Annotated in this window: 159 protein-coding genes (1 of these 159 only partly in view); 79 read left to right on the top strand and 80 right to left on the bottom strand. The window is 66.0% G+C overall.

The annotated features are described in order from the left end of the window. Positions 1 to 197: 197 nt before the first annotated feature. The 7 genes from CAG33_RS14835 to CAG33_RS14805 all read right to left on the bottom strand — a co-directional run bounded on the left by CAG33_RS14835 (position 198) and on the right by CAG33_RS14805 (position 5,462). Entirely contained in the window at positions 198 to 1,355 is a 1,158-nt protein-coding gene (locus CAG33_RS14835; RefSeq protein ID WP_085586010.1) for a glutathionylspermidine synthase family protein, read from the bottom strand. 2 nt (positions 1,356 to 1,357) lie between these two features. After that, positions 1,358 to 2,047 (bottom strand): DUF1190 domain-containing protein, encoded by a 690-nt coding sequence (locus CAG33_RS14830; RefSeq protein WP_085585824.1) that lies wholly within the window; start codon positions 2,045 to 2,047, stop codon positions 1,358 to 1,360. Positions 2,048 to 2,064: 17 nt separating this feature from the next. Further along, positions 2,065 to 2,490, bottom strand: a complete 426-nt coding sequence (locus CAG33_RS14825) for a DUF350 domain-containing protein (RefSeq protein ID WP_085585826.1) — start codon at positions 2,488 to 2,490, stop codon at positions 2,065 to 2,067. Between the two features lie 13 nt (positions 2,491 to 2,503). Continuing rightward, on the bottom strand, positions 2,504 to 3,154 hold the full coding sequence (locus CAG33_RS14820; RefSeq protein WP_085585829.1) for a DUF2491 family protein: 651 nt from the start codon (positions 3,152 to 3,154) through the stop codon (positions 2,504 to 2,506). A 215-nt stretch (positions 3,155 to 3,369) separates the two neighbouring features. Continuing rightward, positions 3,370 to 4,068, bottom strand: coding sequence for a PspA/IM30 family protein (locus CAG33_RS14815; protein ID WP_085585831.1), 699 nt, complete (start codon positions 4,066 to 4,068; stop codon positions 3,370 to 3,372). A gap of 17 nt (positions 4,069 to 4,085) precedes the next feature. After that, a complete protein-coding gene (locus CAG33_RS14810; RefSeq protein ID WP_085585833.1) occupies positions 4,086 to 4,754 on the bottom strand; it encodes a YjfI family protein in 669 nt (222 codons plus the stop codon). A gap of 153 nt (positions 4,755 to 4,907) precedes the next feature. Further along, positions 4,908 to 5,462: a cysteine hydrolase family protein gene (locus CAG33_RS14805; protein ID WP_085639002.1), complete on the bottom strand. Its 555-nt coding sequence runs from the start codon at positions 5,460 to 5,462 to the stop codon at positions 4,908 to 4,910. A 101-nt stretch (positions 5,463 to 5,563) separates the two neighbouring features. Here CAG33_RS14805 and CAG33_RS14800 point away from each other — a divergent pair, with 101 nt between their 5' ends. The 4 genes from CAG33_RS14800 to CAG33_RS14785 all read left to right on the top strand — a co-directional run bounded on the left by CAG33_RS14800 (position 5,564) and on the right by CAG33_RS14785 (position 12,013). Beyond that, complete coding sequence (locus tag CAG33_RS14800; protein ID WP_085638999.1) at positions 5,564 to 6,559, top strand: GlxA family transcriptional regulator; 996 nt, start codon at positions 5,564 to 5,566, stop codon at positions 6,557 to 6,559. 42 nt (positions 6,560 to 6,601) lie between these two features. Beyond that, entirely contained in the window at positions 6,602 to 9,973 is a 3,372-nt protein-coding gene (locus tag CAG33_RS14795; protein ID WP_085638996.1) for a hypothetical protein, read from the top strand. 182 nt (positions 9,974 to 10,155) lie between these two features. Further along, on the top strand, positions 10,156 to 11,292 hold the full coding sequence (locus tag CAG33_RS14790) for a DUF3182 family protein (RefSeq protein WP_085638993.1): 1,137 nt from the start codon (positions 10,156 to 10,158) through the stop codon (positions 11,290 to 11,292). Next, the gene (locus tag CAG33_RS14785) at positions 11,255 to 12,013 is read left to right on the top strand and encodes a S9 family peptidase (RefSeq protein WP_085585843.1); all 759 of its coding nucleotides are present in this window, start codon (positions 11,255 to 11,257) and stop codon (positions 12,011 to 12,013) included. The genes CAG33_RS14790 and CAG33_RS14785 overlap by 38 nt, the downstream gene beginning before the upstream one ends. A gap of 67 nt (positions 12,014 to 12,080) precedes the next feature. Here CAG33_RS14785 and CAG33_RS14780 read toward each other — a convergent pair whose 3' ends face one another. From CAG33_RS14780 to CAG33_RS14760, 5 genes are all read right to left on the bottom strand, one after another. Continuing rightward, positions 12,081 to 13,064 carry a lysylphosphatidylglycerol synthase domain-containing protein gene (locus CAG33_RS14780; RefSeq protein ID WP_085638990.1) on the bottom strand — a complete coding sequence of 328 codons (984 nt, stop codon included), beginning with the start codon at positions 13,062 to 13,064 and terminating at the stop codon, positions 12,081 to 12,083. Beyond that, positions 13,061 to 14,344 carry a cardiolipin synthase ClsB gene (clsB, locus tag CAG33_RS14775; RefSeq protein WP_085585847.1) on the bottom strand — a complete coding sequence of 428 codons (1,284 nt, stop codon included), beginning with the start codon at positions 14,342 to 14,344 and terminating at the stop codon, positions 13,061 to 13,063. The genes CAG33_RS14780 and clsB overlap by 4 nt, the downstream gene beginning before the upstream one ends. Beyond that, positions 14,341 to 15,138, bottom strand: coding sequence for an endonuclease/exonuclease/phosphatase family protein (locus tag CAG33_RS14770; RefSeq protein ID WP_085638987.1), 798 nt, complete (start codon positions 15,136 to 15,138; stop codon positions 14,341 to 14,343). The genes clsB and CAG33_RS14770 overlap by 4 nt, the downstream gene beginning before the upstream one ends. Positions 15,139 to 15,461: 323 nt before the next feature. After that, a complete protein-coding gene (locus CAG33_RS14765) occupies positions 15,462 to 16,667 on the bottom strand; it encodes an MFS transporter (protein WP_085585851.1) in 1,206 nt (401 codons plus the stop codon). Between the two features lie 130 nt (positions 16,668 to 16,797). Then, entirely contained in the window at positions 16,798 to 21,087 is a 4,290-nt protein-coding gene (locus CAG33_RS14760; RefSeq protein ID WP_085638984.1) for a DEAD/DEAH box helicase, read from the bottom strand. A 298-nt stretch (positions 21,088 to 21,385) separates the two neighbouring features. Here CAG33_RS14760 and CAG33_RS14755 point away from each other — a divergent pair, with 298 nt between their 5' ends. Further along, positions 21,386 to 22,270 carry a sugar nucleotide-binding protein gene (locus CAG33_RS14755; RefSeq protein ID WP_085585855.1) on the top strand — a complete coding sequence of 295 codons (885 nt, stop codon included), beginning with the start codon at positions 21,386 to 21,388 and terminating at the stop codon, positions 22,268 to 22,270. Continuing rightward, positions 22,263 to 23,192 (top strand): NAD-dependent epimerase/dehydratase family protein, encoded by a 930-nt coding sequence (locus CAG33_RS14750; RefSeq protein ID WP_085585857.1) that lies wholly within the window; start codon positions 22,263 to 22,265, stop codon positions 23,190 to 23,192. Before CAG33_RS14755 ends, CAG33_RS14750 begins: the two co-directional genes overlap by 8 nt. Positions 23,193 to 23,436: 244 nt before the next feature. Here the strand turns inward: CAG33_RS14750 and CAG33_RS14745 are convergent, their stop codons facing one another. From CAG33_RS14745 to CAG33_RS28770, 8 genes are all read right to left on the bottom strand, one after another. Beyond that, complete coding sequence (locus CAG33_RS14745) at positions 23,437 to 24,135, bottom strand: OmpW family protein (protein WP_085585859.1); 699 nt, start codon at positions 24,133 to 24,135, stop codon at positions 23,437 to 23,439. A 213-nt stretch (positions 24,136 to 24,348) separates the two neighbouring features. Beyond that, positions 24,349 to 24,867: a DUF3299 domain-containing protein gene (locus CAG33_RS14740; protein ID WP_085585861.1), complete on the bottom strand. Its 519-nt coding sequence runs from the start codon at positions 24,865 to 24,867 to the stop codon at positions 24,349 to 24,351. Positions 24,868 to 24,878: 11 nt separating this feature from the next. Beyond that, a complete protein-coding gene (locus CAG33_RS14735; protein ID WP_085585863.1) occupies positions 24,879 to 26,144 on the bottom strand; it encodes an FtsX-like permease family protein in 1,266 nt (421 codons plus the stop codon). A gap of 1 nt (position 26,145) precedes the next feature. Further along, positions 26,146 to 26,856 (bottom strand): ABC transporter ATP-binding protein, encoded by a 711-nt coding sequence (locus CAG33_RS14730; protein ID WP_085638981.1) that lies wholly within the window; start codon positions 26,854 to 26,856, stop codon positions 26,146 to 26,148. 29 nt (positions 26,857 to 26,885) lie between these two features. Continuing rightward, positions 26,886 to 27,479, bottom strand: a complete 594-nt coding sequence (locus CAG33_RS14725) for a DUF2796 domain-containing protein (protein ID WP_085638978.1) — start codon at positions 27,477 to 27,479, stop codon at positions 26,886 to 26,888. A 157-nt stretch (positions 27,480 to 27,636) separates the two neighbouring features. Continuing rightward, positions 27,637 to 28,203: a hypothetical protein gene (locus CAG33_RS14720; RefSeq protein WP_085638974.1), complete on the bottom strand. Its 567-nt coding sequence runs from the start codon at positions 28,201 to 28,203 to the stop codon at positions 27,637 to 27,639. Beyond that, complete coding sequence (locus CAG33_RS14715; protein ID WP_085638971.1) at positions 28,200 to 29,150, bottom strand: CHAP domain-containing protein; 951 nt, start codon at positions 29,148 to 29,150, stop codon at positions 28,200 to 28,202. Before CAG33_RS14715 ends, CAG33_RS14720 begins: the two co-directional genes overlap by 4 nt. Beyond that, on the bottom strand, positions 29,147 to 29,728 hold the full coding sequence (locus CAG33_RS28770; protein WP_256575572.1) for a PAAR domain-containing protein: 582 nt from the start codon (positions 29,726 to 29,728) through the stop codon (positions 29,147 to 29,149). The genes CAG33_RS14715 and CAG33_RS28770 overlap by 4 nt, the downstream gene beginning before the upstream one ends. A 134-nt stretch (positions 29,729 to 29,862) precedes the next feature. Here CAG33_RS28770 and CAG33_RS14700 point away from each other — a divergent pair, with 134 nt between their 5' ends. Beyond that, complete coding sequence (locus CAG33_RS14700) at positions 29,863 to 30,216, top strand: hypothetical protein (protein WP_085585874.1); 354 nt, start codon at positions 29,863 to 29,865, stop codon at positions 30,214 to 30,216. A 4-nt stretch (positions 30,217 to 30,220) separates the two neighbouring features. Here the strand turns inward: CAG33_RS14700 and trxA are convergent, their stop codons facing one another. The 3 genes from trxA to CAG33_RS14685 form a co-directional block, all read right to left on the bottom strand. Next, positions 30,221 to 31,093, bottom strand: coding sequence for a thioredoxin (gene trxA, locus CAG33_RS14695; protein ID WP_085585876.1), 873 nt, complete (start codon positions 31,091 to 31,093; stop codon positions 30,221 to 30,223). Between the two features lie 68 nt (positions 31,094 to 31,161). Then, the gene (locus CAG33_RS14690; protein WP_085633555.1) at positions 31,162 to 31,815 is read right to left on the bottom strand and encodes a methyltransferase; all 654 of its coding nucleotides are present in this window, start codon (positions 31,813 to 31,815) and stop codon (positions 31,162 to 31,164) included. Then, on the bottom strand, positions 31,812 to 32,276 hold the full coding sequence (locus CAG33_RS14685) for a YbaY family lipoprotein (protein WP_085638968.1): 465 nt from the start codon (positions 32,274 to 32,276) through the stop codon (positions 31,812 to 31,814). The genes CAG33_RS14690 and CAG33_RS14685 overlap by 4 nt, the downstream gene beginning before the upstream one ends. 128 nt (positions 32,277 to 32,404) lie before the next feature. Between CAG33_RS14685 and nrdR the strand changes: the two genes are divergently transcribed. The 12 genes from nrdR to CAG33_RS14625 all read left to right on the top strand — a co-directional run bounded on the left by nrdR (position 32,405) and on the right by CAG33_RS14625 (position 41,130). Next, positions 32,405 to 32,869: a transcriptional regulator NrdR gene (nrdR, locus tag CAG33_RS14680; RefSeq protein ID WP_007906838.1), complete on the top strand. Its 465-nt coding sequence runs from the start codon at positions 32,405 to 32,407 to the stop codon at positions 32,867 to 32,869. After that, positions 32,866 to 33,996: a bifunctional diaminohydroxyphosphoribosylaminopyrimidine deaminase/5-amino-6-(5-phosphoribosylamino)uracil reductase RibD gene (gene ribD, locus CAG33_RS14675; RefSeq protein ID WP_085633559.1), complete on the top strand. Its 1,131-nt coding sequence runs from the start codon at positions 32,866 to 32,868 to the stop codon at positions 33,994 to 33,996. Before nrdR ends, ribD begins: the two co-directional genes overlap by 4 nt. 47 nt (positions 33,997 to 34,043) lie before the next feature. Continuing rightward, the gene (locus tag CAG33_RS14670) at positions 34,044 to 34,709 is read left to right on the top strand and encodes a riboflavin synthase (RefSeq protein WP_085633561.1); all 666 of its coding nucleotides are present in this window, start codon (positions 34,044 to 34,046) and stop codon (positions 34,707 to 34,709) included. Positions 34,710 to 34,740: 31 nt separating this feature from the next. Continuing rightward, on the top strand, positions 34,741 to 35,832 hold the full coding sequence (gene ribBA / locus CAG33_RS14665) for a bifunctional 3,4-dihydroxy-2-butanone-4-phosphate synthase/GTP cyclohydrolase II (protein ID WP_085585886.1): 1,092 nt from the start codon (positions 34,741 to 34,743) through the stop codon (positions 35,830 to 35,832). 91 nt (positions 35,833 to 35,923) lie between these two features. Further along, positions 35,924 to 36,400, top strand: a complete 477-nt coding sequence (gene ribE, locus CAG33_RS14660) for a 6,7-dimethyl-8-ribityllumazine synthase (protein WP_003228649.1) — start codon at positions 35,924 to 35,926, stop codon at positions 36,398 to 36,400. Beyond that, positions 36,397 to 36,897 (top strand): transcription antitermination factor NusB, encoded by a 501-nt coding sequence (nusB, locus tag CAG33_RS14655; protein WP_085585888.1) that lies wholly within the window; start codon positions 36,397 to 36,399, stop codon positions 36,895 to 36,897. The genes ribE and nusB overlap by 4 nt, the downstream gene beginning before the upstream one ends. A gap of 17 nt (positions 36,898 to 36,914) precedes the next feature. Then, positions 36,915 to 37,880 (top strand): thiamine-phosphate kinase, encoded by a 966-nt coding sequence (gene thiL, locus CAG33_RS14650; protein WP_085633563.1) that lies wholly within the window; start codon positions 36,915 to 36,917, stop codon positions 37,878 to 37,880. Next, positions 37,877 to 38,380 carry a phosphatidylglycerophosphatase A gene (locus tag CAG33_RS14645; RefSeq protein WP_085585892.1) on the top strand — a complete coding sequence of 168 codons (504 nt, stop codon included), beginning with the start codon at positions 37,877 to 37,879 and terminating at the stop codon, positions 38,378 to 38,380. Before thiL ends, CAG33_RS14645 begins: the two co-directional genes overlap by 4 nt. Positions 38,381 to 38,408: 28 nt before the next feature. Next, on the top strand, positions 38,409 to 39,155 hold the full coding sequence (locus CAG33_RS14640; protein WP_085638965.1) for an ABC transporter substrate-binding protein: 747 nt from the start codon (positions 38,409 to 38,411) through the stop codon (positions 39,153 to 39,155). A 141-nt stretch (positions 39,156 to 39,296) separates the two neighbouring features. Beyond that, positions 39,297 to 39,914 (top strand): GTP cyclohydrolase II, encoded by a 618-nt coding sequence (gene ribA / locus CAG33_RS14635; RefSeq protein ID WP_085585896.1) that lies wholly within the window; start codon positions 39,297 to 39,299, stop codon positions 39,912 to 39,914. Then, entirely contained in the window at positions 39,911 to 40,330 is a 420-nt protein-coding gene (locus CAG33_RS14630) for an MFS transporter (RefSeq protein WP_085633564.1), read from the top strand. Before ribA ends, CAG33_RS14630 begins: the two co-directional genes overlap by 4 nt. Beyond that, positions 40,330 to 41,130, top strand: coding sequence for a cobalamin-binding protein (locus CAG33_RS14625; protein ID WP_085585900.1), 801 nt, complete (start codon positions 40,330 to 40,332; stop codon positions 41,128 to 41,130). The genes CAG33_RS14630 and CAG33_RS14625 overlap by 1 nt, the downstream gene beginning before the upstream one ends. A 154-nt stretch (positions 41,131 to 41,284) precedes the next feature. Here CAG33_RS14625 and CAG33_RS14620 read toward each other — a convergent pair whose 3' ends face one another. The 4 genes from CAG33_RS14620 to CAG33_RS14605 form a co-directional block, all read right to left on the bottom strand. Continuing rightward, positions 41,285 to 43,168 carry a TonB-dependent receptor domain-containing protein gene (locus tag CAG33_RS14620; RefSeq protein ID WP_085638962.1) on the bottom strand — a complete coding sequence of 628 codons (1,884 nt, stop codon included), beginning with the start codon at positions 43,166 to 43,168 and terminating at the stop codon, positions 41,285 to 41,287. Positions 43,169 to 43,312: 144 nt separating this feature from the next. Continuing rightward, positions 43,313 to 45,211 (bottom strand): 1-deoxy-D-xylulose-5-phosphate synthase, encoded by a 1,899-nt coding sequence (gene dxs / locus CAG33_RS14615; RefSeq protein ID WP_085638954.1) that lies wholly within the window; start codon positions 45,209 to 45,211, stop codon positions 43,313 to 43,315. Positions 45,212 to 45,302: 91 nt separating this feature from the next. Next, complete coding sequence (gene ispA, locus CAG33_RS14610; RefSeq protein WP_085638951.1) at positions 45,303 to 46,190, bottom strand: (2E,6E)-farnesyl diphosphate synthase; 888 nt, start codon at positions 46,188 to 46,190, stop codon at positions 45,303 to 45,305. Continuing rightward, on the bottom strand, positions 46,187 to 46,429 hold the full coding sequence (locus tag CAG33_RS14605; protein WP_085585908.1) for an exodeoxyribonuclease VII small subunit: 243 nt from the start codon (positions 46,427 to 46,429) through the stop codon (positions 46,187 to 46,189). Before CAG33_RS14605 ends, ispA begins: the two co-directional genes overlap by 4 nt. 467 nt (positions 46,430 to 46,896) lie before the next feature. Here CAG33_RS14605 and CAG33_RS14600 point away from each other — a divergent pair, with 467 nt between their 5' ends. From CAG33_RS14600 to CAG33_RS14585, 4 genes are read left to right on the top strand one after another with little or no spacing between them, the layout of a single operon-like run. Then, positions 46,897 to 47,688, top strand: coding sequence for a YfaP family protein (locus tag CAG33_RS14600; RefSeq protein ID WP_085585910.1), 792 nt, complete (start codon positions 46,897 to 46,899; stop codon positions 47,686 to 47,688). A 37-nt stretch (positions 47,689 to 47,725) separates the two neighbouring features. Next, positions 47,726 to 49,432, top strand: a complete 1,707-nt coding sequence (locus CAG33_RS14595; protein ID WP_085585912.1) for a DUF2138 domain-containing protein — start codon at positions 47,726 to 47,728, stop codon at positions 49,430 to 49,432. Next, positions 49,402 to 50,067 (top strand): DUF1175 domain-containing protein, encoded by a 666-nt coding sequence (locus CAG33_RS14590; RefSeq protein ID WP_371856128.1) that lies wholly within the window; start codon positions 49,402 to 49,404, stop codon positions 50,065 to 50,067. Before CAG33_RS14595 ends, CAG33_RS14590 begins: the two co-directional genes overlap by 31 nt. Continuing rightward, positions 50,064 to 54,638 (top strand): alpha-2-macroglobulin, encoded by a 4,575-nt coding sequence (locus tag CAG33_RS14585; protein ID WP_085638948.1) that lies wholly within the window; start codon positions 50,064 to 50,066, stop codon positions 54,636 to 54,638. Before CAG33_RS14590 ends, CAG33_RS14585 begins: the two co-directional genes overlap by 4 nt. Here the strand turns inward: CAG33_RS14585 and CAG33_RS29045 are convergent. Next, entirely contained in the window at positions 54,631 to 54,933 is a 303-nt protein-coding gene (locus CAG33_RS29045; protein ID WP_371857682.1) for a hypothetical protein, read from the bottom strand. The two genes, CAG33_RS14585 and CAG33_RS29045, sit on opposite strands and share 8 nt — an antisense overlap. On the opposite strand from CAG33_RS29045, the gene CAG33_RS14580 reads away from it, so the two are divergent. Both CAG33_RS14580 and CAG33_RS14575 read left to right on the top strand, forming a co-directional pair. Continuing rightward, a complete protein-coding gene (locus CAG33_RS14580; RefSeq protein WP_371857681.1) occupies positions 54,817 to 56,259 on the top strand; it encodes a DUF2300 domain-containing protein in 1,443 nt (480 codons plus the stop codon). The genes CAG33_RS29045 and CAG33_RS14580 overlap by 117 nt on opposite strands. Positions 56,260 to 56,262: 3 nt before the next feature. After that, positions 56,263 to 57,075 carry a YfaP family protein gene (locus tag CAG33_RS14575; protein WP_085632393.1) on the top strand — a complete coding sequence of 271 codons (813 nt, stop codon included), beginning with the start codon at positions 56,263 to 56,265 and terminating at the stop codon, positions 57,073 to 57,075. Between the two features lie 935 nt (positions 57,076 to 58,010). On the opposite strand, the gene CAG33_RS14565 is transcribed toward CAG33_RS14575, so the two are convergent. The 9 genes from CAG33_RS14565 to CAG33_RS14525 all read right to left on the bottom strand — a co-directional run bounded on the left by CAG33_RS14565 (position 58,011) and on the right by CAG33_RS14525 (position 67,321). After that, positions 58,011 to 58,754, bottom strand: a complete 744-nt coding sequence (locus CAG33_RS14565) for a helix-turn-helix transcriptional regulator (RefSeq protein WP_085632389.1) — start codon at positions 58,752 to 58,754, stop codon at positions 58,011 to 58,013. 207 nt (positions 58,755 to 58,961) lie between these two features. Continuing rightward, complete coding sequence (ppa, locus tag CAG33_RS14560) at positions 58,962 to 59,489, bottom strand: inorganic diphosphatase (RefSeq protein WP_085585933.1); 528 nt, start codon at positions 59,487 to 59,489, stop codon at positions 58,962 to 58,964. 100 nt (positions 59,490 to 59,589) lie between these two features. Further along, on the bottom strand, positions 59,590 to 60,402 hold the full coding sequence (locus CAG33_RS14555; RefSeq protein WP_085585935.1) for a zinc-dependent peptidase: 813 nt from the start codon (positions 60,400 to 60,402) through the stop codon (positions 59,590 to 59,592). Between the two features lie 4 nt (positions 60,403 to 60,406). After that, a complete protein-coding gene (locus CAG33_RS14550) occupies positions 60,407 to 61,063 on the bottom strand; it encodes a DedA family protein (RefSeq protein ID WP_085585937.1) in 657 nt (218 codons plus the stop codon). Between the two features lie 256 nt (positions 61,064 to 61,319). Further along, a complete protein-coding gene (locus tag CAG33_RS14545; protein ID WP_085585939.1) occupies positions 61,320 to 61,781 on the bottom strand; it encodes an N-acetyltransferase in 462 nt (153 codons plus the stop codon). Between the two features lie 116 nt (positions 61,782 to 61,897). Continuing rightward, complete coding sequence (eutC, locus tag CAG33_RS14540) at positions 61,898 to 62,722, bottom strand: ethanolamine ammonia-lyase subunit EutC (protein ID WP_085586016.1); 825 nt, start codon at positions 62,720 to 62,722, stop codon at positions 61,898 to 61,900. Positions 62,723 to 62,727: 5 nt separating this feature from the next. Further along, positions 62,728 to 64,122, bottom strand: coding sequence for an ethanolamine ammonia-lyase subunit EutB (locus CAG33_RS14535; protein ID WP_085585941.1), 1,395 nt, complete (start codon positions 64,120 to 64,122; stop codon positions 62,728 to 62,730). A gap of 106 nt (positions 64,123 to 64,228) precedes the next feature. Further along, positions 64,229 to 65,599: an ethanolamine permease gene (gene eat / locus CAG33_RS14530; protein WP_085585943.1), complete on the bottom strand. Its 1,371-nt coding sequence runs from the start codon at positions 65,597 to 65,599 to the stop codon at positions 64,229 to 64,231. Positions 65,600 to 65,800: 201 nt separating this feature from the next. Continuing rightward, positions 65,801 to 67,321, bottom strand: coding sequence for an aldehyde dehydrogenase family protein (locus CAG33_RS14525; protein ID WP_085585945.1), 1,521 nt, complete (start codon positions 67,319 to 67,321; stop codon positions 65,801 to 65,803). Between the two features lie 328 nt (positions 67,322 to 67,649). Between CAG33_RS14525 and CAG33_RS14520 the strand changes: the two genes are divergently transcribed. The 4 genes from CAG33_RS14520 to CAG33_RS14505 all read left to right on the top strand — a co-directional run bounded on the left by CAG33_RS14520 (position 67,650) and on the right by CAG33_RS14505 (position 71,915). Continuing rightward, entirely contained in the window at positions 67,650 to 69,566 is a 1,917-nt protein-coding gene (locus CAG33_RS14520) for a sigma-54-dependent Fis family transcriptional regulator (RefSeq protein ID WP_085638942.1), read from the top strand. A gap of 93 nt (positions 69,567 to 69,659) precedes the next feature. Continuing rightward, positions 69,660 to 71,009 carry a UDP-N-acetylmuramate:L-alanyl-gamma-D-glutamyl-meso-diaminopimelate ligase gene (gene mpl / locus CAG33_RS14515; RefSeq protein ID WP_085585949.1) on the top strand — a complete coding sequence of 450 codons (1,350 nt, stop codon included), beginning with the start codon at positions 69,660 to 69,662 and terminating at the stop codon, positions 71,007 to 71,009. Then, positions 71,006 to 71,638: a flavin prenyltransferase UbiX gene (gene ubiX / locus CAG33_RS14510; protein WP_085585951.1), complete on the top strand. Its 633-nt coding sequence runs from the start codon at positions 71,006 to 71,008 to the stop codon at positions 71,636 to 71,638. Before mpl ends, ubiX begins: the two co-directional genes overlap by 4 nt. Further along, complete coding sequence (locus CAG33_RS14505) at positions 71,631 to 71,915, top strand: YceK/YidQ family lipoprotein (protein WP_085585953.1); 285 nt, start codon at positions 71,631 to 71,633, stop codon at positions 71,913 to 71,915. The genes ubiX and CAG33_RS14505 overlap by 8 nt, the downstream gene beginning before the upstream one ends. A 174-nt stretch (positions 71,916 to 72,089) precedes the next feature. On the opposite strand, the gene CAG33_RS14500 is transcribed toward CAG33_RS14505, so the two are convergent. From CAG33_RS14500 to CAG33_RS14490, 3 genes are all read right to left on the bottom strand, one after another. Next, entirely contained in the window at positions 72,090 to 72,731 is a 642-nt protein-coding gene (locus tag CAG33_RS14500) for an oxidoreductase (protein WP_085585955.1), read from the bottom strand. A gap of 27 nt (positions 72,732 to 72,758) precedes the next feature. Next, the gene (locus CAG33_RS14495; protein WP_085585957.1) at positions 72,759 to 74,495 is read right to left on the bottom strand and encodes a C13 family peptidase; all 1,737 of its coding nucleotides are present in this window, start codon (positions 74,493 to 74,495) and stop codon (positions 72,759 to 72,761) included. Between the two features lie 109 nt (positions 74,496 to 74,604). Continuing rightward, on the bottom strand, positions 74,605 to 75,060 hold the full coding sequence (locus CAG33_RS14490; protein ID WP_085585959.1) for a MaoC family dehydratase: 456 nt from the start codon (positions 75,058 to 75,060) through the stop codon (positions 74,605 to 74,607). A gap of 193 nt (positions 75,061 to 75,253) precedes the next feature. On the opposite strand from CAG33_RS14490, the gene CAG33_RS14485 reads away from it, so the two are divergent. Genes CAG33_RS14485 through CAG33_RS14475 form a run of 3 tightly spaced genes read left to right on the top strand, consistent with a single transcriptional unit; the run spans position 75,254 to position 76,933 of the window. Then, on the top strand, positions 75,254 to 75,616 hold the full coding sequence (locus CAG33_RS14485) for a CidA/LrgA family protein (RefSeq protein ID WP_085585961.1): 363 nt from the start codon (positions 75,254 to 75,256) through the stop codon (positions 75,614 to 75,616). Continuing rightward, positions 75,616 to 76,332 carry an LrgB family protein gene (locus CAG33_RS14480; protein WP_085632385.1) on the top strand — a complete coding sequence of 239 codons (717 nt, stop codon included), beginning with the start codon at positions 75,616 to 75,618 and terminating at the stop codon, positions 76,330 to 76,332. The genes CAG33_RS14485 and CAG33_RS14480 overlap by 1 nt, the downstream gene beginning before the upstream one ends. A 10-nt stretch (positions 76,333 to 76,342) precedes the next feature. After that, entirely contained in the window at positions 76,343 to 76,933 is a 591-nt protein-coding gene (locus CAG33_RS14475; RefSeq protein WP_085638939.1) for an LON peptidase substrate-binding domain-containing protein, read from the top strand. Positions 76,934 to 76,964: 31 nt separating this feature from the next. On the opposite strand, the gene CAG33_RS14470 is transcribed toward CAG33_RS14475, so the two are convergent. Next, positions 76,965 to 78,281, bottom strand: coding sequence for a bifunctional DedA family/phosphatase PAP2 family protein (locus tag CAG33_RS14470; protein ID WP_085585967.1), 1,317 nt, complete (start codon positions 78,279 to 78,281; stop codon positions 76,965 to 76,967). 87 nt (positions 78,282 to 78,368) lie between these two features. Further along, entirely contained in the window at positions 78,369 to 79,067 is a 699-nt protein-coding gene (locus CAG33_RS14465) for a DNA-3-methyladenine glycosylase (protein ID WP_085585969.1), read from the bottom strand. A gap of 177 nt (positions 79,068 to 79,244) precedes the next feature. Between CAG33_RS14465 and CAG33_RS14460 the strand changes: the two genes are divergently transcribed. The 13 genes from CAG33_RS14460 (at position 79,245) to CAG33_RS14400 (ending at position 91,829) form a co-directional block, all read left to right on the top strand. Beyond that, positions 79,245 to 80,516 carry a glutamate-5-semialdehyde dehydrogenase gene (locus CAG33_RS14460; RefSeq protein WP_085638936.1) on the top strand — a complete coding sequence of 424 codons (1,272 nt, stop codon included), beginning with the start codon at positions 79,245 to 79,247 and terminating at the stop codon, positions 80,514 to 80,516. 1 nt (position 80,517) lies between these two features. Then, the gene (gene nadD, locus CAG33_RS14455; protein ID WP_170930002.1) at positions 80,518 to 81,207 is read left to right on the top strand and encodes a nicotinate-nucleotide adenylyltransferase; all 690 of its coding nucleotides are present in this window, start codon (positions 80,518 to 80,520) and stop codon (positions 81,205 to 81,207) included. 71 nt (positions 81,208 to 81,278) lie between these two features. Further along, positions 81,279 to 81,773 (top strand): ribosome silencing factor, encoded by a 495-nt coding sequence (gene rsfS / locus CAG33_RS14450; RefSeq protein ID WP_085585975.1) that lies wholly within the window; start codon positions 81,279 to 81,281, stop codon positions 81,771 to 81,773. Positions 81,774 to 81,783: 10 nt separating this feature from the next. Beyond that, entirely contained in the window at positions 81,784 to 82,251 is a 468-nt protein-coding gene (gene rlmH / locus CAG33_RS14445; RefSeq protein ID WP_009051038.1) for a 23S rRNA (pseudouridine(1915)-N(3))-methyltransferase RlmH, read from the top strand. Between the two features lie 10 nt (positions 82,252 to 82,261). After that, positions 82,262 to 84,157 (top strand): penicillin-binding protein 2, encoded by a 1,896-nt coding sequence (gene mrdA, locus CAG33_RS14440; protein ID WP_085585977.1) that lies wholly within the window; start codon positions 82,262 to 82,264, stop codon positions 84,155 to 84,157. A gap of 31 nt (positions 84,158 to 84,188) precedes the next feature. After that, positions 84,189 to 85,292 (top strand): rod shape-determining protein RodA, encoded by a 1,104-nt coding sequence (gene rodA, locus CAG33_RS14435; RefSeq protein WP_085586018.1) that lies wholly within the window; start codon positions 84,189 to 84,191, stop codon positions 85,290 to 85,292. Between the two features lie 17 nt (positions 85,293 to 85,309). Then, positions 85,310 to 86,320 (top strand): lytic murein transglycosylase B, encoded by a 1,011-nt coding sequence (gene mltB / locus CAG33_RS14430; RefSeq protein WP_085632381.1) that lies wholly within the window; start codon positions 85,310 to 85,312, stop codon positions 86,318 to 86,320. Further along, complete coding sequence (locus tag CAG33_RS14425; protein WP_085585981.1) at positions 86,320 to 87,330, top strand: septal ring lytic transglycosylase RlpA family protein; 1,011 nt, start codon at positions 86,320 to 86,322, stop codon at positions 87,328 to 87,330. The genes mltB and CAG33_RS14425 overlap by 1 nt, the downstream gene beginning before the upstream one ends. A 189-nt stretch (positions 87,331 to 87,519) precedes the next feature. After that, complete coding sequence (locus tag CAG33_RS14420) at positions 87,520 to 88,677, top strand: D-alanyl-D-alanine carboxypeptidase family protein (protein ID WP_085632379.1); 1,158 nt, start codon at positions 87,520 to 87,522, stop codon at positions 88,675 to 88,677. An 82-nt stretch (positions 88,678 to 88,759) separates the two neighbouring features. Continuing rightward, positions 88,760 to 89,035: a DUF493 domain-containing protein gene (locus CAG33_RS14415; protein WP_085585985.1), complete on the top strand. Its 276-nt coding sequence runs from the start codon at positions 88,760 to 88,762 to the stop codon at positions 89,033 to 89,035. Next, positions 89,035 to 89,682: a lipoyl(octanoyl) transferase LipB gene (gene lipB, locus CAG33_RS14410; protein WP_085585987.1), complete on the top strand. Its 648-nt coding sequence runs from the start codon at positions 89,035 to 89,037 to the stop codon at positions 89,680 to 89,682. Before CAG33_RS14415 ends, lipB begins: the two co-directional genes overlap by 1 nt. Before the next feature lies 1 nt (position 89,683). Beyond that, positions 89,684 to 90,706 (top strand): lipoyl synthase, encoded by a 1,023-nt coding sequence (lipA, locus tag CAG33_RS14405; RefSeq protein WP_085585989.1) that lies wholly within the window; start codon positions 89,684 to 89,686, stop codon positions 90,704 to 90,706. Positions 90,707 to 90,878: 172 nt separating this feature from the next. Then, positions 90,879 to 91,829, top strand: a complete 951-nt coding sequence (locus CAG33_RS14400; RefSeq protein WP_085585991.1) for an LD-carboxypeptidase — start codon at positions 90,879 to 90,881, stop codon at positions 91,827 to 91,829. 93 nt (positions 91,830 to 91,922) lie between these two features. Here the strand turns inward: CAG33_RS14400 and CAG33_RS14395 are convergent, their stop codons facing one another. The 5 genes from CAG33_RS14395 to leuS form a co-directional block, all read right to left on the bottom strand. Continuing rightward, entirely contained in the window at positions 91,923 to 93,245 is a 1,323-nt protein-coding gene (locus tag CAG33_RS14395) for a lytic murein transglycosylase (protein WP_085638932.1), read from the bottom strand. A gap of 61 nt (positions 93,246 to 93,306) precedes the next feature. Continuing rightward, positions 93,307 to 93,471: an alternative ribosome rescue factor ArfA gene (gene arfA, locus CAG33_RS14390; RefSeq protein WP_085585995.1), complete on the bottom strand. Its 165-nt coding sequence runs from the start codon at positions 93,469 to 93,471 to the stop codon at positions 93,307 to 93,309. Between the two features lie 121 nt (positions 93,472 to 93,592). Further along, entirely contained in the window at positions 93,593 to 94,630 is a 1,038-nt protein-coding gene (gene holA, locus CAG33_RS14385) for a DNA polymerase III subunit delta (RefSeq protein ID WP_085585997.1), read from the bottom strand. Between the two features lie 39 nt (positions 94,631 to 94,669). Next, a complete protein-coding gene (gene lptE, locus CAG33_RS14380) occupies positions 94,670 to 95,275 on the bottom strand; it encodes an LPS assembly lipoprotein LptE (RefSeq protein ID WP_085585999.1) in 606 nt (201 codons plus the stop codon). An 88-nt stretch (positions 95,276 to 95,363) separates the two neighbouring features. Further along, the gene (gene leuS / locus CAG33_RS14375) at positions 95,364 to 97,970 is read right to left on the bottom strand and encodes a leucine--tRNA ligase (protein ID WP_085632373.1); all 2,607 of its coding nucleotides are present in this window, start codon (positions 97,968 to 97,970) and stop codon (positions 95,364 to 95,366) included. 280 nt (positions 97,971 to 98,250) lie between these two features. On the opposite strand from leuS, the gene CAG33_RS14370 reads away from it, so the two are divergent. Further along, on the top strand, positions 98,251 to 98,574 hold the full coding sequence (locus CAG33_RS14370) for a hypothetical protein (protein ID WP_085586003.1): 324 nt from the start codon (positions 98,251 to 98,253) through the stop codon (positions 98,572 to 98,574). 105 nt (positions 98,575 to 98,679) lie between these two features. Then, positions 98,680 to 99,459, top strand: a complete 780-nt coding sequence (locus CAG33_RS14365; protein WP_085586005.1) for a YdcF family protein — start codon at positions 98,680 to 98,682, stop codon at positions 99,457 to 99,459. Positions 99,460 to 99,594: 135 nt separating this feature from the next. On the opposite strand, the gene lnt is transcribed toward CAG33_RS14365, so the two are convergent. The 5 genes from lnt to miaB all read right to left on the bottom strand — a co-directional run bounded on the left by lnt (position 99,595) and on the right by miaB (position 104,937). Next, positions 99,595 to 101,118: an apolipoprotein N-acyltransferase gene (gene lnt / locus CAG33_RS14360; RefSeq protein WP_085632371.1), complete on the bottom strand. Its 1,524-nt coding sequence runs from the start codon at positions 101,116 to 101,118 to the stop codon at positions 99,595 to 99,597. Positions 101,119 to 101,133: 15 nt separating this feature from the next. Then, a complete protein-coding gene (locus CAG33_RS14355) occupies positions 101,134 to 101,973 on the bottom strand; it encodes an HlyC/CorC family transporter (protein WP_085583999.1) in 840 nt (279 codons plus the stop codon). A 5-nt stretch (positions 101,974 to 101,978) separates the two neighbouring features. Further along, positions 101,979 to 102,473, bottom strand: coding sequence for an rRNA maturation RNase YbeY (gene ybeY / locus CAG33_RS14350; RefSeq protein WP_085632369.1), 495 nt, complete (start codon positions 102,471 to 102,473; stop codon positions 101,979 to 101,981). After that, positions 102,466 to 103,464: a PhoH family protein gene (locus CAG33_RS14345; RefSeq protein WP_085632368.1), complete on the bottom strand. Its 999-nt coding sequence runs from the start codon at positions 103,462 to 103,464 to the stop codon at positions 102,466 to 102,468. The genes ybeY and CAG33_RS14345 overlap by 8 nt, the downstream gene beginning before the upstream one ends. A 144-nt stretch (positions 103,465 to 103,608) precedes the next feature. After that, positions 103,609 to 104,937: a tRNA (N6-isopentenyl adenosine(37)-C2)-methylthiotransferase MiaB gene (gene miaB, locus CAG33_RS14340; protein WP_085638929.1), complete on the bottom strand. Its 1,329-nt coding sequence runs from the start codon at positions 104,935 to 104,937 to the stop codon at positions 103,609 to 103,611. 134 nt (positions 104,938 to 105,071) lie between these two features. On the opposite strand from miaB, the gene CAG33_RS14335 reads away from it, so the two are divergent. Then, positions 105,072 to 105,401: a DUF1820 family protein gene (locus tag CAG33_RS14335; RefSeq protein ID WP_085584007.1), complete on the top strand. Its 330-nt coding sequence runs from the start codon at positions 105,072 to 105,074 to the stop codon at positions 105,399 to 105,401. Positions 105,402 to 105,442: 41 nt separating this feature from the next. Here CAG33_RS14335 and CAG33_RS14330 read toward each other — a convergent pair whose 3' ends face one another. From CAG33_RS14330 to CAG33_RS14315, 4 genes are all read right to left on the bottom strand, one after another. Next, positions 105,443 to 105,997, bottom strand: coding sequence for a tetratricopeptide repeat protein (locus CAG33_RS14330; protein WP_085584009.1), 555 nt, complete (start codon positions 105,995 to 105,997; stop codon positions 105,443 to 105,445). A 226-nt stretch (positions 105,998 to 106,223) separates the two neighbouring features. Continuing rightward, the gene (gene hemL / locus CAG33_RS14325; protein WP_085584011.1) at positions 106,224 to 107,507 is read right to left on the bottom strand and encodes a glutamate-1-semialdehyde 2,1-aminomutase; all 1,284 of its coding nucleotides are present in this window, start codon (positions 107,505 to 107,507) and stop codon (positions 106,224 to 106,226) included. A 17-nt stretch (positions 107,508 to 107,524) separates the two neighbouring features. Further along, positions 107,525 to 108,148 carry a thiamine phosphate synthase gene (gene thiE / locus CAG33_RS14320; RefSeq protein ID WP_085638926.1) on the bottom strand — a complete coding sequence of 208 codons (624 nt, stop codon included), beginning with the start codon at positions 108,146 to 108,148 and terminating at the stop codon, positions 107,525 to 107,527. Between the two features lie 60 nt (positions 108,149 to 108,208). Then, positions 108,209 to 109,006 carry a hydroxymethylpyrimidine/phosphomethylpyrimidine kinase gene (locus CAG33_RS14315; RefSeq protein WP_085638923.1) on the bottom strand — a complete coding sequence of 266 codons (798 nt, stop codon included), beginning with the start codon at positions 109,004 to 109,006 and terminating at the stop codon, positions 108,209 to 108,211. Between the two features lie 382 nt (positions 109,007 to 109,388). On the opposite strand from CAG33_RS14315, the gene CAG33_RS14310 reads away from it, so the two are divergent. From CAG33_RS14310 to CAG33_RS14295, 4 genes are all read left to right on the top strand, one after another. Beyond that, entirely contained in the window at positions 109,389 to 111,743 is a 2,355-nt protein-coding gene (locus CAG33_RS14310) for a hybrid sensor histidine kinase/response regulator (RefSeq protein ID WP_085584017.1), read from the top strand. Positions 111,744 to 111,839: 96 nt separating this feature from the next. Beyond that, positions 111,840 to 113,489, top strand: coding sequence for an acyl-CoA dehydrogenase family protein (locus CAG33_RS14305; RefSeq protein WP_085638921.1), 1,650 nt, complete (start codon positions 111,840 to 111,842; stop codon positions 113,487 to 113,489). Positions 113,490 to 113,677: 188 nt separating this feature from the next. Beyond that, positions 113,678 to 115,177, top strand: a complete 1,500-nt coding sequence (gene amn, locus CAG33_RS14300; protein WP_170930001.1) for an AMP nucleosidase — start codon at positions 113,678 to 113,680, stop codon at positions 115,175 to 115,177. Positions 115,178 to 115,249: 72 nt separating this feature from the next. Continuing rightward, entirely contained in the window at positions 115,250 to 115,885 is a 636-nt protein-coding gene (locus tag CAG33_RS14295; protein ID WP_085584021.1) for a pseudouridine synthase, read from the top strand. Here CAG33_RS14295 and CAG33_RS14290 read toward each other — a convergent pair. Further along, positions 115,880 to 116,089, bottom strand: a complete 210-nt coding sequence (locus CAG33_RS14290; protein ID WP_016773053.1) for a DUF2788 domain-containing protein — start codon at positions 116,087 to 116,089, stop codon at positions 115,880 to 115,882. The genes CAG33_RS14295 and CAG33_RS14290 overlap by 6 nt on opposite strands. Before the next feature lie 269 nt (positions 116,090 to 116,358). Continuing rightward, positions 116,359 to 116,838: an Lrp/AsnC family transcriptional regulator gene (locus tag CAG33_RS14285; protein WP_007909658.1), complete on the bottom strand. Its 480-nt coding sequence runs from the start codon at positions 116,836 to 116,838 to the stop codon at positions 116,359 to 116,361. Between the two features lie 451 nt (positions 116,839 to 117,289). Between CAG33_RS14285 and CAG33_RS14280 the strand changes: the two genes are divergently transcribed. Then, complete coding sequence (locus CAG33_RS14280; RefSeq protein WP_085638917.1) at positions 117,290 to 118,384, top strand: DUF6515 family protein; 1,095 nt, start codon at positions 117,290 to 117,292, stop codon at positions 118,382 to 118,384. Here the strand turns inward: CAG33_RS14280 and CAG33_RS14275 are convergent. Together CAG33_RS14275 and CAG33_RS14270 are read right to left on the bottom strand one after the other, a co-directional pair. Next, on the bottom strand, positions 118,374 to 119,285 hold the full coding sequence (locus CAG33_RS14275) for a cation diffusion facilitator family transporter (protein ID WP_085584026.1): 912 nt from the start codon (positions 119,283 to 119,285) through the stop codon (positions 118,374 to 118,376). The two genes, CAG33_RS14280 and CAG33_RS14275, sit on opposite strands and share 11 nt — an antisense overlap. A gap of 19 nt (positions 119,286 to 119,304) precedes the next feature. After that, positions 119,305 to 119,724 (bottom strand): polyribonucleotide nucleotidyltransferase, encoded by a 420-nt coding sequence (locus CAG33_RS14270; RefSeq protein ID WP_085584028.1) that lies wholly within the window; start codon positions 119,722 to 119,724, stop codon positions 119,305 to 119,307. Between the two features lie 110 nt (positions 119,725 to 119,834). Here CAG33_RS14270 and hrpB point away from each other — a divergent pair, with 110 nt between their 5' ends. After that, complete coding sequence (gene hrpB, locus CAG33_RS14265) at positions 119,835 to 122,354, top strand: ATP-dependent helicase HrpB (protein WP_085638914.1); 2,520 nt, start codon at positions 119,835 to 119,837, stop codon at positions 122,352 to 122,354. 59 nt (positions 122,355 to 122,413) lie between these two features. On the opposite strand, the gene CAG33_RS14260 is transcribed toward hrpB, so the two are convergent. Next, the gene (locus tag CAG33_RS14260; RefSeq protein ID WP_085638911.1) at positions 122,414 to 123,328 is read right to left on the bottom strand and encodes a LysR substrate-binding domain-containing protein; all 915 of its coding nucleotides are present in this window, start codon (positions 123,326 to 123,328) and stop codon (positions 122,414 to 122,416) included. A 240-nt stretch (positions 123,329 to 123,568) separates the two neighbouring features. Between CAG33_RS14260 and CAG33_RS14255 the strand changes: the two genes are divergently transcribed. The 5 genes from CAG33_RS14255 to CAG33_RS14235 all read left to right on the top strand — a co-directional run bounded on the left by CAG33_RS14255 (position 123,569) and on the right by CAG33_RS14235 (position 129,549). Then, positions 123,569 to 125,062, top strand: coding sequence for an aldehyde dehydrogenase (locus tag CAG33_RS14255; RefSeq protein ID WP_085584034.1), 1,494 nt, complete (start codon positions 123,569 to 123,571; stop codon positions 125,060 to 125,062). A 31-nt stretch (positions 125,063 to 125,093) separates the two neighbouring features. Then, positions 125,094 to 126,464, top strand: coding sequence for an aspartate aminotransferase family protein (locus CAG33_RS14250; RefSeq protein ID WP_085584036.1), 1,371 nt, complete (start codon positions 125,094 to 125,096; stop codon positions 126,462 to 126,464). Positions 126,465 to 126,924: 460 nt separating this feature from the next. Continuing rightward, positions 126,925 to 127,911: an ABC transporter substrate-binding protein gene (locus CAG33_RS14245; RefSeq protein ID WP_085584038.1), complete on the top strand. Its 987-nt coding sequence runs from the start codon at positions 126,925 to 126,927 to the stop codon at positions 127,909 to 127,911. A gap of 10 nt (positions 127,912 to 127,921) precedes the next feature. Further along, positions 127,922 to 128,725: an ABC transporter permease gene (locus CAG33_RS14240; RefSeq protein WP_085584040.1), complete on the top strand. Its 804-nt coding sequence runs from the start codon at positions 127,922 to 127,924 to the stop codon at positions 128,723 to 128,725. Next, entirely contained in the window at positions 128,713 to 129,549 is an 837-nt protein-coding gene (locus CAG33_RS14235) for an ABC transporter ATP-binding protein (RefSeq protein ID WP_085584042.1), read from the top strand. The genes CAG33_RS14240 and CAG33_RS14235 overlap by 13 nt, the downstream gene beginning before the upstream one ends. Positions 129,550 to 129,604: 55 nt before the next feature. On the opposite strand, the gene CAG33_RS14230 is transcribed toward CAG33_RS14235, so the two are convergent. After that, complete coding sequence (locus CAG33_RS14230; RefSeq protein ID WP_085638907.1) at positions 129,605 to 130,696, bottom strand: endonuclease/exonuclease/phosphatase family protein; 1,092 nt, start codon at positions 130,694 to 130,696, stop codon at positions 129,605 to 129,607. Between the two features lie 75 nt (positions 130,697 to 130,771). Beyond that, a complete protein-coding gene (locus tag CAG33_RS14225) occupies positions 130,772 to 131,446 on the bottom strand; it encodes a YciC family protein (protein WP_085632340.1) in 675 nt (224 codons plus the stop codon). A 178-nt stretch (positions 131,447 to 131,624) separates the two neighbouring features. On the opposite strand from CAG33_RS14225, the gene CAG33_RS14220 reads away from it, so the two are divergent. The 3 genes from CAG33_RS14220 (at position 131,625) to CAG33_RS14210 (ending at position 133,680) form a co-directional block, all read left to right on the top strand. Further along, complete coding sequence (locus CAG33_RS14220; RefSeq protein WP_085584048.1) at positions 131,625 to 132,368, top strand: DUF2076 domain-containing protein; 744 nt, start codon at positions 131,625 to 131,627, stop codon at positions 132,366 to 132,368. A 205-nt stretch (positions 132,369 to 132,573) separates the two neighbouring features. Further along, positions 132,574 to 133,053, top strand: coding sequence for an NYN domain-containing protein (locus tag CAG33_RS14215; RefSeq protein ID WP_085584050.1), 480 nt, complete (start codon positions 132,574 to 132,576; stop codon positions 133,051 to 133,053). Positions 133,054 to 133,074: 21 nt separating this feature from the next. After that, positions 133,075 to 133,680, top strand: coding sequence for a PolC-type DNA polymerase III (locus CAG33_RS14210; protein WP_085638904.1), 606 nt, complete (start codon positions 133,075 to 133,077; stop codon positions 133,678 to 133,680). Between the two features lie 83 nt (positions 133,681 to 133,763). Here the strand turns inward: CAG33_RS14210 and CAG33_RS14205 are convergent, their stop codons facing one another. After that, entirely contained in the window at positions 133,764 to 134,981 is a 1,218-nt protein-coding gene (locus CAG33_RS14205) for an HNH endonuclease (RefSeq protein WP_139831366.1), read from the bottom strand. 59 nt (positions 134,982 to 135,040) lie between these two features. After that, on the bottom strand, positions 135,041 to 135,496 hold the full coding sequence (locus CAG33_RS14200) for an Lrp/AsnC family transcriptional regulator (protein WP_085584056.1): 456 nt from the start codon (positions 135,494 to 135,496) through the stop codon (positions 135,041 to 135,043). Positions 135,497 to 135,660: 164 nt separating this feature from the next. Between CAG33_RS14200 and yedA the strand changes: the two genes are divergently transcribed. Together yedA and CAG33_RS14190 are read left to right on the top strand one after the other, a co-directional pair. Beyond that, positions 135,661 to 136,590: a drug/metabolite exporter YedA gene (yedA, locus tag CAG33_RS14195; RefSeq protein ID WP_085632332.1), complete on the top strand. Its 930-nt coding sequence runs from the start codon at positions 135,661 to 135,663 to the stop codon at positions 136,588 to 136,590. A gap of 63 nt (positions 136,591 to 136,653) precedes the next feature. Then, entirely contained in the window at positions 136,654 to 137,985 is a 1,332-nt protein-coding gene (locus CAG33_RS14190) for a DEAD/DEAH box helicase (RefSeq protein ID WP_085638901.1), read from the top strand. A gap of 165 nt (positions 137,986 to 138,150) precedes the next feature. Here the strand turns inward: CAG33_RS14190 and CAG33_RS14185 are convergent, their stop codons facing one another. Beyond that, entirely contained in the window at positions 138,151 to 139,428 is a 1,278-nt protein-coding gene (locus CAG33_RS14185) for a TIGR03862 family flavoprotein (RefSeq protein WP_371857680.1), read from the bottom strand. Between the two features lie 270 nt (positions 139,429 to 139,698). Next, the gene (locus CAG33_RS14180) at positions 139,699 to 140,619 is read right to left on the bottom strand and encodes a histone deacetylase (RefSeq protein ID WP_085584065.1); all 921 of its coding nucleotides are present in this window, start codon (positions 140,617 to 140,619) and stop codon (positions 139,699 to 139,701) included. An 82-nt stretch (positions 140,620 to 140,701) separates the two neighbouring features. Here CAG33_RS14180 and CAG33_RS14175 point away from each other — a divergent pair, with 82 nt between their 5' ends. From CAG33_RS14175 to CAG33_RS14165, 3 genes are all read left to right on the top strand, one after another. Then, positions 140,702 to 141,271 carry a GNAT family N-acetyltransferase gene (locus CAG33_RS14175; RefSeq protein ID WP_085584067.1) on the top strand — a complete coding sequence of 190 codons (570 nt, stop codon included), beginning with the start codon at positions 140,702 to 140,704 and terminating at the stop codon, positions 141,269 to 141,271. A gap of 109 nt (positions 141,272 to 141,380) precedes the next feature. After that, positions 141,381 to 142,250, top strand: a complete 870-nt coding sequence (gene tesB / locus CAG33_RS14170; RefSeq protein WP_085584069.1) for an acyl-CoA thioesterase II — start codon at positions 141,381 to 141,383, stop codon at positions 142,248 to 142,250. Further along, positions 142,247 to 142,840, top strand: coding sequence for an HAD family hydrolase (locus CAG33_RS14165; RefSeq protein ID WP_085584071.1), 594 nt, complete (start codon positions 142,247 to 142,249; stop codon positions 142,838 to 142,840). The genes tesB and CAG33_RS14165 overlap by 4 nt, the downstream gene beginning before the upstream one ends. A gap of 10 nt (positions 142,841 to 142,850) precedes the next feature. Here CAG33_RS14165 and CAG33_RS14160 read toward each other — a convergent pair whose 3' ends face one another. Both CAG33_RS14160 and CAG33_RS14155 read right to left on the bottom strand, forming a co-directional pair. Then, positions 142,851 to 143,804, bottom strand: coding sequence for a hypothetical protein (locus CAG33_RS14160; protein WP_085632327.1), 954 nt, complete (start codon positions 143,802 to 143,804; stop codon positions 142,851 to 142,853). After that, positions 143,805 to 144,695, bottom strand: a complete 891-nt coding sequence (locus tag CAG33_RS14155; protein ID WP_085584075.1) for a neutral zinc metallopeptidase — start codon at positions 144,693 to 144,695, stop codon at positions 143,805 to 143,807. It lies immediately after the preceding gene. Positions 144,696 to 144,984: 289 nt separating this feature from the next. On the opposite strand from CAG33_RS14155, the gene CAG33_RS14150 reads away from it, so the two are divergent. Beyond that, positions 144,985 to 145,761, top strand: a complete 777-nt coding sequence (locus CAG33_RS14150) for an IclR family transcriptional regulator (protein WP_085638898.1) — start codon at positions 144,985 to 144,987, stop codon at positions 145,759 to 145,761. 186 nt (positions 145,762 to 145,947) lie between these two features. After that, on the top strand, positions 145,948 to 146,826 hold the full coding sequence (locus CAG33_RS14145; RefSeq protein WP_085632325.1) for a DMT family transporter: 879 nt from the start codon (positions 145,948 to 145,950) through the stop codon (positions 146,824 to 146,826). Between the two features lie 55 nt (positions 146,827 to 146,881). Here the strand turns inward: CAG33_RS14145 and CAG33_RS14140 are convergent, their stop codons facing one another. Then, positions 146,882 to 148,222: an MFS transporter gene (locus CAG33_RS14140; protein WP_085584081.1), complete on the bottom strand. Its 1,341-nt coding sequence runs from the start codon at positions 148,220 to 148,222 to the stop codon at positions 146,882 to 146,884. Positions 148,223 to 148,493: 271 nt separating this feature from the next. Between CAG33_RS14140 and quiC the strand changes: the two genes are divergently transcribed. Continuing rightward, on the top strand, positions 148,494 to 150,395 hold the full coding sequence (gene quiC, locus CAG33_RS14135; RefSeq protein ID WP_085584083.1) for a 3-dehydroshikimate dehydratase QuiC: 1,902 nt from the start codon (positions 148,494 to 148,496) through the stop codon (positions 150,393 to 150,395). 102 nt (positions 150,396 to 150,497) lie between these two features. Continuing rightward, positions 150,498 to 151,172, top strand: a complete 675-nt coding sequence (locus CAG33_RS14130) for a TetR/AcrR family transcriptional regulator (protein ID WP_085584085.1) — start codon at positions 150,498 to 150,500, stop codon at positions 151,170 to 151,172. A gap of 30 nt (positions 151,173 to 151,202) precedes the next feature. Here CAG33_RS14130 and CAG33_RS14125 read toward each other — a convergent pair whose 3' ends face one another. The 5 genes from CAG33_RS14125 to CAG33_RS14105 all read right to left on the bottom strand — a co-directional run bounded on the left by CAG33_RS14125 (position 151,203) and on the right by CAG33_RS14105 (position 156,107). Then, complete coding sequence (locus tag CAG33_RS14125; protein WP_085584086.1) at positions 151,203 to 152,057, bottom strand: shikimate dehydrogenase; 855 nt, start codon at positions 152,055 to 152,057, stop codon at positions 151,203 to 151,205. Next, on the bottom strand, positions 152,054 to 152,503 hold the full coding sequence (aroQ, locus tag CAG33_RS14120) for a type II 3-dehydroquinate dehydratase (RefSeq protein WP_085584088.1): 450 nt from the start codon (positions 152,501 to 152,503) through the stop codon (positions 152,054 to 152,056). Before aroQ ends, CAG33_RS14125 begins: the two co-directional genes overlap by 4 nt. A 138-nt stretch (positions 152,504 to 152,641) precedes the next feature. After that, positions 152,642 to 153,553 carry a LysR family transcriptional regulator gene (locus tag CAG33_RS14115; RefSeq protein ID WP_085584090.1) on the bottom strand — a complete coding sequence of 304 codons (912 nt, stop codon included), beginning with the start codon at positions 153,551 to 153,553 and terminating at the stop codon, positions 152,642 to 152,644. Positions 153,554 to 153,735: 182 nt separating this feature from the next. Further along, a complete protein-coding gene (trmA, locus tag CAG33_RS14110) occupies positions 153,736 to 154,815 on the bottom strand; it encodes a tRNA (uridine(54)-C5)-methyltransferase TrmA (protein WP_085584092.1) in 1,080 nt (359 codons plus the stop codon). Then, positions 154,812 to 156,107 carry an NCS2 family permease gene (locus tag CAG33_RS14105; protein WP_085584094.1) on the bottom strand — a complete coding sequence of 432 codons (1,296 nt, stop codon included), beginning with the start codon at positions 156,105 to 156,107 and terminating at the stop codon, positions 154,812 to 154,814. The genes trmA and CAG33_RS14105 overlap by 4 nt, the downstream gene beginning before the upstream one ends. A gap of 220 nt (positions 156,108 to 156,327) precedes the next feature. Here CAG33_RS14105 and CAG33_RS14100 point away from each other — a divergent pair, with 220 nt between their 5' ends. After that, a complete protein-coding gene (locus CAG33_RS14100; RefSeq protein WP_085632318.1) occupies positions 156,328 to 156,777 on the top strand; it encodes a DUF4879 domain-containing protein in 450 nt (149 codons plus the stop codon). Between the two features lie 29 nt (positions 156,778 to 156,806). Here the strand turns inward: CAG33_RS14100 and CAG33_RS14095 are convergent, their stop codons facing one another. Continuing rightward, positions 156,807 to 158,045 (bottom strand): MFS transporter, encoded by a 1,239-nt coding sequence (locus tag CAG33_RS14095; RefSeq protein WP_085638895.1) that lies wholly within the window; start codon positions 158,043 to 158,045, stop codon positions 156,807 to 156,809. A 407-nt stretch (positions 158,046 to 158,452) separates the two neighbouring features. On the opposite strand from CAG33_RS14095, the gene CAG33_RS14090 reads away from it, so the two are divergent. From CAG33_RS14090 to CAG33_RS14080, 3 genes are all read left to right on the top strand, one after another. After that, the gene (locus tag CAG33_RS14090) at positions 158,453 to 159,889 is read left to right on the top strand and encodes a cytochrome ubiquinol oxidase subunit I (protein WP_085584100.1); all 1,437 of its coding nucleotides are present in this window, start codon (positions 158,453 to 158,455) and stop codon (positions 159,887 to 159,889) included. Positions 159,890 to 159,892: 3 nt separating this feature from the next. Beyond that, a complete protein-coding gene (cydB, locus tag CAG33_RS14085; protein ID WP_085584102.1) occupies positions 159,893 to 160,900 on the top strand; it encodes a cytochrome d ubiquinol oxidase subunit II in 1,008 nt (335 codons plus the stop codon). A gap of 72 nt (positions 160,901 to 160,972) precedes the next feature. Beyond that, complete coding sequence (locus CAG33_RS14080; protein ID WP_085584104.1) at positions 160,973 to 161,140, top strand: DUF2474 domain-containing protein; 168 nt, start codon at positions 160,973 to 160,975, stop codon at positions 161,138 to 161,140. Positions 161,141 to 161,209: 69 nt separating this feature from the next. Here CAG33_RS14080 and CAG33_RS14075 read toward each other — a convergent pair whose 3' ends face one another. Then, the gene (locus tag CAG33_RS14075; protein WP_085638892.1) at positions 161,210 to 162,334 is read right to left on the bottom strand and encodes a class I SAM-dependent methyltransferase; all 1,125 of its coding nucleotides are present in this window, start codon (positions 162,332 to 162,334) and stop codon (positions 161,210 to 161,212) included. Positions 162,335 to 162,510: 176 nt separating this feature from the next. Next, positions 162,511 to 163,224 (bottom strand): autoinducer binding domain-containing protein, encoded by a 714-nt coding sequence (locus CAG33_RS14070; RefSeq protein ID WP_085584109.1) that lies wholly within the window; start codon positions 163,222 to 163,224, stop codon positions 162,511 to 162,513. Positions 163,225 to 163,534: 310 nt separating this feature from the next. Here CAG33_RS14070 and CAG33_RS14065 point away from each other — a divergent pair, with 310 nt between their 5' ends. Next, the gene (locus tag CAG33_RS14065; RefSeq protein WP_085584111.1) at positions 163,535 to 164,311 is read left to right on the top strand and encodes a ferredoxin--NADP reductase; all 777 of its coding nucleotides are present in this window, start codon (positions 163,535 to 163,537) and stop codon (positions 164,309 to 164,311) included. Positions 164,312 to 164,359: 48 nt separating this feature from the next. On the opposite strand, the gene mscL is transcribed toward CAG33_RS14065, so the two are convergent. Beyond that, positions 164,360 to 164,773 (bottom strand): large-conductance mechanosensitive channel protein MscL, encoded by a 414-nt coding sequence (gene mscL / locus CAG33_RS14060; protein WP_085584113.1) that lies wholly within the window; start codon positions 164,771 to 164,773, stop codon positions 164,360 to 164,362. Positions 164,774 to 165,060: 287 nt separating this feature from the next. On the opposite strand from mscL, the gene katB reads away from it, so the two are divergent. Both katB and radA read left to right on the top strand, forming a co-directional pair. Then, positions 165,061 to 166,602, top strand: a complete 1,542-nt coding sequence (katB, locus tag CAG33_RS14055; RefSeq protein WP_085632310.1) for a catalase KatB — start codon at positions 165,061 to 165,063, stop codon at positions 166,600 to 166,602. 84 nt (positions 166,603 to 166,686) lie between these two features. Further along, entirely contained in the window at positions 166,687 to 168,054 is a 1,368-nt protein-coding gene (gene radA, locus CAG33_RS14050) for a DNA repair protein RadA (RefSeq protein ID WP_085584117.1), read from the top strand. 115 nt (positions 168,055 to 168,169) lie between these two features. Here radA and CAG33_RS14045 read toward each other — a convergent pair whose 3' ends face one another. Then, entirely contained in the window at positions 168,170 to 168,526 is a 357-nt protein-coding gene (locus tag CAG33_RS14045; RefSeq protein ID WP_085638889.1) for a PilZ domain-containing protein, read from the bottom strand. Positions 168,527 to 168,684: 158 nt separating this feature from the next. Between CAG33_RS14045 and CAG33_RS14040 the strand changes: the two genes are divergently transcribed. Continuing rightward, positions 168,685 to 168,985, top strand: the start of a protein-coding gene (locus tag CAG33_RS14040; RefSeq protein WP_085584121.1) for a carbon starvation CstA family protein. The gene runs 1,766 nt beyond the window's last position; 301 of the gene's 2,067 nt are visible here — the first part of the coding sequence; the start codon lies at positions 168,685 to 168,687; its stop codon lies off the right edge, out of view.

The following is a 168,985-nucleotide window of genomic DNA, read 5'->3' as shown; positions in this document are numbered from 1 at the left end:
GCAAACTGGCCCGGATCGTATTCGCCCTGCTCAAAGGGCAAAGCGAATATGAACCAAAAGCAGGCTGAGGGCTTTGCCTCAACCATAGAATCTCCCACAGGGTTTCGGGGTGAATGCACGATCTGTGTTCACCACAACACTGTGGGAGCCAGCCTGCTGGCGATGGCATCAATGAGGCCACCACATGGCAGGCCCGCTCAGTCGAGGATCAGGTGCGGCAGGAACCGGCTCGAATCCTTGGTGATCAGGCTGTTGTCTTCCCGTACGCCGATCCCCGCCGGCTGGTCGCCGATCACCCAGGAGCCGATCAGCGTGTAGCTGTCGCCGAACTTCGGTAAAGGCGCGAGTTCCTGCAGGATGAACGGCGCATCGGTGTAGGGCCCGTCCTCTTTGACGGTCAGGCCTTCAGCGGTCTGCAGTTCGATGTTGGCGCCTTCCCGGGAGAAGTACGGCTTGCGCACCCAGCCCTTGGGCACCGCAGCGGCCGGGTTCGGATCGAGGTGGGCGGCCAGCAGGTTGGGATGGCCGTTGTGCATTTCCCACAGCAACGGCAAGACGCCCTTGTTGGAGAGGATGGCCTTCCACGCCGGCTCGAAGAACTGTGTGTCGCACTGGGCGATCGCCGCGCCGAACGGTTCGTGGAAGATGAATTCCCAGGCGTGCAGCTTGAACAGGTGGGGGATCCAGCGATCCTCCAGGTCGACAAAGCGGCCGTCGGCGCTCAGGCCGATGTCTTCGATGTCGATGTGGCGCGATTCGATGCCGGCCTTTTCCGCGATCAGGCGCAGGTAATCCGTGGTGCCCTTGTCCTCGACCGAACCTTTCATCGAGGCGAAATAGAATGGCCGTTTCAGCCGCAGATGGGCGAAGGCCTCGTGCAGCCGGGTGTCGATGCTGTTGAACTGGTCGGCGCGCGCCGGCAGCGTCCCGCGCGCGATGCCCTGTTCCAGCCAGCCCCACTGGAACGCCGCCGCCTCGTACAGGCTGGTGGGGGTGTCGTAGTTGAGTTCCAGCAGTTTCGCCGGGCCGTTGCCGCTGTAGGAGAAGTCCATGCGCCCGTACAGATGCGGATGACCTTCCAGCCAGGACGTTCGGATCATGTCGTAGTACGGTGCGGGAATGCTCAGGCGATCCAGCAGTTCTTCGCTGTGCACCACCCGATCCACCAGATCCATGCACATCTCGTGCAGTTCGGCGGTCGGGTCCTCAAGGTCGTTTTCGATCTGCGCCAGGGTGAAGCGGTAGTAGGCGCTTTCGTCCCAGTAAGGCTCATCGTCGATGGTGTGGAACAGAAAGCCGAGGCTTTCGGCCGTCTGTTTCCAGTCGGGGCGCTCGGCGCACAGGATCTTTTCCATGGTCAGCTGCTCGAGCGACCCCATCCGCCCCACCCGCTGCGGGCGCTGGACTGACTGCCGAAGCCGCCGCGGGAGGTGGCCGAGGCCACGTTGACCGGTTTGCGGTAGTCGCTGTCGTAGTCCTGCCGGCTTCTGGCCGGCGCCGATTCGATCCGCCGGTTCAGCGTCGAGGTGTCATAGGTCTGGCGCGTGTTGCGTTCGCGGTAGACCGGCGGCGGGCTGTAGGTCGAACGGCTGTTGCTCAACGCATTGCCGATCAGCAGGCCGGTGAGGAAACCGTTGCCCGAGCCGCCGGACGAGTGGGTGACATGGGTCGTTTGGGCGGCCTGGGCTTCGCCGGCCGGCATCGGCGCATCGGCGATCGCATCCAGATCCTGCACCGCTTCGCCGTTGCGCGGCACCTTGAAGCCGCCGAGCTTGGGCACGAACCGGCCGGCGGAATTCTTCTGACACCAGTCGGCGGCAAAGTCCGCGTCGCAGGCGGCCTTGTCGTCGTAGGCCGGGGCGATGCGCCGGTGTTCGGCCAGGGCCGCGACGTACGCGTCCGAGCAGATGTCCGCCGCCACGTCGGCATCCACGCACTGTTCCACGCTCTGGAAGCTGCGCGGTTGCTCCACCGCACCTGCCTGGCCGGAGATGGCCAGCGCCACCGAGGCGGCCAGGGACATCTGGACGTACTTGCTTCGTTTCATCACAGGCTCCCTGCCGGTCAGTTGGACGGTGTCATGCACGCAGCGTTGAGCATGCCCACGCTGATCGCCACGGCGGCGACATAGATGCCGGAGGCGATTTCGCCGTTGGCGATGCGCTGGGACGTGCCCTTGAGCACCAGGCCGGTGGCCAGGAACGCCAGCAGTTGAACGGCAGCGGCGATCACCGCCCAGAGGACGAAATCCAGGAGGTTGATCGAGTAGGCGATGACGTTGCTGGCCGGGATGGCGAAACCGATGATCGCGCCGGACAGGGCGATGGCCGCCGCGCTGTTGCCGGCGCGGATCAGCTCGAATTCCTTGTGCGGGGTGATGCGGGTGTAGACGAACTGAAACAGCATGAACAGCAGCACGGCGCCGATCAGGTAGACGACGAAACCGACCAGTGCGGTCTTGTTCAGGGAAACGGACAGCGCTTCCAGCATGGCAAACTTCCTTTTAAACGGTGCTCAGGTCGGTGGTGTACAGCGAGATGCCCAGCGAGGTGCTCAGGCTGACGGTGCCTTCTTCGTCCTGTTCGACGGAGAACAGCAGCAGTTCGCGACGCTCGGTCAGGCCGGTTTCCCGGGCGTAGAGCATCGAGTGGTGTTCGATGGTGTAGGTCTCGTCCGGGTTGGCGACGTGTTCGGTCAGCGGCACCAGTTCGGTCTGGCCGCGTTCGGTGCCCCACTCACGGCTGAACGACACGCCGTCGAGGGAGTAGGTCGGCAGGCCGACGGGGCTCTGGGCGCCGGCCAGGCGCTGCAGTTCCGCGTCGCTGTTGACGGTCACGTAGTCGACGTAGTTGAACAGCGTCACCGATTCGATCTGGTCGTCGCCGGTCACGTGGACCTGCAGCCAGAAATCTTCGTTGTCCAGGTAGTAGCGGTGCAGCTTGTTCGACTGGCCGAGGTCGATCCAGCCGGCGCTCCAGATCGCCTGGGCGTCGGGCACCCGCACCGACGAGCTGCCGTCGAGCAGAAGCCCCAGGGTCGAGTCGAAACGGATTGCCTTGCCCTGCGCCAAGCCGAGCGGGCCGTCTGACGGTCCGGACGCTTGCGGTGCCGTCTGCCAGTTGCTGGTGCCCAGCAAGTCTTTGAACCATCCCATGGGTACTGTCCTTGAGGCGGGTGGAGGTGATCGTCAGCGAAAAACGCGGCTAGTGTACCGGGCTGCGGGCTGAACGAGCAGAGGGATTTGCCGATGGGGGACTGATTGAGGCGGTGGTTCCGCCGGCGCCATCGCCAGCAGGCGGGCTCCCGCCGGTTCCGGATCTTGCGCAACGCTGTGGGAGCGAGCCCGCTCCCACAGGTGGTGCAGGCGGTTTACTGGGCCGACTTCTGCTTCAGGCGCTCAAGGATCGCGTTGGCGCTGCCTTCGTTCGGCGTGATGCCGGCTTCGCGCAGCTTGCGGTCCAGGTCGTTGCCGGTCGAGGCATCGGCCAGTTCGTCCGCCGCGCTGAGCTCGGCGGCGCGCTGTTGCTGCTTGGCCTGCAGACGGTTCAGCGTACCGACGGCGGTCTCCAGCTTGCCGTTGGCGCCGCCGCTGGCGATGGACGCGCTGACCTGGGCCTTCTGCACGCTTTCGCGGGCCTTGGCCATGTCCACTTGCTGGCGCAGGCTCTTGATCCGCGCCTCGGCCTTGTTGATGTCCTTGCGCATGTTCTCGGCGTAGGTGCCGAACTCGTCGCTTTGCTTCTTCTCGGCGTCGAGGTCGTTGGTCAGGGTCGAGATCGCTTCGGCCACTTCCAGCGCCAGGTCTTCGCGGCCGGCGTTCAGGGCCGACACGGCCTTGGCTTCCAGGTCCTTGATCTTGGCGTCGTACTCGCTCACGCGGTCGGCGGACAGCTTGTGCTTGGCCATGATGGTGACCAGCTCGCGGCGGGCGTTGGACAGGGCGCTGTCGGCATCGCGGATTTCCTGGTCGAGGATGCGCAGGGCCTGCTGGTCGACGATCGCTTCGCCGACTTCGTTGGCGCCGCCGCGCAGTGCGGTGAACAACTTGCTCCAGATGGACTGAGTCATTGGATTTTCCCTGTTGGTTACTTGAAGAAGTGCGCGAAGGCTTCGCTGGCGCGCTGCACGTTGTCGACCAGGGTCTTCACCTCGGTGACCACGTTGGTCAGGCTCGACTCGGCGCTGAGGGCGCCGAACATGTTGTAGACGGTCTGGCCGTTGGGCATGGACTCGATGCCGATGGACGACAGCGGGAACATTTCCCGGCTGCGCAGCACGGCGTCGTTGAAGGCGCGCACGTCGGTGATCGAGTCGATGTCCACCAGCACGGTGTCGACGATGATCTGCGCACCGGCGATGGCGATGTGAATCGGCAGGCCGCCGAAGTCGTTCATCTCCAGCTTGAGGCTGGGTTCGGAGCTCTGGATCAGAGACAGCGTGATCTCCTGCGAAGCGACCTCGTCCAGCGCCTTGAAGGCGGTGTAGAGGCTATCGATGTTCCAGTTGTTGCCTGCGCTCATGTAATTCTCCGACATGAATGAGCCAGCCAGAATCGGTTGGCGTAGCTGTTGCTCCATTTGCTTGAGCACGCCCCGGTTCTCCGGAAGCACCCAAGCTTCGTGTTTCACATAACCGGCGGCCGCCAGGCCCGCGCGCATCTGCTTCATGTAGAAGCTCGACGGTTTCTTCGCGGACGGTGTCGAGCGCACTCCCTTCGGGCTTTTCGGTTCCGCATCGGGGGAGCGGCTTTTCATGGCGATGACTCCGTTATGAACATCTCACGCGTGAGCCACACTACAGCCAATCCAAAGTGCCATCAATGGCTCACGCGTGAGATTTTTTCCGCTGCACGAAAGAAGGCCCGCAACAGGGCGGGCCAAGGTTTTTCCGGTTGTTTCAAACAGTGGTCAGCGGTTGGCCGACAGGAACTCGGCGGTGGACACCACGCTGGCGTAGGCAAAGGCCAGCGACGCCATGAAGGCGGCATGGACGTGGTCGGCCGGCACGGTGAGGCCGTTGAACTCCAGGTCGCGGGTGGCGCAGGCGTCGTGGATCACCGTGACACCGTAGCCAAAGTCCGCGGCGGCCCGGGTGATGCCGTCGATGCACATGTGGCTCATGCTGCCGACCACCACCAGTTCCTTGATGCCTTGCCCGTCGAGCAGCGCTTGCAGTTCGGTGTCGCGGAAAGCATTGACGAAATGCTTGAGCACCACCGGCTCGCCGGCGCGGTTGAGCACTTTGGGGTGCAGCTTGGCGCCGTCGGAGCCGGGGGTGAAGAACGGCGCGTCGGCGGAGGTGAATTCGTGGCGGATGTGGATCACCGCGTCGCCCGTCTCGCGGAACGTAGCGAGCAATTGCGCGGCGTTGTCGGCGGCGGCGTCGGCGCCGGTCAGCGTCCATTTGCCTTGGGGGAAGTAGTCGTTCTGGATATCGACTAGGATGAGCGCTTGCTTGGCCATGGGTGTGTCCTCGAAGGTTGGCGTGTCTGTGGGTTCAGTATTGGCGACGGGGCGCGTACCGAGGATTGGCCGCCCCGACATTACACAGGGGAAAACTGACAATGGGCGCAGATAGGGCCGTCGTCGAGCTCGGGGTGCTGATCTACCCCGGCGCGCAGATGGCGGCGGTGCATGGCCTGACCGACCTGTTCGCGGTGGCCGACGCCATCGCCGCCGAATATCAGACCGTGCAGCGCCCGCTGCTGCGGGTCAGCCATTGGCGGGCGGCAGACGAACATGCGCCGGCGCGGGTCTACGACAGCCGCCCCGGCCCGGATGCCGGGCTGGTGGCGGTGACGATTCCTCCCTCCATCGGCGGCTTCGATGCGGCGACGGTGCCGGGCGGGCTGATGCCGTGGATGCGGCAGCAACACGCCGCTGGCGCGACGCTTGGCGGTGTCTGCGTAGGCTCCTGGCTGCTGGCCGAAAGCGGCCTGCTGGACGGCCGCCGCGCCACCGCCCACTGGACGGCAGCCAAGGCGTTCGCCGAACGTTATCCAGCCATCGAGCTCAAGGCCGACACGCCGATCGTCGATGACGGCGACCTGATCACCACCGCCGGGCTGATGGCCTGGTCGGAACTGGGGCTGCGGCTGGTCGACCGGTTGCTGGGGCCGAGCGTCGCCAGCGCCACCGCACGGTTCCTGGTGGTGGAACACAGCGACAGCGCCAGCGAATGCGGCAGCAACTTCGCGCCGATCCTCAACCATGGCGACGCGGCGATCCTCAAGGTGCAGCACTGGCTGCAAGGCACCGGTGCGACCGATGTGTCGCTCGCGGCCATGGCCGAACGCGCCGCCCTGGAGGAACGCACCTTCCTGCGCCGTTTCCGCGCGGCCACCGGCCTGAAACCCACCGAGTACTGCCAGCACCTGCGGGTGGGCAAGGCCCGGGAGCTGCTCGAATTCACCAACGGCACCATCGACCATATCGCGTGGACGGTGGGGTATCAGGACCCCGGCGCGTTCCGGGGCACGTTCAAGAAGATCACCGGACTGGCGCCGAGCGATTACCGGAAGAGATTTGGTAGCATGCCGCCATCACCGGGCCGTGCTTGACGGCCATCGGCCCCGACTCAGGCGATACCGACAAGGATGTTCATGAACGATTCTCCCGACAGCAACCCACGAGGTTCCGCCGGCGGCGCCGCCAGCACCGGCGGGGCGGTCTATGCCGGCTCGGTCGGAGCATGGTGCGCCGTCGAGATGCTGCTGGGCCATGCGGCGTCGTTGCCCTGGAAACTGAGCGACCGGCACAGCATTGTCTCGATCGCCTGTGAGAGCTCCACGCAGGTTGACGACCTGGTGCTGCGGCTGCTGCCCGAAGGCTCGGTCTACATTCAGGTCAAGCACGGCCTGGTGATGGGGCCTGAGTTCAAAAAGGCGATGGACCAGATGGTCCGGCAGTTCTGGAGCGACGGTTTCTCCCGCACCGAAGATCGGCTGGTCATCGCGACGGACTCCTCCGCGTCGGGCACGGTACGGGTGGCCGTGCAGCAAGTGCTGAACACGTGCCGCGATCTGGCCGGCGACGCAAAGCTTGAAGGGTGCGTGACCAGCGAGGCGACGGGGGCGGCGTTCAAGCGGTTGAGAACCTGTTTCGTCGACGAGTCGAAAAGACTGAAAAAGACGGATGCGGACATCGAGGAGGGCTTTCGCGGGTTTCTGGGCTGCACCCACCTGTCGGTCTTCGACACGCTCCTGGATCTGGAGCAGCATCACGCGATAGAGAAACTGCGTCAGGTCGTCGATCCGCAGCAGGCTTCGCAAACGTGGATCCTGTTGAATGTCACCTGCCTCGACATGGCAAAAAACCGCAAGTCCGTGGATCGTCCCGGACTCTGGAACATCCTGCGGCGCGAGCGCATCGATGTGTCCCATCACCGGTTGTCGTTGGCCGGGATGCAGGTTCGGCTCGAAGACATACTCCGGGGCATGACCGAGCAGCGGATCGACCAATTGCTGGGGCTGGGGAAATTCATACCCCATCTTTATGTGCCGCGCGTGGATCTGGATCGGCACCTGGAACAGTTCTGCGAGGCGCCCAGCTCCTTGATGGTGATCGTGGGCGGCTCGGGTCAGGGGAAAACTTCCTGGTGCGCGCAACGCGGCCGAACCGTGACGAAACGGCCGACCCTGCTGATCGGGGCGGAAAGCCTGGCGGTCGGCGATGCGAGCCTGAATGACAGTCTGAGCCGGCTCATCGTCGGGTATGTCCAAGAGCACGGCGGTTATCCGCTGCAAGCGCCCGAGCTGGCGCAGTGGCTCAAGCACACGCCGCTGCTGGTGATCATCGATGGCCTGGACCGGGCGTCTTCGTTCAGCGGGCATCTGAGCCAATGGATGGACGCCAGCCTGGCGCAACTGACCCAATCGCAACTGCAACTGGTGCTGACCGGGCGTCAGGAAACGATGGATCGCCTGAAGGCCCCGCTGGAGCTTTCTTCGTTGGTCTATCGACCGCAGAAGGGGGGCTGGCAAATCCGGCTCCAGGAATTCTCCAAGGAGGAGGCTTTCGCCGCCGCCGTTCTGTTGGGGGATGTCGGACTCGCGCGCTACCGGCATCCGAGCATGATGTCGTTCTGTGCGCAGATCCGCGCGCGCAGTGACGTTGAGCTTGAGCAGACGCAGATCTTCGATCGTTTCATCGAACATCGCATGAGTCAGGTGATCAATGAACACACGATCCTGGAGGAACAGTTGAGCCTGTTTGTCGAGCGCCTTTCGCGGGCCTTGGCGAATTCGGAGCAAGGGGTGCTGGCCAAGCAAGAAGTGTTTGGCATGCCCGGCTTCGACCCCTCAGCCTATGAGGCCCTCAAGCGGGCCAACTTCATTGTCCAGAACCAAGGTGTGTTCCGCATCGAGCCGGACGAGATCTCGGAGCGCCTTCAGGGGCACCATGTGGATGTGCCGCAAACCATCGCCGGGCTGGATCGGGTCAAGGCGTTCCCCCTGAAGGTGGGCGCCTTGCGCTTTGCCCTGGCTGACCTGGCCCGGCGCGATGCGGGTCGGGCCATCGAACAACTTGAGCACCTGGTCGAGTACGCCGGGCATGAGCGCTTCGGCATCGCCCGCAGCCTGGTCTGTTCGACATTTGAGGCGTTGTCCGATTGGCGCTCGCTGGAGCCTTTGGCGACGAAGCTGGGTGAGGGCTACACAGGCAACAGCATCCTGATGCTGCTTGAGTCCGACAACGCATTGCTTGACTTGATGGCATCAGGGCGATGGAGCGCCGAACAACGGGTTCGTCTGCTCTGGACGCTGGCGAAGACAGAGACGGGAAGTGAGTGGCGCCAGAGGCATTGGAGACGGATTGACCGGGAGCCGAACTTCCGTGTGACGCCCTGGCGCGAGCGGATGCTGGCCGCCGTGCGGGAACCGCAGTCCGATGCCTGGCGTTTTCTGATTGAGCGCTTCGACTCGGAGGCGGCCTTCGGGGATTACGACGAGGCCAACCTCGGGCACCTCGCCCGGGGGCTGTTCTTTCTCGGCGCCGAGACCTGCATCTGGGCAGCGCTCCAGGCTTTGACGCAGTCAGAGGGCAAGGAAAGCGCGGACATGATGGAAATGCTCGCCAGAGAATACGCCGGGCAAGTGCTCGGCCTGATGGCGCAAGTGCAGGCTTCGGCCCTGTTTGGGGTGAGGCACAAGCAGGCGCTGGCCCGGGGCCTGTCCGCACTGCCGGTCCCCCCGGAAATCGCGCAGGCCGCATCGGGGTTGATGGAGGCAACGGACGATCCCGAGCTGCGCACCACCTGTCTGCGCATGCTGGCGCGAGGAGGCGATGCGGCGTCGGTGTGGAAACTGATCAACGCACCGGGTTTGGCTGATGTCGATGTGGCCGTGTGCCTGAGTTATTCGGGCACGCAGTTCCAGGCATTCGCCGAGCGTGTGTTCGAGCGGGTGCTGCAGCGCGAAGCCGAAGTGCAGGCCTTGAGCGGATTTCATTACGGGCTGGGCAAGCCTGAACAGATCGGTGCCCGTTTCGCCGTGCTGGCGCCGCTTTTCACGCAAGTGCTTGTGCGGTTGCCCGAAACCGCGAATCCGGTGGCGCGGATCCTTGAGAGCTTCATTCGCGAAGCGATCGATCACGACGCGACATGGCCCGGCGTGTTTGAGCTCGCTGAGCGAGTCCTGCTCTCGGAAGACGTGAATGCGCGGCGAAAAATCCTTTACGCCTGCACCGGGGAAGACTCGGATACGCCGGGCATCGAGGGGCAGCGGTTGCGTACCCGAATAATCGACACGCTGGTCGAGCGGGAGACGGATCCCAAGAACCTCGAACTGTTGCAGGTGAAACTGCTGTCCGATCAGATCGGTCACCCCGATGTGCCGCGGTGGCTCTCTCGGATGATGAGCAAAGATGCCGGCGTGCCCACTGAGGATACGGTCATGCAGGCTGGATGGAATGCGGATGCTCAGCGAATCGAACACGTCGTGAATGCGGCGCGGTCTCTTCTGTGGAACGAATAGGCTGTGTGACCCTTCGTGCAGAATGCCGTGCACTTTCGGCGAGTCGTGCAAAATGCGACAGGCGCAGCGCCATCAGCCCGTGGGCGGGCGCCTGAATCCGTTGGTTTTTTTCGGGGGCGGCACCTGGCCTGATCCCTGCACCGCTTCCGACTGAATCCATCGAACCGCCGGAAGGGGAGCCCATGACCCCGACAGCCCGCAGGAAACTGGTGGTCGCCCACTCGGTGCGGCCCGACGCGCCGCAGCATGAGGTGCAGACCAACGCTGCGCTGGCCCGTTGGCTGGCGCAGATACTCGGGCTGAAGTTCGGCGGCGCCTTCGATCCGGCCAGGCACCGTGGCCGCGACCTTTACCTGCTGCCGACCCAGACTGTCGTCGGCCCTGACGCCGCCCGGAGCCTGGGCATCCACGGCCCGGACGACTTGTGGGGCGGCTACGTCGAGCACGATTTCATCTGCACCAAAGCCATCAGCCACGGACTGCGCAGCCATCAGGCCCATGCGCCGGCAGGGTGGTCGCCGCTGTTTTCCGAGCGGGTACGCACGGTCGTGCTCGACGGCCTGAGCGTGTTCGCCCTCGACGATGCGCGGCCCGCCGCCGAGCACCTGCTGTACGGCGGGCCGATCCGCCTCAAGCCGATCCACGCCTGCGCCGGACGGGGACAGGAGGTGATCGCCAGCCTCGACGCCCTCGACGAAGTCCTCGCCCGGCCGGACGCCGCAACGCTGTTCGGTGACGGCGTGGTGCTGGAGCAGGACTTGAGCGAGGTGGTCACCCACAGCGTCGGCCAGTCGTTCATCGGCGACACGGTGCTCAGTTACTGCGGCGATCAATACTTGACCGAAGACGCCGCAGGCGAAGCCGTCTACGGCGGCTCGAACCTGCTGGCGGTGCGCGGCGGCTACGAAGCCCTGCTGGCGCTGGATCTGGCAGATGACGTGCGGCTGGCCGTCGGCCAGGCCCAGGTGTTCGACCGCGCCGCCGATGAGGCGTACCCGCGCTTCTACGCCTCGCGTCGCAACTACGACATCGCCCAAGGCCTGGACAGCGCCGGCAAGCCGCGCAGCGGCGTGCTGGAGCAATCCTGGCGCATGGGCGGCGCGAGCAGCGCTGAAGTCGCGGCGCTGCAGTGTTTCATCAACGATCCGCAGATGCCGGCGGTGTATGTCTCATCCGTGGAAACCTACACCGACCAGGCCCTGCCGGCGGACGCCATCGAGGTCTACCGGGGGCCGGCGGAGCACAGCGGTTTCCTCCTCAAATACGTGACGGTCAACGCCTATGACGGCCAGAAGCGAAAGCATTCAAATCGACATTGACGACGAACAGATGAGCGGGACGTTCCTCAGTCCCAAATCCAAGGTGCCCGGCGTGCTGTTCGTGCACGGTTGGGGCGGCAGCCAGGAGCGTGACCTGGAACGGGCCAAGGGCATCGCGGGGCTGGGCTGCGTGTGCCTGACCTTCGACCTGCGCGGCCACACCGGCGGCACCGGCATCCCCTTGAGCCGGGTCACCCGCGAAGACAACCTGCGCGACTTGATCGCGGCCTACGACCGACTGCTGGCCCACCCGGCGCTCGACACCTCGGCCATCGCCGTGGTCGGCACCAGCTACGGCGGTTACCTGGCGGCGATCCTCACCTCGCTGCGCCCGGTGCGCTGGCTGGCGCTGCGGGTGCCGGCGCTGTACCGCGACGAGCAGTGGCACCTGCCCAAGCGTGACTTGGACAAGGCCGACCTGCGCGATTACCGCGCCACGTTGGTGCCGGCCGGCAGCAACCGGGCGCTGCACGCCTGTTCGCAGTTCACCGGGGATGTGCTGCTGGTGCAGTCGGAGACCGACGACTACGTGCCCCACGCCACGATCATGAGTTACCGCGCCGCGTGCCAGCAGACCCATTCGCTGACCCACCGCATCATCGACGGCGCCGACCACGGGCTGAGCGATCCGGTGTCGCAGCAGGCCTACACCTCGATCCTGGTCGACTGGATCACCGAGATGGTGGTGGGTGAGCGGCTGAGCATCATCCAGTCCCGCTGAATCAGGCGTAATGCCTGCTGGCGCCATCGCCGGCAGGCTGGCTTCCTCGGAACGATGACGCCGTCCCTCAGGAGGCCTTTCTCTCGATCCGCAGCGCCTTGGCCTTGGCCTCCACCACCAGGTACATCACCACCGTGATCAGCAGCGGCAGCAGGAAATAGATCGCCCGGTACGCCAGCAGCCCCGCCACCAGGCTGCCCCGCGACGCCTCGTGCTGGAGCAGGGCGACGAACACCGCCTCCAGCACGCCAAGCCCCGCCGGAATGTGGGTGACGACCCCGGCGATCGCGCTGATCAGCAGCACCCCCAGCACCAGCGGATAGTCGAGCTTGCCCGGCAGCAGGGTGAAGATCACCGCAGCCATCAGCGACCAGTTGAGGGCGCCCAGCAGCAGTTGCAGCACCGCCATGCGCAGCGACGGCAAGTTGATTTCCACGCCCCGCACCGACCATTCCCGGCGCCGGGAGAACCGGCACGCCGCCAGGTAGCCGGTGCTGGCCAGCAACAGCAGGGCGCCCACCCCTTGCAGCGCATCGCTGCTCAGTTTCCAGCCCGGCGGCATGCTCACCAGACCGCTGCTGAACACGACGCCGGCGATGGTCATGTAGCCGAACCAGTTGGTGGCCAGGCTCAGGCCGAGGATCTTGGCGATGTTGCCCTTGCTGACGCCCAGCCGCGAGTACAGCCGGTAGCGCATGGCGATGCCGCCGACCCAGGCGCTGAGGTTGAGGTTGAAGGCGTAGCTGATCAGGCCCACCGGCAGGATCTGTTTCCAGGTCAGGTCCTGGCGGATGTAGGTGCGGCCGATCAGGTCGAAACTGGCGTACACCAGAAAGCTCAGCAGCGTCAGGCTGGAGGCGATGAGCAGCGTGCGGGCCTTGAAGTCGGCCAGGGTCTGCAGCACCTCGGCCCATTCGATGCGGCTGGCGAACATCGTCAGCAGCACGATCAGCGCCAGGAAGAACAGCAGCGTCAGCGGGCGCTTCCAGCGGTGCCAGCGGGAGCGGGCCGGCGCTGCCGGATGCGCCGCTTCGGCAGTCGGGCGGCTCATCGGATTTCGCTGCCGGGTGTGTGGGTGAACGGCGCCAACCTGGGCTTGTGCGCCGGCAGCCAACCGGCCATGGCCGGGAAGTGGCGCAGGAAGTGGAACACCAGCAAGCCCACGGTCATGCGCCAGAGCCGCCCGCGCGGCACGCTGGCGGGATCGACCGCCCGGCAGTGGTCGCGGCTGAGCTGTTCCAGGTGCTCGTGCAGTTCGCGGTTGAACGTGCGGTCGCGGATCAGCACGTTGGCCTCCAGGTTCAGCGACAGGCTCAACGGGTCGAGGTTGCTCGATCCGACGGTGCTCCAGTCCTCGTCCGCCAGTGCGACCTTGCCGTGCAACGGGCGCTCGCAGTACTCGTGGATCTGCACCCCGGCCCGCAGCAGGTAGTCGTAGGTCAAGCGTGCGGCGAGTTTGGCCACTTGCATGTCCGGCTGGCCCTGGAGGATCAGCCGCACCTCGACGCCGCGCCGGGCTGCATTGCGGATCTCGCGCAGCAGCCGGTAGCCGGGGAAGAAGTACGCGTTGGCGATCACCACCCGGCGCCGGGCGCTGCGCAGCACCTGCAAGTACACGTCTTCGATGTCGCGGGGGTGCCGGTCGTTGTCGCGGAACACCAGGCGCACCTGGCCGTCGTGCCCGTCCAGGGCCAGTTGCGCCCGGCGGTCGCGGCGGCGCAGCCACCAGAACCGCGCCCGGCCCGGGCGGCCGCTCTGCAGCAGGGCGAAGTGGTGGATGTCGGCCACCGCCGGCCCTTGGATCTGCACCGAATAGTCCTGCTTGGCTTCGGGGCCGAAGTCCGCCAGGTGGTCGCCGGAGAAGTTGATCCCGCCCATGAACGCGATTTGGCCGTCGACCACCACGATCTTGCGGTGCAGGCGCCGGAACCAGTTGGTGCGGATGCCCAGGCGCTTGGGCGCCGGGTCGAAGATCTGCAGGTGCACGCCGGCCTCGCTGAGCGCCGCGAGGTAGCCGGCGCTCAACTCGCCGCAGCCGAACCCGTCGAAATTGACGGTGGTGCGCACACCGCGCCGGGCGGCGTCGATGAGGATCTGCTGCAGTTCGAGGCCGACCTTGTCCTCGAACACGATGAACGTCTCCAGCAGGATTTCGCTCTGAGCCCCGCGCAACGCGGCGAACACCCGGGGGAAGTAGGCTTCGCCGTTCACCAGCAGTTCGACCCGATTGTTGCCTTGCCAGCCGTAGTCGACCTCGACGGCGCCGGGCTCGCGCACCGGGGCGGCGGGCAGGGACGCAAGTGTGGATTTCTCCAGCGGTGCGCTGCTCATGCTTCGATCTCCACGGACAGCGGCACATGGTCGGACAGGTGTGACCAGGGCCGGTTGGCCAGCACTTGTGGGCGGCTGGCCTTCAGGTTGCGCACGTAGATGCGGTCCAGGCGCAGCGCCGGCAGGCGGGCGGGAAAACTGCGTGCGGGTTTGCCGTGGCGCTCGGCGAACACCTCGCGCAGGCCACAGGGCCCGAGCAGCGCATCGGCCTGCTGGCGCCAGTCGTTGAAGTCGCCGGCGACGATCAACGGCGCGTCGTCGGGCAGTCCGGCCAGGTATTCGGCGAGCCGCATCAACTGGCGGGTGCGGTGGCTTTCGCGCAGGCCCAGGTGCACGCAGAACGCATGCAGTTCACGGTCGTCCCCCGGCAGGCGCAGCACGCAATGCAGCAGCCCGCGGTTCTCGTGGCCGCTGATCGACACGTCGAGGTTGTCATGGCGCACGATCTGGAATTTCGACAGCAGCGCATTGCCGTGGTCGCCCTCCGGGTACACCGCGTTGCGCCCGTAGGCGAACTGCGGCCACAGGCTGTCGGCGAGGAACTCGTACTGCGGCATGGTCGGCCAGTCGGCGAAGCGCTTGGGGTGGTGTTCATGGGTGCCGTGGACTTCCTGCAGAAACACCACGTCGGCGGACACGCTGCGCACCGCTTCGCGCAGCTCCGGCAGGATGAAGCGCCGGTTCAGCGCGGTGAAACCCTTGTGGGTGTTGACGGTGAGCACCGTGAACCGGCACGTGGTGACGGACACCGTGGCCTGCTCGTCGGTGACGCCGATCGGCTCAGGGATGCTCATGGCCGCACCCCGCGATGCCTTGGGTATTCGATTGGATTCGCCGCCATGCCGTCCTCCCGTCCGAAGGCCGTTTGCAGGCCCTGTCTGTGGAGGACTGGCGTCATGACGGGAAAGTTTCGGCGGGGCTACGGGCGGTAGGACGCCCCTGGGGGGCCTTCGCTGGCAACATCGCCAGCAGGCTGGCTCCCACAGGTTCAGCTGCCCCCCGCAATTCCTGTGGGAGCGGCGGTGCGACGACTCGACTTGCCCGCGATGACGGCGGCTGGTCGGGCCTCAATGCCTCAGACCGCTCGTCATCGCCGGCAAACAGCAGCCGGGAGAACTCAGTGCCCGATGACCACGCGGCCCGCCGTCGGCTCGGCCTGCACCGGCCCCAGGCGATCCAGCCGACCGCTCCACGCCGTCAGCGCCAGGGCCGCCAGCACCACCAGGCCGCCGATCCATGCGGTGTGGATCAGGCCCAGGTGTTCGACGATCAGCCCGCCGCCCCACGCCCCGCCGGCGATCCCCAGGTTGAACGCGGCGATGTTCAGCCCCGACGCCACGTCCACCGCCCGTGGCGTGTGATGCTCGGCCTGGCGCACCACGTACACCTGCAGGCCCGGCACGTTGCCGAACGCGACGGCGCCCCACACCAGCACGGTGGCCAGGGCCAGCCATGGGTTGGCGGCGGTGAAGGTCAGGGCGAACAGCACGGCGGCGAGCAGGGCGAAGATGATCTTCAGGGCGCCGATGGGCCCGCGCCGGTCCGCCAGACGGCCGCCCCAGAGGTTGCCCGCCGCGACGGACACGCCGTACACCAGCAGCACCAGGCTGACCGCCCCGGCGCTGAAGCCGGAGATGTCCTGAAGGATCGGCGCCAGAAAGGTGAAGGCGATGAACGAGCCGCCGTAGCCGATGGCGGTCATGGCGTACACCAGCAGCAGGCGCGGCTGCTTGAGCACCTGCAACTGCTGCACCAGCGACGCCGGTTGGCTGTGGGCGATGGACTTGGGCACGTACAGCAGGCTGCCGATGAACGCGACCACGCCCAGCGCCGACACGGCGAGGAAGGTTTCGCGCCAACCGAAATGCTGGCCGATGAACGTGCCCAGCGGCACTCCGGTGACCAGCGCCACGGTCAGGCCGGTGAACATCACCGCGATCGCGCTGGCGGCCTTTTCCTTGGGCACCAGGCTGGTGGCGATGGTCGAGCCGATGGAGAAGAACACCCCGTGGGCCAGGCCGGTGACAATCCGCGCCAGCACCAGCGACTCATAGGTCGGCGCCAGCCAGGCCAGCAGGTTGCCGAGGGTGAACAGCACCATCAACGACAGCAGCAACAGCTTGCGCGGGACTTTGCCGGTGAGGGCGGTGAGCACCGGGGCGCCGACGGCGACCCCGAGCGCGTACAGGCTGACCAGCAGCCCGGCGGACGGCAGGCTGACGCCCAGGTCGGCGCCGATGGTGGGAAGCAGGCCGACGATGACGAACTCGGTCGTCCCGATGGCGAATGCGCTGAGCGTCAGCGCGAGCAAGGCAATGGGCATGACTGCACTCCGGTAGGGAATTGAATGGAGCGCAGTGTCGGGGTTGGGGCCTTGCGGAAAAATACAGGGGCGGGCATTTGATATTTGCCGGCGAAGCAAAGATCCCGGCGAACCCCGTGACCGGGCGTTTCTAGCGGTGCTGGATCAGTTTGTTGCGCAGCGCCGTCATGTCGTCCGGCACCAACTCCAGCCAGTACTGCTGTTTGCCGGCGATCTCGGCGGCGGCTGGCACGCCGTCTCGGTACACCAGCCGGTTGCCCGCCAGCGCCGGCACTTTCGCGCCCGGCAACAGGGTACCGGCCAGGTTCAGCGGGTCGACCCCGCACACCGCCACCAGGCTGCCGTCGTGGGGCCGGCGGCGGACCTCGCGCAGCAGCGGGATCGCTTCAGGCAGGGCGAACTGCTCGCCCGCCAGGCCGCTGACGAAGCGCCCGCCACGGATTTCGCCCCGGGCCTCCAGGCGATGAAAGGTGTGGAGCAGCTCGCGCCAGCTCGGCAGCCAGTCCGCTTCGCGCTCCAGCAAGCGCCAGAACACCACGCCGTAGCGGCGCAGCAGGGTCATGGCGATGTGTTCCAGGGCTTGGGGTTTATCCACAGGCGCGCCGCGCCGCAGCAGGGCCCAGCGTCCGGCATCGTCCATGCCGCCGGCGAAGGCGCCGCGCCCGCGCCGGTGGCTGCGTTGCGGGCGTTTGCCGGCCGGAGCGGTCAGCGCCCGCAGACCGGCAAAGCTGTCGGCGTTCACCAGGCCCGCGCCCACCAGTTCCTGCAAGGCGATCTCCAGTTCCGAACGCAGCAGGTGCGCTTCGTGGATCAGTTCGTCGAAAAACAGCGCGCCGTGCAGGCTCAAGGCCTCGAACACTTTTTGGGCTTTGGGCGACAGTTCATCGCTCGGCGTCTGCTCGGTCAGCCCGCTCCACAGCCCCACCCGGCTGCGCGGCAGCAGCACCACCGGCGTGCTGCGCAGGGCGCTGGCGCCCGAGGCCGGTCGGGCGTTCAGGCGCATCCACACCTGTTTGCCGCTGCGGCACAGCTCGTCCAGCCAGCCCGGCGAATAGTCCTTGAGCCTGGCCGGCAGCAGGTCGCTGTCCCAGGCCGACGCGGCCGCCGGGTAGCCTTCGAACTGGGCGACGATGGCCGGCAGCACGGCGTTGCCCTGGCCTTGGGTGGCGGCGGACAGGTGCTGCCAGTCGAACAGGAAGCGCATGAAGTCCTGCAGCGTCACCGGTTCGATTTCCCGGCGCAGGCGCTTGACCGTGTAGCGGTGGATCCGCGCCAGCAGGTGCCGCTCGCACCACTCTTCGACGTCCAGCCCCGGGGTGAAACGGCCACGCAGCACATAGCCCTCGTGCTCCAGCCGGGCCAGGGCCTGCCGGATGAGCGAGGCCGGCTGCGCCAGCGGTTCGCTGATGGCCTCCACCGGCAACGGGCCGAAGCCGCCGAGCCGGGCGCGGATCACCTCGACCAGCGCGTCATCGGCCGTCCAGGCTTCGTCGAAGCCGGGCAGCGGCTCCAGCGCCGGATGCCGTTCGGCCTGTGGATAAAGCGCCAGCAGACAAGCGAGGCGTTCCCGCGCCAGCCACAGTTCCTGCTGCGCACCGATCCGCAAACGGCAGGCGCGTCCGCTGTCGGCCAATGCCTCCAGCCATTGCGGCCAGCGTGGATCGGCCTGGGCCTCGCGGTCGCTGACGCAGGCCAGGCTCATCAGCGCTTCGTGCATTTCGTCGAGGTTGCCCGGTGCCGGCCAGGCCTCTTGCGCGACGGCGGCAATCGCCTCGGCGTCCAAGGCGCCGAGGTCGTCGGTGGACTGCGGATCGCTCCAGCGGCGGTTGAGCACCGCCTGGGTGCGGCGCTCCTCCAGCGGTGCGTCATCGAGGAAGGTGTAGGGGCGGGCGCTGAGGATCTCGGCGGCCAGCGGCGAGGGCGCCGGCAGGTCGCGGCTGACCAGGCGCACGTCGCCGCGCTCGATGCGCCGCAGCAGGGCGAGCCAGCCTTCGGTGTCCATCGCTTCGTGCAGGCAGTCGTCGATCGTCTGCTCGACCAGCGGATGGTCCGGGATCTCACGCTCGCCGGCGAGGTTCTCAAGGCAGGCGATCTGGTCGGGAAACACGCTGGCGATCAGGTCTTCGCTTTTCATCCGCTGCAGCTGCGGCGCGACCTTGCGCCCGCCGACGAAGCGCGGCAAGGCCAGCGCCACCCCGGCGTTCCAGCGCCAGCGCACGCCGAACAGCGGCGCGTCCAGCAGCGCCTGGATCAGCACGTGTTTGGCGCTGTCGCTGCGCAGGTAACGCCAGACGTCGTCGAGGGCGAAGCTGTGGCTGGTGGACAGCGACAGCACGATGGCGTCTTCGCTAGCGGCCGCCTGCAGCTCGAAGTTGAAGGTGCGGCAGAAGCGCTTGCGCAGGGCCAGGCCCCAGGCGCGGTTGATGCGGCTGCCGAACGGCGAGTGGATGATCAGTTGGGTGCCGCCGGACTCGTCGAAGAAGCGCTCCATCAGCAGCGTGTCCTGGGACGGCAGGGCGCCGAAGGATTGGCGGGCGCGGGCCAGGTAGTCCACCAGTTGCTCGGCGCTTTCGGGGTTCAGGCCGAGGGTCGCGGTGAGCCAGTCGAGGGCCGGTTGCAGGTCGCCGGGGCAGGCGCCGAGCAGGGCGTCGAGCTGCGCGTGCAGGCGCGCCACCGCCGCCGACAGTTCGGCGCTGCGTCCCGGCGCCTCGCCGAGCCAGAACGGGATGGTCGGCGGCTGGCCCTGGGCGTCCTCGACCCGCAGCTTGCCGGTCTCCACCCGCAGGATGCGGTAGGACGTGTTGCCGAGCTGGAACACGTCGCCGGCGATGCTCTCCACGGCGAAGTCTTCGTTGACGCTGCCGACGTTCAGGCCCTGGGGCTCCAGCAGCACGCTGTAGTCGGCGTTGTCCGGGATGGTGCCGCCGCTGGTCACGGCGGTCAGCCGCGCGCCGCGCCGGCCGCGCAGGGTGCGGCCGACGGCGTCGCGGTGCAGGTAGGCGCTGCGGATGCCCTGGCGGCCGTTGTAGCCTTCGGCGAGCATCGTCAGCAGCGCCTGATAGTGCTTGTCGTCGAGGCCGGCATAGGGTTCGGCCTGGCGCAGCAGCGCCAGCAGCGAGGCTTCGTCCCATTCCCGGCAACTGACTTCGGCGACGATCTGCTGCGCCAGCACGTCCAGCGGCGCTTCGGGGATGTGCAGGCGGTCGAGTTCGCCCCGGCGCACGCAGTCGAGCAGGGCCGCGCATTCGATCAGGTCGTCGCGGGAGGTGGCGAACAGCCGGCCCTTGGGCGTGCCGCCGACCTGGTGCCCGGAACGCCCGACCCTTTGCAGGAACGCGGCGATCGAGCGCGGCGAGGCGATCTGGCACACCAAGTCGACCTCGCCGATGTCGATGCCCAGCTCCAGCGCGGCGGTGGCCACCAGCACGCGCAGCTCGCCGCGCTTGAGCCGCTGTTCGGCCTCCAGCCGCGATTCCTTGGCCAGGCTGCCGTGGTGCGCCGCCACCGCGTCCTTGCCCAGGCGCTCGCTCAAGTGCCGGCTCAGGCGTTCGGCCAGGCGCCGGGTGTTGACGAACACCAGGGTGGTGCGGTGTTCGCGCACCAACGTGGCGAGGCGCTCGTACACCAGTTCCCAGACGTCGTTGGCCATCACCGCAGACAGCGGCACGGGCGGCACCTCGATGCCCAGGTCCCTCGGCCGGGCGTGGCCGATGTCGATGATCTCGCAGGGGCGGCCATGGCCGGCCAGGAACCGCGCCACCGTCTCGATGGGCGTTTGGGTGGCCGACAGGCCGATGCGCAACAGCGGCTCCGGGCACAACGCCTGCAAACGCTCAAGGCTCAGGGCCAGGTGGCTGCCGCGCTTGCTCGCGGCCATGGCGTGGATCTCATCGACGATCACCGTGCGCACGGTGCCGAGCATCTGCCGCCCGGACTCCGAGCCGAGCAGCACGTAAAGCGATTCGGGGGTGGTCACCAGAATGTGCGGCGCGCGCTTGCGCATCGCGGCGCGGTCGTTCTGCGGGGTGTCGCCGGTGCGCACGGCGGTGGTGATCTCCAGCGCCGGCAGGTCCATCCGGCGCAATTGCTCGGTGATGCCCGCGAGCGGATCCTGCAGGTTGATGCGGATGTCGTTGGACAACGCCTTGAGCGGCGACACGTAGACCACCAGGGTCGCGTCCGGCAGCCCGTCCGGGTTTTCCAGGCCACGGCGCACGAGGTCGTCGAGCACGGCGAGGAAGGCGGTGAGGGTCTTGCCGGAGCCGGTGGGCGCCGCGATCAGGGTCGAACGGCGCTGGCGGATCAGCGGCCACGCGCGGGCCTGGGCGGCGGTGACCGTCGGGAAGGTGCTGGCGAACCAGGCGCTGACGGCGGGATGAAAGCCTGCCAGGGCGCTGTCGGCGGGGAGGGGCAGATTCATGGGGCCAGTTATGCGGGCGGGCGTTCGAAGATGCAAGTACCGCTGGGGATCTTCGGCGACACCGATCGCCGGCAGGCTCCCACAGGTTTTCGGGGGGACGACGCCCGTCCCTTGTGGGAGCCAGCCTGCTGGCGATGGGGCCTGTCGCCGCACCACAAAACCGGGGGGATCTACACTTTGCGGGTGACGGTTGCGCACTAAACCCGCAAAATGCAACGATTCCGGCAATGACCGGCGGCGGCGCCAGCCGCGCCGCCGCCATCGCCATGTTTCCCATCAGACTGGGCCTGCTGACTCTATGCGAATGCGCCTTATGTTACTGGGCGGCGGAAATGCCCTTGGGCAGGCGCTGATTCGCCTCGGTGCAGAGGAAGACATCGGTTTCCTCGCCCCCCGCCCGCCCGAAGACGGCTGGGATGCCGCGAGCCTGACCCAACTGCTCGACGACACCCGTCCCGACGCGTTGATCAACCTCGCCTACTATTTCGACTGGTTCCAGGCCGAGGCCGTCAGCGAAAGCCGCCTGGCCGGGCAGGAACGCGCCATCGAGCGTCTGGCCGAACTGTGCCAGCACCACAACATCATCCTGTTGCAGCCCTCCAGCTACCGGGTGTTCGACGGCTCCCGCGCCACCGCTTACAGCGAAAAGGACGAACCGGTGCCGCTGGGCCTGCGCGGCCAGGCCCTGTGGCGCATCGAACAGAGCGTGCGTGCCACTTGCCCGCAGCATGTGCTGCTGCGCTTCGGCTGGCTGCTGGACGACAGCCCAGAGGGCACGCTGGGCCGTTTCCTCGCTCGCGCCGAACAGCCGGACGAACTGCTCCTGGCCGATGACCGCCGGGGCAATCCGACTCCGGTGGACGACGCGGCACGGGTGATCATTTCGGTGCTCAAGCAACTCGATTGCGCGGCGCCGTTGTGGGGCACGTACCATTACGCCGGCCAGGAGGCGACCACGCCGCTGGCGCTGGGCCAGGCGATCCTGACCGAAGCGCGCGGCCTGCATCCGCTGGCCGTCGAGGCGCCGACCGCCCAGGCCCACGCCGCGCGTCCCGACGCCGCCGAAGAGCCGCAGCACGCGGTGCTGGCCTGCAAGAAAATTCTGCACACCTTCGGGATCAAGCCGCGCGCCTGGCGCGCCGCGCTCCCGGGCTTACTGGATAGGTTTTACCGTCATGGCTGAAGGCCCTGTTTTAATCACCGGCGGCGCCGGTTTCATCGGCTCGCACCTGGTCGACGCACTGCTCGCCAAGGGCCGTTCGGTGCGGGTGCTCGACGACCTGTCCACCGGCAAGCGCAGCAACCTGCCGCTGGACAACCCCAAGGTCGAACTGGTGGTCGGCGATGTCGCCGACGCGGCGCTGGTCGCCACGGCGATGCAGGGCTGCAGCGCGGTCGCCCACCTGGCCGCTGTGGCCTCGGTGCAGGCGTCGGTGGACGACCCGGTGAAGACCCACCAGAGCAACTTCATCGGCACCCTCAACGTCTGCGAGGCCATGCGTGTGGCCGGCGTCAAACGTGTGCTGTTCGCCTCCAGCGCGGCGGTGTACGGCAACAACGGCGAAGGCCAGGCGATCGACGAAGACACCCCCAAGGCCCCGCTGACGCCCTATGCGTCGGACAAGCTGGCGGGCGAGCATTACTTTGATTTCTACCGGCGCCAGCACGGCCTGGAACCGGTGATCTTCCGTTTCTTCAACATCTTCGGACCGCGCCAGGATCCGTCCTCGCCGTACTCCGGCGTGATCAGCATCTTCAGCGAGCGGGCGCAGAAGGGCCTGCCGATCACCGTGTTCGGCGACGGCGAGCAGACCCGCGATTTCCTCTACGTCGAGGATCTGGTCGATGTGCTGGTGCAGGCCATCGAGAAGCCTGAAGCGCAGCCGGGTGCGGTGAACGTCGGCTGGAACCGCGCGACCAACCTCAAGCAGATGCTGGCCGAGCTGGAAAAGGTCGTCGGGCAACTGCCGACCGTGAGCTACGGCCCGGCCCGCTCCGGCGACATCCGCCACTCGCGGGCCGACAACCGGCGTTTGCTGGAGCGCTTCGAACTGCCGGCGCAGACGCCGATGAGCGTCGGCCTGGCGCGGCTGTTGGGCCGCTAAGCCGCCACAAACAAAAAAGGCGCCTTTGCAGGCGCCTTTTTTGCGGGCGGGGTATCGCGGTGAAGCCCGATGCGATCCCTGTGGCGAGGGAGCTCGCTCCCGCTCGACTGCGCAGCAGTCGCAGATCCAGTCAACGCGGTTTTTCTGAAGCACCGCTTCTGTCCGGTCCGGGGCCGCTTTCGCAGCCCGGCGGGAACGAGTCCCCTCGCCGCATTAGCCCTCATCCACCACCACGTGAACGTTCTTAGAACTTGTAGCCCAGACCGACCATGTACACAAACGGATCGACGTCCACGTTCACCCGTGCGCGGGTGCCCGGAGCCACGGCGTTGTTCTCCACGGTGGCGCGGGTGTCGATGTCGATGTAGCGCACCTGGGCGTTGAGCATGATGTTGTCGGTCAGCATGTAGTCGGCGCCCACCTGCCAGGCCAGGCCCCAGGAGTTCTTCGCCTTGAAGTTGCTGAAGCCGTTGGACTGGGCCTGGCTGCCGACGTGTTCGTCGTAGATCCAGGTGTAGTTGATGCCGCCGCCGATGTACGGCTGGAAGGCCGATTTCGAGTCCAGCGGGTAGTAGACCAGGCTCAGGGTCGGCGGCAGGTGCTTGAGGGTGCCGAGCTTGCCGTTGGCGGCGGCCAGGCCCGTGCCCTTGAGCTTCACGTCATGTTCGAACGGGGTCGCGGCGAGCAGCTCGACGCCCAGGTTCGGCGTGATCATGTAGGCGAAGTTCAGGCCCAGCTGAGTGTCGCTGCTCATGGTCGCCTTGCCGCCCAGGTTGGCGCCGCTCAACGGACCCTGGTCGACCTTGACGCTGGAGCTGTCGGCCTTCGGGTTGACGGTGATCGCGCCGGCGCGAACGATGATGTCGCCGGCTTCGTGGGCATGGGCGAGCGGGGCTGCGAGCGCAAATGCAAACAGCGAGGCGCTGAGCAAGGACTTGTTCATGGGGGCTCCAAAAGGACGTTGAAAAGGTTCGATGTCCAAATGGTACGGAGCCGTCTGATACGGTCTTTTGATTCAGCTCAATGAAACAGTGATCGTCGTTTTTTCTGCGGAACTTCGCCGGCCCCCGCTTGGATTTGTGCCTGAACACCGATCCCTGTGGGAGCCAGCCTGCTGGCGATGGCGAGCGCCCAGGCCTCGCCGCAGCCGGCGGATTCACTCCGGCAGTTCATAGACATAGATCTTGTCCGCCGCCATCTGATACCCGGCATCGGCCAGTTCGCTGGTGGACGGCTTGACCTGCAGCGGCCCCTCGACCCAGTAGGGCTGGTACAGCTCGTCGAGCTTCACGCCCAGCTCGCTCTTCACGTGCACGATCTGGTTCGACGGCGGTGGCGGCACGTGGATGCAGGCGCCGAAGTACGGCACCAGCAGGAAGTCCGTGGTGCGGCCTTCCTCGCTGACCTCCAGCGGCACGATGTAGCCCGGCAGGCGCACGTTCTGCCCGTCGAGGCTCTGCACCACCGGGGCGTTGGGCATGTCCTGCTTGGCCGCCGGGGCGGACTCGGCGGACAGCGCGTCGCCCATCTTCGACAGGTCGTGCAGCGGCGTCATGTTCGGCGTCTCCGCCGGCGCGTCCGGCGGGATCATCTCCGACCAGGTCAGGTCTTTCGGCGCGGCCGCCCACACGGGCAGGGCCATCAGCAACAGCAGCGCGAGCGCGGCGCGGGGCATGGGGGACATCCTCATAGTCGGATCGACAGGCCATCGGCCAGGGATTGGCGGTAGGCGCGCCAGGCCGGCACGCTGCCCATCAGCAGCGCGGCCGCCAGAATGCCACCGAGCAGCGTCCATTCATACTCGCTCGGCCAGGCCAGCGGCAGGTACAGCCCGTAGTTGGCCTGCACGTAACCTTGCGCCACGGCGATGCCGGCGTACAGCAAGGCCAGCCCGGCCACTGTCCCGGCCAGCGCCAGGACAAAGGCTTCCAGCACCAGCAAGCTTGCGATGTGCCAGGGCCGTGCGCCCACCGAACGCAGGATCGCCATCTCCCGGCGGCGTTCGTTGAGGCTGGTGAGGATCGCCGTGAGCATGCCGATCAACCCGGTCAGCACCACGAACAGCGACACCACGAACAGGGCCTTTTCGGCGGTGCCCATCAGGCTCCACAGCTCTTGCAGGGCCACGCCGGGCAGGATCGCCAGCAGCGGTTCGCCGCGGAATTCGTTGATCTCCCGTTGCAGGGCGAACGTGGAGATCTTGCTGTTGAGGCCGAGCATGAACGCGGTGATCGCCTGGGGCGTCAGGTCCATGTTGCGCGCCTGGTCGGCGCTGATCCGCCCGTTGCCCCGGGCCGGCACGCCGTTGTGCCAGTCGATGTGAATCGCCTCCATGCCGCCCAGGCTGATGTGCAGCGTGCGGTCCACCGGCGTGCCGGTGCGCTGGAGGATGCCGACCACGGTGAACGGCTTGTCGTCGTGCTTGACCAGGCTGATCGCCGCCACGCCGTGGGCCAGCACCAGTTTGTCGCCGAGCTTGTAGTGCAGCGCCTCGGCCACTTCGGCGCCGAGCACCACTTCGAACGGATCGGTGGCGAAGGCACGGCCGTCGGCCAGGGCCAGGTGCTGCTGGCGGCCGTAAAGGTAATGCTCGAAGTAGGCGCCGGTGGTGCCCATCACCCGGTAGCCCCGGTGGGAGTCGCCGAGGGACATGGGGATCGCCCATTTCACTTTCGGGTCGTTGGCGAACCGCTCGAAGCTGTCCCAGCGGATGTTGTTGGTGGCGTTGCCGATGCGGAACACCGAGTACAGCAGCAGGTTCACCGAGCCCGAGCGGGCACCGACGATCAGGTCGGTGCCGCTGATGGTGCTGGCGAAACTGGCCTTGGCCTCGGTGCGCACCCGTTCCACCGCCAGCAGCAGGCAGACGGAGAGGGCGATCGCGAACGCGGTCAGCAGGGCGGTGAAGCGGCGGTTGGCGAGGCTGGCCATGGCCAGGCGGAACAGATACATCTCAGACCTCGGCGGACGTGGCGGCGCGATTGAGTTCGGCCAGGGACAGGTGACGGTCGAACAGCGGGGCCAGGCTCTGGTCGTGGCTGACGAACAGCAGGCTCGATCCGGCGTCGCGGCATTCGGCGAACAGCAGGCGGAGGAAGTTTTCCCGGGCATCGTGGTCCAGCGCCGAGGTGGGTTCGTCGGCGATCACCAGTTCCGGCTGACCGATCAAGGCCCGTGCCGCCGCCACCCGTTGCTGCTGGCCGATGGACAGCGAGTCGGCGCGGCGGCCAAGGATGCCTTCATCGTTCAGGCCCAGGTGGGCGAGCAGGGTGGCGGCGGCCTGGTCGACGCTGCCGTGGCGCTGCTTGGCCCGCTGCGCCCGCAGCTTCGAGAAGTGGCAGGGCAGCTCGACGTTCTCGCGCACCGACAGGAACGGCAGCAGGTTGAACTGCTGGAAGATGTAGCCGGTGTGATCGACCCGGAAGCGGTCGCGGGCGCCGGCGCCGAGGTCGGTCAGTTCCTGGCCGAGCAGGCGGATGCTGCCGCGGCCGGGCTTCTGCACCCCGCCGAGCAGGCCGAGCAGGGTGGTCTTGCCGCTGCCGCTGGGACCTTTGAGGAACAAGGTCTCGCCGGCCTCCAGACGGAACGCCGGGATGTCCAGCAGCGGCGGGTGGCCGGGCCAGCTGAAGCCCAGGTCCGACAGTTCGATGAGTGCTTGGGTCATGGTGCCGATCCCACAGGGTTTGGGTGGGTTCAGAACTTCAGGGCCGCGGCCTTGGCCGTCACTTCGGTGCCTTGCTGACCGCTTGGGCCGATCAGTTGCACCTGGATTTTCTGGGTGGCCGGGAAGCTGCTGAACACCTTCGAAAGGTCCAGTGCCTTCAGCGCACCCGGCGTCGCGCAACTGAACTGATAGTGCGCGTGGATTTCGCTGTGGTCGTGGTGATGCTCGTGGCCGTCCTTGTCGGCTTCCTCGTCATGGTCGTCGTCGGCGTCGGGCTTGTCGCCGAACAGCGGGCTTTCCAGTTCCTGGCGGATGACCTTGCAGCCGGCGGCGGCCGGCAGGCTGAACAGCGCCAGCGGTTGCTCGAGCTGTGCGCGGGCGGCGGCGACCTTGGCCTTGTCGGCTTCGCTGGTGGCGGCGTGTTCGAAGCCGACCAGGTTCATCGCCGGGCTTTCCAGTTCCAGCTCCAGGGTCTGGCCGTCGAGCGCCGCGTTCAGGCGGCCGACGCCATGCTCGTGGGCACCGAGGCTGCCGTGTTCGTTGTCATGGTCGTGCTCGTCGGCGGCCTGGGCGACGGCCAGCGGCAACAGGGCAAACGGCAAAGCGAGCAGCAGACGGCGCATGGCGGTCTCCGGAAAGTAAAGTGAAGAGTTTGTTATGTAATCTTATAACGAAAGTGCGGAGAGTTTGCCCGCCCGCCCCGCATTGCGCAAGACATGAGCGCACGTTGCCCGCGCCAGGTCGCGGGCAACGCTCAGGCGTTGGAATGTTTGCGGACGGTCAGAACCCGTTGCCGGGATAGTCGAACCAGTAGCGGCCCGACAGCACCTGATGGATGAACCCAGGCTCCAGCACGTCCGGCGCATCGCGGTTGAAGCGCTGGCGCCAGGCCGGCAGCCACCAGTAATCGACGGCCGTGCCGCGTGGGTGCACCACCAGCGTCAGCACCTCCCGGTCGATGCTGGCCTGTTCGTACAGCTGGTGGCTGCGATCCATGAAGCCCAGGTACTGGCTGATCGGCAGCCGGAACATCAGCGCGGTGGCGTAGACCTTCTCGCTCTGGCTGAACGCCGGGTTCTGCAGGATCTGCACGGCCTCGCAGGCATAGGCTTGGGGTTGATCGGCGATCACGCGGCCCTGGGGCGTGGAGAGCACGTCGAAGCGGTTGTCGAGTTCGCGCCAGTCCACCCGGCCGTTGCGCTCGAAGTAGCCGTGGACGAACGCGCTCAGGGGCCCCGGCGCGCCGTCGCCGGGCGGGCAGGCCGTCAGGTCGGCGGGCGACCAGGACCGCCAGGCCGCAATCAGCGCCAGCGCAAGCACCGGGAGAATCCAGAAGAGTCGTTTCATTGGGGTGTGCTGTGCTTGTACCGTCGGAAAATGGTGAAGTCATGGTCGCTGTCGATGCCGTTGCCGGCGATCTGCCGGAAGCCGGCGTCGTTGACTTCGACCCTCTCCCAGCCGGCGGAAATGCACACGCCCTGTGCCAGGATAAAGCCGACGTGACCGCTCGCGTTGGAATAATTGACAGCATACGCGCCGATGTCGCCGGGTAAAGCCGAACGCTCCACCTTCCAGCTGTTGAGCAGCCGGGTGTCGTCGGCCCACTCGCCGGCCAGCGGCGGGCTGAGGTTCTTGACGCCCGGCAAGTACTTCGATTTGCCGTGCTCGATCAGCGCCACGTTGACCCCGATGGAGGTCAGCACGTCGTACACGAACAGGTTGCATTTGTTGGTGCCGGCCGCGAACTCCACGCTCTGCTTGAGCGTCGGGTGCTCCAGCGACCTTTTGCTCGTTTTGCCGGCCCATGCCGTGGAGCCCCGGTGCTGTAGGGCCGCGAGCAGTATCCGGCGCGGCATGTCCTGGATCATCACCTTGACGGTGCGGGTCTGGTTCTTGCGCTTGACCCCGTATTCCACCTCATAGAAAACATCGTTCGTGACGGCGCCGGTGGTGGACAAGGGCACCCTGACCCAGGGCGACACGGCCACCATCGTCAGGCGTGTGCCCGGGGTCAGCGTGGCGGTGTTGAGTGCCTTCTGCGCGCCGGAAGCCCCGACGACCCGCAGGCTGACTTCATGGCTGTCGCGGGTCTTGATGGTCTTGGTCTTTCCCGTGTCCTTGATGGTGACGAGGGTCTGCACCTTGTCCGGCTGCAGCAGGTACGTCTGGTCAGGACCGTCGGCCTGAGTGATCGAGTCGTCGATGACGTTGCCGTCGATCAGCAGCTGAAACTTCACGCCCCGGGGCGCTTGCATCAGGAAGTCCTTAAAGACCAGTCTGATTTCCGATTTCATGACGCCTCCTGATCCAGCGGCTCTTCGTAGACATAGAACGACCACTCGGCGTCTTCGCCGACCAGCAGGGTGTCGTAGTCTTCGGGGTTCTCCACGGCGTGTTCGCAGCCTTCGCCGGTGGCTGTGCAGGTGCTGTCTTCGAGAATGGCGGCCTTGTTCTTGTCCTTGAGGCGGTAGGCCAGGCCCGGTTTCTCGGTGTCGTCCTGGCGCTCGACGATCACCTGAAGATACCGGCGGGAGGCCAGGGCGGCGATGGGCGGGCCCATGTCGATGGGGGCGGGCCGACCGATGCCGGCGTAGCCGCTGTGCTGCTGGGTCAGTACCTTGTTGGCCATGGGCGGGCAGCCGCAGGCGACGTAGTCGCCCTCAAGCGCTGCGGGGCCTGCGGGCAGCATCAGGGTGCGCTCGCCCACCGCGACGATCGGCCCCTGGCCTGCGCTGCAGGCCGGGCAACTGGCGAGCTGCCCGATGGAGGCGATGATCTGCCCTTCGATCCTGAGATTTTCATTGCCTTCGAGCACCACGCCACCGGTAGAGGTGGGGGCTCCCTTGGAGGCCAGTTTCCTGCCTGCGGACATGGGCATCCTTCCCATGGAAAAAACAGAAATATAGACGCTCCCGGAGAATCTGCCCGCAGGCCGCTCATCGTGCGCTTGGCGTTGTGCACCGGCCATGGGAGCATGCCGGCCATACAGATGCGGGAGCGAAGCTTATGTTGCGGATACGCGGAACCGTCGGCGATGTGCCGGTGGACTTGACGCTGGAACTGGATGACGGCGACTGGGCGCGGCTCGGTACGCACTTCGGCGCATCCTTGCAGGCGGCGCCGCAGGCCGCCGCAACGCCTGCGGCGAAACCGTCGAACCAGGACGACGCATTGTGGCAGACCGCGCAGGAGCTGCTGCGCAAGGCCGGGCAGCTCAGCGGGCCGGACCTGCTGGAGCAGCTGGAAGGGCTGACCGGCAGCGCCGCGGCGGGCAAGCGCCTGCTGGTGCGGCTGCGCCACTCGTCGCAGGTGAAGGTGGCGAGCGGCGGGGATACGCCGCTCTACAGCTGGACCGAGTGACCGGTCAGTACAGCGCCGCGAACACCTTGCGCCGGTAGACGGTCACCAGCGGGTGATCGTTGCCCAGCAGTTCGAACACTTGCAGCAGGGTCTTGTGCGGCAGGCCTTCGCCGTAGCTGCGGTTGCGGATGAACAGCTTGAGCAGGGCGTCCAGCGCCGCTTCGTACTGCTGGCGGGCCAGTTGCTGGATCGCCAGTTGGTACACCGCTTCATCGTCCTGCGGGTTCTGCGCAAGGCGCGCCTTGAGCTCGGCGGCGTCCGGCAGGTCCCGGGCCAGGCCGAGGAACTTGATCTGGGCCTTGGCCCCGGCCAGCGCGGCCTTGTGCTCATCGCTCTTGACCGCGTCGAGCACGGTCTGCGCCTCGCCCAGCTCGCCGCGTTCGGTGAGGCAGCGGGCATACAGGATCAGCGCCTTGGCGTTGGTGTTGTCTTCGCCCAGGATCGCGACCAGCGCCGCTTCGGCGTCCGCGAACCGGCCGGCGTCGAACAGCGCCTGGGCCTGTTCGAACGGGTCGGCGGCGGCCGGCGGCGGCATCTGCACATGGGGCTCGAGCATCGCGCGCACGGCGGACTCGGGCTGCGCGCCGGCAAAGCCGTCCACCGGCTGGCCGTCCTTGAACAGCACCACGGTCGGCAGGCTGCGGATGCCGAAGCGGGCGACGATGTCCTGCTCGATGTCGCAGTTGACCTTGGCCAGCAGCAACTCGCCCTGATAGCTCTCGGCGATGCCCTGGAGCATCGGCATCAGCGCCTTGCACGGCGCGCACCATTCGGCCCAGAAATCCACCAGCACCGGTTTGTGGAAGGAGTTCTCGATCACCGACCGGTCGAAATCGGCGGTCGTGGCGTCGAAGATGTAGGGCGTTTGCTCGCTCATGGGGGCTCTCGTGAAAGCGTGGATGGGGCAACTATACGGGGTGGCGGGGTGTGGCCGGAAGCGGTTGGCTAGCGCCGCGCATGGTAAAGGCTGACATGCCGGAACTCTTCCGGTTCGGCCAGATCCGGCAGGGTCATGGCCTCCAGCATCTCGATGCGGGTGTACTGCGGATGGCGGAAGTCGCGCACCCGGGAGTCGGCCACCAAGGCCTCGCGCCCACGGCTGAGGAACGCGTCGAGCAGCGGCAGGTTGGCCCGGTCGTACAGCACGTCGGCGACCAGGATCAGGTCGAAGCGGTCCGCCTCGGCGAAGAAGTCCGTCGAGTAGCCCATCTCCACGCCGTTGAGGCTTGCGTTGGCCCTGCACGCGGCGATCGCCAACGGGTCGAGGTCGCAGGCCACCACCTCCGCAGCGCCGGCCTTCACGGCGGCGATCCCGGCGATGCCGGAGCCTGCGCCGAAGTCCAGCACGCGCTTGCCCCTGACCCATTCGGGATGTTCGGCCAGGTAACGCGCCACCGCCAGGCCGCTGGCCCAGCAGAAGCTCCAGTACGGCGGCTCGTGGAGAATGCGGCGGGTTTCGTCCGGGGTGAATTCCCGGGCCATGTTGTCGCCGTCGATCAGCCACAGGCGCAGGTCGGTGCCCGGCAGCGGGCAAGCCACCAGCCGGGCGTCGCCGAGCAGTCCGCTCAAGGCCTGCTGCAGGTCGAACGGTGCATTCATGGCGCTTTGACGAACTGCAGCGGGCCCAGTGCCTGGGTGGTCGGCTGGGTGATGGCCTGCGACGGCAAGTGCAGGATCAACTGGCCGGACTGGCTGGCGCGGCCGCGCAGCTCGACCCGGGCGCCGGCGGGGAAGGCGTCGGGGTTGAAGCGCAGGTGGAACGGCAGCGCCCGGTCGTTGCCGATCAGCGTGGCGCTGGCCAGCAGTTGCTGCGGCCGGTCCTTCTCGTCGATCACCAGCAGCGCCAGTTCGACTTCGGCGCCGGCGGGCACGCCTTGCAGGGTGCCGCTCAGCTCGCGCTGGTAGGCCGGCAGCGGGCCGAGGTCGGCGGCTTCCCGGGCCTTTTTCTGCGCCTGCTGCGGCGCAGGGCCCGGTGTCGGCGGCTGGGGCTTGGGCGCATCGCTGCCGCAGGCCACCAGCAGGCTGAAGAGACTGAGCAAAACGAGCGGACGTAACGGCATTGGCGGCTCCGTAAAAGTGAAATCCATGGATCGTCAGATCATGGCAGTCTGTATACCGCAAAGCCTATGGCTTGTCTTGCCACGGGGATGCGCTACCATGGCCCTCCCATTTTTTGTTGCCAGCCACCATGCACTGTCCCTTCTGCGGTGCCAACGACACCAAGGTCATCGACTCGCGTCTGGTCGCCGAGGGCGAGCAGGTGCGCCGCCGGCGTGAATGCCTGGCCTGCGGCGAACGTTTCACGACGTTCGAGACGGCCGAGCTTGTGTTGCCGCGCCTGATCAAAACCGACGGCAGCCGCCAACCCTTCGACGAAGAGAAACTCCGCGCCGGCATGCAGCGTGCGCTGGAGAAACGTCCCGTCAGCGTCGAGCGCCTCGAGTCCTCCCTGGTGCACATCAAGCACAAGCTGCGCGCCACCGGCGAGCGCGAGGTCAAGTCCCTCGTGGTGGGTGAGTTGGTGATGGCCGAACTGAAAAAACTCGACGAAGTCGCCTACATCCGCTTCGCGTCGGTGTACCGCCGCTTCCAGGATCTCAACGAGTTCCGCGAAGAGATCGACCGCCTGGCCCGCGAACCGGTGAAAGAATGACCGCCGCCGAACAGGCCATCCTCGACGCGCACTTCATGGCCCGGGCCCTGGAGCTGGCGCGCAGGGGCCACTACACCACCCACCCGAACCCGCGGGTCGGCTGCGTGGTCGTGCGCGACGGGCAGATCGTCGGCGAAGGCTGGCACGAACGCGCCGGCGAACCCCACGCCGAAGTCCACGCCCTGCGCGCCGCCGGCGAGCAGGCCCGGGGCGCCACCGCCTACGTCACCCTTGAGCCGTGCAGCCACCATGGCCGCACGCCGCCGTGCGCCGACGCGCTGGTCAAGGCCGGCGTCGGGCGGGTGGTGGCGGCGATGCAGGATCCGAATCCGCAGGTCGCAGGCCAGGGCCTGCAACGCCTGGCCGACGCCGGTATCGCCACCGCCAGCGGGGTGCTGGAAGGCGAGGCGCGCAAGCTCAACGAAGGCTTTCTCAAGCGCATGGAGCACGGCTTGCCGTTCGTGCGGGTCAAGCTGGCCATGAGCCTCGACGGCCGCACGGCCATGGCGAGCGGCGAGAGCCAGTGGATCACCGGCCCCGCCGCGCGCTCGGCGGTGCAGCGCCTGCGGGCCCAGGCCAGCGTGGTGCTGACCGGCGCCGACACGGTGCTCGCCGATGGCGCACGCTTGACCGTGCGGGCTGACGAATTGGGGCTGGATGCGGCGCAGACCGCGCTGGCCATGAGCCGGCCGCCGCTGCGGGTGCTGGTCGACGGCCGCCTGCGGGTGCCGCTGGACGCGCCGTTCTTCAAGGCCGGTCCCGCGCTGGTCGCCACCTGCGCGGCCGTGGAAGAGCAGCACGTCGACGGCCCCGAATGCCTGCACGTGCCGGGCGATGACGGCCAGGTCGACCTGCGCCGGCTGCTGGCCGAACTGGCCGGCCGCGGCGTCAACGAAGTGCTGGTCGAAGCCGGGCCGCGCCTGGCCGGTGCCTTTGCGCAGCAGGGGCTGGTCGACGAGTTCGTGATCTTCATCGCCGGCAAGTTCTTGGGCTCCGCGGCGCGTCCGCTGCTCGACTGGCCGCTGGCGTACATGAAGGACGCGCCGGAACTGAAAATCAGCGAAATCCGCGCGGTGGGCGATGACTGGCGAGTCACCGCAATCCCTCTGCCTGCCGCGAGCGTATAATTCCCGGCCATCGCGTTAGCGCAGGCGCCGTTCTCAAGGAGAACCCCATGTTCACCGGCATCATCGAATCCATCGGCAGCATCCGTGCACTGACCCCCAAGGGCGGTGACGTGCGGGTGCATGTCGAAACCGGCAAGCTCGACCTGAGCGACGTCAAGCTGGGCGACAGCATCGCGGTCAACGGCGTTTGCCTGACGGCGGTCGAACTGCCGGGCAACGGCTTCGCCGCCGACGTCAGCCGCGAAACCCTCGACTGCACCGCCATGAATGACCTCAAGAGCGGCAGCCCGGTCAACCTGGAAAAGGCCCTGACCCCGACCACCCGCCTGGGCGGGCACCTGGTTAGCGGCCACGTCGACGGCGTCGGCGAGGTGGTGTCGCGCAGCGACAACGCCCGCGCCGTGGAATTTCGCATCCGCGCGCCGAAGGAACTGGCCAAGTACATCGCCCACAAGGGCTCGATCACCGTCGACGGCACCAGCCTGACGGTGAACGCGGTCGACGGCGCCGAGTTCCTGCTGACGATCATTCCGCACACCCTGAGCGAAACCATCATGGCGTCCTACAAGCCGGGCCGCCGGGTGAACCTGGAGGTCGACCTGCTGGCGCGCTACCTGGAGCGCCTGCTGCTGGGCGACAAGGCCGCCGAGCCGAGCGCCGGCGGCACCATCACCGAAAGCTTCCTGGCCGCCAACGGCTATCTCAAATCCTGAAACTCAATTTCTGAAAGAATGGGGGTGCCTTGTGGCGCTCAATAGCATCGAAGAGCTGGTTGAAGACATCCGCCAAGGCAAGATGGTCATCCTCATGGATGACGAAGACCGCGAGAACGAAGGCGACCTGATCATGGCCGCCGAATGCTGCAAGGCCGAGCACATCAACTTCATGGCCAAGCATGCCCGCGGCCTGATCTGCATGCCGATGACCCGCGAGCGCTGCGAGACCCTGAAGCTGCCGCTGATGGCGCCGCGCAACGGTTCCGGGTTCGGCACCAAGTTCACCGTGTCGATCGAGGCCGCCGAAGGCGTGACCACCGGCATCTCCGCCGCCGACCGCGCCCGCACCGTGCAGGCGGCGGCCGCCAAGGACGCCAAGGCCGAAGACATCGTCAGCCCCGGCCACATCTTCCCGCTGATGGCCCAGGCCGGCGGCACCCTGGCCCGCGCCGGCCACACCGAAGCCGCCTGCGACCTGGCGCGCATGGCCGGTTTCGAGCCGAGCGGGGTGATCTGCGAAGTGATGAACGACGACGGCACCATGTCCCGCCGCGCGGAACTGGAAACCTTCGCTGCCGAACACAACATCAAGATCGGCACCATCGCCGACCTGATCCACTACCGGATGATCCACGAACGTACCGTTCAGCGGATCGCCGAGCAGCCGCTGGACAGCGAACTGGGCCAGTTCAACCTGGTCACCTACCGTGATTCGGTCGAAGGCGACGTGCACATGGCCCTGACCCTGGGCAACGTCTGCGCCGAAGAGCCGACCCTGGTGCGCGTGCACAACATGGATCCGCTGCGCGACCTGCTGATGGTCAAGCAACCGGGCCGCTGGAGCCTGCGCGCCGCCATGGCCGCCGTGGCCGAGGCCGGCAGCGGCGTGGTGCTGCTGCTCGGTCACCCGCTCGACGGCGACGTGCTGCTGGCGCACATCCGCGAGACCGGCGATCAGGCGGCGGCGAAAAAACCGACCACCTACAGCATCGTCGGCGCCGGTTCGCAGATCCTGCGCGACCTGGGCGTGCGCAAGATGCGTCTGATGAGCGCGCCGATGAAGTTCAACGCGATATCCGGTTTCGATCTGGAAGTTGTAGAATACGTGCCCTCCGAATGATGACCGGTTGTTTCCGGCCCTTGATTCGCGGTTCAAATATCCCTGAGGGGCGCGTAACAGACGCGTCCCGGCTCTTTAAGAGATCTGACGAATGACCCTGAAGACCATCGAAGGTACTTTCATCGCTCCAAAAGGCCGCTACGCTTTGGTAGTGGGCCGTTTCAACAGCTTCGTGGTTGAAAGCCTGGTCAGCGGCGCAGTCGATGCCCTGGTTCGCCACGGCGTGAGCGAAAGCGACATCACCATCATCCGCGCACCGGGCGCCTTCGAAATTCCGCTGGTCGCGCAGAAAGTCGCCCAGAAAGGCGAATTCGCAGCGATCATCGCGCTGGGCGCGGTCATTCGTGGCGGCACCCCGCACTTCGAATACGTGGCCGGCGAATGCACCAAGGGCCTGGCCCAGGTCTCCATGGAGTTCGGCGTACCGGTCGCCTTCGGCGTGCTGACCGTCGATTCCATCGAGCAAGCCATCGAACGTTCCGGCACCAAGGCCGGCAACAAAGGTGCCGAAGCTGCCCTGTCCGCCCTGGAAATGGTCAGCCTGCTGGCGCAGTTGGAGGCCAAGTGATTAGCGACGACAGCGATCGTTTCAACCCGCGCGATCCCAAACCAGCGAACGCCGGCAAGCCCTCGAAGAGCGCCAAGCGCCGCGAAGCCCGTCAGCTCGCGACGCAGGCGCTGTACCAGTGGCACATGGCCCGGGCTTCGTTGAACGAGATCGAGGCACAGTTTCGGGTCGACAACGATTTCACCGATGTCGACGGCGCGTATTTCCGCGAGATCCTGCACGGGGTTCCGGCCAACCGCACCGAGATCGACAACGCGCTCACGCCTTGCCTGGACCTGGCCATCGAAGAGCTGGATCCGGTCGAGCTGGCGGTGCTGCGCCTGTCCACCTGGGAGCTGCTCAAGCGCGTCGACGTGCCTTACCGCGTGGTGATCAACGAAGGCATCGAACTGGCGAAGGTCTTCGGTTCGACCGACGGTCACAAGTTCGTCAACGGCGTGCTGGACAAACTGGCCCCGCGCCTGCGTGAAGCTGAAGTGAAGGCGTTCAAGCGCTGACCGGCGCTTGAGACCTCATGGGCGAGTTTGAGCTGATCCGCAACTTCTTCGCCGCCGCGCCCTGTGCGCAGGGCGGCGAGGGCGTTGCCCTGGGGATCGGCGACGACTGCGCCTTGCTGGCGGTTCCTTCCGGGGAACAGCTGGCGGTTTCCACCGATACGCTGGTGGCCGGCGTGCATTTCGCCGACCCCTGCGATCCGTTCCTGCTCGGTCAGCGTTCGCTGGCCGTGGCGGTCAGCGACCTCGCTGCCATGGGTGCCACGCCCGTTGCCTTTACCCTTGCCCTGACCCTGCCTTCGGTGACCGCCGACTGGCTGCAGGCCTATGCCCGCGGCTTGAGCCAGATGGCCCAGGGCTGCGGCGTGGCGCTGGTGGGCGGGGACACCACCCGTGGGCCGCTGAGCCTGACCATGACCGTGTTCGGCCGCGTGCCGGCGGGCCAGGCCCTGACCCGCAGCGGCGCGCGCCCAGGCGACCTGCTGTGCGTCGGCGGCGAGCTGGGCAATGCCGCCGGTGCCTTGCCGCTGGTGCTGGGGCAGCGCGAGGCGGCGGCCGATGTCGCAGGACCGCTGCTGGCGCACTACTGGTCGCCGCAGCCGCAACTGGCCTTGGGCCAGGCGCTGCGCGGCAAGGCCACGGCGGCGCTGGACATCTCCGACGGCTTGCTCGCCGACTGCGGGCACATCGCCCTGGCGTCGAACGTGCGGCTGGAGGTGGAGCGCGAGCGGGTGCCGCTGTCGGACGCACTGGTGGCGTTCCTCGGCCAACCGGGCGCCGAGCGTGCGGCCCTGAGCGGCGGCGACGACTACGTGCTGGCCTTCACCTTGCCGTCCGTCGAATTGCCGGCGCTGCTGGCCGACGGGTGGCCGGTGCATGTGATCGGCCGCGTGGCGCAGGGGCAGGGCGTGGCGCTGCTCGACCGCGACGGACGCGACATCACCCCGCAGATCCGGGGTTATCAACATTTTCAGGAGTCACCGTGACAGATCACCCGAAACAGGTTCCGGCCGAATGCGTTCCGCCGTCGGTCTGGCGCAATCCGTGGCATTTCCTGGCCTTCGGATTCGGTTCCGGCACCTTGCCCAAGGCGCCGGGCACCTGGGGCTCGCTGGTTGCGCTACCCTTTATTCCGTTGTGGCAGATGTTGCCCGACTGGGGTTACTGGCTGATGCTGGGCATCACCATGCTGTTCGGCTTCTGGCTGTGCGGCAAGGTGGCCGACGACCTGCGGGTGCATGACCACGAAGGCATCGTCTGGGACGAGATGGTCGGGATGTGGATCACCCTGTGGCTGGTGCCGGAAGGCTGGTACTGGCTGCTGGCCGGGTTTGTGGTGTTCCGCTTCTTCGACATACTCAAGCCGTGGCCGATCCGCTGGGTGGACCGGCATGTGCACGGCGGCGTCGGGATCATGCTCGACGACGTACTGGCCGGCGTGTTCGCTTGGCTTGCGATGCAGGGACTGGTGTGGATTTTCGCCTGAGCGCTCAGGCGTGCACGGGGGACTAAGGATGGCTCGACGCTGGTTGGCGCTGTTGGTTGTTGTCTGGCTCGGTTTCGGGGGCGCTTGCCTGGCCCGGGCCGAGGATGCACCGCCTGCGGTCATTCACCTGGCCAGCGAGGAATGGGAAGACTACACCGCCGCCGACGGCCACGGTCTGGCCTGGGACGTGCTGCGGCTGGTGTTCGAGCCGGCCGGCGTGACGCTGGACATCCGCACCGTGCCGTACACCCGTTCGGTGGGGCTGGTGCAGCTCAAGGAGGTCGACGCCCTGGTCGGCTCCTACCGCGATGAAGCCGAGCAGGTGCTGTACCCGCGCTGGAACTTCGACTCCGACCACATCTACGCCCTGGGGCTGGCAAGCAATCCGGCGCCGACCCAGGCCTCCCTGGGCAAGTACCGCCTGGCCTGGGTGCGGGGCTACCGCTACGAGAACTACCTGCCCAACATCAAGCGCTACAACCAGATCGAGCGGCGCACGGGGATCCTGTCGATGCTCAAGCAGGGGCGGGTGGATTTCTACATCGATGCGCTGACCGAGATCGAAGCGGTGCTCAAGGACGCCGACGATCCGGCGCAGTACCGCTATTCGCATCTGGCGGAGCTGCCGCTGTACCTGGGGTTCGCCGACACACCCCAGGGCCGCGCCCTGATGGCGCTGTATGACCGGCGCATGGAGCAGTTGGTCAAGACCGGCGAGCTCAAGGCGGTCTTCGAGCGCTGGAAGCAGCCGTATCCGTTCGATCCGAACGGCTGACGTGCCCGCCCTCGCCACGACCATCCTCGCATCAAACTTTTTGATGAATATGGCCGACAATTCAGCCTAAGCGTCTGTCGGAACCTGCTGTTACAATGCCGCCCAGCGAATCTTCAGACTTTTCAGATCAGGAGCACACCGGTGCCTGTCGTTTTTGTCGCCGCTTCCAAGCTGCCAACGCCTTTTGCGCAATTCACCATGCACGGTTTTCTCGATGAAGCCACCGGCCGCGAGCACGTCGTGCTGAGCCTGGGCGAGATCGCGGACGGTGCCCCGGTGCTGGGCCGGCTGCATTCCGAATGCCTGACCGGCGATGCCTTGTTCAGCCAGCGCTGCGACTGCGGTTCGCAACTGGAAGCCGCCCTGCGCGCCATCGCCCGCGAAGGCCGTGGCGTGCTGCTGTACCTGCGCCAGGAAGGCCGCGGCATCGGCCTCTTGAACAAGATCCGCGCCTACGAACTGCAGGACGGCGGCGCCGACACCGTCGAGGCCAACGAGCGCCTTGGCTTCGCCGCCGACCAGCGCGACTACGCCATGTGCCTGCCGATGCTGGAGCACCTGGGCGTCAAGTCGCTGCGCCTGATGACCAACAACCCGCGCAAGGTCAAGGCGCTGACCGACATGGGCATCGTCGTCGCCGAGCGCGTGCCGCTGCACACCGGGCACAACCCGCACAACAAACTCTACCTGGCGACCAAGGCCAGCAAGCTCGACCACATGATGGGCAACGAGCACCAGGGCGAGGTCGACCGGGCGTGACCCGCGGTCAGGTGCGTCGCCGCCTGTCGGTGGCCTGGTGGAAATACCTGGCGCTGGCGCTGCTGCCGCTGTTCGTGATCAACGGCGTGTTCGGCCAGGGTGAGGCGGTCTTGCCGGTGCTGGCGATGCCGCTGTTCATCGCCGGCGTGGCGTCGATGTTCGTCAGCCTGAAGTTCTTCGGCCGCTACAAGCATGCGTTGATCGCCACCCAGAAATCCCTCGACACCCCCGAAGAGCCCGGCGCGTGGATCGCCTTGGCGGCCCGTCGCCGTACGGCGTTCCTGGCGGCGGCGTTGCCGGCCTGGATCGGCGCGCTGGCGGTGTTCGTCGGCCTCGAAGCCGTGCCGCTGATGCTGCTGGCGCTGTCCACGGCCGTGCTGTTCTACCTCTACCGCATTCCGCGTCAGCTCGGTTGATGCGGCGCCTCTGGCTGGCGGTTCTGCTGCTGGCCGCCAGCGGCGGGGCCCTGGCCGACCTGCGGGTGGTCAGCCTCGCGCCTTCCCTGTCGGAAATCGTCGTTGAACTGGATTCGGCCGACCTGCTGGTGGGCGTGCTGGATGCCGGCGAGCGGCCGGACGCGCTCAAGCAAGTGCCTTCGGTGGGGCGCTACGGGCAGCTCGACATGGAGCGCTTGCTCAGCCTCCAGCCCGATTTGCTGCTGCTCTGGCCCGGCAGCGTCGGCCCGGCCCAGCGCGAGCAGCTCAAGCGGCTGAACATCCCGACCTTCGTGGCCGAACCCCACAGCCTTGACCAACTGCTCGAACAGATCGATGCCATCGCCCGGCGGCTTGGCCGGCCGGAGCGCGGGACAGAACGGGCGGCGGCATTGCGCAAAGACCTTGAAGCGCTCCGCACGCGCTATCGCCGGGAAAGCCCGTTGCGGGTGTTCTATCAGGTCTGGGACAAGCCGCTGTACACCGTCGGCGGCGGGCAGATCATCAGCGATGCGCTGGCGGTGTGCGGTGCCCGCAACGTGTTCGCCGACCTGAGTTTGCCGGCGCCGCAGGTCAGCGTCGAGGCGGTGCTGCAGCGCGATCCCGAAGTGATCCTGGCCGGCGAGCAGACGCAGCTCGATGCCTGGAAAGCCTGGCCGCAGGTGGCGGCGGTGCGTCAGGGGCAATTGCTGCGGGTGAGCGACAAGGGCCTTGAGCGGCCGAGCGGGCAGATGATCGAAGCGACCGCCAAGCTCTGCCGGTTGATTGCGCCCGGGCGTTGAGGCTTTTGCGTAGCGGTGCCCTGGGTGGAGCCATCGCCAGCAGGCGGGCTCCCACAGGGGATCTCGGTTGTACGCAGAATCTGCGGTCACCGCGAAAACGGTGGGAGCCAGCCTGCTGGCGATAGCGGCAGTCAAAACCCCGCCGCAGTTCCGCTCAGAGCTGCGGCGTCCAGGTCACTGCGAACATCCACGCCCGGCCTTCCTCGCGGTAGCCGTACTGGCTGCTGCCGTGGCTGTACAGCACCCGGCTGTAGTCCTTGTCCAGCAGGTTGTCGACCTTGAGGTCCAGCTTGATCTCCCGGCTCAGCGCCCAGCTGCTGCGCAGCCCGAGCAGGCCATAGCCGCCCAGGGCATGCTGGTTGTTCAGGTCGTCGTAGCTGCCGCTGACCGCCTGCCAGGAGGCGCCGAGGCCGAGCCGGTCGAATTGCCGATCCAGGTCCCAGCTCAGCGTGCGGCGGGCGCGGCGGGCCAGGGTGTGGCCGCTGTCGCGGTCGCGCGGGTCGATGACCGCCACGCCGAGGTTGCTCTGCCAGCCGTACAGTTCCTGTTTCAGCGCCGCTTCGAAGCCGTTGATCCGCGCCGAGGCGACGTTCTGCGGCCGTGAGTTGCTGCCGGAAATGATCGCGTCCTCAAGGTCGGTGCGGTACAGCGACGCTTCGAGGCGGCTGCTGTCGCTCAACTGGCTGCGCCATTGCAGCTCGTAGCTTTTCGAGGTTTCCGGTTTCAGGTTCGGGTTGCTGAAGCCCGGGTAGTACAGGTCGTTGAAGGTCGGGGCGCGGAAGCCTTCGCTGTAGCTCAGCAACAGGTCGTTGTCCGGGTTCACCGGCACGGTGAGGGTGCCGCTCCAGCTGTTCTGGCCGCCGAACTGCTGGTTCTGGTCGCGGCGCAGGCCCAGTTCGGTGGAGAAGCTGTCGGCCTGGTAGCGGTGCTGGATGAAGGCGGCGCGGTTCCAGCGGCTGTCCTCGTCGAACGAGGTGCTGCTGTTGACCCGGTCTTCGTACCAGTCGCCGCCCAGGATCAGGCTGTTGCGGGCGTCGAGGGTCAGGTCGTTCTGCCAGTTCACCGAATCGCGGTAGGTGTTGAACACCGAGCGTTCGTCGCTGAGCTTGTCGAGGGTCTTGTCGCGGTTTTCGCTGTGGCCCAGCTCCAGGCGGGACTTCCAGCGCTCATTGAGCCGCGCGTCCACGTAACCGCTGAAACTGCTGACGGCGAAGTCGCTGTAGGGCTGCTGCTGATAGCTGGTGTCTGTCTGGAAGTCGTAGCGGCCGAACGGGCTGTCGAATTCGTTCTTGCCGCGGTTGTCCAGCAGGTTGGCGCCCACTTCGACGTCGTCGCTCAGGGCGTGGCTCAGGCTCAGGCTGAGGGACTGGTTGCGGTAGGCGTCATGGTCGCTGTCGCTTGAGTACGACTCATGGGTGCGGTCGATGCCGGCAGTCTCGTCCAGGCTCGCGCCGAGGTTGAAGCGGGTTTTCTCATCGCCGCCGGACAGGCCGAGGCTGCGCTCCCAGGTCTGATTGCTGCCGAAACCGACATGCATCCGCGGCTGCAAGCCTGGCTCGGCGCCGCGCCGGGTGAAGATCTGGATCACCCCGCCGATCGCATCGCTGCCGTAGATCACCGAGCGGGAGCCGCGCAGCACTTCCACCCGCTCGATCTGTTCGATGTTCAGGTGCTGCAGGTTGCTGTCACCGGAGGTGGCGTTGCCGATGCGCTGGCCGTCCACCAGCACCAGGCTCTGGGCCGATTGGGTGCCGCGGATGTAGATCCCCGGCTGGCTGCCGCGCCCGCCTGACTGCGTAACCTGCACGCCCGGCACCCGTTGCAGCAGGTCGGTGACGCTCTGCGGCTGCAGGCGCTCGATGTCGTCGCGGGTGAACACGGTGTTGGCGGCGCTGCTGTCGTTGCGCGCCTCGACCTGGCGGTTGGCGCTGATCAGCATGTCCGGCAGCTTCAGGGCTTCGTCGCGTTCGAAGGCGTCGGCGAATGCCGGGCTGGCGGGGAGCAGGAGGAGGGGCAGGGCGAGGCGCGAAAACTTCATGGGCAGTCCATTGGAGACAACATTTATGACACCGCAAAACACTGTGGGAGCGGGCTTGCCCGCGAAGGCGTCGGCACATTCAACGCAGATGTTGGATGTGCCGGCCTCTTCGCGGGCAAGCCCGCTCCCACAGGGAGGGTGTGTTCAGCGGTCGAGCAGTTGCAGGCGCTCGCGCACCGCCGCTTCGATCCCGGCCTCGTCCAGCCCGCACTCGGCGAGCATCTGCGCCGGTTTGGCGTGTTCGACGTAGATGTCCGGCAGGCCCAGGTGCAGGATCGACCTGAGCACGTTCTCGCGGGCGAGGAACTCGCTGACTGCGCTGCCGGCGCCGCCCATCACCGAGTTCTCCTCGATGGTCACCAGCAGGTCATGGTTGGCGGCGGCTTCGCGCACCAGCGCTTCGTCCAGCGGTTTGACGAAGCGCATGTCGATGACCGTGGCGTCCAGTTTCTCGGCGACGTTCAGCGCCTCGGCCAGTTGCACGCCGAACACCAGCAGGGCGACCTTGCTGCCCTCGCGGCGCACCACGCCCTTGCCGATCTCGATCGGTTCCAGGCTCTTCTCGATGGTGGCGTTCGGGCCGGTGCCGCGCGGGTAGCGCACCGCCGCCGGGCCGTTGTACAGGTGGCCGGTGCTGAGCATCTTGCGCAGTTCGTTCTCGTCGCTCGGGGTCATGATGACCATGCCCGGGATGCAGCGCAGGAACGACAGATCGAAGCTGCCGGCGTGGGTCGGGCCGTCTTCGCCCACCAGGCCCGCGCGGTCGATGGCGAACAGCACGTCAAGGTTCTGCACCGCGACGTCGTGGACCAGTTGGTCGTAGCCGCGCTGCAGGAACGTCGAGTAGATCGCCACCACCGGTTTGGCGCCTTCGCAGGCCATGCCGGCGGCGAGGGTCACGGCGTGCTGTTCGGCGATCGCCACGTCGAAGTAGCGCAGCGGGAAGCGTTCGCTGAACGCCACCAGGTCCGAGCCTTCCTTCATCGCCGGGGTGATGCCCACCAGGCGCGGGTCGGCGGCGGCCATGTCGCACAGCCATTCGCCGAACACGCCGGAATACTTCGGCCCGCCGGCCTTCTTCGGCGCAGCGGCCGGGGCGTCCAGCGGTTCGAGCTTGGTGATGGCGTGGTAGCCGATCGGGTCGACCTCCGCCGGAGCGAAGCCCTTGCCCTTCTTGGTGACCACGTGCAGGAACTGCGGGCCCTTCAGGTCGCGCATGTTGCGCAGGGTGGCGATCAGGGTCGGCAGGTCGTGGCCGTCGATCGGGCCGATGTAGTTCCAGCCCAGCTCTTCGAACAGGGTGCCGGGCACCAGCATGCCCTTGGCGTACTCTTCGGTGCGGCGGGCGATCTCCCAGGCGCCGGGCAGGCGCGACAGCACTTTCTTGCTGCCTTCGCGCATGCTCGCGTAGGTGCGGCTGGAGAGGATCTTGGCCAGGTAATTGGACAGGCCGCCGACGTTGCGCGAGATCGACATGTCGTTGTCGTTGAGGATCACCAGCATGTTGGCGTCCACTTCCGGCGCGTGGTTCAGCGCCTCGAACGCCATGCCGGCGGTCAGCGCGCCGTCACCGATCACGGCGATCGCCTTGCGGTCGCTGTTCTGCAGGCGGGCGGCGATGGCCATGCCCAGCGCGGCGCTGATCGAGGTGCTGGAGTGGCCGACGCCGAAGGTGTCGTACTCGCTCTCGGAGCGGCGCGGGAAGGCGGCGATGCCGTCCTTCTGGCGCAGGGTGCCCATGCGCTCGCGGCGGCCGGTGAGGATCTTGTGCGGATACGCCTGATGGCCGACGTCCCACACCAGCCGGTCGTCCGGGGTGTCGAACACGTAATGCAACGCGATGGTCAGCTCGATGACGCCCAGGCCGGCACCGAAATGCCCACCGGTCTGGCCGACCGTGTAGAGCAGTTCCAGGCGCAACTCATCGGCCAGGGTCTCCAGCTCGGCTTCGCCTAACCGGCGCAGGCCGTCCGGCGTGTTCGCGCGGTCGAGCAGGGGCGTGGTCGGGCGCTTGCGGGGAATCTCATGAAACGTCGTGGGCATCAGGCGAATCGTTATAGGTATAAAAGATGCGGCAGTTTACCTGATGCATCGCCCCCTGCCCACGCGTAGGTCCTTTTTGGCGGATCTGCCGTCAGTGGCGGCGCTCGACGATGTACCGGGCCAGGTCGCGCAGCGGCTCGGCGGCCGCGTCAAACGGTCGCAGCGCGTGCAGGGCCTGATCGCGCAGTTCCAGCGCATAGGCCTTGGCCGCGTCGAGGCCGAGCAGGGCCGGGTAGGTCGGCTTGTCGCGGGCGATGTCGGCGCCCTGGCGCTTGCCGAGGGTTTCGGTGTCGCTTTCGACGTCGAGGATGTCGTCCTGCACCTGGAACGCCAGGCCGATGGCCTGTGCATAAGTCTGCAGGGCCTTGAGCACGTCCTTCTCGGCGCGGCCGCTGGCCAGGGCGCCGAGCCTGACGCTGACCTCGATCAGCGCGCCGGTCTTGTGCCGGTGCATCTGCTCAAGGGCCTTCTGGTCGAGCTTGAGGCCCACCGAGCCGAGGTCGATGGCCTGGCCGCCGACCATGCCGGCGGGACCTGCGGCGTGGGCGAGGGCGGTGACCATCTGCAGGCGGATGTCGGCGCCCAGGTCGCTCAGGCGCGGGTCGAGCAGGGCGCTGAACGCCAGGCTCTGCAGGCCGTCGCCGGCGAGGATCGCGCAGGCTTCGTCGTACTTCTTGTGGGTGGTGGGCTGGCCGCGGCGCAGGTCGTCGTCGTCCATCGCCGGCAAATCGTCGTGCACCAGCGAGTAGGCGTGGATCAGCTCCACCGCGCAGGCCGCGCCGTTGGCCTGTTCGGCCTTGCCGCCGAGGGCTTCGCAGGCGGCGTAGGCCAGCAGCGGACGCACGCGCTTGCCGCCGATCATCACGCTGTAGTGCATCGCCTCATACAGGCGCGCCAGCTCCGGCAAAGGCGCCTTGAACAGGATCTCCAGCGCCGCGTTGACCCGTGCCTGGCTGGCGGCCGAATACGCGGCGATCATTCCGGCAAGTCCGCATCGAACGGGGCTTCGGCCAGTTCGCCGTCGCGCTCCAGCAGGATCTGCACCTTCTGCTCGGCCTGGGCCAGCGCCGCCTGGCAGTCGCGGGTCAGGCCGATGCCCTGCTCGAAGGCGGCCAGCGAGTCCTCCAGCGACAGTTCGCCGTTCTCCAGACGCTCCACCAGCGTTTGCAGGTCGGCGAGGGACTGTTCGAAATCCAGTGCAGCTTTTTTGCGGGCCATGGCGGCGGTTTCCGGTAGACGTTAAACCGGCGCGACACTAGCAGATAGGGGGGGCAGGGGCAAATGAGCGGGGCGTTCCCCATGGCGAGGGCGCGTGTTCCCGCCGGGCTGCGCAGCTGTCCCGGGCGTGGCCGAATTCAGGGCCGGATTCTGGGGTTCGGGGTCGATTCGCAACCTGATGGGAGCGAGCTCTCTTGCTGCGAATTGATGTGCTTTGGCTGGGCAAATGTTTATTCGGCTCATTTCGTGAGCCGAATAAGTCCGCTATTCGGCTCACGCACCGTAAATGTGCGTGATTCTTGCCGCAAATCCAGATGTGTCCGATTGTTAAACAACGGCCGAATCGTTAATCTTCGCGCCTTCTACGTCCCCGTTTTCAGGGGCTTTCAGACGAAACGCAGTACGCGCCACTGTGAAGCGCCGAGGATCGGGCGCAAGGTTTCGTCAGGCATGGCAGGAGGCATCACGTGCGTTCGTTTCTTTTGCTGCTGATCGGGTTGGTCTGCGCGCCCGCGCTGCTGGCTGCGCCGAGCGCCGAGCTGTCGGAGCCCCAGGGCGGCTGGCGCTACCACGGCCTGCTCGACCGCACGGAAAACCCCCAGGTGGCTTACCCCACGCCGCCCATCGACCGCGGCATCCAGCGCAACCGCACGATGATCCAGGGCCAGCTCAAGGCCCTCGGCCACCAGCGCGGGCCGCATACCCTGGCGGTGAACGGCAATCCGCTGAACCTGTACACCGACGATGACGGGCGTTTCGCCAGGCCCTACGCCTTCGGCGCCGGCTCCAACAGCGTCGAGGTGCGCAGCGCCGAAGGGCAGTCGCTCAAGCGCGTCCAGTTCTATGAGGCCAACGACCTGCGCACGCCGGCGCGGATCCGCGTGGTGCTGGGCTGGGACGACCCCAAGGCCGAGCTCGACCTGCACATCGTCACGCCGGACGGCCAGCATGCCTTCTGGGCGCGCCCGGCCTTGAGCAACGGCGGCGGCCTGGATCCGGACGGCGTCGACGGCCCGGGCCCGGAAATGTTCACCATGACCGCGCCGCTGCACGGCACCTATCTGGTTTACGTCAACTATTGGGGCAACTTCGGCGACGGCGGCTATAACTTCGAGGAGGCCAGCAACCAGAACGAGGTCATCACCTCGCAAATCACGCTGGTGACCCAGGAAAACACTGTCGACGAAAAACGCGAAACGTTCATCGTGCCCCTGCGGGCGATCGGTGATCTGCTGCTGGTCAAGACTTTCAACTATTAAGCATCCCGTCCACGGATGAATCTCGGGTTTTGTGAACATGAGTGATAACGCTGCTTCTCCGGCCGTCCCGACACCGACCGGCCAACCTTCCCGGCGCTGGCCGCTGCTGCTGGCCGGGCTGTGCCTGGTGGCCGGCGTGGCGGGTGGCCTGGGCTGGCTGCTGCACAAGCCCAAGGCGCCGCCGGCGGAACTGGCGAGCGACAAGCTGGGCATGAGCCGTCCCGACGCGCTGCTGGAGACCCGCTCCCTGAGCCAGTTGCCCAAGGACCTGTTGGCGGTGCCGTTCCTCAAGGCCACGCTCACCGAGGATTTCGTCTTCTATTACGAGAGCCATGCCGACCGCCTCGGCCTGATCGGCAGCCTGCGGCGGATCGTCTACGAACATGACCTGAAGCTGCAGGACAGCCTGATCGAGCAACTGTTCGACCAGCCGGCGGACGTGGCGCTGTGGCGCGGGGCCGACGGCCGGCTCAAGGATTTCCTGCTGGTGATGGACCGCGGCGGCCTGGCCAAGGTGCTGGAGCCGCTGGCGAAAGTGGCGCTGGACGACTCGCAGCTGGGCCAGTTGGGCGAGCTCAAGGTCGGTGGCGACACGGTGCCGCTGTACCAGCTCAGCTACAACGCCGGCAAATCGCTGCTGTTCGCCTCCCATGGCGACAAGTTGGTGGTGCTGTCCAACCCGGCCAAGTACTACGACCCGCAGAGCGGCGCGTCCGAGGAGTCGGGCCACGTGTCGCCCGAAGCGCTCGCGGCGTTGCTGGGCGGCCAGAAGCTGTTCCCCGAGGCCTTCGGCCTGGCAGCCAAGGCGCCGGAGATCAAGCAGCGCCTGTCGGTGAACGCCAGTGTGCTCGCGATGGGCTACCAGCGCTTCATCCCGAACTTCGCCGGCCTGCGCTTCGACATGGACGACAAGGGCTGGCACAGCTTCCTGGCCATGGACGAACTCGACAATCAGCCGGACTTCGACTTCAAGCCGGTGTGGCAGGCCATGCCCTTGGGCGCCAGCGCCTGCGTGACCTTGCCGGTGGCCGCCGAACCGCAGAAACCGTTGCTGGTGAAGCTGGGCGCCGAAGAGGCCGCCGCACAGAAACTCACCGAACACGTGGCCGGCGCGGCGGGGCTGTGCTGGTACGCCGATTCGCGGCTGTACACGCCGCTGCTGGTGGCCAGCCTGAACGACGGCGACAAGCTCGACGGCGACCTCGGTGCGCTGTTCGGTTCGATGGTCGGTGCCTATGAAGGCAACGTCGACGAACACGCGTTCCCGGTGGTGGAGAAGCAGGAAGGCCAGAGCCACCTGTGGCAGCGGCAGGTCAGCTCGAACTTCGGCCCCTATGCGGCCAAGGACGCCGAGAACCCCGACGCCATCACCGGCCGCGCCTTCATGAAGGTCAGCCTGGCGCGCCACGGCTCGACCCTGTTGTTCTCCCTCGACGACAAACTGGTCGACAAGGCCCTCGGCACCCTCGACAAGCGCTTCCCGCCGATGGCCGACGTGCTGCCCAAGGATGTGCTGATGCCGATCTACTTCGGCCCGGACTCGATCGCCCAACTGATGCAGCAGGAAACCCTCGACAGCCTGCCGCAGGACATGGAGCCGGTGTTCTACAACGCCGCGCAGACCTACCTGATCCCGAAACTGCGCACCCTCGGCGGCTACGGCAAATACGCCCTGACCCTGCCTGAGGGCAGCGAGCCCGACGGCCACTGGCAATGGCTGCCGCTGGAGTGGAAAGCACTGTGACCGGACTGATCCGCCGCCTCGGCCTGCTGGCGCTGCTGTTCTGCGCCGAGGCTGGCGCCATGGAAACCCCTGCGCTCGATCCGCAGCAATCCCAGGTGTTCCGCGCCTGGTTCGTGCGCATCGCCCAGGAACAGCTGAGCCAGGGCCCGAGCCCGCGCTGGTATCAGCAGGACTGCGCAGGGCTGGTGCGTTTCGCCGCCAACGAAGCGCTGAAGGTGCATGACGACAAGTGGCTGCGCAGCAACGGCCTGTCCAACCGCTACCTGCCGCCGGAGCTGGCGCTGAGCGCCGACCAGCGCAAGCTCGCCCAGCAGTGGCAGCAGGGCGGCGGCAAGGTCGGGCCCTACGTCAACGCGATCAAGCTGATCCAGTTCAACAGCCGCCTGGTGGGCCGCGACGTGTCCCAGGCGCGGCCGGGCGACCTGATGTTCTTCGATCAGGGCGACGACCAGCACCTGATGATCTGGATGGGCCGCTACATCGCCTACCACACCGGCACCACCACCCCAACCGACAACGGCATGCGCTCCGCAAGCCTGCAACAACTCATGACATGGAAGGACACCCGATGGATTCCCGACGCAGCCAACCCCAACTTCATCGGCGTCTATCGACTGAACTTTCTCTCCCAATGACCGGTGCCCGCATGCTGCGCATTTGCTCGAAAATCCCTCTGCTGCTGGCGCTGCTGCTGCCATTGGCGACCGTGAACGCCGAAGACACCGTGGCCCCCAGCGGCTACACGCCGGTGGCCGGCGAAAGTTTCTTCCTGCTGGCCGACAGCAGTTTCGCCAGCGACGAACAGGCGATGGTGCGCCTGGAAGCGCCGGGCCGCGATTACCGCAGGTTCCGCATGGAGCCCTACGGCGGCGCCGATATCCGGGTGTACCGGATCGACAAGCCGCTGGACTTCCTCAAGCGCCAGAAGAACCTGCACCGGGTGGTCAGCGACGGCCAGTTCAAGGGTGAGGGCCTGTCCAACACCTTGGCGTACATGTGGGACAACTGGTACCGCAAGTCCCGTCGGGTGATGCAGCGGGCGTTCTCCTACGAGTCGCGCAAGCAGGTCACCGACGAGGTGCCGGAACTGAAGATGGGCAACGCCATCGCCGCGCCGACGCCGTATGACGCCCAGCCGCAGTTCGCCCTGATCCCGGGCCTGCCGGTGGTCACCCAATTCCGTTATCCGCTGTGGCAGGCCAAGCCGATCCAGCCGCCGGAAGGGGTGAAGCTGGCCGGTTCGTCCAGCGAGTTCGTCAGCGTCGCGCCGGGCAACGTCTACATTCCGCTGGGCCAGCTGAAGCCGGGCCTGTACCTGGTCGAAGCGCTGGTGGGCAAGTACCGGGCGACCACCATGGTGTTCGTCTCCAACACCGTGGCGGTGAGCAAGATCGCCGGCGACGAGTTGCTGGTGTGGGCGGCGCGCAAGCATGAAGGCAGTTCGGTGGCCAAGGCCAACGTGCTATGGACCGACGGCCTGGGCGTGATGAGCAGCGGCGCTACCGATGCCGATGGGTTGCTGCGTCTGAAGCACGTCAGCCCCGAGCGTTCGTTCGTGATCGGCGAAGACGAAGAGGGCGGGGTTTTCGTCTCCGAGAACTTCTACTACGACAGCGAGATCTACGACACCAAACTCTACGCGTTCACCGACCGGCCGCTGTACCGGCCGGGGGACTGGGTGTCGTTGAAGATCGTCGGCCGCGAGTTCAAGAACGCGCGGGACTCGGTGCCGCCGGGCGCGGCGGACGTCAGCGTCAGCGTGCTCGACGCCACCGGCACCGAGCTGCAGACCCTCGACCTGAAGCTCGATTCGAAGGCCGGCACCCAGGGCCGCTTCCAGTTGCCCGACAACGCCGTGGCCGGCGGTTACGAGCTGCGCTTCAACTACAAGGACCAGGCCTACAGCAGCGCCTTCCGGGTGGCGGAGTACATCAAGCCGCACTTCGAGATCTCGCTGAACCTGGCCAAGCAGGATTACCGCACCGGCGAGCCGGTCAAGGGCAGCCTGGTGCTGCTCTACCCGGACGGCAAACCGGTGGCCAACGCCAAGCTGACCCTGAGCCTGCGGGCCCAGCAGCTGTCGATGGTCGACAACGAGCTGCAATACCTGGGGCAGTTCCCGGTGGAGCTGACCAGCACCGAACTGACCACCGACGGCAAAGGCAACGCGACCCTGGACCTGCCGGCCGCCGACAAGCCGAGCCGCTACATGCTCACCGTGTTCGCCAGCGACGGCGCGGCGTACCGGGTCAAGACCACCAAGGAAATCCTCATCGACCGGGGCGCGGCCAGTTTCCGCCTGAGCGCGCCGCAGCGGTTCAGCGCGGCGGGCGACAAGGTCGCGTTCAGCTACGTCAACGAGGGCGGCAGCGAACCGGCCAAGGCCGTGACGCCGAGCGGCTACAGCTGGGTGCGCCTGGAAGACCAGAGCACCGGCGAAGGCAAGCTGGCGGCCAGCGACAAAGGCTTCAGCCTGGCCTTCGAGCGCCCGGGCACCTACAACCTGACGCTCAAGGACCAGCACGGCCGGGTGCTCGGCGCCACCGGCCATTCGGTGACCGGCGAAGGCGTGAAAGCAGTGCCGGGCACCGTGGAGATCGTCCTCGACAAACCCGAGTATAAGGCCGGCGACGAAGCGCTGGCGCTGATCACCTTCCCGGAACCGGTCAGCGATGCGCTGCTGTCGCTGGAGCGCGACAAGGTCGAGGCCACTGCGCTGCTGGCCAAGGGCGGCGACTGGCTGAAGCTGGAAAAGCTCAGCGACACCCAGTACCGCGCGCGCATCCCGGTGAAGGACACCTTTGCGCCGAACATGACCTTCTCGGCGCTGTACACCAAGGGCGGTCAATACAGCTTCCAGAACGCCGGGATCAAAGTGGCCGCGCCGCAGATCGACGTCGCGATCAGCACCGACAAGCCCGTTTACCTGCCGGGGGACACGGTGACGGTGGACCTGTCCACCCAGTTCGCCGGCAAAGCGGTGCCGGCTCACCTGACGGTCAGCGTCGTCGATGAAATGGTCTACGCGCTGCAGCCGGAGATCGCGCCGACCATCGACCAGTTCTTCTACCACCCGCGCCGCAACAACGTGCGCACCAGCGCCAGCCTGTCGTTCATCAGTTACGACGTGGCGCTGCCGGGCAGCCCCGGCGCACCGGGCAAGGCCAACCGCAGCGAGCGCGGCGTGAAGGTGCTGGAGCGTCCGCGCCGCGAAGACGTCGACACCGCCGCCTGGCAGCCGGAGCTGTTGACCGGCGCCGACGGCAAGGCCCGTTTCACCTTCAAGATGCCGGACTCGCTGACCCGCTGGCGCATCACCGCACGGGTCATCGCCGACGACGGCCTGGTGGGGCAGAAGAAGCAGTTCGTCCGCTCGGAGAAACCGCTGTACCTGAAGTGGAGCGGGCCCAGCACGTTCCGCAAGGGCGACCGGCCGCAACTGGGTGTGTTCGCCTTCAGCCAGGCCGAGAAACCGGTCAAGGCCGAATTGGTGACCCGTTACGCCGGCACTGAGCAGCGCCTGCCGGTGACCCTCGACAACGGCATCAACTACCTGCCGCTGCCGGCGTTCGCCCTGGCGACCGGCGAGTGGACGGCGGAGCTGGTGCAGGACGGCAAGACCGCCGACTCCCTCGCCGTGCGCCTGACCGCGACCGGCGAAGGCTGGCAGGTCACCCAGACCCAGAGCCTGGACGTGGCCGCCGGCGACACGCCGCTGAGCCTGCCGGCGGACGCCACGGATATCCGCCTGCGCCTGGATGACAGCCCGCAAGCGCTGTTCCGCTCGGCCCTCGACGATCTGCTGAGCTACCCGTACGGCGGCGTCGAGCAGACCGCCAGCCGCCTGCTGCCGCTGAGCATCGCCTATCCGTCGCTGGCGTCGAGCCCGCAGATCCGCGACCGCCTGCGCCTGATCATGCAGAACAGCCGCCTGCGCCTGGTGCAGATGGCCGGGCCGTCGGCGAGCTTCACCTGGTGGGGCTTCGACGGTGAGCCGGACGCGTTCCTGACCGCCTACGCCTACTACGCCGACTGGAACGCCAGCCAGGCGCTGGCGCTGACCCTGCCGCCGGAGCACTGGCAGCGGGTGCTGGAGGTCTACGCCAAGCAGGCGCCGAACACGCCGCTGCTGCAACGGGCGCTGATCCTGTCGTTCGCCCGGCAGATGCACTTGCCGGTCAACACCTTGCTCAGCGGCCTGATGGACGATTTGGCCAAGGCCGGCGAAGGCAATGCCGAAACCCTGCTGGACGACGGCGAGGACAGCCTGGTGATGGACGATCCGGATTCGGCGCTGGGGCTGGCGGCGGCGCGGGTGCTGACCGCCTCGTTGGCCAAACAGGTGAAAGTCGCGTTGCCGGAAGCGTTCAACCGTCAGGTGGACGCGGCGCAGCAACGGCTCGCGGTGAGTTCGCAGCCGTTCGCCGAAGCCCTGAACCTGTCGCAGCAGGCGTTCGATCAGGCGCGGGCCAAGGCGTTGCTGCAACGCCTGTTGCCGCAGCAATCGACCCTGGAGCGCGCATTGGCGCTGACCTGGCTGCAACGCAGCATCGAGCAGGCGTCGCCGACCATCGCGCTGGCGCCGGGCGAAGGCTGGAAGAAACAGTACGGTGCGAGCGGCGAGATGTTCTGGACCTGGCAGGGCGCCGCGCCGGTACCGGCGGTGCTGTCGGTGTCCGGCACGCAGGAGCGTCCGCTGCGTGCGGCGTTGAGCTTCAAGACCGCGCAACCTTCGGTCGAGCCGATGGCCGTGACCGTCACCCGGCGCCTGTCGCGCCTGGTGCCGGGCGACGAAGCGTTCACCTTCAAGCTGGAGCCGGTGGGCACCAAGCCGTTGTCCAGCGACAGCCTGTACCTGGACGAAGTGATCCTCACCGGCAAAGCCGCCCGACCGCTGCGCTACGGCATGCTCGAAGTGCCGCTGCCGCCGGGCGCCGATGTCGAGCGCACCACTTGGGGCATCAAGCTGCAGGGCAAGGACGGCACCGAACCGACCGCCCTGGAGAAGGCCCGCTTCGAACCGGGGCAACTGGCCTACGCGGTGCCGGTGGATGCCCTGAGCGGCGAACTGCGCCTGCGGCATCTGGTGCGCTTCTCGCAGAAGGGTCAGTTCAACCTGCCGCCGGTGCGTTTCACCCAGGTGTACGCGCCGCAGCATCAGGCCCAGGAAGCGAAAGCGGCCCTGGGTCAGGTCACGGTCAACTGACATGAGCCGGCCGCTGGTCTGGCTGCTGTTGTGTCTGGTTCCTGCGCTGGCGACGGCGCAGGACGAGCCGTTGCGCCTGGCGTACAAGGGCGAGCTGCTGTCGCTGAACCGCACGCAGCTGATCAGCCGTGAGCCGTTGCCCGAGACGTTGCAGGCGCCGCTGGGCAGCCTGTGGAAACTGTTCGTCTACGCCTGGCTGGCGGACACCGGCGCCCAGGAGCCGGCCTATGAATGTCGCGGGCAGTCGAAAGAGGAAGTCTACTGCTGCTCCGCCGGCGGCAAGGTCGAGCGCGATCAGGCGTTGGTGAAGTCCTGCGGGCTGTATTTCGAGCCGGCGCGGCTGGGCATTTCCGCTGTCGATTGGCGTAGCTACTGGCAGGCGCACAACGCGCCGGGATGGTTGCTGGACCTGCCGTCGGTGCAGCCGGCGCAACGGGTTCTCGTGGCCGAACTGCTGCGGGTGCTGGCCTCCGTTCCCGCCCAGGCGCAGATGCGCCGGGTACTGCTCGATGTGGTGCTGGGCGCGGCGGACGGCAATGCCGTCGGCGAGCTGGGCGCACGCCTGCGGGTGAAGACCTGGAGCTGGCTCGGCGACCGGGACGCCGCGTCGAGGCAGGGCGGCTTCGCCGGCTGGACGGCGGACGGTACGCCGGTGTGGGCGGGCGGGCGCGGCACCAGCCAAATGGTGTTGCGGCACTACGGGCAGGCGCTGGCTTCGGTGCTGCCGGCTGCGTGGCCGGCGGAGTCCGGGCGTTGCGTCGAGGTGGGGTTGTTCTCGCGCTACCCGCTTGCGCGCGTGATGTCGGCGGGGCAAGCCGTGGCCTCCGGCCCGCTGACGGGCGACTACCGCGTCGAGTTCGCCAACGGCAATGCGCTGGATATCCACAGCGCTGGCGAACTGTTCCTGCTCAACGACAGGCTGGTGGCGCGTCTGGATCGGGAAGAGTACGTCGCCCGCGTCCTCGACCGCGAAGCCAAGCCCGAGCCCGCCGAAGCCGCCAAGGCCCTGGCCGTGGCGATCCGCACCTACCTGCTGCAGAACGCCGCGCGCAGCGGCGAATGCCTGAGCATCGACGACAGCAGCAACCGCCAGCGGGTGGCGCCGCGTCCGGCGTCCGCCGAGTCACGCGGGATCGCGGCGTGGACGGCGGACCTGGTGCTGGCCGGCAGCACCGTCACCTACCACTCCGACCAGCCGGGCCCGGACAGGCTCGCCTGGCAGCAGGCCGTCGAACAGGCCAACGCGGGCCAGCGCTATGACGCGATCCTGCTGCACGCCTATCCGCGCGCCAGCCTCAGCCGCTGGGACAACCCGGTCGCCTCCTGCGAGGCGCTGCCCGCCGCCCAGGACTGGCTGCAGAAGCAGCGGCGCGGCTGGCGCCCGAGGCTGGAAGGCGAAACCGGCTACAACGAGGTCAGCACCTTTGCGGTCTGCAAGCTCGCGTTCGGAAGGCCGTTCGTCGACCGCGAACGCCAGCGCATTTATGTTCGCGGCGTCCTCACCCTGCAGGACCGCCTCGACCTGACCCACGAATACCTGCACCTGGCCTTTGAGGCACACCCCAACGGCCAGGACGAAACCTACATCGAAGGGCTTGCCCGTCACCTTTTGCTGGAATAGACCATGACACTCCGTTATCCACAGGTCTTGCTGTTGCTCTGTGCCTTCGCCGCGCTGTCGCCGGCGACGGCCGCCGACGGCGTCAAACTCGACAGCCCGGTCGGCGGCTGGCGCACCGGCGCTCCGGAGGGCGAAGGCGAAAGCTTCCGCCAGACCGTCAACTACCCGGCCTCGTCGGTCAACACCAAGGCCGGCCAAGCCAATACCGCGCGCATCAGCGGCCAGATCAAGGCAGCGCCCAAGGGCAACGCACCGGGACGGCTGATCGTCAACGGCGTCAGCATGCCGCTGAAGATCGATGACGCCGGCCGCTTCGACCGCCCGTTCTCCTTCCCCAACGGCAGCAACAGCGTCGAAGTCCGCAGCCCCGACGGTCAGCAGCGTCACCGCACCCAGTTCCTCAACGCCAGCGGCGGCGCCACCCCGGCCAAATTGCGCGTGCTGCTGGCCTGGGACAGCGACGGCACCGACCTCGACCTGCACCTCGTCACCCCCGACGGCGCCCACATCTGGTACGGCGACCGCACCGCCCCCAACGGCGCCGCCCTCGACGTCGACGTCACCACCGGCTACGGTCCGGAAATCTTCGCCATGCCCGCGCCGATCAAGGGCCAGTACCTGGTCTATGTGAACTACTACGGCGGCGGCTACCGCGGGGGCGACGAAGGCGGCGACGAGGCGGTGCAGCCGCTGACCACGGCGCAGGTGACGGTGATCACCGAAGAAGGCACGCCGAGCGAGAAGATGGAGACGTTCGTGGTGCCGATGCGGGCGGTGGGGGAACTGACGCTGGTGAAGTCGTTCAGTTATCCGTGAGCGCTACCTGATCAGTCGGGAAACACACCACACAAAGCGTTGCCCCGGTAACCATGAACGATCGGGCCGAGCATCATGAAAGGCCCGCAAGCGTAGAAAGGGGATGGAACCGATTGTTTCGTGTGGAGAAGCACGGTCTCATTCCCGGATTGGTCATTGCCGAAGGCCTGCTCCTCATAGGACGCACACACCGGCAGCTTCAGCGGCACTGGCACCACCAGTGCCCAGACGGTCACCCCGCACCATTCACGGGAGGGTGGCGATTGCTCTGTTCTGCTGATTGGCGGCGCAACGAACCGGGCGCTTTGCGCTCGGTAGGCGTCAGTCTGGATTGTCGACTTTTCCGGTAGCGATACGACTGCACCGACGCAACCTGAAAGACACAGGGTTGTTGCGGCGCAGGCAGCCATCAAGCGAAGGCGTGCGGTAGGGAGCATCTATGCTGAACATCCTTGGGGTGGGATTCGGCGTTTGTCCTTCTGTTTCGTCAGACGCCATTCTGAGGCCGGCAGTGGCGGCTGAAGGTTAATCAGCCCCTATGCGAGGCGCAAGCGGCCCGGCCCCTTTCAGGACGTTTCCCACAAGGGGCAGGCAAGCGGCTCGAATGGGCGTGGCTTTTCGGCAGGCATTAAAAAGCCGGCTTGTGGCCGGCTTCTCGGGGACTGGCTTGGCCTATTTTTGGTAAGCCGCGCCAGCCTTCAAAACGTACACCCGGATCTTGCGTCCGGCTGTGGGACTTGGTCAGACAGTGGTCTGCCGCGTCGGGCGTCATCCGGGCCGCTGGGCGGGCCGATGCGCTGAGGTGGGGCGCAGGATACTGAGTTTTGCGGGGGATTCCCAGCCCGGAGTGCGGAATAGAGCGATCCAATCGGGAGAAATCCGGCTTTTGTACGGTTTTCCAGGGACTCGTCGCAGGGGCGGCGGGTGCCCGGCGCTCAGAGGAACGGCACCACCGGCCGGCGCTTGTTCAGGGTCGACCACCAGAACACCCAGCCCAGCACGTGGATCCGCTGCTCTTCGATCTGGGCGGCGCGGAAGATTTCGTCCGGGTACTGGGCGCTGTTGTGGCTGCGCAGGCGCAGGGCGTTGCCGGGCATGCGGTGCAGGTACTTGATGCGCAGCATGCCGTCGTGCTCGATGGCGTAGATTTCGCCGTCCACCACCTGGGTGAGGCTGCGGTCGATGGCGAGGGCGGAGCCGTCTTCGATCTTTTCGGCCATGCTGTTGCCGATCATGTGGGCGCAGATGGCGTCGGTGTGCTTGATCTCCAGGGCGTCGAGGTGGCTGCGTGGCAGGCGGACGGTCTGGTCCGGGTCGCGGATGACGTGGGTCTTGCCGGAACCGGCGGCGGTAGGGACTTCCTTGTAGAGAGGCAAGGCGATGTCCAGGTGATCGACCACGGCGTAGACGCCGCGCAGGGCCTGGGCGTCGAGGGTGTCGCCGGCGTCGGGCGAGCGCACGCGGGTGGAGTCCTTCGGGCCTTCGCCGGTCTTGAGCCAGTCGCTGTTGACCGACAGCAGGCGCGCGACTTCTTCCATGCGGTAGGCCGGTACGCCGCGGGTGTACCAGTTATGGATGTTTTGGGCTTCCGTGCCCCAGAACCTGGCGAATCCCGTGGTGGTGATGTTCGCAGCTTCCAGGAGTGCCTTGAATCGTGGACCGCTAGTGTTCTTTCTCATGAACACAGAGTCTACGGCCGTGCCAGAGCGGTTTGAATAAACCGGCCGTTCAAAATGGGCGGCAATTTAAGACCGGATGTAAGTTGCATTTTGGAAAGTTTAAACAGCCGGCAACCGTGGCACCTTGTGTTAAACGCGCTGTTGAAAAGCCGGATCGACAGGCACAAAAAACCCCGGATCGACCGGGGTTTTCTTCAAGCGGTGCGCTTAGCCCTTGTAGGCGGCCACCGACTTGGTGATCGCGGCGCGGGCGGCATCGGCGCCGTCCCAGCCTTCGATCTTGACCCACTTGCCCTTCTCGAGATCCTTGTAGTTCGCGAAGAAGTGCTCGATCTGCTGGATCAGCAGCGGCGGCAGGTCGGTGTATTCCTTCACGTCAACGTACAGCTGGGACAGCTTGTCGTGAGGAACGGCAACGACCTTGGCGTCGCCGCCGCCGTCGTCGGTCATGTTCAGGATGCCGACCGGACGGGCGCGGATCACCGAACCTGGGGCGACCGGGTAAGGGGTCACGACCAGCACGTCCAGGGGATCGCCGTCGTCGGCCAGGGTGTTCGGGATGTAACCGTAGTTGGCCGGGTAGAACATCGGGGTGGCCATGAAACGGTCAACGAACAGGCAATCGCTGTCTTTGTCGATTTCGTATTTGATCGGCGCGTGGTTGGCCGGGATCTCGATCGCGACGTAGATGTCGTTCGGCAGGTCTTTGCCAGCCGGGATCTTGCTGTAGCTCATTGGGCGGTGCCCCCGTTAGTTGACCAAAAACACTTGGCCGGATTGACCAAAAAGTGGCGGCGATTATAGGCACATTCTGTTGCCGGTGCCACGTGCCGCCTCAGTCGTGAGCCTGATAGACCGGGTCGTGCGCCTGAAGTTGCCGCAGCCTGCCCAACGGATCCTGGCGGTAGAAAAGCCGCAGCTGCGCGTACACCTGTGGATAACTCTCGTGCAGCAGGTCCGGGGCGCTGAAAAAGTACTCGCTGGTGACGGCAAAGAACTCGGCCGGGTTCTCGGCGGCGTAGGGGTCGATGGCGGTTTCGGCGTCGGGGTTGCGGTCGAGCTGGCGGTTGAGATCGTCGTAGGCCGCCTGCATGACCGTCGCCCAGTCCTTGACCCGCATGTCGGCGTGCAGCGGCGGCAGGCCGTTGGCGTCGCCGTTGAGCATGTCGAGCTTGTGCGCCAGTTCGTGGATGACCAGGTTGTAGCCTTCCCAGCCGCCGCTGGCCATCACGCCGGGCCAAGCCATGATCACCGGCCCGTGCTGCCAGGCTTCGCCGCTGTGCTCGGCGTCCCACTCGTGCTCCACGCCGGCGGCGTCGCGGTGGCGCTGGGGGCTGAGGAAGTCGTCGGGGTAGAGGATGATTTCGTGGAAGCCCCGGTACCAGTTCAGGTCGCCCAGGTGCAGCAGCGGCAACTGGGCCTGGACGGCGAGCAGCAGGCGCTGCTCCTGGTGCAGCTCGACGCCGGGCAGCGCGGTGAGGTGCTTGTCCTCAAGGAACAGCACGCTGGCCTCGCGCAGCCAGCGGTCTTCGTCGGCGCTGATGCCGTCGAGGAAGCTCAGCTGATGGCGCACCCGTTGCCAGAGGTCATCGGCAATCGGGTGCCTGGCCAGGATGCGCCGGCGTCGCCAGGCGCTCAGCGACCACACGGGATCAGCGCGAAGCGGCTTTGGAGCCGGCGCCGCCGAGGCGGCTGCGCACCACGCCGATGATCATCGGCACCAGCGACAGCAGGATGATGCCGACCACCAGCAACGACAGGTTCTTCTTGATGAACGGCACGTTGCCGAAGAAGTAGCCCAGGGTCACCAGGCCGCCGACCCACAGGACGGTGCCGAACACGCTGAACGCGAAGAAGCGCGGGTAAGGCATCTTCGCCACGCCGGCGACGAACGGCGCAAACGTGCGGATGATCGGCAGGAAGCGCGCCAGGGTCACGGTCTTGCCGCCGTGCTTGTCATAGAAGTCGTGGGTCTGCTGCAGGTAGTCCCGGCGGAAGATTTTCGAGTTCGGGTTGCTGAACAGCTTCTCGCCCGCCGTTCGTCCGATCACGTAGTTGGTGCTGTCGCCGAGGATCGCCGCCAGCATCAGCAGGCCGCCCAGCAGCACCGGATCCATGCCGCCGCCTGCCGCCACGGCGCCGGCGATGAACAGCAGGGAGTCGCCCGGCAGGAAAGGCATCACCACCAGGCCGGTCTCGCAGAAGATCACCATGAACAGGATGGCGTAGATCCAGGTGCCGTAGTTGGTCACCAGCATGTCGAGGTAGACGTCGAGATGCAGGATCAGGTCGATCGGGTTGAAATCCATGTGGGCACCTGTGGTGACGGCCCGACTCGGCAGGCCTGTGCGGATGACTTCGTGAAAGGCTACACGCAGGTGTAGTTTTTCTTACAAGCCGGAAAGGTCGGGATTATACGGTTTGAGACGTGAAAAGCGTGTTGGTTTTGTAGCGGGGAATGTCGCGGTGTGAGGAATTGTCAGTCTGGCGGGGCCGTGGCGAGGGAGCGCTTGAGCGGGCGCCGGCTCCCTCGCAAAAGGAGCCGGCTCCGTCATCGGTAGGCGTTCAAAGCTCGTCGCTGATCGGCAGCACGTAGTTCTTGAACTCGGTGTCTTCCTTGAAGCCGATGGACTCGTAGGTTTTCTGCGCCACTTCGTTGTTGCTGCTGGTGGACACGCGCATGCGCACGGCCTGGGTGTCCTTGGCCATTTTCTTGGCCGTGCGGATCAGGTTGTCGGCCACCAGTTGCCGGCGGGCGTCTTCGGCGACGTAGATGTCGTTGAGGATCCACACGCGCTTGAGCGACAGTGAGGAGAAGCTCGGGTAGAGCTGGCAGAAGCCCATCAGTTTGCGGTCGTCGTCATCGGCCAGGGCCAGGTAGATCACTGACTCCTTGCGCCGCAGGCGCTTTTCCAGGAACGCCCGGGACGAGTCCGGATAAGGCAGCGAGCCGTAGAACTCGCGGTATTTGACGAACAACGGGGTCAGCAGATCCAGGTGTTCGAGGGTCGCTTGGATAATCCGCATGGTAGGTCTCGTCCTTCAATTGGCTGTCTTCACGTGCGCTGACGGCAATGGGAAACCCGGGCGGCCGTGCGTCGATCCTGCCTCAAACCGACGCGCGAAGGCAATGCGGAAACGGTTCAGGCCGGGGGCGGATCCAGCAGGAAATTGCTTTTCATGTCTGTTCCGTCTTCCGACTCCAGTGTCTGAACCTGCGCTTCGTCCTTCAGGTTCACGCCCGAGAGCTGCCGCCGGCAGGCTTCGCGCATCAGGTACAGCAAACGGTGGGCCGCCATGCCGTAGCTCAAGCCCTCCAGCCGCACGTTGGAGATGCAGTTGCGGTAGGCATCGGTGAGGCCGACCTTAGGATTGTAGGTGAAATATAAACCCAGGCTGTCCGGCGAACTGAGGCCCGGGCGCTCTCCGATCAGCATCACCACCATTTTGGCGCCCAGCAGTTGGCCGATCTCGTCGCCGATGGCCACGCGGCCCTGTTCCACCAGGATCACCGGCGCGCATGACCATCCGTCGGCGCCCATCTGCTCTTCCAGGCGCGTGAGGAACGGCACGGTGTGGCGATGGACGGCCAGCGCCGAGAGGCCGTCGGCCACGACGATGGCCAGGTCGACGCCGCCGGGATGGGCGGCGGCGTATTCGCGCAGGGCCTGCGCCGACGGTTCGCTGAGCCTGCGCCCAAGGTCCGGGCGTTGCAGGTAGCTGTTGCGGTCGCTCGCGGCGCTGTGCAGCAGCAGGCTGTCGCGCCCGCGTCCGTTCAGTTGCCCGGCGAGCCCGGCGTGGTCGAACGGCAGGTGCACCGCGTCCCGGGCCTGGGCGTGGGCGTACTGGAAGTCCAGCTGCGCGCGGGTCGGCAGGCTGGTGCCGGTGCGGCCCAGGGCGATGCGTGCAGGGGTCAGGTTGCGCAGGGCCAGCCAGGGGTTTTGCGGATCGACGGGCGGTTTTTCCATGAGGCTCATCCCAGTTGCGCCAGCGCCTGGCGGAAGGCCGGCGGCAGTTGGTTGCCGAAGCGGACCGTGCCGTCCGCCTGGGTGAAGATGCCCATGTTCGCCAGCCACCGCTCGAACTCCGGCGCCGGCTTCAGGCCCAGGGTCTGGCGGGCGTAGAGGGCGTCGTGGAAGGAGGTGGTCTGGTAATTGAGCATGATGTCGTCGGAGCCGGGGATGCCCATGATGAAGTTGATCCCGGCCACGCCCAGCAGGGTCAGCAGGGTGTCCATGTCGTCCTGGTCGGCTTCGGCGTGGTTGGTGTAGCAGATGTCGCAGCCCATCGGCACGCCCAAAAGCTTGCCGCAGAAGTGGTCTTCGAGGCCGGCGCGGATGATCTGCTTGCCGTTGTAGAGGTACTCCGGGCCGATGAAGCCGACGACGGTGTTCACCAGGAACGGCTTGAAGTGCCGCGCCACGGCGTAGGCCCGGGTCTCGCAGGTCTGCTGGTCGACGCCGTGGTGGGCGTTGGCCGACAGCGCGCTGCCTTGGCCTGTCTCGAAATACATCAGGTTCTGCCCCAGGGTGCCGCGGTTCAGGCTCAAGCCTGCTTCGTAGCCTTCCTGCAGCACATTGAGGTTGATGCCGAAGCTGGCGTTGGCCGCTTCGGTGCCGGCGATGGACTGGAACACCAGATCCAGCGGCACGCCCCGGTTGATCGCCTCGATGGAGGTGGTGACGTGGGTCAGCACGCAGGCCTGCGTGGGGATGTCGTAGCGCTGGATGATGGCGTCGAGCATCTCCAGCATCGCGCAGATCGAGGCGATGCTGTCGGTGGCCGGGTTGATGCCGATCATGGCGTCGCCGTTGCCGTACAGCAGGCCGTCGAGGATGCTCGCGGCGATCCCGGCGGGCTCGTCCGTCGGGTGGTTCGGCTGCAGGCGCGTGGACAGGCGTCCGCGCAGGCCCAGGGTGCCGCGGAACTTCGTGACCACGCGGATCTTCTGCGCCACCAGCACCAGGTCCTGCACGCGCATGATCTTCGACACGGCGGCGGCCATCTCCGGGGTCAGGCCGGGGGCGAGGGCGCGCAGGCTGGCTTCGTCGGCGGCTTCGCTGAGCAGCCAGTCGCGAAAGCCGCCGACGGTGAGGTGGCTGACGGCGGCGAAGGCCTGTCTGTCGTGGCTGTCGATGATCAGCCGGGTGACTTCGTCGGACTCGTAAGGGATCAGCGCTTCCTGGAGGAAGTGCGTGAGCGGGATGTCGGCCAGCGCCATCTGCGCGGCCACCCGTTCGCCGTCGTTGAGCGCGGCGACCCCGGCCAGGAAGTCGCCGGAGCGGGCGGGGCTGGCCTTGGCCATCACCTCCTTGAGGCTGTCGAAGCGGTAGGTCTGGGCGCCGACGGTATGGGCGAATGCGGCCATGGGGCGCGTTCCTCCTGAATCTGTGGATGACTCTGTTCCCTGCGGGAGGGACTGCATGCACTTCTATAAGGCAGACACCGGGCGCGCGGCCCGGTGCCGGTGCATCTCATACACCTTCGAGCATAGCGTCCGCCGGCGCTTCGGAACGTTGCTTGGCGGTCAGCTGGAAGTACAGGTAGCCGGCGGCCATGAACCCGAGGAACACGCAGCCGATCAGGGCGTTGAACCATGCCATTGCCACCAGGCACACCACCGCCAGGAACAGCGCGATGGCCGGCACCACCGGATAGCCCGGCGCGCGGAAGGTGCGCTCCAGGTTCGGTTCGGTGCGGCGCAGCTTGAACAGGCTGAGCATGCTGATGATGTACATCACGATGGCGCCGAACACCGACATGGTGATCATCGCCGCCGTCAGGCTCATGCCTTGCAGGTTGACCAGGCCGTCGCTGTAGATCGCGGCGATGCCGATGACGCCGCCGGCGATGATCGCCCGGTGCGGGGTCTGGAAGCGCGACAGCTTGGCCAGCCCCTTGGGCAGGTAGCCGGCGCGGGCGAGGGCGAAGAACTGGCGCGAGTAGCCGAGGATGATCCCGTGGAAGCTCGCCACCAGGCCGAACAGGCCGATCCACACCAGCATGTGCATCCAGGTCGAGTTGTTGCCCACCACCGCCTTCATCGCCTGAGGCAGCGGGTCGTTGATGTTCGACAGCTGGCGCCAGTCGCCGACGCCGCCGGCCATCACCATCACGCCGATGGCGAGGAACACCAGGGTCAGGATCCCGCTGACGTAGGCCCGCGGAATCGTGCGTTTGGGATCCTTGGCTTCCTCGGCCGCCATGGCCGCGCCTTCGATGGCGAGGAAGAACCAGATCGCGAACGGGATGGCGGCGAAGATCCCCGGCACCGAGGCCAGGCTGAACTCGTTGGCGCCGGACCAGCCGTTGAGCACGAAGTTGCTGAAGCTGAAGCCCGGCGCGACCACGCCCATGAACACCAGCAGCTCGGCCACCGCCAGCACGGTGACCACCAGCTCGAAGGTGGCGGCGATGCTGACGCCGAGGATGTTCAGGGTCATGAACACGAAGTACGCGCCGACCGCCGCGACTTTCGGGTCGAGCCCCGGATACTGCACGTTGAGGTAGGCGCCGATGGCCATGGCGATGGCCGGCGGGGCGAACACGAATTCGATCAGGGTGGCGATCCCGGCGATCAGCCCGCCTTTCTCGCCGAAGGCCCGGCGGCTGTAGGCGAACGGCCCGCCCGCATGAGGGATGGCGGTGGTCAGCTCGGTGAAGCTGAAGATGAAGCAGGTGTACATGGTCGCGACCATCAGGGCCGTGACCAGAAAGCCCAGGGTGCCGGCGGTGCCCCAGCCGTAGCTCCAGCCGAAGTACTCGCCGGAAATCACCAGGCCGACGGCGATGCCCCACAGGTGCAGGGTGCCGAGGGTGGGTTTGAGCTGTGTGGTGGAAGTCATAAGTCCTCTCTTCACTCTTTTTATTGTTCGGTCTGTTGGACTTTCAGGTGTGGCGCATGCAGGGCGGATCCTGGATGACGGGTACGCAAGGGCCGTGCCAGAGCGGCCAGGCCTTGGGTGGTGGTCATTCAGGGCGCCTCGCGGGCGTGCCCGCGAGGCGGTCGGGAAGGCGGCACCGGGGTTGCGGCGCCGCCCCGGATCTTAGAAGAAGCCCAGCGGATTGATGTCGTAGCTGACCAGCAGGTTCTTGGTCTGCTGGTAGTGGTCGAGCATCATCTTGTGGGTCTCACGGCCGACGCCGGACTTCTTGTACCCGCCGAACGCGGCGTGCGCCGGGTACAGGTGGTAGCAGTTGGTCCATACGCGGCCGGCCTTGATGCCGCGGCCCATGCGGTAGGCGCGGTTGATGTCGCGGGTCCAGACGCCGGCGCCGAGGCCGAACTCGGTGTCGTTGGCGATAGCCAGGGCTTCGGCTTCGTCCTTGAAGGTGGTGATGCTCACCACCGGGCCGAAGATTTCCTCCTGGAACACGCGCATCTTGTTGGTGCCCTTGAGCAGGGTCGGCTGGATGTAGTAGCCGGTCGACAGGCTGCCGTCGAGTTTTTCCACCTTGCCGCCGGTGAGCAGCTCGGCGCCTTCCTTCTCGGCGATCTCAAGGTAGGAGAGGATCTTGTCGAACTGTTGCTCGGACGCCTGGGCGCCGACCATGGTGTCGGTGTCCAGCGGGTCGCCGCGCTTGATCTGCTTGATCTTCTTCATCACCTCTTGCATGAACGCCGGGTAGATCGACTCCTGCACCAGGGCGCGGGAGGGGCAGGTGCAGACCTCGCCCTGGTTGAAGAACGCCAGCACCAGGCCTTCGGCGGCCTTCTCGATGAAGCTTTGCTCGGCCTGCATGATGTCTTCGAAGAAGATGTTCGGCGACTTGCCGCCCAGCTCCACGGTGGACGGAATGATGTTCTCGGCGGCGCACTTCATGATGTGCGAGCCGACCGGGGTCGAGCCGGTGAAGGCGATCTTGGCGATGCGCTTGCTGGTGGCCAGGGCTTCGCCGGCCTCTTTGCCGAACCCTTGCACCACGTTGAGCACGCCCGGCGGCAGCAGGTCGCCGATCAGTTCCATCAGCACGCTGATGCCCAGCGGCGTCTGCTCGGCAGGCTTGAGCACCACGCAGTTGCCGGCGGCCAGGGCCGGGGCGAGTTTCCAGGCGGCCATCAGCAGCGGGAAGTTCCACGGGATGATCTGGCCGACCACGCCCAGCGGCTCATGGATGTGATAGGCCACGGTGTTGCCGTCGATCTCGGCGGCGCTGCCTTCCTGGGCGCGCAGGCACCCGGCGAAGTAGCGGAAGTGGTCGGCGGCCAGCGGGATGTCGGCGTTGAGGGTCTCGCGGATGGCCTTGCCGTTGTCCCAGGTCTCGGTGATCGCCAGCAGTTCGAGGTTCTGTTCGATGCGGTCGGCGATCTTCAGCAGGATCAGCGAACGGGCCTGCGCCGAGGTGGCGCCCCAGGCATCGGCGGCGGCGTGGGCGGCGTCCAGGGCCTTGTCGATGTCTTCGGCGGTGGAACGCGGGAATTCGGCGATCGGTTGGCCGTTGACCGGCGAGGTGTTGGTGAAATACAGGCCTTTGACAGGCGCGACGAACTCGCCGCCGATGTAGTTTCCGTACTTGCTCTTGAACGAGACCTTGGCGCCTTCAGTACCCGGGTGAGCGTAACGCATGATGGTTTCTCCTTGCTTTTGTATTTGTCGGGAGGCGCATGTGCGCTTGCTTTAAGCGTAGAGCAAAGGTCGGGCCAGCGCCGTGCAAGTCAGGAAAATCAAGGCCTTGCACCGGTTTTGCCGGACAGGCGGCCGGCGCTTGTGGCGATTGCGGTACAGGTGGCGTGACAGTTTGTACCGCCTGCGGCACAACCTGTGACCGGGCGGTTCCGCCAGCATTGCAAAGCGCCGGTGGCTGGAGGATGCTGGGCCTCGAATCGCCATGCAGGTCACTCTGCGATGAGGGCGCAAGCGCCTTCGCCGCAAGCCGCGGGGAGAACAATAAGAAATGCACGACAACCATCTGAGCCGCCACGTCCGACAGGTGCTCACCGTCACCCAGGGCAAGCCGCGCCTGCACGGGCCGGGCGCCGATCCGTCGATCGCCCGTTCGTGGCTGCGTTGCCTTGAGGACTACCACCTCGACCCGGCCCTGGCCATGGCGCCGACCGTGCTTGAGCACGGTCGCGTCCTCGAAAGCCGCGAACGCCTGCAGCAGGTTCTGCAGATCGCCGGCAATGAAATGAGCAGCCTGCACCAGCAACTGTCCGGCGCCGGCCATGCGGTGCTGCTGACCGACGCCCGCGGGGTGATCCTCAACTGCGTCACCGACCCGGCCGAACGCAAGAGCTTCGAACGTGCCGGGCTGTGGCTCGGCGCCGACTGGAGCGAAGCCTGCGAAGGCACCAACGGCATCGGCACCTGCCTTGTGGAGCGCCAGGCGCTGACCATTCACCAAGGCGAACACTTTCGCGGCCAGCACACCGGCCTGACCTGTTCCGCCAGCCCGGTGTTCGACCCCCACGGCGAGCTGCTGGCGGTGCTCGACGTGTCGTCGGCCCGGCCGGACGTCTCGCGCCAGAGCCAATTCCACACCATGGCGCTGGTCAACCTGTCGGCGAAGATGATCGAGAGCTGCTATTTCCTGCGCTGCTTCGACAATCAATGGCTGCTGCGCTTTCACTTGCAGGCCGAATCCGTCGGCCTGTTCAGCGAAGGTCTGCTGGCGTTCGACGGGGAAGGGCGGATCAGCGCGGTCAATCAGAGCGCGTTGAACCTGCTCGGGCACATCCGTGGCGGTCTGCTCGGCCAGCCGGTGGAGGCGTTCTTCGACTGTTCGCTGGATGAGCTGCTGGGCCGGGCCAGCGCCCACGCGAGCGCCAGTTGGCCGCTGCGCACCCGCGACGGGCGTCCTCTGTTCGCGGTGCTGCGGGGCGAGTCGCGCAGGCCGCTACCGGCCGTGCCGGCTCCGGTCAAGCCGCCGGCGCCGAGCCTGCCGGGCATTTGCCTGGGCGATGCCGGACTGCAAGCGGACTTTCGCAAGGCGTTGCGCGTCTTCGAGCGCGACGTGCCGCTGCTGATCAACGGCGAGACCGGTTCCGGCAAGGAGGCCGTGGCCAAGGCCGTGCACCTGGCCAGCCAGCGCGGCGCCAAGGCCTTCGTCGCCCTCAACTGCGCGGCGATCCCCGAAAGCCTGATCGAGAGCGAACTGTTCGGCTACCGCGGCGGCAGTTTCACCGGCGCCCGCAAGGAAGGCATGCGCGGCAAGCTGCAGCAGGCCGACGGCGGCACGCTGTTCCTGGACGAAATCGGCGACATGCCGCTGGCCTTGCAGACCCGCCTGCTGCGGGTGCTGGAGGACCGCCAGGTGGTGCCGATCGGCGGCGAGGCCGAGGCGGTCGATGTGCGGATCATCAGCGCCACCCACCGCAACCTGCTGGAGCGGGTCGAGGACGGCGGCTTTCGCGAGGACCTGTATTACCGGCTCAACGGTCTGGAGGTGACGTTGCCGGCATTGCGCGAGCGCAGCGACAAACCGCAGTTGCTGGACTTCCTGCTGGCCGAAGAGGCGGGCGGGGAGTCGGTCGTGATCGAAGAGGCGGCGCGTCAGGCGCTGCTGGCGTTCAACTGGCCGGGGAACGTGCGGCAACTGCGCAATGTGCTGCGCACCCTGGCGGCGTTGTGCGAGGACGGGCGGATCAGGCTGGACGACCTGCCGGCGATGATCCGCCAGGCGCGACCTGCGGCGGTGCAACCGGTCGAGGCATTGTCCGGGCATCCGCTGGACGACGCGGAGCGGGTGGCCTTGCTCAGTGCGCTGGAGCAGACGCGCTGGCACATGACGCATGCGGCGCAGCAGCTGGGCATCAGCCGCAACACCCTGTACAGGAAAATGCGCAAGCACGGCATCGCCCGTTCCGCCTGACCGGTGGCGAGGGAGCGTGCTCCCCGCCACAAACACAAGGTGCCATTTGCCCCACCCTGCGCTACCCTGCGGCCATGTTTTACGAGGTCGACTATGCACATTCATATTCTGGGTATCTGCGGGACTTTCATGGGCTCGATGGCGGTTCTGGCCAAAGAGCTGGGCCATCACGTCACCGGCTCCGACGCCAACGTCTATCCGCCGATGAGCACGCAGCTCGAGGCCCAGGGCATTGAGCTGACCCAGGGCTACGACCCGGCGCAGCTCGATCCGGCGCCGGACCTGGTGGTGATCGGCAACGCCATGTCCCGTGGCAATCCGGCCGTGGAATATGTGCTGAACAAGGGCCTGCCGTATGTCTCCGGCCCGCAGTGGCTGGCCGACCACGTCCTCCAGGGCCGCTGGGTGCTGGCCGTCGCCGGCACCCACGGCAAGACCACCACCAGCAGCATGCTCGCCTGGGTGCTGGAGCACGCGGGCATGAGCCCGGGCTTCCTGATCGGCGGCGTGCCGCAGAACTTCTCGGTGTCCGCGCGGCTGGGCGGCACGCCGTTCTTCGTGATCGAGGCCGACGAGTACGACAGCGCCTTCTTCGACAAGCGCTCCAAGTTCGTCCACTACCGTCCGCGCACCGCGATCCTCAACAACCTTGAGTTCGATCACGCCGACATCTTCCCTGACCTGGCGGCCATCGAGCGGCAGTTCCACCACTTGGTGCGCACCATCCCGAGCGAAGGCCTGGTGATCCACCCGACCACCGAGCCTGCGTTGCAGCGGGTGATCGAGATGGGTTGCTGGACGCCGGTGCAGACCACCGGCGCCGGCGGCCAGTGGCAGGTCAAGCTGCTCAAGGACGACGGTTCGGCGTTCGAAGTGATGTTCGACGGCCAGTCCCAAGGCGTGGTCGAGTGGGAGCTGACCGGTCAGCACAACGTCGCCAACGCCCTGGCGACCCTGGCCGCCGCCCGCCATGTCGGCGTGGTGCCGTCGATGGCCATCGCCGGCCTGAGCGCGTTCAAGAGCGTCAAGCGCCGGATGGAGAAGGTCGCCGAGGTGCGCGGCATCACCATCTACGATGACTTCGCCCACCATCCGACCGCCATCGCCACCACCCTCGACGGCCTGCGCAAGCGCATCGGCGACGCGCCGCTGATCGCGATCATCGAACCGCGCTCCAACTCCATGAAGCTGGGCGCGCACCGCGACGGCCTGCCGGACAGCGTGACCGATGCCGACCAGGTGATCTGGTACGCGCCGGCCAACCTGGGCTGGGACCTGGCGGCCACGGCGGCGCAATGTTCGGTGCCGTCGGTCGTCAGCGATTCGCTGGAAGGCATCATCGAGCGTGTGAAGAGCCAGGCCCAGCCCGGCACCCACGTGGTCATCATGAGCAACGGCGGCTTCGGCGGCCTGCACGGCAAACTGGCCGAGGCGCTGAAATGAACAACGGCCCGGAACGCATCACCCTGGCGATGACCGGCGCGTCCGGCGCCCAGTACGGCCTGCGCCTGCTGGACTGCCTGGTGCGCGAGGACCGCGAGGTGCACTTCCTGATCTCCAAGGCCGCGCAACTGGTGATGGCCACCGAGACCGATGTGTCGCTGCCGGCCAAGCCGCAGATGATGCAGGCGTTCCTCACCGAGTACACCGGCGCCGCCGACGGGCAGATCCGTGTGTACGGCAAGGAAGACTGGATGTCGCCGGTGGCCTCGGGCTCCGGCGCGCCGGCGGCGATGGTGGTGGTGCCGTGCTCCACGGGCACCCTGTCGGCCATCGCCACCGGGGCCTGCAACAACCTGATCGAACGGGCGGCGGACGTGACTCTCAAGGAACGCCGCCAACTGATCCTGGTGCCGCGCGAAGCGCCTTATTCGAGCATTCACCTGGAACACATGCTCAAGCTGTCGAACATGGGCGTGACCATCCTGCCGGCCTCGCCGGGTTTCTATCACCAGCCGCAGACCATCGACGACCTGATCGACTTCGTGGTGGCGCGCATCCTCAACCTGCTGGGCATTCCCCAGGACATGCTGCCGCGCTGGGGCGAACATCACCTGAGCAGCGATGAATAAGCTGCTGGCGGTTCTGTTGGCATTGCAGCTGACCGGCTGCGCCACCGCACGCACCCTGGACGCGGCCAAGCCGGGGGCGCCGGTGGTGTACGCCGGCACGCGGCTGGATCTGTATGCGATCAATGGCGGGTGCTGCGCGAAGGATCGGTTCGGGGCGGAGGCGCCGGGGTATCCCCAGGTGGACCTGCCGGCCAGCGCATTGCTCGACACGCTGTTGCTGCCGTTGTCGTTGCTGACGGTGATCGGCGTCGGGTTTCAGGCGACCGGGGGGCTGTAAGGCAGCGCTGCGCGCTCCATTCGCGGCTCCCCAGTGGGAGCCAGCCTGCTGGCGATGGCGTCAGTCCGGACACCACAGGTCAGGGGCAGGCAGTTGCTCCCACAGGTTTGGGCGTTGCGCATTCCAATGTGGGAGCCAGCCTGCTGGCGATGGCGTCCTCGCAGACGCCGCCAATCACTTGCCGAGCTTTCTCAGCTCATCCGACTCGACCACCCGCACCCCGTCCTGTTCCTCCAGCGCCAGCCGCCACATCGCCCGGGCCAGTTGGCAGGCTTCGATGCCGCGGTACTTGCCGGGGATCAGTTTCGACAACGGCCCGGCGAGCTGCTCGCCCAGGCGCGGCTCGCTGCGGTCGCCCAGCAGCAGCGACGGCCGGCAGATGGTCAGTTGCGGCCAGTTCTGGGCGCGCAAGGCGTACTCCATCTCGCCCTTGACCCGGTTGTAGAAAATCGAGGATCTGCGGTCGGCCCCCAGCGCGCTGATCACGATCAGGTGCCGTGCGCCCATTTCCCGGGCACGTTTGGCGAAGGCCACGACCATGTCCAGGTCCACCGCGCGGAACGCCTCTTCGGAGCCGGCCTGCTTGATGGTGGTGCCCAGGCAGCAGTAGGCGATGTCGACCCGCCCGGAGAGCTGCGGCAGGAACGCCTGGGGATCACCGACGGGGTTTTCCAGGTGAGGATGCTCGGCCAGCGGCCGGCGTGAAGGGGCGAGCACTCGGGTGATCGTCGGCTCGTTGAGCAGGCGGTCGAGCAGATGTTCACCGGTCAACCCGGTGGCTCCGGCAAGCAAGACATGCTGAGGCGTCAAGTACATAGTGTCTCTCCCTTGATACTGTTCAGCTTAGTTGCTCTTTGTCGCCCCGTCGTTCAATGCAGCACTCTGCAACGCTTTTCTGGCCTGTTGCTTGCGCAGCTGCTGCCAGTGCGACAGCACGGTTTTCGGTGCCCAGATCTGTGGCTCCGACGCCTCGAAATTGTCCGCCAGCTCCCGTTCGGCGACGGTGGCCTTGGCCAGCTTGAAGGCCTGCTCCAGGTCGTCGGTCTGGTTCAGCGCCTGGGCGAACAGCGCGTCGCCGAAGTAGGTGAAGTTGGCTTCCTCCGAACAGCCGAACGACACGCGGTCGGCGCGCGAGGCGGTCATGATCAGCGTGCGTTCGTCCTTGAGCGCCGGAATGAAGCCGCCGGAATAGCACGCGGAAATGACGATGACCTTGTCGCGGTTCTTCAGCGGCGCCAGCACGGCGGCCAGTTCGTCGGCGGGCAGGTCGGCCAGTTCCATGCGCGGCTGGTCGAGCACCAGTTCGTGCTCGGCGGTGCCGTGGCTGGTGAGGTAGATGAACACCAGGTCTTCCGGGCCGCTGCGTTCGGCCAGGGTCTGGGCGGCGCGGCGCAGGTTCTCGCGGGTGGCCATCGGCCGGTCGCCGAGGTGGTCGCGGTGGTTGACCAGGCGGATCTGGCCGCGGGCGCCGAAACGGCTGGCGAGCATGTTGGCGACGTAGTCGGACTCGCGCAGGAACACGCTCTGCTTGCCGTCGCCGCCCAAGGTCAGGGTGTACAGCTCCACGGCCGGGGTCGAGGCGGGCACGTTGCCCAGGGCGTCGTCGAGCAGCCGGCCCTGGGCCAGCAGACCCAGTTCGAGGGTGTCGGGCAACAGCTTGCCGTCGGCGTCGCGCACCCGCTGGCCGTTGACCCAGGTGCCGCTCAGGACGGTGCCGTCGGTGAGCACCAGGGTACCGCGCCCGGCGTAGCTGTCGCTGTCGAACTGGCCGATGTAGAAACTGCCGTCGGACAGGTTCAGGCGGCCCTGGCCACTGAAGCGCCAGTCGTTGAAGTCACCGGTGTAATGGCTGCCGTCGGCGCCGATCAGTTCGCCCTTGCCGGTCAGCGCGCCTTCCTTGAACTGGCCGAGCCACACGTCGCCGTCGGCGTTCTCGTAGCGGCCCTTGCCGTGCAGTTGGTTGTTCTTGAAGCCGCCGACATAGATGTCGCCGTCGGCGCTGTTGAAAGTGCCGTTGCCTTCCAGCTGGCCGTTGACGAACCGACCGGTGAACTGATTGCCGCTGGCGTCGCCGCGCTGGCCTTCGCCGTTGGGCTTGCCGTTGGCGAACTGGCCTTGGTAGGAACTGCCGTCGTCGAGTTCGAGGCGGCCGAGCCCTGCGTACTGGTCGGCCTTGAACTCGCCGCGGTAGGTCATGGCGTTTTCCTTCAGGGTGCCTTCGCCGTCGCGCCGGCCCAGCTTGAAGCCGCCGGTGTAGCTGCTGCCGTGGGTGGTCAGGGTGCCCTGGCCGTCGAACAGGCCCTGCCGGAACTGGCCGCGGTAGACCTCGCCGTTGCTGCCGTGCCACTCGCCCTGACCGTGCCACTGGCCCTTGTCGAACGCGCCGGCGTACCAGCTGCCGTTGGGGTAGTCGACCCGGCCCTGGCCCTGCAGCAGACCGTTGACCAGCTCGCCGCGGTAGCGCCCGCCGTCCGGCAGGTGCGCATCGGCCGGCAGCAGCGATTCGCCATCGCCGCAGGCGGTGAGCATCAGGGCCAGGGCAAGGGGGGCAATCGGGGCAAGGGACACAAGTGAGCGCATGGCGGGTTCCGGGCAATTAGGCGACCGAGTATGCCGCAGCCGGGTGACCATATACAGCCGGGAGGCGGGGCGGATGCGAAACGGCGTGAGCCGCTTCGCATCCCGGTGCTCAGACGAAGCAGAGCGACAGCGGTTCGGCGATGTAGGCCGGTTTTTCCGAGCCTTCGATCTCCAGGGTGGCGTTGGCCTTGAGCAGCCACTGGCCGGGTTTCTTCTCGGTCACGTCAACCAGGTCGACCTTGAGCCGGACCTTGGAGTCGACCTTGACCGGCTGGATGAAACGCACGCTGTCCAGCCCGTAGTTGACCACCATCTTCACGCCCTGGGGCAGGATCAGGATGTCTTCCATCAGTTTGGGCATCAGCGACAGCGTCAGGAATCCGTGTGCGATGGTGCTGCCAAATGGCGTTTGCGCGGCTTTGACCGGGTCGACGTGGATGAACTGGAAATCCCCTGTGGCTTCGGCGAACAGGTTGATGCGCTCCTGATCGATGGTGAGCCATTCGGAACGTCCGAGTTCCTTGCCGACATAATCTTTGAGCTCTGCAACGGGAACATAGGGCATTGAGACTCTCCTTGGGTTCATCGGTTTTATCGTTTTTCAGGTGGGGGACATGACCGCCCTGCGAACCACTGTAGATCATCATGGCGATTTGCTCCGGTCAACCTGCCATGCTTTTGGCGAATGCCTGTGCATAGGCGCCGCATGCTTATAATGCCCCGCCCGTGCTTGGCGGGCGGTCGGACGGAGATGTCGGATGTTGCTACGTGGCCTGACCTGGCTGGTGCTGTTCCAATTGCTCGGCACGGCGCTCAACCATTTGCTGTTGCCGGTGCTGCCGGGGCCGATCATCGGCCTGCTGCTGTTGCTGGGGTTCCTCATCGTACGGGGCGAGGTCGGCGAGCCGCTGAGCCTGGCCGCCGGCAGCCTGCTGCGTTACCTGCCGTTGCTGCTGGTGCCGCCGGCGGTGGGGGTGATGGTGTACGCCGGCGCCATCGCCGCGGATTTCTGGGCCATCGTCGGTGCGCTGGTGGTGTCGCTGATCCTGTCCATGGCGTTCGCCGGGGTGCTGATGCAGCGCCTGGTCAAGCGTCACGCCGCCGGCACGGAGGAGTCCTGATGCTGTTCGACTGGCAAGGCGCCTGGGCGTCGGTGATCCACCATCCGCTGTTCGGCATCGGCGTCACCCTGGGGGCCTATCAACTGGTGCTGGCGGCGTTCGAGAAGACCCGCTGGATCTTCCTGCAACCGGTGCTGGTGTCGATGCTGCTGGTGATCGGCGTGCTGGTCGGCTGCGGCCTGACCTACGCCGAGTACCGCAAGAGCACCGAGATCCTCAGCATCCTGCTGGGGCCGGCGACCGTCGCGCTGGCGGTGCCGCTGTACCTGAACCTGCGGCGCATCCGCCAATTGTTCTGGCCGATCTTTACTACGCTGGTGATAGGCGGCGTGGTCGCCACCGGCATGGGCGTGGCGCTGGGCTGGTGGTTCGGCGCCGACCGCATGATCCTCATGACCATGGCGCCCAAGTCGGTGACCTCGCCGATCGCGATGCTGGTGGCCGAGCAGATCGGCGGCGTGGCGGCGCTGGCGGCGGTGTTCGTGCTGATCACCGGGGTTATCGGCGCGATCTTCGGTCCGGCGCTGCTCGACCGCCTCGGCGTGCGCAGCCCCGAGGCGCGCGGCATGGCGCTGGGCATGACGGCGCACGCGGTGGGCACGTCGGTGGCGTTGCAGGAAAGCGATGAGTGCGGCGCCTTCGCGGCGCTGGCGATGAGTCTGATGGGCGTGGCCACGGCGGTGTTCCTGCCGTTGGCGGTGTCGATGGTGGTGTAAGGATATGGCTATGAGTCTGCCGCTTTTCCCGCTGAACACAGTGCTGTTTCCCGGCTGCAACCTCGACTTGCAGATCTTCGAGGCGCGCTACCTGGACATGATCGGCCGCTGCATGAAACAGGGCGCAGGCTTCGGCGTGGTGTGCATCCTCGACGGCGACGAGGTCGGCGCCGCGCCGGAAGGCTTCGCCCGGGTCGGCTGCGAGGCGCGCATCACCGATTTCCAGCAGCAGGACAACGGCCTGCTGGGCATCCGCGTGCAGGGCGGGCGGCGCTTCCGGGTGCTGCGCAGCGAGGTGCAGCGCGACCAGTTGCTCGTCGCTGACGTCGAATGGCTGGACGACGAGCCCGAGCAACCGCTGCAGGACGAGGACGCGGATCTGGTGGCCTTGCTCAAGGCGCTGGCCGAACACCCGATGGTCGAGGCGCTGGACATGGGCACCCACGCGGCGGGGCAGCAGTCGTTGGCCAATCAGCTGGCCTACCTGCTGCCGTTCGCCGAGGCGGACAAGCTGGACCTGCTCCAGCTCGACGACCCGCAGCAGCGGCTGGACGCGATCCAGGCGCTGCTCGATGAGCTGCAAGGCGAGCTGTTTGCTTGAGGGGCAGCGCTTGAGGGGCAGCGCCTGAAGGTCAGTAGGCGTAGCGCAGCATGACGTGGGGCAGGTGGCGCATGACGAACAGGCCGAACAGCGCCACCAGCGCCGGCAGCACCAGCCACCAGACTTTCTGCGGCATCGGCCCGAGCGGCGTCTGCCGCTGGATCAGCCACAGCCCCGCCGCGCACACGCACGCCGCCAGCATCGCACCGGCCAGCACGTCGGTCGGCCAGTGCGCCCCCAGGTACACCCGCGACAGGGCGATGGCCATGGCCGGCAGACAGCCGAGCAGCAGCCAGGTCAGGCGCATCCGCGGCGGCTGGCCGCGCCCGGCGAGCACCGCGAGGGTCAGGAACAGCGCGAACGAGCCCGAGGCATGGCCGCTGGGCATGCTGTAGCTGGTCAGCGGATCGGTCAGCACCTCGGGGCGCAGACGGGCGAAGAAGTGCTTGGTGGCGGTGTTGGCCAGCGCGGTGACGAGCAGGGTGCCGCCGACGAATATCGCATGGCGCCATTGGCGCATCAGCAGCAACAGGCCGGTGAACAAGGCGCTGAACAGCAGCATGTTGCGGAACTCGCCGATCAGCGTGAAGGTGACGGCGATTTCGTCCAGGGCCGGCTGCCGGTGTTCCTGGATCAGCGTCATCACGCCCCGATCCAGGGCGGTGAGGTAGGGGTAGCCGATGAACAGGCCGATCAGGATCAGCAGGCTCATGCCGCCGATCCAGACGGTCGCGCGGCGATGGCGGCGCAGGCTGCTGTTGGCGCTCAGGCCCACCATCGCGGCGATGCTGCCAGCGACGATGCCGGCCTGCAGCCAGAAACCTTCGGGCAGCGGCAGGCGGATCGCCGCACCCGTGGCCCAGCCCGGCAGCAGATAGGCGACACTCCAGCCGGCGGCGGCCAGCAGGCTCACGGCGGCGAAGCGCGGGAAGGGCATGTCGCACATGCCGGCGACCATCGGCAGCATGGGCCGCAGCGGGCCGATGAACCGGCCCACCAGCAGGCTGGCGATGCCGTAGCGCTGGAAGTAGGTCTCGGCCCCGGCCATCCACTCCGGATGGTGGCGCAGCCCGGGCAGGCGCCGGATGTTCTGGTGGAAGTGGCGGCCCAGGTAATAGGAAACGGCGTCGCCCAGAATCCCGCCGAGAAAGCCCAGCAGCAGGGTTTCGCTCAAGGGCAGCGCGCCGCTGCCGGCCAGCACCGCCACGGTGAACAGCAGCACGGTGCCCGGCACGATGATCCCGGCGATCGCCAGGCACTCCACGAACGCGATGATCAACACCGCCGCCGCCAGCCACTGCGGGTTGGCCGCCAGCCATCCGGTCACGCTATCGAGCCATTGGCCCATTGCATATCACTCCATCCATTTCATGAGAATCCTTGTAGGCGCGAGCCCGCTCCCACAGGGCATTGCCTGTCCGGGATCCCGGCATATTCAAGGCAGCAAATAGTAATCGCGCCCTTCGACCTGCCCGCGACGCAACGGGTTCCGGGTGCACCACTGCGCGTAGGCGGCGTCGACGAAGCGGTACATCAAATGCTCGTCGCGCCCGTGGGGAATGCCCAGCCGGGTGGTCTGGATGATGTGGGTCGGGGCGGGGCCGGTGTCTTCCACCAGCAGCACGTCGTGGTCGAAACGCTTGGCGTCCCACACCGGCACCTTCAGCCCCAGCGCCTTGCACAGCAAGGTCTGCCCGGCGCAGAGCTTTTGCGACGGGCGCGGCCGGCCCTGGGCGTCGGGGTTGTTCAGCAGCATCTGCGCCAGGCTGGCCGGCCCGCTGATCTCATCGACCCACGGATAGGCGGATTTGATCAGCACCGCGTTGCCGGGCCCCTGGGCGCTGAAGTTCAGCGAATCGCCGCCGCGGGCGTAGTACATATAGATGTGCCCGCCGTCCAGAAACAAAGCCTTACGCTTTTCTGTGTAGCCGAGGGAGGCGTGGCTGCCTTTTTCTTCGCAGTAATAGGCCTCGGTCTCGATGATCCGGGCGCTGAGCCACAGGTCGCCGACCCGGTGGCGGATGACTTTGCCCAACAGGTCCTGCGCCAGCGTCTGGGCGTCGCGGTCGAAGAAGGCGTCCGCAAGGCCGGCGGGCCGGGGCGCGGCGGGGAGGGGAACGGTCAGGTTGGACATGGCGGGCGGCGTTCATCCAGGCTCGGGAGGGCGCGATGATAACAATTTGGATCTTAATCACGGCTGAACGTCGGCAAATCCAAAGCGATTTCGACCATCCGCCCGTCACCGCTGTTAGTCCCGGGACGCGACAGCTATAATCTGCCGCTTTCCTCTTTGCCAAGACCCCAGCAGACCATGACTGAGTCCGTTCTTGACTACATGACCCGATTGGGTCGCGCCGCCCGCGAAGCGTCCCGGGTCATCGGCCGTGCCGGCACCGCGCAGAAGAACCGCGCCCTGCTGGCTGCCGCCAATGCCCTGGACGCCGCCCGCGCCGAGCTTGCGGCAGCCAACGAACAGGACCTGGCCGCCGGTCGCGCCAACGGCCTGGAGCCGGCGCTGCTGGAACGTCTGGAACTGACCCCGGCGCGCATCGACGGCATGATCACCGGCCTGCGCCAGGTGGCGGCATTGCCCGATCCCGTGGGTGCGATCCGGGACATGAGCTTCCGTCCGTCGGGCATCCAGGTCGGCAAGATGCGCGTGCCGCTGGGCGTGATCGGGATCATCTACGAGTCCCGGCCGAACGTGACCATCGACGCCGCCAGCCTGTGCCTGAAGTCCGGCAACGCGACCATCCTGCGCGGCGGCTCCGAGGCGATCCACTCCAACCGCGCCATCGCCGCCTGCATCCAGCGCGGCCTGGCCGAAGCCGACCTGCCGCCTGCCGTGGTGCAGGTGGTCGAGACCACCGACCGCGCCGCCGTCGGCGCGCTGATCGCCATGCCCGAACACGTCGATGTGATCGTGCCGCGCGGCGGCCGTGGCCTGATCGAACGCATCAGCCGCGATGCCCGGGTGCCGGTGATCAAGCACCTGGACGGCATCTGCCACGTCTACGTCGGCGAGCACGCCGATCTGGCCAAGGCCGAGCGCATCGCCTTCAACGCCAAGACCTACCGCTACGGCATCTGCGGCGCCATGGAGACCCTGCTGGTCGACCAGGCCGTCGCGAAGGACTTCCTGCCGTCGATGGCCGCCCGCTTTCGCGAGAAGGGCGTCGAGCTGCGCGGTTGCGAGCGCACCCGCTCGATCATCGACGCGGTGGCGGCCACCGAAGACGACTGGAGCACCGAGTACCTGGCGCCGATCCTGTCGGTGCGCGTCGTCGACGGCCTGGACCAGGCCATCGAGCACATCAACCATTACGGCTCCCACCACACCGACTCGATCGTCAGCGAGCACCTTGCCGACACCCGTCGGTTCGTGACGGAAGTCGATTCGGCGTCGGTGATGATCAACACCCCGACCTGCTTCGCCGACGGTTTCGAATACGGATTGGGTGCCGAGATCGGCATTTCTACTGATAAGCTGCACGCCCGCGGCCCGGTGGGTCTCGAAGGCCTGACCTGCGAGAAGTACATCGTGGTCGGTGATGGCCAGTTGCGCGGCCAGGCGACGGTCTGACTTGTCCGATCTCGACCCTAAAGCGCCGCTGCCCGCCAGCGAATCCCGACCCCGGCGCATCGGCGTACTGGGCGGCACGTTCGACCCGGTGCACGTCGGCCATCTGCGCGGTGCGCTGGAAGTCGCCGATGCCCTGGGCCTCGACGAGCTGCGCCTGACGCCCAGCGCCCGGCCGCCGCACCGCGATGCGCCGCAGGTGTCGGCGCAGGACCGGCTGGCGATGGTCGAATGCGCGGTGGCCGGCGTGCCGCCGCTGGTGGTGGACGCCCGCGAACTGCAGCGGGACAAGCCGTCCTGGACCATCGACACCCTGGAGTCGATGCGCGCCGAAATGGCCGCGGAGACCCAGGTTTTCCTGCTTTTGGGCTGGGACGCGTTTTGCGGCCTGCCCACTTGGCACCGCTGGAGCGAACTGCTCCAGCATTGCCACATCCTGGTGCTTCAGCGCCCGGACGCCGACAGCGAGCCGCCGGATGCCTTGCGCAACCTGCTGGCGGCGCGCTCGGTGAGCGACCCGCAGGCCCTCAAGGGGCCGAGCGGACAGATTGCATTCGTCTGGCAGACACCGCTCGCGGTGTCCGCCACCCAGATCCGTCAACTGCTGGCCAGCGGTAAGTCGGTACGTTTCCTGGTGCCCGACGCGGTCCTGGCCTACATCGATGCGCACGGTCTGTACCGTGCGTCGAACTGAACAAGGCGTGCTTCACTGATACGCACCGGCGTATCCCGAACCGCCGAACACATGAGCAAAACGAGTTTTATATGACCAACAACGACGTAAACAAAATCAAGCGCAAAGGCACGTTCAAGAGTGCCCCGCTGCCGGAGCCGACCGTGAGCGCCGAGCCGCTGAAGGGCGACGAGCTGGTCAAGGTCGCCGTGGCGGCCCTGGAAGACGTCAAGGCCCAGGACATCCAGGTCATCGACGTGCGCGACAAGCAGAGCATCACCGACTACATGGTGATCGCGACCGGTACCTCCAACCGCCAGATCAACGCGATGCTGGAAAAGGTCCGCGAAGAGGTCAAAAAGAACGGCGCCCGTCCGCTGGGCGAAGAAGGCAAGGGCGACAGCGACTGGGTGCTGCTGGACCTGGACCTGGTGATCGTGCACATGATGACCGCCTCGGCCCGTCAGTTCTACGACCTGGAGCGCCTGTGGGCCGGTGCCGAGCAGAGCCGTGCGGCCGACGCCAAGCACCACAGCCCGGAAAACACCCACGAGCATTTCGCCAAGCTCAACAAAGACCAGCAGTAAGGTAAGCGCTGTGCGACTGCGACTGATCGCCGTCGGTTCACGCATGCCCAAGTGGGTGGAAGAAGGCTGGCATGAGTATGCCAAGCGTCTTCCGTCCGAGCTGGCGCTGGAACTGGTGGAAATTCCGCTCAATACCCGTGGCAAGAATGCCGACGTGGCCCGTTTCATCCGTCAGGAAGGCGAAGCCATGCTGGCCAAGGTCGGGCAGAACGAGCGGATCGTCACCCTCGAAGTCCACGGCAAGCCGTGGAGCACCGAGCAGCTGGCGGTCGAACTGGACCGCTGGCGGCTGGACTCGCGCACCGTCAACTTCATGGTCGGCGGCCCGGAAGGGTTGGCGCCGGAAGTCTGCGCGCGGGCCGACCAGCGCTGGTCGCTGTCGCCGTTGACCTTGCCGCACCCGCTGGTGCGCATCCTCATCGGCGAACAGCTGTACCGTGCCTGGACCGTGCTGTCCGGCCACCCTTACCACAAGTAATCCAGCCCTCATGTCTCAGCCGATCCGCATCAAGGACCACGAAAAAGACGCACGTCTGGTGCGCAGCCGCGTCGTGTTCGGGGCCATTGCGATCGTCATGCTGATCGGCGTGCTGATTGCGCGGCTGTATTACCTGCAGGTGATCCAGTACGAGTACCACTCGACGCTGTCGGAGAACAACCGCGTCCACGTCCAGCCGATCCCGCCGACCCGCGGCCTGATCTTCGACCGCAACGGCGTGGTGGTGGCGGACAACCGCCCCAGCTTCAGCCTGAGCATGACCCGCGAGCGCTCCGGCGACTGGCAGCAGGTGCTCGACGTGATCGTCGAAGTGCTGGAGCTGACGCCCGAAGACCGGGTGATCTTCGAGAAACGCATGCGCCAGGGGCGCCGGCCGTTCGAGCCGGTGCCGATCCTGTTCGAGCTGACCGAGGAGCAGATCGCCCGGATCGCGGTGAACCAGTTCCGCCTGCCGGGCGTGGAAGTGGTCGCGCAGCTGGTCCGCCACTATCCCCAGGGCGCGCATTTCGCGCACTCGGTGGGCTACATGGGGCGGATCAACGAGAAAGAGCTCAAGACCCTCGACCCGGTCAACTACAGCGGCACCCACCACATCGGCAAGACCGGCATCGAGCGCTTCTACGAGGCCGAGCTGCACGGCCAGGTGGGTTACGAGGAAGTCGAGACCAACGCCCGGGGCCGCGTGCTGCGGGTGCTCAAGCGCACCGATCCGGTGCCGGGCAAGGACATCGTCCTGAGCCTCGACATCAAGCTGCAGGAAGCTGCCGAAGCGGCGCTGGGCGGCCGCCGCGGCGCCGTGGTGGCGCTGGATCCGCGCACCGGCGAGGTGCTGGCGATGGTCAGCCAGCCGAGCTTCGACCCGAACCTGTTCGTCACCGGCATCAGCTTCAAGGCCTATGCCGAGCTGCGCGACTCCATCGACCGGCCGCTGTTCAACCGTGTGCTGCGCGGCCTGTACCCGCCCGGCTCGACCATCAAGCCGGCGGTGGCCATCGCCGGCCTCGACGCGGGCGTGGTGACGGCGACCAGCCGGGTGTTCGACCCGGGCTACTACATGCTGCCCAACTACGATCACAAGTACCGCAACTGGAACCGCACCGGTGATGGCTTCGTCGACCTGGACACGGCGATCATGCGTTCCAACGACACCTACTTCTATGACCTGGCGCACAAGCTGGGCATCGACCGGCTGTCCGCCTACATGAACAAGTTCGGCATCGGCCAGAAGGTCTCGCTGGACATGTTCGAAGAATCCCCCGGCCTGATGCCGTCCCGCGAGTGGAAGCGGGCGACCCGCCGCCAGGCCTGGTTCCCCGGCGAGACCCTGATCCTGGGGATCGGCCAGGGCTACATGCAGTCCACGCCGCTGCAGCTGGCCCAGGCCACGGCGCTGGTGGCCAACAAGGGCGTGTGGAACCGTCCGCACCTGGCCAAGACCATCGAGGGCGAGAAGCCCAAGGACGAGAATCCGATGCCGGACATCGTCCTGCGCGACCCGTCGGACTGGGCCAAGGTCAACCACGGCATGCAGCAGGTGATGCACGGTGCCCGGGGCACCGCGCGCAAGGCGTCTATCGGCGCCCAGTACCGGATCGCCGGCAAGTCGGGTACGGCCCAGGTGGTCGCGATCAAGCAGGGCGAGAAGTACGACCGCTCCAAGGTGCAGGAGCGCCACCGCGACCACGCTTTGTTCGTGGGCTTCGCCCCGGCGGACGATCCCAGGATCGTGGTGTCGGTGATGGTCGAGAACGGTGAGTCCGGCTCCGGCGTCGCGGCGCCGGTGGTGCGTCAGGTCATGGATGCCTGGCTTCTGGATCAGGACGGACGGTTGAAGGCCGAATACGCCAGCCCTATCAGTGCGGAGGCTACGGCCCGTGAAGAATAATTTCGATCGCATGCTCTCCAGCGAGGATGTGATGCGTCGCCGCGCGACGCTGCTGCAACGCCTGCACATCGACGGCCCGTTGCTGGTGCTGCTGCTGATCCTGGCCGCCGGCAGCCTGTTCGTGCTGTATTCGGCCAGCGGCAAGAGCTGGGACCTGCTGGGCAAGCAGGCCACCTCGTTCGGCATCGGCCTGGTGTCGATGATCGTCATCGCCCAGTTCGAGCCGCGGTTCATGGCGCGCTGGGTGCCGCTGGGCTACGTGGTCGGGGTGGTGCTGCTGATGGTGGTGGACATCATGGGCCACAACGCCATGGGCGCCACGCGCTGGATCAACATCCCCGGGGTGATCCGCTTCCAGCCGTCCGAGTTCATGAAGATCCTGATGCCGGCGACCATCGCCTGGTACCTGTCCAAACGCACGCTGCCGCCGCAGCTCAAGCATGTGGGCATCAGCCTGCTGCTGATCGGCGTGCCGTTCGTGCTGATCGTGCGCCAGCCGGACCTGGGCACCTCGCTGCTGATCCTGGCCGGCGGTGCGTTCGTGCTGTTCATGGGCGGCCTGCGCTGGCGCTGGATCCTCAGCGTGCTGGCCGCGGCCGTGCCGGTGGCGGTCGCCATGTGGTTCTTCATCATGCACGACTACCAGAAGCAGCGGATCCTGACCTTCCTCGACCCGGAAAGCGACCCGCTGGGCACCGGCTGGAACATCATCCAGTCCAAGGCCGCCATCGGTTCCGGCGGCGTGTTCGGCAAGGGCTGGCTGCTGGGCACCCAGTCGCACCTGGACTTCCTGCCGGAAAGCCACACCGACTTCATCATTGCGGTGCTGGGCGAAGAGTTCGGCCTGGTGGGGATCTGCGCGCTGCTGCTGATCTACCTGCTGCTGATCGGCCGCGGGCTGGTGATCACCGCCCAGGCGCAGACGCTGTTCGGCAAGCTGCTGGCCGGTGCGCTGACCATGACGTTCTTCGTCTATGTGTTCGTCAACATCGGCATGGTCAGCGGCCTGCTGCCGGTGGTGGGGGTGCCGTTGCCGTTCATTAGCTACGGAGGAACTTCGCTGGTGACGCTGCTGTCAGCGTTTGGGGTTTTGATGTCGATCCATACCCACCGCAAGTGGATCGCACAGGTTTGAATAAGGTGAACAGTTCAATGCAAGCAATGCGTGGCTGGGCGACCCGGCACATGCCGTGGGTCGGCCTGGTGGGCATCCTTGGCGGCGCGCAGGAAGCGCTGGCCGGTGATTACGAGGGCTCGCCCCAGGTGGCCGAGTTCGTCGGCGAGATGACCCGCGACTACGGTTTCGCCGGCGAGCAGCTGATGGCGGTGTTCCGCGAGGCCGAGCGCAAGCAGTCGATCCTCGATGCCATTTCCAAGCCCGCCGAGCGGGTCAAGCAATGGAAGGAATACCGGCCGATGTTCCTCACCGACGCGCGCATCGCCCGCGGGGTGGACTTCTGGCGCCAGCACGAGGCCACCCTGGCCCGCGCCGAGCAGGAATACGGCGTTCCGGCCCAGGTGATCGTGTCGATCATCGGCGTTGAGACCTTTTTCGGACGCAATACCGGCAATTTCCGGGTGATCGATGCCTTGTCCACCCTCGGATTCGACTATCCTCCCCGTGCCGAGTTTTTCCGCAAGGAGCTGCGCGAGTTCCTGCTGCTGGCCCGTGAGGAACAGGTCGACCCGTTGACGCTCAAGGGCTCCTACGCCGGCGCCATGGGCCTGCCGCAGTTCATGCCGAGCAGTTTCCGCGCCTATGCGGTGGATTTCGACGGCGACGGCCACATCAACATCTGGAACAACCCGGACGATGCGATCGGCAGCGTCGCCAGCTATTTCAAGCGTCACGGCTGGGTCGCCGGCGAGCCGGTGGTGAGCCGGGCGGATGTGCGGGGCGAGCAGGTGGACGAAGGTCTGACCGCCGGCATCGAGCCGACGAAAACCGTCGGGGAGTTGCGGGCGCTGGGCTGGTCGAGTCATGATGCGCTGCGCGACGACATGCCGGTCACCGCGTTCCGCCTCGAAGGCGACAACGGCCCCGAATACTGGATGGGCCTGAAGAATTTCTACGCGATCACGCGTTATAACCGCAGCGTGATGTACGCCATGGCCGTACATCAACTGTCTGAACAGCTGGTACAAGCACGGGGCGTCAAGTAATGCGGGCATTGCCTATCAACAAACCCCTGAAGCTGGTGGCATTCGCTGCGTTGGCGGTGCTGGTCGCCAGCTGTTCGACCAGCCGTTCGCCCGCTCAGAAGTCCGCCTCCAACAGCGTCCGCTCGCAGCCGGGCCTGGACATCAACCGGGCCCACAAGGACGGCGCGCCGTGGTGGGACGTCGACGTGTCGCGCATCCCGGACGCCACGCCGACCCTGCACACCGGCCCCTACAAGGCCAACCCGTACACGGTGCTGGGCAAGACCTACTTCCCGCTGCAGGAATCCAAGACCTACGTCGCCCAGGGCACCGCGTCCTGGTACGGCACCAAGTTCCACGGCCAGAACACCGCCAACGGCGAGGTGTACGACCTGTACGGCATGAGCGCCGCGCACAAGACCCTGCCGCTGCCCAGCTATGTGCGGGTGACCAACCTGGACAACAACAAGAGCGTGATCCTGCGGGTCAATGACCGCGGGCCGTTCTATTCGGACCGGATCATCGACCTCTCCTACGCGGCCGCCAAGAAGCTCGGCTACGCCGAAATCGGCACCGCGCGGGTCAAGGTCGAAGGCATCGACCCGCAGCAGTGGTGGGCCGCCAAGGGCCGTCCGGCGCCTCTGATGCTCAACGAGCCGCAAGTGGCGCAGAATGCCGCCCCGGCGATCACGGCTTCGGCCGGCACCGTCGAGCAGTGGACGCCTCCGCCGCAGCAGCACGCCGCGGCCGTCGTGCCGGTTCAGCTCGATGCAAAAAAAAACGCTTCTGCAACAGCGTCTGGCCAGTATCTGCAGGTGGGCGCGTTCGCCAACCCGGACGCTGCAGAACTCCTGAGGTCGAAGCTCAGCGGGATGGTGAGCGCTCCGGTGTTCATCAGTTCGATCGTGCGCAATCAGCAGACCCTGCACCGGGTGCGGCTGGGGCCGATCGGATCGCCGGGTGAGATCGCCCAGGTGCAGAACAGCGTGCGCCTGGCCAACCTCGGTTCGCCGAGCGTGGTCACCGAGTAAAAAACGTAGGACTTGATTGACGGTTCACTTGCGGTTTCGGGGGGTGGACCAGGTTGTTGGCTCGTCGAAGAACAAAAGCCCGGCAAGGGTGACTGGAGTGAGCAACTGAACACGCGATGGCCCGATGAGAAGGCCATCTGATTAGTTTTGCCCGCAAGGGCAGTTTCCATTAGCGATTTCGAGAGACGGATGAACATCACCACCTTTGCCAAACGCCTGTGCCTGCTAGTCCCGCTGCTCCTCTCGCCTGCCGCCTTCGCGGCCGAGATGATGCCGTCGCCGCCGCAACTGGCCGCCAAATCCTACGTGCTCATGGACGCCAGCAGCGGCAACGTGCTGGTGGAGAACAACGGTGACCAGCGCCTGCCGCCGGCCAGCCTGACCAAGCTGATGACCGCGTACATCGCCACGCTGGAGATCCGTCGCGGCCAGATCGGCGAGAACGATCCGGTGACCGTCAGCGAGAACGCCTGGCGCACCGGCGGTTCGCGGATGTTCATCAAGGTCGGCTCCCAGGTGACCGTCAGCGACCTGCTGCACGGCATCATCATCCAGTCGGGCAACGACGCCAGCGTCGCGGTGGCCGAGCACATCGCCGGCAGCGAAGACGCGTTCGCCGACCTGATGAACAAGACCGTCGCCGACCTGGGCATGACCAACACCCACTTCATGAACCCGACCGGCCTGCCCAACCCTGAGCACTACTCGTCGGCCCATGACATGGCGATCCTGGCCCGCGCGATCATCCACGAAGACCCGGCGCACTACGCCATCTACTCCCAGAAGGAGTTCTTCTGGAACGGCATCAAGCAGCCTAACCGCAACCTGCTGCTGTGGCGCGACAAGACCGTCGACGGCCTGAAGACCGGCCACACCGACGAAGCCGGCTACTGCATGGTGTCCTCGGCCGTGCGCGACGGCATGCGCCTGATCGCGGTGGTGTTCGGCACCAACAGCGAAGTGGCCCGCGCCGCCGAGACCCAGAAGCTGCTGACCTACGGTTTCCGCTTCTTCGAAACCCAGACCTTCTACCAGAAGGGCACCGAACTGGCCCAGGCGCCGGTCTGGAAGGGCACCACCGGTCAGGTCAAGGCCGGCCTGGCCCAGGACCTGACCATGACCCTGCCGAAAGGCCAGCTGAAGAAGCTCGCCGCCAGCATGACCATGAACCCGCAACTGACCGCGCCGATCGCCAAGGGCGACGTGATCGGTAAAGTCGAAGTGAAACTGGACGACAAGGTGGTGCACAGCGCCGACCTGATCGCCCTGGACGCTGTCGAGGAGGGTGGTATCTTCCGCCGCATGTGGGATAGCATCCGTCTATTCTTCTACGGCTTGTTCAACTGATCCCAGTGTTGACCTGCATGGCCCCGCCCCGAACCCGGAGCGGGGCCATGCTCGTTGGCACGGCTTGCGAGGCCGTTACGCCATGAGCGATACCCAAGTAAAGGCGCCAAAGATCGAATTTCCTGTCACGGACTATCCTGTCAAGGTGATCAGCGACACCGGCGTGGGCAACAAGGACAAGATCATCGACATCGTCCGCAAATACGCCAAGATCAACGATGAGCGTGTGGACGAGCGTCAAAGCAGCAACGGCAAGTACACCACCATCCAGTTGCACATCGTGGCGACCGACCAGGATCAGCTGTACAACATCAACAGCGAACTGCGGGCGACCGGTTTCGTGCACATGGTGCTGTGATGCCGGGCACGCTGGGCTTTCGCGAACTCGGCCAGATGGCTTACGAGCCGGTCTGGCATGCCATGCAGCGCTTCACCAACGAACGCGGCAGCGATGCCGCGGACGAAGTCTGGCTCGTCGAGCACCCGCCGGTGTTCACCCAGGGCCAGGCCGGCAAGGCCGAACACCTGCTGCTGCCGGGCGACATTCCGGTGGTGCAGGTGGACCGGGGCGGGCAGGTGACCTACCACGGCCCCGGCCAACTGGTGGCCTACCTGCTGCTGGACGTGCGCAAGCTGGGTTTCGGCGTTCGGGACCTGGTCACGCGCATGGAGCAATGCCTGATCGAACTGCTGGCCAGCTACGGCGTGACCGCAGCGGCCAAGCCCGACGCCCCCGGCGTCTATGTCGACGGGGCGAAGATCGCATCCCTGGGGCTGCGGATTCGCCACGGCTGTTCCTTTCACGGCCTGGCCCTGAACGTGGACATGAACCTGGAGCCGTTTCGACGGATTAATCCCTGCGGCTACGCCGGGCTGGCCATGACCCAGCTGAGCGACCACGCAGGATCGATTGAATTTGCCGAGGTAAGTGCCCGGCTGCGCGCGCAGCTCGTCAAACACCTCGACTATGCTGAGCAGACGACCCTGACGGGCGGAATCGACTGATATGACTACTGATGCAGTGCAAACCATGATCCCGACGCTCGATGTCACTGAGCGCCCGGCCCCGCGTGCCAAGGTCGAAGCCGGCGTCAAGCTGCGCGGCGCCGAGAAGGTCGCACGCATCCCCGTGAAGATCATCCCGACCACGGAGCTTCCCAAGAAGCCCGACTGGATCCGCGTGCGCATCCCGGTTTCGCCGGAAGTCGAGCGCATCAAGACCCTGCTGCGCAAGCACAAGCTGCACAGCGTCTGCGAAGAGGCCTCCTGCCCGAACCTGGGCGAGTGCTTCTCCGGCGGCACCGCGACCTTCATGATCATGGGCGACATCTGCACCCGTCGCTGCCCGTTCTGCGACGTCGGCCATGGCCGTCCGAAGCCGTTGGACGTCAACGAGCCGGAAAGCCTGGCCATCGCCATCGCCGACCTGCGCCTCAAGTACGTGGTGATCACCTCGGTGGACCGTGACGACCTGCGCGACGGCGGTGCCCAGCACTTCGCCGACTGCATCCGCGAGATCCGCAAGCTGTCGCCGAACGTGCAGCTGGAGACCCTGGTGCCGGACTACCGCGGCCGCATGGACATCGCCCTGGAAATCACCGCCGCCGAGCCGCCGGACGTGTTCAACCACAACCTGGAAACCGTGCCGCGCCTGTACAAGGCCGCACGCCCGGGTTCCGACTACCAGTGGTCGCTGACCCTGCTGCAGCGCTTCAAGCAGATGATGCCGCACATCCCGACCAAGTCCGGCCTGATGCTGGGCCTGGGCGAGACCGACGACGAAGTGATCGAAGTCATGAAGCGCATGCGCGAGCATGACATCGACATGCTGACCCTGGGCCAGTACCTGCAGCCGTCCCGCAGCCACCTGCCGGTGCAGCGCTTCGTGCACCCGGACACCTTCGCCTGGTTCGCCGAGGAAGGCTACAAGATGGGCTTCAAGAACGTCGCCTCCGGCCCGCTGGTGCGTTCCTCCTACCACGCCGACGAGCAGGCGAAACTGGTCAAGGCCGAGCTGCTGGGTTCCTGATCCGGCGCTGACCCGAAATCGCCCGCCGCGCCCCAGCGCCCGGCGGGCGTTTTTTTGCCTGGCCTATGCTCGACAGAGACTTTTCCCGCAACCGATGGCTGACAATGCCTCTTCTGTTTGCCGCCGTACCTGACTACTGTGTGCTCACGACTTCACGCAGGGAGATCCATGGATGACCGTTCGACCGACCCACACCCTTTTTCCGCACCGACCCGTGCCGGCGCTGCCGTCCGAAGGGACGATCGGCGTCATCGCGCCCGCAGGGCCGGGCACGCTGGACACGGACAAGGCGGTGCAGTGGATGCGCGCCCGGGGCTACGGGCTGCGGATCTTTCCCGGCGTCTATGAGAAGGACGGTTACCTGGCCGGCAGCGACGAGGTGCGCCTCAATGACCTGCACGCCGCGTTTGCCGATCCCGAGGTCGACGCGATCATCTGCCTGCGCGGCGGCTACGGCACGCCGCGCCTGCTCGACCGCATCGACTACGACCTGCTGGGGCGCCATGCCAAGCCGTTCGTCGGCTACAGCGACATCACCGCGCTGCACCTCGCCATCAGCCGTTACGCCGGGTTCGTGACCTTTCACGGGCCGCTGCTCAACGCCGACCTGCTGGGCGACAAGGAGCCGCCGACGGTCACTTCGTTCTTTGCCATGCTGCGGGGCCAATTACAGGCCGGCAGCGTGATCGCCCACCCGGCGGCCTGGCCGTTGACCACCGTCGAGCCGGGGATCGCCCATGGCCGGCTGCTGGGCGGCAACTTGGCGATGATCGCATCCACGCTGGGCACGCCCTACGAGATCGACGCCGAAGGGGTGATCCTGTTGATCGAGGACGTCAACGAGCCGTTGTACCGCATTGACCGGCTGCTGACCCAGATGCGCCTGGCCGGTCACCTGCGCAAGTTGCGCGGTGTGCTGGTCGGGGATGTGGCGGGGGTAGAGACCGTTGCGCTGAACCGGTTGCTCAAGCAGACCTTCGAACCGCTGCGCATCCCAGTGCTGTCCGGCTGGCGCAGCGGGCATTGCGATCCGAACCTGACCTTGCCGCTGGGGGCGCTGGTGCGGCTGGACGCCGGGAAGCAAGAGTTGCTGCTGGAGCAGGATGTGGTGGTCAGGCAGTAAGCATCCGGCGCCTGCCGGAGCGTATTCGCGGGCAAGCCCGCTGCCACAGGTTCAGTGCGATCCCTGTGGCAGCGGGCTTGCCCGTGATGCTTTTTACTGGGCGCGCAGGCTTTCGAGCAGCTTGTGCGTCGGATAGCCGTCCGCCGGCCAGCCGAACGACTGCTGCGCGCTGCGGATCGCCTTGCGCGTGTTGGCGCCGATGATGCCGTCCGCCGCGCCGGCGTCGTAGTTGCGTGCGCTGAGCAGGTTCTGCAGTTCGATCCGCTCGGTGCGGCTCAGCGGCAGGTCGTCCTTGGGCCAGGTGCCGTTGATCAGGCCGGCGCCGTTGAAGCGCTCCGACAGCAGACCCACCGCCAAGGCGTACGACGAGGAGTTGTTGTACTTGAGGATCGCCCGGAAGTTGTCGAGGATCAGGAACGCCGGGCCACGGTAGCCGGCCGGCAGCAACAGGGCGGCGGACAGCTGATCGGAACCGGCCGGCGCTTGCCCGCCGTTGGGCAGGATCACGCCCAGTTGGCGCCACTCGGCGACGCTCTTGCGGATCGCGCCGTCAGCGAGGGTGTAGTTGAAGCCGCTCGGCAGCTGCACTTCAAAGCCCCACGGCTGACCGCGCTGCCAGCCGGAGCTTTGCAGGTAATGCGCGGTCGAGGCCAGGGCGTCGGCCGGGCTGCCCCAGATGTCGCGGCGGCCGTCGCCGTCGAAGTCCACCGCGTGGGTGTTGTAGGTGGTCGGGATGAACTGGGTCTGGCCCATGGCGCCGGCCCAGGAGCCGAGCATCTTCTCGGGCGTGATGTCGCCCTGTTGCAGGATCTGCAGCGCGGCGATCAGTTGCGCATGGGCAAAGCCCGGGCGGCGGCCTTCGTAGGCCAGGGTCGCCAGTGAGTTGATCACCGACTTGTTGCCCTGGAACTGGCCGAAGTTGCTTTCCATCCCCCACACCGACACCAGTGCCTGGCGGTCCACGCCATAGCGCTGTTCGATGCTCTGCAGGATGCCGGCGTACTGATTGATCAGGGCTTGGCCCTTGCGCACCCGCAGCGGCGAGAGCGCGCCGTCGAGGTATTCCCACACCGGCCGGGCGAACTCCGGCTGGCTGCGGTCGGCGCGGATCACGCTGGCGTCGAAGCTGACGTTGGCGAAGGCGCGGTCGAACACGTCGGCGCGGATCCCGGCGGCGAGGGCGTCCTTGCGAAAGCCTGCCTGCCATTCGGCGAAGGTTTGGGTCGGTTGCAGGTCGAGGTCGTCACCGGAAGGCACGACGGGCGGAACGATGGCCGGGGCGGTGGCCACGGGGGCGGTCTGGAGCGGTTGCGCGTCGGCGGCGGTGGGTTTCTCCGCGCAGGCGACCAGCAACACGAAGCTGGTGGCGGCGATCAATTGGCGCACGGGCCAACGACGGGTAAGGCAAAGGGGCATGCACAGGTCCAGAGGATGTGAATCAGGTGCAGACCTTAACATGGCAAAGGGGTGAAGCGCTTCACGCGGCCAGAAAGTAAGAAGCCTCCCAGCTTTTAGACTGGAAGGCTTCGCGGCGGTAGCTGCCTTTGCCCTTGGCCGGGCGTTCCTGGCGGCTGCGGAACAGCGGTTGGGCGATGATGGATTTGGCCTTGTTGTGGCCATGCTTCGATGGCTTTTTGCTCATGATGTCACTCTCTGAGGGGGGATTTTGCGTGGCAGATGATCTGCCGATGTTCGCGGTCTGTCCAGTCCGGTGATGAACATTGCGGCGAGGAAGCTTGCGCCTTCGCCGCAACGTCCGGCACTTATTCGGCAGGCAACGGCAGGCGCTGTCCGGCCATCAGCAATGACAACCGGCTCAGGCTCATCCACGGCGAGCCCGGTGCCTGGCCCTTGATCTGCGCATCGATGCGCTGGGCTTCGAGCAGCAGTTGCGCCCAGCGTTGGGCCGAGTAGCGTTGCAGGGCCTTGGTCATCAGCGGCTTGCGCTTGTCCCAGACCGGCGGCTTGGACTGGCTGAAGGCCTTGTCCAGCGGCGTGCCCTGGCTGTACTGCTGGGCGATGCTGGCCAGCAGGCGCAGCTCCCGGGCCAGGGCCCAGAGGATCACCGGCGGCTCGACGCCTTCGCCGCGCAGGCCTTCGAGCATGCGCAACGCGTGGGCGGCTTCGCCGTTGAGGATCGCGTCGGTCAGGCCGAACACGTCGAAGCGTGCGCTGTCGGCCACGGCCGCCTGCACGGTTTCGACGGTGATCTGCCCGTCCTCGGCCATCAGCTTGAGCTTTTCGATTTCCTGGGCGGCGGCCAGCAGGTTGCCCTCGACCCGCGCGGCGATCAGTTCCACCGCGTCCTGGCTGGCCGACAGGCCGGCCTGGGACAGGCGCTGGCGGATCCAGCTGGGCAGCTGGTTGGCGTCCACCGGCCAGATCTGCACGAACTGGGTCTGCGCACCTTCGACCAGGGCCTTGCCCCACTTGGTTTTCTGCGCGCTGCCGTCGAGCTTGGGCAGGCTGATCAGCAGCAGGGTGTCTTCGGCCGGGCGCGAGCAGTATTCGATGAGCGCGGCGGCGCCCTTGTCACCGGGCTTGCCCGAGGGCAGGCGCAGTTCCAGCAGGCGCTTTTCGGCGAACAGCGACAGGCTGGCGCCGGCCAGCAGCAGCGTGCCCCAATCGAAGTTGGCGTCGGCGGCGAACACCTGGCGTTCGTCGAAGCCCTGCCGGCGGGCGGCGGAGCGGATGGCGTCGGCGGCTTCCTGGCACAGCAGCGGGTCGTCGCCACTGATGACGTAGACCGGCGCCAGCGTGCCTTGCAGGTGTTTGGCGAGTTGGGCGGGAGCGAGCTTCATAAGAGAAAGCGAACGGGGCGCCTGAGCGCCCCGGACGTCTTACTGCTGCGGCAGTTCGAGCGGCGACTGGCGCGGAGTCTCCGCCTCAGCCTTCTGCGCCGCTTCCAGCGCGTCGGCTTCCGCCTTGGCGCGGGCGTTGGCCTTCTGCTGCAGGTCGTCCAGCTGGGCCGGCGTCAGTTGCTGCAGGCGCAGCATCATGCGCTGAACCAGCTCGCGGCGGGTTTCGCGGCGGGCGTCGTTGGCTTCCTGGTCGGAACCCACCAGGTTGTTGCCGTCGTGGATGAACACCTTCTGCACTTCAAGCTTGTCGCTCTTGAGCAGCAGGTTGTTCTCGCCGCGGATGTCGTAGTTGAGCACGGTGTTGACCTGGTACTCGCCCGTACGGCCTGCGCCGGCATAGCTGAGGATGCGCTGGCTTTCCTGCTCGTCGGCCAGGAACAGCTTGTACGGCGCGCCGGAGACCACCTTGACGCCGCTGGACTCCAGCACCTGGCGCAGTTGGGTCACGGTCTCGCCGTAGGCGTTGCGGGCGCTCAGGTCGAGTTCCTTGATCGCCAGTTCGGTGGTGCCGGTGCCGCGCAGGTGGAAACCGCAGGCGCTCAACAGGACCGCGAGGCCCATCACCAGCAGATTGCGTTTGATCATTGTGTTGCTCCCCTTGAAACCGTGTGGGCCGATGCTGCGGCCCGAAAGGTTTTACAGGGCGCCGGCCGCAGCCGGCGCCCGATCCAATTTAGCTGGCGACGATGTTGACCAGTTTGCCCGGCACCACGATCACTTTGCGGATCGTCAGGCCGTCGACGAAGCGCAGCACGTTCTCGTTGGCGCGGGCCGCGGCTTCGATCTCCTCGCGGGTGGCGCTGGCCGGCATTTCGATCTGGCCGCGCAGCTTGCCGTTGACCTGGATCACCAGGGTCAGGCTGTCCTGCACCAGCGCGCTTTCGTCCAGCGCAGGCCAGGCGGCGTCGATCACGGGGCCGGCGTGGCCCAGGCGGTTCCACAGGTCGTGGCTGATGTGCGGGGTGATCGGCGCCAGCAGCAGCGTCACGGTCTCCAGGCCTTCGTGGATCAGGGCGCGGTCCTGCTCGGTGCCCTGGGCGGCTTTCTCCAGCACGTTCATCAGGGTCATCACCTGGGCGATGGCGGTGTTGAACTTGTGGTTCTGGCCGACGTCGTGGCTGGCCTGCTTGATGGCCTGGTGGATCGAGCGGCGGACGGCCTTCTGCTCGTCGTTCAGGGCGGCGACGTCCAGCTTGCCCGGCAGGCCCTGGACGATATGGGCCTGGGCCAGGCGCCAGACGCGCTTGAGGAAGCGGTGCGAGCCTTCCACGCCGGAGTCCGACCATTCGGCGCTCATGTCGGGCGGCGAGGCGAACATCATGAACAGGCGGCAGGTGTCGGCGCCGAACTGGTCGATCATCGACTGCGGGTCGACGCCGTTGTTCTTCGACTTGGCCATCTTCTCGGTGCCGCCGATCTCCACCGGCAGGCCGTCGGCGATCAGCTTGGCGCTGATGACCTTGGCCTTGCTGTCGCGCTCGAGCTCGACGTCCGCCGGGTTGAACCAGGTGTAGGCGCCGTTGGCTTCGCGGCGGTAGTAGGTCTCGGCGACCACCATGCCCTGGGTCAGCAGGTTCTTGAACGGCTCGTTGGAGCTCACCAGGCCTTCGTCGCGCATCAGCTTGTGGAAGAAGCGCGCGTACAGCAGGTGGAGGATGGCGTGCTCGATGCCGCCGATGTACTGATCCACCGGCAGCCAGTGGTCGGCCGCGGATTTTTCCACCAGGCCGCCTTCGAAGTGCGGCGAGGCGTAGCGGGCGTAGTACCAGGACGACTCGACGAAGGTGTCCATGGTGTCGGTTTCACGCTTGGCGGGCTGGCCGCATTTCGGGCAGGCGCACTCGTAGAATTCCGGCATACGCGCCAGCGGCGAGCCGTTGCCGTCCGGCACCACGTCTTCCGGCAGCACGACCGGCAACTGGTCTTCCGGCACCGGCACGTCGCCGCAAGCGCCGCAGTGGATGATCGGGATCGGGCAGCCCCAGTAGCGCTGGCGGCTGATGCCCCAGTCGCGCAGGCGGAACTGGGTGCGCGAGGCGCCGAGGTTTTTCTTGATCAGGGCGACTTCCATGGCGTCGAACGCGCCGGCGAAGTCCAGGCCGTCGAACTCGCCGGAGTTGATCAGCGTGCCGTGCTCGCCGTAGGCGTCCTGCCACGGGGCCGGGTTGGTGTCGCCGGCGCTGGTGCGCACCACGGACTTGACCGGCAGGCTGTACTTCTGGGCGAACTCGAAGTCGCGCTCGTCGTGGGCCGGAACGGCCATGACCGCGCCGTCGCCGTAGTGCATCAGCACGTAGTTGGCGACCCACACCGGCAGTTTCTCGCCGGTCAGCGGGTGCTCGACGAACAGGCCGGTGGGCAGGCCTTTCTTTTCCTGGGTGGCGACGTCGGCTTCGGCGACGCTGCCGGCCTTGCACTCGGCGATGAACGCCTGCAGCTCAGGGTTGTTCTGCGCGGCCAGGGCGGCCAGGTGGTGCTCGGCGGCCACGGCGACGTAGGTCGCGCCCATCAGGGTGTCAGGACGGGTGGTGAAGACCTTCAGGGTGCCGGTCTCGCCGATGGAATCGACGTTGTACGGGAACTGCACTTCCATCCCGCGGGACTTGCCGATCCAGTTGCGCTGCATGGTCTTGACCTGTTCAGGCCAGCCGGTCAGCTCGTCGAGGCTCTCCAGCAGCTCATCCGCGTAGGCGGTGATCTTGAAGTAGTACATCGGGATTTCGCGCTTTTCGATCACCGCGCCGGAACGCCAGCCGCGGCCGTCGATCACCTGCTCGTTGGCCAGGACGGTCTGGTCGACCGGGTCCCAGTTCACGGTGCCGTTCTTGCGGTAGATCACGCCCTTCTCGAACAGGCGGGTGAACAGCCACTGCTCCCAGCGGTAGTAGTCCGGCTTGCAGGTGGTGACTTCGCGCGACCAGTCCACCGCCAGGCCCAGGCTGCGCAGCTGGGACTTCATGTAGGCGATGTTTTCGTAGGTCCATTTGGCGGGCGCCACGTTGTTCTTCATCGCGGCGTTTTCCGCCGGCATGCCGAACGCGTCCCAGCCCATCGGCTGCAGGACGTTCTTGCCCTGCATGCGCTGGTAGCGGGAGATCACGTCGCCGATGGTGTAGTTGCGCACGTGCCCCATGTGCAGCTTGCCGCTGGGGTAAGGGAACATCGACAGGCAGTAGTAGGTTTCCTTGCCTGGCTGTTCACTGACTTCAAAGGACTTGTGCTCATCCCAGAACGACTGGGCGGCGGCTTCGATTTCACGGGGCTGATAGTGTTCGTGCATGGCTACTTTTGTACTGGATAGGGGTGGCCCAGTCCTCTTCGATGCGACATCGGGGGCGGGTGACGCCAAGTTGGCGTTTCGCGGCCCGGACGGGCTGGAAGTGGAGTGACAGGAAGCGCCGTAGCATACATGACCGCGCTTGGCCTAGGGAAACCCTGATTGCGCCCGTCCGGCCGGGCAAAACGGCTGCGGGGGCCGTTGGTCGCGGCGTGCGGCCGGTTTGTGCAGCGAAGCTAAGCTCCTTAGTGGGGAGTGAGTCTTATCTTCAATGAGGTGAGGGATGGTGGAGTCACAGCAACAGAACGTAACCAAACCCGAGTTGTACGAGCGGTTGATCGACCGTCTGGGCATGGCCCTGGACGCGGCGAGAACCGCGGGACGGCTGCGCGACGAGCGCCCCCTGGAGCTGGAATTGCGCGGCTTGAGCCCCGCCGAGTTCGATCTGGTCAAGGCTTACCTGGATCGCAGTGAACGTGAAGCCCACGGATGTCTGTCACAGGCAGTGAAACAGCTCGATGCAGTGCCTTCGGCCAAGGTCATATGGCTCAAGGACAAGGCGCCCGGCAGAGCGACCGTCAAGGTCCGCACCCTGCAGGCCAAGTAAGCGCATGGCAGGTCAAGAAGCGGATCTTTTCAAGCGGGATCCCACCTTATAGGTTGTCGCGTCGAATCAACCCACTTAGGCTGCGGGCATCTTTGGAGATGCCCGATGCCCTTTCGCTATTTCATCAAACAACTGCTGCTGCCGCCCGGCATCCTTTTCCTGCTGCTGTTGGTCGCCTGGTGGCTGCGCCGCTCACGTCCGCGCCTGGCCGGGCTGTGCTTCGCCCTGGGGCTGGGCGGTTTGTGGCTGATGAGCCTGCCGGTGGTCGTGCAATGGGGCGCCAAGGCCCTGGAGCGCGAGCCGCCGCTGGCCCGTGAGGCCTGGGCGGGGCTTTCGCAACGCGCCGACGCGATTGTGGTGCTGGGTTCCGGGCGCGAGCGCGGCGACCTGGCCTGGGGCGAGGATCAGCCGACCGGCATCGGGCTTGAGCGGCAGCGATATGCGGCGCGTCTGGCCAAGGCCTCGGGGCTGCCGATCCTGACCAGCGGCGGCCTGCATTACGGCACGCCGCCGACGGAAGCCAAGCTGATGGCCGATTCGCTACGCGACGATTTCGGGGTGACGGTGCGCTGGCAGGAAGGCGAGAGCCGCACGACCTGGGAAAACGCCGTGCTCAGCGCCAAGGTGCTGCTGCCCCAGGGCATCAAGCGCGTCGCGGTGGTGACCCAGGCCTGGCACATGCCGCGGGCGGTGTGGTGTTTCGAGCAGGCCGGGTTCGAGGTGGTGCCGGCGCCGGTCGGCTTCCTCGGCACGGACAACGCCCGGCCGTTCGGCGGCTGGTTGCCGGAGTTCAAGTCGATCTGGCAAAGCGGACAGTTGCTGAACGAGGCGGTGGGGCAGGTGGGGTATTCGCTGTTCTATCGAGGGGCTGACGAAGCTGAATGATGCACGGGGCCGATGGCCCCGTCGCGGACAAGTCGAATCGTCGCGCCGCCGCTCCCGCAGCGGCTGTATTCAGGCGCGCCTGACTGTGGGAGCCAGCCTGCTGGCGATGGCGCCGGTGAAGGCGCCGCGAAGCCTTCAGAGGGTCTTGGAGATCCGCCCGGCCATCAGCGCCCAGCCGAACAACAGCACGCACAGAATGATCAACGGCCACGAGCGCCATTGCAGGTACGGCGTCAGATCGTGCATCGGCACCACTTCGCCGTACAGCACGCCTTGCTCGAACTGCGGGATGCTTTCGGTGATGCGGCCGAACGGATCGATCAGGCCGGTGACGCCGTTGTTGGTGGCGCGGATCATCCAGCGTCCGGCCTCCAGGGCGCGCATCTGCGCCATCTGCAAATGCTGAAGCGGGCCGATGGAGGTGCCGAACCAGGTGTCGTTGCTGATGGTCAGCAGCAGGTCGCTGCGGGCGGACAGGCCGGCGGCGAACTCCGGGTATACCACTTCGTAGCAGATGAACGGGGCGATCTGGTAGCCCTTGGCCTGCAGCAACGCCTGGTCGGCCGGGCCGCGGGCGAAGTCGGACATCGGCAGGTCGAAGAACGCGATCAGCCCGCGCAGCAGATCCTGCAGCGGCACGTATTCGCCGAACGGCACCAGTTTCTGCTTCAGGTAGGTGCCGTCGCCTTCGCCGACCACGGTGATGCCGTTGAAGAAGCGCTTCTCGTGGCGCACGGTCTGGCGGATCGGCACCCCGGTGATCAGCGCCGATTTACGCTCGGCGGCGAAGGTGCCCATCATGTTCAGGTAGCCTTCGGCGGACTCCTTGAGCACCGGCACGGCGGTCTCCGGCCAGATCAGCAGATCCACCGGCTTGGACCGGAAGCTCAGGTCGCGGTACAGCGCCAACTGCGCGTTGAGCTGCGCCGGATCCCACTTCATGCTCTGCTCGACGTTGCCCTGGATCGCGGCGACGCTCAGCGGCGCGCCCGCCGGGCTGGTCCAGGCGTGGCCCTTGAGCGCGACGCCCGCCACCCACGGCCCGATCAGCAACAGCAGGCCGGCGGCCACGAAACCCTTGCGGCCGCCGCTGAGCAGGCGCGGCATGTTGTGGAACAGTGCGGCGGTCAGTGCCAGGACGAACGACACCAACCACATGCCGCCCACTGGCGCCAGCCCGGCCAGCGGGCCGTCGAGCTGGCTGTAGCCGGAGTACAGCCAGGGGAAACCGGTGAGGAACCAACCCCGGAACGCCTCCTGGCCGACCCACAACGCCGCGAACGCCAGCGCATCGGCCAGCGGCGCTTCGTTGCGCCGCAGCCAGCGCGCCCAGAGCCAGGCGGGCAGGGCGAAGAACCAGGCGATCGCGGCGGTGAACAGCAGCATCAGGAAACCGGCCAGCAGCACCGAAGCGCCGCCGAAGTGGTGGATGCTGTAGTAGATCCAGCTGGTGCCGGCACCGAACAGGCCGAAGCCGAAGCACCAGCCCCGGCCGAGCGCCTGGCGCGGGCTCAGCTCGCGCAGGCCGGCATAGAACAGGCCCGCCGCCAGCAAGGCCAGCGGCCAGATGTCGAACGGCGCCAGAGAGAGGGTGGTGATTGCGCCGGCCGCCACGGCCAGCAGGTTACCGGGCCAGCCGGGGCGGGTTATCCAGCGCATTTCTATCCTTGGAGGTCAGCGGGCGATTGGGGTCAGTCGCAGCAAGTGGATCCGACGGCTGTCGGCGTTCAGGATGCGGAAGCGGTAAGCGCCGATCTCGGTGATCTCGTTGCGCTTGGGCAGGTGCCCGAACGCGCTCATCACCAGGCCGCCGACGGTGTCGAACTCGTCGTCGGAGAACTCGCTGTCGAAGAACTCGTTGAAGTTCTCGATCGGGGTCAGGGCCTTGATCAGGAAATCGCCGCTGGGCAGCGGCTTGATGTAGCTGTCCTCTTCGACGTCGTGCTCGTCCTCGATGTCGCCGACGATCTGTTCCAGCACGTCTTCGATGGTCACCAGGCCCGCCACGCCGCCGTATTCGTCGATGACGATGGCCATGTGGTTATGGTTGGCGCGGAATTCGCGCAGCAGCACGTTCAGGCGCTTGGACTCCGGCACGAAGGTGGCCGGGCGCAGCAGGTCCTTGATGTTGAAGCTCTCGCCGTTCTCCTTGAGGATCAGCGGCAGCAGATCCTTGGCCAGCAGCACGCCCATCACGTCGTCGTGGCTTTCGCCGATGACCGGATAGCGCGAGTGGGCCGAGTCGACCACGGCGGGGAGAAATTCGCGGGGCGTCTGGGTCGCCTTGATGCTGACCATCTGCGAACGCGGCACCATGATGTCGCGCACCTGCAGGTCGGCGACCTGGATGGCGCCTTCGACGATGGCCAGCGCTTCGCTGTCCAGCAGCTTGTTCTGATGGGCGTCGCGCAGCAGCTCCATCAGCTCCTGGCGGTTCTTCGGCTCGTGGGCAAAAGCCTGGGTGATCTTGCCCAGCCATGACTTCTGCCCGTTGCTCGATCGATCTTCGCTCATAGCGATTACTCTGAATCCTTTGTCGTAACGGTAGGGGATGTTTCGGTTTCGTCGTCCGCGTACGGATCGGGGTAGCCCAGTTCGGCAAGCAACTCGCGTTCCAGGGCTTCCATCTCTTCGGCTTCATCGTCATCGATGTGATCGTAGCCCAGCAGATGCAGGCAGCCGTGAATGACCAGATGGGCCCAGTGGGCGTCGAGCGCCTTGCCTTGCTCGGCAGCCTCGCGCTCGACCACGGCCACGCAGATCACCAGGTCGCCCAGCAGCGGGATGTCGAGAAACTCGTCGGGCACTTCGGCGGGGAACGAAAGGACGTTGGTCGCGTAGTCCTTCTGGCGCCAGGTGCGGTTCAGCTCGCGGCCTTCGGCCTCGTCCACCAGACGGATGGTCATTTCCGAGTCGGCGCTGCGCTGGCGCAGGGCCAGTTCGCACCAACGGCGGAATTCGGCTTCGCTCGGCGCGGGCGCCTCGGTGGCGGTTTGCAGGTCTAGCTCAAGCATCGCGCGGGGGTTCCTTGGCCGCTTCGGTACGGGTCTCGAAGCGCTCGTAGGCTTCGACGATGCGCTGCACCAGCGGATGGCGCACCACGTCCTTGGGCTGGAAATGGGTGAAGCTGATGCCCGGCACGTCCTTCAGCACCTCGATCACATGGTGCAGCCCGGACTTGGTGCCGCGCGGCAGGTCGACCTGGGTGATGTCGCCGGTGATGACGGCGGTCGAGCCGAAGCCGATCCGGGTCAGGAACATTTTCATCTGTTCGACGGTGGTGTTCTGGCTTTCGTCGAGGATGATGAAGCTGTTGTTCAGCGTGCGGCCGCGCATGTAGGCCAGCGGCGCGACTTCGATCACCTGGCGTTCGATCAGCTTGGCCACGTATTCGAAGCCGAGCATTTCGTAGAGCGCGTCGTAGAGGGGGCGCAGGTACGGGTCGATCTTCTGGGCCAGGTCGCCGGGCAGGAAGCCGAGCTTTTCGCCCGCCTCGACCGCCGGGCGCACCAGCAGGATGCGCCGCACCTGTTCACGCTCCAGCGCGTCCACGGCACAGGCCACGGCCAGGTAGGTCTTGCCGGTGCCGGCCGGGCCGATGCCGAAGTTGATGTCGTTGCCGAGGATTTCCTTCACGTAGCGCAGCTGATTCAGGCCGCGTGGGCGAATCATGCCTTTCTTGGTGCGCAAGGCGACGGACGGTTCGGCGGGGGAGTGCTTGTCCAGTTCTTCGACGGCCGATTCCTGCAGGTACAGGTGCACCATGTCCGGCGACAGCTCCGTACCCTTGGTTTCCCGGTACAGGCGGCGCAGCAGGTTTTCCGCGGAAGTGGTGTGCTTGGGTTCGCCGATCAGTTCGAACTGGTTGCCGCGGTTGCGGATCTCGATGGCCAGGCGCTGTTCGATCAGGCGCAGGTGCTCGTCGAACTGCCCGCACAGATTGGCGAAGCGACGAGCCTCGAAGGGCTCAAGGATGAAGCGATGGGGTTCTATGGGTGCGTTCAAGGTCGTATTTAGCCGCCCTGGGGCAATAATGATGAAATCAAGGATAACGCCAGTGGCGTGGGTGCGAAAGCTCTTAAATCTTGCAAGGTGAATGGCCGACGTTGCGGGGGCGGGCAAGCCCGTTCCCGCCGTTGTTCTGTACCGTCAGCCGATCAGCGAGCCGCGAAGCGAGTGCGGCTGCGCCGAATCGATGTGCACGTCGGCGAACTGCCCGATCAGGGTCGGATTGTCGCAGCGGAAGTTGACGATACGGTTATTCTCGGTGCGCCCCTGCAGTTCGCCCGGATCTTTCTTCGAGTAGTCGGTGACCAGGATGCGCTGGGTGGTGCCGACCATTTGTCGGCTGATCTCGAAGCCTTGCTGGTTCAGGCGGTGCTGCAGCGCGTTCAGGCGTTCCTTTTTCAGCTCTTCAGGGGTGTCGTCTGCCAGGTCGGCCGCCGGGGTACCCGGGCGCTGGCTGTAGACGAACGAGTAGGAGAAGTCGAAGCCGACGTCGGCGATCAGCTTCATGGTCTGTTCGAAGTCTTTCTCGGTCTCGCCGGGGAAGCCGACGATGAAGTCGGAGCTGATGCAGATGCCCGGCACGGCGGCGCGCAGTTTGCGCAGCTTGGACTTGTACTCCAGCGCCGTGTGGTTGCGCTTCATGGCCGCCAGGATCCGGTCGGAGCCCGACTGCACCGGCAGGTGCAGGTGCTTGACCAGCTCCGGCACTTCGGCGTGGGCCTGGATCAGGCTGTCGGAGAACTCCAGCGGATGCGAGGTGGTGTAGCGGATGCGGTCGATGCCGTCGACGGCTGCGACCACCCGGATCAGCTCGGCCAGGTCCGCCAGGCGGCCGTCGTGGGTCAGGCCGCGGTAGCCGTTGACGTTCTGCCCGAGCAGGGTGACTTCGCGCACGCCGTTTTCGGCCAGGTGGATGATCTCGGCGATCACGTCGTCGAACGGCCGGCTGACTTCCTCGCCGCGGGTGTAGGGCACCACGCAGAACGTGCAGTACTTGCTGCAGCCTTCCATCACCGACACGTAGGCGCTCGGGCCGTCGATGCGCGGCTCGGGCAGGTGGTCGAACTTCTCGATCTCCGGGAACGAGACGTCCACCTGCGGCAGCTTGCTGATGCGTGCGGCGTCGATCATTTCCGGCAGGCGGTGCAGGGTCTGCGGGCCGAACACCACATCGACGTAGGGCGCGCGGTCGCGGATCGCCGCGCCTTCCTGGCTGGCCACGCAGCCGCCGACGGCGATGACCATCTCCGGGTTGGCCAGTTTCAGTTCGCGCCAACGGCCGAGCTGGGAGTACACCCGGTCCTGGGCGCGTTCGCGGATCGAGCAGGTGTTGAGCAGAATCACGTCGGCGTCTTCGGCGCGGGCGGTGACTTCCAGGGCCTGGTGTTCACCCAGCAGATCGACCATGCGCGAGCTGTCGTACTCGTTCATCTGGCAGCCGTGGGTTTCGATGTAGAGCTTTTTGGCCATGGATTCAGGTCGTCACGTGATTCGAAGAACCGCGCATTATAGGGAACATGTCCAAAGGTTCCTACCGCTGCGCGACCGGTGCCTGTGCTATAGTTTGCGCCCTCATTTTTGCCCCGATGTGTTGTCCGCCCGCCATGACCAAACGCGAAGCTCCGATCTACAAGGTGATTTTCCTCAACCAGGGCCAGGTGTTCGAAATGTACGCCAAGCAGATCTACCAAAGCGATCTGTGGGGTTTTCTGGAAGTGGAAGAGTTCGTCTTCGGCGAGCGCACCCAGGTGGTCGTGGATCCGAGCGAAGAGAAGCTCAAGGCCCAGTTCGAAGGCGTGGTGCGCAGTTTCGTCCCGATGCATTCGATCGTGCGCATCGACGAGGTCGAGCGCCTCGGCACGCCGAAGATCAGCGAGGCCCGGGCCGGCACCGGCAACGTGATGCCGTTTCCGATGCCGATGCCTGAGAAGTAAGCCACGGCTCACTTGCCGCACTCACGGCAGACCAGCGGGTTTCAGGGCAGCGGCGAGAAAGGCGTGCGCCCGTCCGCGCTCTGCAGTTCCATCAGGTATTTACGGAAAATTTGCCCCAGCACCTGGGTGGCGGTCTCGAGGTCTTCTCGGGGCATCTTCTCGGCGACTTCGTCGGCGGTGTCCAACGCATCCTCGGCGCCGTTGACCGCCGCCATCTTCAGCACGATATAGGCCTGGATGTTGTTGGCCTGCACGCCTTCGCCGTGGAAGAACATGGTGCCGAGCTTGAACTGCGCCTGGGCGTGGCCCTGCAGCGAGGCCTTTTCGAAGTAGTTGAGGGCTTGGTTGAGGTCGCGCGGTGCGTTCTTGCCGTCGTAGTAGAATTCGCCCAACTCGTATTGCGCTTGCGCATCCCCTTCGTCCGCAGCCTTCTGGCAGGCGGCGAGGGCCTGCGTGACGTCTTGCGGCTGGGTGTTGAGGGTGCAACGCCCCATCGCCGGGATCAACAACGAGTTGCCGCCTGCCTGTGCATGTGCAAGCAGCGGCTGAAGGAGCAACAGGCAGCCCAAGGCAAGGGTGCGGCCGGTGCGGTTCATGGGAATCGACTTACCTCTGAAGGGCACGCGGACCCGTCGAGGGATCCAATAAGCGCGCATTATGAAATAAGCAGGCCCAACCTTACAAAGTCTTTACTCGATTTTCTGCTGCGCGGAGCGCTGGTCGCCCGGTTTGCAGGCGATTGTCGGCGGCGATGCAGGAAAAAACGCTCAGGTGTAGGCAAACGCTGACGCCGGCATTGGCCAACGTCAGCGTCAGGGCGGATTACTTCAGGGCGGCGAAGGCGCGCTCTGCGGCGTCCAGGGTCAGTTTCAGTTCCGCTTCGCCGTGGGCGATGGAGGTGAAACCGGCTTCGAAGGCGCTCGGCGCCAGGTACACGCCGCCTTCGAGCATCAGGTGGAAGAAGCGTCCGAACAGCGCGGCGTCGCTGGCCATCACATCGTCGAAGGTGACGATGTCGTCGGCGCCGCTGAAGTACAGGCCGAACATGCCGCCGGCCTGGGTGGTCACGAACGGGATGCCGGCGGCGTCGGCGCGTTGCTGCAGGCCGTCGAGCAGGCGGGTGGTGTAGTCGGTCAGCTCGGCGTGGAAGCCCGGACGGCTGATCAGGCGCAGGGTGGTGAGGCCGGCGGCCATGGCCAGCGGGTTGCCCGACAGCGTGCCGGCCTGGTAGACCGGGCCCAGCGGCGCGATGCGCTGCATGATCTCGCGCTTGCCGCCGAAGCAGCCGACCGGCATGCCGCCGCCGATGATCTTGCCGAAGGTGGTCAGGTCCGGCGTCACGCCGTAGTGGGCCTGGGCACCGCCGAGGGCGACGCGGAAACCGGTCATCACTTCGTCGAAGATCAGTACGACGCCGTGGCGGTCGCACAGGCTGCGCAGGCCTTCGAGGAAGCCCGGCGCCGGCGGCACGCAGTTCATGTTGCCGGCCACCGGCTCGACGATGATGCAGGCGACGTCCTGGCCGACTTCGGCGAGCATCTTCTCGACGGCGCCGATGTCGTTGAACGGCAGGGTCAGGGTGTGCTTGGCGAATGCCGCCGGCACGCCGGCCGAGCTCGGCACGCCCTGGGTCAATGCGCCGGAGCCGGCCTTGACCAGCAGGCTGTCGGAGTGGCCGTGGTAGCAGCCTTCGAACTTGATGATGCTGTCGCGGCCGGTGAAGCCACGGGCCAGGCGGATGGCGCTCATGGTCGCTTCGGTGCCGGAGCTGACCATGCGCACCATGTCCATCGACGGCACCAGCGAGCAGACCAGGTCGGCCATCTCGGTTTCCATGGCGGTCGGGGCGCCGTAGGACAGGCCGTGCTCCAGTTGCTTGCGCACGGCGTCCAGCACGTCCGGATGGCTGTGGCCGAGGATCATCGGGCCCCACGAACCTACGTAATCCACATAGCGCTTGTCGTCTTCGTCGGTGACGTAGGCGCCTTCGGCATGCTTGAAGAACAGCGGGGTGCCGCCGACGCTCTTGAACGCGCGGACCGGCGAGTTGACGCCGCCGGGGATGTGTTTCTGGGCATTGGCAAACAGGGTTTCGGAACGGGACATGATCGGGCTCTCGAAGGTCAGGATTTGAACAATTCATTGAATGCGCGGGCGCGGCGCGTCACCTCGGCGGTGCTGTCGGCACCGAACAGGCCGTGGACGACCGCCAACAGGTCGGCGCCGTGGGCCACCAGCGGGGCGGCGTTGTCCAAGGTGATGCCGCCGATCGCGCAGATCGGCAGATGCAGCGTGCGGCGGGCCTCGTCGAGCAGGCCGAGGCTGCAGCTCGGGGCGCCGGGCTTGGTGCTGGAGTTGAAGAAGCGGCCGAAGGCGGCGTAGCTGGCGCCTTCCTTCACCGCCTGTTCGGCCAGGTCGAGCTGCGCGCGGCAGGTCGAGCCGATGATCGCCTTCGGTCCCAGCAGGGCGCGGGTCGGCGACAGCGGGCCGTCGGTCTGGCCCAGGTGCACGCCGACGCCCAGGCGGGCGGCCAGCTCGGCGTCATCGTTGATGATCAGGCGGGTGCCGTGGCGCTCGCACAGCTCGCGCAAGGCTTCGGCCTCGCGCAGGCGGCGGGCGTCGTCGCCGCTCTTGTCGCGGTATTGCAGGAGGGTGACGTCGCCTTCCAGCGCCGCCTCCACGTAAGGCAGAAACTTGCCCGCCAGCAGCGTGCTGTCGGTGATGGCGTACAGGCCACGTAATTTCATCGCACAGGCCTCCCGGCGTCAGGCGCGGAACATCAGGTGCGCCGCGTCAGCGGCGCTGCATCAGGCGCAGAAGTCCAGCGGCAGGCGGCGCGGCACGAACTGGCCTTTGCCCAGCCGCTCGGCGTCGCGCAGGGTGCGCCAGGTGTAGTCCAGGGCGCTGCGCACGGCGCTGGCCAGGTCTTCGCCCAAGGCCAGCCGACCGGCCAGGGTGCTGGCCAGGGTGCAGCCGGAACCGTGGTAGCTGCCCGGCAGGCGCTGGCAGAGGAAGGTCTCGCGCAGGCCGTCGCGGCTGTACAGGCGGTTGTGGATTTGCGTCTCGTCGCCGTGGCCGCCGGTGATCAGCAGGTGTTTGACGAACGGCAGGAGCTTTTCTGCGCACTCGTCCGCGGTGCCTTCGGGCAGTTCGGCGAGGATCCGCGCCTCGGGCAGGTTCGGGGTAGCGATGGCGGACAGCGGCAGCAGGCGTTCGCGAATGGCGTAGCCGACCTCGTCCTTGCCCAGGCGTCCGCCGCCGCCGGCGCGCAGCACCGGGTCGCAGACCACCGGCAGGTGCGGGTGCGCCTGGAGCAGTTCGACGACTGTGTCGACCATTTCCAGGGAACCGAGCATGCCCAGCTTCACCGCCGCGACGTCGGAATCGTTGAGCACGGCATTGGCCTGGGCCAACACCCACTCGCGGTCGAGGACGCGGAAATCGGTGACGTTGACCGTGTCCTGCACGGTCAGGGCGGTGACGGCCGGAGCCGCATGGCAACCCTGGGCGAGCAGGGCTTCGATATCTGCCTGCAGGCCGGCGCCGCCACTGGGGTCGTGGCCGGAGAGACAGAGGACAACGGGGCGGGAGCTATAGGTATTCATGGTGCGCGAGCTTACCACCAATCCCGGTGTGCGGGTTCAGCTGTGGTGAGGGAGCTTGCTGCCGCCGGGCCGCAAAGCGGCCTCGATGCGCCATTCTGCCGACACATCCGGATCAATGGCATGGCGGCGGATCGGGAGCAAGCGCCGTCCCGCAACGGACTGTACTGTCACAATCTGACCAAGCCAACAGCTCTAGCCCGGTACTTTGCTCTGAAACGCCCGTTCTAGAGCCTCTGTCGGAAAAATTTCCATGGTGCTCAATGGCCATCAACGGCTATGCTAGAGTGGATCCAAACCAATAACAGGTAATACCGGTTTTACGTCTTCTCAAAGGGAATGGGGGGCTTCCTGACGCAACCGGACAAGCCACGCTGGGGCTTCAATGCGCTATTTGCTGATGTTGCTGTTCTGCTTGCCCCTCCTGGCGAGCGCCGTCGAGTTCGACGAATTCACCCAGAGCCTCCCCCTGGGCCGATCCCTGCAAGTGTTCGAAGACCCGAGCGGTCAGGCGACCTTCGCCGATGTCCGCGCGCAAGACGCTGCCGGCCGCTTCAAGCCGCATGACAAGGCCACGCTCAACGCCGGCTATTCGCGCTCGGCGTTCTGGCTGAAGATCGATCTGCTTTACCGCCCGAACAATCCGGCGGCGCAGCGCACCTGGCTGCTGGAGCTGGCCTACCCGCCGCTCGACCACCTGGACCTCTACCTGCCCGATGCGACGGGCGCCTACCGCCTGACGCGCCAGACCGGCGATGCCCTGCCGTTCGCCAGCCGCGAGATCCGCCAGAACAATTACCTGTTCGACCTGGCCTTCGAACCGGGCCAGGCGCAGACCGTTTACCTCAGGCTGGCCAGCGAAGGCTCGATCCAGGCCCCGGTGACGCTGTGGTCGAGCACCGCCTACCTGGAAGGCCAGCCGGTGCGCCTGTACGTGCTGGGCATCATTTATGGCGTGCTGCTGGGGATGCTGGTGTACAACCTGTTCATCTACCTCAGCGTGCGCGACACCAGTTACCTCTATTACATCTTCTACATCGCCTCGTTCGGCCTGTACCAACTGTCGGTCAACGGTGCGGCGGTGGAGTACTTCTGGCCTGACAACCCGTGGTGGGCCAACGCCGCCACGCCGTTCTTCATCGGCTGTGCGGGGCTGTTCGGCAGCCAGTTCGCCCGCAGCTTCCTGCAGACCAAAGACCACAGCCGCTGGCTCGACCGGCTGCTGATCGCCCTGATCGTGTTCGGCGCGCTGGTGGTGGGCCTGTCGCTGATGACCAGTTACGGGCTGGCGCTGCGCCTGGCGACGACCCTGGCGCTGACCTTCACCGTGGTGATCTTCGCCGCCGGGATCCTGGCCTGGTGGCGCGGCCTGCGGGTGGCGCGCTATTTCATCATTGCGTGGTCGGCGTTCCTGCTCGGCGGGGTGGTCAACACCCTGATGGTGCTGGGCGTGCTGCCGAACGTGTTCCTGACCATGTACGCCAGCCAGATCGGCTCGGCCATCGAAGTGGCGCTGCTGTCGCTGGCCCTGGCCGACCGCATCAACGCCATGCGCGAGCAGCAGGCCCAGACCCTGCTTGAGGCCGGGCAGAAACTGGAAGTGCTCAACCAGCAACTGGCCCACAGCAACAAGCTCAAGGACGAGTTCCTGGCGACCCTGACCCACGAGTTGCGCACGCCGATGAACGGCGTGATCGGCTCGCTGGAACTGATGCAGACCGTCGAACTGGATCCGGAACTGGAGCAATACCAGCAGACCGCCGCTGGCTCCGCCCGGGACATGATGCGCATGGTCAACGGCATTCTCACCCTCACCGAACTGCAGGCCGGCAAGCTCAAGGCGACGTCGGGCAGCTTCAGCCTGCGGGGGGTGATCGAGGCGTTGCGGGTGCAGTTCGACGGCAATGCGTCGAGCAAGGCCCTGGATTTCAAGGTCGATGTGCTGCCGACCTTGCCCGACCGCCTGCACGGCGACAGCGGCAAACTGGCGCAATGCCTGGAATGCCTGTTGGACAACGCGATCAAGTTCACCCGGGTCGGCGGGCTGGCCCTGCGGGTCACCGGCAAGCCGTCCCAAGGCAACCGGTTGGCGCTGTCGTTCGCGGTGATCGACACTGGCATCGGCTTCACCGACCTGGGCGAGGCGACGCTGTACCAGCGGTTCTTCCAGCTCGACGGCTCGATGACCCGGGAGTACGGCGGCCTGGGCGTCGGCCTGGCGATCTGCCGGCAACTGGTCGAATTGTTGGGCGGCAAGCTCACCCACCGTTCCGAGCCCGGGCGCGGCAGCCGGTTCCAGCTGGATGTCGAATTCGAACTGCCGGCGCTCGAACCTGCTCCCGTCTCGCTGCACAGCGCTGACGGCACGCGGGTGCCGCAGGATTGCACCGTTCTGTTGGTGGACGACAACAGCGTCAATCAACTGGTCATGCGCGGCATGCTGCTCAAGCTCGGCTTCCGGGTGCGCACGGCCGACCACGGCGAGGCGGCGCTCGAATGCCTGCAGCGCGAAACGTTCGACGCGGTGCTGATCGATTGCCAGTTGCCGCCGCTGGACGGCGCGTCGCTGTGCTGCCGGATCCACGATCTGCCCGGTTGCGCCCACCTGCCGGTGTTCGTCCTGGCGCTGGGGGCCGAGCGGGAGCGCTGTGCGGCGGACGCCGTGATCGACTACCTGGGCAAACCGGTGAAATTCGAAGAGTTGCAGGCGGCTCTGGAGCGCCGGGTGTTGTGTCGCTGATAGGGTGAAACCGCCGAGAGTTCGGCGCAAATGACACTTTGTCCGGCCACGGCGCGGTGCTTAACTGAACGCCTGGCAGACAGGAGGAGCCCCGTCATGAACCTGCATCAGTTCGCCGAAACCCACGAAGTCACCAACCAGCCGCCGTCGCTGGACGGCGCCAACCTGTACCGCATCGACCTGCCGCTGCAGGAGTGGTCGCGGCGCTTCGGCGCCGGTTGGGCCGAGTCGCGGATCGACGCCTACGGCGCCCTGGCCGGCGGGCCATTGATGGAGGCCGGGTTCCTCGCCAACCAGAACAAGCCGGTGTTCGCCAGCCATGACCGCTACGGCCACCGCATCGACCTGGTGGAGTTCCACCCCGCGTACCACGAGCTGATGCGCACGGCCATCGAGCACGGCCTGACCTCGCTGCCCTGGGCTCATCCGCAGGACGGCGCCCATGTGGCGCGGGCGTCCATGACCTACCTGCATAGCCAGGCCGAGGCCGGCAGCGGCTGCCCGCTGACCATGACTTTCGCCAGCGTGCCGGCGATGCGCCTGCAGCCGGACCTGGCCGAGCGCTGGCTGCCGAAGATCCTCGCCACCGAATACGACCCGCGCAACGTCGGCATGGTCCACAAGGCGGGCGTGACCATCGGCATGGCCATGACCGAGAAGCAGGGCGGCACCGACGTGCGCGCCAACACCACCAAGGCGTTCCCCGTGGGCGCCGGCGGCCCGGGCCAGGCCTATGAGCTGGTGGGGCACAAGTGGTTCTGTTCGGCGCCGATGTGCGATGCGTTCCTGACCCTGGCGCAGACCGACAAGGGCCTGAGCTGTTTCCTGCTGCCGCGCCACCGCCCGGACGACACGCGCAACCAGTTCTATATCCAGCGCCTGAAGAACAAGCTCGGCAACTGCTCCAACGCCTCCAGCGAAGTGGAGTTCCGCGGGGCGCTGGCGTGGATGGTCGGCGAGGAGGGGCGCGGGGTGCCGACCATCATCGAGATGGTCGCCATGACCCGGTTCGACTGCATGGTCGGCTCCAGTTCGCTGATGCGCCAGGCGCTGACCCAGGCCAGCCACCACTGTGCGCACCGCAAGGTGGGCGGCAAGCTGCTCAGCGAGCAGCCGCTGATGCAGAACGTGCTGGCCGACCTGGCGCTGGAAAGCGAAGCGGCGCTGGCCCTGAGCCTGCGCATGGGCCGGGCGCTGGACCGTCTGGACGACCGCCACGAAGCGCAGTTCGCGCGGTTGGTGACGGCGGTGGGCAAGTATTGGATCTGCAAGCGCGCCCCGGCCATGATCAACGAAGCCGCCGAGTGCATGGGCGGTGCCGGCTACGTCGAAGACAGCATCCTGCCGCGGCTGTACCGCGAGGCGCCGGTCAACTCGACCTGGGAAGGTTCCGGCAACGTGCAGTGCCTGGATGTGCTGCGCGCCCTGTCGAAAGAGCCGGGCGTGCTCGACGGGCTGTTCCATGAACTGGGCGACGGCCACGGCGACCCGCGCCTGGCCGCGCACATCCAGCGGTTGCAGGCGGCGTTCAAGGACACCGGCGACATCCAGTACCGCGCGCGGCAACTGACCGAAGACATCGCCCTCGGCCTGCAGGCGAAGCTGTTGCTGGAGGCCGGGAATGCGGCGGTCAGCGACGCCTTCATCGCCAGCCGCCTCGGCGGCGCGGGCCGGGTCTATGGCGCATTGCCCCGTGGCGTGGACGTGGCGGCCATTGTCGCCCGCTCGACGCCGCAGGGTTTCTGATCCCGCCCCGATCCCACAAGGGGGGCGCCAGGCACAAAACACTGTGGGAGCCAGCCTGCTGGCGATGGCGTCAGCTCATGCGCCGCAGGGCAAAGCCGAGACGGTTGCTCCCACAGGTTTGCGCTTTGCCTCAAGGATTGCGGCAAAGCCAATCGCCACTGTTCCCGTGACGCCGCGTTGCAGGCAAGATGAAGGCCTGCAAGACAGAACACAGGAAGCTGACCGTGACCGAAGCGTTTATTGTCGTTCAAACCGCCGAACAGGCCGTGGACCTCTTGGCCGAGCTGCACGAGCGGGCCACCACGGCGCTGAGCACGGCGCTCAAGCGTTACCTCAAGGACCGCGCCGAACCGGACGCCGCACAGCGCGCCCTGTTCCGTTACCCCGAACTGCGCCTGACCTACCACTGCCAGGGCGAAGTCCCGCAGACCACCCGCGCCTACGCCAAGGTGCAGCTGCCGGGCACCTACAGCGTCACCGTCACCCATCCCAAGGCGTTTCGCAAATACCTGCTGGAGCAGCTGACGCCGCTGATGCACGACTTCACCGTCACCGTTGAAGTGGGCGTCAGCGAGCAGAACATCCCGTACCCGTACGTGGTCGAGCAGGGCGATGAGCTGGCCGGTTCAGGCGTCACCGCCGCGGTGTTGGCGCGGGTGTTCCCGAGCACCGACCTGTCCGCCGCCACCGACGGCATCGCCGACGGCCTCTACGACTGGGAAAACACCGACCCTCTGCCGCTGGCGCTGTTCGACGCCGCGCGGGTGGACTTCTCCCTGCGCCGGCTGGTGCACTACACCGGCAGCGACTGGCGCCACGTGCAGCCGTGGATCCTGCTGACCAACTACCACCGCTATGTCGACCAGTTCATCGTCCACGGCCTTGAGCAACTGCGCCGCGACCCGCGTTTCGTGCGCATGGTGCTGCCGGGCAACGTGATCATCGAGAAGGGCATGGATCACGGCGAGGCCTCGGCCATCGCCGCCGGCGTGGTGTGGCACCGTTACCAGATGCCGGCCTACCACCTGATCGCCAGCGACGGCCACGGCGTGACCCTGGTGAACATCGGCGTCGGCCCGTCCAACGCCAAGAACATCACCGACCACCTGGCGGTGCTGCGTCCGCACTGCTGGCTGATGATCGGCCACTGCGGCGGCCTGCGTCAGTCGCAGACCATCGGCGACTACGTGCTGGCCCACGCCTACATGCGTCGCGACGGGATCCTCGACCGGGTGGTGCCGCCGAACATTCCGATTCCGGCCCTGGCCGAGGTGCAGCTGGCGTTGCAGCAAGCGGCGGCCAACGTCACCGGCGACAAGGGCGACGACCTGAAGAAGCGCCTGCGCACCGGCACCGTGCTGACCTACGACGACCGCAACTGGGAACTGCGCTGGGCCCAGGAGCGTCCTCTGATCAACCTGTCCCGCGCTGTGGCGGTGGACATGGAAAGCGGCACCATCGCCGCGCAAGGCTATCGCCTGCGGGTGCCGTACGGCACGCTGCTGTGCGTGTCGGACAAGCCGCTGCACAGCGAGATCAAGCTGCCCGGTTCGGCCAACGCCTTCTATGAGCGTGCGGTCAGCCAGCACCTGAAGATCGGCATCGAGGCGGTGGATCTGCTGCGCACCGAACTCAACTCGCTGCACTCGCGCAAGCTGCGCAGCTTCGACGAACCGCCGTTCCGCTGACGGTTTGCCGTGGCCATTTGGCGGTCGGGGCACTAGCATGGTCGGCCCTGACCGTCAGATGTTGTTTTGCCCATGTCCCGTGCCCAACGCCCGCCTTCCCGCCGCCCCGGCGCGAAGCCATCCCCGACAGCCCCTCGCCGTGTCGCCAAGGCGCCGCCGGCCGAGCCGAAGCTGATCCTGTTCAACAAACCGTTCGATGTGCTGACGCAGTTCAGCGACGGCGAAGGGCGGGCGACGCTCAAGGACTACATCGACGTGCCCGGCATCTACCCGGCCGGCCGCCTGGACCGCGACAGCGAAGGCCTGTTGCTGCTGACCAACGACGGCCAGTTGCAGGCGCGCATCGCCGACCCCAAGCACAAGTTGGCCAAGACCTACTGGGTACAGGTGGAGGGCGAGCCGAGCGCGGAGCAGTTGCAGCGCCTGCGTGACGGCGTCGAGCTCAACGACGGCATGACTTTGCCCGCCGAAGCGCGGCAGTTGGACGAGCCTGAGCTGTGGCCGCGCAACCCGCCGGTGCGCTTTCGCAAGAGCGTGCCCACGAGCTGGCTGGAACTGGTGATCCGGGAGGGCCGCAACCGTCAGGTGCGGCGGATGACGGCGGCGGTGGGGCTGCCGACCTTGCGGCTGGTGCGGGTCAGGATCGGCGGGTGGACGCTCGACGGCCTCGATCAGGGCCAGTGGAAGGAAGTGCCGGCGCGCTTATAGGGCGCCGGACTCGATCAGGCCGATCACCACGCTTTTGATGATGAAGGCGGCCACGCCCAGACCCAGCACGAAGAACAGGATGAACGAGCCGAAGCGCCCGGCCTTGGATTTCTTCGCCAGGTCCCAGACGATGAAGCCCATGAAAATGATCAGGATGCTGACCAGGCCAGTCATCATCCACTCTTCGAACAGTGCTGGATCCATCGGACATCTCCGGCGCGTGCGGCTTGAAAGGGCGGCGGGGAGTATACGCCAAGGGCGGCGGCGCGGGGATCGGCCTGCGGCGGTGTGCCGCAGTCATCCGTCGCCGGCATCGGCGGTGTCCGGTGCACCGCCATCGCCAGCCGGCTGGCTCCCACAGGGGATCGCGTATGTCCGCAAAGCTGCTGTCACCCCAAACCCTGCAGGAGCTTGCCTGCAAGCGATGAGGCCGGCATTGCCGACATCCTGGTGACCGGTCTGTGAAGGGGCCTTCAGCTGCGCAGGTGGGTCAACGGCAGTTCGGTGCTGTTCAGGACCTGGTTGAGCACGAAGCTGGAGCGCACGCTGGTCACCCCTTCGATCCGGGTCAGGTGGCCCAGCAGCAGTTTCTGGTAATGATCCATGTCCGGCACCACCACCTTCAACTGATAGTCGGCATCCACCCCGGTCACCAGGCTGCATTCGAGCACCTGCGGCAGGGTGCGGATCGCCGCCTCGAAGTTCTCGAAACGCTCCGGCGTGTGCCGGTCCATGCCGATCAGCACATAGGCGGTCAGGCTCAGGCCGAGCATCTTGCGGTCGAGCAGGGCGACCTGGCGCGAGATGTAGCCGTCGTCCTCCAGTTGCTTGACCCGGCGCGAGCATGGCGAGGGCGACAGACCGATGCGTTCGGCCAGCTCCTGGTTGGAGATGCGGGCGTCGCGCTGCAGCTCCGCCAAAATGCTCAGGTCGTAACGGTCGAGTTTGCTCATCAATCTGTCCTTTGTGCTGTCTATTGCGGCGGATTATCTATCCAGGGTTAAAAATTGCGCAAGCGGTGTTTATTTGAGCAATCTTCGCAATCATCTGTCGCGGCGTCCGGCCTATCCTTATCACCAGAATCACTGCTCGGTAACACAGTCCACTGCGGCCGCCCAATCAGGCCTGCCGCGGCCGCCGCCCCCACCGGGGACGCGCCGGCCCCCGAGCTGCACACTGTCCAGAAGACGGGGTGAGGTGAGCCGGCGCCACAAGCGTCGAGCCAGGACGAAGTTCTCTGAAGGGGAGGCCGACGGGTCTCCCCTTTTTCTTGCCTGCGATTTGCCTGCCTTCGCGTGTGCGCGGCTCAATAAATAAATGCCGTGACTGATAACCTGTAGCAGAACCCGGTGTGTCGATTCCCGGTCTTAGCTACAAGCCCTAACCCCCGCAGTGAGGAATTTCATGAAGTCGCGCATCTGGCGTCTGGCCGGTGTTGGTTTGCTGTGTGTGAGTGTCGGTGCGCAGGCGCTGGCCGATGAGCCGCAGAATCGCGGCCCGGACGGCGGCAGACGCGGGCCGGGGCATCAGGGCAACAATCAGGGGCGGGACGGCGAGCATCAGTCCCATGGGCAGAACGGCCCGCAGCAGAATCAGCCGCGCTCGCAGAACAACGAGATCATCCGCGGCGACAACAGCCGCCAGTTCGAGCACAACGGCCAGCAGCCTGGCAATGGCCAGTGGCAGAACAACGGCCAGCAGCACGGCAACGGCCAGTGGCAGGGCCACGACCAGAACCGCGAGCGCCCGGCCTACAACCCCAACCCGGTGCGCCAGCCGCCGCCACCGCCGCAACTGCCGGCCAACAGCCTGCCGATCCAGCCGCGGCCCGACACCGTGCGCCAGACTCAGGAGCCGCGCCCCGGCTACTACCGCGACGAGCGTCCGCAGAACGGCGGCTACCACCAGACCTGGCAGACCGGCAACCGGCCCGACGACCACCGCTGGCCCGGCCGCCCGGACGGTCGCGGCAACGGCTGGGGCCCCGGCCCGCAGTACCGGCCGGGCCATGTGATCGACCGCTTCCCGGACCGGGACTTCCGCGTGCCCTACCGCGGCCAGGACTATTTCTATTCCGGCGGCTACTGGTATCGCCCGCAGGGCCCACGCTACATCGTGGTTCAGCCGCCCCGCGGGATCCGCATCCAGTACCTGCCCGACTACGCCCGCGAAGTGTGGATCGGCGGCGCACTGTTGTTCCTCGCCGCCGGTTCCTATTACGCCTACCAGGAGGCGACGCAGGACTACATGGTGGTGGAGCCGCCGGTGCAGCCGTCGCAGCCGTCCGGAAACGGCTATGACGTGGAGGCCTATCCGGCCAACGGGCAGTCGCCGGAGCAGGTCCAGCGCGACGGTTACGAGTGCTATCAGTACGCGGTGCAGCAAAGCGGTTTCGACCCGCGCACCGCGACCTACCAGCCGGCGCCCGAAGTGGTGCAGGCCTACCGCCAGGCCCAGGGCAATTGCCTGAGCAGCCGCGGGTATCAGGTCAACTACTGATCCCGGTGCCGGCACGCGCGGCGTTCACCACTTCCTGCGGGTCGGCGTGCACCAGCACTTCGGCCCGCGGGTAGGCGGCGTGGATGGCATCCGCCGCCCGGTCGCTGATGCCGTGGGCCACGGTCAGGGTCAGGTCGCCCGGCAGTTCCAGGTGCAGTTGCACGAACCAGTGGTTGCCCGACACCCGCGTGCGCAGGTCATGGGCGCCCAGCACGCCGGGCACGGCGCAGGCCAGTTCGAGCATGTGCTGGCTGACGTCCGCCGGCAGTTCCTCGTCCATCAGCACCGCGAAGCTTTCCCGGGCGATCTGGATCGCGCTCCACAGAATGTAGGCGGCGATCCCCAGGCCGAACCAGGCATCCAATTGATTGAAACCCAGCCCCGCCAGCACCAGCGCAATGAGGATGCTGCCGTTGAGCAGCATGTCCGAACGGTAGTGCAGCGAGTCGGCGCGCACCGCGTTGGAGCCAGTCTGCTTGATCACCCGGTGCTGCAGCATCAGCAGCGCCGCCGTCAGCACCAGGGAAAACACGATCACGCCGATGCTCAGCCATGGCGCGCCGAGGGGCTCGGGGTGCTTGAGCCGTTCGAACGCCTGAAAGGCGATCAGCACCGCGCTGCCGCCGATGAACAGCGCCTGGGCCATGCCGGCCAGGGACTCGGCCTTGCCGTGCCCGTAGCGGTGATCGTCGTCCGCCGGCCGCAGCGCGTAGTGCACCGCCAGCAGATTAAGCAGCGAGGTGACGCCGTCGAGGGCCGAGTCGGTGAGGCCGGCGAGCATGCTCACCGAACCGCTCAGCCACCAGGCGATCGCTTTGGCGATGACCAGCGTACAGGCCACCGCCACCGAGGCGCGGGTCGCCAGCCGCAGCAGGCGGGCGTGTTCGGGGCTGGAGGTCATGTCGGGAGCGGTTCCTTGTTCAAGCGGCCGGTTGCAGGCCGAACATCGCCAGTTGCTGGGCGCTGCCCTTGTGCCGGATCAGGCGCGGGTCGTCCAGCGGCAGGTGGCGGCCCAGTTCGCTTTCGAGGATAGCCTGCAATTTGAGGTTATCGACCTGACCGTCCGGGCCCACCGCTTGCTTGAGCTTGGCCGGATCGACCTGGGCCGTCTTGCCCGGCTCGAAGTAGATCGCGCCGGTGGTGAAGTCCACGGCGAACGCGATCAGGCCGGGGATGATGTAGAACAGCAGGCCCACGGCGTCGAGCACCGCGATGGCCGGGTCGATCTTGCCGTCGATCTGGCCGCGCCGGTCCGGGTAGAAAATCGACCCGCACGCGGTCACTTGGGTGAGCAGGGTGGCAACCAGTGCACCGCCGATCAGGCGAAAAGGTAAACGCATGGAAAAATCTCCTGAATCCTCTGATGACGAAGCGTCGTCGTGTGAAGTTAAGACCCTGACGAACACCTGGCAGTTCGCCGTTATACTCGCGACTCTGTTTGGGAGCCAGCATGATTTCTTTGCCGATCGACGATGTTCTACCCGCCCTGCGTGACGCGCTGGCGACACGCCACGAAGCCGTGCTCGAAGCCCCGCCCGGCGCCGGCAAGACCACCCGCGTGCCGCTGGCCTTGCTCGATGAGGCGTGGCTGGCCGGGCAGACCATCCTCATGCTCGAACCGCGCCGGCTGGCGGCGCGCGCGGCGGCCGAGCGGCTGGCCAGCGAGCTGGGCGAGAAGGTCGGCGAGACCGTCGGCTACCGCATCCGCCTCGACAGCAAGGTCGGCCCCGGCACCCGCATCGAGGTGGTCACCGAAGGCATCCTCACCCGGCGCCTGCAGGACGACCCGGCCCTGGAAGGCGTGGGCCTTTTGATCTTCGACGAATTCCACGAACGCAGCCTCGACGCCGACCTGGCGCTGGCGCTCAGTCTGAACGGTCGCGAGCTGTTCCGGGCTGAACAGCCGCTGAAGATTTTGCTGATGTCCGCGACCCTGGAGGGCGAACGCCTGGCCGGGCTGCTGGACGATGCGCCGATCCTGCGCAGCGAAGGGCGGATGTTCCCGGTGACCACACGCTGGGGCCGGCCGTACCAGCCCGGCGAATACATCGATCAGCGCGTCACCCAGACCGTGCTCGAAGCCTTGCATGACGAGACCGGTAGCCTGCTGGTGTTCCTGCCGGGGCAGGCGGAGATCCGCCATGTCCACCAGCAATTGGCCGACGCCCTCGGCGAGCGCAACGACGTGTTGTTGTGCCCGCTGCACGGTGAACTGGACCTGGCCGCCCAACGCGCGGCCATCGACCCGGCCCCGGCGGGCCAGCGCAAAGTGGTGCTGGCCACCAACATCGCCGAGACCAGCCTGACCATCAACGGCGTGCGCGTGGTGATCGACGCCGGGCTGGCGCGGGTGCCGCGCTTCGATCCCGGCAGCGGCATGACCCGCCTCGACACCCAGCGCATCTCCCGGGCCAGCGCCACCCAGCGCGCGGGCCGGGCGGGGCGTCTGGAGCCGGGCGTGTGCTACCGGCTCTGGTCGCAGGATCAACATGAACAACTGGCGGCCTACGGCAGCGCGGAAATCCTTTCGGCAGACCTGGCCGGGCTGGCGCTGCAGCTTGGCCGCTGGGGCGTGGCGCCCAAGGATCTGGTGTGGTTGGACGTGCCGCCCGCCGCCGCGTATGCGCAGGCGCAGGACTTGCTGCAGCGTCTCGGCGCGCTGGACGGCGACACCCTGACCCGCCACGGCCAGGCCATGGCCGAACTGCCGGCCCATCCGCGCATCGCCCATCTGCTGTTGCGCGGGCAGGCGCTGGGGCTGGCGGCGATGGCGTGCGATGTCGCAGCGCTGCTGGGCGAGCGTGACATCCTGCGCGGCGCCGGCGCCGATCTGCACAGTCGCCTGGTGTTGCTGTCCGGCGAAGCGCGGGCGGCCCGCGGTGCCCAGGGCGGTGTGCAGCGGGCCCGGCAACTGGCCAAGCAATATCGCGGCTACTTGCGCGGCAAAGCGAGCGAGCCGGTGGCCGACCCCGATCATCCGCGTTGGCTCGGCGCCTTGCTGGCGCTGGCCTATCCGGATCGTGTGGCCCAGCAGCGCAAGGCCGGCGGTGCCGAATACCGGTTGGCCAACGGGCGCGCGGCGCTGTTCGCCGAAGCCGACAGCCTGATGAAGGAGCCGTGGATCGTGATCGCCGACCTCGGCAGCCGCCAGGGCCAGCGCGAGGAGCGGATCTACCTGGCGGCGGATTTCGATCCGGCGCTGTTCGACTCGGTGCTGGCCGAACAGGTGCACAGCGTCGATCAACTGGACTGGGACGAACGCGAAGGCGTGCTGCGCGCCGAGCGCCAGCGCAAGGTCGGCGAGCTGATCTTGAGCCGCGAGCCGCTGACCGGTCTCGATGAAAACGCCCGCAGTCAGGCGCTGGTCAATCTGGTGCGGCGCAAGGGGCTGGAATTGCTGCCGTGGACACCGGAACTGCGCCAGTGGCAGGCGCGGGTCGGGCTGCTGCGCCAGCTCGACCTGGACACCCAGAGCGACAGCCAATGGCCGGACGTCAGCGACGCCACGTTGCTGAAAACCCTCGAAGACTGGCTGATGCCGTACCTGGGCAAAGTCTCGCGACTCAGCCACTTCGCCAACCTCGACCTGTCGAGCATCGTGCGCAATCTGCTGCCGTGGCCGTTGCCGCAGCGGCTCGACGAACTGGCGCCGCATCACCTGAGCGTGCCGTCGGGCTCGTCGATCCGCCTCGACTACAGCGAACATCCGCCGATCCTCGCGGTGCGTTTGCAGGAGCTGTTCGGCCTCGCCGACACACCGCGGATCGCCGGCGGCCGACAGGTGGTGAAACTGCACCTGCTGTCGCCCGCACGGCGGCCGGTGCAGGTCACGCAGGATCTGGCCAACTTCTGGCGCAGCACTTATGCCGAGGTGAAGAAGGATCTGAAGGGGCGCTACCCCAAGCACTACTGGCCGGACGATCCGTTGGTGGCGGAGGCGACGGCGCGGGCCAAGCCGCGGGGGACTTGAGCATCGGTGAGGGCGGGCGCTGTGCGCCCGAGCGGGAGCAAGCTCCCTCGCCACAGCTTTCAGGCACCCGCTTTGGCGGTCAGCTGTTCGCGGCAGTAATCGGCGAACAGCTGCGCCGGCTTGGTCAGTTGCCCGCGTTTGAGCCAGGCTGCCACCAAGCCTGAGCCGGTGACGTCTTCGACGATGTCCACGCACACCACTTTCTTGCCGTCGTAGGTGCATTCCGAGTGCGGGCGGGTGACCAGGATCGAGAAGCCGAAACCCTGGCCGACCATGCCGCGCACCATTTCGATGGACGGCGAGCTGAACTCGATCCGCGGGCTCAGGCCCAGTTCCTCGAACAGGCTGACGAAGTAGGTGCGGCTCGGCTGCACGTCCAGCAGGATCATCGGTTCCAGGCACAGGTCGCGCAGCGACACCTGCTTGAGCTGGGCGAAGCGGTGGTCCGCCGGCAGCAGCGCATACGGCCGCTGGGCCGGCATCAGGGGTTCGGTCTCGATGGTGGCGTCCAGGTCGTGCTTGTACAGGATCGCCAGGTCGAAGGTGCCGGAGGTCAGGCCCTGCACCAGCTCTTGCTGTTCGCCGTCGCGGATGCGGATCTTCACCCCCGGGTACAGCGCCGAGAACCCGGCCATCAGTTGCGGCAGGTACAGCGGCGCGACGGTCTCGAAACAGCCGATGTCGATCTGCCCGGCCACCACGTCGTTGTCGGCCAGGGCGTTCTGCTCGAACTCCTTGGCCATGCGCAGCAGTTCCTGGGCCTTGCGGAAGAACCGCGCGCCGCTGGGGGTCAGGGACACGCCCTGGGCGTGATGGCGGATCAGCAGCTGCACGCTGAAGCTGTCCTCCAGCCCCTTGATCGCCGTGGAGATCGCCGGCTGGGCGATGTACAGCTTGCGCGACGCTTCGGCGACGCTGCCGCACTCGACGGTGGTGATGAAGTACTTCAACTGACGCAGGTTGTAAGCGGCCACGGCAAACCTCAGGTCGAACGGATCTCGACATCCACGCAATTCATGTGCCGCCATCCTCCGTTCCGGCGACGGTGTTTTTTGTCCCTGAACAATAGCCTCATACGCGCGCGAGGGGGTTGTCCGCTGGTTAGCTTTTTCATTGCCTGCGAAGACATTTTTACTGGTTTTGCCGCTCGCGGGGGTGAGCGACTATCGACCGCACAAGAATAGGCATCACACCTCACCAGGGAGCATCCGACCGTGTTCGAACGTGCAGACTGGCAGCGCAAGGCCGCTGCGTTGAGCTTTCCCGACCTGGCCGTGATCGGCGGAAAACGGTGCGCCGCGCAGTCGGGGCAGACCTTTGCGGCGGTCAACCCGGCGACCGGCGCGCACCTGGCGGATGTCGCCGCGTGCGGCGAGGCCGACGTCGAGGCGGCGGTGCGCGATGCGCGTCAGGCGTTCGACAGCGGCGTCTGGTCCGGGCGCTCGCCCGTGGAGCGCAAGCAAGTGCTGCTGCGGCTGGCCGAGCTGATCCTGGCCCACCGCGAAGAGCTGGCGCTGCTCGACTCGCTGAACATGGGCAAACCGGTGATGGACGCCTTCAACATCGACGTGCCGGGCGCCGCCGGGGTGTTCCGTTGGTACGCCGAAAGCCTCGACAAGCTCTACGACCAAGTGGCGCCGAGCGCCGCGAACGTGCTCGCCACCATCACCCGCGAAGCGCTGGGCGTGGTCGCCGCCGTGGTGCCGTGGAACTTCCCGCTGGACATGGCCGCGTGGAAGCTCGCCCCGGCGCTGGCGGCCGGCAACTCGGTGATCCTCAAGCCCGCCGAGCAGTCGCCGTTCTCCGCGTTGCGCCTGGCCGAACTGGCGCAGGAGGCCGGGTTGCCGGCGGGCGTGCTGAACGTGCTGCCGGGGCTCGGCGAACAGGCCGGCAAAGCGTTGGGACTGCACCCCGACGTCGATTGCCTGGTGTTCACCGGCTCGACGCAAGTGGGCAAATACTTCATGCAGTACTCGGCGCAGTCGAACCTCAAGCAGGTGTGGCTGGAGTGCGGCGGCAAGAGCGCCAACCTGGTGTTCGCCGATTGCCGGGACCTGGAGCTGGCGGCGCAGAAAGCCGCGTTCGGCATCTTCTTCAACCAGGGCGAAGTCTGTTCGGCCAACTCGCGGCTGCTGGTGGAGCGTTCGATCCACGACGAGTTCGTCGAGCGCCTCAAGGCGCAGGCCGAGCGCTGGCAGCCGGGGGATCCGCTGGATCCGGCGAGCGCCGCCGGGGCCATGGTCGACGGCCGTCAGACCGCGACGGTGCTGCGCTTCATCCGCGAGGCCGAGCGCGAAGGCGCGACGCTGGTCTGCGGGGGCCGGCAGCTGAGCTTCAACGGCTCGGAGAACTTCATCCAGCCGACGATCCTCACCGGCGTGCAGCCGTCCATGGCACTGTTTCGCGAGGAGGTGTTCGGCCCGGTGCTGGCGGTGATCCCGTTCGACGACGAGGCCCACGCCTTGCGGTTGGCCAACGACAGCGTCTACGGTCTGGCGGCATCGCTGTGGACCGATGACCTGCACCGCGCCCACCGGGTGGCCCGGCAATTGCGGGCGGGGACGGTGTCGGTCAACAGCGTCGATGCGCTGGACGTCACCGTACCGTTCGGCGGCGGCAAGCAGTCCGGCTTCGGCCGCGACCTGTCGCTGCATTCGTTCGACAAATACACCCAGCTGAAAACCACCTGGTTTCAGCTGCGCTCATGACAGCCGCTCACAACAAGAAGGAGATCCGGCGATGACCACCTCACGTGAAACCCGCGACTACCAGGCCGCCGATGCAGCGCACCACATTCATGCGTTCGTCGACCAGAAGGCCCTCAACGACGAAGGCCCGCGGGTGATGGTGCGCGGCGAGCGCCTGCACCTGTGGGACAACGACGGGCGGCGCTACCTGGACGGCATGTCCGGCCTGTGGTGCACCAACCTGGGCTACGGGCGCCAGGACCTGAACGCCGCCGCCAGCCGACAGCTGGAGCAGTTGCCGTACTACAACATGTTTTTCCACACCACCCACCCGCAGGTGATCGAGCTGTCCGAGCTGCTGTTCAGCCTGCTGCCGGGGCACTACAGCCACGCGATCTACACCAACTCCGGCTCCGAGGCCAACGAGGTGCTGATCCGCACGGTGCGCCGCTACTGGCAGGTGCTGGGCAAGCCCGAGAAGAAGATCATGATCGGCCGCTGGAACGGCTATCACGGTTCGACCCTGGCGGCGACGGCGCTGGGCGGGATGAAGTTCATGCACGAGATGGGCGGCATGCTGCCCGACATCGAGCACATCGACGAGCCGTACTTCTTTGCCCACGGCGGCGACCTGACCCCGGCGGAATTCGGCGTGCGGGCGGCGCGGCAACTGGAAGCGAAGATCCTCGAACTGGGTGCGGACAAGGTGGCGGGCTTCATCGCCGAACCGTTCCAGGGTGCGGGCGGCATGATCTTCCCGCCGGAAAGCTACTGGCCGGAGATCCAACGCATCTGCCGTCAGTACGACGTGCTGCTGTGCGCCGATGAAGTGATCGGCGGCTTCGGCCGCACCGGCGAATGGTTCGCCCACGAGCATTTCGGCTTCGAGCCGGACACCCTGTCCATCGCCAAGGGCCTGACCTCCGGCTACATCCCCATGGGCGGCCTGATCCTGTCGAAGAAGATGGCCGAAGTGCTGGTGGAGCAGGGCGGGGTGTTCGCCCACGGCCTGACCTATTCCGGGCACCCGGTGGCGGCGGCGGTGGCCATCGCCAACCTCAAGGCGTTGCGCGACGAGGGCGTGGTGACGCGGGTCAAGGACGACATCGGGCCGTACCTGCAGCAGTGCCTGCGCGAGGTGTTCGGCAACCATCCGCTGGTGGGCGACATCCAGGGCGCGGGCATGGTGGCGGCGCTGCAATTGGCCGAGGACAAGGCCACTCGCAAACGCTTCGCCAACGAGAACGACATCGCCTGGCGCTGCCGCACGATCGGCTTCGAGGAAGGCGTGATCATCCGCTCGACCCTGGGCCGGATGATCATGGCGCCGGCGCTGATCGCCAGCCGCGGGGAGATCGATGAGCTGGTGGGCAAGACCCTCAAGGCGCTGGATCGTACGGCGCAGGAGTATGGCCGGCTCTGAGGCAATCGTTCGGCTCAAGGGCCTCATCGCGGGCAAGCCCGCTCCCACACTGGATCTGTGCCCGGCACGAATCCCCTGTGGGAGCGGGCTTGCCCGCGATGGCGTCAGTTCAGACACCCCAGGGTAGGGGAAAGACAGTTGTTCCCGGTCGGTCACAGATCCAATGTGGGAGCGAGCCTGCTCGCGATGGCGGCCGCCCATTCAACGCATTCCCAACGTTCTGCACCCCTCCCGGGCACCCCCGCCCGCTGTGCCCTTTCGCGGTGCCGCCTACCCAGTTTTTTCATCGTTCGCGTCTAACTATTTCCTCGTTTTCCTGACGCCGGGCCTGGGTCAACATCGATCTGGCCAGCGCAACGCGTTGCCCGCCAGAGTCCGCAGAGACCGCAGCGGACAACCGCCCGACCGCCGCCGGCCGTACTGCCCATGACAACTAAATCAACAGCGTTGGGAGTGCTCCATGATCCAGTCCTTGTTCACCCGTCTTGCTTGTCCCCTGGCGGTCACCGCCATCGCCGCCTCGGTCGCCACCGGCGCCCAGGCCGGCACCTTGTCGATCGGCCACACCACGTGGGTCGGCTACGGCACCCTGTACCTGGCCCAGGACCTGGGCTACTTCAAGGAAAACGGCCTGACCGTCGAACTGCCGGTGGTCGAGGAGGCCTCGATGTACATGGCCGCCCAGGCGTCCGGCCAACTGTCCGGTTCGGCCTCGACCATCGACGAAGTGCTCAAGTACCGCCCGCAGTTCTGCTTCAAGGCCGTGGCCGCGCTGGACGACAGCCATGGCGGCGACGGTGTGCTGGTGGGCAAGCACGTCAAGAGCCTGCAAGAGCTCAAGGGCCAGGCCGTGGCCGTCAACGAAGGTTCGACCTCGCAGTTCTGGCTGTCGTACCTGCTGAAGAAAAACGGCATGAGCATGAGCGACATCACCGTGCAGAACATGACCGCCGACGATGCCGCCACCGCGTTCATCGCCGGGCGCGTGCCGGCCGCCGTGACCTGGGAGCCGCACCTGTCGATGGTGCGCGACAAGCAGCAGGGCAAGGTGCTGATCGACAGCAGCAGCACGCCGGGCGTGATCGTCGATGTGGTGGCGCTCAACTGCTCGGTGATCGAGAAGCAGCCGGAGGATGTGAAGGCGCTGGTCGCCGGCCTGTACAAGGCCGTGCAGTACACCAAGGACCATCCGCAGAAAGCCTACGAAATCATGGCCAAGGGCGTGGGCGGTTACCTGTCCGATCCCAAGGAACTGGCCGCCGCCGCCCAGGGCGTGCGCTTCTACGACCAAGCCATGAGCGAGAAGCTGCTGGGCAAGCCGGGCGCACCGGGCGACAGCGAGCCGCTGATCAAGCTGGCCAACGAGACCGCCAGCGAACTCCAGGGCAAACCGTTCAACGTCAGCAACGACGATCTGGTGGACAACCGTTTCGTCAGCCCGCTCTAGGAGGCCGGTCATGTTCAAGCGCAATTCGTGGCTGAGCCGCTGCATCACGCCCAAGACCGGTTTGCCGGTGCCGGTGGTGTGGAGCGCCAGCGGCCTGGCCTGGGTGTTGTTGGTGGGCCTGTGGGCCGGGCTGTCGTACGGCGGCGTCGTGCCGGGCATGTTCCTGCCGACTCCCGGGGCGGTGGTTGAGGCGGCCCTGCGCCTGAGCCGCGACGGCACCCTCGGCCAGCACGTCTGGGCCAGTGTCGAAGTGGTGATGGTGGGGTTCATCGTGTCGTCGCTGGTGGCGGTGCCGCTGGGGCTGCTGATGGGCAGTTTCCGCATCGTCCAGGCGTTCCTCGAACCGATGGTCAACTTCATCCGCTACCTGCCGGTGACCTCGTTCGTGCCGCTGTTCATCCTGTGGATCGGCATCGGCCTGGAGCAGCGGGTGTCGGTGATCATCTTCGGCGTGTTCTTCCAGCAACTGGTGATGGTGGCGGACGTGTCCAAGGGCATCTCCAAGGACCTGATCAACGCCTCCTATACCCTGGGCTCCAACCGCCGCGACGCGGTGCTCCACGTAATCGCCCCGGCTTCGCTGCCCGGCGTGCTCGACACCTTGCGGGTGACTATGGGCTGGGCCTGGACCTACCTGGTGGTGGCCGAGCTGGTCGCTGCCTCCAGCGGCCTGGGCTACCTGAGCCTCAAGGCCATGCGCGGTTTCCAGGTGGATGTGATCTTTCTCGCCATCGCGATCATCGGCCTCTTGGGCCTGGTCACCGATCAACTGTTCCGCTTTCTGCGTTTGAGGATTGCCGCATGGGCTCAGTAACCGCCGCCAACCATCGTTTCGTCGAACCGGTCGCCGCGCCGGCCCACGCCGCCCCGCGGCTGCAGGTGGACAAGGTCAGCCTGCGCTACAGCAAGCCCGGCGGCGGCACGTTCACCGCGCTGGAAGAGGTGTCGTTCGAGGTGCCGGACCAGCAGTTCGCGGTGCTGGTGGGGCCGTCGGGCTGCGGCAAGTCGAGCCTTTTGTACCTCACCGCCGGGCTGGCCGAGCCCACCGGCGGCCAGATCTACGTCGGCGGCCAGCAGGTGCAGGGCCCCGGCGCGGACCGCGGCATGGTGTTCCAGAGCTACACGCTGTTCCCGTGGCTGACGGTGCGCCAGAACGTCGAGTTCGGCCTCAAGCGTCGGGGCCTGCCGGCGGCGCGGCGCAAGGAGATCGTCGACCACTACGTGCATGAGGTGGGCCTGTCCGGGTTCGCCGACAACTACGCCAAGCAGCTGTCCGGCGGCATGATGCAGCGGGTGGCGATTGCCCGGGCGCTGGCCAACGATCCGCAGATCCTGCTGATGGACGAGCCCTTCGGTGCCCTCGACAGCCAGACCCGCCTGCAGATGCAGCAACTGCTGCTGCGGGTGTGGGGCAACAGCAAGAAGACCGTGCTGTTCGTGACCCACGACATCGACGAGGCCATCCTGCTCGGCGACCGGGTCTATGTGATGGGCGCGCGGCCCGGGCGGATCAAGCAGATCCTCGACGTGCCCATCGAACGCCCGCGTTCGCTGGACATGGTCATGGAGCGCTCGTTCATCGACATGAAGCGGCAGATCTTCGGGCTGCTGCACGACGATCTGGACGAGGCCCACTGACAGGCCCGCACACCATAAAACTCTGTGGGAGCGAACCTGCTCGCGATGCCGGCGGTCAGGGAGTAGGAGGCAACAGGAACCGCGCGACCACCGGCAAATGGTCGGAGATGCGCAAGGTGTCGTCCTGGCGCACACGGGCCTCGACCCGCTTGACCTTCGGGCTGTGGAACAGGAAATCCACCGTGCGGTCCGGGCCGTTCAGGGCCGGGTCGTTGGGGTAGTGGGTCAGCCATCGGGCGCGGTCGATGCCGCCGGCCTCGTTGTTGGTCGGGATCATCGGATATTTGTCCCACAGCAGGTGCAGCGCACTGTCGGCGGCGTAGGGCGTGCGCTGCTCCGCCGGCAGGCGCCGGTACTGGCCCAGGGGCAACAGGTTGAAGTCGCCGCCGATCAGCCACGCGATGCCGTGGCTTTCGTGCTTGTCGAGCGCCTTGGCCACCGCCGCCACCTGCGCCCGGGCGGTGTCGGCGGAAGCCTCTGTGGGGGGCCGGGCGCGTTCCAGCAGGGTGTTGAGCACCACCAGTTGGCCGCCGTCGCTCAGGGGCAGCGCCGTGCTGAGCAAGGCGTTTTTCGGCTGGAACTGGCGGCTGATGACGTTGGCCGGCGCCACCGGCAGTTGCAGGCGTTCGGCGTGTTCGATGCGGTAGCGGGAGAGGGTGGCGAGCTGCCGGCCGACGCTGCCGAAAATGTGCGGGTCGGGAACGAAATCGGCCTTCCAGTCGAAAGCATGGGCGCTGCACGGGTAGAGGTCGGTGAGGCGTTCCTGCAACAGCTTCAGCTGGTTCTGGTAGCCGCTGGCCTTGGCGCCGTCGTCCAGTTCCTGCAACAGCACGATGTCGGGCTGTTCGTCGCGGATCACCCGCGCCACCTCGTCGAGGCTGAAGGCCATGTCGTCGGCGGTCGGGGCTTCATCCTCGCCGTGGGCCAGGTCGTTCCAGAACACGTAACGCTTGCCGGCCAGGTACTGGACGTTCCAGGTCATCGCCTTGAGCGCCTGGCCGGGCACCAGCACCGGCGGTTGCCCGGTGCAGCTGACCGGCAGGGTTTCCCGGGCGTCGGGGCGCCAGGTCAGGCTGTAGAGCGCCGTGCCGGCGAGGGCGACGACGAACAGCACGGGCAACAGGATGTAGCGCAGCAGTCGGGTCATGGCTCAACGCATCGCGTTCTGCAAAGTGGCCCCGAGCATACCCGAGACCCGTCGCCGAGCCCAAGGCCAGAGCGGTCAGACCGTTCCGCTTCGCTTGTCGGGCAGTTCGCTGATGAGCATGAACAGGCGGAACAGCACCACGCTGGTGAACAGTTGCAGGAAGCTCTGGGCGCTGTCGATCAGCACCGCGACCAGCGGGTTCTGCGGCTCGGGGTAGACCTGCAGGGTCATGCCCTTGAGCAGCCACAACGGCCCCATCACGCACAGGATGCAGCCCAGGATCCGCAGGAAGTGCCCCCGGGTCAGGCGCAGGCTTTCCTTCATCGCCTGCAGCGGGCCGAAGCCGCGCAGCACCAGCAGGTATTCGCCGAACGCGAGGGTGACCATCAGCCACAGCCCCGGCAGGAAATACAGCGACAGGCCGAGCAGGATCAGCAGGGTGTTGAGGGCGGTCAGCACCGCGAAGCGCGGCCACAGGCGCGCGGACATGGCCAACAGGTCGCGGATCAGCGGGGACTCGCCGCGGGTGCGGGCGTCGAGGAACAGGATCAGGGCGGCGGTGTACAGCGGGTACACCAACAGGCCGACGATCACGCTGATGGCCGAGACATTGTCCGGGTCGCCGGCGCGGTCGACCATCTGCTGCAGGAACGCCTCGAAGATCACCAGCGGCAGGCACAGCTGGACGATCCGCCCCAGATGGCGTTTGAAGAAGTACAGGGAGTCGCGCAGCACATCGAAGGCATTCATCAGTCGGTATCGCAGGTCAAAAACAGTGGCTCACTTTAACCGATGACGCCTTCGGCTGCGCAAACGTAAACGTTCGGTAAAGACCATTGAAACATTCTGCCGCTGCCTCCATTACGGAGGGGCGCCCCGACCGATGTGGACGGGGGCGACGTTATCCCCGGCAATCTGTGAGGTCGCCATGAACACCGAAGAACAAACCCTGATCGATGGACTGTTTTCCCGCCTGCAGCAGGCCGAGACGGAGGCAGCCCCGCGCGACGCCCAGGCCGAGGCGCGGATCAAGGAACACCTGACGCGCCAGCCGGCCGCAGGTTATTTCATGACCCAGGCGATTCTGGTGCAGGAGGCCGCCCTCAAGAGCCTCGACGAACAGAACAAGCAACTGACCCAGCAGGTTCAGCGCCTGCAGGCCGAACTGCAATCGGCCAAGGCCCAGACCGCGGCGCCGGCCCCAAGCGGCGGCGGGTTCCTGTCCAGCATCTTCGGCGGCAGCCCGCGCCCGGCGGCCGCACCGGCCCAGAGCGCCGCGCCGGCCACCGGCGGCTGGCGCGAACCGGCCCCGTCGAACTACGGCGCACCGCCGCCGCAGCAGAACTTCGGCGCCCCGCCATCCAGCTACGCCCCGCAGCAGGCCGCCCCTTCGGCGGGCAGCAGCTTCCTCGGCGGCGCCCTGAAGACCGCCGCCGGCGTGGCGGGCGGGGTAATGCTGGCGCAAGGCATCAGCAGCCTGTTCAGCCACAACCAGCAGCCGCAGGAAATCGTCGAAGTGATCAAGGAAGTGCCGGAGCCGGCCAGCGACCAGGGCAACAACGGCTGGGGCGACGAGCAGCGCTATGCGGGCAATGACCAGGGCGGCTTCACCGACACCGACTACAGCGACGACAACTCGTCGTTCTTCGATGACGACGATTCCTACGTCTGACCAACGGTAAAGCCTGCACCTTGTGGCGAGGGAGCTGGCTCCCGCCGGACTGCGCAGCAGGCCTGTCTCTTGAAAGACGCGGCCGCTTCGAAGCCCGGCGGGAGCCCGCGCCCTCGCCACATTGCCGTTTACTGGCATACTGAGCGCCTTTTTCGGGCCTGGCGCCTGATCCGGCTCATGCGCGTTGGCGCCCACAGGTATTCCGGTGAAAAAAATCGCAGTGTTCGCCGACGTGCAGAACCTCTACTACACCGTGCGTCAGGCCTACGGTTGCCACTTCAACTACGCGGCGCTGTGGGCGGACGTCAGCCGCCAAGGCCAGATCGTCGAGGCCTACGCCTACGCCATCGACCGCGGCGACAGCAAGCAGCAGCAGTTCCAGCAGATCCTGCGCAACCTGGGCTTCACCGTGAAGCTCAAGCCCTACATCCAGCGCAGCGACGGTTCGGCCAAGGGCGACTGGGACGTGGGCATCACCCTCGACATCATGGACGCCGCCGACCACGTCGACGAAATCGTCCTGGCCTCCGGCGACGGCGATTTCGACATGCTGCTGGAGCGCGTCGCCCACAAGCACGGCGTGCAGACGGTGGCCTACGGCGTGCCGGGCCTGACCGCCAACTCACTGATCCGCGCCGCCGGCCGCTACGTGCCGATCGACGGCGCGCTGTTGCTCAAGCATTGATTTGAACGGAGCCCACCCGGTTTGGAACGCATTGCAGTCATCGACTTCGAAACCACCGGCATCTCGCCCAGCAGCAGTTGCCGCGCCACGGAAATCGCCGTGGTCATGCTGGAGAACGGTCGCATCGTCGAGCGTTACCAAAGCCTGATGAACGCCGGCGTGCGCGTCCCGGCTTTCATCGAACAACTGACCGGCATCAGCAACGCCATGCTGCGCACCGCGCCGTCGGCCGAGCAGGTGATGAACGAAGTCAACGAATTCGTCGGCACCACGCCGCTGCTGGCGCACAACGCCGCGTTCGACCAGAAGTTCTGGGACTTCGAACTGGGTCGGATCAGACGCACCCGCCTGCAGAACTTCGCCTGCTCGCTGCTGCTGGCCCGACGCCTGATGCCGGCGGCGCCGAACCACAAACTCGGCACGCTCACCGCTTTCGCCAACCTGCCGCACACCGGCCAGGCCCACCGGGCGATGGCCGACGCCGAAATGGCGGCCAACCTGCTGGCCCACATGGCGGACGACCTGCGCAACCGGCACGGGGTGCGGGAGATCTCCCATGATTGGCTGTGCCGGTTGCAGAAGGTGCCGGCGGCGAAGGTGGGGGAGCATTTGCGGCGCTATTGCTAGGTCACGGGAAATAGCGCGTCGGAGAGTGAAGCGATGCCTTGGCCCTGTTTCCTAAAAGAGCAGGATCGTTTCCATCGGTTTTCTCAAGTGTCTCTCCGATGTCCATCGGGTTGGGAATCCTCCGAAAAAGAGTGCGCATTTTTTGCATTCTCTTCTCTTTGTGCGTACCGGTCGGCGATGGAGTCAAACATTTTTTGCAGGTCATCAACAATTCCATCTAGCAGGATTTCCGCATTTTCACGCGTGTTTTCAAGAGAGTTTGCGGCAGCAAGGCGTTTGTCGACGAGTCTCTTCATCTCCCGCTCCTGACTTCTTTGCTCGGTCATGGCTATCAAGCATTCAAGGCGTTCTGTATGTCGCTGTACGATGGAGGGGTGATCAGGGTGAGTCTCTGCGCTCCAGTCACTCTCGATTACGGCCTCCCAGTTGACGTCGGGCTCGGTTTCAGTTCCCGTGACAATGTTTATGCCGTAGGCCTGCTTGATCGCGGTGTCTCCAGAGTAGGGCACACAGACGGTTCCGCAATAGATTCCGAATAGCTCAACGTTTATCAACGCCTTCTGTTTTTGGGGACTTGCCACCAAAAAAATCGTATGGGTATCTGGCGAATGGTCAACGACTTCAAAGTCAGGTAGCCAGTAGAACGTATCAGGCGGGAGCGGAATATCGTTGGTGGCTTCTTTTGTGTCGTAGTCCGGAAGTTTGGATACATATTCGCGAAGAAGCGGATGTGCGCCGACATTGTGATGTTCTGAAAAGAGAGAGGCCATGACAAAAATGGCAGGGAAAATGTTGTGATGGCTGAGGTTAAGCTCATATCCCATCGGATGGGTTGGGTATGATTCGGTAAACGTGGCGTTCGATATGGCGGTTGAGATGTCCATATCATGGTCAGGGTGTAGTTTTTGTATGCGCTGTAGATGGTTTTTGTAGTCGTTTAGGTCTCTGGAGTGAAATGTATAAAGGACTCCATCAGACTTTTCTGTTCTTTTGAATGTTGGCTTTGTCGCTCTGAAGGGCGTTCCAAAGTTTGTGTAGTATTTGTCACCCCGGGTGTCTGTCATCACTGTATTTGGCGGTGCGGATCCGTCCTCTCTTACACCGCCCAAAGAGGACATTACCGGGTTGAACAGTTTGATGATTCTCAGATCGACCCGTTTATTGAGTATGTCATTGGCGGTTCTGCTGATGAGGCCTTTGGGCTTCAGTGTTCCTCCAAGTGCGAGAGGAATGATGTGTGCGAACGAGTCGGCTTCCACTGTAAGGGGTTGCTGAGTGATGAGGCATTCTTTGGCATCCATTGCGCTATTCCATTGATTTCAACATGAGGGGTATGCGAGCGGGCAAGTATTTATGAGCGCTAAACTTTTGTCACTGCCTCTAATTGCCCCAACGGCACCCGCTTCTCTATCGCGCTCGACAGCACGATGGACGTCTTGCTGAACCCGAATTTCGCCACCCGGTCGATCAGTTGCTCCAGCTCCGGCATCGAGCCCACCGCCGCCTGCATGATCACGCACGGGTCGCCGGTGACGCGGTGGCATTCGGTGAGCTGCGGAATTTTGATCAGGTCGTCGTAGGCCTTCTGGTTGCCGTGCTGGTTCAGGCGCAGTTCGATGACGCAGCGGATCGGCAGGCCGAGCTTGGCCATGTCGACTTTCGCCTGGTAGCCGGTGATCACGCCGCTGGCCTCCAGTTTGGCCACGCGCTCGGCCACGGCGGGGGCGGAGAGGTTCACTTTGCGGGCGAGGTCGGCGTAGGACGCGCGACCGTTTTCCAGCAGGGCGCCGAGCAGCATGCGGTCGTACTTGTCCATGGGCGGACTCCTGAAAAGGTCAGACTTTCGAAAGGATGGCTGATCGACGCGATCTCCGTGATTTCAAAAGTGTACCGGTGCGATAAACAGGTTTTGTAACTTATTTTTAGCAGTTGGCCTTTCTAGAATAGTCGGTCTCCCTGCCTTGATGTCGAGCTGCTCCCATGTCTGCCGTGCGCCGTTTTTCCCTGCCGTTGATTGCCGCATTCTTTGCGCTGTACGTGATTTGGGGATCGACCTACCTGGTGATCCGTCTCGGCGTCGAACACTGGCCGCCGCTGATGCTCGGCGGCGTGCGCTTCGTGATCGCCGGCAGCCTGATGTACGGATTCCTGCGCTGGCGCGGGGTGCCGGCGCCGACCTGGGCGCAGTGGAAGGCGGCGGGGCTGATCGGGATTCTGCTGCTGAGCTTCGGCAACGGCGCGGTGACGGTGGCCGAACACACGGGCGTGGCCTCCGGCGTGGCGGCGCTGGCCGTGGCGACGGTGCCGCTGTTCACCTTGCTCTTCGGCTACTTCTGGGGCGCGCGCAACACCCGTCTGGAATGGGCCGGGGTGGCGATGGGGATCCTCGGCATCGCGATGCTCAACATGGGCTCCAACCTGCAATCCAGTCCGCTGGGGGCGGCGCTGCTGATCTTCGCGGCGGCGGCCTGGGCCTTCGGTTCGGTGTGGAGCAAGCACTTGCCGCTGCCCCAGGGCGCCATGGCCAGCGCGGCGGAAATGCTCGTCGGCGGTGTGGTGCTGCTGATCGGCAGCGCGGTCAGCGGCGAGCGCCTGGAGGCCATGCCGCCGCTGGACGGCTGGCTGGCGCTGGCGTACCTGATCTTCTTCGGCTCGATCATCGCGTTCAACGCCTACATGTACCTGCTCAAGCACGTGCGCCCGGCGGCGGCCACCAGTTATGCCTACGTCAACCCGGCGGTGGCGGTGCTGCTGGGGATCGTGTTCGTGGGCGAGACCATCGGCCTTGAGGAAGCGTTGGCGATGCTGGTGATCATCAGCGCGGTGGTGCTGATCGGCCTGCCGCAATGGCGGCGGGGGGCGGAGCGTCCGGCGGTCGTGGCGGCGCCGACAGAATCCCGGGCGAATTAGGGTAAACTGCGCGCCATTGCACACTCGTTGCACCTTTGCGCTGAATTTTCCTACGGTACTCCCATGACTTTCGCCACCCTTGGCCTGATCGAACCTCTGCTGCGCGCCCTTGAGACGCTCGGCTACCAGACCCCGACGCCGGTGCAGGCCCAGGCCGTTCCGGCAGTGCTGGCCGGCCGCGACCTGATGGCGGCGGCCCAGACCGGCACCGGCAAGACCGCCGGTTTCGCCTTGCCGCTGCTGCAACTGTTGACGATGGAAGGGCCGAAGGTCGCCGCCAACTCGGTGCGCGCGCTGATCCTGGTGCCGACTCGCGAGCTGGCCGAGCAGGTCCACGAGGCCGTGCGCCAGTACGCCGAGCACCTGCCGCTGCGCACCTACGCGGTGTACGGCGGCGTCAGCATCAACCCGCAGATGATGAAGCTGCGCGGCGGCGTCGACCTGCTGGTGGCGACCCCGGGCCGTCTGCTCGACCTGTTCCGCCAGAACGCGCTGAAGTTCAACCAGTTGCAGACCCTGGTGCTGGACGAAGCCGACCGCATGCTCGACCTGGGCTTTTCCGAAGAGCTGGCGAACATTTACCGCGCCCTGCCGAAGAAACGTCAGACGCTGCTGTTCTCCGCGACCTTCTCCGACGACATCCGCCTCCTGGCCGGGCAGATGCTCAACGATCCGCTGAGCATCGAGGTCAGCCCGCGCAACGTCGCCGCCAACACCGTCAAGCAATGGGTGGTGACGGTGGACAAGAAGCGCAAGTCCGAACTGTTCGTGCACCTGATGCGCAAGAACAAGTGGAAGCAGGTGCTGGTGTTCGCCAAGACCCGCAACGGCGTGGATGCGTTGGTGGAGAAACTCCAGGGCCTGGGCGTGAACGCCGACGGCATCCATGGCGACAAGCCCCAGGCGACCCGGCAGCGTGCGCTGGACCGCTTCAAGCTCGGCGAGGTGCAGATCCTGGTGGCCACCGACGTGGCGGCCCGGGGCCTGGACATCGAAGACCTGCCGCTGGTGGTCAACTTCGATCTGCCGATCGTGGCCGAAGACTACATCCACCGCATCGGCCGCACCGGCCGGGCGGGCTCCACCGGCCAGGCGATTTCGTTGGTGTGCGCCGATGAGGTGAACCTGCTGTCAGCCATCGAGATGCTGACGCGCCAGACGCTCAAGCGCGAGAACGAGCCGGACTTCGAGCCCGACCACCGGGTGCCGGACACCGACGCCAGCGGCCAGGTGATCAAGAAGCCGAAGAAACCGAAAAAGCCGAAAGTGACCGGCGGCAAGCGCAACCTGGGCAAGTGGGTGGACAGCGGCGACACGGCGGTGTCGGAACCTGCGATCAAGCCTGTGCGAAAAGTGCCGGCATTCAACACCGGGCCGCGTAAGCGCAAGCCTTGATCCCATCGCGCTGATCAGACTGTAATCGCCAGCCTGCTGGCGATTGCGGTGGGTCAGCCAGCACTGTTGTCGGCTGTGCCGGCCTCATCGCTGGCAAGCCAGCTCCCACAGGATTTTTGGTGTGCAGGGGCTCAGTGTGGGAGCCAGCCTGCTGGCGATTGGATTTCAGCCTTTGCGCTGCAGCCACTCGATCATCCCCAAACCCGCCGTCCGCCCGCTGGCGAAACACGCCGTCAGCAGATAGCCCCCGGTCGGGGCTTCCCAGTCGAGCATCTCGCCGGCGCAGAACACCCCCGACAACGCCTTGAGCATCAGCCGTTCATCCATGGCCTCGAACGTCACGCCGCCGGCGCTGCTGATTGCTTCGTCCAGCGGGCGCGCCTTCACCAGCGTCAGGGGCAAGGCCTTGATCGCCCCGGCCAGTCGCGCCGGGTCGGCGAAGGTCTGGGCGTCGGTCAGTTCCCGCAGCAGCGCCGCCTTCACCCCGTCGATCCCGAGCTGGCCGTGCAGGTGCTTGGCCATCGTGCGCGAGCCGCGGGGTTTGCTCAAGGCGGCCTGGATCTTATCCACAGGCCGGCCGGGCAGCAGGTCGATGTGCACAACGGCCGAACCGTTGCGGTTGATCGCCTCGCGGATCGGCGCCGACAGCGCGTAGACCAGGCTGCCTTCGATGCCGGTGGCGGTGATGACGCATTCGCCCAGGCGCGGCTTGTCGTCGTTCAGGCCGATGCCGATGTTCTTCAGCGGTGCGCCGGCGAATTTGCTGACCATCAGATCGCTCCACGCTGACACCTCGAAGCCGCAATTGCTCGGCTGCAACGGCGCCAGTCCTACGCCGCGTTGCTCCAACGCCAGCATCCAGGCACCGTCCGAACCCAGGCGCGACCAGCTGCCGCCGCCGAGGGCGAGCAGGGTGGCGTCGGGGGTGAGGGTCTTTTCGCCGTCGGGGCTGTCGACGCGCAAAGCGCCGTTGGCGTCCCAGCCGATCCAGCGGTGGCGGGTGTGGATAACGACGCCGCCGTCGCGCAGGCGCTTGAGCCAGGCGCGCAGCAGCGGTGCGGCTTTCATGTCGGTGGGGAACACCCGGCCGGAACTGCCGATGAAGGTGTCGATGCCCAATCCGTGGATCCAGCGGCACAGCGCGTCGGCGTCGAAGTCCCGCAGCAGCGGGGCGATCTGCGGTGCGCGCTCGGCGTAGCGGGAGAGGAACGCCGGGTACGCTTCGGAATGGGTGATGTTCATGCCGCCGACCCCGGCCAGCAGGAACTTGCGGCCCACCGAGGGCATGCCGTCGTACAGGTCGACGCGCACGCCGGCCTGGCTCAGCACCTCGGCGGCCATCAGGCCGGCGGGGCCTCCGCCGATGATGGCGACGTGGTGGGGGGCGGTGGAGGCGGGCTGGGTCATGGCGTGCGCTGCGGTCTGGCGGGAAGAGGCGCGCATTCTACCAGCCGCGAACCCTGTGGGAGCGAGCTTGCTCGCGATGGCGACGGTACATCCGGCATCGATGGGTCGGACAGACCGTTATCGCCAGCAGGCTGGCGCCCTCCGTGTTTGCTTTTTGCGATTCAACATGGGCTCCGCCGGGCGGAGTCAGGCACTGGTCAAAAAACGACCATCGCGCTGCAGGCCAGGGTCAGCGTGGGCTGTAGTCCCTTTCGCGCAGGTTATCCACAGGCCGTTCCACAGCGATTGTGGGTAACGCAGCACAACTCAATGACAACCGGATGACTGCCAGACCCGCTGCGCGCTGTGGTGCAGGATGCCGTGGCGGCGGGCGAGGGCCTGGCGGTCCTTGCTGTAGCCGCCGCCGATGACGCCGACCACCGGGATGTCGCGGCCCAGGCAATGGCGCATGACGCTTTCGTCCCGGGCGGCCACGCCGGCGTCGGTCAATTGCAGATAACCGAGGGCGTCGTCCTTGTGCACGTCGACGCCGGCGTCGTACAGCACCAGGTCCGGCTGGTACAGCGGCAGCAGGTAGTTGAGGGCATCGTCGACGACGCGCAGGTAATCGGCGTCGCCCATGCCCTTGGGCAGTGGGATGTCCCAGTCGCTTTCGGCCTTGCGTGCGGGAAAGTTCTTTTCGCAATGCAGGGAAACGGTGATCGCCTCCGGGGTGTCGTGCAGGATCCGGGCGGTGCCGTCGCCTTGGTGCACGTCGCAGTCGAAGATCAGCACGCGGTTCACCCGGCCGCTCTGCAGCAGGTAGTGGCTGATGATCGCCAGGTCGTTGAAGATGCAGAACCCGGCGGGGTAGTCGTAGTGGGCGTGGTGGGTGCCACCGGCCAGGTGGCAGGCCAGGCCGTGCTCCAGGGCCTTTTCCGCCGCCAGGATCGAACCGCCGACCGCCCGCACCGTGCGCCGGGCCAGCGCCTCGTTCCACGGCAGGCCGAGGCGGCGCTGGTCTTCGCGGGACAGCTCGCCGCTCATGTAGCGCTCGATGTAGTCGCGGTCATGGGCCAGGGCGAGGATGTCCGGTGGGCACAGCTGCGGGCGCAGCAGGTCTTCGTCGCGGGTCAGGCCGCTGTCCACCAGGTGGTCGCGCAGCAGGCGGAACTTGTCCATCGGGAACCGGTGATCCGCCGGGAACTCAGGGCTGTAGTCGTCGTGGTAGATCAACGGTAATGGCATGGAGAAATCATGTAGGCACGCAGGAAAGAATCACGGATCCTACCAGCGATGTAGACTGGCGGCACGGAAACGGAGGGGCACCATGGAGCCGATACTTGAGCTTGAAAGCGCAAGGCTGCGGATGCGCCAGTGGCAGGACGAGGATTTGCCGGCATTTGCCGCTATGTGCGCGGATCCGCAGGTGATGCGCTATTTCCCTGCACCGTTGACCCGACTGGAAAGCGCCTCGATGATCGGTCGCGTGCGCGGGCATTTCGCCGAACACGGTTATGGCCTGTGGGCGCTGGAGCGCAAGGACTCCGGCCAGTTCATCGGCTTCACGGGCTTGGGCGTGGTGGGCTTCGACGCGCCGTTCACCCCGGCGGTGGAAATCGGCTGGCGCCTGGCCAAGGAGCACTGGGGCTTGGGGTATGCCAGCGAAGCGGCGTGGACGGCGCTGCGTTGCGGCTTCGACCGGGTGGCGCTGAACGAGGTGGTGTCGTTCACCAGCGAGTCCAACCTGCCGTCGCAGAAAGTGATGCAGGCGATCGGCATGCACCACGCCGAGGCGGATGATTTCGATCACCCGCGCCTGGCCGACGGCCATCCGCTGCGCCGGCACGTGCTGTACCGCATCAGCCGCGAGCAGTGGCTGCAAACCTTGCATGGATAAGCAAACACGGACGTTTAAAATGGCCGCCGCCCCGAAGGGCCCGGTCAGAACCTGAATCCCCCGCCGCAGCCGAGACTGCGCGGTTTTGCTTTGTGTGAGGAGAGTCTGAATGAGCCAAGTGTTGGAAGATCTGGTGGATCTGCTGACCCTCGAACCGATCGAGGAAAACCTGTTCCGCGGCCGCAGCCAGGACCTGGGGTTCCGCCAGCTGTTCGGCGGCCAGGTGCTCGGCCAGTCGTTGTCGGCGGCCAGTCAGACCGTCGAAGAGGCGCGGCATGTGCACTCGATGCACGGTTATTTCCTGCGTCCGGGGGACGCCAAGCTGCCGGTGGTGTACTCGGTGGACCGCGTGCGCGACGGCGGCAGCTTCAGCACCCGGCGCGTCACGGCGATCCAGAAGGGCCATCCGATCTTCACGTGCAGCGCTTCGTTCCAGTACGACGAGGAAGGCTTCGAGCACCAGAGCCGGATGCCTGAGGTCGTCGGCCCGGAGAACCTGCCGTCGGAACTGGAGATCACCCAGCAGCGCGCCCATCTGATCCCCGAGCACATGCGCGAGAAGCTGCTGTGCCCGAAACCGATCGAGGTGCGCCCGGTCACCGAAAAGGATCCGTACAACCCGCAGCCGGCCGACCCGGTCAAGTACGTGTGGTTCCGCGCCGACGGCGCCCTGGCCGACATCCCGGCCCTGCACAAGTACTTGTTGGCCTACGCCTCGGACTTCGGCCTGCTGACCACGTCGATGCTGCCCCACGGCAAGTCGGTCTGGCAGAAGGACATGCAGGTCGCCAGCCTCGACCACGCGCTGTGGTTCCACAATGACCTGCGCGCCGACGACTGGCTGCTCTACGCGATGGACAGCCCGTGGGCCGGCAACTCCCGCGGGTTCTCCCGGGGCAGCGTGTTCAACCGCGCCGGGCAACTGGTGGCGTCGGTGACCCAGGAAGGCCTGATCCGCCACCGCAAGGACTGGGCATGAGTCTGGCGGACGTGCGGCACTGGGTGTTCGACATGGACGGCACCCTGACCGTCGCGGTGCATGACTTCGCGGCGATCCGGGTGGCGTTGTCGATTCCGCCCGAGGACGACATCCTCACCCACCTTGCGGCCTTGCCGGCGGACGAAGCGGCCGCCAAGCACGCCTGGCTGCTGGAGCATGAACGGGATCTGGCGCTGGGCTCGACCCCGGCTTCCGGCGCGGTGGAGCTGGTGCGCGACCTGCACGCCCGGGGCTACCGGCTCGGCATCCTGACCCGCAATGCCCGCGAGCTGGCCCATGTCACGCTCGAAGCCATCGGCCTGGCCGACTGCTTTGCCGTGGAGGATGTGCTGGGCCGCGACGAAGCGCCGCCCAAGCCGCATCCCGGCGGGCTGCTGAAACTGGCGCACGCCTGGGCGGTGCCGGCCAGCGAGATGGTGATGGTCGGCGACTACCGCTTCGACCTCGATTGCGGCCGGGCGGCGGGGGCGCGGACGGTGCTGGTGAACCTGCCGGACAACCCATGGCCGGAACTCACGGACTGGCACGCGAAGGATTGCGTCGAGCTGCGGCGGATGGTGTTCGCCTGAGCGGACGCCATCACTGGCCGAACAAGGCCTTCTGCCCCTCCGGCGACGTCAGCATGCCGTCGCCGTTGTGCCCCACGCCGGGCACCTCCATCAGCCGCTGGTTCACCCCTTCCGGGTGACGGCGCAGCAGGTAGCCGAAAAACAGTTTCCCGCGCTCCAGCCGGTTGGCGCCCTGGGCCTTGGCCGCGCAGCTCTTGTCCAGCGCCGGGTGCTGCGGGTCGGTGTCTTGCTGGCCGAGCAGATAGATCACCTCGCGTTTGACGTAACTGCCTTCAAGCTGCGCCGGCGTTTGCCCGCCGGCATAGATCGGCGGATCCGCCAGACCGTACTTCCAACGGTTGAAGCCGGCGCATTGCGCGTGATCGAACGCCACCGGCCGCTGCTCGTTGAAATAGGCGTACGACGAAGGGTTGGCCACCACGTAACGCAAGCGGATGCCTTCGGCCTTCAGCGTCGGCGGTTCCTTGGCGAGCAGCGCATAGCGCTGGACGACCTGGCCGCCGCCGGAGTGGCCGAAGATCACGATCTGCTTCACGTCGGGAAACTGCTTGCGGTCGCTGACCCGCGCGACGATCTCGTCCAGCGCGGCGTAGGAACTCAACGGGTTCGGCCCTGTGGATAACCCGCCGCCCATCCAGTCGTTGCCTTGCCAGCGCAGCACGCTCGGCGGCAGCGAGTACAGCGCCACGTCGCTTTCGTTGAGGAACTGCGGGGCGATCACCAGAGTGCTGGCGCTCTGGCCGGCCAGCTCCGCCGCGCTCTCGGCGCTCTTGCGGTAGGTCTCGGCGTTGCGCAGGCGCCCATGCACGACGATCAGCACCCGCTCGATCCTGGCCGGCGTCGGGCCGATCCCCACTGCCATTTCCCCGGCCTTGAGTTGCAGGCGCCCGGTGCTGATCGCATCGACGCCGGCGGCCTGGGCCCCGCCGGCGATGAACAATAAAGCCAACAGCCATCTATGCATTTACAGGTTTTTCGCCGCAAAGGTATCGCACTGGCCGACCTGGCCTTGGGCGAATCCGGTTTTGAACCAGCGCACCCTTTGCGCCGACGTGCCATGGGTGAACGAGTCCGGCACCACGCGGCCCTGACCCTGCTGTTGCAGGCGGTCGTCGCCGATGGCGTTCGCTGCGTTCAGGGCTTCTTCGATGTCGCCCGGCTCCAGCCAGTTCAGGCGTTTCTGCGCGTTGTACGCCCAGACGCCGGCCAGGCAGTCGGCCTGCAGTTCCTGGCGCACCAGCAGACCGCCGTCGCCTTCCATCTGCCGGCCTTGCTGGCGGGCGGCCTGGATCTTCGCCGAGACGCCGAGCAAGGTCTGCACATGGTGGCCGACTTCGTGGGCGATCACGTAGGCCTGGGCGAAGTCGCCCGCCGCCTTGAAGCGCTGGGCCATTTCCTGGAAGAACGCCATGTCCAGGTACACCTTCTGGTCCGCCGGGCAATAGAACGGGCCGGTGGCCGAGGTGGCCAGGCCGCAGGCGGAATTGACCCGGTTGCTGAACAGCACCAGGGTCGGATCGCGGTACTGGCGGCCGGCCTGCTGGAAGATCGCACCCCAGGTGTCTTCGGTGTCGCCGAGGATCGAACGCACGAACTCGGCCTGTTCATCGTTGGCCGGCGGTGCCTTGCGGGTTTGCGTGCCGACCGGCGCCGATTGTTCGGTCATCTGGCCGGTGAGCTGGCCGAGGATCTGCAGCGGATCCTGCCCCGTGATCCAGCCGATGCCGACGATCAGCAGGATCGCGGTGAGGCTCAGGCCCTTGCCGCCGCCGAAGCGCATCCCGCCGCCACCGCCCATGTCATCGCCACGGGCATCGACGACGTTGTCGCTGCGTCGTCCTTTTCTCCATAGCATGTGGGAATCCTCTGCTTTTGCGTGATGAACAGTGTTGTTGGTGTGTGAGTTTGGCGCCAGTCCGGCCGTCCGTCCATTCGCAGACGAAAGCAGTCCCGATCTCAGTGATCCACGTCGGGCCTATTGCCGATGGGTAGGAACCTGACGCTGCCGGCGAATTCCGTTGCGCAGGAAATTTTTTGTCGCGGGCCGTCAACGGCGTTCGGTTGCTGCCTGCGCCGGCGAGGGGAGGATTTCGCAATCCTCGCCGTGTCTTCTAGAATCGGCCAAATTTCACTGGGATCTCACCATGGCCGGCAGTCAAATCGAACGGGTCTTCAGCGTGCTGGAAAGCCTCGCCAGCGAGGCGGGCGGGCTGCCGATGCAAACCCTGGCCGAGCAGTTGGGCATCCCGAAAAGCGCGACCCACCGCTTGCTCGCCGAACTGGTCCGGCTGGGTTATGTGCGGCAGAATCCGGATACGCTGCGCTATCACATGTCCACCCGGCTGGTGGCGATGGGGTTTCGTTACCTGTCGGGCAGCGGGGCCGACATTGTGCAGCCGGTGCTCGACCGCCTGGCCCAGGAGACCGGCGAACTGGTGCGCCTGGGCGTCATCGACGGCGAGCGCCAGACCTGGATCGCCAAGGCCCAGGGCGCCCGCACCGGCCTGCGCTACGACCCTGACATGGGCCGCGAGGCACCGCTGTTCTACACCGCTTCGGGCCATGCATGGCTGGCGTGCATGAGCGATGCCGAGGCGCTGTCGCGGGTCGAACGCCAGGGCATCGAACTGCCTGCCGGGGCCGGGCCGAATGCGCCGCGTTCCCCCGGCGATCTGCTCGAACGCCTGCGTATCGCCCGGGAACAGGGCTACGCCTGCGTCGAGGAAAGTTCGGCGGTGGGCACCTCGGCGATTGCGGCAGTGGTGCGCCATCCCGGCGATGGCCGGGCGATCGGCGTGCTGAGCATCGCCGGCCCCAGCGCGCGGCTGCCGGGGGCGCGGCTGCATGAACTGGCGCCGCTGCTGCTGACGTTCGCCCGGGAACTGTCCGAGGCGAGCCAGGCGTCTGAGCTGTTCGTTTGACGAATTTTGTGGGGGCGAGCAGCGGCGAAGCGAAAATGTGCGCTGTTCGCACGGTTTTGTGTTTCCGGTCTGTGAAAATATGGAACCGAGTTCTAGATTGTTGATTGTCAGTGCTTTCCGGTCAGTTCCAAGGGCGGGCGCAGGTGCCCCGCTTCATCAGGTTCAGTGTTCATTCAGAGATATCCAATGACCGTCAGCACCCCGCTTTCCGGCGTCAATCAACCCTTCAAGGGGATCTTGCTGATCGTCGTGGCCACGTTCCTGTTCTCCAGCCATGACGCCCTGTCGAAATACCTCTCAGGCTTCTATCCGATCGTGATGGTGGTGTGGGCGCGGTATCTGGTGCACACCTTGCTGATGGCCGGGATTTTCCTGCCGCAGTCGGGGCTGCGGGTGCTGCGCACCAAGCGGCCGCTGCTCCAGACCGTGCGGGCGTTGTGCCTGCTGGGCACGAGCCTGTTCTTCACCACGGCGCTGCTGTACATCCCGCTGGCGGAGGCCACGGCGGTGAACTTCCTGGCCCCGGTGCTGGTGACGGCGCTGTCGGTGCCGCTGCTCAAGGAGCGGGTGACGCGGGGGCAATGGATCGCGGTGATCTGCGGTTTTTCCGGGGTGCTGGTGATCGTCCATCCCGGTGGCGAGCTGTTCACCCCGGCGGTGTTGCTGCCGTTCTGCTCGGCGCTGTTTTTCTGCTTTTACCAGTTGCTCACGCGCAAGCTCAGCGAAGTCGACAGCCCGACCACCAGCAACTTCTTTGCGGGGCTGTGCAACACGCTGGTGATGAGTGCGCTGGTGCCGTTCTTCTGGCAGGTGCCGAGCCTGGGGCATGGTCTGCTGATGCTGGCGCTGGGCAGTTGCGGGATGACCGCGCACCTGTTCCTGACCCAGGCCTTCCGGCATGCCGCGCCGGCGCTGCTGGCGCCGTTCGGTTATTGCCAGATCGTGTTTGCGGGGCTGTTGGGCTGGCTGCTGTTCAACCACACGCCGACCCTGACCACGGTCGCGGGCATTGCGGTGATCTGCTGCAGCGGACTGGCGGCGGCCTGGCAGCAGCGCCGCGCCTGAACGTTGCGCGGGTGGGGGCTGGCAGGCCAGCCCCCACAAGGAACCGCGCTCAAGGTCACTCGGTGACGGTGGGGATCTTGCGGGGGGCCATGAAGTACATCCAGATCAGCGCGATGAAGTACATCGCCGGGATCAGGGTGAACAGCACGGTGTAGTTGTTGTTCGTGACGGTCAGGATGTGGCCGACGATCTGGGTCATGAACATCCCGCCGATGGCCGCGCACATGCCGCCGAAGCCGAACACGGTGCTCATCATGTGCTTGGGCGTGTAGTCCATCACCAGGCTCCAGATGTTGGCGGTCCAGGCCTGGTGCGCGCCGATGGCCAGAGAGATGGCGGCCACCGCGACCCACAGGTGGCTGGAGCCGGCGGCCACCACCACGCCGATGATGCAGCAGGCGAACAGGAACATCGACAGCAGCCGCGCCTTGATCGGGTCGGCGCCGCGCCCGATCAGGAACGACGAGAGGATGCCGCCGCCCACGCTGCCGAAGTCGGCGGTGAGGTAGATGATGATCAGCGGGATGCCCATCTGGGTCACGTTGATGCCCAGGTTGTATTGCTGGTTGAGGAACGGCGGCAGCCAGTACAGGTAGAACCAGAATACCGGCGCGGTCAGCGAGTAGGCGAGGGCGAAGGCCCAGGTTCCGCGCATGCGCAGGATCCGCGAGAACGGCACGCGGGCCTGTTCCGGCTCGGGCTGCTGCTGGATGTATTCCAGCTCCGAGGCCTTCACGCTCGGATGGTCTTCCGGGTTGAAGTATTTGAGGGCCCAGCACAGCAGCCAGACACCGCCCAGCGCCGACATGCACAGGAACGCCGCCTGCCAGCCCCAGGCATGCAGGATCAGCGGCAGGAGCATCGGGGTGAACATCGCGCCGACGTTGGTGCCGGCGTTGAAGATGCCGGTGGCCACCGCACGCTCGCCGGCAGGGAACCACAGGCGGGTGGTCTTCACGCAGGCCGGGTAGTTGGCCGCTTCGGTCAGGCCGAGGATGAAGCGGCAGACCATGAAGCCCGCCGCCGAGGTCGCCAGGCCATGGGCGCCGGTGGCCAGGCTCCACAGCAGCACGGCGCAGAAGAACACGCGCTTGACCCCGACCCGGTCGATCAGCCGGCCCTGCAGCACGAAGCCGATGGCGTAGCCGACCTGGAACCAGAAGTTGATGTTGGCGTAGTCCATTGCCGTCCAGCTCATCTCCTTGGCCAGGATCGGCTGCATCACGCCCAGGGCGGCGCGGTCGATGTAGTTCAGGGTGGTGGCGAAAAACACCAGCGCCAGCATGCCCCAACGGGTCTTGCCGACGGCCAGGGCGCCGCGGATCTTGTCGCCGATGCCGCTGGAGGCAGAGGTCATGGCTGCACGCGCCATGTGTGAGCTTTGGGAAGGAGTCATGTAAGCCACCCGTTTCTTGAAATTTTTATGGTGTTCTGGGTCGTTTCGCAGCGAGACCGACGGTTCGCATCCGGGCTCGGTGTGGCGTCGATGTTGGGCAGCGGCCGAAAGATCGTCAATTCGCCAAACCGGCATTGTGTTCGATAATCGCACGCAAAACTAACCGGGTAGTACACTTTAAATTGCCTGGCGACCGATCGGAACCAATAATCCGCTCACCCGCAAAAGCGGCGCCATCCCCGCCGCCGACGCCTCCACCGGGAGTTGAGAGATGCAGCGATCCATTGCCACCGTTTCCTTGAGCGGCACCCTGCCGGAAAAGCTCGAAGCCATTGCCGCCGCCGGGTTCGACGGGGTCGAGATCTTCGAGAACGATCTGCTGTACTACGACGGCAGCCCCCGGGAGATCCGGCAGATGTGCGCCGACCTCGGCATCGCCATCACCCTGTTCCAGCCGTTCCGCGATTTCGAGGGCTGCCGCCGCGACCGGCTCGCGCGCAACCTGGAGCGTGCCGAGCGCAAGTTCGACCTGATGCAGGAGCTGGGCACCGACCTGGTGCTGGTGTGCAGCAACGCCTCGGCCGACAGTCTCGGCGACCGGCAGATCCTGGTCGACGACCTGCGCCTGTTGGCCGAACGCGCCGGCGCCCGTGGCCTGCGCATCGGCTACGAGGCCCTGGCCTGGGGGCGTCATGTGAACACGTATCAACAGGTCTGGGACATCGTGCGCCAGGCCGACCACCCGAGCCTGGGCGTGCTGCTCGACAGCTTCCACACCCTGTCGCTCAAGGGCGACCCGAGCGCCATCGCCGACATCCCCGGCGAAAAGATCTTCTTCGTGCAGATGGCCGACGCGCCGATCCTGGCCATGGACGTGCTGGAGTGGAGCCGGCATTTCCGTTGTTTCCCGGGGCAGGGCGAGTTCGACCTGCCGGGGTTTCTCGCCCCGATCATCCAGAGCGGCTACACCGGTCCCCTGTCGCTGGAGATCTTCAACGACGGGTTCCGCGCCGCACCGACCCGCGCCAACGCGGCGGATGGATTGCGTTCGCTGCTGTACCTGGAGGAGAAGACCCGTCAGCGCCTGGCGCAGCAGCCGCTGCCGCTGGCCAGCCGCGAGATCCTGTTCGAGACGCCCAAGGCCAGCGGGTACGACGGCGTCGAGTTCCTGGAGTTCGCCGTGGACGAAGCCCTGGGCGCCAAGCTGTCGAACTGGCTGGAGCGGCTGGGGTTCGTCAAGGCCGGGCAGCACCGCTCCAAGAGCGTGAGCCTGCTGCGTCAGGGCGACATCAACCTGATCCTCAACGCCGAGCCTTATTCGTTCGGCCACAGTTATTTCGAGGCCCACGGCCCGTCGCTGTGCGCCACGGCGCTGCGGGTCAAGGACAGCGCCAGCGCCTTGGCGCGGGCGGTGGCCTACAAGGGCCAGCCGTACCGGGGGCTGGTCGGGCCCAACGAACTGGAGCTGGCGGCGATCCGCGCGCCGGACGGCAGCCTGATCTATCTGGTGGATGAAGACGCGGACGTGTACGGCACCGACTTCAATCTGGTGCCGGGCGCCCAGGCCCGCGGCGGCCTCAAGCGCATCGACCACATGGCCATGGCGCTGCCGGCGGACAGCCTCGACACCTGGGTGCTGTTCTACAAGAGCGTGCTGGATTTCGAGGCCGACGACGAGGTGGTGCTGCCGGACCCTTACGGCTTGGTGAAGAGCCGGGCGCTGCGCAGCCGCGACAGTTCGGTGCGCCTGCCGCTGAACATTTCCGAGAACCGCAACACCGCGATCTCCCATGCGTTGTCGAGCTACAGGGGTTCGGGCGTGCATCACATCGCGTTCGACTGCGAGGACATCTTCGCGCAAGTGCGGCGCGCCAAGGAGGCCGGGGTGCCGTTGCTGGACATCCCGCTCAACTACTACGACGACCTCGCTGCGCGCTTCGACTTCGACGACGAGTTCCTCAGCGAGCTGGCCTACTACAACGTGCTGTATGACCGCGACGCCCAGGGCGGCGAGCTCTTCCACGTCTACACCGAACCGTTCGAAGGACGCTTCTTCTTCGAGGTCATCCAACGCCGCAACGGTTACGCCGGTTACGGCGCCGCCAACGTCGCGGTGCGGCTGGCGGCGATGGCCAAAGCACGCAGCGGCGGTGCCCGCCAGGCGAAGTTGTAGGTATTTCGTAAACGCGGGATTAAACACGGGCTGCTCGGCTTCCTTCACTGTGCCGCGCGGCCCATAATCGCCAGCTTGTGCAGTGATGGCCGTGAGCCCGCAATGACAATGACTTCAGAACTTACCGTCGCCGTTTCGCCTGTCGCCGAGCCGCGCAAGAGTCGCAAGAACAACCCGGAAAAGACCCGTGAGAACATCCTGCAGGAGGCGATCGTCGAGTTCGTCCAGCAGGGCCTGTCCGGCGCCCGCGTCGATGCGATCGCCGAGCGCATCCACACCTCCAAGCGCATGATCTACTACTACTTCGGCAGCAAGGAGCAGCTGTACGTCGAGGTGCTGGAGAAACTCTACGGCGACATCCGCAACACCGAAAGCCGCCTGCACCTGGCCGAATTGCCGCCGGTGGAAGCGATCCGTCGGCTGGTGGAGTTCACCTTCGACCACCATGACCGCAACGTCGATTTCGTGCGGATCGTCAGCGTCGAGAACATCCACAACGCCGAGTACGTGAAGCGCTCCGACGCGATCAAGGCGATGAACAACACCATCCTCGATTCGCTGAGCGAGATCCTGCAGCGCGGGGTGCAGAAAGGGGTGTTTCGCGCCGGGCTCGATGCGCTGGACGTGCACCTGCTGATCAGTTCGTTCTGCTTCTACCGCGTCTCGAACCGCCACACCTTCGGCGAGATCTTCCAGATAGACCTGCCGGACGAAAGCATCAAGCAGCGCCACCGCCAGATGATCTGCGAATCGGTGCTGCGCTACCTGCAAGCCTGACGGTCAGCGAGGGGCGGCCCCTCGCACCGCTCATCCGTTCATGCGCTGGAAATGCGCCAGCATCCGTTGCGCGTCCGCCGCCACGCCGCTGAACAGCTCGAACGCCTTCACCGCCTGAAACACCGCCATGTTGCCGCCGTCCAGCGTGCGGCAACCGAGGGCGCGGGCGTTGCGCAGCAGTTCGGTCTCCAGCGGGAAGTACACGATCTCCGCCACCCACAGTTGCGCCCGCAGCAGTTCCGCCGGCACCGGCATGCCCGGCAGCTTGGCCATGCCCATCGGCGTGGTGTTGACCAGGCCGTCGGCCTGTTTAAGCGCCGTCGGCAAGTCCTGCCCGAGCACGGCGCGGCGCTCGCCGAAATGCTGATTGAGGTTGAGGGCCAGGCTTTCGGCACGCCCGGCGTCCACGTCAAAAATGCTCAGGTGCCGAACGCCTTCGCTCAGCAGTGCGTGGGCCACCGCCGCACCGGCGCCGCCGGCGCCCATCTGGACGACACGTTCACGGTCGACGTCCGGCAGGCCTCGGCGAAAACCCTCGGCGAAGCCCAGGCAATCGGTGTTGTGCCCCACGCGCTTGCCGTCCTTGAGCACGACCGTGTTCACCGCACCGATGCCCCGGGCTTCCGGCGACAGTTCGTCGAGCAGCGGGATGATCGCCTGCTTGCACGGGAAGGTGATGTTCAGGCCGGTGAAGTTCATTCGCTCGGCGGCCAACAGCAGGTCGGGCAGGGCGTCGCTGTCCAGTTGCAGTTGATCGAGGTCGATCAGCCGGTACAGGTAGCGCAGGCCTTGGGCATCGCCTTCCTGTTCGTGCATCGCCGGCGTGCGGGACGCCTGGATGCCTGCGCCGATCAGACCGGCCAGAACCGCATTCTGCCGAGTCATGCGCGCGCTCCTTTGAACCGGTGGCCGAAATGCTCCAGGGCCAGACGATAGCCGTGGCTGCCGAAGCCGCACATTACGGCAGTGGCGATGGCGGAGACGAAGGAGTGGTGGCGGAACGGCTCGCGGGCATGGACGTTGGACAAGTGCACCTCGATCACCGGCAGTTCGCTGGCCACCAGCGCGTCGCGGATCGCCACCGAGGTGTGTGTCCACGCCGCAGGATTGATGACGATGCCGGCGCAACGGTTGCGGGCGCCGTGGATCCAGTCGAGCAATTCGCCTTCGTGGTTGGTCTGGCGGAACTCCACGGCCAGGCCGAGCTCGTCGGCGGCACGTGCGCACAGGGTGGAAATATCGGCCAGGGTTTCGTGGCCGTAGGTCGCCGGCTCGCGGGTGCCGAGCAGGTTCAGGTTCGGGCCGTTGAGCACCAGAACGATCGGGGGCATGGGGACAACTCCACTTATTCTTGTTGGCTTCGGTCGAAGGGTTCGATCGGTGGAGATAAATTGTACTGCCTGGTTACTTTGGTCAATCGGTCCCCGGTTTTCCCGGCGTATTGTGTGCGGTGATCGCACGCTGCCGGTTCACTGCGGCAGTTGCCCCACCAGAAAATCGATGAACGCCCGCACCCGCAGCGGCATGTGGCGGTTCTGCGGATACAGCAGGGTGAACGGCCGCGAGCGCCCGGCGTAGGGCTTGAGCACTTCCACCAGGGTGCCGTCGGCCAAGTCCTTTTCGACGATGAAGCGGTAGGTCTGGAACAGGCCGGCGCCGTGCCGGGCGAGGGTGACGCCGCCGAGCACATCGTCGGAGCAGCAGAAATTGCCGTCCGCCAGAACCTCCCGTGGGGTGTCCCCGTCGTAGAACAGCCAGGTGATCCGTCGGCCGTTGCTGGGCAGTTCGTACTGGATGCATTCGTGGCCGGCGAGGTCGTCGAGGGTCTGCGGGGTTCCGGCGCGCTTGAGGTAGTCGGGGCTGGCGACCATCACCAGCGCCGCGTCTTCCAGGTGGCGGGCGATCAGGCCCGAATCGGGGATCGCCCGAACGCGGATCGCCATGTCGTAGCCCTCGCCGACGAAATCGATGTTGCGGTTGCTGATGTGGATGTCGACTTTCACCTGCGGGAACCGTGCCCGGAACGCCGGCAGCAGCGGCAGGATCCGGTGATGGGCGTAGGTCGTGGGGATGCTGATGCGCAGGGTGCCGGAAGGCTCCTGCTGCTGGCCCATGACTTCCCGCTGGGCCTCGACCAGTTGCGCCAGCGCCTGCCGGCATTCTTCGTAGTAGCGCCGGCCACTGTCGGTCAGCTTGACGCTGCGGGTGGTGCGGGCGAACAGACGCACGCCCAGCCGTTCCTCCATGCGCGACACCGACCGGCTCACCGCAGCCGGCGTTACCGCCGCCGCCAGTGCCGCGCCGGTGAAGCTGCCGGCCTCGGCGGCCAGGCAGAACAGTTCGATGCTGCCCAACTGAAGATCGTCGAAGTGTCGCTGCATGATGGCTCGCACCGGGGAATGAGCCCCTGTATTTAGCAAATGCCGAGGCACCGTGAAAGGCATGCGAGCCATTTTGCCAAGGGCTTTCGGCGACGGCGCCGGGAGGGCGCCTTCGGAGGGGAGCAGGGCAGGCACAAAAAAGCCGTCGGTCACGACGGCTTTTCGGTATGCGTTCCTGACGCTCAGCGTCGGGTCAGCAAGACCCCGGACTCCATGTGGTGCGTCCACGGGAACTGGTCGAACAGCGCGCAACGGGTGATGCGGTGGGTGTCGTGCAGCTGGGCGATGTTCGCCGCGAGGGTTTCGGGGTTGCAGGAGATGTACAGGATGTTGTCGAAACGCCGGGTCAGCTCGCAGGTGTCCGGATCCATGCCGGCGCGGGGCGGGTCGACGAAGACGCTGCCGAATTCGTAGCTCTTCAGGTCGATGCCTTGCAGGCGGCGGAACGGGCGCACCTCGTTCAGGGCTTCGGTCAGCTCTTCGGCGGACAGGCGCACCAGGGTGACGTTATCCACAGCGTTTTCGCTGAGGTTGCTCAGCGCGGCGTTGACCGACGTCTTGCTAATCTCGGTGGCCAGCACCTTGCGCACGCGGGTGGCCAGCGGCAGGGTGAAGTTGCCGTTGCCGCAGTACAGCTCCAGCAGGTCGTCCTCACGGTCGCCCAGCGCCTCGAAGGCCCAGTCGAGCATCTTCTGGTTCACGGTGCCGTTGGGCTGGGTGAACGCGCCTTCCGGTTGGCGGTAGCTGAAGGTGCGGCCGCCGACGTCGAGCTTCTCCACCACATAGTCGCGGCCGATGACTTCGCGCTTGCCCTTGGAGCGGCCGATGACGCTGACGTTCAGGTCCGCCGCCAGCTTCGATGCCGCCACGTGCCAGTGCTCGTCCAGCGGACGGTGATAGCACAGGGTGATCATCGCATCGCCGGCCAGGGTGGTCAGGAACTCCACCTGGAACAGCTTGTGGCTGAGCGCCGAGCTGGCCTGCCAGGCCGCCTTGAGCTGCGGCATCAGCTGGTTGATGCGCAGGCTGGCGATCGGGAATTGCTCGATCAGGATCGGCGTGCGCTTGTCCTCCTGGGAGAACATCGCGTAATGGCGCTCGCCGGCCTCGCGCCACAGGCGGAATTCGGCGCGCAGACGAAAGTGCTGCAACGGCGAGTCGAACACCGAAGGCTCCGGTGCATCGAACGGGGCCAGCAGGTCACGCAGGCGCGTGACCTTGTCGGCAAGCTGTGCGGCGTAGGCCTGGGAATCGAAAGTCATGCGTTGAACCAACCCAACTTGATCACGAACAGGATCGACAGGATCACCAGCGCCGGGTTCAGCTCACGGGCGCGGCCCGACAGGATCTTGATGGCGGTCCAGGCGATGAAGCCGAACGCGATGCCGTTGGCGATGGAGTAGGTGAACGGCATCGCCAGGGCGGTGACCACGACCGGCGCGGCGACGGTGATGTCTTCCCAGTCTATTTCCGCCAGGCCCGAAGTCATCAGCACGGCGACGAACAGCAGCGCCGGGGCGGTGGCGAAGGCCGGCACGCTGGCCGCCAGCGGCGAGAAGAACAGCGCCAGCAGGAACAGGATCGCGACGACGATGGCGGTCAGGCCGGTGCGGCCCCCGGCGCTCACGCCGGCGGCGGACTCGATGTAGCTGGTGGTGGTGGAGGTGCCCAGCAGGGAACCGGCCATCGCGGCGGTGCTGTCGGCGATCAGGGCGCGGCCCATCTTCGGCATGTGGCCGTCCTTGCCCATCAGGCCGGCGCGCTTGGCGACGCCGATCAGGGTGCCGGAGTTGTCGAACAGGTCGACGAACAGGAAGGCGAAGATCACGCTGACCAGACCGATGTCCAGCGCGCCCTTGATGTCCAGCTGCAGGAAGGTCGGGGCCAGCGACGGTGGCATCGAGGTCACGCCGCCGAACGGGGTGAAGCCCATGACGATCGACACGATGGTCACCGCCAGGATGCCGATCAGCACGGCGCCGCGCACTTTCAGCGCTTCGAGGGCGACGATCAGGGCGAAGCCCAGGGTCGCGAGGATCGGGGCCGGTTGCTTGAGGTCGCCGAGGCCGACCATGGTCGCCGGGTTGCCGACCACGATGCCGGCGTTGTGCAGGGCGATCAGGGCCAGGAACAGGCCGATGCCGGCGGCGATCGCCGAGCGCAGCGGCAGGGGGATGCTGTTGATGATCCATTCACGGATGCGGAAGATCGACAGCAGGAAGAAGCACACGGCCGAAATGAACACCGCACCCAGCGCCACTTGCCAGGTGTGGCCCATGTGCAGCACGACGGTGTAGGTAAAGAAGGCGTTCAGGCCCATGCCCGGCGCGAGGGCGATCGGGTAGTTGGCGATCAGGCCCATCACCGTGGAACCGATGGCGGCGGCAAGGCAGGTGGCGACGAACACCGCGCCTTTGTCCATGCCGGTCTCGCCGAGGATGCTCGGGTTGACGAACAGGATGTAGGCCATGGCCAGGAACGTCGTGACGCCCGCCAGGATCTCGGTCCGCACGTTGGTGTTGTGTGCCTTGAGTTGAAACAGCCTTTCCAGCATGTCTGCTCCCCGTGGCGCGCGTGGCGCCGTGAATGTATCGACCTCAACAGCAAAGCACAGGTCGCCGGATGCGCCTGGGATTTTGCTGTGGGCCGGAAAAAGCCGCGCATCATACCAGCAGCGCGGGGAATATGGCGGATGTCGGTGTCGATCGTCGGCGAAGTTTTGTGTCTGCGCCAAGTACGCCATACTGCGCGCTGTTTTTTGGGGGATGGACCGCATGAGCAAGCGCTGGATGAAAACCGCCGGGTTGACGGCCGCACTGCTGGCCGCGGTGCCGGCGGCGTTGGCGGCGTCGGCGCCGCCGTTGAGCGAAGTGAAAGTGATCAAGGTGCAGTCGGCGGCCTGCGGGCTGGAAGACATCGAAGACGGCCAGTCCCGCACGCAATGCGACCACGGCGGATCGGGCATCAAGGTCTATGTGCTGGAGATCGGCTACGGCCAGAGCCAGCCCCAGGCCTCCCTGGACGGCTTCGAGGTGGACGGCGTCCGCAGCCCGGTCTGCGCCTTCCAGACCGGCAACCTGACCGAATGCACCCCCGGCAGCAAAACCGTCGGCTCTCTCTATGAGTTCGACCTGGGCGCCAGGCAGGAAGGCACCTTCACCTTCACCAACACCTCGATCAACGCGCCGCGCAACACGTTGTCGACCCAGCTCTACATCAAGTGACAGAGGGGCCGGGGCAGGCCTGAGTCGCCTCAGGCCTTGGCTTCCTCCACCGGCACATGCATCCGGTCGCGGCTGGCCAGGGTCGGGAACAGCTTGATCCAGGTGCCGGTCACCACCAGCGTGCCGATGCCGCCCATGACCACCGCCGGCACCGTGCCGAACCAGTGGGCGGTGAGACCGGACTCGAATTCGCCGAGCTGGTTCGAGGCGCCGATGAACAGGCCGTTCACCGCGCTGACCCGGCCGCGCATCTCGTCAGGGGTTTCCAGCTGCACGAACGAGGCGCGGATCACCATGCTGATCATGTCCGCCGCGCCCAGCACCACCAGCACCGCCAGCGAGAACCAGAACGAGGTCGACAGGCCGAAGGCGATGGTCGCCACGCCGAACACGCCGACCGCCGTGAACATCACCCGGCCGACATGACGTTCCACGGCGAACCGCGCCAGGAACAGCGACATCAGCAATGCGCCCACCGCCGGAGCCGAGCGGAGCAGGCCCAGACCCCAGGCGCCGGTCAGCAGGATGTCCTTGGCGAACACCGGCAGCAGCGCCGTGGCGCCGCCGAGCAGCACCGCGAACAGATCCAGCGAGATCGCCCCGAGGATGTCCGGGCGGCTGCGGATGAAGCGGATCCCCGCCAGCAACGAATCCAGCGTGGCCTTGCCTTTGTTCAGCGGAGTCTGGCGCGCGGGCAGGTTGAGCATCAGGGTGCAGGCGATCACGTACAGCAGCACGGTCGGGCCGTAGACCCACACGCTGCCGAACGCATAGAGCAGGCCGCCCAGCGCCGGGGCGACGATCGTCGCCGACTGCTGGGCCGATTGTGCGGCGGCGACCGCCCGGGGGAACAGGGCGGTGGGCACGATGCTCGGCAGCAGGGCCTGGGTGGTGGGCATCTCGAAGGAGCGCGCGGCGCCCAGCAGGAAGGCGAGGATGAAGATCAGTTCGCGGGTGACGTGGTCGGTGGCGCTGCCGATGGCCAGCGTCAGGGCGATCAGCGCCTGCAGCGACTGGCAGATCGCCGCGACCTTGCGCCGGTCGTAGCGGTCGGCGACATGCCCGGTGTGCAGCATGAACAGCACCCGGGGCGCGAACTCCACCAGGCCCACCAGGCCCAGGTCGAGCACATTGCCGGTCAGTTGGTAGAGGTTCCAGCCGATGGCCACGGTGAGCATCTGAAAGCCGCTGGCGGTGAAGATCCGGGCCAGCCAGAACGCAATGAAAGGACGGTGGTGGCGGAGCAGCAAAGGCGCTTGGCTGGGCATCGGAGGGCCGGACGTGTGCGAGAGGGGAGTCGCGAGGTTATCACCAGTCTGTAACCAAAAGTTGCCATGTAGAAAAATTTAGTTAGCTAGACACCGATTTTTCGGGGGGCTGTGCTCCAAGGCGCTCGCCAATGTATTTCAGCGCGTTGCCGAAGCTATGAGGCAACTTGTCACGCGGCAAAAGACCACGCAGTTCGCCGTCGGAAATCGGACTACTCTTTCAACGTTGATTGATCCAGATCAAGACCCTTGCGGGAAGTGGTCTGGCGGCCGTCCGGCCAGGCTCCCCGCGTTGGGTGCGCGTAAAAAGAAGAACGAATCCGAATTCGCCGCACTCCATATCCGTGGGGGCAGTGGGTACCGGGCCACAAGCCCGGCAGCCTGTACCACCTGACAGAGGAAGACTTATGTTCGGTTTAGAGGCACTCGATCTCGCCCGAATTCAGTTCGCGTTCACCATCTCGTTCCACATTCTGTTTCCCGCCATCACCATCGGACTGGCGAGCTACCTGGCGGTGCTCGAAGGCCTGTGGCTGAAGACCGGCAACGACACCTACCGTGACCTCTACCATTTCTGGTCGAAGATCTTCGCCGTCAACTTCGGCATGGGGGTGGTCTCGGGGCTGGTCATGGCGTACCAGTTCGGCACCAACTGGAGCCGGTTCTCCGACTTCGCCGGTTCCGTCACCGGCCCGTTGCTCACCTATGAGGTGCTCACGGCGTTCTTCCTCGAAGCCGGTTTCCTCGGCGTGATGCTGTTCGGCTGGAACAAGGTCGGACGCGGCCTGCACTTCTTCTCCACGGTCATGGTGGCCATCGGCACCTTGATCTCGACTTTCTGGATCCTCGCGTCCAACAGCTGGATGCAGACCCCGCAAGGCTTCGAGATCGTCAACGGCCAGGTGATCCCCACCGACTGGCTGGCGATCATCTTCAACCCTTCGTTCCCGTACCGGCTGATGCACATGGCCACTGCCGCGTTCGTTGCCACGGCGTTCTTCGTCGGCGCCTCGGCGGCCTGGCACCTGCTGCGCGGCAAGGACAACCCGGCGATCCGCAAGATGCTGTCGATGGCCATGTGGATGGCCCTGATCGTCGCGCCGATCCAGGCCGTGATCGGCGACTTCCACGGCCTCAACACCCTCAAGCACCAGCCGGCGAAGATCGCCGCCATCGAAGGCCACTGGGAAAACGTCGGTAACGAGGCGACGCCGCTGATCCTGTTCGGCTGGCCGGACATGAAGGAAGAGAAGACCAAATTCGCCGTGGAGATCCCGTACCTCGGCAGCCTGATCCTGACCCACTCGCTGGACAAGCAGGTGCCGGCGCTCAAGGAGTTCCCGCCGGAGGACCGGCCCAACTCGACCATCGTGTTCTGGTCGTTCCGGATCATGGTGGGCCTCGGCTTCCTGATGATCTTCACTGGCCTCTGGAGCCTGTGGCTGCGCAAGCGTGACTCGCTCTACACCTCGCGGCCGTTCCTGTACCTGGCCCTGTGGATGGGGCCGTCGGGCCTGATCGCGATCCTCGCCGGCTGGTTCACCACCGAGATCGGCCGTCAGCCGTGGGTAGTCTACGGCTTGATGCGCACGGCGGACGCGTCCTCCAACCACAGCTTCATGCAGATGAGCATCACCTTGATCATGTTCGTGGTGGTGTACTTCGCGCTGTTCGGCGCCGGCCTGGGCTACATGATGCGCCTGGTGCGCAAGGGGCCGAAGACCGACGAGGGCAAGGAAACCAACGACGGCGGCCCCGGCCGCAAACGCACGCCGGCCCGTCCGCTGTCCGCCGCGGACGACGATGGCGCCGACGCCGACCGCAGCCTGACCAAGGAGATTTGAGTCATGGGTATCGATCTTCCGCTGATCTGGGCCGTGATCATCATCTTCGGCATCATGATGTACGTGGTCATGGACGGCTTCGACCTGGGGATCGGGATCCTTTTCCCGTTCACCCCCGGCAAGACCGACCGCGACGTGATGATGAACACCGTCGCCCCGGTCTGGGACGGCAACGAAACCTGGTTGGTGCTGGGGGGCGCCGCATTGTTCGGCGCCTTCCCGCTGGCCTATTCGGTGGTGCTGTCGGCGCTGTACCTGCCGCTGATCTTCATGCTGATCGGGCTGATCTTCCGCGGTGTGGCCTTCGAGTTCCGCTTCAAGGCCAAGGACGACAAGCGGCACCTGTGGGACAAGGCCTTCATCGGCGGCTCGATCGCCGCGACCTTCTTCCAAGGCGTGGCGCTGGGCGCCTTCATCGACGGCTTGCCGGTGGTCGACCGGCAATACGCCGGCGGACCGCTGGACTGGCTGACGCCGTTCACGATGTTCTGCGGCGCCGCGCTGGTGGTGGCCTACGCCTTGCTCGGCTGCACCTGGCTGATCATGAAGACCGAAGGCAAGCTCCAGCAGCAGATGCATGACCTGGCGCGGCCGCTGGCGTTCGTGCTGCTGGCGGTGATCGGCATCGTCAGCCTCTGGACGCCTTTGGCCCACCCGGAGATCGCGACCCGCTGGTTCAGCGTGCCGAACCTGTTCTGGTTCATGCCGGTGCCGATCCTCGTGCTGGTGACGATGTACGGCCTGCTCAAGGCCGTGGCGCGCAACGCCAACTACATGCCGTTCCTGTTGACCCTGGTGCTGATCTTCCTCGGCTACAGCGGCCTGGGCATCAGCCTGTGGCCGAACATCGTGCCGCCGTCGATCTCGATCTGGGACGCCGCCGCACCACCGCAGAGCCAGGGCTTCATGCTGGTCGGCACGCTGTTCATCATCCCGTTCATCCTGGGTTACACGTTCTGGAGCTACTACGTGTTCCGCGGCAAGGTCACCCATGAGGACGGCTATCACTAGTTCCCGATAAAGAAGAGCCTGCCCGTGATGGCCTGAGGGCAGGCGCCACCGAACCGACTGAGGAACCCTGCAATGTCCGGCAAACCTTCACTGCACGACATTCAAGAAGCCGAAAAAAAGCCGCTGTGGCAGCGGCTCGGCTGGTTGGCCCTGATCTGGGTCGGCAGCGTCGGCGCGTTGTTCATCGCCGCCAGCCTGATGCGCCTGTTCATGAATGCGGCCGGCCTGACCACCCACTGAATCATCCCGTCCCGTTGCCGCGAGGCACGGTTTTGCAGCCCTCCTCTTGGAGGGCTTTTTTTGCTTGGCTTACTTGCGCGCCTTGAGGATCACGAACTTGGGCGTGGCCGCCACTTGCTCGACGCCCCGGAACAGACGCGCCAGCTTGGCGTGATAGCCCAGGTGGCGGTTGCCGACGATGTACAGCGCACCGCCCGTCACCAGCGCTTCGCGGGCCTGCTGGAACATGCGCCAGGCGAGGAAGTCGCCGACCACCTGCTGCTGATGGAACGGCGGATTGCACAGCACCACGTCCAGCGATTGCGCCGGCTGCCCGGCCAGACCGTCGGCGGCGCGCACGGTCACGTCACGTTCGCCCAAGGCCGCACGCCAGTTTTCGCGGGCCGACTGCACCGCCATGAACGATTCGTCCACCAGCGTGTAATGGGCATCGGGGTTCTGCAGGGCGCTGGCGATGGCCAGTACGCCGTTGCCGCAACCCAGGTCCGCCACCCGTGCGCCGCCGAGGTTTTTCGGCAAGTGCGGCAGGAAGGCGCGGGTGCCGATGTCCAGCCCGTCGCGGCAAAACACGTTGGCGTGGTTGAGCAGCTCGATGGCCGGCTCGTCGAGACGGTAGCGGGTCGGGTAAGGGGACGTCGCCGCTGTCCGGGCTTCGGGCGTGGCGATCAGCAGGCGTGCCTTTTTCACCGCCAGCGAAGCCTGCACCGGGCCGATGTAGCGCTCCAGCAGATCGCCGGCCGCACGGGGCAAGTGCTTGATCATCGCCGCCGCCACCACTTGCGCGCCTGGGGCGAGCTGGCCTTGCAGGCGGATCAGCTGTTCCTCCAGCAGCGCCAGGGTCTTCGGCACGCGGATCAGCACCCGGTCGAACGGCCCGGTCAGCGGTTCGCTCGCCGCAATGCCCCGCACGGCGTCGAACGGCAGGCCGTTGCGGGTCAGGTTATTCTCCAGGCCCTGAAAGGCCAGAAACGAGTCGCCGCTGCTGCTGACGTTCACCTTGCCGGCCAGGCTGATGGCCAGAGCGCCGAAACTGTCGTTGAGCACCAGTACCCGCGTGTCGGCCGCCGGCTGCTGTTCGGCCAGGTGGTTGAGCAGGTACTCGTCGGCCGCATCGAATGCCTGCAGCGGTTCATTCTGCTGTTCGGGCTGGCGGATCAGGTCGAGGCTGGCGAAGGGCGTGTCGAGCAAAGGCATGGGGCGGGGACTCTGGCGGTTCATCGGGTGTCCCGCGGCCCGCAGTGTGGTGCGGCGGAACCCTCCGAGCGGACTGCGGCGTGGCATTCACGTCATCACTCGGGAAGGTTGCGAATGGTACGTTTTTTTCGGGGTGATTACCTGCAAGTTTTCGGGGGACGGCGACAGGCGACCGTTCAGATGATCCCGGCCCGCGCGGCGGCGATGACGGCGGAGATCTTGTTGCACACGTTGAGCTTCTCGATGACGTTCTGCACGTGGTAGTTCACGGTGCGTTCGCTCAGACTGAGGATGCGGGCGATCTCATACGCGGTCTTGCCGGCGGCCGAGAGTCTCAGGACCTCCAGTTCGCGCGCCGACAAGTGCGGTTGGCGGGCGCCGGGCGGTTTCCTGGGCAGGGTCCGGGCGAGCATTTCGCTCAGATGGCTGGTGACGTAGAACATGTAGCCGAAGTGTTCGTACAGCTCCAGCGGGCTGATCGGGCAGTGCTTTCGGCCCAGGCTCAGGATGCTGCAGAGTCCGGATTCCTCGTGATGGAACGATTGTGACCAGCCGTGCTGCAGTTCATGCTCCAGCATGGCGCTCCATAACTTCGGAGTCTTTGAGAACAGTTCTTCGCTCCAGACAATGGGCAGCATGGAACGATTGCAGTGTGCTACTACTGGATCCGACTCTACATAGTTTTCTTCTTCATAGTGGTTGTTCCAGGCGCTTGGGTAGTTATTGATTTTCAAGGTGGTGAACGGCGTTTCCCGGCGCAATGATGTCACTGAGACAGCACAAAAGTTGAAGCCAATGTTTTCGGCGAATCTCAACAGGATCGGGTACGCGGTATCTATTTCCTTGGCGAAAGTCAGCTGCTTTAACTGCGACTCCTTCCACATTTCCATTACAGGCTCTCCGTAAGGTGTTTCGCGGGGGTGCAACTTGGATCCAACAAGAGGCACGCACCGGAGTGTAGGACGATTCCTACATCGAGTGCGGATTTTTTTGCTCTTTAAGCATTTGATATCGGCATAAAGTGTTATTAGGTCGCTCTACGGTCAAGCATTTAACTCGTCATGTAAAAACTAACGGATGATGAACCGTTTGTTCTCAAATGAGGGGAATTGCTATTTGTGCAAATAACACTATTAATTGTCGGTGTATTAGTGTGCGAGTTTGCGCGACACTGGGCCGCATCGTCGATTGGAGTGGCCCATGACCGCCAGCGCAGACAAGTTCACCCGCCAGACCTTGCTTGACGTGCAGCCCTTGACCCCCAGCCTGTTCACGTTGCGCACCACCCGTGATCCGGGCTTTCGCTTCCGGGCCGGGCAATTCGCCCGCCTGGGAGTGACCAAGGCCGACGGCAGCACGGTGTGGCGGGCCTACTCCATGGTGTCGTCGCCGTTTGACGAGTTTCTGGAGTTTTTCTCGATCGTGGTGCCGGGCGGGGAGTTCACCAGCGAACTGAGCCGCCTGCGCGAAGGCGATTCGCTGCTGGTGGAGCGCCAGGCCTTCGGTTACCTGACCCTGGACCGTTTCGTCGACGGCCGGGATCTGTGGCTGCTGTCCACCGGCACGGGGGTGGCGCCGTTCCTGTCGATCCTGCAGGACTTCGAGGTCTGGGAGCGGTTCGAACGCATCGTCCTGGTCTACAGCGTGCGGGAGGCCCGGGAGCTGGCCTATCAAGCGTTGATCGGCGATCTGATGCAGCGTGACTACCTGGCGCCGTATGCGCACAAGTTCCGGTTCATCCCGGTGGTGACGCGCGAGCCGTACGCCGGGGCCCTCAACGGCCGCATCACTGCCCTGATCGAGAGCGGCGAACTGGAGCGCGCGGCGGGGCTGGAACTGTCGGCCGAGCATTCGCGGGTCATGCTGTGCGGCAACCCGCAGATGATCGACGACACCCGGGCCCTGCTCAAGCGGCGGCACATGAGCCTGAGCCTTACCCGGCGTCCGGGGCAGGTGGCGGTGGAGAACTACTGGTAAAAAGAACGGCGCCCGAGGGCGCCGTTCTTCCGTTCATGCCGCAACGCGTCAGGGCCGGTTGTTCTGGGCCTTGAGCAGGTCGCGGATCTCGCCCAGCAGCTCCTCTTCCTTCGTCGGCACGGGCGGCAGGCTCGGGGCCACGGCCTCTTCGCGCTTCAGGCGGTTGATGGCCTTGACGCCCATGAAAATGGCGAAGGCGACGATGATGAAGTCCAGGATGCTTTGGATGAACTTGCCATAGGCCATCACCACGGCGGGCGCACTGCCCTCGGCGGCCTTGAGCGTGATGGCCAGGTCACTGAAATCCACGCCGCCGATCAGCAGGCCGATCGGGGGCATGATCACGTCGCCGACAAAGGACGACACAATTTTGCCGAAGGCGGCACCGATGATGATACCGACGGCCATGTCGACCACATTGCCTTTGACCGCAAAGGCCTTGAACTCACTTAGCACGCCCATAGGTTATTTCCTTGTTACAGATGAGGTTGGTGTTGGCAGTGTAAATCAGCGAAACGCGGCCTGCGCGAAACACCTCCTTACAATGCTCGCTTTTATCGACACATCTTTCGACGATTAGTTTGCAAAGTGCCACTAATCGCGCGGGAAATAGACCGTAAGCCGCTGATCCGGAAGAAAAATCTGTCAATCATGGCGTTACGAATTTTCTATTTATGTTTGCGGGAACGGTTCTCTAGCCTCTGACTGGCGCACCTGGATGCGCCTTCGAAAAGACAGAGGAACCGCACATGACTTCCGCACTTGGCCTTGGGGCATTGCCCTGCCGCCGCACTTTCGCTGCACTCACCGCCAGCCTGCTGACCCTTTCCGTCAGCGCCGCCCCGTTGACCCGCGACAACGGCGCGGCGGTCGGCGACAACCAGAACTCGCAGACCGCCGGCGCCAATGGCCCGGTGCTGCTGCAGGACGTGCAACTGATCCAGAAGCTCCAGCGCTTCGACCGCGAACGCATCCCGGAACGTGTGGTGCATGCCCGCGGCACCGGTGCCCACGGTACCTTCACCGCCAGCGCCGACCTCAGCGACCTGAGCAAGGCCAAAGTCTTCGCCGCAGGTCAGGTCACGCCGGTCTTCGTGCGCTTCTCATCGGTGGTGCACGGCAACCACTCCCCGGAGACCCTGCGCGATCCGCGCGGCTTCGCCACCAAGTTCTACACGGCCGACGGCAACTGGGACCTGGTCGGCAACAATTTCCCGACCTTCTTCATCCGCGATGCGATCAAGTTCCCGGACATGGTGCACGCGTTCAAGCCGGATCCGCGCACCAACCTGGACGACGACTCGCGGCGCTTCGACTTCTTCTCCCATGTTCCGGAAGCCACACGCACCCTGACGGAGCTGTATTCCAACTCTGGCACGCCGGCCAGTTACCGGGAGATGGACGGTAACAGTGTGCATGCCTATAAGTTGGTCAACGCGAAGGGCGAAATTCACTATGTGAAGTTTCACTGGAAAAGTTTGCAGGGCATCAAGAATTTGACGCCAGAACAAGTCGTGAAAGTTCAAGGGCAGGACTACAGTCATATGACCCATGACTTGGTGGCCAATATCGGGAAGGGCAACTTTCCAAAGTGGGACTTGTACATCCAAGTGCTAAAACCAGAAGATCTGTCCAAGTTTGATTTCGATCCATTGGACGCAACCAAGATCTGGCCCGGTGTTCCTGAGCGAAAAGTTGGACAAATGGTGTTGAACCGCAATCCGTCGAACGTCTTCCAGGAAACCGAACAAGTTGCCATGGCGCCGAGTAATCTGGTTCCCGGCATCGAACCTTCCGAAGACCGTTTGTTGCAGGGCCGGGTATTCGCTTATGCGGATACGCAACTTCACCGTATCGGCACCAACGCCATGCAGTTGCCGATCAACGCACCTAAGGTCGCCGTGAACAACGGCAATCAGGACGGCGCGATGAATGCCGGCGCCAGCCGTTCCGGTGTGAACTTTCAGCCGAGCCGTCTGCAGCCGCGGGAAGAGACGCCGCAGGCGCGCTACAGCCAGACGGCCCTGGAAGGCCGCACCCAGCAGGCGAAGATCCAGCGTGAGCAGAACTTCCGGCAGGCTGGGGATCTGTACCGCTCGTACAGCCGCCAGGAGCGCAAGGATCTGATCGCCAGCTTCGGCGCTTCGCTGGCGGGGGCGGATGACGAGAGCAAGCACATCATCCTGTCTTTCCTGTACAAGGCCGACCCTGAGTACGGCGCCGGCGTGGCGAAAGTGGCCAAGGGCGACCTGGCGCGGGTCAAGGCGCTGGCCGCCAACCTGGCGGACTGAGGCCTGAATGCCGTCGGCCGATGAGCGTCGCTGCGCCCATCGGCCGCGGCTGCGTTATCATCGCGGTTTTTGCCGGGGGTTCAGATGGCCAAGGCCAAGCGCATGTACGGCTGCACCGAGTGCGGCGCCACCTTTCCCAAATGGGCGGGGCAGTGCGGCGAGTGCGGCGCCTGGAACACTCTGACCGAAACCCTGGTCGAGAGCGGCGGGGCGGCGGCGCCGAGCGGCCGCACCGGCTGGGCGGGGCAGCAGGCGCAGATCAAGACGCTGGCCGAAGTCAGCGTCGAGGAAGTCCCGCGCTTCTCCACCGCCTCCGGCGAGCTGGACCGGGTGCTGGGCGGAGGCCTGGTGGACGGTTCGGTGGTGCTGATCGGCGGCGATCCCGGCATCGGCAAATCGACGATCCTGCTGCAGACCCTGTGCAACCTGGCCCGCAGCATGCCGGCCTTGTACGTCACCGGCGAGGAGTCCCAGCAGCAGGTGGCGATGCGCGCCCGGCGTCTGGGTTTGCCGCAGGACCAATTGCGGGTGATGACCGAAACCTGCATCGAAAGCATCATCGCCACCGCCCGACAGGAAAAGCCCCGGGTGATGGTGATCGACTCGATCCAGACGATTTTCACCGAACAGCTGCAATCGGCGCCGGGCGGCGTGTCCCAGGTGCGCGAGAGCGCGGCGCTGCTGGTGCGTTACGCCAAGCAGAGCGGCACGGCGATTTTCCTGGTGGGCCACGTCACCAAGGAAGGCGCGCTGGCCGGCCCGCGCGTGCTGGAGCACATGGTCGATACCGTGCTGTATTTCGAAGGCGAGTCCGATGGCCGGCTGCGCCTGCTGCGGGCGGTGAAGAACCGCTTCGGCGCGGTCAACGAACTGGGCGTGTTCGGCATGACCGACAGGGGGCTGAAGGAAGTCTCCAACCCATCGGCGATTTTCCTCACCCGTGCCCAGGAAGAAGTGCCGGGCAGTGTGGTGATGGCGACCTGGGAAGGCACCCGGCCGATGCTGGTGGAAGTTCAGGCGTTGGTGGACGACAGCCATCTGGCCAACCCGCGCCGGGTGACGCTGGGTCTGGACCAGAACCGCCTGGCGATGCTGCTGGCGGTGCTGCACCGTCACGGCGGCATCCCGACCCACGACCAGGACGTGTTCCTCAACGTGGTCGGCGGCGTGAAGGTGCTGGAGACCGCCTCGGACCTGGCGCTGATGGCGGCGGTCATGTCGAGCCTGCGCAACCGGCCGTTGCCCCACGACCTGCTGGTGTTCGGTGAGGTCGGCCTGTCCGGTGAGGTGCGCCCGGTGCCCAGCGGCCAGGAGCGCCTGAAGGAAGCGGCCAAGCACGGCTTCAAGCGCGCGATCGTGCCCAAGGGCAATGCGCCGAAGGAAGCGCCGCCAGGCTTGCAGATCATTGCCGTGACGCGGCTGGAGCAGGCGTTGGATTCGCTGTTCGAATAACCGCCGATTCACTGCAGGAGCCAGCCTGCTGGCGATAGCAGACTCCCCGTGACGATCGATTCGACGGGAGACCGCCATCGCCAGCAGGCTGGCTCCCACAGGGGATCGTCGCTGTTCAGAGCTCGATCAGCGCACCCAGTTCGCGCTGAAGCTCGGACTCGTCCGCCAGGTTGAACTCGATCAGCCGCCGCAGGCGCTGGATCGACTCCAGGCTGATGTGCCGGCAGACGAACCCCAGCTGGCCGCGGTCCTCGTGCGCCAGCTGGGCGTCCATCGTGATCTCGACCTCGTCGCTCAAGTGGATGCTGACGAAAAAATCCTGCTTCGGATCGCCGAGCCACGGCTGCGGCTTCTCGATCAAAACACCCTTGAGTGACAGGTCGACCAGCTGCACCGGCCAGATGCGCTCGCCCTGGCTCAATTCGGTCTTGGCATCGAACGCAATACGTTTGAAGCGGCGACGCTCGCTCATGGCGCACTCCTCTTGACGGTACGCTGACTATAGACCCGGCCCGCCGGACGCGACCAGCCCGCAGCGGCCTCAGACCAATGTCGGGTATGGTCTTTACGGCCAACAGCGCTAAACTCGGGGTGGCTGTCTTTCTTGTCCACCCTGGCTGGAATAATAAAATGAAAAATAATAATAGCCCGCTACGCCACTTACCCTGGCTGGTGCTGGCAATCGTAGGGGCGTGCGCCCTGGGCGTCGTGGCCTTGCGTCGAGGCGAGGCGATCAACGCCTTGTGGATCGTGGTCGCCGCTGTGGCCATCTATCTGGTCGCGTACCGCTACTACAGCCTGTTCATCGCAAACAATGTGATGCAGCTCGATCCGCGCCGGGCCACCCCCGCCGTGATCAACAACGACGGTCTGGACTACGTGCCGACCAACAAACACATTCTCTTCGGACACCACTTCGCGGCCATCGCCG

The sequence above is a fragment of the Pseudomonas sp. B3(2017) genome (assembly GCF_002113595.1).
Taxonomy (GTDB): Bacteria; Pseudomonadota; Gammaproteobacteria; order Pseudomonadales; family Pseudomonadaceae; genus Aquipseudomonas; species Aquipseudomonas ekonensis.
This window is presented reverse-complemented; position numbering and strand designations above follow the sequence as displayed.

Bases quoted from the DNA above. Each gene is read 5' to 3' on its own strand.
- CAG33_RS14415 (WP_085585985.1), top strand. From the start codon at position 88,760: ATGAGCGATACCCAAGTAAAGGCGCCAAAGATCGAATTTCCTGTCACG.
- yedA (WP_085632332.1), top strand. From the start codon at position 135,661: ATGTCTGCCGTGCGCCGTTTTTCCCTGCCGTTGATTGCCGCATTCTTT.
- CAG33_RS14230 (WP_085638907.1), bottom strand. From the start codon at position 130,696: ATGACCCGACTGCTGCGCTACATCCTGTTGCCCGTGCTGTTCGTCGTC.
- CAG33_RS14625 (WP_085585900.1), top strand. From the start codon at position 40,330: ATGCGGCGCCTCTGGCTGGCGGTTCTGCTGCTGGCCGCCAGCGGCGGG.
- CAG33_RS14720 (WP_085638974.1), bottom strand. From the start codon at position 28,203: ATGAAACGACTCTTCTGGATTCTCCCGGTGCTTGCGCTGGCGCTGATT.
- CAG33_RS14185 (WP_371857680.1), bottom strand. From the start codon at position 139,428: ATGCGCGCCTCTTCCCGCCAGACCGCAGCGCACGCCATGACCCAGCCC.
- CAG33_RS14180 (WP_085584065.1), bottom strand. From the start codon at position 140,619: ATGCCATTACCGTTGATCTACCACGACGACTACAGCCCTGAGTTCCCG.
- aroQ (WP_085584088.1), bottom strand. From the start codon at position 152,503: ATGCCCCCGATCGTTCTGGTGCTCAACGGCCCGAACCTGAACCTGCTC.
- mltB (WP_085632381.1), top strand. From the start codon at position 85,310: ATGCAAGCAATGCGTGGCTGGGCGACCCGGCACATGCCGTGGGTCGGC.
- amn (WP_170930001.1), top strand. From the start codon at position 113,678: ATGAAGGCCTGCAAGACAGAACACAGGAAGCTGACCGTGACCGAAGCG.
- CAG33_RS14805 (WP_085639002.1), bottom strand. From the start codon at position 5,462: ATGGCCAAGCAAGCGCTCATCCTAGTCGATATCCAGAACGACTACTTC.
- leuS (WP_085632373.1), bottom strand. From the start codon at position 97,970: ATGCACGAACACTATCAGCCCCGTGAAATCGAAGCCGCCGCCCAGTCG.
- CAG33_RS14270 (WP_085584028.1), bottom strand. From the start codon at position 119,724: ATGCGTTTACCTTTTCGCCTGATCGGCGGTGCACTGGTTGCCACCCTG.
- ispA (WP_085638951.1), bottom strand. From the start codon at position 46,190: ATGATCGCCGCGTATTCGGCCGCCAGCCAGGCACGGGTCAACGCGGCG.
- CAG33_RS14730 (WP_085638981.1), bottom strand. From the start codon at position 26,856: ATGACCCAAGCACTCATCGAACTGTCGGACCTGGGCTTCAGCTGGCCC.
- lnt (WP_085632371.1), bottom strand. From the start codon at position 101,118: ATGCGCTGGATAACCCGCCCCGGCTGGCCCGGTAACCTGCTGGCCGTG.
- CAG33_RS14810 (WP_085585833.1), bottom strand. From the start codon at position 4,754: ATGAAAAGCCGCTCCCCCGATGCGGAACCGAAAAGCCCGAAGGGAGTG.
- CAG33_RS14365 (WP_085586005.1), top strand. From the start codon at position 98,680: ATGCCCTTTCGCTATTTCATCAAACAACTGCTGCTGCCGCCCGGCATC.
- CAG33_RS14285 (WP_007909658.1), bottom strand. From the start codon at position 116,838: ATGAGCAAACTCGACCGTTACGACCTGAGCATTTTGGCGGAGCTGCAG.
- quiC (WP_085584083.1), top strand. From the start codon at position 148,494: ATGCAGCGATCCATTGCCACCGTTTCCTTGAGCGGCACCCTGCCGGAA.
- CAG33_RS14095 (WP_085638895.1), bottom strand. From the start codon at position 158,045: ATGCCCAGCCAAGCGCCTTTGCTGCTCCGCCACCACCGTCCTTTCATT.
- CAG33_RS14150 (WP_085638898.1), top strand. From the start codon at position 144,985: ATGGCCGGCAGTCAAATCGAACGGGTCTTCAGCGTGCTGGAAAGCCTC.
- dxs (WP_085638954.1), bottom strand. From the start codon at position 45,211: ATGCCCACGACGTTTCATGAGATTCCCCGCAAGCGCCCGACCACGCCC.
- CAG33_RS14690 (WP_085633555.1), bottom strand. From the start codon at position 31,815: ATGAATGCACCGTTCGACCTGCAGCAGGCCTTGAGCGGACTGCTCGGC.
- CAG33_RS14765 (WP_085585851.1), bottom strand. From the start codon at position 16,667: ATGCCCATTGCCTTGCTCGCGCTGACGCTCAGCGCATTCGCCATCGGG.
- CAG33_RS14800 (WP_085638999.1), top strand. From the start codon at position 5,564: ATGGGCGCAGATAGGGCCGTCGTCGAGCTCGGGGTGCTGATCTACCCC.
- CAG33_RS14750 (WP_085585857.1), top strand. From the start codon at position 22,263: ATGGCTGAAGGCCCTGTTTTAATCACCGGCGGCGCCGGTTTCATCGGC.
- CAG33_RS14130 (WP_085584085.1), top strand. From the start codon at position 150,498: ATGACAATGACTTCAGAACTTACCGTCGCCGTTTCGCCTGTCGCCGAG.
- CAG33_RS14460 (WP_085638936.1), top strand. From the start codon at position 79,245: ATGACTGAGTCCGTTCTTGACTACATGACCCGATTGGGTCGCGCCGCC.
- CAG33_RS14590 (WP_371856128.1), top strand. From the start codon at position 49,402: ATGGCTGCCGCTGGAGTGGAAAGCACTGTGACCGGACTGATCCGCCGC.
- CAG33_RS14770 (WP_085638987.1), bottom strand. From the start codon at position 15,138: ATGAGCATCCCTGAGCCGATCGGCGTCACCGACGAGCAGGCCACGGTG.
- CAG33_RS14355 (WP_085583999.1), bottom strand. From the start codon at position 101,973: ATGAGCGAAGATCGATCGAGCAACGGGCAGAAGTCATGGCTGGGCAAG.
- CAG33_RS14335 (WP_085584007.1), top strand. From the start codon at position 105,072: ATGACCAAACGCGAAGCTCCGATCTACAAGGTGATTTTCCTCAACCAG.
- CAG33_RS14490 (WP_085585959.1), bottom strand. From the start codon at position 75,060: ATGCCCTATGTTCCCGTTGCAGAGCTCAAAGATTATGTCGGCAAGGAA.
- CAG33_RS14235 (WP_085584042.1), top strand. From the start codon at position 128,713: ATGGGCTCAGTAACCGCCGCCAACCATCGTTTCGTCGAACCGGTCGCC.
- thiL (WP_085633563.1), top strand. From the start codon at position 36,915: ATGGGCGAGTTTGAGCTGATCCGCAACTTCTTCGCCGCCGCGCCCTGT.
- eat (WP_085585943.1), bottom strand. From the start codon at position 65,599: ATGACTTCCACCACACAGCTCAAACCCACCCTCGGCACCCTGCACCTG.
- trmA (WP_085584092.1), bottom strand. From the start codon at position 154,815: ATGACTTTCGATTCCCAGGCCTACGCCGCACAGCTTGCCGACAAGGTC.
- CAG33_RS14500 (WP_085585955.1), bottom strand. From the start codon at position 72,731: ATGTACTTGACGCCTCAGCATGTCTTGCTTGCCGGAGCCACCGGGTTG.
- cydB (WP_085584102.1), top strand. From the start codon at position 159,893: ATGGGTATCGATCTTCCGCTGATCTGGGCCGTGATCATCATCTTCGGC.
- CAG33_RS14575 (WP_085632393.1), top strand. From the start codon at position 56,263: ATGACACTCCGTTATCCACAGGTCTTGCTGTTGCTCTGTGCCTTCGCC.
- hrpB (WP_085638914.1), top strand. From the start codon at position 119,835: ATGATTTCTTTGCCGATCGACGATGTTCTACCCGCCCTGCGTGACGCG.
- CAG33_RS14785 (WP_085585843.1), top strand. From the start codon at position 11,255: ATGACGGCCAGAAGCGAAAGCATTCAAATCGACATTGACGACGAACAG.
- rsfS (WP_085585975.1), top strand. From the start codon at position 81,279: ATGACCAACAACGACGTAAACAAAATCAAGCGCAAAGGCACGTTCAAG.
- CAG33_RS14100 (WP_085632318.1), top strand. From the start codon at position 156,328: ATGAGCAAGCGCTGGATGAAAACCGCCGGGTTGACGGCCGCACTGCTG.
- CAG33_RS28770 (WP_256575572.1), bottom strand. From the start codon at position 29,728: ATGTCCGCAGGCAGGAAACTGGCCTCCAAGGGAGCCCCCACCTCTACC.
- CAG33_RS14400 (WP_085585991.1), top strand. From the start codon at position 90,879: ATGACCGTTCGACCGACCCACACCCTTTTTCCGCACCGACCCGTGCCG.
- CAG33_RS14495 (WP_085585957.1), bottom strand. From the start codon at position 74,495: ATGCGCTCACTTGTGTCCCTTGCCCCGATTGCCCCCCTTGCCCTGGCC.
- lipB (WP_085585987.1), top strand. From the start codon at position 89,035: ATGCCGGGCACGCTGGGCTTTCGCGAACTCGGCCAGATGGCTTACGAG.
- rodA (WP_085586018.1), top strand. From the start codon at position 84,189: ATGCGTCGCCGCGCGACGCTGCTGCAACGCCTGCACATCGACGGCCCG.
- CAG33_RS14520 (WP_085638942.1), top strand. From the start codon at position 67,650: ATGCACGACAACCATCTGAGCCGCCACGTCCGACAGGTGCTCACCGTC.
- CAG33_RS14825 (WP_085585826.1), bottom strand. From the start codon at position 2,490: ATGCTGGAAGCGCTGTCCGTTTCCCTGAACAAGACCGCACTGGTCGGT.
- CAG33_RS14140 (WP_085584081.1), bottom strand. From the start codon at position 148,222: ATGACTCCTTCCCAAAGCTCACACATGGCGCGTGCAGCCATGACCTCT.
- CAG33_RS14160 (WP_085632327.1), bottom strand. From the start codon at position 143,804: ATGCATAGATGGCTGTTGGCTTTATTGTTCATCGCCGGCGGGGCCCAG.
- CAG33_RS14295 (WP_085584021.1), top strand. From the start codon at position 115,250: ATGTCCCGTGCCCAACGCCCGCCTTCCCGCCGCCCCGGCGCGAAGCCA.
- CAG33_RS14065 (WP_085584111.1), top strand. From the start codon at position 163,535: ATGACCGCCAGCGCAGACAAGTTCACCCGCCAGACCTTGCTTGACGTG.
- CAG33_RS14480 (WP_085632385.1), top strand. From the start codon at position 75,616: ATGCTGTTCGACTGGCAAGGCGCCTGGGCGTCGGTGATCCACCATCCG.
- CAG33_RS14275 (WP_085584026.1), bottom strand. From the start codon at position 119,285: ATGACCTCCAGCCCCGAACACGCCCGCCTGCTGCGGCTGGCGACCCGC.
- CAG33_RS14165 (WP_085584071.1), top strand. From the start codon at position 142,247: ATGAGTCTGGCGGACGTGCGGCACTGGGTGTTCGACATGGACGGCACC.
- CAG33_RS14245 (WP_085584038.1), top strand. From the start codon at position 126,925: ATGATCCAGTCCTTGTTCACCCGTCTTGCTTGTCCCCTGGCGGTCACC.
- CAG33_RS14620 (WP_085638962.1), bottom strand. From the start codon at position 43,168: ATGAAGTTTTCGCGCCTCGCCCTGCCCCTCCTCCTGCTCCCCGCCAGC.
- CAG33_RS14190 (WP_085638901.1), top strand. From the start codon at position 136,654: ATGACTTTCGCCACCCTTGGCCTGATCGAACCTCTGCTGCGCGCCCTT.
- CAG33_RS14315 (WP_085638923.1), bottom strand. From the start codon at position 109,006: ATGAATACCTATAGCTCCCGCCCCGTTGTCCTCTGTCTCTCCGGCCAC.
- CAG33_RS14395 (WP_085638932.1), bottom strand. From the start codon at position 93,245: ATGCCCCTTTGCCTTACCCGTCGTTGGCCCGTGCGCCAATTGATCGCC.
- CAG33_RS14370 (WP_085586003.1), top strand. From the start codon at position 98,251: ATGGTGGAGTCACAGCAACAGAACGTAACCAAACCCGAGTTGTACGAG.
- CAG33_RS14830 (WP_085585824.1), bottom strand. From the start codon at position 2,047: ATGAAACGAAGCAAGTACGTCCAGATGTCCCTGGCCGCCTCGGTGGCG.
- CAG33_RS14760 (WP_085638984.1), bottom strand. From the start codon at position 21,087: ATGAATCTGCCCCTCCCCGCCGACAGCGCCCTGGCAGGCTTTCATCCC.
- trxA (WP_085585876.1), bottom strand. From the start codon at position 31,093: ATGAGCGAGCAAACGCCCTACATCTTCGACGCCACGACCGCCGATTTC.
- lptE (WP_085585999.1), bottom strand. From the start codon at position 95,275: ATGATCAAACGCAATCTGCTGGTGATGGGCCTCGCGGTCCTGTTGAGC.
- CAG33_RS14605 (WP_085585908.1), bottom strand. From the start codon at position 46,429: ATGGCCCGCAAAAAAGCTGCACTGGATTTCGAACAGTCCCTCGCCGAC.
- clsB (WP_085585847.1), bottom strand. From the start codon at position 14,344: ATGAGCAGCGCACCGCTGGAGAAATCCACACTTGCGTCCCTGCCCGCC.
- CAG33_RS14815 (WP_085585831.1), bottom strand. From the start codon at position 4,068: ATGACTCAGTCCATCTGGAGCAAGTTGTTCACCGCACTGCGCGGCGGC.
- CAG33_RS14175 (WP_085584067.1), top strand. From the start codon at position 140,702: ATGGAGCCGATACTTGAGCTTGAAAGCGCAAGGCTGCGGATGCGCCAG.
- CAG33_RS14485 (WP_085585961.1), top strand. From the start codon at position 75,254: ATGTTGCTACGTGGCCTGACCTGGCTGGTGCTGTTCCAATTGCTCGGC.
- ribD (WP_085633559.1), top strand. From the start codon at position 32,866: ATGACCGCCGCCGAACAGGCCATCCTCGACGCGCACTTCATGGCCCGG.
- CAG33_RS14835 (WP_085586010.1), bottom strand. From the start codon at position 1,355: ATGGAAAAGATCCTGTGCGCCGAGCGCCCCGACTGGAAACAGACGGCC.
- lipA (WP_085585989.1), top strand. From the start codon at position 89,684: ATGACTACTGATGCAGTGCAAACCATGATCCCGACGCTCGATGTCACT.
- CAG33_RS14310 (WP_085584017.1), top strand. From the start codon at position 109,389: ATGCGCTATTTGCTGATGTTGCTGTTCTGCTTGCCCCTCCTGGCGAGC.
- ybeY (WP_085632369.1), bottom strand. From the start codon at position 102,473: ATGCTTGAGCTAGACCTGCAAACCGCCACCGAGGCGCCCGCGCCGAGC.
- CAG33_RS14820 (WP_085585829.1), bottom strand. From the start codon at position 3,154: ATGGGATGGTTCAAAGACTTGCTGGGCACCAGCAACTGGCAGACGGCA.
- CAG33_RS14240 (WP_085584040.1), top strand. From the start codon at position 127,922: ATGTTCAAGCGCAATTCGTGGCTGAGCCGCTGCATCACGCCCAAGACC.
- CAG33_RS14045 (WP_085638889.1), bottom strand. From the start codon at position 168,526: ATGAGCGAGCGTCGCCGCTTCAAACGTATTGCGTTCGATGCCAAGACC.
- CAG33_RS14585 (WP_085638948.1), top strand. From the start codon at position 50,064: ATGACCGGTGCCCGCATGCTGCGCATTTGCTCGAAAATCCCTCTGCTG.
- katB (WP_085632310.1), top strand. From the start codon at position 165,061: ATGACTTCCGCACTTGGCCTTGGGGCATTGCCCTGCCGCCGCACTTTC.
- holA (WP_085585997.1), bottom strand. From the start codon at position 94,630: ATGAAGCTCGCTCCCGCCCAACTCGCCAAACACCTGCAAGGCACGCTG.
- CAG33_RS14075 (WP_085638892.1), bottom strand. From the start codon at position 162,334: ATGCCTTTGCTCGACACGCCCTTCGCCAGCCTCGACCTGATCCGCCAG.
- CAG33_RS14595 (WP_085585912.1), top strand. From the start codon at position 47,726: ATGAGTGATAACGCTGCTTCTCCGGCCGTCCCGACACCGACCGGCCAA.
- tesB (WP_085584069.1), top strand. From the start codon at position 141,381: ATGAGCCAAGTGTTGGAAGATCTGGTGGATCTGCTGACCCTCGAACCG.
- CAG33_RS14740 (WP_085585861.1), bottom strand. From the start codon at position 24,867: ATGCCCCGCGCCGCGCTCGCGCTGCTGTTGCTGATGGCCCTGCCCGTG.
- CAG33_RS14420 (WP_085632379.1), top strand. From the start codon at position 87,520: ATGAACATCACCACCTTTGCCAAACGCCTGTGCCTGCTAGTCCCGCTG.
- CAG33_RS14200 (WP_085584056.1), bottom strand. From the start codon at position 135,496: ATGGACAAGTACGACCGCATGCTGCTCGGCGCCCTGCTGGAAAACGGT.
- mrdA (WP_085585977.1), top strand. From the start codon at position 82,262: ATGTCTCAGCCGATCCGCATCAAGGACCACGAAAAAGACGCACGTCTG.
- CAG33_RS14290 (WP_016773053.1), bottom strand. From the start codon at position 116,089: ATGGATCCAGCACTGTTCGAAGAGTGGATGATGACTGGCCTGGTCAGC.
- ubiX (WP_085585951.1), top strand. From the start codon at position 71,006: ATGAACAACGGCCCGGAACGCATCACCCTGGCGATGACCGGCGCGTCC.
- CAG33_RS14305 (WP_085638921.1), top strand. From the start codon at position 111,840: ATGAACCTGCATCAGTTCGCCGAAACCCACGAAGTCACCAACCAGCCG.
- CAG33_RS14425 (WP_085585981.1), top strand. From the start codon at position 86,320: ATGCGGGCATTGCCTATCAACAAACCCCTGAAGCTGGTGGCATTCGCT.
- mscL (WP_085584113.1), bottom strand. From the start codon at position 164,773: ATGGGCGTGCTAAGTGAGTTCAAGGCCTTTGCGGTCAAAGGCAATGTG.
- CAG33_RS14670 (WP_085633561.1), top strand. From the start codon at position 34,044: ATGTTCACCGGCATCATCGAATCCATCGGCAGCATCCGTGCACTGACC.
- CAG33_RS14790 (WP_085638993.1), top strand. From the start codon at position 10,156: ATGACCCCGACAGCCCGCAGGAAACTGGTGGTCGCCCACTCGGTGCGG.
- CAG33_RS14330 (WP_085584009.1), bottom strand. From the start codon at position 105,997: ATGAACCGCACCGGCCGCACCCTTGCCTTGGGCTGCCTGTTGCTCCTT.
- ribE (WP_003228649.1), top strand. From the start codon at position 35,924: ATGACCCTGAAGACCATCGAAGGTACTTTCATCGCTCCAAAAGGCCGC.
- CAG33_RS14700 (WP_085585874.1), top strand. From the start codon at position 29,863: ATGTTGCGGATACGCGGAACCGTCGGCGATGTGCCGGTGGACTTGACG.
- CAG33_RS14220 (WP_085584048.1), top strand. From the start codon at position 131,625: ATGAACACCGAAGAACAAACCCTGATCGATGGACTGTTTTCCCGCCTG.
- CAG33_RS14205 (WP_139831366.1), bottom strand. From the start codon at position 134,981: ATGGATGCCAAAGAATGCCTCATCACTCAGCAACCCCTTACAGTGGAA.
- thiE (WP_085638926.1), bottom strand. From the start codon at position 108,148: ATGAAATTACGTGGCCTGTACGCCATCACCGACAGCACGCTGCTGGCG.
- CAG33_RS14735 (WP_085585863.1), bottom strand. From the start codon at position 26,144: ATGTATCTGTTCCGCCTGGCCATGGCCAGCCTCGCCAACCGCCGCTTC.
- CAG33_RS14550 (WP_085585937.1), bottom strand. From the start codon at position 61,063: ATGGATTTCAACCCGATCGACCTGATCCTGCATCTCGACGTCTACCTC.
- CAG33_RS14470 (WP_085585967.1), bottom strand. From the start codon at position 78,281: ATGGGCCAATGGCTCGATAGCGTGACCGGATGGCTGGCGGCCAACCCG.
- CAG33_RS14640 (WP_085638965.1), top strand. From the start codon at position 38,409: ATGGCTCGACGCTGGTTGGCGCTGTTGGTTGTTGTCTGGCTCGGTTTC.
- CAG33_RS14685 (WP_085638968.1), bottom strand. From the start codon at position 32,276: ATGCCGTTACGTCCGCTCGTTTTGCTCAGTCTCTTCAGCCTGCTGGTG.
- arfA (WP_085585995.1), bottom strand. From the start codon at position 93,471: ATGAGCAAAAAGCCATCGAAGCATGGCCACAACAAGGCCAAATCCATC.
- CAG33_RS14280 (WP_085638917.1), top strand. From the start codon at position 117,290: ATGAAGTCGCGCATCTGGCGTCTGGCCGGTGTTGGTTTGCTGTGTGTG.
- radA (WP_085584117.1), top strand. From the start codon at position 166,687: ATGGCCAAGGCCAAGCGCATGTACGGCTGCACCGAGTGCGGCGCCACC.
- CAG33_RS14745 (WP_085585859.1), bottom strand. From the start codon at position 24,135: ATGAACAAGTCCTTGCTCAGCGCCTCGCTGTTTGCATTTGCGCTCGCA.
- CAG33_RS14090 (WP_085584100.1), top strand. From the start codon at position 158,453: ATGTTCGGTTTAGAGGCACTCGATCTCGCCCGAATTCAGTTCGCGTTC.
- CAG33_RS14780 (WP_085638990.1), bottom strand. From the start codon at position 13,064: ATGAGCCGCCCGACTGCCGAAGCGGCGCATCCGGCAGCGCCGGCCCGC.
- nrdR (WP_007906838.1), top strand. From the start codon at position 32,405: ATGCACTGTCCCTTCTGCGGTGCCAACGACACCAAGGTCATCGACTCG.
- CAG33_RS14070 (WP_085584109.1), bottom strand. From the start codon at position 163,224: ATGGAAATGTGGAAGGAGTCGCAGTTAAAGCAGCTGACTTTCGCCAAG.
- CAG33_RS14545 (WP_085585939.1), bottom strand. From the start codon at position 61,781: ATGCGGATTATCCAAGCGACCCTCGAACACCTGGATCTGCTGACCCCG.
- CAG33_RS14755 (WP_085585855.1), top strand. From the start codon at position 21,386: ATGCGAATGCGCCTTATGTTACTGGGCGGCGGAAATGCCCTTGGGCAG.
- CAG33_RS14715 (WP_085638971.1), bottom strand. From the start codon at position 29,150: ATGAAATCGGAAATCAGACTGGTCTTTAAGGACTTCCTGATGCAAGCG.
- CAG33_RS14115 (WP_085584090.1), bottom strand. From the start codon at position 153,553: ATGCAGCGACACTTCGACGATCTTCAGTTGGGCAGCATCGAACTGTTC.
- ppa (WP_085585933.1), bottom strand. From the start codon at position 59,489: ATGAGCTACAGCAAGATCCCGGCTGGCAAAGACCTGCCGAACGACATC.
- CAG33_RS14535 (WP_085585941.1), bottom strand. From the start codon at position 64,122: ATGGCCGCATTCGCCCATACCGTCGGCGCCCAGACCTACCGCTTCGAC.
- CAG33_RS14795 (WP_085638996.1), top strand. From the start codon at position 6,602: ATGAACGATTCTCCCGACAGCAACCCACGAGGTTCCGCCGGCGGCGCC.
- CAG33_RS14105 (WP_085584094.1), bottom strand. From the start codon at position 156,107: ATGCTGGAAAGGCTGTTTCAACTCAAGGCACACAACACCAACGTGCGG.
- CAG33_RS14225 (WP_085632340.1), bottom strand. From the start codon at position 131,446: ATGAATGCCTTCGATGTGCTGCGCGACTCCCTGTACTTCTTCAAACGC.
- miaB (WP_085638929.1), bottom strand. From the start codon at position 104,937: ATGGCCAAAAAGCTCTACATCGAAACCCACGGCTGCCAGATGAACGAG.
- CAG33_RS14080 (WP_085584104.1), top strand. From the start codon at position 160,973: ATGTCCGGCAAACCTTCACTGCACGACATTCAAGAAGCCGAAAAAAAG.
- CAG33_RS14145 (WP_085632325.1), top strand. From the start codon at position 145,948: ATGACCGTCAGCACCCCGCTTTCCGGCGTCAATCAACCCTTCAAGGGG.
- CAG33_RS14525 (WP_085585945.1), bottom strand. From the start codon at position 67,321: ATGCGTTACGCTCACCCGGGTACTGAAGGCGCCAAGGTCTCGTTCAAG.
- CAG33_RS14565 (WP_085632389.1), bottom strand. From the start codon at position 58,754: ATGAGAAAGAACACTAGCGGTCCACGATTCAAGGCACTCCTGGAAGCT.
- CAG33_RS14725 (WP_085638978.1), bottom strand. From the start codon at position 27,479: ATGCGCCGTCTGCTGCTCGCTTTGCCGTTTGCCCTGTTGCCGCTGGCC.
- mpl (WP_085585949.1), top strand. From the start codon at position 69,660: ATGCACATTCATATTCTGGGTATCTGCGGGACTTTCATGGGCTCGATG.
- CAG33_RS14505 (WP_085585953.1), top strand. From the start codon at position 71,631: ATGAATAAGCTGCTGGCGGTTCTGTTGGCATTGCAGCTGACCGGCTGC.
- CAG33_RS14475 (WP_085638939.1), top strand. From the start codon at position 76,343: ATGAGTCTGCCGCTTTTCCCGCTGAACACAGTGCTGTTTCCCGGCTGC.
- CAG33_RS14465 (WP_085585969.1), bottom strand. From the start codon at position 79,067: ATGTCCAACCTGACCGTTCCCCTCCCCGCCGCGCCCCGGCCCGCCGGC.
- CAG33_RS14250 (WP_085584036.1), top strand. From the start codon at position 125,094: ATGACCACCTCACGTGAAACCCGCGACTACCAGGCCGCCGATGCAGCG.
- CAG33_RS14125 (WP_085584086.1), bottom strand. From the start codon at position 152,057: ATGACTCGGCAGAATGCGGTTCTGGCCGGTCTGATCGGCGCAGGCATC.
- hemL (WP_085584011.1), bottom strand. From the start codon at position 107,507: ATGTCCCGTTCCGAAACCCTGTTTGCCAATGCCCAGAAACACATCCCC.
- eutC (WP_085586016.1), bottom strand. From the start codon at position 62,722: ATGGAAAAACCGCCCGTCGATCCGCAAAACCCCTGGCTGGCCCTGCGC.
- CAG33_RS14155 (WP_085584075.1), bottom strand. From the start codon at position 144,695: ATGCTATGGAGAAAAGGACGACGCAGCGACAACGTCGTCGATGCCCGT.